This is a genomic window from Bdellovibrionales bacterium, assembly GCA_018266295.1.
Taxonomy (GTDB): Bacteria; Bdellovibrionota; Bdellovibrionia; order Bdellovibrionales; family Bdellovibrionaceae; genus JACMRP01.
In genome coordinates, this window is sequence record JAFEAQ010000011.1 from 1 (window position 1) to 230,686 (window position 230,686).

210 protein-coding genes, 2 tRNA genes and 1 riboswitch (1 of these 213 cut by a window edge) are annotated in these 230,686 nt (G+C 46.8%); of the genes, 96 read left to right on the forward strand and 116 right to left on the reverse strand.

Annotated elements, in window-relative coordinates; all coding sequences use genetic code 11:
* Positions 1 to 449 precede the first annotated feature (449 nt).
* Positions 450 to 716, forward strand: coding sequence for a hypothetical protein (locus tag JSU04_08735; GenBank protein ID MBS1970381.1), 267 nt, complete (start codon positions 450 to 452; stop codon positions 714 to 716).
* Here the strand turns inward: JSU04_08735 and JSU04_08740 are convergent.
* From JSU04_08740 to JSU04_08755, 4 genes are all read right to left on the reverse strand, one after another.
* Positions 706 to 1,452, reverse strand: coding sequence for a tail fiber protein (locus tag JSU04_08740; GenBank protein MBS1970382.1), 747 nt, complete (start codon positions 1,450 to 1,452; stop codon positions 706 to 708). The two genes, JSU04_08735 and JSU04_08740, sit on opposite strands and share 11 nt — an antisense overlap.
* Before the next feature lie 173 nt (positions 1,453 to 1,625).
* On the reverse strand, positions 1,626 to 2,597 hold the full coding sequence (galE, locus tag JSU04_08745) for a UDP-glucose 4-epimerase GalE (GenBank protein MBS1970383.1): 972 nt from the start codon (positions 2,595 to 2,597) through the stop codon (positions 1,626 to 1,628).
* Between the two features lies 1 nt (position 2,598).
* Entirely contained in the window at positions 2,599 to 3,939 is a 1,341-nt protein-coding gene (locus JSU04_08750) for an exopolysaccharide biosynthesis polyprenyl glycosylphosphotransferase (protein ID MBS1970384.1), read from the reverse strand.
* A 41-nt stretch (positions 3,940 to 3,980) separates the two neighbouring features.
* Complete coding sequence (locus tag JSU04_08755) at positions 3,981 to 4,694, reverse strand: glycosyltransferase (protein ID MBS1970385.1); 714 nt, start codon at positions 4,692 to 4,694, stop codon at positions 3,981 to 3,983.
* Positions 4,695 to 4,807: 113 nt separating this feature from the next.
* On the opposite strand from JSU04_08755, the gene JSU04_08760 reads away from it, so the two are divergent.
* Both JSU04_08760 and JSU04_08765 read left to right on the forward strand, forming a co-directional pair.
* Positions 4,808 to 6,082, forward strand: coding sequence for an O-antigen ligase family protein (locus JSU04_08760; GenBank protein ID MBS1970386.1), 1,275 nt, complete (start codon positions 4,808 to 4,810; stop codon positions 6,080 to 6,082).
* 137 nt (positions 6,083 to 6,219) lie between these two features.
* The gene (locus JSU04_08765) at positions 6,220 to 7,110 is read left to right on the forward strand and encodes a hypothetical protein (protein ID MBS1970387.1); all 891 of its coding nucleotides are present in this window, start codon (positions 6,220 to 6,222) and stop codon (positions 7,108 to 7,110) included.
* Positions 7,111 to 7,158: 48 nt separating this feature from the next.
* Here the strand turns inward: JSU04_08765 and JSU04_08770 are convergent, their stop codons facing one another.
* Positions 7,159 to 8,586, reverse strand: coding sequence for a hypothetical protein (locus JSU04_08770; GenBank protein ID MBS1970388.1), 1,428 nt, complete (start codon positions 8,584 to 8,586; stop codon positions 7,159 to 7,161).
* 1 nt (position 8,587) lies between these two features.
* Positions 8,588 to 9,553: a glycosyltransferase family 4 protein gene (locus JSU04_08775; protein ID MBS1970389.1), complete on the reverse strand. Its 966-nt coding sequence runs from the start codon at positions 9,551 to 9,553 to the stop codon at positions 8,588 to 8,590.
* 132 nt (positions 9,554 to 9,685) lie between these two features.
* Here JSU04_08775 and JSU04_08780 point away from each other — a divergent pair, with 132 nt between their 5' ends.
* The 10 genes from JSU04_08780 (at position 9,686) to JSU04_08825 (ending at position 18,226) form a co-directional block, all read left to right on the forward strand.
* A complete protein-coding gene (locus JSU04_08780) occupies positions 9,686 to 10,579 on the forward strand; it encodes a class I SAM-dependent methyltransferase (protein ID MBS1970390.1) in 894 nt (297 codons plus the stop codon).
* 111 nt (positions 10,580 to 10,690) lie between these two features.
* Complete coding sequence (locus tag JSU04_08785; protein MBS1970391.1) at positions 10,691 to 11,509, forward strand: ABC transporter permease; 819 nt, start codon at positions 10,691 to 10,693, stop codon at positions 11,507 to 11,509.
* 3 nt (positions 11,510 to 11,512) lie between these two features.
* Positions 11,513 to 12,274, forward strand: a complete 762-nt coding sequence (locus tag JSU04_08790) for an ABC transporter ATP-binding protein (GenBank protein ID MBS1970392.1) — start codon at positions 11,513 to 11,515, stop codon at positions 12,272 to 12,274.
* 67 nt (positions 12,275 to 12,341) lie between these two features.
* Positions 12,342 to 14,423 carry a hypothetical protein gene (locus JSU04_08795; protein ID MBS1970393.1) on the forward strand — a complete coding sequence of 694 codons (2,082 nt, stop codon included), beginning with the start codon at positions 12,342 to 12,344 and terminating at the stop codon, positions 14,421 to 14,423.
* A 1-nt stretch (position 14,424) separates the two neighbouring features.
* Complete coding sequence (locus JSU04_08800; protein ID MBS1970394.1) at positions 14,425 to 14,751, forward strand: hypothetical protein; 327 nt, start codon at positions 14,425 to 14,427, stop codon at positions 14,749 to 14,751.
* A 2-nt stretch (positions 14,752 to 14,753) separates the two neighbouring features.
* Complete coding sequence (locus tag JSU04_08805; GenBank protein MBS1970395.1) at positions 14,754 to 15,515, forward strand: glycosyltransferase family 2 protein; 762 nt, start codon at positions 14,754 to 14,756, stop codon at positions 15,513 to 15,515.
* Entirely contained in the window at positions 15,512 to 16,231 is a 720-nt protein-coding gene (locus JSU04_08810) for a glycosyltransferase family 2 protein (protein MBS1970396.1), read from the forward strand. Before JSU04_08805 ends, JSU04_08810 begins: the two co-directional genes overlap by 4 nt.
* Positions 16,232 to 16,237: 6 nt before the next feature.
* Complete coding sequence (locus JSU04_08815; GenBank protein MBS1970397.1) at positions 16,238 to 16,876, forward strand: hypothetical protein; 639 nt, start codon at positions 16,238 to 16,240, stop codon at positions 16,874 to 16,876.
* Positions 16,869 to 17,504 (forward strand): HAD family phosphatase, encoded by a 636-nt coding sequence (locus JSU04_08820; protein ID MBS1970398.1) that lies wholly within the window; start codon positions 16,869 to 16,871, stop codon positions 17,502 to 17,504. Before JSU04_08815 ends, JSU04_08820 begins: the two co-directional genes overlap by 8 nt.
* Positions 17,501 to 18,226: a glycosyltransferase family 2 protein gene (locus JSU04_08825; protein ID MBS1970399.1), complete on the forward strand. Its 726-nt coding sequence runs from the start codon at positions 17,501 to 17,503 to the stop codon at positions 18,224 to 18,226. Before JSU04_08820 ends, JSU04_08825 begins: the two co-directional genes overlap by 4 nt.
* 145 nt (positions 18,227 to 18,371) lie before the next feature.
* On the opposite strand, the gene JSU04_08830 is transcribed toward JSU04_08825, so the two are convergent.
* The 9 genes from JSU04_08830 to JSU04_08870 all read right to left on the reverse strand — a co-directional run bounded on the left by JSU04_08830 (position 18,372) and on the right by JSU04_08870 (position 30,359).
* Complete coding sequence (locus JSU04_08830; GenBank protein MBS1970400.1) at positions 18,372 to 19,565, reverse strand: glycosyltransferase; 1,194 nt, start codon at positions 19,563 to 19,565, stop codon at positions 18,372 to 18,374.
* Complete coding sequence (locus tag JSU04_08835) at positions 19,565 to 20,920, reverse strand: hypothetical protein (protein MBS1970401.1); 1,356 nt, start codon at positions 20,918 to 20,920, stop codon at positions 19,565 to 19,567. Before JSU04_08835 ends, JSU04_08830 begins: the two co-directional genes overlap by 1 nt.
* Positions 20,917 to 23,349 (reverse strand): glycosyltransferase, encoded by a 2,433-nt coding sequence (locus JSU04_08840; protein MBS1970402.1) that lies wholly within the window; start codon positions 23,347 to 23,349, stop codon positions 20,917 to 20,919. The genes JSU04_08835 and JSU04_08840 overlap by 4 nt, the downstream gene beginning before the upstream one ends.
* 48 nt (positions 23,350 to 23,397) lie before the next feature.
* Complete coding sequence (locus JSU04_08845; GenBank protein MBS1970403.1) at positions 23,398 to 24,279, reverse strand: SDR family oxidoreductase; 882 nt, start codon at positions 24,277 to 24,279, stop codon at positions 23,398 to 23,400.
* Positions 24,266 to 25,240, reverse strand: coding sequence for a GDP-mannose 4,6-dehydratase (gmd, locus tag JSU04_08850; GenBank protein MBS1970404.1), 975 nt, complete (start codon positions 25,238 to 25,240; stop codon positions 24,266 to 24,268). The genes JSU04_08845 and gmd overlap by 14 nt, the downstream gene beginning before the upstream one ends.
* A 65-nt stretch (positions 25,241 to 25,305) precedes the next feature.
* Entirely contained in the window at positions 25,306 to 26,742 is a 1,437-nt protein-coding gene (locus JSU04_08855; GenBank protein ID MBS1970405.1) for a glycosyltransferase family 4 protein, read from the reverse strand.
* A complete protein-coding gene (locus tag JSU04_08860) occupies positions 26,739 to 27,980 on the reverse strand; it encodes an oligosaccharide flippase family protein (GenBank protein ID MBS1970406.1) in 1,242 nt (413 codons plus the stop codon). Before JSU04_08860 ends, JSU04_08855 begins: the two co-directional genes overlap by 4 nt.
* Positions 27,967 to 28,965: a hypothetical protein gene (locus JSU04_08865; protein ID MBS1970407.1), complete on the reverse strand. Its 999-nt coding sequence runs from the start codon at positions 28,963 to 28,965 to the stop codon at positions 27,967 to 27,969. Before JSU04_08865 ends, JSU04_08860 begins: the two co-directional genes overlap by 14 nt.
* Entirely contained in the window at positions 28,962 to 30,359 is a 1,398-nt protein-coding gene (locus JSU04_08870) for an HAD-IIIA family hydrolase (GenBank protein MBS1970408.1), read from the reverse strand. The genes JSU04_08865 and JSU04_08870 overlap by 4 nt, the downstream gene beginning before the upstream one ends.
* Positions 30,360 to 30,499: 140 nt before the next feature.
* On the opposite strand from JSU04_08870, the gene JSU04_08875 reads away from it, so the two are divergent.
* Together JSU04_08875 and JSU04_08880 are read left to right on the forward strand one after the other, a co-directional pair.
* Complete coding sequence (locus JSU04_08875) at positions 30,500 to 31,024, forward strand: SIS domain-containing protein (protein MBS1970409.1); 525 nt, start codon at positions 30,500 to 30,502, stop codon at positions 31,022 to 31,024.
* On the forward strand, positions 31,024 to 31,797 hold the full coding sequence (locus JSU04_08880) for a glycosyltransferase family 2 protein (GenBank protein ID MBS1970410.1): 774 nt from the start codon (positions 31,024 to 31,026) through the stop codon (positions 31,795 to 31,797). The genes JSU04_08875 and JSU04_08880 overlap by 1 nt, the downstream gene beginning before the upstream one ends.
* Here JSU04_08880 and JSU04_08885 read toward each other — a convergent pair.
* On the reverse strand, positions 31,794 to 33,161 hold the full coding sequence (locus JSU04_08885; protein ID MBS1970411.1) for a mannose-1-phosphate guanylyltransferase/mannose-6-phosphate isomerase: 1,368 nt from the start codon (positions 33,159 to 33,161) through the stop codon (positions 31,794 to 31,796). The two genes, JSU04_08880 and JSU04_08885, sit on opposite strands and share 4 nt — an antisense overlap.
* Before the next feature lie 154 nt (positions 33,162 to 33,315).
* On the opposite strand from JSU04_08885, the gene JSU04_08890 reads away from it, so the two are divergent.
* The 3 genes from JSU04_08890 (at position 33,316) to JSU04_08900 (ending at position 36,598) form a co-directional block, all read left to right on the forward strand.
* Positions 33,316 to 34,734, forward strand: coding sequence for a hypothetical protein (locus tag JSU04_08890; GenBank protein ID MBS1970412.1), 1,419 nt, complete (start codon positions 33,316 to 33,318; stop codon positions 34,732 to 34,734).
* Positions 34,735 to 34,863: 129 nt separating this feature from the next.
* Positions 34,864 to 35,550, forward strand: a complete 687-nt coding sequence (locus JSU04_08895) for a tail fiber protein (GenBank protein ID MBS1970413.1) — start codon at positions 34,864 to 34,866, stop codon at positions 35,548 to 35,550.
* 136 nt (positions 35,551 to 35,686) lie between these two features.
* Positions 35,687 to 36,598 carry a hypothetical protein gene (locus tag JSU04_08900; protein MBS1970414.1) on the forward strand — a complete coding sequence of 304 codons (912 nt, stop codon included), beginning with the start codon at positions 35,687 to 35,689 and terminating at the stop codon, positions 36,596 to 36,598.
* Here JSU04_08900 and JSU04_08905 read toward each other — a convergent pair.
* Positions 36,592 to 36,858 carry a YheU family protein gene (locus JSU04_08905; protein ID MBS1970415.1) on the reverse strand — a complete coding sequence of 89 codons (267 nt, stop codon included), beginning with the start codon at positions 36,856 to 36,858 and terminating at the stop codon, positions 36,592 to 36,594. The two genes, JSU04_08900 and JSU04_08905, sit on opposite strands and share 7 nt — an antisense overlap.
* Before the next feature lie 609 nt (positions 36,859 to 37,467).
* Here JSU04_08905 and JSU04_08910 point away from each other — a divergent pair.
* Positions 37,468 to 37,794 carry a helix-turn-helix transcriptional regulator gene (locus JSU04_08910; protein MBS1970416.1) on the forward strand — a complete coding sequence of 109 codons (327 nt, stop codon included), beginning with the start codon at positions 37,468 to 37,470 and terminating at the stop codon, positions 37,792 to 37,794.
* A gap of 9 nt (positions 37,795 to 37,803) precedes the next feature.
* On the opposite strand, the gene pstB is transcribed toward JSU04_08910, so the two are convergent.
* The 4 genes from pstB to JSU04_08930 are packed head-to-tail and all read right to left on the reverse strand — an operon-like array spanning position 37,804 to position 41,492.
* A complete protein-coding gene (pstB, locus tag JSU04_08915; protein ID MBS1970417.1) occupies positions 37,804 to 38,571 on the reverse strand; it encodes a phosphate ABC transporter ATP-binding protein in 768 nt (255 codons plus the stop codon).
* Between the two features lie 18 nt (positions 38,572 to 38,589).
* Complete coding sequence (gene pstA / locus JSU04_08920; GenBank protein MBS1970418.1) at positions 38,590 to 39,528, reverse strand: phosphate ABC transporter permease PstA; 939 nt, start codon at positions 39,526 to 39,528, stop codon at positions 38,590 to 38,592.
* 2 nt (positions 39,529 to 39,530) lie between these two features.
* On the reverse strand, positions 39,531 to 40,475 hold the full coding sequence (pstC, locus tag JSU04_08925; GenBank protein ID MBS1970419.1) for a phosphate ABC transporter permease subunit PstC: 945 nt from the start codon (positions 40,473 to 40,475) through the stop codon (positions 39,531 to 39,533).
* Positions 40,476 to 40,487: 12 nt separating this feature from the next.
* A complete protein-coding gene (locus tag JSU04_08930; protein MBS1970420.1) occupies positions 40,488 to 41,492 on the reverse strand; it encodes a PstS family phosphate ABC transporter substrate-binding protein in 1,005 nt (334 codons plus the stop codon).
* Between the two features lie 186 nt (positions 41,493 to 41,678).
* Here JSU04_08930 and JSU04_08935 point away from each other — a divergent pair, with 186 nt between their 5' ends.
* The 3 genes from JSU04_08935 (at position 41,679) to JSU04_08945 (ending at position 44,217) form a co-directional block, all read left to right on the forward strand.
* Positions 41,679 to 42,815: a PAS domain-containing protein gene (locus tag JSU04_08935; GenBank protein ID MBS1970421.1), complete on the forward strand. Its 1,137-nt coding sequence runs from the start codon at positions 41,679 to 41,681 to the stop codon at positions 42,813 to 42,815.
* A gap of 90 nt (positions 42,816 to 42,905) precedes the next feature.
* The gene (locus JSU04_08940; protein MBS1970422.1) at positions 42,906 to 43,607 is read left to right on the forward strand and encodes a DUF4360 domain-containing protein; all 702 of its coding nucleotides are present in this window, start codon (positions 42,906 to 42,908) and stop codon (positions 43,605 to 43,607) included.
* Between the two features lie 10 nt (positions 43,608 to 43,617).
* A complete protein-coding gene (locus JSU04_08945; protein ID MBS1970423.1) occupies positions 43,618 to 44,217 on the forward strand; it encodes a histidine phosphatase family protein in 600 nt (199 codons plus the stop codon).
* Here the strand turns inward: JSU04_08945 and JSU04_08950 are convergent.
* The 13 genes from JSU04_08950 to JSU04_09010 form a co-directional block, all read right to left on the reverse strand.
* Positions 44,207 to 44,770, reverse strand: coding sequence for a hypothetical protein (locus JSU04_08950; protein ID MBS1970424.1), 564 nt, complete (start codon positions 44,768 to 44,770; stop codon positions 44,207 to 44,209). The genes JSU04_08945 and JSU04_08950 overlap by 11 nt on opposite strands.
* A gap of 22 nt (positions 44,771 to 44,792) precedes the next feature.
* Complete coding sequence (locus JSU04_08955) at positions 44,793 to 45,536, reverse strand: EI24 domain-containing protein (protein ID MBS1970425.1); 744 nt, start codon at positions 45,534 to 45,536, stop codon at positions 44,793 to 44,795.
* Positions 45,537 to 45,553: 17 nt separating this feature from the next.
* A complete protein-coding gene (locus JSU04_08960; GenBank protein ID MBS1970426.1) occupies positions 45,554 to 46,330 on the reverse strand; it encodes a hypothetical protein in 777 nt (258 codons plus the stop codon).
* Between the two features lie 9 nt (positions 46,331 to 46,339).
* Entirely contained in the window at positions 46,340 to 47,923 is a 1,584-nt protein-coding gene (locus JSU04_08965) for an SH3 domain-containing protein (protein MBS1970427.1), read from the reverse strand.
* A gap of 314 nt (positions 47,924 to 48,237) precedes the next feature.
* A complete protein-coding gene (locus JSU04_08970) occupies positions 48,238 to 49,440 on the reverse strand; it encodes a molybdopterin oxidoreductase (GenBank protein ID MBS1970428.1) in 1,203 nt (400 codons plus the stop codon).
* Between the two features lie 9 nt (positions 49,441 to 49,449).
* Positions 49,450 to 50,001 carry a cytochrome c gene (locus JSU04_08975; protein ID MBS1970429.1) on the reverse strand — a complete coding sequence of 184 codons (552 nt, stop codon included), beginning with the start codon at positions 49,999 to 50,001 and terminating at the stop codon, positions 49,450 to 49,452.
* Positions 50,001 to 50,528 carry a DUF3341 domain-containing protein gene (locus JSU04_08980; protein ID MBS1970430.1) on the reverse strand — a complete coding sequence of 176 codons (528 nt, stop codon included), beginning with the start codon at positions 50,526 to 50,528 and terminating at the stop codon, positions 50,001 to 50,003. Before JSU04_08980 ends, JSU04_08975 begins: the two co-directional genes overlap by 1 nt.
* Positions 50,528 to 51,889, reverse strand: coding sequence for a polysulfide reductase NrfD (gene nrfD, locus JSU04_08985; GenBank protein MBS1970431.1), 1,362 nt, complete (start codon positions 51,887 to 51,889; stop codon positions 50,528 to 50,530). Before nrfD ends, JSU04_08980 begins: the two co-directional genes overlap by 1 nt.
* Positions 51,889 to 55,011: a TAT-variant-translocated molybdopterin oxidoreductase gene (locus JSU04_08990; protein MBS1970432.1), complete on the reverse strand. Its 3,123-nt coding sequence runs from the start codon at positions 55,009 to 55,011 to the stop codon at positions 51,889 to 51,891. Before JSU04_08990 ends, nrfD begins: the two co-directional genes overlap by 1 nt.
* Before the next feature lie 20 nt (positions 55,012 to 55,031).
* Entirely contained in the window at positions 55,032 to 55,550 is a 519-nt protein-coding gene (locus JSU04_08995; protein MBS1970433.1) for a cytochrome c3 family protein, read from the reverse strand.
* 165 nt (positions 55,551 to 55,715) lie between these two features.
* The gene (gene ccsA, locus JSU04_09000) at positions 55,716 to 57,338 is read right to left on the reverse strand and encodes a cytochrome c biogenesis protein CcsA (protein MBS1970434.1); all 1,623 of its coding nucleotides are present in this window, start codon (positions 57,336 to 57,338) and stop codon (positions 55,716 to 55,718) included.
* 5 nt (positions 57,339 to 57,343) lie between these two features.
* The gene (locus JSU04_09005) at positions 57,344 to 58,768 is read right to left on the reverse strand and encodes a cytochrome c biogenesis protein ResB (protein MBS1970435.1); all 1,425 of its coding nucleotides are present in this window, start codon (positions 58,766 to 58,768) and stop codon (positions 57,344 to 57,346) included.
* Positions 58,769 to 58,844: 76 nt separating this feature from the next.
* On the reverse strand, positions 58,845 to 59,657 hold the full coding sequence (locus JSU04_09010; GenBank protein MBS1970436.1) for an N-formylglutamate amidohydrolase: 813 nt from the start codon (positions 59,655 to 59,657) through the stop codon (positions 58,845 to 58,847).
* Positions 59,658 to 59,712: 55 nt separating this feature from the next.
* Here JSU04_09010 and JSU04_09015 point away from each other — a divergent pair, with 55 nt between their 5' ends.
* From JSU04_09015 to JSU04_09055, 9 genes are all read left to right on the forward strand, one after another.
* Positions 59,713 to 60,279 (forward strand): cob(I)yrinic acid a,c-diamide adenosyltransferase, encoded by a 567-nt coding sequence (locus tag JSU04_09015; GenBank protein MBS1970437.1) that lies wholly within the window; start codon positions 59,713 to 59,715, stop codon positions 60,277 to 60,279.
* Between the two features lie 2 nt (positions 60,280 to 60,281).
* A complete protein-coding gene (locus tag JSU04_09020; GenBank protein ID MBS1970438.1) occupies positions 60,282 to 61,409 on the forward strand; it encodes a hypothetical protein in 1,128 nt (375 codons plus the stop codon).
* 548 nt (positions 61,410 to 61,957) lie between these two features.
* The gene (locus JSU04_09025) at positions 61,958 to 62,500 is read left to right on the forward strand and encodes a protease (GenBank protein MBS1970439.1); all 543 of its coding nucleotides are present in this window, start codon (positions 61,958 to 61,960) and stop codon (positions 62,498 to 62,500) included.
* Positions 62,501 to 62,540: 40 nt separating this feature from the next.
* Positions 62,541 to 65,288 (forward strand): hypothetical protein, encoded by a 2,748-nt coding sequence (locus JSU04_09030; GenBank protein ID MBS1970440.1) that lies wholly within the window; start codon positions 62,541 to 62,543, stop codon positions 65,286 to 65,288.
* 9 nt (positions 65,289 to 65,297) lie between these two features.
* Positions 65,298 to 65,903 carry a hypothetical protein gene (locus tag JSU04_09035; protein MBS1970441.1) on the forward strand — a complete coding sequence of 202 codons (606 nt, stop codon included), beginning with the start codon at positions 65,298 to 65,300 and terminating at the stop codon, positions 65,901 to 65,903.
* Between the two features lie 68 nt (positions 65,904 to 65,971).
* Entirely contained in the window at positions 65,972 to 67,048 is a 1,077-nt protein-coding gene (locus tag JSU04_09040; GenBank protein MBS1970442.1) for a protease, read from the forward strand.
* Positions 67,049 to 67,066: 18 nt separating this feature from the next.
* The gene (locus JSU04_09045) at positions 67,067 to 68,668 is read left to right on the forward strand and encodes a hypothetical protein (GenBank protein MBS1970443.1); all 1,602 of its coding nucleotides are present in this window, start codon (positions 67,067 to 67,069) and stop codon (positions 68,666 to 68,668) included.
* Positions 68,665 to 69,534 (forward strand): hypothetical protein, encoded by an 870-nt coding sequence (locus tag JSU04_09050; protein MBS1970444.1) that lies wholly within the window; start codon positions 68,665 to 68,667, stop codon positions 69,532 to 69,534. Before JSU04_09045 ends, JSU04_09050 begins: the two co-directional genes overlap by 4 nt.
* Positions 69,531 to 70,694 carry a hypothetical protein gene (locus JSU04_09055; protein ID MBS1970445.1) on the forward strand — a complete coding sequence of 388 codons (1,164 nt, stop codon included), beginning with the start codon at positions 69,531 to 69,533 and terminating at the stop codon, positions 70,692 to 70,694. Before JSU04_09050 ends, JSU04_09055 begins: the two co-directional genes overlap by 4 nt.
* Here JSU04_09055 and msrA read toward each other — a convergent pair.
* Genes msrA through JSU04_09070 form a run of 3 tightly spaced genes read right to left on the reverse strand, consistent with a single transcriptional unit; the run spans position 70,691 to position 72,555 of the window.
* Positions 70,691 to 71,305, reverse strand: a complete 615-nt coding sequence (gene msrA, locus JSU04_09060) for a peptide-methionine (S)-S-oxide reductase MsrA (protein ID MBS1970446.1) — start codon at positions 71,303 to 71,305, stop codon at positions 70,691 to 70,693. The two genes, JSU04_09055 and msrA, sit on opposite strands and share 4 nt — an antisense overlap.
* Positions 71,306 to 71,327: 22 nt before the next feature.
* Positions 71,328 to 71,972, reverse strand: a complete 645-nt coding sequence (locus JSU04_09065; protein MBS1970447.1) for a DUF1109 domain-containing protein — start codon at positions 71,970 to 71,972, stop codon at positions 71,328 to 71,330.
* Positions 71,959 to 72,555, reverse strand: a complete 597-nt coding sequence (locus JSU04_09070; GenBank protein ID MBS1970448.1) for a sigma-70 family RNA polymerase sigma factor — start codon at positions 72,553 to 72,555, stop codon at positions 71,959 to 71,961. The genes JSU04_09065 and JSU04_09070 overlap by 14 nt, the downstream gene beginning before the upstream one ends.
* Positions 72,556 to 72,720: 165 nt before the next feature.
* Here JSU04_09070 and msrB point away from each other — a divergent pair, with 165 nt between their 5' ends.
* Both msrB and JSU04_09080 read left to right on the forward strand, forming a co-directional pair.
* Complete coding sequence (gene msrB, locus JSU04_09075; protein ID MBS1970449.1) at positions 72,721 to 73,227, forward strand: peptide-methionine (R)-S-oxide reductase MsrB; 507 nt, start codon at positions 72,721 to 72,723, stop codon at positions 73,225 to 73,227.
* Between the two features lie 12 nt (positions 73,228 to 73,239).
* Positions 73,240 to 74,943, forward strand: a complete 1,704-nt coding sequence (locus JSU04_09080) for a cytochrome c biogenesis protein DipZ (GenBank protein ID MBS1970450.1) — start codon at positions 73,240 to 73,242, stop codon at positions 74,941 to 74,943.
* Between the two features lie 3 nt (positions 74,944 to 74,946).
* Here JSU04_09080 and JSU04_09085 read toward each other — a convergent pair whose 3' ends face one another.
* Together JSU04_09085 and JSU04_09090 are read right to left on the reverse strand one after the other, a co-directional pair.
* Positions 74,947 to 75,240, reverse strand: a complete 294-nt coding sequence (locus tag JSU04_09085) for a GlsB/YeaQ/YmgE family stress response membrane protein (GenBank protein MBS1970451.1) — start codon at positions 75,238 to 75,240, stop codon at positions 74,947 to 74,949.
* Between the two features lie 64 nt (positions 75,241 to 75,304).
* Positions 75,305 to 75,811, reverse strand: a complete 507-nt coding sequence (locus JSU04_09090) for a hypothetical protein (GenBank protein MBS1970452.1) — start codon at positions 75,809 to 75,811, stop codon at positions 75,305 to 75,307.
* A 146-nt stretch (positions 75,812 to 75,957) separates the two neighbouring features.
* Here JSU04_09090 and JSU04_09095 point away from each other — a divergent pair, with 146 nt between their 5' ends.
* From JSU04_09095 to JSU04_09170, 16 genes are all read left to right on the forward strand, one after another.
* The gene (locus JSU04_09095; protein MBS1970453.1) at positions 75,958 to 76,890 is read left to right on the forward strand and encodes a general secretion pathway protein GspC; all 933 of its coding nucleotides are present in this window, start codon (positions 75,958 to 75,960) and stop codon (positions 76,888 to 76,890) included.
* A 46-nt stretch (positions 76,891 to 76,936) separates the two neighbouring features.
* Complete coding sequence (gene gspD / locus JSU04_09100) at positions 76,937 to 79,174, forward strand: type II secretion system secretin GspD (GenBank protein ID MBS1970454.1); 2,238 nt, start codon at positions 76,937 to 76,939, stop codon at positions 79,172 to 79,174.
* Between the two features lie 14 nt (positions 79,175 to 79,188).
* A complete protein-coding gene (gspE, locus tag JSU04_09105) occupies positions 79,189 to 80,883 on the forward strand; it encodes a type II secretion system ATPase GspE (GenBank protein MBS1970455.1) in 1,695 nt (564 codons plus the stop codon).
* 2 nt (positions 80,884 to 80,885) lie between these two features.
* Positions 80,886 to 82,103: a type II secretion system inner membrane protein GspF gene (gspF, locus tag JSU04_09110; GenBank protein MBS1970456.1), complete on the forward strand. Its 1,218-nt coding sequence runs from the start codon at positions 80,886 to 80,888 to the stop codon at positions 82,101 to 82,103.
* 35 nt (positions 82,104 to 82,138) lie between these two features.
* Positions 82,139 to 82,564, forward strand: coding sequence for a type II secretion system major pseudopilin GspG (gene gspG / locus JSU04_09115; protein ID MBS1970457.1), 426 nt, complete (start codon positions 82,139 to 82,141; stop codon positions 82,562 to 82,564).
* Between the two features lie 14 nt (positions 82,565 to 82,578).
* Positions 82,579 to 83,172, forward strand: a complete 594-nt coding sequence (locus JSU04_09120) for a prepilin-type N-terminal cleavage/methylation domain-containing protein (GenBank protein ID MBS1970458.1) — start codon at positions 82,579 to 82,581, stop codon at positions 83,170 to 83,172.
* Entirely contained in the window at positions 83,172 to 83,696 is a 525-nt protein-coding gene (locus tag JSU04_09125) for a type II secretion system protein (protein MBS1970459.1), read from the forward strand. The genes JSU04_09120 and JSU04_09125 overlap by 1 nt, the downstream gene beginning before the upstream one ends.
* The gene (locus JSU04_09130) at positions 83,696 to 84,529 is read left to right on the forward strand and encodes a prepilin-type N-terminal cleavage/methylation domain-containing protein (protein MBS1970460.1); all 834 of its coding nucleotides are present in this window, start codon (positions 83,696 to 83,698) and stop codon (positions 84,527 to 84,529) included. Before JSU04_09125 ends, JSU04_09130 begins: the two co-directional genes overlap by 1 nt.
* 31 nt (positions 84,530 to 84,560) lie before the next feature.
* Positions 84,561 to 85,727, forward strand: coding sequence for a general secretion pathway protein GspK (locus JSU04_09135; GenBank protein ID MBS1970461.1), 1,167 nt, complete (start codon positions 84,561 to 84,563; stop codon positions 85,725 to 85,727).
* Positions 85,728 to 85,759: 32 nt separating this feature from the next.
* Entirely contained in the window at positions 85,760 to 87,430 is a 1,671-nt protein-coding gene (gene pilM, locus JSU04_09140; protein ID MBS1970462.1) for a pilus assembly protein PilM, read from the forward strand.
* Positions 87,431 to 87,438: 8 nt separating this feature from the next.
* Positions 87,439 to 88,131 (forward strand): hypothetical protein, encoded by a 693-nt coding sequence (locus JSU04_09145; GenBank protein ID MBS1970463.1) that lies wholly within the window; start codon positions 87,439 to 87,441, stop codon positions 88,129 to 88,131.
* Positions 88,131 to 89,099: a type II secretion system protein GspN gene (gene gspN, locus JSU04_09150; GenBank protein MBS1970464.1), complete on the forward strand. Its 969-nt coding sequence runs from the start codon at positions 88,131 to 88,133 to the stop codon at positions 89,097 to 89,099. Before JSU04_09145 ends, gspN begins: the two co-directional genes overlap by 1 nt.
* Positions 89,100 to 89,280: 181 nt before the next feature.
* Positions 89,281 to 89,724, forward strand: coding sequence for a single-stranded DNA-binding protein (locus tag JSU04_09155; protein ID MBS1970465.1), 444 nt, complete (start codon positions 89,281 to 89,283; stop codon positions 89,722 to 89,724).
* An 89-nt stretch (positions 89,725 to 89,813) separates the two neighbouring features.
* The gene (locus JSU04_09160; protein ID MBS1970466.1) at positions 89,814 to 90,236 is read left to right on the forward strand and encodes a hypothetical protein; all 423 of its coding nucleotides are present in this window, start codon (positions 89,814 to 89,816) and stop codon (positions 90,234 to 90,236) included.
* Positions 90,237 to 90,336: 100 nt separating this feature from the next.
* Positions 90,337 to 91,221 carry a hypothetical protein gene (locus tag JSU04_09165; protein MBS1970467.1) on the forward strand — a complete coding sequence of 295 codons (885 nt, stop codon included), beginning with the start codon at positions 90,337 to 90,339 and terminating at the stop codon, positions 91,219 to 91,221.
* Between the two features lie 184 nt (positions 91,222 to 91,405).
* A complete protein-coding gene (locus JSU04_09170) occupies positions 91,406 to 91,945 on the forward strand; it encodes a transposase (protein ID MBS1970468.1) in 540 nt (179 codons plus the stop codon).
* A 32-nt stretch (positions 91,946 to 91,977) separates the two neighbouring features.
* Here the strand turns inward: JSU04_09170 and JSU04_09175 are convergent, their stop codons facing one another.
* The 4 genes from JSU04_09175 to JSU04_09190 all read right to left on the reverse strand — a co-directional run bounded on the left by JSU04_09175 (position 91,978) and on the right by JSU04_09190 (position 96,031).
* The gene (locus tag JSU04_09175) at positions 91,978 to 94,194 is read right to left on the reverse strand and encodes a bifunctional (p)ppGpp synthetase/guanosine-3',5'-bis(diphosphate) 3'-pyrophosphohydrolase (protein MBS1970469.1); all 2,217 of its coding nucleotides are present in this window, start codon (positions 94,192 to 94,194) and stop codon (positions 91,978 to 91,980) included.
* A 105-nt stretch (positions 94,195 to 94,299) separates the two neighbouring features.
* A complete protein-coding gene (locus JSU04_09180) occupies positions 94,300 to 94,542 on the reverse strand; it encodes a DNA-directed RNA polymerase subunit omega (GenBank protein MBS1970470.1) in 243 nt (80 codons plus the stop codon).
* Positions 94,543 to 94,572: 30 nt separating this feature from the next.
* Positions 94,573 to 95,130, reverse strand: a complete 558-nt coding sequence (gene gmk / locus JSU04_09185) for a guanylate kinase (GenBank protein MBS1970471.1) — start codon at positions 95,128 to 95,130, stop codon at positions 94,573 to 94,575.
* Positions 95,131 to 95,152: 22 nt separating this feature from the next.
* Positions 95,153 to 96,031: a YicC family protein gene (locus tag JSU04_09190; protein MBS1970472.1), complete on the reverse strand. Its 879-nt coding sequence runs from the start codon at positions 96,029 to 96,031 to the stop codon at positions 95,153 to 95,155.
* Between the two features lie 278 nt (positions 96,032 to 96,309).
* Here JSU04_09190 and JSU04_09195 point away from each other — a divergent pair, with 278 nt between their 5' ends.
* From JSU04_09195 to JSU04_09220, 6 genes are all read left to right on the forward strand, one after another.
* Entirely contained in the window at positions 96,310 to 98,823 is a 2,514-nt protein-coding gene (locus JSU04_09195; GenBank protein MBS1970473.1) for a hypothetical protein, read from the forward strand.
* Positions 98,824 to 98,834: 11 nt separating this feature from the next.
* Positions 98,835 to 99,281: a type II secretion system protein gene (locus JSU04_09200; GenBank protein MBS1970474.1), complete on the forward strand. Its 447-nt coding sequence runs from the start codon at positions 98,835 to 98,837 to the stop codon at positions 99,279 to 99,281.
* The gene (locus JSU04_09205) at positions 99,242 to 100,279 is read left to right on the forward strand and encodes a prepilin-type N-terminal cleavage/methylation domain-containing protein (protein ID MBS1970475.1); all 1,038 of its coding nucleotides are present in this window, start codon (positions 99,242 to 99,244) and stop codon (positions 100,277 to 100,279) included. The genes JSU04_09200 and JSU04_09205 overlap by 40 nt, the downstream gene beginning before the upstream one ends.
* On the forward strand, positions 100,276 to 101,547 hold the full coding sequence (locus JSU04_09210) for a hypothetical protein (protein ID MBS1970476.1): 1,272 nt from the start codon (positions 100,276 to 100,278) through the stop codon (positions 101,545 to 101,547). The genes JSU04_09205 and JSU04_09210 overlap by 4 nt, the downstream gene beginning before the upstream one ends.
* Positions 101,548 to 101,565: 18 nt before the next feature.
* Positions 101,566 to 102,285 (forward strand): hypothetical protein, encoded by a 720-nt coding sequence (locus JSU04_09215; GenBank protein ID MBS1970477.1) that lies wholly within the window; start codon positions 101,566 to 101,568, stop codon positions 102,283 to 102,285.
* 92 nt (positions 102,286 to 102,377) lie between these two features.
* Entirely contained in the window at positions 102,378 to 104,615 is a 2,238-nt protein-coding gene (locus tag JSU04_09220; GenBank protein MBS1970478.1) for a hypothetical protein, read from the forward strand.
* Here JSU04_09220 and JSU04_09225 read toward each other — a convergent pair.
* Genes JSU04_09225 through JSU04_09255 form a run of 7 tightly spaced genes read right to left on the reverse strand, consistent with a single transcriptional unit; the run spans position 104,535 to position 110,710 of the window.
* Positions 104,535 to 105,395: a hypothetical protein gene (locus JSU04_09225; GenBank protein MBS1970479.1), complete on the reverse strand. Its 861-nt coding sequence runs from the start codon at positions 105,393 to 105,395 to the stop codon at positions 104,535 to 104,537. The two genes, JSU04_09220 and JSU04_09225, sit on opposite strands and share 81 nt — an antisense overlap.
* Positions 105,376 to 105,789 carry a hypothetical protein gene (locus tag JSU04_09230; protein MBS1970480.1) on the reverse strand — a complete coding sequence of 138 codons (414 nt, stop codon included), beginning with the start codon at positions 105,787 to 105,789 and terminating at the stop codon, positions 105,376 to 105,378. Before JSU04_09230 ends, JSU04_09225 begins: the two co-directional genes overlap by 20 nt.
* The gene (miaA, locus tag JSU04_09235) at positions 105,786 to 106,718 is read right to left on the reverse strand and encodes a tRNA (adenosine(37)-N6)-dimethylallyltransferase MiaA (GenBank protein MBS1970481.1); all 933 of its coding nucleotides are present in this window, start codon (positions 106,716 to 106,718) and stop codon (positions 105,786 to 105,788) included. The genes JSU04_09230 and miaA overlap by 4 nt, the downstream gene beginning before the upstream one ends.
* A complete protein-coding gene (mutL, locus tag JSU04_09240) occupies positions 106,718 to 108,634 on the reverse strand; it encodes a DNA mismatch repair endonuclease MutL (GenBank protein ID MBS1970482.1) in 1,917 nt (638 codons plus the stop codon). Before mutL ends, miaA begins: the two co-directional genes overlap by 1 nt.
* A gap of 23 nt (positions 108,635 to 108,657) precedes the next feature.
* Complete coding sequence (locus tag JSU04_09245) at positions 108,658 to 109,494, reverse strand: SH3 domain-containing protein (GenBank protein ID MBS1970483.1); 837 nt, start codon at positions 109,492 to 109,494, stop codon at positions 108,658 to 108,660.
* Between the two features lie 34 nt (positions 109,495 to 109,528).
* Positions 109,529 to 110,224: a polyprenol monophosphomannose synthase gene (locus JSU04_09250; protein MBS1970484.1), complete on the reverse strand. Its 696-nt coding sequence runs from the start codon at positions 110,222 to 110,224 to the stop codon at positions 109,529 to 109,531.
* Positions 110,225 to 110,269: 45 nt separating this feature from the next.
* A complete protein-coding gene (locus JSU04_09255; GenBank protein MBS1970485.1) occupies positions 110,270 to 110,710 on the reverse strand; it encodes a hypothetical protein in 441 nt (146 codons plus the stop codon).
* Between the two features lie 103 nt (positions 110,711 to 110,813).
* Between JSU04_09255 and JSU04_09260 the strand changes: the two genes are divergently transcribed.
* From JSU04_09260 to JSU04_09285, 6 genes are all read left to right on the forward strand, one after another.
* Entirely contained in the window at positions 110,814 to 111,470 is a 657-nt protein-coding gene (locus tag JSU04_09260) for a hypothetical protein (GenBank protein ID MBS1970486.1), read from the forward strand.
* Between the two features lie 11 nt (positions 111,471 to 111,481).
* Positions 111,482 to 112,078: a hypothetical protein gene (locus tag JSU04_09265; protein ID MBS1970487.1), complete on the forward strand. Its 597-nt coding sequence runs from the start codon at positions 111,482 to 111,484 to the stop codon at positions 112,076 to 112,078.
* A 55-nt stretch (positions 112,079 to 112,133) separates the two neighbouring features.
* Positions 112,134 to 112,712: a YIP1 family protein gene (locus JSU04_09270; GenBank protein MBS1970488.1), complete on the forward strand. Its 579-nt coding sequence runs from the start codon at positions 112,134 to 112,136 to the stop codon at positions 112,710 to 112,712.
* 120 nt (positions 112,713 to 112,832) lie between these two features.
* Positions 112,833 to 113,135 (forward strand): hypothetical protein, encoded by a 303-nt coding sequence (locus JSU04_09275; protein ID MBS1970489.1) that lies wholly within the window; start codon positions 112,833 to 112,835, stop codon positions 113,133 to 113,135.
* Positions 113,136 to 113,150: 15 nt separating this feature from the next.
* Entirely contained in the window at positions 113,151 to 117,296 is a 4,146-nt protein-coding gene (locus JSU04_09280) for a tail fiber domain-containing protein (GenBank protein MBS1970490.1), read from the forward strand.
* 128 nt (positions 117,297 to 117,424) lie between these two features.
* Positions 117,425 to 122,152: a tail fiber domain-containing protein gene (locus JSU04_09285; protein MBS1970491.1), complete on the forward strand. Its 4,728-nt coding sequence runs from the start codon at positions 117,425 to 117,427 to the stop codon at positions 122,150 to 122,152.
* On the opposite strand, the gene JSU04_09290 is transcribed toward JSU04_09285, so the two are convergent.
* From JSU04_09290 to JSU04_09350, 13 genes are all read right to left on the reverse strand, one after another.
* On the reverse strand, positions 122,153 to 123,073 hold the full coding sequence (locus tag JSU04_09290) for a hypothetical protein (protein ID MBS1970492.1): 921 nt from the start codon (positions 123,071 to 123,073) through the stop codon (positions 122,153 to 122,155).
* Positions 123,074 to 123,183: 110 nt separating this feature from the next.
* Positions 123,184 to 123,633, reverse strand: coding sequence for a dUTP diphosphatase (gene dut, locus JSU04_09295; protein ID MBS1970493.1), 450 nt, complete (start codon positions 123,631 to 123,633; stop codon positions 123,184 to 123,186).
* A 10-nt stretch (positions 123,634 to 123,643) separates the two neighbouring features.
* Positions 123,644 to 124,909 (reverse strand): insulinase family protein, encoded by a 1,266-nt coding sequence (locus JSU04_09300; protein MBS1970494.1) that lies wholly within the window; start codon positions 124,907 to 124,909, stop codon positions 123,644 to 123,646.
* A complete protein-coding gene (gene pnp / locus JSU04_09305; protein MBS1970495.1) occupies positions 124,909 to 127,002 on the reverse strand; it encodes a polyribonucleotide nucleotidyltransferase in 2,094 nt (697 codons plus the stop codon). Before pnp ends, JSU04_09300 begins: the two co-directional genes overlap by 1 nt.
* A gap of 170 nt (positions 127,003 to 127,172) precedes the next feature.
* On the reverse strand, positions 127,173 to 127,442 hold the full coding sequence (gene rpsO, locus JSU04_09310) for a 30S ribosomal protein S15 (GenBank protein ID MBS1970496.1): 270 nt from the start codon (positions 127,440 to 127,442) through the stop codon (positions 127,173 to 127,175).
* 121 nt (positions 127,443 to 127,563) lie between these two features.
* The gene (gene truB / locus JSU04_09315; GenBank protein ID MBS1970497.1) at positions 127,564 to 128,475 is read right to left on the reverse strand and encodes a tRNA pseudouridine(55) synthase TruB; all 912 of its coding nucleotides are present in this window, start codon (positions 128,473 to 128,475) and stop codon (positions 127,564 to 127,566) included.
* Complete coding sequence (gene rbfA / locus JSU04_09320) at positions 128,476 to 128,913, reverse strand: 30S ribosome-binding factor RbfA (protein MBS1970498.1); 438 nt, start codon at positions 128,911 to 128,913, stop codon at positions 128,476 to 128,478.
* The gene (gene infB, locus JSU04_09325; protein ID MBS1970499.1) at positions 128,913 to 131,822 is read right to left on the reverse strand and encodes a translation initiation factor IF-2; all 2,910 of its coding nucleotides are present in this window, start codon (positions 131,820 to 131,822) and stop codon (positions 128,913 to 128,915) included. The genes rbfA and infB overlap by 1 nt, the downstream gene beginning before the upstream one ends.
* A gap of 76 nt (positions 131,823 to 131,898) precedes the next feature.
* Positions 131,899 to 133,287 (reverse strand): transcription termination/antitermination protein NusA, encoded by a 1,389-nt coding sequence (gene nusA / locus JSU04_09330; protein MBS1970500.1) that lies wholly within the window; start codon positions 133,285 to 133,287, stop codon positions 131,899 to 131,901.
* A gap of 19 nt (positions 133,288 to 133,306) precedes the next feature.
* The gene (locus tag JSU04_09335) at positions 133,307 to 133,861 is read right to left on the reverse strand and encodes a ribosome maturation factor RimP (protein MBS1970501.1); all 555 of its coding nucleotides are present in this window, start codon (positions 133,859 to 133,861) and stop codon (positions 133,307 to 133,309) included.
* Positions 133,862 to 134,054: 193 nt separating this feature from the next.
* The gene (locus tag JSU04_09340; protein MBS1970502.1) at positions 134,055 to 134,486 is read right to left on the reverse strand and encodes a GNAT family N-acetyltransferase; all 432 of its coding nucleotides are present in this window, start codon (positions 134,484 to 134,486) and stop codon (positions 134,055 to 134,057) included.
* 8 nt (positions 134,487 to 134,494) lie between these two features.
* On the reverse strand, positions 134,495 to 135,166 hold the full coding sequence (locus JSU04_09345; protein MBS1970503.1) for a hypothetical protein: 672 nt from the start codon (positions 135,164 to 135,166) through the stop codon (positions 134,495 to 134,497).
* A gap of 86 nt (positions 135,167 to 135,252) precedes the next feature.
* A complete protein-coding gene (locus JSU04_09350) occupies positions 135,253 to 136,470 on the reverse strand; it encodes an outer membrane beta-barrel protein (protein ID MBS1970504.1) in 1,218 nt (405 codons plus the stop codon).
* A 246-nt stretch (positions 136,471 to 136,716) separates the two neighbouring features.
* Here JSU04_09350 and JSU04_09355 point away from each other — a divergent pair, with 246 nt between their 5' ends.
* Positions 136,717 to 137,379, forward strand: coding sequence for a hypothetical protein (locus JSU04_09355; GenBank protein ID MBS1970505.1), 663 nt, complete (start codon positions 136,717 to 136,719; stop codon positions 137,377 to 137,379).
* A 117-nt stretch (positions 137,380 to 137,496) separates the two neighbouring features.
* Positions 137,497 to 137,583: transfer RNA gene (locus JSU04_09360), tRNA-Leu, on the forward strand.
* A gap of 135 nt (positions 137,584 to 137,718) precedes the next feature.
* On the opposite strand, the gene JSU04_09365 is transcribed toward JSU04_09360, so the two are convergent.
* Complete coding sequence (locus JSU04_09365; protein ID MBS1970506.1) at positions 137,719 to 138,087, reverse strand: hypothetical protein; 369 nt, start codon at positions 138,085 to 138,087, stop codon at positions 137,719 to 137,721.
* Positions 138,088 to 138,273: 186 nt separating this feature from the next.
* Between JSU04_09365 and JSU04_09370 the strand changes: the two genes are divergently transcribed.
* Positions 138,274 to 139,242 carry a hypothetical protein gene (locus JSU04_09370; GenBank protein ID MBS1970507.1) on the forward strand — a complete coding sequence of 323 codons (969 nt, stop codon included), beginning with the start codon at positions 138,274 to 138,276 and terminating at the stop codon, positions 139,240 to 139,242.
* Here the strand turns inward: JSU04_09370 and JSU04_09375 are convergent.
* Both JSU04_09375 and JSU04_09380 read right to left on the reverse strand, forming a co-directional pair.
* A complete protein-coding gene (locus JSU04_09375) occupies positions 139,239 to 139,925 on the reverse strand; it encodes a hypothetical protein (protein ID MBS1970508.1) in 687 nt (228 codons plus the stop codon). The genes JSU04_09370 and JSU04_09375 overlap by 4 nt on opposite strands.
* Before the next feature lie 3 nt (positions 139,926 to 139,928).
* The gene (locus tag JSU04_09380; protein MBS1970509.1) at positions 139,929 to 140,720 is read right to left on the reverse strand and encodes a DUF4423 domain-containing protein; all 792 of its coding nucleotides are present in this window, start codon (positions 140,718 to 140,720) and stop codon (positions 139,929 to 139,931) included.
* A gap of 326 nt (positions 140,721 to 141,046) precedes the next feature.
* Between JSU04_09380 and JSU04_09385 the strand changes: the two genes are divergently transcribed.
* Complete coding sequence (locus JSU04_09385) at positions 141,047 to 142,285, forward strand: hypothetical protein (GenBank protein MBS1970510.1); 1,239 nt, start codon at positions 141,047 to 141,049, stop codon at positions 142,283 to 142,285.
* A gap of 72 nt (positions 142,286 to 142,357) precedes the next feature.
* On the opposite strand, the gene JSU04_09390 is transcribed toward JSU04_09385, so the two are convergent.
* Genes JSU04_09390 through JSU04_09405 form a run of 4 tightly spaced genes read right to left on the reverse strand, consistent with a single transcriptional unit; the run spans position 142,358 to position 148,931 of the window.
* Complete coding sequence (locus JSU04_09390) at positions 142,358 to 143,980, reverse strand: response regulator (protein ID MBS1970511.1); 1,623 nt, start codon at positions 143,978 to 143,980, stop codon at positions 142,358 to 142,360.
* Between the two features lie 22 nt (positions 143,981 to 144,002).
* Positions 144,003 to 144,584, reverse strand: coding sequence for a chemotaxis protein CheB (locus JSU04_09395; protein ID MBS1970512.1), 582 nt, complete (start codon positions 144,582 to 144,584; stop codon positions 144,003 to 144,005).
* Positions 144,581 to 145,357 carry a protein-glutamate O-methyltransferase CheR gene (locus tag JSU04_09400; GenBank protein ID MBS1970513.1) on the reverse strand — a complete coding sequence of 259 codons (777 nt, stop codon included), beginning with the start codon at positions 145,355 to 145,357 and terminating at the stop codon, positions 144,581 to 144,583. The genes JSU04_09395 and JSU04_09400 overlap by 4 nt, the downstream gene beginning before the upstream one ends.
* A 43-nt stretch (positions 145,358 to 145,400) precedes the next feature.
* Positions 145,401 to 148,931 (reverse strand): response regulator, encoded by a 3,531-nt coding sequence (locus JSU04_09405; protein ID MBS1970514.1) that lies wholly within the window; start codon positions 148,929 to 148,931, stop codon positions 145,401 to 145,403.
* Between the two features lie 269 nt (positions 148,932 to 149,200).
* On the opposite strand from JSU04_09405, the gene JSU04_09410 reads away from it, so the two are divergent.
* On the forward strand, positions 149,201 to 150,553 hold the full coding sequence (locus JSU04_09410; GenBank protein MBS1970515.1) for a hypothetical protein: 1,353 nt from the start codon (positions 149,201 to 149,203) through the stop codon (positions 150,551 to 150,553).
* Here JSU04_09410 and JSU04_09415 read toward each other — a convergent pair.
* Together JSU04_09415 and JSU04_09420 are read right to left on the reverse strand one after the other, a co-directional pair.
* On the reverse strand, positions 150,503 to 150,721 hold the full coding sequence (locus JSU04_09415; GenBank protein ID MBS1970516.1) for a DUF2892 domain-containing protein: 219 nt from the start codon (positions 150,719 to 150,721) through the stop codon (positions 150,503 to 150,505). The two genes, JSU04_09410 and JSU04_09415, sit on opposite strands and share 51 nt — an antisense overlap.
* A gap of 112 nt (positions 150,722 to 150,833) precedes the next feature.
* Positions 150,834 to 151,418 (reverse strand): hypothetical protein, encoded by a 585-nt coding sequence (locus JSU04_09420; GenBank protein ID MBS1970517.1) that lies wholly within the window; start codon positions 151,416 to 151,418, stop codon positions 150,834 to 150,836.
* A riboswitch (purine riboswitch) is annotated at positions 151,414 to 151,510 on the reverse strand. Its footprint overlaps the gene before it by 5 nt.
* Positions 151,511 to 151,615: 105 nt before the next feature.
* Between JSU04_09420 and JSU04_09425 the strand changes: the two genes are divergently transcribed.
* Positions 151,616 to 152,113: an adenine phosphoribosyltransferase gene (locus JSU04_09425; GenBank protein ID MBS1970518.1), complete on the forward strand. Its 498-nt coding sequence runs from the start codon at positions 151,616 to 151,618 to the stop codon at positions 152,111 to 152,113.
* A gap of 70 nt (positions 152,114 to 152,183) precedes the next feature.
* Here JSU04_09425 and JSU04_09430 read toward each other — a convergent pair whose 3' ends face one another.
* Positions 152,184 to 152,948, reverse strand: a complete 765-nt coding sequence (locus tag JSU04_09430) for a hypothetical protein (GenBank protein ID MBS1970519.1) — start codon at positions 152,946 to 152,948, stop codon at positions 152,184 to 152,186.
* A gap of 255 nt (positions 152,949 to 153,203) precedes the next feature.
* Between JSU04_09430 and JSU04_09435 the strand changes: the two genes are divergently transcribed.
* Entirely contained in the window at positions 153,204 to 155,174 is a 1,971-nt protein-coding gene (locus JSU04_09435; GenBank protein MBS1970520.1) for a M1 family peptidase, read from the forward strand.
* A 9-nt stretch (positions 155,175 to 155,183) separates the two neighbouring features.
* On the opposite strand, the gene JSU04_09440 is transcribed toward JSU04_09435, so the two are convergent.
* The 3 genes from JSU04_09440 to JSU04_09450 all read right to left on the reverse strand — a co-directional run bounded on the left by JSU04_09440 (position 155,184) and on the right by JSU04_09450 (position 158,251).
* Positions 155,184 to 156,071 carry an AgmX/PglI C-terminal domain-containing protein gene (locus JSU04_09440; GenBank protein MBS1970521.1) on the reverse strand — a complete coding sequence of 296 codons (888 nt, stop codon included), beginning with the start codon at positions 156,069 to 156,071 and terminating at the stop codon, positions 155,184 to 155,186.
* A 126-nt stretch (positions 156,072 to 156,197) separates the two neighbouring features.
* Positions 156,198 to 157,616 (reverse strand): hypothetical protein, encoded by a 1,419-nt coding sequence (locus JSU04_09445; GenBank protein MBS1970522.1) that lies wholly within the window; start codon positions 157,614 to 157,616, stop codon positions 156,198 to 156,200.
* A 92-nt stretch (positions 157,617 to 157,708) separates the two neighbouring features.
* Positions 157,709 to 158,251 (reverse strand): DNA starvation/stationary phase protection protein, encoded by a 543-nt coding sequence (locus JSU04_09450; protein ID MBS1970523.1) that lies wholly within the window; start codon positions 158,249 to 158,251, stop codon positions 157,709 to 157,711.
* A 298-nt stretch (positions 158,252 to 158,549) separates the two neighbouring features.
* On the opposite strand from JSU04_09450, the gene JSU04_09455 reads away from it, so the two are divergent.
* The 3 genes from JSU04_09455 to JSU04_09465 are packed head-to-tail and all read left to right on the forward strand — an operon-like array spanning position 158,550 to position 160,045.
* Complete coding sequence (locus tag JSU04_09455) at positions 158,550 to 158,804, forward strand: helix-turn-helix transcriptional regulator (protein ID MBS1970524.1); 255 nt, start codon at positions 158,550 to 158,552, stop codon at positions 158,802 to 158,804.
* Between the two features lie 30 nt (positions 158,805 to 158,834).
* A complete protein-coding gene (locus tag JSU04_09460) occupies positions 158,835 to 159,140 on the forward strand; it encodes a helix-turn-helix transcriptional regulator (protein ID MBS1970525.1) in 306 nt (101 codons plus the stop codon).
* Positions 159,137 to 160,045, forward strand: coding sequence for a hypothetical protein (locus JSU04_09465; GenBank protein MBS1970526.1), 909 nt, complete (start codon positions 159,137 to 159,139; stop codon positions 160,043 to 160,045). Before JSU04_09460 ends, JSU04_09465 begins: the two co-directional genes overlap by 4 nt.
* Here JSU04_09465 and JSU04_09470 read toward each other — a convergent pair.
* Positions 160,026 to 160,778 carry a hypothetical protein gene (locus JSU04_09470; GenBank protein ID MBS1970527.1) on the reverse strand — a complete coding sequence of 251 codons (753 nt, stop codon included), beginning with the start codon at positions 160,776 to 160,778 and terminating at the stop codon, positions 160,026 to 160,028. The two genes, JSU04_09465 and JSU04_09470, sit on opposite strands and share 20 nt — an antisense overlap.
* Positions 160,779 to 161,063: 285 nt before the next feature.
* Here JSU04_09470 and JSU04_09475 point away from each other — a divergent pair, with 285 nt between their 5' ends.
* Positions 161,064 to 161,903: a hypothetical protein gene (locus JSU04_09475; protein ID MBS1970528.1), complete on the forward strand. Its 840-nt coding sequence runs from the start codon at positions 161,064 to 161,066 to the stop codon at positions 161,901 to 161,903.
* 1 nt (position 161,904) lies between these two features.
* On the opposite strand, the gene JSU04_09480 is transcribed toward JSU04_09475, so the two are convergent.
* Positions 161,905 to 162,813, reverse strand: a complete 909-nt coding sequence (locus tag JSU04_09480) for a ThiF family adenylyltransferase (protein MBS1970529.1) — start codon at positions 162,811 to 162,813, stop codon at positions 161,905 to 161,907.
* A gap of 232 nt (positions 162,814 to 163,045) precedes the next feature.
* On the opposite strand from JSU04_09480, the gene JSU04_09485 reads away from it, so the two are divergent.
* From JSU04_09485 to JSU04_09495, 3 genes are all read left to right on the forward strand, one after another.
* Positions 163,046 to 165,097, forward strand: a complete 2,052-nt coding sequence (locus JSU04_09485; protein MBS1970530.1) for an adenylyltransferase/cytidyltransferase family protein — start codon at positions 163,046 to 163,048, stop codon at positions 165,095 to 165,097.
* Positions 165,098 to 165,125: 28 nt separating this feature from the next.
* Complete coding sequence (locus tag JSU04_09490) at positions 165,126 to 166,865, forward strand: DEAD/DEAH box helicase (GenBank protein ID MBS1970531.1); 1,740 nt, start codon at positions 165,126 to 165,128, stop codon at positions 166,863 to 166,865.
* A 93-nt stretch (positions 166,866 to 166,958) separates the two neighbouring features.
* Positions 166,959 to 167,414, forward strand: a complete 456-nt coding sequence (locus tag JSU04_09495; GenBank protein ID MBS1970532.1) for a hypothetical protein — start codon at positions 166,959 to 166,961, stop codon at positions 167,412 to 167,414.
* Here JSU04_09495 and JSU04_09500 read toward each other — a convergent pair.
* The 3 genes from JSU04_09500 to JSU04_09510 all read right to left on the reverse strand — a co-directional run bounded on the left by JSU04_09500 (position 167,411) and on the right by JSU04_09510 (position 168,737).
* Positions 167,411 to 167,602 carry a hypothetical protein gene (locus JSU04_09500; GenBank protein MBS1970533.1) on the reverse strand — a complete coding sequence of 64 codons (192 nt, stop codon included), beginning with the start codon at positions 167,600 to 167,602 and terminating at the stop codon, positions 167,411 to 167,413. The two genes, JSU04_09495 and JSU04_09500, sit on opposite strands and share 4 nt — an antisense overlap.
* A gap of 143 nt (positions 167,603 to 167,745) precedes the next feature.
* Complete coding sequence (locus JSU04_09505) at positions 167,746 to 168,618, reverse strand: glycerophosphodiester phosphodiesterase family protein (protein ID MBS1970534.1); 873 nt, start codon at positions 168,616 to 168,618, stop codon at positions 167,746 to 167,748.
* A 43-nt stretch (positions 168,619 to 168,661) separates the two neighbouring features.
* Positions 168,662 to 168,737 (reverse strand) — tRNA-Arg (locus JSU04_09510).
* Positions 168,738 to 168,849: 112 nt separating this feature from the next.
* Here JSU04_09510 and JSU04_09515 point away from each other — a divergent pair.
* Positions 168,850 to 169,494: a dihydrofolate reductase gene (locus tag JSU04_09515; protein MBS1970535.1), complete on the forward strand. Its 645-nt coding sequence runs from the start codon at positions 168,850 to 168,852 to the stop codon at positions 169,492 to 169,494.
* Between the two features lie 86 nt (positions 169,495 to 169,580).
* Here the strand turns inward: JSU04_09515 and JSU04_09520 are convergent, their stop codons facing one another.
* The gene (locus JSU04_09520; protein ID MBS1970536.1) at positions 169,581 to 171,149 is read right to left on the reverse strand and encodes a hypothetical protein; all 1,569 of its coding nucleotides are present in this window, start codon (positions 171,147 to 171,149) and stop codon (positions 169,581 to 169,583) included.
* Positions 171,150 to 171,353: 204 nt separating this feature from the next.
* Here JSU04_09520 and JSU04_09525 point away from each other — a divergent pair, with 204 nt between their 5' ends.
* The gene (locus tag JSU04_09525) at positions 171,354 to 173,459 is read left to right on the forward strand and encodes a hypothetical protein (GenBank protein MBS1970537.1); all 2,106 of its coding nucleotides are present in this window, start codon (positions 171,354 to 171,356) and stop codon (positions 173,457 to 173,459) included.
* 13 nt (positions 173,460 to 173,472) lie between these two features.
* Here the strand turns inward: JSU04_09525 and JSU04_09530 are convergent, their stop codons facing one another.
* From JSU04_09530 to JSU04_09560, 7 genes are all read right to left on the reverse strand, one after another.
* A complete protein-coding gene (locus JSU04_09530) occupies positions 173,473 to 174,690 on the reverse strand; it encodes a hypothetical protein (protein ID MBS1970538.1) in 1,218 nt (405 codons plus the stop codon).
* Between the two features lie 23 nt (positions 174,691 to 174,713).
* The gene (locus tag JSU04_09535) at positions 174,714 to 175,616 is read right to left on the reverse strand and encodes a ferritin-like domain-containing protein (protein ID MBS1970539.1); all 903 of its coding nucleotides are present in this window, start codon (positions 175,614 to 175,616) and stop codon (positions 174,714 to 174,716) included.
* A complete protein-coding gene (locus JSU04_09540; protein ID MBS1970540.1) occupies positions 175,594 to 176,259 on the reverse strand; it encodes a hypothetical protein in 666 nt (221 codons plus the stop codon). The genes JSU04_09535 and JSU04_09540 overlap by 23 nt, the downstream gene beginning before the upstream one ends.
* The gene (locus JSU04_09545; protein MBS1970541.1) at positions 176,256 to 176,957 is read right to left on the reverse strand and encodes an iron-containing redox enzyme family protein; all 702 of its coding nucleotides are present in this window, start codon (positions 176,955 to 176,957) and stop codon (positions 176,256 to 176,258) included. Before JSU04_09545 ends, JSU04_09540 begins: the two co-directional genes overlap by 4 nt.
* Positions 176,938 to 177,597, reverse strand: coding sequence for a hypothetical protein (locus JSU04_09550; protein MBS1970542.1), 660 nt, complete (start codon positions 177,595 to 177,597; stop codon positions 176,938 to 176,940). Before JSU04_09550 ends, JSU04_09545 begins: the two co-directional genes overlap by 20 nt.
* A 199-nt stretch (positions 177,598 to 177,796) precedes the next feature.
* Entirely contained in the window at positions 177,797 to 178,654 is an 858-nt protein-coding gene (locus JSU04_09555; GenBank protein MBS1970543.1) for a hypothetical protein, read from the reverse strand.
* Between the two features lie 16 nt (positions 178,655 to 178,670).
* Positions 178,671 to 179,123, reverse strand: coding sequence for a FixH family protein (locus JSU04_09560; protein ID MBS1970544.1), 453 nt, complete (start codon positions 179,121 to 179,123; stop codon positions 178,671 to 178,673).
* A gap of 73 nt (positions 179,124 to 179,196) precedes the next feature.
* Between JSU04_09560 and JSU04_09565 the strand changes: the two genes are divergently transcribed.
* From JSU04_09565 to JSU04_09580, 4 genes are all read left to right on the forward strand, one after another.
* Positions 179,197 to 179,598, forward strand: coding sequence for a FixH family protein (locus JSU04_09565; GenBank protein MBS1970545.1), 402 nt, complete (start codon positions 179,197 to 179,199; stop codon positions 179,596 to 179,598).
* Between the two features lie 136 nt (positions 179,599 to 179,734).
* Complete coding sequence (locus JSU04_09570; protein ID MBS1970546.1) at positions 179,735 to 182,887, forward strand: efflux RND transporter permease subunit; 3,153 nt, start codon at positions 179,735 to 179,737, stop codon at positions 182,885 to 182,887.
* Positions 182,888 to 182,911: 24 nt separating this feature from the next.
* The gene (locus tag JSU04_09575) at positions 182,912 to 183,742 is read left to right on the forward strand and encodes a M48 family metallopeptidase (GenBank protein MBS1970547.1); all 831 of its coding nucleotides are present in this window, start codon (positions 182,912 to 182,914) and stop codon (positions 183,740 to 183,742) included.
* 183 nt (positions 183,743 to 183,925) lie between these two features.
* Positions 183,926 to 184,705, forward strand: coding sequence for an AgmX/PglI C-terminal domain-containing protein (locus JSU04_09580; protein ID MBS1970548.1), 780 nt, complete (start codon positions 183,926 to 183,928; stop codon positions 184,703 to 184,705).
* A 680-nt stretch (positions 184,706 to 185,385) separates the two neighbouring features.
* Here JSU04_09580 and JSU04_09585 read toward each other — a convergent pair.
* The 7 genes from JSU04_09585 to JSU04_09615 all read right to left on the reverse strand — a co-directional run bounded on the left by JSU04_09585 (position 185,386) and on the right by JSU04_09615 (position 194,250).
* Positions 185,386 to 186,795, reverse strand: coding sequence for a sigma-54-dependent Fis family transcriptional regulator (locus tag JSU04_09585; protein ID MBS1970549.1), 1,410 nt, complete (start codon positions 186,793 to 186,795; stop codon positions 185,386 to 185,388).
* A gap of 63 nt (positions 186,796 to 186,858) precedes the next feature.
* Positions 186,859 to 188,430: a PAS domain-containing sensor histidine kinase gene (locus tag JSU04_09590; GenBank protein ID MBS1970550.1), complete on the reverse strand. Its 1,572-nt coding sequence runs from the start codon at positions 188,428 to 188,430 to the stop codon at positions 186,859 to 186,861.
* 6 nt (positions 188,431 to 188,436) lie between these two features.
* Positions 188,437 to 189,666 carry a type II secretion system F family protein gene (locus JSU04_09595; protein MBS1970551.1) on the reverse strand — a complete coding sequence of 410 codons (1,230 nt, stop codon included), beginning with the start codon at positions 189,664 to 189,666 and terminating at the stop codon, positions 188,437 to 188,439.
* A 1-nt stretch (position 189,667) separates the two neighbouring features.
* Positions 189,668 to 190,714: a hypothetical protein gene (locus JSU04_09600; GenBank protein MBS1970552.1), complete on the reverse strand. Its 1,047-nt coding sequence runs from the start codon at positions 190,712 to 190,714 to the stop codon at positions 189,668 to 189,670.
* Positions 190,714 to 192,414: a type IV-A pilus assembly ATPase PilB gene (gene pilB, locus JSU04_09605; GenBank protein MBS1970553.1), complete on the reverse strand. Its 1,701-nt coding sequence runs from the start codon at positions 192,412 to 192,414 to the stop codon at positions 190,714 to 190,716. The genes JSU04_09600 and pilB overlap by 1 nt, the downstream gene beginning before the upstream one ends.
* Before the next feature lie 35 nt (positions 192,415 to 192,449).
* Positions 192,450 to 193,325 carry a hypothetical protein gene (locus JSU04_09610; GenBank protein ID MBS1970554.1) on the reverse strand — a complete coding sequence of 292 codons (876 nt, stop codon included), beginning with the start codon at positions 193,323 to 193,325 and terminating at the stop codon, positions 192,450 to 192,452.
* A complete protein-coding gene (locus JSU04_09615) occupies positions 193,312 to 194,250 on the reverse strand; it encodes a bifunctional riboflavin kinase/FAD synthetase (protein MBS1970555.1) in 939 nt (312 codons plus the stop codon). Before JSU04_09615 ends, JSU04_09610 begins: the two co-directional genes overlap by 14 nt.
* 56 nt (positions 194,251 to 194,306) lie before the next feature.
* Between JSU04_09615 and JSU04_09620 the strand changes: the two genes are divergently transcribed.
* Genes JSU04_09620 through JSU04_09630 form a run of 3 tightly spaced genes read left to right on the forward strand, consistent with a single transcriptional unit; the run spans position 194,307 to position 198,034 of the window.
* Positions 194,307 to 196,175: a CHASE2 domain-containing protein gene (locus JSU04_09620; protein ID MBS1970556.1), complete on the forward strand. Its 1,869-nt coding sequence runs from the start codon at positions 194,307 to 194,309 to the stop codon at positions 196,173 to 196,175.
* Positions 196,172 to 197,584, forward strand: coding sequence for a sigma-54-dependent Fis family transcriptional regulator (locus JSU04_09625; protein MBS1970557.1), 1,413 nt, complete (start codon positions 196,172 to 196,174; stop codon positions 197,582 to 197,584). The genes JSU04_09620 and JSU04_09625 overlap by 4 nt, the downstream gene beginning before the upstream one ends.
* A 3-nt stretch (positions 197,585 to 197,587) precedes the next feature.
* Positions 197,588 to 198,034, forward strand: coding sequence for a hypothetical protein (locus tag JSU04_09630; GenBank protein MBS1970558.1), 447 nt, complete (start codon positions 197,588 to 197,590; stop codon positions 198,032 to 198,034).
* A 29-nt stretch (positions 198,035 to 198,063) separates the two neighbouring features.
* Here JSU04_09630 and JSU04_09635 read toward each other — a convergent pair whose 3' ends face one another.
* The 14 genes from JSU04_09635 to prfB all read right to left on the reverse strand — a co-directional run bounded on the left by JSU04_09635 (position 198,064) and on the right by prfB (position 212,904).
* A complete protein-coding gene (locus JSU04_09635; GenBank protein ID MBS1970559.1) occupies positions 198,064 to 198,519 on the reverse strand; it encodes a hypothetical protein in 456 nt (151 codons plus the stop codon).
* Positions 198,509 to 199,588 carry a glycosyltransferase family 9 protein gene (locus JSU04_09640; protein MBS1970560.1) on the reverse strand — a complete coding sequence of 360 codons (1,080 nt, stop codon included), beginning with the start codon at positions 199,586 to 199,588 and terminating at the stop codon, positions 198,509 to 198,511. The genes JSU04_09635 and JSU04_09640 overlap by 11 nt, the downstream gene beginning before the upstream one ends.
* The gene (locus JSU04_09645) at positions 199,555 to 200,727 is read right to left on the reverse strand and encodes a glycosyltransferase family 9 protein (protein ID MBS1970561.1); all 1,173 of its coding nucleotides are present in this window, start codon (positions 200,725 to 200,727) and stop codon (positions 199,555 to 199,557) included. The genes JSU04_09640 and JSU04_09645 overlap by 34 nt, the downstream gene beginning before the upstream one ends.
* A gap of 48 nt (positions 200,728 to 200,775) precedes the next feature.
* Positions 200,776 to 201,912, reverse strand: a complete 1,137-nt coding sequence (locus JSU04_09650; GenBank protein ID MBS1970562.1) for a DUF3108 domain-containing protein — start codon at positions 201,910 to 201,912, stop codon at positions 200,776 to 200,778.
* Positions 201,873 to 202,757 carry a lysophospholipid acyltransferase family protein gene (locus JSU04_09655; GenBank protein MBS1970563.1) on the reverse strand — a complete coding sequence of 295 codons (885 nt, stop codon included), beginning with the start codon at positions 202,755 to 202,757 and terminating at the stop codon, positions 201,873 to 201,875. Before JSU04_09655 ends, JSU04_09650 begins: the two co-directional genes overlap by 40 nt.
* Entirely contained in the window at positions 202,729 to 203,748 is a 1,020-nt protein-coding gene (lpxK, locus tag JSU04_09660; GenBank protein ID MBS1970564.1) for a tetraacyldisaccharide 4'-kinase, read from the reverse strand. The genes JSU04_09655 and lpxK overlap by 29 nt, the downstream gene beginning before the upstream one ends.
* Positions 203,745 to 204,893: a lipid-A-disaccharide synthase gene (gene lpxB, locus JSU04_09665; GenBank protein ID MBS1970565.1), complete on the reverse strand. Its 1,149-nt coding sequence runs from the start codon at positions 204,891 to 204,893 to the stop codon at positions 203,745 to 203,747. Before lpxB ends, lpxK begins: the two co-directional genes overlap by 4 nt.
* Positions 204,890 to 205,816, reverse strand: coding sequence for a Gfo/Idh/MocA family oxidoreductase (locus JSU04_09670; protein MBS1970566.1), 927 nt, complete (start codon positions 205,814 to 205,816; stop codon positions 204,890 to 204,892). Before JSU04_09670 ends, lpxB begins: the two co-directional genes overlap by 4 nt.
* A 4-nt stretch (positions 205,817 to 205,820) precedes the next feature.
* On the reverse strand, positions 205,821 to 206,639 hold the full coding sequence (gene lpxA, locus JSU04_09675) for an acyl-ACP--UDP-N-acetylglucosamine O-acyltransferase (protein MBS1970567.1): 819 nt from the start codon (positions 206,637 to 206,639) through the stop codon (positions 205,821 to 205,823).
* Positions 206,640 to 206,689: 50 nt separating this feature from the next.
* Positions 206,690 to 207,196 (reverse strand): OmpH family outer membrane protein, encoded by a 507-nt coding sequence (locus tag JSU04_09680; GenBank protein MBS1970568.1) that lies wholly within the window; start codon positions 207,194 to 207,196, stop codon positions 206,690 to 206,692.
* Positions 207,197 to 207,279: 83 nt separating this feature from the next.
* Positions 207,280 to 209,688, reverse strand: coding sequence for an outer membrane protein assembly factor BamA (gene bamA, locus JSU04_09685; GenBank protein ID MBS1970569.1), 2,409 nt, complete (start codon positions 209,686 to 209,688; stop codon positions 207,280 to 207,282).
* Between the two features lie 177 nt (positions 209,689 to 209,865).
* Entirely contained in the window at positions 209,866 to 210,528 is a 663-nt protein-coding gene (locus JSU04_09690; protein ID MBS1970570.1) for an ABC transporter ATP-binding protein, read from the reverse strand.
* 31 nt (positions 210,529 to 210,559) lie between these two features.
* Positions 210,560 to 211,789 carry an ABC transporter permease gene (locus JSU04_09695; GenBank protein ID MBS1970571.1) on the reverse strand — a complete coding sequence of 410 codons (1,230 nt, stop codon included), beginning with the start codon at positions 211,787 to 211,789 and terminating at the stop codon, positions 210,560 to 210,562.
* Complete coding sequence (gene prfB, locus JSU04_09700; GenBank protein ID MBS1970572.1) at positions 211,789 to 212,904, reverse strand: peptide chain release factor 2; 1,116 nt, start codon at positions 212,902 to 212,904, stop codon at positions 211,789 to 211,791. Before prfB ends, JSU04_09695 begins: the two co-directional genes overlap by 1 nt.
* Positions 212,905 to 213,203: 299 nt before the next feature.
* Between prfB and trpS the strand changes: the two genes are divergently transcribed.
* Together trpS and JSU04_09710 are read left to right on the forward strand one after the other, a co-directional pair.
* A complete protein-coding gene (trpS, locus tag JSU04_09705) occupies positions 213,204 to 214,205 on the forward strand; it encodes a tryptophan--tRNA ligase (protein MBS1970573.1) in 1,002 nt (333 codons plus the stop codon).
* Positions 214,198 to 214,638 carry a hypothetical protein gene (locus JSU04_09710; GenBank protein ID MBS1970574.1) on the forward strand — a complete coding sequence of 147 codons (441 nt, stop codon included), beginning with the start codon at positions 214,198 to 214,200 and terminating at the stop codon, positions 214,636 to 214,638. The genes trpS and JSU04_09710 overlap by 8 nt, the downstream gene beginning before the upstream one ends.
* A gap of 177 nt (positions 214,639 to 214,815) precedes the next feature.
* On the opposite strand, the gene JSU04_09715 is transcribed toward JSU04_09710, so the two are convergent.
* From JSU04_09715 to JSU04_09725, 3 genes are read right to left on the reverse strand one after another with little or no spacing between them, the layout of a single operon-like run.
* Complete coding sequence (locus tag JSU04_09715; GenBank protein ID MBS1970575.1) at positions 214,816 to 215,499, reverse strand: DUF4336 domain-containing protein; 684 nt, start codon at positions 215,497 to 215,499, stop codon at positions 214,816 to 214,818.
* 15 nt (positions 215,500 to 215,514) lie between these two features.
* On the reverse strand, positions 215,515 to 215,961 hold the full coding sequence (gene ybeY / locus JSU04_09720) for an rRNA maturation RNase YbeY (GenBank protein MBS1970576.1): 447 nt from the start codon (positions 215,959 to 215,961) through the stop codon (positions 215,515 to 215,517).
* Positions 215,958 to 218,366, reverse strand: a complete 2,409-nt coding sequence (locus JSU04_09725) for an HDIG domain-containing protein (GenBank protein MBS1970577.1) — start codon at positions 218,364 to 218,366, stop codon at positions 215,958 to 215,960. The genes ybeY and JSU04_09725 overlap by 4 nt, the downstream gene beginning before the upstream one ends.
* A gap of 112 nt (positions 218,367 to 218,478) precedes the next feature.
* On the opposite strand from JSU04_09725, the gene mazG reads away from it, so the two are divergent.
* Positions 218,479 to 219,360, forward strand: a complete 882-nt coding sequence (gene mazG, locus JSU04_09730) for a nucleoside triphosphate pyrophosphohydrolase (protein MBS1970578.1) — start codon at positions 218,479 to 218,481, stop codon at positions 219,358 to 219,360.
* A 37-nt stretch (positions 219,361 to 219,397) separates the two neighbouring features.
* On the opposite strand, the gene infA is transcribed toward mazG, so the two are convergent.
* The 3 genes from infA to JSU04_09745 all read right to left on the reverse strand — a co-directional run bounded on the left by infA (position 219,398) and on the right by JSU04_09745 (position 220,674).
* Positions 219,398 to 219,619, reverse strand: coding sequence for a translation initiation factor IF-1 (infA, locus tag JSU04_09735; GenBank protein MBS1970579.1), 222 nt, complete (start codon positions 219,617 to 219,619; stop codon positions 219,398 to 219,400).
* On the reverse strand, positions 219,619 to 219,930 hold the full coding sequence (locus JSU04_09740; GenBank protein ID MBS1970580.1) for an RNA-binding protein: 312 nt from the start codon (positions 219,928 to 219,930) through the stop codon (positions 219,619 to 219,621). Before JSU04_09740 ends, infA begins: the two co-directional genes overlap by 1 nt.
* 210 nt (positions 219,931 to 220,140) lie before the next feature.
* Positions 220,141 to 220,674 (reverse strand): transposase, encoded by a 534-nt coding sequence (locus tag JSU04_09745; GenBank protein MBS1970581.1) that lies wholly within the window; start codon positions 220,672 to 220,674, stop codon positions 220,141 to 220,143.
* Positions 220,675 to 220,772: 98 nt separating this feature from the next.
* On the opposite strand from JSU04_09745, the gene JSU04_09750 reads away from it, so the two are divergent.
* From JSU04_09750 to JSU04_09790, 9 genes are all read left to right on the forward strand, one after another.
* Positions 220,773 to 221,762, forward strand: a complete 990-nt coding sequence (locus JSU04_09750; GenBank protein ID MBS1970582.1) for a nucleotidyltransferase domain-containing protein — start codon at positions 220,773 to 220,775, stop codon at positions 221,760 to 221,762.
* Between the two features lie 484 nt (positions 221,763 to 222,246).
* Positions 222,247 to 223,305, forward strand: coding sequence for a hypothetical protein (locus JSU04_09755; protein MBS1970583.1), 1,059 nt, complete (start codon positions 222,247 to 222,249; stop codon positions 223,303 to 223,305).
* Positions 223,306 to 223,315: 10 nt separating this feature from the next.
* Positions 223,316 to 223,897, forward strand: coding sequence for a DUF4339 domain-containing protein (locus tag JSU04_09760; GenBank protein ID MBS1970584.1), 582 nt, complete (start codon positions 223,316 to 223,318; stop codon positions 223,895 to 223,897).
* 15 nt (positions 223,898 to 223,912) lie between these two features.
* Positions 223,913 to 224,629, forward strand: a complete 717-nt coding sequence (locus JSU04_09765) for a MotA/TolQ/ExbB proton channel family protein (protein MBS1970585.1) — start codon at positions 223,913 to 223,915, stop codon at positions 224,627 to 224,629.
* 87 nt (positions 224,630 to 224,716) lie between these two features.
* Positions 224,717 to 225,268 carry a biopolymer transporter ExbD gene (locus JSU04_09770; protein MBS1970586.1) on the forward strand — a complete coding sequence of 184 codons (552 nt, stop codon included), beginning with the start codon at positions 224,717 to 224,719 and terminating at the stop codon, positions 225,266 to 225,268.
* Positions 225,269 to 225,271: 3 nt separating this feature from the next.
* Positions 225,272 to 225,769 (forward strand): biopolymer transporter ExbD, encoded by a 498-nt coding sequence (locus JSU04_09775; GenBank protein ID MBS1970587.1) that lies wholly within the window; start codon positions 225,272 to 225,274, stop codon positions 225,767 to 225,769.
* 12 nt (positions 225,770 to 225,781) lie between these two features.
* Positions 225,782 to 229,498: a tetratricopeptide repeat protein gene (locus JSU04_09780; protein ID MBS1970588.1), complete on the forward strand. Its 3,717-nt coding sequence runs from the start codon at positions 225,782 to 225,784 to the stop codon at positions 229,496 to 229,498.
* An 88-nt stretch (positions 229,499 to 229,586) separates the two neighbouring features.
* A complete protein-coding gene (locus JSU04_09785) occupies positions 229,587 to 229,829 on the forward strand; it encodes a hypothetical protein (protein ID MBS1970589.1) in 243 nt (80 codons plus the stop codon).
* 49 nt (positions 229,830 to 229,878) lie between these two features.
* On the forward strand, positions 229,879 to 230,686 hold the 5' portion of the coding sequence (locus JSU04_09790) for an AgmX/PglI C-terminal domain-containing protein (GenBank protein MBS1970590.1). The gene runs 644 nt beyond the window's last position; only the first 808 of its 1,452 coding nucleotides appear in the window; its start codon is at positions 229,879 to 229,881; the stop codon falls past the right edge of the window.

A 230,686-nucleotide genomic window follows, 5' to 3' on the forward strand; every position in this document is an offset into this window, starting at 1 on the left:
GAATATTTACCGGATCTTTACAGGTCTTTGACAGGGCCTAGGACTAACTATCGAACAGTTTATTGCGGTCGATGTGGTAAGGTCGTGCCAGAACACTTCAGAAGCCCGACCTTGCCTTGAGGAGAACCCGAGATGGTATTGGGTTTGCTTTGAGTGAGAGGATGTTAAAGCCCCGTCGATTTCAGAGCGATCAACGATTTTTCCATCTAAATTCCGGACTGAGCCCCCGGACATGGCGGACAACAAAGCCCCACGAGCGCTGGAAAATCTTCTGCCAAGCTCTGAACAACATCCAATTCCGCAGCGACCTCGCCGCCCACGCCTTCGTGCTAATGGACACGCACTTTCATATTTTATTCTCCACCCGTTCGATGAAGGAGCGCGCACTAGCAGAGGAATTCCACCAGCATCTGAGTGCGCTCTGCAATTGCACATGGGACGCACTGGAAGTGCCGCTATACTGCGAGTCCATCCTGAGCGCCGAGTACTACAAGCGAGCCTACAAGTACATCTACCGAAACCCCGTCGAAGCGGGAATGTGTTCGCGCGCGGAAGACTACGAATTCAGCAGCCTACGCGGCCTCCTAGGCCGGGTGAATCTGCAAGTGCCAGTGATCGATAATATGGGTTTGATCTTTGGCCCGAAGAAAATACTGACGTGGTTGAATGAGAAAGAAGAGGAGCCTCAGCTCCCCTTCATTGATACTAGTACTTAATGATAAAGTTGACGTAGGCGTTTCTAGGGCGAGTTTCACTGCCACCATCAGCCGCGGTGTAAACTGAGCCACCAACACCACCATTACCAGGCTTATTCAAAAATTGTGCAACATTGTTAAATCCGCCAGTTCCTGTATAACCATTTGAACCCTCTGTAATATAGTGAGAGTGCGACTTGTATGCCTCTGCCTGAATAGATCCAACGGAAGCGCCAATGTTTCCACCACTATTCATTGCCGAACGAGAACTATAGTTTGGATCTTTTGTTGCGTCTGACGTTGCACCTCGCAAGAACTGCCCTCTTAAATCTGGAACGTTGAATGTGCCGGTTGGGTAAGTCCCTGAACCCCCATATGCATACTTTAACGTTGATGGATCCCAGAGAGCTTGAGCCAACTCAGGATAATCAACAGCATTGTAGGAAGCGCCATTGCACAGCAAATATCCTGCTGGTGCCGTCGTACCGCCAAACGCAGAAATCACACCCGCAGGAGTTGAAGCTTCACTGCTCAGTAACTCAATCCAAGCACCATTAATTCTTGCCCACAAGCCCGGTGTTTTTGGACCACTATCTGGCTTTTGATAGACGATATCGCCATCGTGAGCATCAGCTACCTGATCCACATCTTTCACAGTTGGCGCACCAAAGTTTAAGCTCTTAACGCCATACTGATTTGCCAGCACGATTCCACTACAAATCAAAAGACCTGCAGACATCATTATAATTTTCTTCATAAATCCTCCTTGAAATAGATTTGTCAGGAGAACATATAAACGTGTTTATAAACTAACAATGTTTATTTTAGAGCGTTCGAAAAACTAGACGTTTTTTCGCAAACGCAGCATGCCCATATTTTCAACAACATAGGCATACTGAAATTTATAAAAGTATTTAGAAAGTTAAGAGCTTAAAGACTTTTTTCCCACTCGAAGGTGGTTTTACAGATGAGATCGATGTTGTCGCACTTAGGTTTCCAAGCAAACGCTTTTTGCGCCTTGGTAGAATCAGCAACAAAGCCGACAGGATCCCCTTCGCGACGAGCGCCCTCTTTAACGGCAAACTGCTTTCCAGAAACTTTTTGCATCGCTCTGATTACATCACGAACAGAAAAGCCGTGGCCGTAACCGACGTTATAAATATGAGAAGCACTTTCTTGATTCAAAGATTCCAACGCTAGCACATGTACATCTGCTAAATCATCGACATGAATATAGTCACGAATGCCTGTGCCGTCTGGGGTTGGATAATCAGTACCAAAAATTTCAACATGATCTTTTTTGCCAGCGGCGACTTCGCCCGCAACTTTAATCAGGCTTGTGGCCCCCGCAGTTCGCTGTCCGTTATTTCCTTTCAACGAAGCCCCTGCCACATTGAAGTAACGAAGAATCACATAGCGAAGATCGTGAGCATTCGCTCCGTCTTGAATCACTCGTTCTGACATCAACTTGCTGGCGCCATACGGGTTCAGCGGTGCCGTCGGCACATCCTCAGTTACAAGAAACTCTTTGGGATTTCCATAAACTGCTGCTGTTGAAGAGAAAATAAACTTATTAACACCGGCAGCCTTACAAGCCTCAAGCACACGAATCGTTCCGAGCACATTGTTCTCATAGTACTCTAGAGGCTTTTCCACAGACTCCGGTGCTACCAACTTTGCAGCGAAATGAATAACGCCTTCAATTTGGTGATCACGCAAAGCTTTAGCGACGAGTGCCATATCTCTGACATCGCCAACAACGAGAGGAACACTCTCAGGTACTGCAACTCGAAACCCTGTCGACAAGTTATCAAAGACAACCGGATAATGTCCTGCTTCGATCAGTTTTTGAACTGTATGGGAGCCAATGTAACCAGCTCCACCAGTGACAAGCACTTTCATACTATCTTCCCCGTCCTAAAACCACGACGCTGATGGTTTTTAAAACAATGATGAAATCCAAAAAGAGAGAATAATTTTTAATATAGAAAAGATCGTACTGAAGTTTTTCTTTCGAGTCTTCAACGCTGGCCCCATAAGGATAGAGCACTTGAGCCCATCCTGTGATTCCAGGGCGAACAAGATGGCGAAGATTGTAGAATGGAATTTGTTTCTCGAGCTCTTTATTAAATTCAGGTCGCTCCGGACGAGGACCGATGAAGCTCATATCACCGCGGAAAACATTCCAAAGCTGAGGGAGTTCATCCAAACGTGTCAGGCGGATAAACTTACCGACGCGAGTAATGCGAGAGTCATTTGTGCTGGCCCATTTCGCGCCATCCTTCTCAGCATCAGTGCGCATTGAGCGGAATTTATAAATCACGAAATCTTCGCCATCAACACCCGTACGAACCTGGCTATAGACTGCAGGACCTTTGGATTCGAGCTTCACCGCAATGGCGGTTAGAAGCATGAATGGCCAAGTTACTAATAACAAAAGCGAGGACAGGAAAACATCAGCCAGACGCTTAATACGAAGCCCTACGGGGTTGTGAACAAGGCCGAAGCCCTCAGAAAGTACAAACCAATCATGCTCAAGATAGTAGATCGGAACTTTTCTCCAAGTGTTCTCATAAAAGAGCGAAAGATCTTGCACAAACTGTCCTGAGAAGCGTGCTTGCATTAAAGTCGGTCCAAGCTCCTGATTTAACTCCTGAGAAGTCGTTGCAATCACAAGGGAGTGCCAAACTTTTTCGAGTTGTATCTGCAACTCCTTCCACTGAGATTGGGCAAGAATAGTAATTTTGCCTGCAAAAGAGTTCTTTTTCAGATCCTGCAGAAGCTGTTGGTGAATTTTATCATTCACAACGAAAAGCCAATCCGCATTTGCCCGAATCTGTTGGTAAGACTTCATCAGAGCCAAACGGTAAACGGCCGAAACTATATAGAAACCTGAAAGACTACCTAATAGGACACCACGCCCAAAGAGGCCCGTACGATCTTTACTCAGCAAATAGTTGATCAAGATAACTGATATAAAACTGATGACTACTGCGATCGCTTGGCGAAATAAAATGGTCCAGGGCTTGAGATCACGGTCCAAATCATAGCAGCCAAAGATATAAAGACCCGAAAGCGTCAGAAAAGTAACAAACCAAAGCCCACGCGTTTCGAGAACGGCAGAGTCGATGGCTCCAATACGCAAATAATAAACCAATGCACTGATAGCCAAAAAGACAAAGGCATCCCAAAGCATGATGAGGGATTTAGATTTTGGAGTCAGCGAGGGCCTAATCTTTAGCATAGACCGAATTTAATGGGATGCGGCGAACAATGCAAGCTCTGTTAGCCCAAATACTTCTTACGGATCTTCAAAATATCACGGAAAACACGCAGAATTTCTTTATAAACCTTCACCTTAGAGCCTGGTACGTCTTCCCATTTACGGAGAGGGTATTCCACCAGAAGTTTGCCTTTAAGACGCAGCATAATCTCGACGTCAAAAATCCAGTTACTGAGGAAGCTTTCACCGAATGCAGTTTCAACATGCTCCATACGGAAGAGCTTTGCCCCACATTGGGAGTCATAAGACTCCACCTTAAGGAGAATCCCTATAACCGTCGCAAACCCACGCCCCAGATAGTGACGTTTTGTTGAACGTATAATTTTACTACCAAGGCGATACACGCGGCTTCCCCAGATAGAATCGACTTTTTCTGAGTACATTTTCGAATAGAGCACCATATTAGGAACTTCCCAAAGAGGCGTCGCCAAGTCAGCGTCCCAGAACCCTACCCAATCGGCTTTTGACAAAGTCGGATGTTTTGCAACATGCAGCATGCCTTCACGAACTGCGGCCGCTTTACCACCGTTCTTAGGACAACGGTGGACGTGAAGGTTTGACTTCCCCTGGATGAATTTTTGAATCATCTGAACGGTATTGTCTTTAGACCCGTCGTCGACAAAAACAATCTGCATTTCCCCCTGAGCACCTTCTTCAAAGGCTTCAAGATCCAAGCGTTTCTCTTCGTTATAACATGGCACAACAAGAACAATCATAAGGCTCTCTATCGATGTTATTAAGGCGATGACTTGTTGATCTTAGCAGTTGAACTTCGCAATTGCCTAGACCAAAATCAGCTTCACAAGACTTCACGGCTTAGGATTTAAAAATGTCTACGAATTCAGCAAAAATATCTCACGTCACCGGCATTCTTTTGCTTCTGTTTGCGATTTCAACCCTGGTTTCCCAAAGCTTGATGGATTTGTTTTCCACGCTTTTATGCCTTTATCTAGCTTTTCAGTGGCTTATGGCTAAAAAGCAAAACCGTGACTTTCAGGCTGTTCAAAAAATGGGTTTCGATTGGCTCTGGCTTGCGTGGTTTGTGGTATGTGCAATTGGCTTTGCGCTCAATCGACCTCCTCCTCCTGAAACTCCTGAAAATTTTTGGATGGCTCGGCTTGTTGAGTTTAAGTGGATCTTCATCTTGTACTTTATGGTGGGCGGACTTCATCTCGCGAAATTTAAAGAAGATTCTATGAAGTGGTTCAATGGGGCCGTTCTCCTCTGCTCTGCCTACGCGATTGTAGATTATTTTCTTCAGGTACAAAATGCGACGCCGACGGATGATGTTCGTTTAGGAGGGCTATTTCAGTTCTCGATGACATATGCCCACTCTTACGGAATTTTCTTTTGTGCTCTTTTGGGACTATTCTTTGAAATTAGCAAAACTTTGCCACCCAAAAAGAGATTGTTTTATCTATGCACACTCATCGTGCTTGGCTTATCGGTACTCCTGACTTACACGCGTGGAGTTTGGATTGCTGCTTTTGTGTCCGTGATTGCAATTAGCTTTTTATGGCGTGTTAGAAACGGGTTCATCGCTATCATCGCTTGCAGCCTAGGCGCTGCGGTTTTGTATTTTGCGGTTCCTTCAGTCAAAAACCGCGTGGACTTTACAGCAAAAATTGCCGATGCCAGCACGGCAAAGCAAACTTATGACTCTGAACGCGTGGTTCTTTGGAAAACCAATCTGATGATTTTCAAAGATCACCCTTGGTTTGGTACCGGCTATGGTCAAAATAAATTTCATCTTCACGAGTACTATGAAAAGCAAGGGCTTCCAAAAGATCAATTCATCGGGCATGCCCACAATCAATATCTACACTTGCTAGCGGGAACTGGGGTTCTCGGACTGCTATGCTACTTAGGACTCTTAGGAACTATGGCAGTGATGACCCTAGTCGCTTTTTTAAAAATCCCAAAAGAGAATTTATTTTATAAAGGTTTAGCTCTTGGCGCTCTCGGCGGGCAGATCTGTTTTGCAGTTGGGAGCCTGACTGAATCAAACTTTGAACACTCCAAAGTTCGCTTCGCGATTATGTTCATGTGGGCGATCGGCCTTTGGCTCTGGCAAGAAACCAAACAGAAAAAAGCACTTCCCTAAATTTGCACAAAACCTCAGCATGATGCCCCTCCGCCAAAAGGTCCGGACACATCGCGCGCGCCTTTAAAATAATTGTTAGTTTATAAATAAATTAATATTTTACCAATTCAACAAAACATCTAAGGAAGGATGACTGTATGAAAAATGTTTTTGGTAAAACGACTCTTATGATTGCTATGGGTCTAATAGCACTCTCTGCGAACGCAGGCCCTTATCGACCGATGATTGGTTCGGGCTTTTCTGCTCCGAATATTAATGGCGAGGGTAATGTTTCAAATGCTCAGCCCGGAGACATTATCTATGATACAGGCGATGGGGCATTCAAAGGCTATGATGGATCTGCTTGGCAACCTTTTAGTGCAAGTACTGCGACATTTACTCCGCCTAAAGTTACGGTCCTCACCTCAACCTCAAGCTCTACCTTCAATACAACAGGACAACCGCTCTATCTAAAAATTCGCATGGTAGGTGGAGGCGGCGGAGGCGCTGGCGTTGGCACAGGAACAACCGGTGGAGACGGTGGAAATGGGCAAGCAACTTCGTTCGGCCCAATAGCAACACCATCTTTGTTCACAGCTAACGGCGGACATGGAGGCACTCATAATGGCGGCCCAGGAGGCTCTGGTGGCAGCGTCTCTGTCCCTGGAGGGATCAATGGATTCGGCAGAATTGGCGGCTATGGAAGTGCTGCGATTCAATCAAATATTTCTAATGTGTCAGCTGCTGGTGGCGGCGGAGCAGCCTCTCCACTCGGAGGCGCCGGAGGTGGTGCTGCAGCCTCTAGCCAAGGCGTCAGCGCTCAGGCCAACACAGGATCAGGAGGCGGAGGTGCTGGAGCTCTGAATGCGACAAATGGAGCTGCCGGAGGTGGAGCAGGTGGATACATTGAAGCCACTATTTCTACCCCAGCTTCATCTTATACTTATGCTGTAGGTGCCGGCGGCTCTGTTGGTAGCTCCGGCACAAGTGGATTCACAGGAGGAGCCGGAGCAGACGGCGTCATCATTGTTGAGGAATACTATCAGTAGTAGATAGGTTTTAAATATAAAGACGCCTTACAGGCGTCTTTATATTTTTCATCTAATTCTTACCCAACGCACTCTGTAAAAACCTGCTACCGATTGGTTAATCCAATCGGTAGGATCTTTCTCAAGCTCTGAAAAAAACAAAGTCTCCGGTCTTTGCCGAAGTGGCTCAAATACTATCTCAGAATTAGGATTCGCACTCTCTAGAACATCGATTCTCTCTTGTTGTTGCAAAGCATAGTCCCTAGCTCTAAATAAAAGATCTGCCCAAGCAACCCCATGATTGCTGACCACAAAAAAGCTTAATAACAAAAGCACTACTTGAGTATTTCTTCCTAACCAATTTGGCAAACGTTGATAAAAAGATAAGAACTGACCGTTCTTTGCCCAAATCCACTGGCAATACATGCAAAGAGTGAACAGAACGTATATAAAGCAAAGAATATTCATCGCCCTTCTTGGCGGCGCCCCTCCAATAGCCCAATGAGCAGGGGCCAAAAATAAAAAAACCAAACTTAAGAAGAAAAATAAAGTCAGCCAACGAGTTTGCTTAGTGTAAAAACCTGTAGGCACTTTCCCCTTCACCTTTTCGATCTCCGGAATCAGCAACCAAAGGAAAAGTAACAACGGTATTTTCAGATACCTGATGAAAATCTCAAAAAAAAGCCCCAACGGTCTAAAAAGAGTAAAGAGAACGTCATGATTTCCTTGAAATTGAGACGAACGAACAGCATTCCCTGGAGCTTTATAGACAAAATAAAAACTGAGAAGACCCACAAAAAAAGGAAACAACAAAGCGGCATCAATACGTTTCATTTTTTTTGCAAAAAATATTTCGATAGCAAAAATAAAATAAAGCCAAACCAACACCAGAGTTTCGTTAAATCCCGCCAATAAGAAGGAAATAACTGAAAGCATAAACGCAAGAATCCATTTTTTTTCTTCTAAGTGAACTTGAGCGAGGCCATTAACAATCGAAATTTTTCTCACTCTCAGATAAAGACCTATTCCCAGAAGGAATACAATAAATGCATAAGTGTAGTTCACAACTCCGGCATACCAATGAAATGCTTCAGAAATACTCGGCATCTCCGACAAAAAAACTGTCGTAACTAAAATCGAAAATCCCAAACTTGTTTTTCTATCTAAAAGATTTATCGTCAAAGAGTTTAAAAACCATATGCAGACACCGAACAAAAAAGAAAATGTGGTTATGCCAATGAGCTTGTAGCCTACATAGGACTTAAAAGTTATCGGGCTTACGCTTAGGACCGCTGTTGAAACAAACCTGCCAGACCATTGGGTGTACCAATCAACTTGCGCTTGCCAAAAGCCTTTTTGGAGCATTGGGACCGCATAAGTAAAATCATCTGCACTAGGAAAGTTAAAAAATCCCAGAAATAGATAAGGAGTGAGGACACACAAACATAAGGTAACAACTTTTTTCCAATACATACTCGTGCCTGTTAGATTAGACATTTCAGGACTTAAATATTTCTAGCGCCTGGGCATTGAACTTTTCAATAGTAAACTGCCGAGCAAATTCATATCCCTGAATTCCTAGATCTCTATTTCCATACAGCAAATCAACAGTTTTCTTAAGATCCGCAGGATTTGAACAAATTCCCTGCCCTCCTCCGGCAAGGAGTTCCCCCATGCCGCCGGATCCAGAACCAATGACTGGAGTTTTTAACAGCATCGCTTCATGTGCCACGCGGTTCCAGCCTTCCTTAAATTGCGAGTATGTAACAACAAGACCCGCAGCCTTCATCAGGCACAAATAATCACGATGTTTCAGTTTTAAATTCAGAACTGGAAGGTCGATGTCACTATTTCCTGAGGTGATTAAGAAATAGTCTGTATCTTTAAGCGCTTCGTAAACCAAGTCAGCACCTTTTTTCTTCTGTGCATTTCCAATATAGACCACTTTTTTACCATGCAGCTGATAGCGCTCTTTAAAGGCATCAACTTCATTGTCAGAAATTTCAAACTGTGACAGATCAAAACTACAATAAAGCAGCTCAATATTTTTAAAACCGAGTCCGGAATAAAATTCCTGCCAATATTTAGCAATTACAATTATCTTGTGAATATTATTTCGGCTCGAGATCATCGATTGAAGGCCCCAAGAATGATGCAACTTCACCAACGGATGCGAATAAGCTGTATCAAAATGGTAGGCTATAACAACTTGCTTCGGTTCTGGTCCAATAAAGAATGTATGATTCATTGGCCGCAAAACATAATCAAATTCCATCCCTAGACGTTGGATTTTCTTAAGATTATAGATATATTTTGGCAGGCCTGCGATTTTTCCTAAACTAGGGTCTACGGGATTAAAAGTAGATACCGTATGCTGTTGCTGCAGAGCTGCCTCAAGCTCATCCTCATAAAGGTCCCCGCCGTATTTTTTTGTTGTTCCGATAACTCTTAAAATTGAGGACATTTTATACCCGCGCTTAGTAAATTAAAAAACTAAATGTATGCATAGAGTTGCGCTGGCGCAACATTCTTTCTTGATTGACGACACCAGCTTAAGCTCCCATCATAAAACTACTTTTTGCTTACAAGAGGATTTATGGTTAACTCTGAAATCGATCATCAAATTAAGTATCTATCTCAGCGATTTAGTGCCGGCGTCGCGAGAGAAAATGAAGCAAACGCCTCATTTGCAAAAGACCATTCTTTCTTTGTAGAAAACTGCAAGTCACCGATGGAATATTATGAAGATGGGGTCTCCAACGCATATATTGAATACCCTGAGTTCTTAAAACAATATCCAGGTAAAAAACTTAAAATATTAGATATTGGAGTTGGACGCGGCGAGTCTTCGGTGTATCTAGCATCGCTTGGACATCAAGTTTTCTCGATTGAACCAAGTAAAGACTTTTGCAGGCTCATAGCTCAAATAAAAAATAAATTCTCACTCAATATCACCCCAGTCTGCAGTGTTGCTGAAGAAATGGGTCAGCTCAATGAATCCAATTTTGACTTAGTGATTTTCAACTCTAGCCTCCATCATTGCGACAATCCTGACATTGCTTTGCATCAAGCATATTTGATGCTTAAACCAAATGGAAAAGTCTTCTTAAGCTCAGAAATTCAGCTAAAGCCTTGGGTCAATAAAAGCGCGTGGTATCGACGCCTGGAAACTCATCCCGAGGAAATGGGACACTACGGCGGAAATGAGCACGCCTATTTCAATTGGGAGTATTCTCGAATGCTCAAAGGAGCAGGTTTTCAAAAGGTGGACACATTTCCATCTGTTCAGTTTTTAAGGCCACTTGTGAGAATTGCACTCGAGCTTAAATCAGACCGCTATAATCCTTTAAAGGGAACCGCTGGTTTTAAGTATTTTCTTAGGATCATGTATTATTTTGCAGCAAGTGTCGTTGCAAACAACCATTGGCTTTTTCAACCACTCGCAAAATTGTCTCTTCTGCCCGGCCAGTATGTGGGAGAAAAGCTTTAATTTGTTAAAAATGCGGCAGCCCTTATTATTTTATTGATACTCCGTACCAGGTAACACTATTATCAGCTCGAAGTTGCCTCCGAGAAAAATCAAACTGAGAGTTCCAACCCAATGGTCAAATCGGGTTTAAATACATCAATATATAATCAAATTAAGACTGAGATTAGTGAAGCCTACCGTTTCCGTTACGTTACATTAGCTTTTGTATCAACCAATTTGAAGCTGCGCTATCGCAGGTCCTCTCTTGGATTCATTTGGACCGTCTTAGCACCTATGCTCCACTACATTCTTATTGGGTGTGTTTTTACGTTGTTAATGTCTCAAAGAAGACCCGACTATTTCGTATATTATTTTTCAGGGGCACTTTTTTTTGCGATTATTGCCGGAGTTTTGAACAAAGCACCAACGATCTTTATTGCCAATGAACACTTCATTAAAAAGATCTATGTTCCTAAGTTAACATTTGTAATGAATGTCGTGAGTATAGAAGTCGTTAACTTCTTCCTGTCGGGCACGTCACTTATTGTTCTTGGTCTTATAATTGGTAAGTTTACTCCATCTTTTTATGTTTTTCTCTCTTTCGTACCGGTGATCCTTGCAGCTATGGCGCTTTTGGGACTTACGTGCATTATTAGTGTCGCAAGCGTATATTTCCGTGATTTCATTCATATCATCCCTGTTGTTGTGCAGGCCGCTTTCTTTGCAACACCTATTGTTTATGACGAAACAATGATTCCTCAGTCTTACCATTGGCTCATCTACTACAACCCAGTCTATTACTTCTTAAAAATGTTTCGAATGCCTCTTTTAGAACAGGCGGCGGCACCAATAAATTACTATATTTTCGGCTTCAGCTTTTCAGCTGTGTGTCTTATCGTTGGCCTTTTAACCGTTAAAAAATTCGATAATCGAATCGTATTTAAGCTCTAGATTATGCAAAATCACACTCCGGTTTCCATAAAACTAAATGATGTTTCTCTCGTATATGATCTTCATCACGATCGAACTAACAATCTCAAAGAATACATAGTCAATTTGCTTTCTCGACGCTCTTACGTCGATAAGCGCAAAGATGTATTGCATGCCTTAAATCATATCAATTTGGAGATTAATGAGGGCGACAGACTCGGAATTATTGGACTTAACGGAGCTGGGAAAAGCACTCTTCTTAAAGTCATTTCTGGAATTTTAAAGCCAACCTCAGGTGAGATCATTGTTCATGGCCATGTTCAGCCACTGATTGAGATAGGTGCCGGATTCGACCCAGAATTCACAGGACGAGAGAATATCTATTTAAACGGCTATATGCTCGGATTTACAAAGAAGCAAATCCAAGCAAAAGAACAAGAAATTATTGATTTTACTGAGCTGGGCCACTTTATTGACACCCCCATAAAATACTATTCCTCCGGAATGTCGGTACGTCTTGCCTTTACAATCGCAACAATGATCGAGCCGGAAGTTCTTGTTTTCGACGAAATGCTCAGTGCTGGAGATGCCGTATTTATTCAAAAGGCACAAAAAAGGCTGAACGCAATCTTAGATAAAGCCAAAATTATTGTCTTAGTTTCTCATGATTTAAACATGATCAAAAATCTCTGCAATAAAGCCATTGTCGTGAATAAAGGCGAAATACAGTTTTTAGGCCCTACTCAAGAAGCTATTGATCTATACTTAAAAAATACGATCCAATAATCATCACGCGAGATATTTAATAGGCATTGCGTTCAGCAAATTCTTTGACTAGATTTGTTGAATTCCTATGAGTTTTCAAAAAATTACGAATTTTTGCATTAGAAATTCGACCTCTCTTCTATACGCTTTATTCATAGTCTTCATCATTTTTAATGAAGTAAATTTATATAAATTTTTGCTCCAGCTGCCGAGGCCTCAGATCTCAGTCCTCAGCTTTGCACAACGATGTGTATGCTATGGCTCCTTTGCTTTGTTTTTATATTTAAGTCGTCGCAATAAGGGCCCACTCCTCAGAGTTTTTAGCCTAGCACTGGGCCTAACTAGTCTTTTTTATGCCGAACGGCTCATTCAGCCTTACCTATTCCAAGACGATTATTATCATTACTTAGCAATTATCCGAGGTCATTTTTTCGATGGTCTTTTCATTCCATTTGTTGACCACGTTTCTCCCATTTGGCGTTTAGTTCAGTTTCTGAACCTCAAGGCTTTTGGCACTTATTTTGGTATAGCCACTTTACCATTTATCGGTGCCACTATTATGGCACTTTCTGCGACGGCTCTTTACTTTTCGCTTTCAAAATTAAAAACAGGTTATGCATTGCTCTTCACTCTGTTGCTGATCTCATATCCTGGCTATCGCAGTATTCTATTTTGGATCAGTACAAATGCCATCGCTCTTAGTTCTATTTTTGGCATTTTCACGCTTTATTTCAGTCAAAGATTTTTAGAAGACAAAGAACCTCAACGGAAACACCTAGCATACATATTCTTCCTCTCGTGCCTGAGTTTTTTCTCTTGGACCACTGGCCTCGTCTACCCCATATTTGTAGCCTCAATCGCAGTATTTAATTTTATTTTTAAGACATTTTTCGACAAAGATTTTAATTTTAAAAGAAATTTAAATGTTTTCGTCGCGTCGACCGCAAGCCTGGGTATTTTCACCATCACTCGCATTATCTCATATAAGGTATATACGCCAAAATTCACTACGAATTTGCTCTGGATTAAAAACGGACTTGAACACGGCTATGAGCAAAACTTTTTCCGCCCATTCGTTTGGCCTTTCCTTTCTGTTATCGACAGTCTTCTGCTTAGAGGAGGCTTTAACATCGAGCAAGATTTCAACCGTTTTTGGTTTCTTCTTGGATCGGGAGTCGCTCTTTGTGCTCTCGTTTACCTTGTAGGTTTTGCCTTCAAGAACAAGTATCTCATTTATGCATACAATTTTGCCTTTTTGAGCTTCGCCGTCGTTTTTGTAAAAAGAGGAATGGGTTCCATCTCTCATACGGGAATGCATGGATATACATCGTATGCGATTCAAAACGACTGGTACCGAATTTCGGCTTGGGCCGGAGTGTTGTTTTTTTTAGCTCTGGCACTATCAAGAGTCACGAGTGAAAAACTCAAAAAAACCTTTAAAAAAACCCTTGTTGGTATATTGGTCGTCTTTATGTACTATTCACTCCATTTCTCAACGCGTGTGAATCATCTCGCCGACATTAATCTGGCAAACTCCTCTCAATGGGCCGCTGCAAAATGCGTTAGCGAGCTCCCCTGGCCACCTGCCTATTTTTATTACGCATCTGCTAATATTTTTGCCCCTATGAGAGGGGCAAACCCAGGTAATTATTGGTTAGGATACGAGCCTTCTTGGTTTGATATTGCAGCAGCTGGAAACAATGCAGACATTAAATTTGATATCAACAAGAGCAAACAGCTCATAAATGACATCAATCACAACTGTTCTGAAGATTATTTAAATGATTTATCTAAAAAATATGCATTTTCGACCAGCAAATATAGCTCAGAAATGGCTGATGAAGCGGTACAACTCCAAATAGAAAAACAGCAGAATCTAGTAAACGCACAGCTTCCAAATTCACCTAACTCCTGCCCTTGGAGCCGCTATCAATTATTGGAGATTAAACTATCCCCTATTAGACATAATACAAATTCTCAGATATCAATATCGCTTGAGAAAGAGATTAATTTTAGCTTTGAGCTAGCTGCTGAAGAGAAGCTCCTTACATTGGATTTAAGGGTGCTACCGCCCGACAACCAGTGTAATAAAAACTTAGCTTTAAAAGTCCAGCCCGATGACTATGAAATATTGAGTATAAAAGCTATCAGGTATTTAGATAAGGATTAAAATGAATACATACGATATCAGTAAGATGACAAAAGGATGGTTCATTGGCGATTTCCAGCCCAATGTTTTTCACTCTAAAGATTTTGAAGTCGCAGTAAAATACTACAAAGCTGGCGATAAAGAAGGAAAGCATCTTCATAAAATTTCGACAGAATATACGATGATAGCAAGCGGTAGAGTGAAAATGAATAGTATCACTTACGCGGCCGGCGCCATTATCGAAATTCAACCAAATGAAGCAACTGACTTTGAGGCTCTAGAAGACACTATTACTGTTGTTGTAAAAGTCCCAAGCTCTCAAAATGACAAATACCTGGTGGAGAACTAATCATGATCAATATCGTAATTCCAATGGCTGGCCGTGGTAGTCGTTTCGCACAAAAAGGCTATACTCTTCCAAAACCTCTTATCGGCGTTCACGACATCCCTATGATTCGCTTGGTAATTCAAAACCTGACCCCAAGCGAAGATCACAGATTTATCTTCCTAGCCCTTAAAGAGCACATTGATCAATATGGCCTGAATGAAAAACTCAAAGATTGGGCTGGAAAGCAATCTATTATTGTTCCAGTAACGGCAGTTACTGAAGGCGCCGCTTGCACCGTCCTCCTAGCAAAAGAATATATTAATAACCAAGACCAACTCATGATTGCTAATAGCGACCAATGGATCGATTTTGACATTAATGACTATTTGAAAAAAATGTCGAGCGAGAAACTCGATGGTTTGATCATGACTATGTTCGCGGATGACCCTAAATGGTCATTTGTAAAAATGAGTGGACCTCTTGTCACTGAAGTTGCAGAGAAAAAAGTAATTTCAAATGAAGCAACTGTTGGTATCTATAACTTTAAACATGGTTCAGATTTCGTACAGTATGCTGAGCAGATGATCGATAAAAACCTTCGCGTGAACAATGAATTCTATGTTGCCCCTGTCTACAACGAGCTCGTTGAAAAAGGCCAAAAAATCTCTATCTACAATATCGGGTCTGAGTTTGACGGTATGTACGGGCTTGGTATTCCAGACGATCTGAATAAATTCTTAGCTTCAAATATCTCTCAAAAGGCGATTGAAAGAATATCTCGATGACTGAATCCCTGAGTCTCGTTATTCCCCTTTGGAATGAAGAAAAAAACATTCCGTCTCTCATCGAGAGCATTCAAAACAGCGGGCTCTCACTCAGTGAGAACTTCGAGCTCATATTGGTGAATAATGGTTCTCAAGATCAAACTGGTTATCTAATAGATCAAGCTGCCAAAACAAGACCTTGGATTCATAACGTACATCTCGATAGAAATCTAAATTATGGTGGTGGCATCCAAGTCGGTATCGAAAAGAGTAAAAACAATTTTGTTGGTTTTATTCCTGGAGACTTACAAGTCGCACCTAGTGACGTTGTCGTTCTCTGGGAAACTTGCCTAAATATGATAAAAAATGGGCAAAAAGAATTTTTAGTAAAAGGCTTTCGAGCTAAACGCTATGATGGCATTAGTATTCAGTTTGTTAGCTTCGTCTACACTTTTCTAGCAAATCTCATTCTAAAAATTCACACTAAAGACTTGAATGCGCTTCCAAAAATTTTCAACAAAAGTCTTTACTTTAAAATCCATGGCACAAAGATCAATACTTTCGTTTTTGATGCCCAAATGATGTTAACTGCAAAACAGCAAAACACAGCTGTCTATGAACTTCCAGTAATGTTTCACGCTCGCCGAGAAGGTGTTTCAAGCTGGTCTGGGAAAAGAATGAAAGTTTATTTTCAATCATTTAGATTATTACTGAAACTTAGAAGAGAGAATTACTAAAATCACATGGTCGACATACTTGCTCACAGAGGCTACTGGATAGATCCTTCAGAAAAGAACACACTTGTCGCTTTTAAAAGAGCACTTGATAATGATTTTGGGATTGAAACGGACTTTAGAGATCGAGAAGGACGTTTATTTGTCGCCCATGATGTGAACGACAAAAACATCATGCTGGCGGAAGATTTTTTTTCTCTACCTAAAATATCTATGGTTCCACTGGCTTTAAACATCAAGGCCGACGGCCTGCAAACTTTACTTAAAGAATCCCTATCTCGTTATAATATTACCAACTACTTTCTTTTTGATGCCAGCATTCCTGACCTGCTTGTCGCCGTAGCAAAAGAATTAAATAGCTACTCTAGGCTAAGCGAATACGAAGGATTTTCCGCCGTAGATGAAAAAACTAGTGGCTTTTGGCTCGACCAATTCCATGGCCTTTGGTTTACCGAAGCGTATATACGCACTATTTTGAGCTCGAATAAGAAAATATGTATAGTGTCTTCAGAGCTTCATAAGCGAGACCACATACCTCTTTGGAACACACTAAAGAAAATATACAGAGACATTCCTAAAAATCTGGCTCAAAATATGCAAGTTTGCACAGACTACCCTTTGGAATTTAGAGGATTTTTAAATGAGTAAAGTTAAAGCGGTTCTTTTCGATATGGATGGTGTACTTATCGACGCTAAAGATTGGCACTATGAAGCCCTTAATCGCGCGCTAGCAATTTTTGGCATGGAAATCTCTCGATATGATCATTTGGTCACCTATGATGGTCTTCCTACAAAAAAGAAGTTAGAAATGCTCAGTAAAGAACGTGGTTTACCTAGAGATCTACATAGCTTCTTGAACGATCTTAAACAGCAATATACTTTTGAGCTTATTCATCAGAAGTGTAAACCAGTTTTCAAACATCAGTACGCGCTCTCTAAGCTAAAGCAGGAAGGCTATAAAATAGCAGTTTGTTCGAACTCCATTCGTAAAACTATTGAATTGATGATGGAGAAAGCAGACCTCACTCCATATCTTGATTTAATTGTTTCCAATCAGGATGTTAAAAATGGCAAACCAAACCCTGAAATCTATCTCAAGGCTATGACTCATTTCGACCTCAAGCCAGAACAGTGTTTAATTCTTGAGGATAACCAACATGGAATTGAAGCAGCGATCGCAAGCGGTGGTCATTTATTGAAAATTGAAACTGTAAACGACGTAAATATCGCCAATATCCACAACCGTCTCAAAAATCTCGCAGAGGGTAAGCAATGATTAGAATTTTAATTCCAATGGCTGGGAAATCTAAATTTTTTAGCGAAGAGGGTTCTCAATTCCCTAAACCGCTGATTGAGGTCAAAGGCCAGCCGATTATTCAACACACAGTTGAATGCCTTTCAAAGGTCAGAGAAGCGCACCAATTTATCTTTGTGGTTAATAAAGATGACGTCGAAAAATACCATATTCATAACACTTTAAAGCTGTTAACCAGCGAACAATCAGTAATTGTATCACAAAATGGCAATACAAAAGGCGCCGCATGTACTTGCCTTCTCGCTGTAGAGCATATCAACGGTGAAGAGGAACTTATCATCTCTAATTCAGATCAGAAAATAGATGCTGATTTGAATACTCTAATTTCTAATTTTAGAAAACTGAACGCTGATGCAGGCGTTGTTTATTTTGAGTCTGTACATCCACAATGGTCTTATGTAAAACTTGAAGGCGACCACGCAGTAACAGAGGCAGCTGAAAAAAATCCTATCTCTAAAAACGCCATTGCCGGATTCTACTACTTCAAAAAAGGTAAATATTTTGTAGACTCAGCTAAAGCTAGTATTTCAAAAGATGCGCAGGTCAATGGACTCTATTTTATCGCTCCAACTTTAAATGAGATGATTTTAAAGGCACAGAAGGTTGTAGCGCTAAAAATTCCAAATAGCGAATACCACTCTTTTTATTCTTGGGATAAAATTAAGGAATTTGAAAAAAAGTAGCTCATAATAACCCAAGCTATCTCTTTAAAAATCTGATCGAAACAAATATTTCTTTGTTGTATTGGTATCTTATTAGGACCACTGGTTAACATTAGTTTTTAAAGAAGAATTTACCTATTACCTGCTATAAATAATGATAATAGTTTCAAGAAAGAAGCTGAGATACCGACGAGTATTCTGAAAATATTTTTTTTGCTCTTTCTTCAAAAAAATTCGAATCTTTGTACTTGGATAAGTTTATTAAACATCTCTCCAGAGCTTTTGTTAACTCAACAATGCTATCTGCGTCCCCAGAAATTTCTGGAAAAAAATTAATTTCCCCACATGCACCTCCGCTTGATGTCACACAAGGTTTGCCAAAAGATTGAGCTTCTAGAATCGGCAAGCCCAAACCCTCATAAATGCTCGGAAAAAAAAGTACATCAGCACTTTTATACTGCTCCTCAAGAACCCTGTCAGTACTATTGACATGCCATCTAAAATCAATCCCCGCTGCTGAAAACCGTTTCAAATTATAAAAAATTTCCGAGAGCTCCATCCTTGGCCCGCCTACAAATGACACACTAAAAGAAAAAGATTTTTTGAGATTTAAAAGCGCTTCTACGCCCTTCAAAAAATTTTTTCTAGCATCAAAGAAATTTACACAAAGTATTTCATAAGGCCCTTCTTGATTGTCTTTTAAATTCCCTGTCGGACGCGAAACTAAACTAAAAGAGAAAGGGATAACAGCGTAGTCTCGGCTAGATGATTTAGAGTACTTTCTCATCATCTGGAAGTCGGCCATCGTATGCCTTGAAATATGGCTAATAGCCACACAATTATTAAGATAGTACTCAAAGCCAACTTTATGAAGAAACGCAAATTTAATAAGAGGATCACTTGCTCCGACGAATTTAAGTTTTCCTAAAGAGATTAAGTTTGGAATGATATCGTATACGATACCGATAGAATTTTGAACAATAGGAAATCTCTCCGAAACAGCCCACGGAGCTGTTAAAATTACTCTATAGTATGTTTCTAAATCATCAATCACGTATTTTTTATCGTAGAAGTCCTTTGTTTCTTGATGCACCCAAGAAGTATAAACGTGCTTTTCATGCAATTTATCGGCAGTAATAATGACATCTTCGCGCTCCTCACAAAAAGATTCTGCATAAATCTCTTCGAAGGTTTTACCTCTAAAAGAAATCTTAATAATTTTATTGTCATCTGCTATCGCCCAATCAGCTTGAAATCCAAGCTTAATAATTTCCTGAAAATAAAATTTGATAACTCTGCGCACACCAATGTGAGAATTTAAAAAATCTTTTGAAACTACAAAAAGTATTTTATTAGACATCACTTTCTCTTTGCCAAAAATAAGTAGTGTACCTTTTTAAGGTACCAAACAATAAGAGGTGCTCGCTGGCTAAAAAATTGTTTCATAAGAGGATATACATATTTTTTATTAAGTAGGTATAAGAACTTAATTACCTTAAACAAAATCTTTTTAGCCAAGTAATTTATTCTCATAAGAATAGTTACTCTTCTAATAGAATATTCCTTACCCGTTACATCAGTAAATCCAATATATTTAAGATTTTCTGAATATGGATATCTTGTAGTATGAGGGTCAAACTTTAATACAGGTAAAGGTGTTGAATTGCCATGGTCAGATAGAATTGTCGCTTTTGAGGATATATTTAATCTTAGCGGAATTCCGTCATGGTATAATCTCTTTGAAAGCTCAAAATCACCATCTTTAGAACTAAAAATTAGGTGATTCCATTCATTTTTTATCAGAATCTCTCTTTTAGCAATAAAAATTCCGTTTAAACAAAATGCATCCTCTACATAGTTATCATATGCCAACAGGCTCTTAGAATTTGTTAGCCATGTAAGTCCGACTGTTAACCAATCTAAATAACGGCTGCCTGACATCGTTTCTGTTTTAATGCTAACAAAAGAAAAACCATAACCGAAGTTCGAAAACCCCGTAAAAAAATCACTATCAATACTGATCGGATCATCAGCAAATAAAATATTTTGAAATTTCATATTTTGAACAAGAAAATTTTTAACAAGCGAAAAATTAATATCACTTTCATCTGAGTAAGATGGCATTTTCAAAAAACGCACTCCAGTTTTGTCTGAAATGCTCTCTATCTCGTCGCCATATACTAAAAACTCAAACTCAGGCCTATTTTTAGCCTCAACAACACTTTCATAAAACTCAACAATTTTAACTGAGTTGTTATGATTTATAACCCCAAACGACCAGGCATCTGAGATTTGAAATAAGTTCCTTTTTAGGTTAATGGAAATCTGCGTATAACCGTCTTCAAAAACATTTTCATCTAACAACTGAACATTTTGCCCAAAACGAGTAAAAATAAAATTTTTAAGCCTCGCGGAAGTTAGGAAATGTGTCGCTAAGAACTTTAAATGTAACGTGCCTCCACTTGGTGATATTAAATTAAAACACTCATCGAGTATGAGTGGCCAAAATCTTGAAGCGGCAATATTTTTCTCAAAGTAGTATACATTTGAAAACTTACCCTGGTAGCTTGCAGGCGATCGAAATGAGGAGTCAAGGTAGTTAAATTGAAAAAATGGCATTTTGGGAATTGGAGGATATTGCCCAATCCAAACCTCATCATATAAACCACCTTGAGTGCTTTCGACATTATTTATATTCACTTCATCTCGAGTCATACTATTAGCTCAGACGGACGGGACCTGCGTTTTGCGGACTCATAGGCTTGTTGAATTTTACTGATAGCATCACTTGTATCTGGCTCAGCCCAGAACTGCAGCCGCTCTTCGCCACTACTAACCCAAATAAAGTCAGTTGCTTTCACTGGAACCAAATTGAATTTCACTGGGAAAATAAGAGACGACCATCTTTCTTTACGCTTAATATCGTTAGACCCCGACCAATCAGTCATCACAACTAAATTTCCAACCTCTGCAGTTTCGGCACAATTCAAGCCATAGCCTTCAGACCTATGAAGAGATATATAGCAGTCACAAGACCTCTTTAATCCTATCTGCTCTTCATAACTAGTCTGTTTCTGTTCTAAAACAATAATGTTATTTTTAAACTTCGACTTAATCTCTGCTTTAAAGGTCTCGTAAGCTGTATTCATAGTCGATTCCTGGATTTTAGGAAGATGAATATAGAGAACTAATGCGGCATCATCTTTGTTAATCGCTTCTCCAAAACATCTAATCACCGCATCTTGATTTTTTCTCGCTCCGCCAGAAGAAAATGAATAGGAGGCAAGGAATAAAACTTTATCCTTAGGCAACCGAAAATAAGATCGGTCATATTTACGTCCATAAGAAGCATCAATCTGCACGTTTAAATCAAATGTACTTACGTTTAAGTTTGCATCAACACTTTTGATTGCATCTCTCACAAAATCTGAGCCAGCCCAAATTTCATCTGGATATCGCAAATTAACGAATAATCGCTTCGGAATTTTTGGCAACTCCCAAAAGGTGTAGTTAATATTATAGCGTCTCTGAAGAATTTTTCTTAAACGAGAAAAGTTTGCCTGATTAAATGGAAATCCATCGGAAAGGATATTGATTCCGTATAAAGGCTCTTTGGAAACATACTTCTCGAGGTCAGGGAAATCTTGTTTCATATTTGAATGATCATGGGGAAATATATTGCATATTGCAACCGGCACACCTTCACGAATGAGTTGCCTAGCCATATAGCAAGTGGCATTGAACACTCCGCCTTCAACGAAATTGGTAATAATGTTCACACCACTGCTAATTTGTGGTCTTTGCTTTTTTACTTTTAGTTTCCATCTAGCCTCCCAATATTTCGAGTTAATGGAGGCAATCACCCTATTTGAAAAAAACTTTTTTTTTACCTGACTTTTAAGAAAGGCGTTAGTTTTCTTAATACCCTTCTTAAAAATTTCTTTCCAAGGCACTCTTCCTATGTTGCGTACCGCATACGACTTAACCAAAACTTTAATAACTTTCAACAAAACTCTAGAGGGGAAATCACTTGGTGGTACTTCAAGTATTTTCCATATGCTATTCGCGCCAGCAATATTCTTTTCAAGATCACTTAGGTTAGAAACAACAAATGCATTCGTCAGATGATCCGGAACATCGGTTCTTGAAGATGAATGCATATTGAATCTAGGGACAATTTTCGCATCCAACATGACTCTTGTTAGTTCCACGTCCTCAGCTTGGTTATGAAAAATAGCATCATTGAATGGAATTTCTTTAAATAAAGTTGTCTTACCAACAAGAAGGCCGCCATTTAGATAATGAGAATGCCAAGACTTCTTATAGTCAGTGCATTCTGAAATCTGTCCCCAGATCAGCTCTCCCTTATCGTCGATAGAGCAATATGCAGGATAATTCTTGCCACTAGCATGATATTGCCTAATCGTTAAGAAATCGAAATCGTAGCCGTACTTTTCAAACCCAGTAAAAAAATCTGAATTCAAAATATAACGATCATGTAAAAGCATGATATTTTCATGCTTTGCCATATTCACAATATCATTTTTTTTGCGACAAATATCAGCGTACAACGGACTATAAGCTTTGCTATTGTAGACCACCTGATATTTGTCTAAAATACTTGAGTAAGGCCCGCAAATAATAATCTCGTGTTCGGGTCCACCAAAATCGCGAACAGATTTACAGAAATCTTCGACAAGCTCGGGTTTTTTACCCTGAGTCAGCATTCCAAAAGTCCATATTTTCTTTGGAGGCTGATACTGTGTTCTCTCAATTTTATAGGTATTAATAATAACGGGTGCGGAAATCTTTTCGTATATGAGTTCGGACTTCACTCCATACTTTCGGTATAAAAAGCTCTTTACCGCTGGAATCGAAATAAACTCATTTTGAACATAAGAAAATGTCAAAGTTCCTTGGCTTGGCAAAAGACGGATCATTTCATCAAGACGAATTTTCCAGCCAAGATCATTAAGAGGCTTTTCCAAACTCCAAACAAAATCAAAACTTCCTTGCATCTCAGCCGGTGGCCGGAAATCAAGGGTTGATGAAAGATCAAAATTCACTGATTTAATTTCAGAGCTTTCACCATCCCAAAAGTGGCGGCCGCTTGATGAGGATAATTGCTTTAAAAATTCTTCCACTTGAGTCCTCTTCTCTAAAAGTTACTCACTCTCGCTATCCAAAATAGCTTATTCTAGATAACTTTTAACAAAATCGGCAACGGACTTTGAGTAAGAAGGCTGCCACGAAAACACATTTTGAAACTTCGTAGAGTCACCGACTATAGACGACTCTATAGTCAAATACGAATCAGACAAAGCAACTGGAACACCTAACTGCTTTCCCAATTCATATACAATATCTTTCAATACTTTTCCATGCCCGGTACAAATATTATAGATCCCGCAACCTTGAGGCTGACTCCAGTCAAAACGAACGATCGCTTCCATGGCACCTAAAAAGTCTTTAAGTGACAAAAAATCCCGGACAACGTTTACACGATCCAACTTAGGAATAAAGGGCTCTTTGCTGACAGTGTGTGCAGCAAACTGACTATACAGTGTTGGCATAAAAAATGGTCCGACTTGAGACTTGTGACTCGTGTTGAACAGCCGTACTATAACATAGGGAATATTATAAAAAGTGCACAAGTCTCTTACTAACAGCTCTGCCGCATATTTTGTTCTTGAGTAGACAGACTTCGGATTGACTGATGCTTCTTCTTTCATTGGTACTACGGAATTCTCATAAACATGTGCAGTACTGAAAAACACAAATACCGTTTTACTCTTTGAAAGCGTCTTTGAAAGTTTCGTTAACAACGCCTCTGTTAACATAAGATTATTTCTATACGCGACGTCGGGACTCTTCTCACATGCCGCAGGCATTGATACGCCTGCGAAGTGGAAAAAAGCCTTCTCATCACCACTTATTAGATTTGATGGCAGCTCAAAAAGATCGCCATCAAAGGTCTTAATAGCAAAGCTGCCCTGGAAGTGACTCATAACATGACTTCCCAAGAAGCCTTTATGTCCACTAACAAACAGGCTCAGCCTCTTATCTATTGTCACGACTTTCCCTAACAAGCTTAAGATCGGCGTCAACCATCATGTGAACAAGCTCTTTAAATGTCGTTTTTGGTTCCCAACCGAGATCTTTTTTAGCTTTTTCAGAAGTTCCGATTAGTAAATCTACCTCAGCAGGTCGCATAAATTTTTCATCGATCTTGACGTACTTTTTCCAATCCAAATCTGCGCGAGCAAACGCCACCTCAACAAACTCTTGGACTGTATGAGTCTGATTCGTTGCAATCACGTAGTCTCTTGGTTGATCTTGCTGGAGCATCAACCACATTGCTTCAACATAATCCCCAGCAAAGCCCCAATCACGTTTAGCGTCCAAATTCCCCAATCTTAATTCATTTGCAAGGCCATTTTTGATCATAGCTACGTGATAAGAAATTTTTCGAGTTACAAACTCGAGACCACGACGAGGACTTTCATGATTAAACAAAATTCCGCTCGTAGCATGCATATTAAAAGATTCACGATAATTAATTGTGATCCAATGCCCGTAAAGTTTAGCTACTCCATATGGAGAGCGTGGGTAGAAAGGCGTTGCCTCAGTCTGTGGTACAGCCTGAACTTTTCCGAACATTTCCGAACTTGAAGCTTGATAGAAGCGTGCCTTCGGTGCTGCTTGGCGTACTGCCTCTAGCATTCTTGTCACACCGACGGCCGTAAAGTCTGCGGTGAGTGTTGGTTGCTTCCAAGATGTCTGCACAAAGCTTTGAGCAGCAAGATTGTAAACTTCATCAGGCTTTGACTCCTCAACAGCTGAAGTCAATGAGTTCCCATCCAGGAGATCACCAGAAAGCAATTCGACTTGCGACAAAATGTGATCAATACGACTTGTGACGTTTGTACTTGATCTTCGGGTGAGGCCATAAACCTTGTAACCCTTCGACAAAAGAAGTTCTGCTAAATACGATCCATCTTGTCCCGTAATACCCGTAATCAGTGCGCGTTTCATTGTTTCTCCTGAAAGAATGCGAATTAAAAATTTCGCATTTCACTCTAAACAATGTCAATATTTACTTAGGTTAAAACACTCTTATAAACACTCCTAGAATAGTCTTTCCAAGATGCTGCATTTTCGCCGATTTGCTGATTCAGCTGAAACTTCTGAGTAGTGCAATCCAAGAAATCTTGCATGGCCTGAGAAATCGACTCTACACTACCCGGCTCCACCAAATAGTATGTCTTTACAAAGTTACTACAGACGTCTCGCATTGCGCTATTATTCGAAGTAATAACCGGTAGAGAAAACTCATTAGCTTCAATAATAGGCAAGCCAAACCCCTCTACCAGTGATGGATATACCGCGCACCAGCTTCTCAGTAGGATATCCTCTAGCTCCTTATCGCCAACATTGTGCATAAAACGGATTGGAACACCCTTCTTCTGCAGTCCGCTGATTTTTTTCCAAAACTCTTCTTCGACCCAACCAACCTTGCCAATACACAAAATTTCGAACTGGTAACCGTCATTTTTCAGCTTTTCAGCTGCTAGCGCCAAACGTAAATGATTCTTTCTAGGTTCAATAGTACTGACATAGACAAAAGTCGGAACTTTAAACTTGTCTCTACTTTCAATATCAGTATGACGAACGAAAGGGAGATACAGGGATTCTACCTTAGGAATAGCAACTGCATTTTCACGTTTCCAGCCGTCCAAGTAGAACTTTACCTGATCTGCACTATACTCGCTGATTGCAATAACTTTATCAGAAATTCGAACGATTCGCATGTAGTTGAGAAACTCACGAGAGACTTCAACAAGCTCAGGATGATAAATGGGAATAAGATCGTACAGAATAACACTCAACTGAACGTTGAAAAAACGCTTCATTGCTAAGTATTGGTCTGCCCTACCCTTTTCATATATTAACTCAGGCAAAAGTATTTTCATTCCATCTATTGGCTTTAACGGAACTAGATCAAAACATCTTTTTTTACGCATGCGAATCTTGCGCACAATTCCTGGCTTAGCGCCCTCGAGCCCTTCTTTTAGTTCAGAAAAGAGCCCCACTTCACTTAAAGAATTTAAAGATGAACTTAAAGAACGGCTTACAAAACGAAGAACCTTGTACAATAGATCGTTTGCAAATGTGCGGATTCCAGGAGCTCTTTGCATTGGGCCAGAAGTGGGATTCATACGCTCTAAGAACTGCCGCTTCTCGATATCCGTTAGAACAACAAAACCATTGATATCAAAGTCATAACGAATGAGTTCAAAGGTCACTTTGTCTTCAACAAAACTCTGTACAATTTTTCTCGCAACCTTTTGAATTCCTGTAACTATGGGGCACGAGTCCGTATCCGTCACATCAATATAGATGGTCGAGCTAGAGGCAATATGAGGCCCCCGAATCCTAGCGCGCGTTTTTCCAGGTATCTTCTTGAGCTCATAGCTTGAAAGTGAAGGCAGACGAAACTGATTGTCGATAAACTCTAAAATTTCACTTTGGTTCATACTGTCCTAAAATAACTAATGATTCTATAGATTAAAGAAGATCCTGAAACTACTAACGGAACTAGAATAGAAATCCAGAGTCCCGCCTCAATTGTAATTGCCGCTGCAAAATAGAATGTTGCACAAACGTATAGCAAAAGTATTGCCACATATTTTATCAATGCAAAAATATATTCCTGCTTCAAAAAGTCATAATTTTGGTCGACCCAAAAAAACGTATTTGAAATGACCATTAGAGAACCGATTCCAAGCAATGAAAGTCCGTGCAAATATTTTTCACCAAAAAACCTTACAAGAAGGCTAACGGGGCTTAAGTAAATAATCAATGCCAAGCCAAACGAAATCATCAAGGTTACGCCTACAATCTTGGCAAATCGGATATTAAACAATTTTAAACTTTGTGTTAAAGTATTTGCGAGAACACTATAATTGGCCCCCAGTATAATAACACCTAGCATGGTAGCGGGCTCTACAAGCTTGACTACAAGCTGAAAGTTTCCGAAGTCCTCTTTAGATAGGTATTCGGCGATGACCAACGAAATAACTCGTGACTGAAACACACTTATGAAGGCCAAAAGAGAAAGAAAAAATCCCCCTTTTAAGATTTTCAAAAACTCACTAGGCTCAATCCTCTTACTCGTCTTTATGCCTATTTTTCTTCCAATCGCCCACTGTTGATATGTTGAGCATATCCCCTGCACTGGAGATGTGAAACACAGCAGAAAAATATTGGCTTTCAAAGCTGCTGCTAAAATACGTGCAATATTGAGGGAGATACTCTGAACAATCGCTATTTTTTGCGCAACATGGTTTAAAAGCCTTTGATCGCAAATGACTGCCACGTAGTCATTAAAGCGGAATAGAAAGCGGATGCTTGCAATAGCTAGCAACAGCCAGAATGCTCTTTCCGGAGAGAAGACGAAGCCGAACAAGCAAACTAAAAATAAAATCATAAAAATGACAATATTTTGCCAAAACCACAAGGAAGTTACGGTTGTCTCCTTGTCTGGATTTGACGCGAGATAATTTCTCAGATGAGTGGGGTTTACGAATGCAAAGGCTTCAAAGATTGTAAGGTAACTCATCACTAGCTGATATGTACCAAAAATATCTGGAGAGAAACTTCGCGCCAGATAGGAGGTCGCCGCAAATGCTAGAGCGTATCTCAAAAACGTATTGAGATTCGCCCAAAAAATATTCCGTAAAATAAGAGCTTTATGCGATTTAAACTCGCTCATCTACATTCGTTTCATCAAAGTAAATGACTTTTGAGCCTTCTTGCTCGACTTTAAAATTCAATTTCTCTAAACCTAGCGCGGCCTGCAAATTTACCGCTTTTTCCGGAGGGCAAATAAATAGTAGAAACCCTCCACCACCAGCACCAAGAAGTTTACCTCCCCACGCCCCTGCCTTCATACCACGTTCGTAAGCCTCATCAATTTCCGGATTTGAAATCTTACTTGCCATCTGCTTTTTGTAAAGCCAGTTCTGATGCAATAGCTCTCCAAGCTCTTGCCACTGACCTGCATACAGTAAATCACGAGCTTTGAATACAGATGCAACCATCTGCTGCATCATTTTGAACTTCTCATCACTTTGCATATTGCTCTTCTGCTCATTCAGAACAGATGACGTTGAACGTGTCTGGCCCGTATAAAACAAATGCATGTGCGACTGGAATTGCTGAAAAACTTTCTGACTTAAGTTAACTTGCTCAACCTCAACAAAGCCGTTGGTATTGAATTTAAAAATATTAATACCACCGAAAGCAGCAGCATACTGATCTTGCTTGCCAATAGGCTCTTTCAACTTTTCAATCTCGATACTGCACGCCTCTTCAGCCAATCGTTGCTTAGGAACGAATTTATTATGACGAGCATAGAGGTTCTGCAACAATCCGACTGTAAAACAAGAGCTAGACCCCATTCCCGTTCCAGCCGGAATATCAGCAATAGAGCTTAACTCTACCCCACCCTTCATTTTAAACTGCAGAAAAACTTCGCGAATAATCGGATGATTAATATCACGCGGGTCATTCACTGTCTCAGTGCGTGAGTACTTCGCGCGAATTTTATCTTTTTCAAAAAAGTTATGAACCGAAAGATACATGTACTTATCGATCGTAAAGCTAAGAACAGCCCCTGGCGATTGAGAGTAAAAGGCCTCAAGATCTGAGCCGCCACCAAAAAGACTGATACGGAAAGGCGTTTTTGTCATAATCATAGTTGCAGATCCTTTCGAGGGAGAATGCCCTCCGCCAAAATATACTCTACAGCTTCCAAAAGGCCTGAGCAGATTTTTTCTGGTTCAACAGCTTTAGCCTCTTTGTAGGGATATCCCTCGCCGCCAGTTACGCCAACAGTTCTCAGCTGGAATGTCTTCCCACACTCAACATCCCGCCAAGTGTCGCCGACCATCCAAGAATGAGGTCGATCAATATTAAACTCTGAACTCGCCGCCTTCAGCATACCCGTTTTAGGTTTTCTGCAATCGCAGTCGACTTTCAACTCTGGACGCTCGCCGGGAAATCCTTTTTCTGGATGATGTGGGCAATAGTAAATGCGCTCGACCCAGGCTCCAGACTCCCCAAGCAATGTCTCCATCTTTGCATGAATGAAGTGCAAGTCTTTTTCAGACAGATAGCCTTTGGCAATCATAGGTTGATTTGTCACGACAACAACGAGATAGCCTGCACGATTCAATTTACGAATCGCATCAGCCGCACCTTCACGCAGTTTCACATCTTCGCTTTTGTGGATATCTGGAACGTATTGAAGAATCACTCCATCTCTATCCAAAAATACTGTAGGGCGTGGGTATGAGACTCTCAGGCGCTGAACTTTGCCGCTCTCCCAATCGTCACGAACCTTCTTAAGACGATCTGGCGTACCCATATCTTTCAGATACTCAGGGGAATTGAAGGCCATCACGTTTTTCTTAAGAACCATTTCCGGAAAGATATCTCTTGCTAAATCACCACGGAAGCCCTCTGGGATCATTTCAAAAACTTCCGGAGGCAATATGTAGACAGCCGCATTCACAAGATTACGAGCTATCAAACCTGGAGCATGGGGCTTTGTGATAAATTTTAAAATTCGGTTGGCCTCATCAACATCTACCAAATCAGAATCATAGGGATGATCATTCGGATGAACAACCAACGTCGCAAATGCTTTACTGTTGGCATGAAAGGCCGCAGCTTTATCAAGACTCAAAGAAGCTACGAGATCGCCATAGACCACCCAAAAAGGTTTATGGATTTTTCCCTGGAGCTGTTTCAACGCACCGGCAGTTCCCAAAGGCTCCGTCTCTTCGATGATCTCTACAGACAATCCCCATCGACTCCCATCGCCAAAATAATCGCGAATATGTTGAGCCATGTAGCCGGTCAGTAAAATGACTTTCTTAATTCCGAACTCTTTCAGCCACTCTACTTGGCGCTCTAGGAGTGGCTTTCCTGCAATATCAATCATTGGTTTAGGCAGGTTTTTTGCCATTTCGCCAAGACGAGTTCCCTTGCCTCCGGCCAAAATGACCGCGATTTCAGGAATAGCACTGTGATTTTCAGAAGATACTGGCGAAAAATTCATCCTATTGTATTTAAATTGAATCTGCATACATAGCAAGATTGCTTTTGAGGAAAACTCTCTGCTATTGTCAGTCCATGCAAGCTGATCCACGCACTAAAAATATCTGGTTTAATTCGACTTCCTTAAACACTTATTTTTCCGACTATAAAAAGGCTTTAGCCCAAGCTATGGAGACTATTCCCCAGGCCGAAATGGAAAAAGCCCATAAAGTGATGGTGGATGTCGCAAAACGTGGCGGCACTTTCTTTGTTGCAGGCAATGGCGGCTCCTCTGCCATCGCAGACCATCTTTGCTGCGACTGGACAAAAGGGACCTACGGAGAAAATCTCCTCCCTTTAAGAACGACTTCTTTAGGTGCTAACGCTGCTCTTATGACGGCTATCGGCAATGACTTTGGCTATGACGAAGTCTTTTCTCGCCACCTCAAAATGATGGCAAAGCCAACAGATGCCCTTTTCGTTATTTCTTCGTCCGGCAACAGCCCTAACATCGTCAATGCCATTAAAATGGCCCAAGAATTGGGCATTCCGAGTATTGCGCTGACAGGTTTTGCCGGCGGAAAAGCAAAAGACCTAGCAACTGTGAAAATTCACGTTGAGTACTCGAACTACGCGATTGTTGAGGACTGCCATCAGGCGGCGATGCAAGCGCTGGCGCAATACTTCTTTGCAGCTCAATCACCTCAGAAATAATGACGGCAGCTCACTTAACTCCAAATCTCGTTTCCATCGTCACTCCTGCTTATAACTCTGCAGCAACGATGGAAGCTACAATTCAATCCGTCTTAAGCCAAACGCACCAATCTTGGGAATTACTTGTCGTTATCGATCAGGGCACAAAAGATGCAACTCCTGATATTGTTTTAAACTACTCCGCAACAGATCCACGTATTCGCCTTTTAAAAGTACCTCAAGGCAAAGGTTTGGCACTCTCTCGCAACTACGCTCTTTCCCAAGCTAGAGGGCAATATGTGGCCTTTTTAGATAGTGACGACGTTTGGTTACCAGAAAAGCTCGAAAAGCAACTTGAGCATCTGAAGAAGAATAATGGAGCCTTTGCGACCCATCGCTATCGCCGAATGTCCTTTGATGAAAAAACCGTGGGACATTTATTAAACGTCCCCGCGAAAATCACCTACAAAGATCTTTTAGTAAACAATGTAATCGGCTGTCTCACTGTCCTTGTTGATCAATCCCAAACAGGTCCTCTGCAATTTGAGGAGACTAAGCACGAAGACTTTTTACTTTGGTTGAGTCTCTTAAAAAGAGGCTTTGACTGTTATGGACTTCAAGAGGATCTAGCTCGCTATCGTATTGTTCCGAGCTCTCGATCCGCGAACAAGTTCGAAATGGCTGCGGTTCGCTGGAAGATTCTTAGAAAACATGAGAGGCTTAATGTTTTTTCAAGCCTCTATTATCTGAGTGGCTATGTCGCCACATCGCTGAACAAGTATAAGCAGTTTTAAGTCCTTGCATAGTCGTCTTGATAGCGAACGATATCATCTTCCCCGAAGTAAGAACCACTTTGAACTTCGATGAACTCCAGAGGCGTCTCACTCGTATTGCGAATACGGTGCTTCGCTCCTACCGGAATGAAAACATGCTTTCCGTAGCTCACTGGAATGACCTCGTCATTTAGAACAACTTCGCCCCTACCCTTCACAACAACCCAATGCTCTGAACGGTTGTTGTGAGATTGATAACTCAACTGGGCTTTTGGATCCACAGTGATCACCTTAGATTTGTAATACTCGGTATCATTCAAAATTCTGTACTGTCCCCACGGACGAATCTCAAAATTATGATCTTTCACTTTTTGACTACCTGCTTTTGAAAGCTGATCGACTACATTCTTTACTTTTTCAGTCTCACCTTTTTTCGCAACAACAAGGGCATCTTCGGTATCAATGACCACTAAGTCATCAACGCCAATAAAGGCATACGTTTTATCTTTCATTCCAGCTAGGGCATTGTTAGTCGCTTCTACTTGAATTTTTTCACCTTCAAAGTCCCCGTTCAAATTAACTAAGGCATCCCAACTTCCAATATCACTCCAAGAAAAACTGCATGGAACGCAAGTGTGGGATTCCAACTTTTCCATAATGCCGTAATCGATACTTTGACTTGGACATTTAGAATAGATCTCTTTCAAGTTACTATGATCAACTTCAAGATCTTCTATCGCTTGCCACAACTCAGGCATGTGCTTTTTAAACTCGGCAATCAAAGTAGAAACTTTGAAAATGAACATGCCGGCGTTCCAAACGAAGTTGCCCTTTTCCAAAAATTCAATAGCCTTTTCAAGAGCTGGTTTTTCACGGAAACCAATTGCACAAAGCCCCTCAATGCCGCCAACGCCTTTTCCTTGGAGTTCAATATAACCGTATCCAGTTGACGGAAGGGTTGGCTTGATGCCTAGGGTAACGATTTGACCACTCTTTGCGATCTCTTCAGCCGCACGAACATGTTGATGAAATAGAGACGCATCTGGAATGTAGTGATCGGCAGGAAAGACACCCACGACCTCTTCAGACTGTCCACTCATCTCAAAGTTTTTACAGAGCAATGCAATCGCCGGTGCAGTATTCATCGCAAAAGGTTCATAGATTACGCGCTCAGCACTTTGTCCAATTTCTTTAAGGCTTTTCTCAGTTAGTACTTTTAACGCTTCTGTCGTAATAACCCAAGGGTTTCCTAGAGGCTGAAGTCGTTTGTAGGTTTTCACAAAAAGCGACTCATCTAAAATTTTTGAAAATTGTTTTGGACATGCCTTTCGAGAAACAGGCCACAAACGAGTGCCACTACCACCTGAAATAATCACTGGAATCATCTATCCCCCTGGGAGATTAAAAAATGCTATAGATCAGGGGCTAAAGCCAATAGATTTACAGCAAACGCACTATGTCAGGTTGGAGACTGATATGTTTACCTTGTCAGCTTTTTAAAGCAACAATAGAAACCCTTTGAATGAAAGGTTTGCATTTATGGCTCTTAAATTCGGCACTAGTGGAGTTCGCGGATTAGTTACAGAACTGACTGATTCAGAAGTTTATCTATTTACATTGTCATTTTTAAAGCACGCTGAATCTCTAGGTCAAACCTCCGCTGTTGCGTTAGCTCACGACCTTCGAGAAAGCAGCCCACAAATTCAAAAAGCCGCCATCCGTGCTATTCACGATTTCGGCCGTAAAGCCATCCTCTGTGGTAAAATTCCCACACCGGCACTAGCATACTACACTAAGAAAAAGAGCTGTTTGGCAGTGATGATTACAGGAAGTCACATTCCCGCTGATCGTAACGGGATTAAATTCTACCTGGAAACCGGTGAGACCCTCAAAGCAGATGATCAAGCTATCTACGAAATTTATGAGAGTCTTAAGAAAGCCTTTCCTGGGTTGCCTCCGATAAAGAACGTCACGCCAGAAAACGCAGAAAAAGAGGCACGCGGACTATACATTCAGCGCTACTTGGATTTCTTCCCTCCAAATATACTTTCCGGAAAAAGACTGTTGTTTTATCAGCACTCTTCAGTCGCTCGAGATCTTTATCCTGAAATTTTAGAGCAACTTGGCGCTGAAGTGATTCGTGTCGGGTTCTCAGAGACTTTCATACCAGTAGATACCGAAGCCGTTGATGCCGTGGATAAGTTCGGAGGCTGGATAAAAGAACACAAGGCAGATGCATTGATTAGTACTGATGGCGATGCCGACAGACCTCTCTTTGTTGATGCTGGGGGCTCCGTCATCCCAGGAGATAAGATCGGTACTCTTGCCAGTATGTATCTCGGCTGTGAAGCAATCGCTCTTCCTATTAGCTGCAATTCAGGCATTGCAGAAATGAAAAACTTTAAGAAAGTCAGTTTAACAAAAATTGGTTCACCTTTTGTTGTTCAGGCTCTTAACGAACTTGAAAAAGAATTCGACTCCGTTGGAGGCTTTGAAGCTAATGGCGGATACCTTTTACAGTCTGATGTGACTCTGGAGGGCAGAAAACTAGAATCTCTGCCAACAAGAGATGCGGTACTTCCAGTTATTTCTTTACTGGCACTCGCTAAAAAACATTCGTTAAAGACAAATGAGATTACAAGTCTGCTACCGAAAATTTATACTTCTAGTGGTCTAATTAAAAATTTTCCTACCGAAAAGAGCTTAGGAATTCTAGAAACCGCGAAAATGGATACAGTAAAGTTTTTCTCTAACTTGCTGAAAGATCAAAATCTTACCTTACTTGACGTGAATACTCTTGACGGGCTTCGCTGTAGGTTTAAAGGGGATGTAGTTATCCACCTTCGTCCCTCTGGAAATGCCCCTGAGTTCCGTTGCTATATCGAAGCACCAACGCAAGCTAGAGCTGACGAGCTTTGCGCGAAGACTACCGAAGCCCTCAAGGAAACATCGGCTTAATTCTTCAGCAAACCTGTAAATTTTCTTTCGCGCTGTCGCCAAAAGGTCTAGCTCTTGTTTTAAACATTGTAAGTTTATAAACAGAAAAATATGTTCTTCAGACAACAAAACACTATCAAGGAGGATAGAATGAAGAAATATATTTTTAGTGCAATTTTCGTGATGGTCACTTCAGCACTTTACGTAAACGCTCAGAGCAACATTATGTCTCTGAACTTTATTGCCCCGCAAATTGATGATCGCAGCTATGTATCAAACCCACAACCTGGCGAAATCGTATTTGACTCTGGCGCCAATGCTTTTTATGGACATGACTCAACTGCCTGGACTCAATTAGGTACAACAGCTGGGAGCTCAATGCCTTCTGGAGCTATCGTTCCATTCGCTGGCTCTACAGCTCCAACAGGCTTCCTCCTTGCAGATGGGTCAGCAGTTAGCCGTACCACCTACTCCGCTCTTTTCGCTATTATTGGCACAACATATGGTGCGGGAGACGGATCTACTACATTCAACCTGCCAGACTTAAGAGGTATCTTCGTTCGTGGTGCTGGAACACAAACAGTCGGTTCTATTTCATACACTGGTACTTTGGCATCTAAGCAAAACGACCAACTTCAGGGACATACACATGGATATGGTTCAAATACTAATACAGGAAGTGGGCCTTACTTAAACTTCGGGACAAATGCTTCATCTGATACAACTATGCGAAGCAATACATTGGGCCTTAACTCCGACGGCTCTAATGGGACTCCAAGAGCTGGAGCAGAAACTCGTCCAGCCAACATTTCTCTCACTTACATTATTAAAATCTAGATCCTTTATTAACACGCGAGGGCGCCTAACCTCTCGCGTGTCTCAATCTGAGACTCCCACCTCGCACCCAGCTCATTTCCCCTCTGAAAACACGATTTTTCAACCTAGAGTATTTATTCTAATCTAAAATAAGAGTATGTATATCGATGCTTACTCCGTCATTGTCCAGAAGGATTTCGATGGGGGAGATTCCCTCCAGCGTGAGGGTATGTATGCCTTCGGTAAAAAGCTTCGATATAATTCCACCGACAATAAAATCTATCTCGCGCCGCCTGCTTCTCGGCGGATTGCTTCGACCGATGTGATGGATAATTTTGAAGTTCAGCCAGGGATTTATGTTCGGCATCCCGATCACTTGAAATGGTATTCAAATCCCGACACGACCTCTCGCGATCAGCTCCTGCCTGTGATCGCCTACTGTGCCGCTTACGAAGATTATCCCCGCCTCTGGCGGCTCTTTAAAGCCACCGCCCAGCGTGGGTTCTTTGCGCAAAACACTCTTCGCATCGGCGAAGGTGAAACCGATACGAAACTGCCCGATCCTATGCACCTCAATATCGCCCAGTTCATTCGTGCCGGCGGCTGGTGGACCGCGCCCCTTTATCCGCTGCTCTTCGTGTTTGATTCTTATGAACTTGTTGGCACCGTCCTCGCAGCCCTGCCACTGCATTTTAAAGATGACCATTGGGTTCCGCGAAAGAAAAATCAGAACGACGTCGATGATAACAACATCGTTATTCAACACCTCATGGCTGCCGTCTATAAACCGACGCCCATCTCAGAGCTGAATCGCTATCTTTACTCTATCTTAAGGCCTGTGAATTATGGCAACACCCTGCTCGGAGAAAAGAATCCCGTCATGGGGGCCCTTCGCTGGTATCATCGCAGTGAATACGGTGGCGAAGGCAATCCTGAGATTGCCGAGCTTTACCGACCCCTTGTTGAAAAATATTTTACTTATCAAACTCCGCGCGAATTTATTGCGGAGCTCGTAGAGAAATTTGAATCCCGGGATGTTTTCGTCGCTATCAATCGCGACTATTACTGATGACGGCGCTGCAACTTTGCCCACTCGTGAGCCGTCACAATGCCGACAGTCTCCGTATTCGGATCAAACACAATCTTTACGTCGCCCTTTGCGAGTTGCTTTTCGACCTGTGTGACTTTCGTTTCGAAACCCACTTCTTCGCGGCCGTAATCTGTGCCTTCGCGCAGAATGAAGCTCTCGATGATCGCGCGGATGGTATCCTCGTTTAAGGCATCCAAAGGAACTTCGACTGGGGGTTGTGATTCTTTTTCGATATCCATAGAGTCACAGTATCAGACACCTTCGCCCTTTTCACCAAAGAAGCTACTACGCTCCTCTTCATGACGTCCCTGAAGCCCCGCACCACAAATATGGGAACTATATCGGATATAGCTCATATTCCGGATAGACATTTCGAAATCCGGTCAATTCCTCATTCAAAGAGCCTTGAATAGCCCCTTCTCAGGCACGCTCGTTGCTATTCAAGGCCGCTATGAAGTCTTTTATATCTCAAATACAAATCCTATTGACGTATAAATTAAAATACGGTATATTTTTATATACGTTAGGTTTTTATGCCTAGCTGGAAAGTTAGAATAACTACCAAAGTCAGAGACTGAGCTACATCAGCTTCTAATCAACGGATCTATCACAAAAAGTGATATTAAGGCTCTCCTGCGCTGGGTGGATGAGATGGAAGAATTTGGCCCAGATCATATTGCTAGCTCTAGAGAATGGCATGACCATGCATTAGAACGAACCTGGCGAGGTTATAGATCTTCTGCCTTTAGTAAATCTGGAAGAGTGATTTACCGAGTTTTCGAAACCACGGTTATTGTCGAAGTTCATCGAGTCACAGCAGATCACAACTACAGAAAGTAGAGGTGCCCATGAAAGATATGAGAAAAGTACTCCATGATATTTTAGATGAAGATCTTTCTCCGGGCGAAGCCCTTAGAGCACTCAGGATTAAAAATGGGATTTCTCAAGACGATCTTCAAGAAATTACCGGCATCGCAAGAACCAATATAAGCGCCCTAGAGAATGGACGACTTGATCTGACTGCGCATTACGCCGTCATTTTCGCCGTCGCACTAAAGACCCATCCCGCCGATCTCCTCTTCCCCAACGGCAAATATGAAAAAAACTCCGAAGTTCGGCAAATCGAGAAAAAAGCCGAAGCCTTTCTAAAAAAACGCGTTGCCAATGGGAAATGAAGTGAACAACTAGCCGAAACGTCCTGTGATGTAGTTCTCCGTACGCGTGTCGTTCGGAGTCGTAAAGATCTGATCCGTATCGCCGAACTCGATCACTTCGCCCAAGTACATGTACGCCGTATAGTCCGCCGTCCGCGCTGCTTGATGCAAGTTATGGGTCACCATCACGATCGTGATTTCACGCTTTAATTCTGTAATCAATTCTTCGATATGTGCTGTTGAAATCGGATCCAAGGCGCTTGTTGGTTCATCGAGAAGCAAAATCTCTGGCTCCGTCGCCAAAGCACGTGCGATACACAGGCGCTGCTGCTGACCGCCCGACATATCCGTTGCATGCGAATTCAAACGGTCCTTCACTTCGTTCCACAGACCCGCCTGCTGCAAAGATTTTACTACGCGCTCTTCGATGAAGCTCTTCTTACGCACGCCACGGACTTTTAAACCGTACGCCACGTTTTCAAAGATCGTCTTCGGAAATGGATTTGGCTTTTGGAAAACCATGCCGATACGCATGCGCACTTCCATCGGATCAATCTCTTTACCCAAGATATTGCGTGCACCCGGATGAAGAACGATCTCGCCCTGGTAGTTCGCCGTCGCATACAAATCATGCATACGGTTAAAACAACGCAAAAGCGTGGTTTTGCCACAGCCTGAAGGACCGATCAATGCCGTCATACGGTTTTCATAAATCGGCAAAGACACGCTCTTTAAAACCTGCTTAGGGCCATAGAAGAAATTTAAGTTTTTAACTTCCGCGCGCAAGGACGCCGGCATCTGTTTCGTATTCATAAATTACCACTTCATCTTCTTGCGGAAACGGTAGCGGATATAAATCGCAATCCCGTTAAGCAGCAAAGTCATCAAGAGCAGGACAATCCCCGTCGCCGCCGCGTTCACGTGGAACTCCTCTTGCGGACGCGAGAGCCAGTTAAACATCTGAATCGGCAAAGCCGTGAAAGGATCCTTCAACCACTGGAAACTCACAAAAGGAAAGTCCGGCTTCACTGGCGACGTCGGCAAGAAAGCCACAAACGTCAATGCCCCAATTGTGATAATCGGCGCGGTCTCGCCGATCGCGCGCGACAGAGAGATAATCACGCCCGTCATAATACCGCCTGAAGAGTACGGCAGGATGTGATACCGAATCGTCTGCCACTTACTCGCACCCACAGCGTAACTCGCCTCGCGGATCGAGTTCGGAATCGCCCGGATTGCTTCACGCGTGGTCACGATCACAATCGGCAAAACCAACAGCCCTAAGGTGAGGCCCGCCGTCAAAATACTGTGACCAAGGCCAAGCTTGTAAACGAAAATCCCCAGCGCCATCAGACCAAAAGTGATCGATGGAATTCCCGCTAGATTTAAAATATTCAACTCAATCAACTGAGTGACCCAGTTTTTCGGAGCGTACTCTTCCAAATACGTACCCGCCGCAACTCCGACAGGAATCGCGCAGAATGCGGTGGTCAGCATAATGCAAAGACTCCCCACCCAGGCCGACAAAATACCGGCACGCTCGGCAAAGCGCGAAGGGAAGTTCGTAAAGAACTCGTAAGAAAGTCTCGGCCCACCCGTCATCGCAAGATCAACGACAAGAGCCAGCAAAGTAATCAAAGCAAAAAGCAAAGACATTAGGCCCGCAAACGCAAAAAGACGGTCGCGGAATTTACGTCCTCGGATATTTCCTAAAAGCTCTTCCTGGTCGCGCTGAGGCGCAGTCAATGATTGCATCCCTAGCCTCCCGTCTCGGAGTACTTCTTACGAAGCCACATACCTAAAATATTAAAACTTAAAGTCACAATCAGCAAAGTTAAACCCGCCACATAGATAGAGCGATAACCAAGAGAGCCATAAGGCAAATCACCCATGCTAACCTGCACGATAAACGCCGTGATCGTGGCTGAAGGTTCCAGAGGATTCAGTGTCAAATTCGGCTGAAGACCCGCCGCGATTGCCACGACCATGGTTTCACCCAAGGCGCGCGAAATTCCCAGAATGTAAGCCGAGGTCACGCCGGAGAAAGCCGAAGGAATCACCACACGAAACACCGTCTGAAAGCGTGAAGCTCCCATGGCAAAAGAGGCCTCACGAAGATGATTTGCAACACTTCTCATCGCGTCTTCGCTGAGGGAGCTCACGTAAGGAACAATCATGATCCCCATCACAAGTCCCGCACTCAGAACATTAAAGCCGCCCATTTCTGGGAAAACCTTCTGAAGCAATGGCGTGACAAAAGTCAAAGCGAAGAAGCCATAAACAACCGTCGGAACCGCGGCCAGCATCTCAAGAATTGGTTTTAAAATTTCACGGGCGCGAGGTGCCGAGTACTCGCTCAAGTAAGCCGCCGTGATCGTTCCAAGTGGGATCGCTACCAAAAGTGCAATGAAGGTTGTCAGGAAGGTGCCACAGAGAAGCGGCCAGATCCCATAGTGAGCATTATCAAAAAGCGGAGTCCACTCGGTATCACCGAAGAACTGCTTCAACGAAACCGTTTGGAAAAATGGCAAAGCCTCCGACACCAAAATAAAGACGATCCCCACAGTGACAAGGACACTAGAGGCTGCAGCAGCGAATAAAATCGCCTCAATCGATCGTTCTTTTAAACGACGAAGCCGCCGAACCGGATGGTTGGCGGCAGTGAATTCTGAAAGCTTTCGCGAATTACTACTTTTTGGCATCGTTGACTGTAATTACTGTACAGCTTCCTTTTTCATAAGTTCTTCGATTTTCAAACCGATCTCTGAGTGACCGCCGAAAACTGTTCCCAATTTTTTCTTTTCTACGTGGCCCAAGGCCATTTCGTATACTTTAGCTGGGAGCGGAACATATTTCACCTGAGAAACGATGCTTGGAGCGTTCTTTAAGTAAAATTTTACGAAATCTTGAACTTCGGTCTTCTTCAAAGAAGCTTCGCTCACATAGATAAAGATAGGACGAGACAGTGGGAAGTAAGCACCGGTTTCCACAGTTTCTTTCGAAGGTGTTACGGCCTTGTTCTTCATAGGAGATTTGTCACCGCCCACAACTGGAACAAGCTTCAATTTACCTTTTGATTCTTCATAATAAGCAAGACCTGTGTAAGCCAAACCGTTTTTGTCAGCCGCAACACCGGCTGCTGCCGTATTGTGGTTTGCACTTGAAGCGTAGTCACCGCGGCTTGCTTTAGATTTACCAACAACAGCTTCAGTGAAGTAATCGAAAGTTCCGTTGTCAGAACCTGGGCCGAAGAGTTTCAAAGGCTGATCTGGCCAAGCTGGATTAACTTGTTTCCAAGTCGTGATCTTTCCTTGAGCTTCGGGCTCCCACATTTTTTTGAGTTCTTCTACTGTGATTTCTTTCAACCAAGTATTTTTAGGATTTACAGTGATTGCGATCGCATCGAAAGCCACTGGAAGCTCGATGTATTTGATCCCCGCTTTTTTGCAAGTTTCCATTTCAGCAGATTGAATGGGGCGCGAAGCATCTTGAATGTCTGTTTCGCCGCGGCAGAATTTTTTGAAGCCGCCACCAGTGCCTGAAACACCCACAGTGACACGAACTTTGCCTTTTTGTGCCGCTTGGAACTCTTCTGCCATCCCTTCAGTAATTGGGAATACAGTACTTGATCCATCAATGTTGATCACAGACTGAGCTTTGGCGTGAACACCAGCAAACAAAAGAATTGCGCTAAATATTGCACCACTGAACAATTTCATAGACACCTCGTAAATTTGCAGCCACAGTATCACCGTGATTTCCCTTCGTCTTGTTAGGGTTTTATTAGGATTATTTCGGGCTGCGTTATCACTTTTTACGCCTTATCTCGAATAAAGCGTCACCCCAAGCAGCCTCTAAAGTAAAATCCCCTCCTCGATGAAGTTTTACATTAAGATGTGATACCAATGACGGAAAATAATGCCTTAAACCATTTGAATCTATGCTTAAAAACTGCACGCATGGGCGTTTGGGAATCCACACTTTCTAAAACTCCTCTTGTGGGAGCTGACGTCAAGTGGGACGACGAAGTTCGTGCCATGCATGGTGTCCCTGCGGATTATAAGGGCGATGTGATGGAGTGGTACTTCAAACACCTCCACCCCGAAGATCAGTCCGATATCAGCGCAAAAGTGGCGCACATCTTTGATAAAGCAACCGTCGGAAGAACTGTCTCATTCACTTATCGCTTTATCTGGCCAAACGGAGACCTTCATTACATTGAAATGCATGCAGGAGTCGACGGCCTTCTTCCTGATGGCAGACTTAAAATTTACGGCCTTGCTCGCGATATCACGCAAGATGTTCTCAGACAAAAACTGATCGAAGATCAAAAAAACCGCCTCTTGAGCGCCTCTCGGATGGCGGTCCTCGGCGAGATCTCAAGCGGTATCGCCCACGAAATCAATAATCCTCTCACGGTGATTCAAGCGCGCTCCTTCCAGCTGCAACAGATGTGCGAAAACGGCAACCTCGATGCTGCAAAGATTAAATCAGCGGCGGAGAGCATCAGTAAAACCGGCGACAAGATTGCAAAGATCATCAAATCTCTACGCGCGTTTGCGCACGGCCAAGAAAGCGATCCCGTAGATAAAATCAATGTGCACGAGCTCATTCAAGAGACCCTCGATTTTTGCAAAGTTCGTTTCTACAATCATGGCATTGACGTGCGCCTCGGAGCCATTCCGGAGCACCTCGAGTTTGAATGCCGCCTGACTCAAATTGAAGAAGCTCTTTTAAGTATTTTCAATAATGCCCACGACGCCATCATGGGTCTTTCTGACAAATGGATTTTGATCGAAGCTTTTGATAAAGATCAGGACATCGAAATTCACGTCACCGACTCCGGTCATGGCATTTCTGACGACATCGCTGACAAGATGATGCTGCCGTTTTTCTCGACAAAAGAAATCGGCAAAGGCATGGGCTTGGGACTTTGTATCGCAGCTGAAATCGTGAACAAGCATCACGGCAAACTGACCTACGACCGCTCAAGCCAGAACACTCGATTCGTTATCAGCATCCCTAAAGCACAACCTCGTTGATGTCATTTTGACTCCAAAAAAGAAGGCCCTTCATTTGCAATAACCCCCTCTGTGCGTGACTAAAAAAGTCACCTTGAAGGAGTTTTTGCAATGAAACCGGCTTGGAAAGAATTACTCATCGCTGTGAACGGAGCTTTTCTGTTTCTGTTGATTCTGCTCGCGACAGAAATGGCGTTAGGTCAATCTGCAGAGGTGCCAGAACGCGCCCGTATTCTTTCAGTCCAAACCGACGGAACTGGCTGCGAGGCGACTCAGACTGCCGTGAGCCTTTCTCCGGACTTGATGGATCTTTCCGTTTTGTTTTCCAATTTTAATCTTGAACTCGGCGCCGGCACTCCGGACCCCAATAATATTTTGGTGAACAAAAACTGCCAGATCCGGGTTGAGATTGAAACGCCTGCAGGCTGGGCTCTGTCGGTAAAGTCGGTGGATTACCGCGGCTATGCACACCTCCCCGTGGGCGCCATCGCAAGGCACCGCTTTTCTTATCGCACGGACGGCATGCAAACTGTGATGCTGAGAGAAGCTCCGCTACAAGGTCCTCTCGATCAGGATTATTTTTTTCGTTTAGAACAATCCGCCCAGGAAAGACCGTTTACTCCGTGCGGTCCTCCGAACATTCGTCTTCGTTTAGGCTCGCACATGGTTTTGCGTTACCCACTCAAGGAGCAACGTCGTAACGGGGCTGACCGCGAAACTGCGATCTTGAGTCTTGATAGCGCTGACGTGAGCCTTAAGCAGGATTTCCAATTAGAATGGAAACGCTGTGGACGTAAAGCCGGTTTAAAGTAATACTTAAGGAATGAAACGAAGCCTTTATCTTATTCGCCATGGCCAAACAGATTGGAATGTTCAACGTAAAATGCAGGGGCACACAAACATCCCCTTAAACGAACTCGGCCGCAACCAAGCGCGCTCGATTCAGAGTTTTTTCCTCAATAATCCCGTTGAAAAAGTATTTAGCAGTGATTTAGATCGTGCTTTTCAAACGGCGGAGATTGCCACAAGCTCCAAAAGTATTATCAAGCTAGAGGGCCTGCGTGAGGTGAATCTTGGCTCGATCGAAGGCAGCACTGAACCTGAGATCGTTGCAAAGCATGGCGCAGAAGCTTGGCAGAGGTGGATTTCCTTAGACCCCAAGGCGAACTACGCATTTCCAGGTGGCGAAACTCACCAACAATCGCTTCAAAGAATCATCGATAATTTAAAATATTTGTTTTTGAATCATGAATTTAAAAAGGCCGCGGTTTGCACCCACGGCCTTCTGATTCGTCGCTTGGCTCATCATTTGCGACCGGACTATACAGAGCTTTTACCAATTCCAAATTGCGGGATCTACGAAGTCGAATGGAAGGAAGAGCGTCTTCACTTCCATGGCTTGATTCACGATCCTAGCGTATAACGCTGACGCCGCCAGGATTAGCGATAAGACCATTCTTGGTTTGGCGAACCGGCACTCTAAAGACTTTGCCCGTTTTCATTTTGTAAAATGTCTGAGTAACTTCATCAGAAAGACTATTGAAGACCACTTGTGATTTTTGTGATTTTCGCGTTTTTGCTGCTGTTTTTTCTGCGAGGGCTTCCCCGGCCCAACCACACTCACCAACCTTCAAGTTTTCACCGCGATCCCCGGCAGGCTTGCTTGCCGAACGGAATTCGTAACGGATATTGTTTTGATCAATCAAACCTTGGCCGTTCGTGCCCGCGCTCCAGTCATAGTGAAAACGCTTCTTGCTCGCTTTACAGATAAGATAATTATCAACAGACGCTTTCTTCGGAAGCGTGCGCGTGATTTCAATCGGTGCTTCTGGCTTTGCAGTTTCTACTGCGGCCACGGTGGATACTGGCGCAATAGCTGGTGGGGTGTTTGTTGTTACAGACGAAGTGCTTGCGCATCCGACGAGAGACAATAAGACAGCGGCTGATAACTGAAGTTTCAATCCTTGAAAAATCACGTTGGCTCCTAACGCTAATAGATCAAGGTCTATTTTCGCGTAGGTCTTTCAGAGCGTTCAAGCAAAAATAGCTATAAGCTAGACTGGCAAATGTCGGCACCACGACGAAGGCCAAGGGCAAGTAGTTCATAAATCCTAAGATGATGCCCAAGACGTAAAGATAGCCACGATTTTCACGTTCTAGACGCTTGCGTTCATCCGCACTCGCATAATCCTGTAGCACATCGTAAACAAAAATATTCTTATTTAAATACGCGCTTAAGATCACAGGGATAGCAATAGCAAAACCCGGCAGCAACCACAGCGGCAATGAGACCATCAAAAGTGCGAAATAGATGAATCCCACTTTCAGTGAATTCATGACGCTGACAAAGTTACTCCCACCGCGGAGTTTTTGAAGATTCGGGAAATCTTTCTTCTCAATGATTCGTAAAATAAATGGAAGTAAAACCATCGACACAAGCAAAATCGCGAGCAAATACGAAAATGGCAGAATCACCAGCATTGCGACAAGCATCATCACGATGTAAGAGACGGACGACAGAGTTCCCTCACTGAGAATCTGCCATTTCTGAGAAACGTATTCTGAAACCCATGAATGTTGAAAAGCACCGCTTGCGGTGGCAATCCACCAAGTGCCGGCTGTGAAAAAAACGATTGCGGCAATAACGAGCGCGAGTAAAAAAGGCACGAATACTAAAATCAAAATCCTTATATCAAGACAAGCTTCGAAGGATTGTTTCAGCGCTCTAAAAACTTTATTCATTGAAATTTTGTACTCTTTTAGCCGCCGGTTTGCAAGCGACGGTACTCGTCAAGAGCTGTGCGCAAACTCTGAGCCGTCGTTGAGTTTGACGGCATGCTACGAGCCAAGCCCTCATACCCCGGATAGCTCTGCGAGTTGATAAATGACAAGATCTTTTTCGCCGCCGCTTCAGATGAAAACACACTCCCCTGACCGAGAAGATCGCGCAAATAAGTATGAACCGTCGCTTCTTCCGAAGTTCCCACATAACGTTTCATCTCATTCATGGCTTGATCGACCAAAAGAGGATCCGTAGTGTCACCCATGGCTTGAACGATGGCCTGCAAATTCTCTGAAGATGGCGGAAGAGCCGAGAACATATTCAGCGCCTGCTCTTGAACATACTCGTCATCGCTATTGATAAACTCAAGGGCCAAGATTTGCATCTCGCCTGAGTTCTTCGGATCAACACCGTATTTTGTACGATAGTCATTCAAAAGACTTTTTAGCGTCTGCCCCACGGAGATTTCATAGGATTTTGGATCCGTGTGAGGATAGTCGCACTTTTCAGTCGTATAGCACTCTTTCGTTTCGCGAATTGCTTGAAGCAAAGCCTCGCGGTCGCTGACCGATTTCGGCTTTGGTGTCTCGGGAGTTTTTGGCTGAGACGATGGCTGACGCTGCATCTTTTGCACCGGCTCGAGATCCTCCGGCAAGCTCACAGTCCCCGCAGGACGTGTACGCATCTGCCACGCCATCAGCAGGACTACAGCAATTGCACCGATCGTCAGGCTTTTAGAGCTGTCTTTTTTCATACCCATCTCCTAGCGTTGCACTTCTGTCCACTCGGAGGTCGTATCCGTCGGCAATAAGAGTCCCGTATAAATGTACCCTGTTTGACCTTGATAAGTGACGCGGTAATAGACTTTGTTGTTGCTGTCTTCGATGAAGACTTCCTGTACTTGCAGCTGAGTGCCCTTAGGAATTAAGCGAATCAAGGTGCCACCAGGAGTCGTTCTGTGATTTACGCCGGCTGAATTCACAACCTTCACGTACTCGCCGGCCTTCGCAAGCGTGCTTGGCAAATTGCTATTTGTCGCAACCACCGCCCACGTAAGGTAGTCGGTTTTATTGCCACCGAAAACATAACCCTCTTTGCCTTGATAATTCACTTTGTAGTAACGCTCATTATCAGGCGCACTCCGAAGCTCGAAATCAAGAACGGTCACGACTTGATCTTTAGGGACCATACTAACGATACCGCCGCCCGGGCTTGCGCGCAGATTGGTATTTTTTTGAATCTCAATATTGGTACCGACGGGATAAAGAGTGCTTTCATAGCTCTTACAAAGGGCATGACGATCCTGATTCGCCGGCGAGTAACTTGCCAGAACCGTGTCCTTCACCGCTGTTGCTTCATCAACACTGTAGGGACTGATTTGTTTGAGGCAAATCGCATCGCGCGCCTCCGTCACACAAGAGGCCTTTGAATTACTAATGACACAGTAAGGACCTGCAGAACTTTTATAAAGCACGCCGGACTTCAAGGCCGGAGCTTCCGTGCCTGATCCAGGCGCTGGGCAGTTTTCTTTTTTCTCAATCAAGCAAGCCACATCAATCGAGGCTTTCTTGTTCGGATTTGTCCCGTATTTTTCCCAAAGACGTTTACTGTAGTGAGTATAGAAGTTTTTATCGTTCTGCGCCCACTTGTCATTAGGATCCGTCCAGCGGCAGATCTTGCCAGAGCCTCCATTGTAGGCCGCCCACGAAGCACGAATGCGTGCTTCGTAGTTCGTGGCAGACTTCACGCAGGTTTGCGACGGAGCTTTCTCCCAGTTTTTATAGAAGATATCCATCGCGTAAGTCAGATTGGTGATGAGGTTCCAAGCCGTGCCGTTTGTAACCGCCGGAAAGTGCGCACGGTCATCAATTTGCATCATCCCATGACCATGACCGTAATCGCCTCTCATCATCTTCAGACGAGCATCTGTGGCTTTACGATAGTGACTCCAGTAACTCTCATGACTGGCCGTCGCTTGAATACCGAGCACCCACCAAGAAACCTCGGTGGAGGATACTGTCGGTTTACGTTTCTTAAGGTAATAAGCAGCCGCCTCTTTAATGACGGCATTCATCTCATCAACATAACGAGAACGCTCCGTCGAGGCCGCCGTGTCGCTATAGATGAGCTGTCCGTAGTTGCCGGTGACATACTTATCATCACCAAAGGCATTGGCGTTACAGGCTTGTGGAGCTCGACCATAGTTATATTCACCACCCACACGATCATTACATTTGTAGTAATCCGCCGTCGCCGCACTGGCCGCAAACGGAGTTCCCGAAACAACCGCAAAACCCAAGCCCAGAGCCAAAACCGTCTTAAAAAGAGAATAGTTTTTTGTTTCCATGAGTGCCTATCGGCACCCCAAACATCGACTTAACTACCCCCACCCCAAGTCTAGACCAGGTGCCAGGTCCTGTTTCTGGTCGCTGCGCATTAAGTAGAACATAACTACAAGCACACGATGAACTCTCATCTGATTAAAAAAGACCGAAGCTCAGATTGCGCAACGCAACTGGAAACAGGACCTGGCACTTTTTGTGGGGCGTGCCCTAGAGGTTTCTTACCGGAGGCAGACTCCTCCGATTCCGAATCCTCGTTCAAGGCATAAAAAAACCCGGGTACGAAGCCCGGGTTTTCAAAGTCACTCAAAACGAGGAACTAGTAAGTAACGTGGTGAGTGATCGCCTCTTGCATACGAGGATCTTTCAGAGCCACGATGCTGTTCTTCGTGAAGAAGCGGAAAAGAACAAACAAGAAGAGACCTGCAAAACCCAAGAACATACCGATTTCCCAGAGACCGAAAGTCACTTGGCCATCGTAGAAGTTCGGGTAAACCATCCAGTAGATATCAAGGTATTGCATCACAAGGATCAAACCAGAAACTACCAACAAGTGATTCTCGTTACGTTTTGCAGCTTTTGGAAGAAGAGCCAAGAACGGAACGATGAATCGGAAGATCAACAACGCCATAGAAAGACCCATCCAGCCATTCTGAGCGCGCATGATGTAGTATTCAGTTTCTTCAGGGATGTTAGCGTACCAAATCAACATGAATTGAGAGAACGCAATATAAGCCCAGAATACTGTGAAACCCTTCATGAACTTAGCCAAGTCATGGTAGTGGTCTTCAGTCACATAGCCTTTAACCAAACCAGAACGCTTCATGAAGATCGCAATTGGAATGATGATCGCAAAGAATGACTGGAACAAACCTGCAAAGCAGTAGATCCCGAAGATCGTGCTGTACCAAGTTGGCAAGAGCGACATCAACATATCAACGCTGAACAAAGAGAACGTGATCGCGAAGAATAAGGTGAAGCCGATAGAGTAACCAACGTTTTTATGAGTCAAAGACTCATCGCCAGACTTATCTTGCTTAAGTGAATTTCCAACCAAGACTTGGCGGAAAGCAACCATCCCCAAACCGAAAACCAACAAACGGATCACCAAGAATGTGGTGTTCAAGTAAGTTGTTTTAGTTTGCAAAAGAGCGCTCTCAGCCACTCTCTCGTGGTCAGCCCATGGGTAGAGGTATTTCAAACCCAAGAGAAGGATCAAGCTTGTTACAACCATCACTGGGATATAAGCAGTCATACCCTCAGCGTAACGGCGAACAGACACACTCCAGCCGGCTTTAGCCAAGTTTTGGATTGCCGACCAGAAAAGGCCGCCCAAGCCAACACAGGCAAAGAAGAAGAATGCAACTAAGTAAGAAGTCCACATTCTGTCTTGGTTTTTCAAAAGACCGAAGATGAATGTAATCAGACCGATTGCGATGAAAACGTAGCTGGTCATTTGCAGAGCTTTTGGAGCCTGGAATTTACCAACGTGAAGATCGTGGTGGTGATTTGATGCTGCCATATCTAAAACCTACTTAGATTCTTTTTGTAAGAAACGAATATAGTTAACAACTTGCCAACGGTAAGCTTGCGGAATGTGAGAAGCATAAGGACCCATCACACCCTGCCCTTCTGTGATCACATGGTAAATGTGACCATCTGGCCAGCCTTTGATTTTATCAGTCATGATTGAAGGTGGTTTCAAAGCCATGTTTTTAACAACATTGGAATCTGGATTTCCAGCTCCGGCTTGGCCGTGACAAACTGCACAGTTCGTTTCGAAGTATTTTTGACCTACTTTCAAAACGTCTGGAGACATATTGCCTGCCAATGGATTTGCCTGCTTAGAGCCGCCTTCGATATCACCCTTGTATTTGTACGGAGTGAAACCTACAGGAACTGTGTGCTCTGCAGGAACTCTCATACCAGAGTGATTTGGTGAAGACTCGTCGTACTCCTGAGCTTTGATCGCCGGAGACTCCATCATGTCTTGGATGATTTCAACGTTGGTTTTGTCACCCTTAGCTCCGCATGCTGAAAGTGCCAGAGCTGCTGCTGCCAAAGTAATCTTAGTCATTTTCATTAGTACTCCGCCACTTTTTTCACGTCAGAAGCACCCAACTCACGGAAGAAGCGTTCAATCTTAGCTTCGTCGTAGCCAGTGTCGTTTTGTGGGATGAAGATTGCGAATTTATGTGAAGTCAGATCAGGATCGATCGTTGGCGGATCGATTTTTGGCATTTTCGTCGCGTAGAACAAAGCTGCTACGGAGCTCAATGCCGCAAACAAGATCGTCAACTCGAACATGATCGGAATGAACGCAGGCAATGAGAACGCCGGTTTACCACCAACATTGATTGGCCAGTTCACAGCCGAAGTCCACCAAGTCAAAAGCAAACCGCTCGTCAAACCAACAACCCCCATCACCATAGTAACGTAAGGGATCCAAGATCTTTTGATACCGCAAGCTTCTTCCATACCGTGAACAGGATAAGGAGTAATAGCATCGAACTTTGTGTAGCCGCTTTCGCGAGTTTTAGCAGCAGCCTTAATCACTGCGTGCTCGTCAGTCCAGATACCGGCAATTCCGCCAATTCCAACTTTTGCCATTAGTGGCCTCCTTTATTGTCTTGTCCCACTGGCAATACAGGCTTCACTTCGGCGATAGAGATTGCCGGGAAGAAACGCAAGTAGAGCAAGAACAGAGTTAAGAACATACCGAAAGAGCCGAAGAGGATCGCACCGTCAAAGAACGACCATGCGTAGTTACCCCAGTTCGCCGGCAAGAAGTCACGATGCAAAGACGTGATCGTGATCACGAAACGCTCGAACCACATACCGATGTTAACGAAGATCGAAACAACGAACATGATTGGAATAGAACGACGTGCTTTCTTGAACCAGAACACTTGAGGGATCAAAACGTTACAAGTGATCATTGTCCAGTAAGACCAAGCGTACGGACCGAAAGCACGGCTCACGAAGAACACGTAACGCTCGTAAGGATTGCCTGAGTACCATGCGATAAAGAACTCAGAACCGTAAGCGTAACCAACCATCAAGCCTGTCGCCATGATGATCTTATTCATTACTTCCATGTGATCCAAAGTAATGTAGTTCTTGAACTCAGGAACACCGATACGAACCAAAGTCATCAACGTCACAACCATCGCGAAACCGGAGAAGATCGCACCGGCAACGAAGTATGGAGGGAAGATCGTCGTATGCCAGCCCGGAAGACCAGAAACGGCGAAGTCGAAAGAGACGATGGTATGTACTGAAAGAACCAGCGGAGTCGAAAGACCCGCGAGCAACAAGTACACCATTTCATAGTGTGACCAGTTCTTCGCAGTGCCTCTCCAGCCGAGAGACAAAGCACCGTAAACTGTCCGGCGGATTTTGTTCTTCGCACGGTCTTTAATAGTCGCAAAGTCAGGCACCAAGCCCACATACCAGAACACCATGGAAACCGTCGCGTAAGTCGAAACGGCGAAAACGTCCCACAAAAGTGGCGAACGGAAGTTCACCCAAAGTGGTCCACGTTGATTTGGATAAGGGAACAACCAGTAATCCAACCAAGGACGACCCGTATGAAGCAATGGGAAGAGACCCGCAGTCATAACGGCGAAAACCGTCATCGCTTCTGCAGTCCGCGCAACCGATGTTCTCCACTTTTGACGGAAAAGGAACAAGATCGCAGAGATCAACGTACCGGCGTGACCGATACCGATCCAGAATACGAAGGTCACGATCATCGTACCCCAAGCATTCGGATGATTCACCCCGAGAAGACCGATACCCTTACCGATCACAGTTCCCAAGATAATGACGTAGAAAACCAAAATACTGAGAGCCGTTGTGAAAAGACCGAGCCAACCTTTAGAAGGATAAGCTTCGATCGGAGCACAGATGTCCTCTGTGATGTCCTTAACCGTTTTGTTACCAAGGACGAGCTTATTACGCGTCAACATTAGTGGCCGCCTTTCTCAGCAACGACTGTCTCTTTATCATTGTTGCGGATCTTAGAAAGATAACGAACTGAAGGAGCCGCATGCCACTCTTCGAGAAGAGCGTATGAACGCGGTTCATCTTTGAACATCTTAGCTACTTGGCTTTCAGGATCATTCAAATCGCCGAAAGTGATCGCTTGCGAAGGACATGCCGTTTGGCAGGCAGTTTTAACATCGCCATCCTTCAACTTGCGGCCTTCCAATTTCGCTTTGTTCTTACCTTCTTTGATTCTGTGAACGCAGAAAGTACATTTTTCCATAACCCCGCGAGTACGAACACCAACGTCTGGATTCAATGCCATGTGAGTCGGTTTTTCGATATTCTTCGCGTAATTGAACCAGTTAAAGCGACGAACTTTGTATGGACAGTTGTTCGAGCAGTAACGAGTACCAACGCAACGGTTGTAAACCATTTCATTCAAACCTTCGTCACTGTGAACAGTCGCAAGAACCGGGCACACAGTTTCGCAAGGAGCATTGTCACAGTGTTGGCACATAACCGGTTGGAATACCGCCAAAGCGTCTTCTGGCTTACCAACGAAGTAACGGTCGACACGCAACCAGTGCATTTCACGGCCTTGCAATACGTATGTCTTACCAACAACTGGAATGTTATTCTCAGATTGGCAAGCCGTCATACAAGCAGAGCAGCCTGTGCATGTGTTCAAGTCAACAGCCATACCCCATTTGTGACCATTGTATTGATGGCCAGACCAAATGTTCCATGTCTTGTGTCTGTGAACGCCGGCGTGTTCATCTTTCATGTAATCTTTGAGCGTTGCTTCCGCAACGATCATACGACCTTCCATGGAGTTGTTACCAGCTACGCATGCAAGGTTGTATTTCTTAGAAGTCTTCGTCAGAGTCGCTGGTTGGCCAGCGAAGATCGCGCCATTTTTTAGAGTCACGAACTCAAACATGTTCTTACCGATGCCGTTGGCTACTTTACCTGCTTTGGTGCGGCCGTAACCAACTGCTACTGCAAAAACGTCGTCATGCAAGCCCGGCTGAATGTGAACTGGAAGCTCGACTTTTTTATCGCCGACTTTCAATTCAACAACCGTAGATTCCTTCAACGACAGTTTTTCTGCCGTCGCAATAGAAACGCTCACGTAGTTGTCCCAAACGATTTTAGTGACTGGATCTGGCAACTCTTGCAACCAAGGAACGTTTGCCAAAGTACCATCACCCATTTGAACTGTTGGATACAACACCAACTCGTAGCCAGAAGCATTTGTTGCTGGCTTGATAGAGCTAAAGGCATCTGCCTTGAATGAACGTGCTGAAGAAGATTTTACTTCGCCAACAGAACCTGTTTGCAGAACTTCATTCCAGAAGTCTTCGAAGCCTTTGCCTTTAGCAAATTTCGGCTGGATTTCTTCTTTCCAGTAGTTTCTCAAGTAGTCATAGAAAGTTTCGTAAGCAGTCAAACGCTTAGGACCCACGTTTGCCAAGTAAGCCCAAGTCATCAAAGTGAGTTGGAACGAACGAGTGTCATACATAGGACGGATGGCAGGTTGTTGAATCGCAAAAACGCCTTCAGCAAACTCTGCATCACCCCAAGTTTCCAAAGCATGGTTGTCCGGAGCGATGTAAGTCGCGTGCTCGCCCGTCTCGTCGATACGGTCGCCTGTGTAGACAACCATTTCAACTTTGCGAAGAGCTTCAACAAAGCCAGACTCTTGTGGAAGAGCATAAGCTGGATTTACACGGTGGATGATCAAAGTTTTCACTTTGCCCGCGTTCATATCCGCGATGAGTTTTTCCATATCAGCGTAAGAGGCTTTCATGCCTGGAACGCCGTTTTTCCCGTCAACAGTTTTGCCTTCGTTATCCAGCAAGCTGTTCAAGAAGTTCACAGCAATTTGCAACTCGCGCGAACGAGAAGTCAAAGTCTGCAAACCACCCGCGACGACGAGAGACTCGCCTTTGTTTTCCCAAAGATCAGCCGCCACCTTGTTGAAGAGAGCTGGTTCGATACCCAATTTCTGAGCTGTGTTTGCGTAAGAAACGAGGCTTTCTTTGAATTTTTCATTGTTAGCGTAAGAAGAAACGCCTTTGTTCACAACAAGCGCGTTGATCAAACCCATCACAACATCGAGTTGCTGAGAAGGTTTAATTTTGAAGCGGATATCCGCATTTGCACCCGTGAGAGAGTAGCTAGAGTCAAAAGAAACCAATTTCGACATTTTCTTAGGATCTCTGCGACCTGCTGAAAACTGAGCCTGGAACTGAGTTGGATTCAACCAAGTACCCAAGAAATCTGCATCAATAGAGACGATCATTTTAGCTTTGTCGAAACGGTAGTGAGGAACAACAGCTTCACCGTAAGAAGCTTTTTGACCTTCACGCAGCTCTTCACTTGCAAACGGCTCCCAAGAAACGTGGTCCGCTTTGAAAGCTTGTGCAAAGTCAGAAACAACTGCGCGAGTTGACGGAGAAGCAATGTTACCAGTCAAAACAACAGCGCCGCCCTTTTTCAACTGAGCAACGACTTTGTCATCTAAACCGTCCCATTTAACGCCCACTGTGTCCTTGTTGGTCTTCTTCTCATTGAAGATATTGTATTTAGGACCTTGGAGTCTCTCTGGATCGTAAAGATTCAAAAGAGCCGCCTGAGAACGAACGCTCAAGCCACCATGAGTAAGTGGGAACTGAGGGTTTGATTCAATCTTTACCGGACGGCCTTCGCGTGTCTTAACCAAAACACCGAAGCCACCACTGCCGTCGAAGTATGTCGACGTGTAGAAGTTAGATACACCCAAAGTCACTTCTTCAGGTTGTTTGTTGTAAGGAACGATTTTTTGCACTGGACGGCGGATGCAACCTGCAGCTGACATCGCGAGAGACGCGCCCATCAACTTCAAGAATTCACGGCGTGCCCAACCGCCTTCGCCCGTGTCGCTTTCGCGCAATGGAGAAGACTGGAACTCCGTCTCAGCTTTTTTCAAAAACTCAGGATCATTGTTGTAATGCTCGAGAGTCAGCCAGTAAGTATTGTCTCTTTCGATTTGCGGGCGCGCAGCTTTCTTTGCTGCCAATTCCGCTTCGCTATGCTCGTGATCGTGATTCATTTCAGACATGGTACCTTCCACAAACTCAATTAGTGGTGACAAGTTGTACAGTTCAAAGGAGCTTTATTCTCTGGTTGACGGTGGCAGTTAATACACCAGCCCATCGAGAGATCCTGAACCTGAGTGATTTTTGCCATCTTCTCAACTTCGCCATGGCAAGTTTGGCAGTTCACACCTTTCGCAATATGCGCAGAGTGATTGAAGTGCACGAAGTCAGGAAGCGCGTGAACGCGAACCCACTCGATAGAACCGCCCTTATCGTAAGCCTCACGCAATTTTTGAATGTGTGGGCTGTCCGTCTTCACTTGAAGATGGCAGTTCATGCATGTAGAGAGCGCCGGAATGTTTGAGTGGCGAGATCTCTCAACTTGGTTATGACAGTATTGACACTGAATTTGATTTTTTGTGACGTGGATTTCGTGGCTGAAAGGAAGCGGCTGTTCTGGCGCGTATCCTTGGTTGTAGCCCCAACCCGGCTGAAATTTACATCCTGCAAGGCTCAACGCAAGTAGCCCCACTGCTGCAAAAGTTTTAAATACCCGATGCATAATCTTCCTTTGCCTGATGATTACAGAGATGTGCCCATGCGGAGAACGCGCGCGCACATCATAACAATTTTTCGATGGTTCCTATTTAAAAGCGGAATGCATGACTTGTCCACTCTCTTTTTGCAAACTTGATGAGAATTCAGAAGCTTAGCAGAAAAGCTCTGACTATTTCTTCCGCACAAGTGATGCATAAATCACGAGCAAAAAGTGAGCGACAACAAACGCGGCGACATACTCAACACCGCCGGCGCCGAAGCCGTAAGAATGAAGCCCCGCGCCGAGCACGAAATTGACTCCGTACCAAGCCATGATGACAAGACTGAAAGTCACAACACCTGCGGCGATCATGCCGAAGTTGCGGAACCAGCCACCCAAGCGGCCGTGAAGCACTGCGAGATAGCCAAGCAAAGCAATCAACGCCCATGTTTCCTTTGGATCCCAACCCCAGAAGCGACCCCAGCTGTAGTCCGCCCAAATACCTCCCAGGATAATTCCGGGAGCCAAGAACGCGACACCGATTTGCATTGCTCTGTAGACGGAATTTGCGATGGCTTTGATCTTCTCGTGGTTCTTCTCTTCACCTTTAATATAGTAAATAAGACCGATATCCCCGAGAACAAACGCCAAGAAAAACGCGGCGTAACTGATTGTGATTGTCATTACGTGCACAGTCAGCCAGTAGTTACTACGAAGAACGGCCTCAAGCGGCTGAAGTGTTGGATCCAAAACCGCCGGCGCGGAATCGGCGATGATCAATGCAACCATCGCCCCCAAAGTTCCGGCGAAGAAAATGAATCGGTACTTGTAAATGATTTCCAATATCGCCGCGAAGACCACAGCCCCCCAGGACATCCACACCACGGTTTCGTACATGTTGGTGACCGGAGCACGATCCATCAGATACATGCGCACGATGAAGCCAAAGGTGTGCAAAACAAAACCCAGGCTCGCAAAGGTCCAACCCAGTTTCATGAGGCCTGGCTTATTCATTGTCCACACCATCAAAACCATGACAGATGCCAACATATATAAGATGTAGGCCCAACGGAACGGATGGAAGTGGTTGTAGAAAACTTCGAGGTTTACTTTAGAATCGTGGCTATAAGCTTCAGGATTATTGCTTTTTGCCACTTCTCTAAATTTGAGAACGCTTTCATCCAAGGCCTTCGCCGTTTGCTCTAACTGATCCGCCGGAGCATTCTGCGCAACGGCTCCAATACGATCGATGAAAGATTTTGTAAGATTGGCAAAGGCCTCTTGCTGGTTTCCTTGAAACTCCGCAACAGAAAGCCAGGTCTCACCCTCTTTTGGCGGGATGAGGCGCAGCATGTTGCCGCCGGCAATTTCACGGAAAACAATCAGCTGGTTTTCCAAACGCTGCAAAGCCTGGAAGTATGGAGTGAGTTTTTCTTTGGATTCGCGCTTGGCTTGAAGCTCTTGCTGAACCATTGGGAAGCGCTCATTGGCAAAAAGCTCTTCACCCGAGAAGTATCTTTGATCTGCCGGCAAGCCGAGAGCCTTCAAGACTTCGTGATTGCGAACTTCAAAGATTTTTTTCCCCTGCCACGCGGTTGGGCTCAGCATCCAAGTGAAGATGATTTCAGAAGCGCCACGGCCTTCGAAGGTCGATTTACCATACACGATCTCAAGCATTTCTTTAGAGAAAGAATCGTAAGGCTTGATACGACCGGCATCCTGAACCGGCAAGTAAGAAAGAGCATCACCCGAGGCTGCGAAAGCGCCTTTGTAAACGAGGAGTGAAATCAAAAGAATCAGAATGACTTGCAAACGTCTCATGACGGCTTTTCCTTTTTCGCTTTCTTCTTATAATAGAAGAGCAACAAGATCCCCAGGGACATAATGAAAGACCCGAGATACTTAATCCAACGGCCCGGATCCTGATTGACAGAAAATACGGAAGCCACCGGCTGACCCGTGTTCGGATCTTCTTCAAAACTTGCCTGGTAAATTGTAAATCCATTGTACTTCAGCGGCTCATTCATCGAGATCTGATGAGCATCGATGTTTGGTACGCCCACAACGCTTTTGTATTCCATGGCTTTCCGCGTGCCCTGGTAGCGATCGATTTCGAATTTCTTTAACTGAATTGGAAAACCCAAATCCAAACGACGATTGCCGTAGCTCACGATATAAACCGCGTCGCTCGTGAAAAGCTTCACAGAGTCGTTCAAAAGCATCCAATGATCTTGGCCGTTAAAGTTAAACTTCACCGCCGAGGTCGTCAGTGGCGTCGGAGTTTCGCGATCCTGAAGATCCCACTCGTCTGTGGCTTGCGGCAAATACCTGAGCACGCGCACCTCAATCGGCATCTTCCAGCCCGGAGCAAAGGAATCCCCTTCGTTCACATGGCCTTTTTTAAGTGGAGCAACGGAATCTTTTTGAAAAACAACGTAGTTCACTCCACCCTTTTCGTCCGGCGTGAAAAAGATCTCATTGGCACCATTGCCCGTTGCTGGAGCTGGGCCTAAGTGCAAAGCCGCTGGGCCGAAGTTATGAGTTGCCACATCATTCGGGCGACGCTGTACAAGCCACTCGATGGCGTTGACTTTAATATTTGGATTTTGCACTTGGAAACGAAGACCTGCGCCGTAGCGGCCATTTTTATCTTTAGGCTCAACCACTTTACGCGAAGGAAGAACATAGGGCTTGTAGTCGGTAAACTTGATGTCGGCGTTAAACGCCGCAATCGTCAGTGGCTTTTTGTCGGTCGGTGGATTTTTAAAAAAATCCACGTTTTGCTCAGCAAGCTTCGTGTAGCGATCACCATCGAAAGAACTATAAACCAAGATGTCTGTTTCAGGCACGATCACGTACTGGTTTTTATCGCCGATGCCAACACGGATGCTGCCATCCAAGCCGAACTTCTGCGTGAGAATGGCCCCGAACATCAAAATCAAAATCCCGATGTGAGCAAAAACAAACGGCGCATGGCGCGGCTTCCAAGGCCAGCGATCCACCATCACGGCAATCAAGTTCACCGCGAGGACTCCCATCACCGTGTACATCCAGAACGTATCGTAAACGAGTTTTTTGGCGGCGTTGGCATCGTACTTCGCTTCGACAAATGTTCCAACCGCGATCACCGTGGCGATCGCTGCGATAACAATCACCGCAAGCTTAAGAGAAGCTAAAAATTTAATCGTAGATTTTAAATAACGACGAACTTGGTTCGTGCGATCATCGGCAGATTGAGACATGATGACAAATATTTAGCCCAGCTTATCCGGAAGGGCTAATCATATCGACCACAACGCTGCAAGTCAGCAGTGGCGACTACTGAAGGCTCGGCAGATTTTGACTTATATATGTCAGGGCCACGTCGATTTTCGCGCGAATCTTTTCTGCCTCCGCCGGTTTCAACTTCTTGGTTGTTTCATCCATGTAGAGCGCGCGGTTCATTTCAACTTGGATTGCATGATGGTTTTTTGACGGCTGGCCATAGACTTCACTGACCCGACCGCCAAAATATGGCCAGTTGTAACCGACTTTAAATCCGGCAATCACATAGGCTGCGATCACAAGATCACGGAACTTCGGATCACAGCTTTTGCCGTGACAGTCACTCACCACGATTTCTGCACGCTGCTCGCCGGGATCGCGATGCTCTTTGGTTCCCACCGACGGCATACTATGAGCATCAATATGAAAAACTTTAGTGCGACCCGCAGCCTCGTAGTTTTCATAGAGTTTACGCACACTAGCATGAAATGGCTCGTAAATGAGTTCTACTAATTCTTGATGAGTTTTTGCCGGGATCGGCTGCTTCATAAGCTGATGATTGTAAGTGGTGATCGCCCACAAAAAGCCGCGGCGATTCATGCCGGCCGGATTGGCATTACCAATCACACTGCCCGCATCAATGTCTTCAGGGATACGATTGAGGTCGCCGGCGTAGCGATGCCATTCGGTTTTTGCGTAAGGAAGATGCAATTTTTTAAGTGTCGGTTCGTAGAGGTAATCAACATAACGGTCCACGTCGCACATGAGGATTTCTTCAGGCAAACCGTTCAGCCAATTTGCTTGCGGGGGAACTTTTTCTCCGGAGTGCGGGATCGTCACTAAAAGTGAAGCCTGTGGAAGTTGCATTGTAAACTCCTTAGTGTCATGCTGAAGCTTATTCAAATCATAGATTGAGTGAGCGATGAAAGCAAAAATTTATACAAAAACCGGCGACAAAGGCACCACCCGTCTCGTGGATGGCTCCTGCGTTGAGAAATTCAACCCACGCGTCGAAGCCTATGGTACTGTTGACGAATTAAACTCTTATCTGGGTGTTGTTCGTGTCGGGCTGCAGAAACTCAACGACCTTCAATCTTTGGATCCGATCTTTGAAAAAATCCAGAATCAGCTTTTTAACCTCGGCAGCCTCTTGGCTTGCGCTGATGATGAAGTGTTTAAAAAACTGCCTTCGATTCAAGATCACCATGTGCGCATGCTTGAAGAGAAAATTGATGAACTCACTGCCGAGTTGCCCGAACTTCGCAATTTCGTTTTGCCGGCGGGTCACGAAACTGCGGCGCACTTACATGTGGCGCGCACTTTGTGCCGTCGCTCTGAGCGCCGCTCTGCTGAAGTGATGGTGAAAGATGAGCGCTATGCAACGAGCTTGCAGTACTTGAATCGCCTGAGCGATTTCTTGTTTGTCGCGGCTCGCTGGGTGAACTTAAAAACTCGTTTTGAAGATGTGCTTTGGAAAAAAACTGAATGAGTATGAAACTCGAGGTTGCAAAACCCTCCGACAATCAAGCGATCTTAGAGTTCTTTAAGGGCTTCCCGATCAAAGGTGTTCTCGATATGAAAGTCGACCGCCGCGGGGATTTCTTTGGACCCTACGCTGTGGAGTCGGATCGCTTTCGCACGTACTTATTGCGTGACGATCAAGAAGCGATTCAAGGGATGGCCTCATTCATTATTAAAGATGTGATGATTCAAGGCGAACTAAAAACCGTCGCCTTCGGCCGCGATCTTCGCATTAGCAACAATCGCCGAGCCATTTTAGAGTGGTCTGATCACTTCGTGCCGACTCTGCAAGATATTACCAACACCTACGGTGCGCAGCACTTTTTTAGTGCTTTGAATCTGACGGAAACGACGGCGCTGAATGCATTTGTACGTCCCCGCAATTTGAAACGTCTTCTGCCGCGCTACTTTAACTATCGCCGTTTAAATCTCGTGAGCTTGCACGGACGCTTTCCGTGGGCGAAGAACCCACTCCCGCATTTGCAGATCCGGAGCGGCTCTTCGGTCAATGCCGATGCTTTGATTTATTATCTGTCTGAGAAAAACAATTCTCGTAACTTAGCGACTTATTGGGATTCTTATAGCTTTTTCAAGCAGCTCCAGCGCTGGAGAGGTCTCAAGATTGAGGATTTCTTGATTGCGTTTGACCGCCATAACAACATCGTCGGCTGTTGCGCTCCGTGGAAGGCCGATGGAATTCAAGAGCTAGTTCCCCTGGATTACTCGCTGAAAGCCCATAATTTCCGCCAATTTTTGAAGTTCGGGAAGATTTTAGGATGGACCCGTCCTCTAACGAAGCCCTCGTACCGTCTACAGCTCGAAGAGCATTTGCAATTTCAGTATTTAACTCATCTTTTTGCTGAAAATGCGGATGTTTTCGAGTCGCTCCTGTGGACAGCCTACGACCGCGCTCGCTCTACAGACTTTTTAGTTTACTCTTATGGCCGTGAAGAAGTGATTTATCGCCGTCCGAGAACCTGGATTTCGGCCAAGATTCCCCATGGATTGTTTTGCATGGTGCCGCCGGATCAGAACGCTCCTGAGTTTTTGTCACCTTCGAACGACCTCCCTGTCAGTTTCGAAGCGTTTTTCGTGTAATGCCCATGCAATGTTGAGAACATAGGCGTTTTGCTTCCAAGAAAAATTGCCATAGAGTCATTCTCCGCTTTTAAATTGAAATTCTTTCGTTTATAAAGGCCGCACCTTGCGTTCAACAGTTTAAACATTGGGGAGATTTCAGTTTTACTCTAATACTCATCTAGATCTCGTCTCCCACCAAAAAACCGCAGCACGTGACTACTTTGGTTATCATCCGAAGAGCGCTTGGTATTGTGGTTTTAATTTTTAGACGGTTTTGGCTGGCTAAGGACTCACGACTTGTTTCACATCTTGAGGGTCTAAAAGGCTAGCGCCCTTTCCGCAGAGGGGTTGTTTAAACCGTCTTGGTGGGGAGCCATCTGTCACTTCATGTTACGACAGAAAATTCAGGTGGCTCCTTGCCTCTTATCTACGTTTTAAACAATTGCCGATTGCAGCGAAAACTCAAATTCATATCAACGTTCTAAATTCTTCTTTGTGTTTCACAAGTTTTCCCTTATATCTCCGCCCACCTTGCGTTCTAACAATTTAATTTTGGGAGTCATCCTATGAAAGTTCAAAAGACCTTTTTGGCGGTCTTATTGGCGTGTCTTTGCTTTAACTTCACAGCTACGGCTGGCGAATTCGACGGCGGAAGCCCTGAGTTCGACGAGAAACCAAATCCTAAATACTCTGAGGCAGAAATTCAGAGAAAAATCGAAAACGAAATGGCAATTGCCTGCTCTGGCAACCTCTGCAAAATCGTCGGCACTGATTCTCAAGGCGAATCTTGGACTGTGTCTTTCAACGTGGGCTACGGCGACCAAGTCAACAACGGTGGCGGCAACTCAATCTACATCGGTAGCGACAAAGGTTACAACAACGGCGGCAATATGTACGCTGGCGTGAACGTGACTTACAGAACCTACAAATGTCACTCAAACCTCTTGGTCACGCCGGCAGTTTACCGCTTCGTGAACACGTACATGTACAACATGGTGAACAGCGATGGCTCTACAAAGAGAAACTTCTCTCCTGCAGACCAAACTGTGATCTTGTTCTACACGACGATGTTGAACAAAGTTGAAGCTTGCAAAGATTCATCTAAGTAATCACTAGGAACTAATTTCTAGAATGTAATCTGAGGTTCCTATGAATAGGGCGAGTGTCTTCACGCGCGGTCTTGTGGTCGCGTGCACGGTGGTGTTGTGTGCGTCTGCCATGGCGGCAGGTACGGCTCAATATTCTTCCATTGACTTAAATAACCTCCGCGTCACCAATCGCGCCCAATGTGCGATTGATTCCGAGACGCCGGCGGATTCGGCATTTCTAATTCTTGACGGCTTTAACTCCGGCAAGATGACTTACATGCTGGCAAGCTCGCTCGGCATGGACCCAGTGGCAATGTCCGCCGACGGAATGAAAGAGTTCCGTCTGGCCGTCAGCCACCTGACTCTGAAAATCATGCAGAAGCTTGAAAACGGCAACCTCCCGCTTCTGCCGATGAATCTTAAAACCAATCCGCTGAAGAATTATCAAAACGTTGTTCGTCTCTGCGATAAGAAACCCTACTGCGCAGATTTAAACGGCTACCTCAGCGGCATTTGGTCTCTCAGTGAAAATGAAAAAATCATCAGCAAAAGTCCTGAATGGAAGAAGCTTGATACTTTCTCATCAGCGAACTTCCTTCCGGCAAAAACTCTTGGCCGAATTGGCTGCTACTATTTAAAACGATTCTCTCCCCTGCAAGGTCACTTACAAAATACCGGCCTTGATCAGGCCGTCCTTCAAGAGATGGCCGTCGCCGTGATGGAACAAGAAAAGTACATCACAACTTGCTACGATCAAGATCCGGAGCTCGATTCGCGAAATGCAGCGATGCAAATCGATTTGAAAGTGCTGAATCAAGATCAATGGAAAGCTTTCGGTTATGATTACTGGAATAGCGTAAAGATATATCTCTCGTGGGCGTGGCGTAATAGCGGTATTCCCTCCGAGATGAGTCAGCGCTTTGGCATTGTCTTTAAATCCATCGCTCTTGAAGAATCGATGATGTTCATTCCTAACGGCTGCAAGAGCATTACGAAGCCTGCTTGTGACAATGAACATATTTCGCTAAACAGCCTTCGTGAAATCGCAAAGGCCGGCGACAAGCCGACGGAACACAGTAACGATTCTCCGCAAAAACCAGAACAGGGACTCATTGAACACGGTGCCCGAGCTGTGAATGATGACTTTTTGGGAACTCAAGCCTACGATTCTGCCAGCGAATGGGTCGCGAACTTCCGCAAACACTTCGTCCAAAATCGTGGATTGATGAAAACCCGATTGGCGACCGCTGTTCAGTTTATGAATATCTTGATGGAAAGCCTGACGGCTGAAGAAGTCGTTGAGTACGTCAAACCTTTGGCTCTGAACCCAAACCCAAGCTCGATCCAGCGCGATGAGCTTTACTACCTCTGCACTGAAATTCGTCTGGCAGGCGATAAGCGCATCGATTTCATGAAAACAGATATCGATAATTTATCGCGGCTGAATTCGATGGAGAAGGCTTTCGAGTCTTCCCGTCATAGCATGACGGAGTTTGTGACTTACTTTGACAAGCTCGCCGTCGGTATCTTGCCTTTGTGCGATCAGCTCGAAAAAACCAATATCTGGAATGCCGCAAATTACACCGTAAATAAAGCTGGCTTCTATGATTGGTCTAAAGAGATTTTAAATATCAAAGCCGTTGACGACGAGGGCAAACCTTTAACATATACACCTGCGGTCTATGGCAGTCCTCTGCTGACTTGGTCTTCGGGCGACCCTGTATGCGTGAGTGGCATTGATTGCTCGCGCATTGCTGTGAAATCGCTGGTCGATTTATACTCCGTCGCCGTTTATGCCGACGCCTTTTTGCCGATTTCTTCGAACGCAGCTTCTCCGGATGTATTTAATCCTTATTCGGAACTCAAAGCCTGCAAGATCTATGACCCTTGGTTTGCGACCAAGCGCGCGAATAAACGCCTTGCTTCGGACCTCGCGAGTACGTTTGCATTCGGCTGGAACTTTCTACCAATCTACATGGATAATGACTTTACTCCCGACACAGTGACTTCATTTAAGAAACTTGTCGATGGCGGTAAACTGCAATTCGATCCGCAAATCGATAAAGGCAAAATGCAAATGGCAGTGGTCGCCGACTTAGGGCCCCTCGTTGGCGCCCCCTGCGCGATTTCCATTGCACCGAATAGCGCGAAGAAATTCGACTTCTATGCGTTTAAAGGCATTTCCGTCAATTACTGCAATGCTAAAAACGATGGCGAGGTTCACGCCACCGGCCCGAACGACGTCACTCCGCAAACACCGAAGACCTATTCCTATTGCGGTGGGTGCTCGATGAACTTTGTGGGGATTGCGACAGCCGCATCTTCTTCAGCGGCGTTTGGCCTTAATCCGATCAAGTTCGGTATTTACCTCTTTAGATCCATTCACAGATTCATCACTGCAAAAAAAGATCAGGTAAATATTCCGCGCTCTTACGATGTGAACCTGAATTACGTTGCGGACGCTTACCAACGCTATGGCGAAATTCCTAAAAGCTGCGTCGACATGCTCGGCCAGGGTCTGCGCTGCTTTGATGACATGTGCGGAGCAAAGGCAGCTGACTATTTTGAAAAACGCACCGGTGGTAAAGTGACGAAAATCCATGTCATTGGCAGTAACGGCAGCCCTGCCCATGGTGGGGACCCATTTGACGACAATTCGGTTTCAAAGACCGCGTGGATTACTTCAAACTTGTGCTCTGGACAAATCACAATGCCGTTTCAATGCCGTAGTAATGGTTCTGGTTTTTATGCAACCGACAGAACACCCATTCGCGGTGCCACTGAAAAATGTCGCGGAAAGAAATTCTAAGGAAGTCTTATGTTACAAAAAGTTTTTAACATTCTTGTTTGCATGACACTTTCTGCAAACGCATGGGCTTTGTCGGTGTCGAGCCGATACAATACGAACCCCCAAGGCGCTTACTACAAAGAAGTCACCATTCAATGTGCCGCTGGTGAAGAACAGCTCTGCCAAACAATGTGCAAGAGCGATACAGTCTGTCAGCGAGTGGAGCCATATTGCCTAAACTGTGCGGGGACAACTTCGATGTTGCTTCGTCAGCTCTTCACTCAGCTTGGACAAAACTACAAGGCCACAGATATTGAAATCCCGGCCGTGGATTTCGCAAACTATCTTGCCAGCGAGCGCTACGTTTTGCTCGGCGCGAATAGTGCCTACAACTACTATACTCCGGCGAATTCGGGAGATCTGATTAAGAGCTTGCTCGCTCTCTGCCCTGCCGGCGACGAGGAAGCTTTGCTCGCAGTCGCGCTGGATGAAGAATATGAACCTTCGAAATTGAGCTTTGTTATCTGTAAGGCCACTGATGGTACTTCGAAAGCTTATCAGGTTGAATTGAATCGCCCTGAGGTCGGAGATAAACCGCTTCGCTTAAAGGTGAAGTGGAAACTTCGACTGCCCTAGATTTAAAGAACTAAACGGTGCTTGCGCCCGCTTTTATTAACTGCCTCAAAAAGGCAAAAGGAGAATCCATGAAAAATTTGATGACTGCTGTAGCAGCTCTAGTACTACTAGCTGCAGCTCCATCTGCAAACGCGATTTCATTGCGTTTCAAGTTCAAAACGTTCAGCTCTGGACCAAACATCTACGCATGTAATGCGGGGATCGCGGCTCCAGCTTTGTCAAAACAAGTGTGCTACAAAGAAGGCACTAAAGAGACTTGTAATGCCTCTCAAGCTTGTACTGACACAGCTCAAAACTGTAACACTCGTTGCGTTTGTACTTCTACAAACGGCGGTGATTGGTTGATGAACTACGGTAAAGCAACTTATGGTACTTGGAAAGACAACGGAACTCCTGTTAGCTATAACAGCACTCCGACTTCTTTCTCTGCTCACTCACAAGTTGACGGTTGGGCACAACTTTTCCCAAGTGACGTAGATTCTTGGGGCAAACAAATCAAAGAATTGTCTTTCAACTTGGGTTCTGAGCTCTACGGCGCAGCCTACTTCGTTGATATCTGCTACCGTGGTCCTCAAATTGAGTACAAAGAAGACGGCGTAGCTTCTAACTTCTCTTTGACGGCTCAAACGACTGCAACTGACTTCTTCACAAACATCCCAGTTGGTGACGATCGTTCAGGCGCTAACGGCAACGACTTCCAAATCCCTGGAACAGTTGACGGCATGAAATACACTGACTTGGCTGATTTGAAAGTGATCTCTTACGTTGGTTGTGATTTCCAAGGTAAAGGCAACTTCCAATGGGCTCGCAACAATGCGGGTCGTTACAACACGACTGACAACGAAGCAGACTTCAACTTGGCAGCGTCTGGTGAATTGAACGGTTTGAAACTTCCAGTTTCTAACAAAGAAGGATCTTCTTCCTTCTGGTCTTCTGATTTGAAAAAAATCAACGCAGACGGCGGCGCTTTGATCTCTAACCTTTACATCACTAACAACTCTTTGCTCGCTCCACGCTTCTGCAAAGTTCGTTACGTATTCGTAGAGAACGACGCTAACAAATCAACTCCGAACTTGCGCAAATGGCAACGTCACGGCGCTGAAATGTGTACTTGGACTGACATCGTAGAAGGCGTTCAAAACTAGTTTTGAGGAGAATGACAAATGGGTCACGTAGCTATTGAAAAAAATCTTAGAATTGTTTCTTTGGAACTTCTGTTTGTCGTTCTCGCCTTGGTTTTAATGATGGGAGACAATGTGTTTGCCGCTTGCAAAATGTCCCGATCTGCTAAAGCCAACTACTTTGTTTCTACAGAGACCGGAACTCGTGGCACATTTGGCCAGGGTTCCGAATCTCCAGATTTACCTACGGTCATCGAAAGATGCCAAGAAGACTCAGGACAGTTTTTAATGTTCTCCCTCGGCGTGCGCCGTCCTGATATGTACTCTGATAGCGCCGACATCTCTTTCACGGGTCAAATTTCTGACTCTCAATGCAGTATTAGCCATTCGCCGTTTAAAACGGCTCCGACATTCCAAGAAAAACAAGATATGATGGCCGCACAGTATCGCGCGCTTCGTACTTGTATGTATGTTGAGTTCTATGACCTCGACAACCGTCCCCTTGATTACGACCCTAACCAAGCCCGCTGCAAAATGACCAAGACCGATCACGGCACCGTTTTGGCAGAGGGTGATTTCTGTTTCGTCCGTATTCGTCCTAATAATCGCTTCGCCTTGCATCCGATCGTGAAGCAAGAGTGTACGGACCCCGCGTTCTTAAAAGCCAACAATATTCAGCCTCAGGACGTTGAAGCCGTCTTGAATGCCTATACGGCGGGTGACGACTCTGGGAATAGCACGGACTTGAATCCGCTGGGTTCAAACCAGCTTCGTCTCTATTTGCAACCGAGCAGCCAGCTTCTGAAGCTGACTGAAGACTTCGGCAACGAAATGCCACGCTTTCCTTCGGATTACACGACCGATCTGCATATGGGCTCAATGAAAATCCGCGGCGATACCGGGAACTACGTTGTTGAAATGAATTTACTTGCTGATAATCGCAATCCGCAAACTTGCCGTGGTGGCGTTTGCACGAGCCCCGGAGATTTTGAAACTCCCGTTGTCGGAGAAGTGGAGCTCAATCGCATCAGTGGTGGCCGTCAGGAATTTGTCGATTCTTGGTGGCATGCGGGCTTTATCCCTGCCCGCTGGCAAGGCGCTGTGAAAAGCATGACTCATAACTTGAACGATGTTGATTTAAAAGTCGGCGATCGCTACAGCATGACAGTCACATTTGTCGATCCTTACGATGACTTTACTTTGTTCCTCAAAGGTATGGAGCAATTCGTGATCGACCTTCGTCAAATGGAAGGCACTGCCGGGATTGATGCTTTGAACTCGCTGCCGGCTCTGCCAGGTTTACTTGGCTTGCCAGAGCTTGATAGCCTTCCGGGTTTAAGTTCGCCGGATATGACGGTCGAGCTTGACCGTGTTTTACGTACGATCCAAAAGCTCGGCCAAGATCGCCAGTGGCCGGCTTACTATGACCGCGTCTGCGATAGCCGTTTGGCGACATGCATGAAGGCTGGTTCTAAAAAGTACTTCTTGAAACTCACGACGGAGTTCACAGTGGGCCCTCGTCAAAGTGCGTTTGAATTGAACCTCAAAGACGTCGTTGTAAAGCGCGAGTCCCCGACTTTTGAAACTTACACGAAGAAAATTTCAGAGTTTTCAAAAGTCGTCTGCGGAGAGAGTAATCCATGAAGATCTTCTTTCTCGCTTTGATGAGTGGCTTGCTCACGGTCAGTGCTGCTGCCAGCGTTGTGGTTAAACCCAACGTCGCTGAGGGACTTTTTGCGTGTAACGCCGGAGTTTTGCATCCCCGCCTGAATGGCCAAGTTTGTTTGAGCAATACGGATGCGCGCACTTGTGATCCTACAAAAGATGCAAACTGCGTTTGCTTTCAAGACTCTGCTGGCAAAGACATCGTCAATGCTCAGTACGAAGATATGAGTGTTCCTGATACTCACCCGGCTCACTTTCGTGCGACCAATGTTGAAAGCCGTGCGAGTTCTTCAGACTATCAAAGTCTTTTCGCCGATGCCGATGTTTGGCTTCGCAAGATTACGACGCTGAAATTTGATCTTGCTAGCGAACTGACAGGCTCACGTTACTATGTGGATTTCTGTTACCTCGGCCCTGTTGAAAACCTCCAGCTTGTGAATAAGAAAATGAAAGATCTTTCCGAAGGCATTTACACTCTGAATGCCACAGTTTCTTCTACAAGCCTCGAGGGGGACACTCTTTACCGTGACAGCGCGCGCTTGCGAGCCAAGGTCGAGTTTGTGTGTGATCTGCGCGAGAGTGGCAAACAAAATAAGCCGCGCAAATCTGATGAGCTTGCGCCCGATAAGAATACTCTAGAAGCGAATTCTTCGTACTACATGGACGAACAAAGCTTGAATTCCAACGGCCTTTCGATTCAACAAAATCTGAATGGCAATGTCATTCAAGTGCCACGCTTCTGCCGCTTGCGCGCAAGCTTTGCTGAAGGTGCTATCACTCTTCGCAGCCACGAATCTGCCAACACGGAAATGACCGTCTTCATCGATATTCAGCAAGCACTATGAAAATCTTTACTCTCATCTTTCTTTTAAGTCTGCAAACTCAAGCCGCTGTATGGACCGCCGAAAATTCGTGGGATGCAAGTGCCGAGAAAGCCTACTCGGAATTTGTAAAAAACGGTTACGTTACGGATATTTTCACAAACCCACAGAGTGAGTTTGCCGGAATTCGCACCGACTGTGCCGATGCAATGTACGCCGCTCGAATTATCTTTGCGGCGAAAAACAAACTGCCTTTTAAAGTCAAAGATCCGACAACCACAGGCAGTTTTATCACCAATGCCATGGGCCGCTGGGACTCCCTTTCCGAGTCCGAACGGTTGCGCGAGTTTATCAAGTATGTCGGCGATCTTTCTAACACCGGGACTCTGGATGACGACACCTATCCGGTGACTGTCACGAAGGAGTCCTTCACTCCGGGAATTATCTACCTGGATCCAGGTCATCATGCCGAGATGGTGAAAAGCATTGCCGAGAATGGCTTTATCGAGTTTATCGCATCAACATCGCCGAAGATGGTGCGCGATCTATTTAGTCACTCGAATCCGACCCATGCACCGCTGACCAATTTGGGCGGATTCAGAAAGTGGCGCAATCCAGATCAGTATGGAGTTCCATCTGCGAGCCTGCCTGCTTATGGCATGGATCAGTTTCGGCTTGCGGATTGGAAGGCCGGTGTATTTAAAACACGAAAGCTCATTTTTCAGTGGCACGAAGCGATTCGCAAGATCCTACGCGACCGCCCGCCGACATTCGATGAACGCACTGATGTGATTGTTGAAAGCCTCTGTCATCTTTTTACGGCACGTGTTTCTACCGTGAAATATAGCTGGCAGCTAATTCATGATCGCGGTGGCAAGTGCCTGCGCGGCGGCGAGCTCGACAATCATTCAACCACGATGCGTGATTGGCGGATTAAAGAAAACTTCGGGCAGCTCTATGATCTTTATGCCTGGAACTTTAAAGAAAACAGTCTTGGCCAAGGAAATCTTTTTGATGCCGAAGCCAAGCTTGAAGGCTGCCGCATTAATTATTGGCCTGAGCACAGCGCAACGTTGTGGGAACTCTTGCAGCGCATGCGTTCAGGCCTTGTCGAATCCAATGCGAATTACTCTCCGGCCGTCCGCTGGGGAGAACGCGCCGCCAGCGGTTACGATTGTCGCTAGAAACTAAACTGCCTGAGGAAGTGATTGTCGTACCCGCCTGGATTCTTAACCAGGTATTTCTGATGGTACTCTTCAGCCGGATAAAACGTTTTAGCCGCTTCCAATTTAGTCGTTAGTGGCGCTTTCCATTTCTTTGAGTCATCGACGAGTTTCATGACTTTTTCGGCCGTCTTCTTTTGATCCTCAGTAGTATAGAAGATTTCAGAACGGTACTGAGTACCGACGTCATTTCCCTGACGGTTCAACGTCGTTGGGTCATGCATACGGAAGAAAAGCTTCAACAGATCTTCATAGCTGATTTTAGCAGGATCGTATTCAATCTTGACCGATTCCGCGTGACCCGTTCGGCCGCTGCCGACTTGAGGATATGTGGGATTGGCTTGATCGCCGCCGGTGTAACCCACTTGCGTACTGACTACCCCCGGAGTCTTGCGAAAGAACTCTTCCACTCCCCAGAAACAACCTGCCGCCAAGACGGCGGTTTGAGTCTGAGATTTTGCAGGCTCCGCCGGTTTTGCTGTTTTTCCCCCAGGCGCCGCCGCCATCACCGTCAGTGCTGTCATCACAGCCGAGAATAAACCGATTTTCGCCAAGATCTTTAAGTAAGACATAGGGTCCTCCTTTAAAAAAGAACTACCAATGCAAAATTTTTCGTCCCACAAACGAGCCCACGATCGCCATCACGATCAACGGCAACAAAAAATGCCAAACCAAAATATGCATCCCATTCAGGCTCGAACAATGAAGAGTGATGGCAACACCACCAGCACCAACGGCAGCAAGCCCCAGCACCAAACCGCTCATCAGTGGATGAGTGCTAGCGCCTTGACGGGCTTTCCATGTTAAAAAGGCCCCTGTCACAGTACCAACGGACATTGCGACCATCGCACACCCTGAGCCTAAGACCGAAAGGCCTTCGGACATCAGCTCTTCACTGAGACCCAAAATCCGCACCACTTGAATCAGTGCTAACAGAGATAAAACTGCAAAAACTGCCTTCAGATATTTTTTTAAACCTTCTTTACCAGGCGACGAAGACCAAGACACGAGCCCCAGCGACGCAAAAAACAAGAGGGAGAAAGCTCCTAACTGCGCCCAGGTATCGAAGTGCTGCAGACTCTGCATCAGATCCACTCGCGGACGAAGGCTTAAAATAACAAGCACGATCAGAACAAGACTGCCAACTCCCCATTTCAATGCAAACGTGAGGGGTTTTTCAGGACTCCGCACGGGCTGTAAATTTTTTGTCAGTTGTGAAATCAGATCATCGGTTTTCACGCGCATCCTCCTTCACTTTTTCCTGCAGAGTTTTCATGGCTCGATGAATTGTGACCTTCACATCACTCACCGTATATCCGGTTTTATCGGCGGCTTCTTCAACAGAAAGCCCCTCTAGCTTCACGAGCTTTAGGACATTTCTTTGCTTATCAGATAAAATCTCTAGGAGTTTTTCAAGATCAACCTCGGCAGTAAGATCCAAGCTCGCCATACTTTCAATGTGTTCAAGCTCTTCCTCTATATCGAGAGCAGAACTAAAGGCTTTGTTCTTGCGGATATAATCAATGATTTTATATCTCGCGATCGCATACATCCATGGAAGGAAGAACTGCTCGGGATCGTACGTGTGTCTTTTCACATGAATCGCCAGCAATACTTCTTGCAAAACATCTTCTTGGCTACTGCCCGTGCCAAATCCGAATCTTGCAAAAGCGTTATCGATATATTTTGCCAGCATGCTACGAATCCTTAACAGCAACTGCCGGTAATCACCGGCGTCGCCTTTTTGCGAACTTCTCATCAACCGAGAAAGCTCTGCTTCATCTTGAGACTGTTTCAGGCTTTCCGCGCCTTCGACTTTCATTCGTAGGACCTCACTAAAAGGTTACAAAAAAATTATTTAACCTCATAAACGTCCTTTTTCCCGCTACTTACGCATTGCATGTATTAAAATATTTAGGATGCTGTAACCTTTTTCCGGACCCGAACGAATAAGCCGGTGTGATAGGAACCCACAAAGAGGTGTCAGATGAAACTTAGTGTTTGGCTTTTAAACCTAATCGCCCTTCCCGCATTGGCTATCAATTTGAGCGGCTATAAAAAACCGTCCGAAGCGGAGCTCAAAAAAAAGCTCACTCCGTTGCAATTTGAAGTCACCCAAAAAGACGGCACAGAGCCCTCATTTAAAAATGAATATTGGGATAATCATAAAGAAGGACTTTATGTTGATGTTGTTTCCGGAGAACCGCTTTTTAGTTCTCTCGATAAATATGAATCAGGTACCGGCTGGCCGAGTTTTACAAAACCGCTCGATCCGAAATTTGTGACCACGAAAACCGATCGTACCTTTGGCATGACCCGCACCGAAGTTCGGAGCGCCGTCGCCAATTCCCATTTAGGACACTTATTCAATGATGGTCCTCAACCACTGGGCACGCGCTATTGCATGAATTCAGCGTCGCTTAAATTTATTCCCGTCGCGGACTTAGAAAAAGCCGGTTACGGCGAATATCTGAAACTTTTTAAAAAGAAATAACGGGAGACCACCATGACGTTACTTATACTGTCTTATATCGGTGGTTTTTTAACCATCCTGAGTCCTTGCATCCTGCCGGTTCTGCCCTTCGTCTTTGCGAAGGCGGATCAGCCTTTTTATCGATCTTCGTTGCCACTTCTTGCCGGCATGGCGGTGACATTCACGACAGCATCACTGCTCGCAGTGCTTGGCGGCGCCTGGGTGGCTGAAGCCAACAACTGGGGCCGCTGGATTGCGATGGTTCTGCTGGCGGTTTTTGGCCTGTCTTTGATCTTTCCGATCTATCTTGAAACTTTAATGGCGCCACTGACTAAACTCGGTGTGAAGTTGACTGGCCATCAGCGCGGCCCGACGAGCCCCGGCCAGTCTTTCGTGATCGGCATCGCCACAGGTTTTTTGTGGGCACCGTGCGCGGGGCCGATTTTGGGTCTGATTTTAACCGGCGCCGCGGTTCAAGGAAAACCGTCTGAAGCGGCGAGCTTTCTTTTTGCCTATGCCTTGGGGGCGGGATCGTCGCTGGCGCTGGCACTTCTTGCCGGCGGAAAAGTTTTTACGAAGATGAAGGGGTATCTGAAGGCCGAAGGCTATGTTAAGAAAATCCTGGGTGTTTTAGTACTCTTAGGTGTTGTCGCCATAGCCTTTAATCTCGATCGCACGGTTCTTACGCAAGTTGCCCGTGTACAAACAGAGACTCTTGAACAGCATCTCTTGAACATGACCGATGCAGGCCCCGCCAATATCGGCTTTAAAGATGAGGGCGAAATGCCCAGCATCGATGGTGCCGTTGCGTGGTTAAACTCCCCGCCGCTAACGAATGCCGAACTCAAAGGCAAAGTGGTGCTCATCGATTTTTGGACTTACTCCTGTATTAACTGTCTGCGCACGCTGCCTTATATGAAGGCGTGGAATGAGAAATACAAAGACAAAGGATTGGTCATTATTGGCGTTCACACTCCGGAATTTGCCTTCGAGAAAGACTTGAAGAATGTCACGCAAGCGGCGAAAGATCTGGGAGTAACTTATCCTATTGCCGTTGATAACAACTACACCATCTGGAAGGCCTTCAAAAACCAGTACTGGCCGGCGCACTACTTTGTCGACCGCTCAGGCCGTATCCGCCACCATAAATTTGGCGAAGGAAAATACGAAGAGTCTGAAAAGATCATTCAAGAACTTTTGGGTGAAGAAGTGATTGGCAAAGACACGAGCTTGGTCAGCGTGAATGCCACCGGTGCGCAAGTTTCTGGGCAACTGAAACAAGCTTACTCCGGCGAAACATACCTTGGTTACAGCCGTGCCGAAAACATGAAAGTAACACCTCAAGTTGTTCCCAAAACCGCGCAGGATTACAAAGTCACTGATAAATTGAAGCTCAACGAATGGGGCGTTACCGGCAACTGGCAAATCAATCCCCAAGATGCGACTTTGATGAAAGCTCCGGGTAAAATTTCTTTCCGTTTCCGCGCGCGTGATCTGCATTTGGTTTTAGGTTCCGCCACCGACGGAAAGGAAGTCCGATTTAAAGTGACGATCGATGGTCAACCACCGGGCCCAGCTCATGGCATGGACATCGGCGATGATGGCCGCGGAGTCGTCAAAGACCACCGCTTGTACCAACTCATCCGCCAGCCAAGCGCACCGAATTATCAGGAAAAGTTGTTTGAAATCGAGTTCGAAGACCCAGGAGTCCAAGCCTTCGCATTTACATTTGGATAAAACTTAAGATCTTGTAACCACGCGATTCACGAGCACCAAAACTGTGGCGCCCGCAATGCCGATGCCGATTCCTTGCCAGCTAAACGCGTAGTACGCAGGCCAGCTGAACAAAATCGGCGTCAGGTAATTGCCTAAAAAAGAACCGGCAAGGCCGAGGAGGATCGTGCGGATCCAACCCATGGCTTCACTGCCAGGAATAATGAGCTTTGCGGCAACTCCGACACCAAGTCCGAGCGCAGCCCAAAGAAGCACTTTATGTGTAAGAGGGTGATTCAAAACTGCGTAAACGTAATCCATAAAATCATTTTAGACAGAAAATCCGCACTTCGGAAGTCAATTCTGAAAAGCGACCTGGTACCTTTTAGGCGGAGAGCTTCGCGCCTTGCATGATGGTTGGCCAGAACCAATCTAGCATTGGATCTTCGGAGATCACTTCGTGCAAGAAAATTTGCGGCGGAGCTTTGAATTTGAGTTTGCTGATTTCGTACTCGAGATCATCAAAACCCGGGCCAAAAACGTACATATGAAACTCTGGAGCCTGATGAAGCAGCTCTTTAAGAGAACGACGCCAAACCGCGGAATCACTGAACTTTCGTCTTTCCACAATCGTATCGTACTTCACTTGCGAAAGTTTCCAACGCTTAAACAAAGCTTCTTGCAAAAGTTGCGCAAGTTTCAGTTGGAAATCCCGTGGCATCTTCATGAAAAGTTCCTGCGAACCCATGATAGAAATTAAATCCATTTCAGGCGCGATATCTTGAGCCTGACGCAAATCCGACAACACTTCCGGCACGCGCAAAAGCTGCGTGCGAATTTCGATGTCGACTATGGAGTCACCAAGGGTGAAATAGACCACGTTCATACCCATAAAGGTACCACGTAAGACCCACTGGAACCGAGTCCTGACAGGCCAAGGTCTAGGTCCAATTTTCTTCCTGCCCACGGGCCAGCCTTTTTGTTAGTCTATGGATGGACTTGAAGGATTCAAATCCCTGATTTGGCAAAGGAAAATCTGTGGCGGTAGATAACAAGAAGTTGAAGAAAAAGCGCCCCGCTTTTGAAAAGTGGCTTTCGTACCTGCTTTTTGTGTTCATTGGTTTTGTCGTCGCCGATTTGTTGATCTTAAGTTACCGCGATTTGATGCTGCCAAACCAGACTCCCCCACCACGCCCGAAAAAAGTCTTGAACGACAACATGCTCGGCCGTGGCGCCTACAACACAATGATCTCGCGAAATATTTTTTCTTCGGACGGCGTCATTCCTGATGCTTTGATCGCCAAAGGCCAAGACCCAAACAAGATCGAAGAAGCCGCTCCGGTGCCTTCGCAATTGCCACTAACTCTTGTTGGGACCCTGGTTCACTCCAATCCAGACAAATCAATTGCAGCCATTGAAATCAAAGGCAAAAACCAGACTCTGTCTTACACGCCAAAGAGAAATATCGAAAACATGGCGACCTTGCTGAAGGTGGAACGTCAAAAAATCATCTTCCGCAATTTGAACAGCAATGTTCTTGAGTACATCGAGATGAAGCCGTTCGGTAACCAGAAAGTCGCTTTCGGAGCGACCGCCCCTACAGCTCCAGCTACGGGTGGCGGCGGCGATGTTAAAAACATGGGTGACAACAAGTTCACGATCAAGCGTGCCGACTTGCAAAAATATTTGAACGATCTTTCCAGCATTTTGATGCAGGCTCGCGCTGTTCCTTCCCGCGATAAAGTAACTGGCGAAGTGAACGGCTACCGCATCGTGGATTTCCAACCAAACAGCATTTTCTCACAATTGGGAATTCAGCGCATGGACCTCATTAAGGGTGTTAACGGCGAAACTGTCGACACTCCTCAAAAGGCCATGGAGCTCTTTAATATGTTTAAAAACTCGAATGAAATTAAAATGACTGTTGAGCGCGGTGGTCGCACTGAAACTCTTCAGTACAATATTCAGTAGTTTTTTTTCGTTTTGTGATTAGGATCCGCAAAGGAAGGTGGATGACATGAAGGTAAAAAGAAGACAGAAGACAGCGCTTGGAATTGCTTCTCTGCTCACGACTCAAATTGCACTTGCGCAGAGCTTTCCTCCGCCGCCTCCAATGCCATCCATGAATAACTTTCCACCACCTCCACCGGCAGCAGCAGCGGCTGCAGGCGGCGGCGAAACGACGATTGGCCCATCTGGTTCTGATAAGCCAGGCGCTCTGAGCAAAAATCAACAGAGCAAGTTTGCAAAAGCCGGTCTTGAAGACATCACAAACGAAAATTTCCCGGAAACGATCGAATCCTTCGACTTCCCGAACGTTGAAATCACGGATGTCATCAAAGCGATCTCGGAGCTTACTGGTAAGAACTTTATCATCGATCCGGGCGTGCGTGGTAAAATCACCATCGTTGCACCTTCTAAAATCACAGTGGCGGAAGCTTACAAAGCTTTCTTGTCAGCATTGGCTATTAATGGTTTCACGGTTGTTCCCAGCGGTAGCTTCTTAAAGATTAAATCTGCGAGAAACGCGCAACGTGACAGCATCGAGACCTACTCTGGCGCTTATTATCCGAATTCAGATCAAATGATCACCCGTATTATCCACTTGAAACACATTCAAGCGGAACAAGTGAATCGCGACCTTCGTATTTTATCGTCTAAAGACGGTGAAATGTCGGTTTATACCGCAACGAACTCTTTGATTCTTTCAGATTACGGTTCCAACATCGATCGCGTGATGAAAATCATCAGCCAGCTCGACGTTCCGGGTTTTGAAGACCAAATCGAAGTGATTCCGGTAAAGTACGCAAAAGCGAAAGACCTTGCGGATCTCGTTGATAAAATCGTGAATAAAGGCCAAAAAAGCACAGGTTCCGCACCTGGCTCTTTCTCTGCCGGCGTACCGCGCTTTACCCGTTCAACGGGTGGCACGAGCGCACAACAAGGCACTAGTTTCTTCATGGCAATTCCTGAAGACCGCACGAACTCCCTCATTGCGATGGGAAATAAAGCCGGTATTATTCGCTTGAAAAAACTCATTGCGCAATTGGACTTCCGCCCGCCTTCTGGTGGCTCTGGCGGTGTTTACGTTTACTACGTGAAAAACGGCGTTGCTAAAAATATCGCGCAAACACTTCAAGGTGTTGCAAAAGATGCTGCACCAAAACCGACAGGCGGAGGCTTACTGAGCCCTCTGGGTGGCAATCCTGTTTCTCAGCAAACTGAAATCTTCGGCAGCGATGTTAAAATCCAAGCCGATGAAGCCACAAATTCACTGGTTATTACTGCCAGCAAACAAGACTACGAAACTGTTTTGCACATCTTAAAACAGCTCGATATTGCTCGCGATCAAGTGTTTGTTGAGACCGTGATCATGGAGATGGCGAATAGTGACGCAACCAACTGGGGTATCGGTTATTACAAATACCAAAACGGTGCCGGTAAAGTCGGCTTCTCGAGCAATATCAGTTTGACGGATATGTTATCGCCAACAGGCGGCACTGGAGCGACTCTGGGCTTCGGTAGCGGCGATACAGTGACAGTGACAAACCCAATCGATAAGAGCTCGATCACAATTCCAAGCTTGATCGGGTTTATCAACTTCATCAAGTCGAATACAAAGGCAAACATCCTTTCAACTCCACAAGTTTTAGCTTTGGATAACCAAACAGCTGAGATTGAAGTGGGCGATAAAGTTCCTGTCAGCATCACTTCAACGACAAATGCCGCTGGTCAGATCACAAACTCTGCAAACTTCGAAGAAGCGACGATTAAACTCACTATCAAACCGTTTATCAGCCCCGCTTCTGATACGATCCGCATGGAAGTGGATCAGAAGATCAAGCAGTTGACACAGGTTGCAGCTTTGCCTAAGAATCTTTCTGACAATTCACAGCCTTTGGCGACTCGTAATATCAAAACAACTCTGGTCATCAAAAACGAAGATACTGCCGTATTGGGTGGTTTGATTCGTGACCGCGACTCTGAAACGGTTTCTAAGGTGCCTCTCTTGGGCGACTTGCCAATCATTGGCTGGCTGTTCAAGAGCCGCCAATCGACGAAAGAGAAAGTGAATCTTTTGGTGTTCTTAACTCCAAAAATCATTCGCAACCCTGCTGACCAAAAATCAGTTGTCGATCGTAAACTGGCTGAGCGCTTGAAGTATATTAAATCTCAAGGCGGCAAAGATCCTTATGGCGAAGCTGTAGACCGTCTTGGTAAAAAGACGTCTCAAGTGATTGACGATAACGAGTAATGGAGTAGACCTCGATGCCTTCAATGGATATTTCAAGTATTCTGCAAAAGAGTACTTCTCTCACGAGCGATCAGATCAAGTCGATTCTTAAGAATCCTTCGGTCTTGCGCCCCGTGAGCGTCGGAGAAGCTCTGTCGCACAAAGAATATTCTACAGCCGATGAACTTCTCGGAGATCTCTGCAAAGAGATGGGTCTTGATTTCATTAAAGACATTCCAGTAAATGATATCTCTGCGGACCTCGTTCGCGACATCCCCATCAACTACGCAAAAACCAACTCGGTCCTCCCCTACAAGGATGAGGCCGAAGCGGTCACGGCTCTGACCAGCAATCCGTTGAACCTGAAAGCCATGGACGACCTTCGTGTCCTTTTTGGCAAAAAGATTAAGCCGCTGGTCACAACAAACTCGAAAATCCAAGACGCTATTAACCGCGTCTATGAAAAGTCCACTGCGAATCTTTCAGGCCTTGATGAGATTGAGGCTGAAGATTACGACCTCGAAGAATCCACGATCGATCTTCTCGAGGCCGGCGAAGACGACGCGCCGGTGATTAAACTGGTAAATAGCCTCCTCTTCCGTGCGGTGAAAGAAAAAGCATCCGATATCCACGTAGAGCCTTATGAAAAAGACATCGTCGTGCGCTTCCGCATTGACGGTATTCTCTTTGATATTTTTAAGCCGCCTAAAAAATTACAAAACGCGATCACGTCCCGTATCAAAGTTATGGCGAATCTCAATATCGCCGAGAAACGTTTGCCTCAGGACGGTCGTATCCCACTGAAGGTCGGCGGAAAAGATATCGATATTCGTCTTTCAACCGTGCCGACTGCTTTTGGCGAACGAGCGGTGATGCGTCTGCAAGATAGATCGACGGTCGTTCTTGAGCTCGAGCAGCTGGGTTTCTCACCGGACACGCTCAAGAAACTTGATGGCGACTTGCTGTTAAGAACTTACGGCATTTTGCTTGTCACAGGCCCTACAGGTTCTGGTAAGTCGACGACTCTTTACGGCTGCCTCAGCAAACTCAATCAGCCGGATGTAAATATTCTGACGGTTGAAGATCCGGTGGAGCAACGTATTCACGGCATCGGTCAGGTGCAAGTGAATGCCAAGATCGGTTTGACCTTTGCCTCGGGTCTGCGCTCTTTCCTTCGTCAAGACCCTGACATCATCATGGTGGGTGAGATTCGTGACTTGGAAACTGCCGAACTGGCGATCACGTCTTCAATGACGGGTCACTTGGTTTTATCCACACTGCATACCAATGATGCCGCCGGTGCTTTCCCCCGTTTATTTGACATCGGCGTGGAGCCGTTCTTGATCGCCACTTCGATCTTGGGTGTTGTCGCCCAACGTCTCGTGCGCGTTCTCTGCCCGCATTGCAAAGTGCCTTACGAGCCCTCAGATTTTGAGCTCAATGCTCTCGGAATTACACGCAAACAAGCTCAAGAAGGAAATGTTTGTAAACCGGTTGGCTGTAACCACTGCAATCAGAAAGGTTACGTTGGCCGAAGCGTCATTCAGGAGCTGCTGGTCGTCAATGACGATATCCGCTCTTTAATTTTGCAGCGTAAAGATGGTAATACTATAAAACGCCAAGCTGTGAATGGCGGAATGAAAACATTCCGTGACCATGGCATTAGCAAAGTTCTTTCCGGCATTACGTCGATTGAAGAACTGAACGCGAACACTCAATTGGATATTTAATTATGCCTATTTTCGAGTACAAGGGCCTTGCCAGAGATGGAAGAAACGTTAAGGGAACTCTCGACGCCGAGAATCTTCGCGCGGCCCGCACTCGACTAAAAAAAGACGGCATCTTCGTTACTGAAATCCGCGATAAGAAAAAAGGCACTGCTACTAAAAAACGAGGCGGCGGTGGCCGCGGCAAAGCGACAGTTCAAGAGCTTTCTCTGATGACCCGGCAGTTGGCCGTTCTTGTGAAAGCGAATATTCCGCTGGTAGATTGCCTCACGGCGGTCTCTGAGCAAGTGGAAAACCCCGTTCTTGCGGAAGCCATTGCAGACTGTAAAAACATGGTGAACGAAGGTAGCCCGTTCTACAAAGCACTCGCCAAATATCCAAACTTGTTTGATAAGATTTATATCTCAATGGTGGAAGCCGGTGAAATGTCAGGCAGCTTGGACGTGATCCTTGTGCGTCTGGCGGAGTTTACAGAAGCGGCTGCGGAATTGCGCTCAAAAGTGAGCAGCGCGATGACCTACCCGATCATCATGCTTGTGGTGACATTTGGTTTGCTGTCATTGATGTTTATTTTCGTAATTCCAAAAATGGTGACGGTATTTGAATCCGCGCCGAATTTGACATTGCCTTGGTACACAGTTGCTTTGGTAAACATCAGTACTTTCATGGTGAACTATTGGTACCTTGTTTTCGGCTCCCTCTTCATGGTTTACATGATTTTCAACAGCTGGAAAAAATCTCCTAGCGGCGCTGAGCAATGGGATGGTATCTCTTTGAATCTTCCGATCGCTGGACCGGTTGTAAGAATGGTCGCGGTTTCACGCTTTACTCGAACTCTGTCGACGTTGCTCACAGGGGGCGTGCCTATGTTGCAAGCTCTCGACATCGTCCGCAACGTTGTGGATAATCACGTCCTTGCCTTAGCCATTGATGATGCCCGTAGCAATATTAGCGAGGGGGAATCTATTGCGGGACCCCTCAAAAAATCGGGACAATTCCCGCCGATCGTGATTCACATGGTCAATATTGGTGAGAAAACTGGTGAGCTTGAAACCATGCTAAGTCAGGTCTCTGACGCCTATGATTTCCAGGTTAAAAACAAGGTCGACGCTTTAACGGGTCTTATGGGTCCTGTCGTCATTGTGATTATGGGTCTGGTTATTGCCACGATTGTATTCTCCGTGATGTTACCTATGTTTGACATGACTAGTGCCTTTGGCTAAAGTCATCTTCTGAACTCACGCGGAGGCTAAACACAATGATTTCGAACTCTTCAAACAAGTCTTTCTTGCGCAACCAAAAAGGTATGACTCTGATCGAGATCATGATCGTGATTGCGATTCTTGGTGGTTTGATGGCTCTCTTGGCGCCAAAATTCTTGGGCCAAAAAGACAAAGCCAACGTCGGCCAAGCAAAAATCCAAATGGGTCAGATCGCAAATGCACTGAGCATGTACTACAACGACTGCGGTAAGTTCCCAGCGTCCTTGGACAACTTGGTAAAACAAGATGCTAACTGCGCCAACTGGGGCCCAGAGCCTTACTTGAAAAAAGACCAAATCGATCCATGGGGCAATCCTTACGTTTATGAATTAAATGGCAGCGAATACTCTCTGAAATGTCTCGGTAAAGACGGCCGCGAAGGCGGCTCTGGCTTTAACGCCGACATCCTTTACGAACAATAGTTCTTTGGAGTTTCATGAATAAAAGGGGCTTCACCCTCATTGAAGTCATGATCGTGATCGCTATCATTGCCGGTCTGATCGCTGTTGGAGCCCCCCGCCTTCTCAAAAAAGATACCAATATCAAAACCGTGGCACGTCAGCTCACGGTTCTCGTCAAAGAAGTCCGAAATCAAGCCAAGCTTTTTAATTCCACCTACCGCATTGTCATCCGTATGGAGCAAGGACAAGAATCTTGGTGGGTTGAAAAAGCCAACGGCCCGGCTCTGATCGATCCAGAAAAATTAAAAGAAGACTACGAAGGCAAAGGTAAAAAAGACGACAAGGACAAAGACGCTCCTCCGCCGCTTTTCCAAATAGACAAAAGATTGTCGAAGAAGGAAAAAACCCTTCCATCAAATCTGCATTTCAAGCAGGTTGAAACCATCAATATGTCTCAACCCGTCACAAGCGGGCTTGCGTATATTCATTTCTTTCCAGAAGGCCTTCTCGAGGCTTCTGCCATTCAAATCACCGACAACAAAAACACCTGGACGCTTGTCTTTAACCCGCTAACAGGTCAAGCTGATATTGTTGAAAAAGAAACCAGCTTAAAGGATATAAGTCGGTGATCAAAAACAGAAAAGGCTTCACGTTGCTAGAGACACTACTCGCCGTAGTGATTCTCTCTATGGGTATTTTGCTCCTGACCCAGTCATGGAGTGGAAGCTTTTTGCGTATTCGAAAAACTCAGCTGAATCAAGACGTCGCAGCCCTGCTTGAGCGCAAGATGAATGAAATTGATCTTGAGTTCCGTGGAAAACCACTTGATACCATTCCTGAAGAGAAAGAAGACGACTTTGGTGCCGAGTACCCTCAGTACAAATGGAAGATGATCTCTCGCGAATTCCAGATGCCGAACATGTCTTCAATTCTGATGCAGCAAGAAGGCGGCGCCAACGACATGCTCATGATGATGATTCAACAACTGACAGAGCATCTCTCAAAAACCATCAAGGAAGTGAAGGTCAGCGTAATCTATACCGGCGGCAAGAAACCGCTGGAGTATTCCATCGTCACCTATTTTGTCGATTACAATAAGCCGCTGGCTATTGGCGGATCTACCGGCGCCGCACCTGGCGGGGCAGGTCCGTAATGACGGCTTCTCGCCTTTCTTCGCAAAAAGGTTTTACCCTCATCGAGATGATGATCACAGTGGCGATTCTAGGAACGCTCACTGTGCTTGCGACTCAAAGTATTCAGCAAGCCATCCGTCAGAAAGTAAAAATCCAGGAACAAATCGACGATGTGTCACGCATGCGTGATGCCCTTCGCTTGATGGAAGCTGATATTAATCAAGCTTATCACTATCGTGACGTTGAAAAAGAAATCACAGATCTGGTGAATAAACCTGCGCAGGCCGCAAACCTGCCGCCGGGCATGCCGACACCGATTCCGATTCAAACGCCGACACCTCCGCCGAATCCGGATGAGGCCACTCGCATCGATCCGGTCACTCAGTTCATGGGAACTGAGAGTTCCGTGGATTTCGTAACGATGAACAATGCGCGCATGATGCGCAATATGAAACAAGCCGATTTCATGGAAGTGGGCTACTCGCTAAAGTCCTGCAAAAGCCTGACGGGCGATAAAGGCTCTTCCCAATGCTTGTGGCGCAGAACCACAAGCTGGGTCGATGACGATGTCACCAAAGGTGGCGATGAAGTCGTGCTTCTTGAAAACATCACCGAGTTCAAATTGCGTTACATCGGTAAAGGCAAAGACGACTGGGTCAATAGCTGGCGCACGGACAATGGCGGCGACTCTGTCACGAAAGGGAACTTCCCCGCAGCTGTCGAGATCTCGATGACAATTGAGCACGGTACCGGCGACAAAAAGAAAAAATATTCAATGCAGATTATCGCAAGAATCCATTTCCCTAATAACGATGAGAGCAAAAATGCAAACAGCGCGACCAGTGGGCCTTAGGCTCTTAAAAAATAATCGCGGAATGGCATTGATCATGGCCATTACTTGCGTGCTTTTGATTTCTTATATCGCCATGGAAGTCTCTTACGATTCATTGGTGGAGTATAACGTGAACGTCAACTCCCTCAACCGTCTAAAAGCTTACTATGCGGCTCGGGCCGGTGTGGATTTGAGTCTTCTTCGTATTAAAACTTTCCAACAAGCCTCTGCTCAATTTGGTAAGCAGCTTGGCGGTCAGTCTGAAATGCTTGATCAAATCTGGAAGTTCCCGTTCGCTTGGCCGGTGCCAATGCCCGATGGTCTGAATGGTACCGATAAGGATCAGATTAAGTCGGCCCTTAAAGAATCCATCATGGATGCGGCTTACGTTGTAACCATCGAAGACGAAGGCTCCAAACTGGATTTGAGTGACCTTGCCTCGCCTTCGAAAGTTTTAGCAGAGTCCACGCGCCGCCGTTTGCTGGATATTTTCCAAAATAAACTTAAAAACGATCAAGAGTTCCAGCGTAAATATGGCAACTACCGTTTCGAAGAACTCGTGAATGCGATCACCGACTGGCAGTCGAGAAGCCGTACAGGCGTGAGCGGCAGCGATAAGCGGGCCGGCTACAGCGGCTACCCTGAAAACTATCCCCCGAACCGCGGTTTTCGCACTCTGCAAGAGCTCCGCCTTGTAAGCGGTATGAACGAAGACATTTACGAGTTGCTGGAGCCGGCTATCACCATTTACGGAATGAAAGCCATCAATCCAAATCAAGCCAGCAAAGAGGTTTTGAAGTCGCTGGACCCCGAAATCAACGATGAGATCGCTGATGCGATCATCAAGCGCCGCGACAACCCTAACGAGGGCGGCCCGTTTAAAAACAAAGAGGACTTCTGGGGTTTCGTTACCGGCCGTGGTGCCCGCCTTGGCGAAAAAACCGAAGAGACACCGCTCATTTTTGACAAGGTCGTGAACTTTAGAATCAAGAGCACGGGCGAGTATGCTGGAGTGTCCCGTGAAATCACCGTCGTCGTGATGGATTTACAGACGATCGCAAGCACATTGAAGGGCTACGTCGATAAAGAAAAACAGCAACAGAATCCCCAACAGCAGCAACAGCAAAATCCTGCGGCAAAACCGCAAAACCCAGCCCAAAGTCAGACCCCTGCACTTCCCAAAGGAGCTCCAAGGATTGTATACTGGGGCGAGCGCTAAGCACTCGTAAGATTTAAAAAAAAAGGCGAAAAATGAGATCTGTTGGTATCGACATTGGCAGTAGTAGCATAAAAATTGTTGAGGTGCTGACAACCAGTAAAGGTTTTCAGGTCACTCAATGCTTCGAACGCCCGCTCGGCCTCAACCCCGCCCACGACCAAGAAATTGAAATCATCGAGTTTCTTCGCGAGATTTCGGCGAAGTACGATCCGGCGCAAACCCGCTACTGCTTAGCTCTTCGTCAGGATCAAGTGAGTATCCGTAATAAAATTTTCCCATTTAGCGATAGAATGAAAATTTCTAAGAGCTTGGCTTTCGAGCTCGAAGAAGAAATTCCTTTCTCGGGCGACAACTCTGTTTTCGACGCAAAAATCGTTCGCACCCTCGGCGTTACTGCCGAAGTTCTGGCGTGTGCAGCTCCGAAGCACCATATTCGCACTCTGCTTCAGCGCTGTGCCGATGCGAACATCGAGCCGGCTTTGATCTCGACTGAAGGGACGGCGTTTGCGAATATCTACGAAAAATGGAATGAAGCTCCGCCGGCTCATCCTGCCACAGACACGACTCTTCTGGGTGAACAGGAAAAGGTCGAGCGTCCGATGCATTTGACTCTGAATATGGGTCACACGCGCACTCTGGTGTGTGCGTTTGAAGGCAATTCTCTGATCGGCGTACGCACGATTCTTTGGGGCGCAAAAAATATTTCTGATGCTGTTGCAAAGAAATATGAAATCCCTTACTTGGACGCTCTGAAAGAAGTGCAGAATAAAGCCTTCATCCTGACGAATAAACAAGGCGCGACGTTTGACCAAATTACATTCTCTGAAACGATTGCAAAATCGGTTCGTGAACTTGTGCGCGACTTGCAACTTTCTATTTTGGAATTTAAGAGCGAGTTCAACGCCGTGATCACTCAGATCGGCCTTACAGGCGGCTCGTCGGCAATTAAAAACTTGGGCCCGTTCCTGACTCAGCAGCTTGAATTGCCGGTGAACAAGGTTTATCCCCTCGATATGATTCCAAACGTGCTCTTTGAAAAGGGCCCGAAGACGGACACCACTTTCGGTTTGGCTCTCGGTATTGCGATTGAAGGCCTTAAAAAGCCACGCAACCCTGCCATCAATTTCCTCCGTGGTGAGTTCGCAAAGCAAAACAACTTTGCCCGCAACATGTGGGAAAAGTGGGGCCCGACTCTTAAAACAGCGGCGGCGGCAATGGTTGTGTTCTTCATTTACTCGATGATGCGCGAAAGTTTTTCTATGAGCCTTGCCGACCGCGCCGAAGAAGCATTAAAAACCCAAGCCAAGAATGTAGCCAAACTCAGTGGTAAAAAAGCCACCGAAGCCAATATCAAGAAATACATTCGCGATAATAAAAAGCGCGCGGCTGATTTAAAGACTCTTGCCAATGTGGCGACGATGAACTCAGCCCTTGAGATCGTTAAAAAGATCAACGACGCCACTCCGGCAAAGAACTCCGTCACTTTGGACGTTAAAGGCGTTCACGTCCGTGACAGCGAAGTATCGCTTGAAGGTTACGTGAAGAGCCCGAATGAACTCACAGTTCTGCAGCAGGCTCTGACCAACTTGTCTGTGGACGGCAAAGTGAATAAAGGCAGCGTCCAGTTGCCCGCAGCCGCCGGAAAAACAGCGTTCTCGTTTAATTTTAAAGTCGATCGCGGCATTACTAAAACCATTCAATAGGTGAGCTGATGAACTTTGATGACATTAAGGACAATCTAAAATCTCAGCTTGGTCAGACGTGGTCGCGCATCGAAGACAGCTCGGCATACAACCAGCTGCGCGATCGCTTCGAGAATCTGACGCCGACAAATCAGAAGCTCGTGCTCTTGGGGGCTGGTGCTCTCACTGCTTTATTGATTTTTTCTATTCCGTTTTCTTACTACTCTACCTCCAGTGAATACGTAACGACTTACGAAGACAAGCGCAGTTTGATTCGTGAGCTTTTGAAAGTGACCCGTGAATCGAATGAAGTTCCGGACCTGCCGATCGCGCCGAACGCCGACATGCTAAAGAACACGATCGAAGGACAGCTGAATATGGCAAAACTTCTTCCTGAGCAAATGAAAGGGATTGAAGTGATGGCCGCGGATACGGGCCTGATTCCAAAAGGCTTGCTTGAAAGTGGGCTGCGCGTGAGTCTTGCAAAGCTCAATCTTCGCCAGATCATTGATATCGGCTACAACATTCAGGCGATCAGCCCGAGCGTTAAAATGAATGCGATTAACATCACGGCGAATCCCGAGGACCCACGTTATTTTGATGTGGAAATGAAGCTTGTTTCTTTGGCGGTGCCTCAAGCTCACGTTGACATGCCGGATGCTGGTGATGAAGAAGCTGGCGGCAAAGCAAAGAAGCCGGCGTTTAAGAGAGGAAATCGCTAATGGTCGGCGCGATTCGTAAGCTCTTCGGCATCATCTTTGGCTCAAAACTCAAGATCCTCGTCATGATCCTCTCGACGCTGGTATTCTTGCTGGTTCTTTTCCCGATTAATGACCTCGGCGATTTTGTTTCTTCTCAAGTAGCGCGTCTGACCGGCAACAAAGTGTTCTTGCAGTTTGAAGAACTGAAGATGTCACTCTTCCCTGCTCCCGGCATGAAGGTCGAACAAGTGTTTGTTGAAGCTCAAGGAGTTCCAGGAATTTCCGCTCAGGAAATCCGTTTTGCTCCGGCTGTGATGGGCCTGATCTCGCAAAAACCTTACGGCACTGTCGATGCAAAGGGTTTGTTTAAAGGCGACGTACAGATCTCTGTGAAATCGGGTTCTCGCTCTGAAAATGGCGTTGAAAGACAGCGTGTTGAAATCAGCGCCAAGAAACTGAGCCTGCAGGACTTGCGCGAAGTGGCTCGCTTACCTGTGATGATAAAGGGCAAGCTGGATCTTGAATCCACCGCGCTTGTGGACCTTTCTTTCACGGAGCAGCCGGACGTTGATGTAAATCTCAATATCTCGCAATTTGAGCTCCCGCCGTCGAATGTGAACACTCCGATGGGCCCACTCACAATGCCCGATTTAAAGCTTACCAGCGTTGAAATTAAGGGCCGTCTGGCCGGCGGCAAACTCATCATTGAGCATGGCCAAATCGGAAAAGAGAGCGATGAAATGCGCGGCACCATCACCGGCAACCTCGATCTGTCTTTGGCAAACCAAGGCGGCGTGATTAATCCGGTGATCGGCGGTTACACATTCAATGTCGACCTTCGCATGAAGAATAACTTCCTGAACCGCGCTTCGACATTCCTCATTTTAGTTGATCAGTACAAGACTGCGACTGCTGAAGGTGCGCAGTACAAATTCAAAGTTTCCGCGGCAAATACCATGATGCCGCCATCGATCGGCGCCGCGCGTTAATCCGCTGGACGGCGCTCCCTGTCCGATTTATATTACCTCATCTTTTCAGCCACCAAACCCGTTGACCGCGGGGTTGGTCCTTGATTTGCTCATTGTGCAGGCAAACCCGGGAGCTTTTTTAAGTCTTTATTGACAAGACTCTCACTAACTACAAAAACCTTATAGTCTCATGGGAGGGATTATGTCTGGTGTAAATAAAGTTATTATCGTAGGCCGTTTGGGCGCTGACCCTGAAGTAAAAGCCGTTGGCCAAGGTACGACTGTGACCCGTTTGAATATCGCTACAAGTGAAAACTGGATGGGCAAAGATGGCCAAAAACAAGAGCGCACTGAGTGGCACCGTGTTGTCGTTTGGGGCAAGCTCGCAGAAATCTGCGGTAAGCACTTGAGCAAAGGTCGTCAAGTCTACGTCGAAGGCCGTTTGCAAACTCGCCAATGGGAAGACCAACAAGGTCAAAAGAAATACACGACTGAGATCGTAGCAAACACTGTGCAATTCCTCGGTTCTGCTGGTGGCGAACGTTCTACTGAGAACAGACAATCTTCTGGTGGCGGCGATGATTTCGGCTACCAAGATTTCGGACCGGAACCAAGCTTCAACAGCTCTGACGACATTCCATTCTAAGACTTTCGAACATTTTTCGTTTAAAAAAGACCCGTTTGAATAAAACGGGTCTTTTCTTTTTTTAGCACCTCTGCATAGAATTTATATCTATGCTTCGCAGTTTTTATTTTCTTCTTTGTATGATGCTTCTGAGTTCCTGCTCGCTTTATAGCTCCGCAGGCCGTAAGCAATTTGAAGAAAAGGCTCCGAACTCCATCCAAACGACACTGTCACAAAAACCTTTAGAATCTATTCAAGCCTACTCTCTACAGAGTTGCCGTGAAATGAGTGCTGCCGAAGCATGGTTGCGCGAAGAGTTCCCAAACACCAGTCATGAACTGATCGAAATGCATCCTGACTACGAAGTTTGGGGAAAGAATATGGAAGACGGCCAAGTCGAAATCACCGTCATTACCCAGGACAACACGGCAACGGAATCATGTGTATACAAGTTCGAATCGAAAAAGATCTGGCAAATCTACAAAAAGAGCTTTTTAGAAGAGCTCACGCGTAGTCTCGTAAGCATCGATTAATCATTTCTATCCTAGCCCATAGTCCGCCTCCCGATGGACACTGTGCATTTTCTGCATGAAAATATTAAGGAATATGGTCCACCAACCAGGAGTCCTTAGCGTGAAGAAATTCTCGGTTTTTTTCGCCGTTTCATTTTTATTCGCCAGCTATTCCGCACTAGCTGCAAAAATTTCTCAGGTGAAAAATAATAAAGTCATGATCGAGCTTGATGGCGAAAGCGCTTCAGCGGGAACAGAATTTTTCGCCTTAAATCCGCAGAACAAACGTGTCGCGCTCATCAAGGTCACGCAAGTTAAAGGCGGACGCGCCATCGGTGAGATCACGAAAGGGACTGTCAAACCTGGTTATCTTTTGCAGAATAAAGGTGGCTCTCCGGCTGCCGCCGCGGCGAACTCAGGCGGCGATACGGGCACTGACGATTATTACGATCGCAAACTCAATAACAAAGTTCACAATGGAAACTCTTGGGGTATTATCGGTGGCTACTTGATGAACACGATGGCCGTGAAAACTTCAAGTATGCAAATCAATATGTCGGGTTCTGGTTTCGGCGCCCTTGGCTACTATGATTATGCTTTGTCCCCTTCTCTTGTTTTCCGCGGCATGACAGGGCTTGAAACATACAATGTGGCGGGATCGAACTCTGCAGCTTCTCCGAGCAACTGTACAACGAACTGTGATGTGAAAATTCAGTATTTGTCTTTCTACGGTTATGGCCGCTGGAACTTCATGCAAGGCCAATACAAATCATGGCTTGGCGCCGGCGCAGGTTACTTGTATCCGATGTCTAAGCCGGGCGGCTCTGTATTCCAGAACAATCAGATGGGCGCGAATCAAATCTTCGTTTTCTCAGCGGGCATGGATTATCGCTTGAGCGCTAAGAACTACATGCCAATCTCTCTGGAGTACGGCCTATACCCTGCAACAGCCACCGTCACAGCAAGCATCATCTACCTCCGCCTCGGCTACGCCTGGAACCTCTAAAAGGTACCAGGTCGCTTTTCGGAATTGACTTTGCCCCTTCTCATTTCTTGGCATGGAACTTGTTAGTAATGTGCTCATGCCAAGAAAGACCCACTTAATTTCGACAGAATATCCGTATCACGTAAATTGCCGGACTCACGGCGGACAATTCATCCCTATCGATATGCCTATCGCCTGGGAAATCATGAGTAACTACCTCTTTTTTGTAAAGCACGCCTATAAATTAAAAATTCACTCCTTCGTACTCATGAATAATCACTTCCATCTTATCGTGACCACTCCTCACGGCAATTTGAGTGAGGCAATGAATTACTTTATGCGCGAAACGAGCAAAGAGTTTAATCGTGTACTAAAAAGAGAAGATCAGTTTTATGGGAGCCGTTACTATCGGACTCTCGTCAAACGGGTGCACTATTGGAGCAACGTCTACAAATATGTATATAGAAACCCAGTTCAAGCTGGATTAAGTCAGTCATGCGAAGAATATAGATTCAGTACTCTACATGGACTTCTTGGCAAAAGTAGAATGACTATTCCCATAGAAGAAGACCACTTTCTATTTTCGGAATTTGAGATTAACTCAGCGACGCTAAAATGGCTCAATGAGACTCCGCTAGCTAGTGACATTGAAGCACTTGCCAAAGCCCTTAAAAGAAAAGAGTTTTTCTTGCCGAAAAATCCACTCAACAAACAGCCTCACCGGCTAGAAGAAAGCCTTCTTTAGAAAGTCAATTCCGAAAAGCGACCTGGTACCTTTTAGTGGAAGACGCGGGTGACGCCGAGGATGCCTTTGATTTTTTGGAGTTCGTAGATGGCGTTGTTGAGCTGGCTGGCGTCTTTGACGCTGACTTCGAAGTTGCAGACTGCTTTTTTATCTTTGGTGGTGCGGATCTGCGCGCTTTCGATGTTGATGCCTTGAACTGCAAAAACCTCGGACATGGATTTTAGCAAGCCCGGCACGTCATGACTGATCACGCGAACACGCACCATGCGCTCCTGGCCATCACTTGCCTGAGTGCTTGTCCATGCGACATCGACTTTACGGAATTGATCGAGCTCAAATGCCTTCGGGCAATCGGCGCGATGGACTGTGACGCCACGACCGCGGGAAATAAAGCCACTAATTGGATCGCCGGGAATCGGATGGCAGCATTTTGCAAAATGCACAAGCACGTCATCCATCCCGTCGACGCTAACAAGAGAGTTACTCTTACGCGTCTTCTGAGCGGCGGCCTTCACCACCTTCTCCATGAAGGTCGTCTCTTCGGTCTTAGCAGCCTCTTTCGCAATCGTCGTCGGTGACACACGGTTCACCAGATGGCGGGGCTCCAAACGGCCGTAGCCGACTTTCACGTAGAGCTCTTCCAAATCCTTCAGACCATTTTCTTTTAAGAACGTCTCGTACTCAGGACCCTTCAAATGCTTCACAGCCGCCATACCGAACTTGCGGAATTCTTTTTCGACAAGATCCTTACCCAAAGCCAAAGAACGACGACGTTGCTCTTCCTTAACGTACTGGCGGATTTTTTGCTTTGCTTTATTCGTAACCGCAAACTTAAGCCAGTCTTTCGAAGGCTCTTGCGTTTTTGAAGTCACGATCTCAACCGTATCCCCGTTTTGAAGCTGATATCTGAGCGGCACCATTTTGCCGTTGATACGAGCGCCGGTGCACTTATTACCAAGCTCTGTATGAACCGCATAGGCAAAATCTAAAGGAGTTGCGCCCTCGGGGAATTCACGCACATCCCCCTTCGGAGTGAAAACATAAATTTCAGAATCAAAAAGATCAGTCTTTACACTATCAAGGAATTCGTCGGCGTTTTTAACTTGTTGATGAGAATTAACAAGATCCTTCAGCCAATTCACTTGCTGGAATTCGCTATCCTCTGCGGCCTTGCCGCGTTCTTTATACTTCCAGTGAGCCGCGATACCGCGCTCGGCAACGAGATGCATTTCACGCGTGCGGATTTGAATTTCGATGCGTTCCCCGCCGGGACCGATCACCGTCGTATGCAACGACTGGTAGTTATTGGTCTTCGGCATGGCGATGAAGTCTTTAAAGCGTCCAGGGATCGGCTTCCACAGCGAGTGGACAAGCCCCAGAACGCCATAGCACTCTGCCACAGATTCAACAATCACACGGAATGCCAGCACATCATAGAGCTGCTCGTAATCGATATTACGACTTTGCATTTTCTTGTAGATGGACCATAAGTGCTTCGAGCGGCCGAACACTTCAAACTTGAAACCGGCTTTATCAAGCTCTTTACTGATCACACTTTTCACATCATCGATGTAACGATTTTGCTCAGCCTCGGTCTTACGAACCTTTTGTACCAGCTCGTAGTACATGTCGGGGCGATAGTAACGGAAGCACAAGTCTTCAAGCTCAATTTTCAAAGAGCTGATACCCATACGGCCCGCCAGGGGACAGTAAATCTCGAGGGTCTCCATGGCAATGCGCTCTTGCTTTTCAAACGGCATGAAGTTCATCGTGCGCATATTGTGCAAACGATCGCAAAGCTTCACCAGAAGCACGCGCACATCACGTCCCATGGCCACGATCATCTTGCGAATATTCTCGCCTTGCTTCTCGTAGCTGTTTTTAAACTTCATCTGCGAGATCTTCGTGACACCATCCACGAGCTGCGCCACAGACTCGCCAAACTCGCGGCGAATGTCTTCGAGAGTCGCATGCGTGTCTTCAACCGTGTCGTGCAAAAGCCCCGTCACAATCGAATCTAAATCTAAATGCAGGTCTGCGAGAATTCCGCCAACAGCCAGCGGATGAGAAATGTAGGGTTCTCCCGAACGACGAATTTGCCCTTCGTGAGCTTTTTCAGAAAAGTAATAGGCTTTCTCAATGATTTTCAAATCAGCCTGTGGAAAATAGGATCTGATTTTATTTAAAAGTTCTTCTAGGGTTTTTGTGGGTCTTTGGGAAAGACCGCCTTCCACGTGGCTCTCTGACATACCTAACAATCATATCTCAGAGGGCCTTAGGACACCAGGAAGATTCCTCCTGGCGATTACGAAATTGACTCGTATTTTCGGATATTTAAGACTTTAGACCAAGTCTTATTTGTTGAGATCTCTTTCAATCTCCGCCAACAAGCCTGCTGGATCAGAGTGATTGTCGTCGTAACCAACGTTGCCCGCAGCGACCTCACGAAGAGCACTCACGATGTATTTGTTATTACGAGCCGCGACTGTGCACTCAGAACCTTTGAGCAATTGCTTAGCTCTTTTTGAAACCATCAAAACCAAAGCAAAACGATTAGGAACCTTGTTCAAGCAGTCTTCTACCGTAACGCGTGCCATTCATGCCTCCCGAAAGGGGCTAAGTTATCTCTAAGACAGTAATTCTTCAATGATTTTTTTAAATTGAGCGTAAGAGTGCTCAAATTGGTCGTTCACAATCTGATAATCGAAGCGAGACGCCTGTTTGATTTCCTTTTCAGCGTTCGCCATACGGATTTCAATGTCCGCGGGGATCTTTCCGTCGCGCTTTTCAATTCTACGACGCAGCTCGTCGATACTCGGTGGGAGAATGAAAACCGAAACCGCATCCGGGTATTTCGCTTTAAAGGTATCAGCCCCCTGAACGTCGACGTCCATGATGATGCATTTGCCCTTAATCCAGGCATTTTCCAGCTGATAGTATGGAGTTCCGTAAAGATTCGTGTGCACATTGGCCCACTCAACGAAGAAGTTTTCTTTGATTTTGGCTTCGAACTCTTCACGAGTCACAAAGTTATAAGGGTGGCCTTGGCTCTCGCCTTTACGCATCCCGCGGGTGGTGTACGTGACAGTATCTTCGAGACGAGAATCTTCCCGACATGCTTTCTCTACAAAGCTGCTTTTGCCGGCCCCGCTCGGAGCTGCGACAATGATCATTCTCGTTTTCATAACCTGTCCACGTCCCGTCTCGCTACTCTACGTTCTGAACCTGTTCTCTAAGTCTTTCAATGAGTGTTTTCGCTTCTACCACAGCCTGAGTGATCTTGGCTACCTGAGACTTTGAGCCGATGGTGTTCACCTCACGAAGCAATTCCTGGGTGTAGAAATCGAGCTTTTTGCCCTCTGCCTGAGCACTTTTCAACAGATCTTTATAGTTTTTAAGATGCTCTGTCAGGCGGACCAGCTCCTCGTTGATATCGGCCTTTTCAAGCTGGATCACGATTTCCTGAGTCAGGCGCTGAGGATCCATCTCTTGACCCTTCAAACGGCTGCCGATTTTTTGTTCAAAGCGTTCTTGCAACTGACGGTTGGCGTCTTCGCGGAGCCCCGCCACAATAGCCACCTGCTTTTCAAGGTCGTGAACGAGTTTTTCGAGCTCCTTCTGCAAAAACTTACCTTCGCGCTCCCGCTCTTTCACACAATCGCCGCAAGCTTTAGTGAAAACCGATTTTAGCAACTTTTCTTCATGAGTTGTGACTTCGGATTTGTCTTCAAGCTGGATAACATCCGGCATGCGCGCCAGAATTTCCAGATGCAGGTTCGCCGGGAGCTTGGTGGCTTTTGAAATTTTCTGAAAAGCGCTGAGATATTTTTTCGCGAGCTCTTCGTTCACACGCACTTCTGCAGCTTCCTGTGCGCCTTTATTGCGGCGGTTGACAAAGATGTCCACCGTTCCGCGCAGAATTTTTTCGCTCAGAATTTTTTTAAGATCCGCTTCAAAAGGCACGAATTCACGCGGCAAATGGAATCTCGTATCGAGGAAGCGACCATTCACGGTGCGAATGCTCACTTCAATGTTGAGGTCCTTTTGCTGCGCCTTCGAGGTGCCGTAACCAGTCATGCTTTTCATATTCACTCCAGTATGAAAACCGCCGCCACTGCCGTCAAGAAAACTCGAGCCTCAAAATGAGTCTGTGGCTGCTGTTCACCTAGAAACCATGGCCGTAAAAAACGACTCATGATGATGCAAAAAGGGGCTTATGGACAATGAGTCCAGCTCATAATTGCACACTTTTTTCCCTGGGAGCAATTCTTTTTTCCCTAGGAAATTAAACAACTTAAATTGATAGATGAAATAACAACGTTAGCCGATACTAAAAGGAGAACGTTAAATTACAAGGCAGTATCATGAGCGAACACCGCCTCAAATTGAGGTCTTCCATAGTCTTGCGCACGCAAACAGGTTCAACCCTGCTCACAGCATTGGGTATGAGTGTTTTCGTGTGCCTGATGATCATGATGTCTGCGATCTGGATTCAGAGCCGCGTGAACCAAGTCATGTCGTCTTCCGACAAAATGGATCACCGGATCGTGCTGGATGGCCTTTTCGCCTACACAGTCAATGGCATCAAACAGTCCTGGTGTTTTTCAGACACCTGGGTTCAGGATAACGCCTGCAATCTCTTCCATGCGCGCAACACGGTTCGCTTACTCCTCAGCGATGAAACTCTGAACTACCTGGGCTCATCAAAAACTCCGCACCCCGATCCAGTGATCAACACGCGCTTAATGGTGATGACTCAGACCGTGCCACTGGCGGCGATCACTCCAAGCCACCCGCTCTTTAGCATCACGCAGCCTCTGAACGGCAACTACGAGAATGTCACCTTCAACATCAAGCGCGAAAGCTCGGCGATTTCAACAACCAAGGGGAATGAAATTCCGCTTCGGATCAGTATCAAGCTTGTCGCGAAAGCCAGCAGCAGCTTCAAAGATCTTGAGTTGCAATCAAAAGTCATCGTCTATCCGCGCGAACTCAGCTATTTCGGCCTGATTGTGCCCAAGGCACTCTACCTTGGTATGCCGGCCCCGACAGCCGGTGACGTTAGCTTCGCAAGCGCTTCATCGTCTGTGATTCAAGGCCTTCGTTTTGAAAGCCCGGTCTTCGTCAATGGCGATTTGCACTTACCACCAAAAACTGCAAATGCCGATGCAGCGATGGATAACGTGACCTTCCTCGATAAAATCGTGATCGGTGGCGGTTTGATCTATCAAGGTGCCGGACAAACTCTGTTTAATCCCGGCGATGCTGGTGGTGAGAAAAATATGTACAACCATGAGCTCACGTCGTTTACAGGGCTGCTGGCTGGCTATGAGCTTGACCCTGAAAAAGACAAGGGCCTCGAGTATCTCTTTAATGTGAACAGCAATATCACGCTCACGGATTTTGATCTTTGCCGCAAGCGCATTATGGCGTCATTTGACCTTTCCACAACCAAAGATACGCAGTTATTTAGTCGCTTCAACGGATCTCCGGCGGCAAACAGTTTTGATCTTTCCCTGAACATCGGGATCATTGATAACTTGATTGAGCAATTCCAGGACACCGGCGGGACTGCGTTTGAAATCGCAACCAACGTTCCGAACGTGACGACGGCGGGAAAAATCGTCAGTTGGCAGGGCGGCGCCGTTTTTAAGGCAAAACTCATCTATGAGGGTCTCAATGTTCCTTCAGCCGGAACCCGTGATGTCTATTTCAATACCTTCTATCTCCCGCGAAATGGCGAAGTGGCCCTTTACCCACTCGGAGCCGGAGGACCAGAAGTTCATGTTCGTACTTCGCCACATATGGTGAGCGGCAAGAAGCAGTACAATCAAGTCGACATGAATGTGACCTTCACTGATGCCGGTAACTTGGATATTGGCGCTTATACGTCCGGCAATGTTTTAACTCAAGGAAGTGTGAAACTGGTTTTAGAAGGCATGGACTACGCCTATAACTACGCGACCAACCTGCGTGACAACTCTTCTTCACATCCAGTGATGGGCGTTTACAAATCCAACGGTTTTACCTTCTATAAATCTTCAGCTGCTTCTTTCGACGTTTACCGCCAGACAGCCGGCGGCTGGTATACAAATCCAATGTTACAAGTCGATACCGTGAATTATCCGGTGTACGATGCCTCGCAAGCGCCGAATGGCGAAACAGACTTTAGCGCCTTCGATGCTCAGTGTATGGCGGTGCCTGGCAATACGGATGCTTACTACACGTCGTTCCCGTCAGCGGATTGGTCGATCTCGTTCGCGAGCCAAGCTCGCCATGCCTGGAGCTTTACCGCTGACTTCCCGGATGGCTATCTCGCGGGTATCCTGCATATCGATGCAGGAACGGCAGCCTACAATCCAGGTGCTGGCCAATATCCGACTTTCAAAATTCAATCTCTCGTTCAAGAATGTATGATCGAGGCTGACGCCAATTTCGTGACGGGTTTTTATACCTGCGAAAAGTTGACGATCAAGCCACGCTCGACGCCGTTAAGAATTATCGGCACCATCATCGCCGGCAATATTGATATTCACCCGAGTGCGTATCAGGCCGGCATCCGCTGGAGCACGATCTATCATCCTCAAGCCGTTTACGAACTTCGTCAGGCGCGGGTTTTGGGCCGTGATAAAAAAGGCGCCGTCCTTGATTGCGCAAGCCCGAGCTTACCGCCGCTTTGGATGCCGAATATCGGCGCGATTTCAGTGATGACTCACTATGCTTGTAATCCGGTGAGCCTCCGCCAAGCCGATCCGTTTAAGTGGACCGGGGTAGATCCTGATTGCGGTCTTGAAACTCCGCAATCCACGAAAGTGACTTGTAAGAAACAAACAACCCGCTTCTTGCTCAAAGAAGTCAGCAGAACGAAGGGGTTGTGATGAGACGGAATATGAAAAATCAAAAGGGTTTTACCCTGATTGAAATTCTGATTTCTCTTGTGATCGGCTCGATTACAGCGGCCGTGATTGCAAGCTATATTTCTTATTTGGCACGGCTGAATGCCCAAATGAAACTCCGCCGCGTTTCTGGTGAAGCGATTCACTCGCTTGCGGAAAGCATTCGTTTCAATCTTTCTTTGTTCCAGGCAAGTTTCGACAATAGCATTACAAAAGAAAAAGAGATGCTCGATCCAGCGAAGCTGCCGCTTGGGATCCAAAATCATAACTTGGTTCAGCGTTCTGAATGCGCCAAAGTGGCGTGCCAAGCTTATGTTGGCTACATCATTATTCCGAGTGAGATTGTGAGAAACTTATATCAAGTCAAATTTTTGGCCGTGAGTACGGATGAGGAGGGCAAGTGGCGTCAAACCTTCACTTACTTCATCACCGTAAAATAGCGCGCAATCAGCGCGGCTTTAGCATGATCGAGGTCCTCCTTGTGGTGGGACTGATGACCTTTGTTGTTTTAGGCAATACGATGTTCATCAATGATTTCATTCACCGTATGAATCAGTATGAGAAGGAATCTTCGGACGAATCGCAAATGGCAGTCTTAAACATCATGGCCGTCAATATCATGAAGAAATCGGCTTTAAGCTATAACCGCATTCGCATGGCCGATGATAACAACGCAAGCTTTTATGACTATTATCCGGATTTGCCGCTCAGTACATTTGGCACAACCGGCAGCCGCAGTTTTACCATGACGGCAAAAGACACGACGAAGTATTTCTATCTTCTAACTTCGGATGAAGCTGATTTCGATTCTTTAACCTATGAACCGATGCACGCCTACGAAGAAGTAACGACACCGTCCGATATTACTCAGGATGGAACGATTCGCTATCGCGGACTTAACACCATTCCGGATATCGATAACGGTAGCGGTAGCGTAGCGACAGATAAGCTTATGTCCAAGGTGTTTGGTGATCGCTGGGCTAACGGAAAATTATTCGTGTTGACCTGCCCGACGTATCTGCGCCCGGTTTCAGCGGCAAATACGATTAATTTGATGACTTTACCGCGGATGCCGTCCTTTATCGGCAAAGTTGTCGGCGATGATTTACAGCCCCTCTTCAACTCGGAAGCCGCCGTGACGATTACAAATTCTCATCCCGTGACGAATGCGGTTTATAACTCCGTCGATCAGTATCTGCGCACTCTGCCAACAATCGGTGGCGCGGCTCCTTTTGTGAAAATCGAGCCAGCGGTGCTTTATCGCTTCGAAATGCGGGCGAATTCAAAATATCCCGCGGGCTACGCGGATCTTGTCATGAAAAAATGGAGCCCGGGCGGTTACGGCTCTGAAATCATGGTGACCGATAAAATTCAGTCTGTTGAATTCAAAAGATCATCCATTGCTCTTCCTGTTGTCAGCCTGGAGGTTCAAAAATGAGAACGTCAGCTCGCATCCTCATGACAGCTTTAGGCAGCCTCTCGTTCGGGGTGACTTCGGCCTTTGCTCAAACCGCCTCGACCACAGCGGTGCCTAAAACGGCCGCCGATATTAATATTTTGCCGGCCTCAGGGCCGAACTTGAGCGACGTTGTTGTCGACTCACAGATGAGCTACACTCGCAGCAGCAGCAATACCACCAATTTGGATATTCATATCTATTGCTACGGTACAAATTTGCGTGCGATTCCAAATCCCCTAAGCCCGGCTTCAACAGTGACCGGCTACATTAACTATCAAGCTTTTGACGGCACCTACAAAACTTACGCCATCACCTTTCCTGGCATTGCGACAATGACAACAGACTCGCGCGATGAGGATCTTTCAACGGCTGCTGTTTCTCGTGTTTATGACTCCGCCGGAAATTTCCAATACGCCGTCAACGCGCATCTTAAAGACCGCATGATCCGCGCGGCTTTAAAAAGCACACAGAAAACGAAGATCGACCTCACGCCATCAAACGCCGAGTATGGCCGCGTTGTTGACGTCAGTGCAAAAAGCTTCTTAGTTCAAAGCATTCGCTTCGAACAAAAAATGCCACCGGGTACGACCCAACAAAAATTCATGGGCTGGGACGGTCCGCTCACCGCTGCGGTGACATGGTATGCGGCGGATAACGGCCGGCAAATCAAAGTCTATGCGGGATTTCCTGGTGAAAATCGCTTCTGCGGAGGCTTCTTCTCGCCGCTGGTTTTGAAATTTAAATCTCCGGAAAAACCGCCGGCAATTACGAAGAGCTCCCACTTCCCGGTGATGGAGCGGGATTTAAAACTGCCAGGCGGTGCTCCGAAAATTTCTTGGCCGGATTTCTCAGAAGAAACTTACTTCTTAGCAATGGATACACTCAATGACGGCAAGATTGAGTCTGGTCGAGATCTGTTTGGCGATATCAATGGTTACGAAAATGGTTTTGCAAATTTGGCTTTCTATGATGACAATAAAGACGGCGTGATTGATGCAAAAGATAAGATCTTCAGTAAGCTCCTGTTGTGGAGTGACCGCAATCACGATGGTATCAGTCAGAAATCTGAAATTAAAAAGCTGTCTGATTTAGGTGTTATTTCTATTTCTCTCACCTACCAAAAAGAAACCCGCTATGTGGGGAACTCCGGAAAAATCCTTGGTCCGGGGGAATTTACTTACAAGGATAAAAAAGGGAAAATCCAAAAAGGTTCGCTCTGGGATGTGTTTGTTACGGCGATACCATAAGAGTTTTGAGGGGGCGATATGAAAAAACTAAACGCAAAGACACTTCTGCTGGGCGCAGGAATGCTTGCAATTATCGGCGTGAGCGCGTCTTCCGTTGGCCAAAGCAATCGCTGGGAAAAGCGAATGACCAAAGACACCGTTCAAGGTGAAAAGAGCAGCGTGAACCTGCGCTCTGGGAAAAAGACACTTGAAAACGGCACTCAATCCGCGGCAACTCCGGCTCCTGCGGGTGTCGCTGATTACGGCGACGGCACTCTGCACTGCCGCGACACGCTTTTAAAGCTCAACACCCACTTTGAAAATCCTGCAGCCGCTGGCGTGTCAGAACTTGCGATCCCTGAAATGGGTCATGGTGCAAGTCGCGCTTATAACTGCGTGGATATTAAACCTGCATTGATCAGCAACGCGGGTCAGTTCGTAAATGCCGGAACGATGACGGTGAGATGTACAAATGGTCAGCTCGCAGTCGTTGCTTCAAACTGCACGGCACCGACTCCGCCGCCTTCGACCCCAACACCGACTCCCGCGGCAACGGCTACTCCAGGTACAGGACCAACTCCAACTGCGGGTAACAATACGCCGGCGTGCAATAGCTACTGTAGCGATAAGATTGCTTCGTGTACTCGCATGGGTGGTAAGAACATGGAAGTGACCTACCAGTACCGTACTTGTCAAAATGGCCAAGTCTACTTTACAAAGACCGACAAATGCGGCAGCAAACCGACCGCCTGCTACTAGCAAGTCTCAACAGGCCTCCCCACACGGAGGCCTTTTTTTTACCCTCTTCCCGGTTTGACTTCACACACATCAATGAGTCAATCTGAGAGGGCATGTTTTATTTAGCCCTGCTCTCGGGACTCATTAATCTTTCCTCCCAAACGGTCTACCAGAAGATCGTATCAATGACCGTTGGTGACCTTTATACGACGTTTATGGCCGTGCTGCTGACCTTCATTGTCGGTGCCGCGATCGGTGGATATTTTGGTTTCTATTTGAGACGATTTTTGCCTTGGATCGAGTTGTTCTCGGGCCTTTACGCGTTGATGTTGTTTATCCCCCTCTCGGGGCCGTTTTATAAATATGACATCTCGTTGCCCCTTGTGATTGCCGCCCTTATTCCGCCGGCATTTTCTTTGGGAACCCATGTGCCACTCTATAGCATCTATCTTCGTCAACAACGCTTTGGCTTTATCTATAGTCTTTATCACTGGGGCGCAATTCTGGGACTCGTCGCTTTTGAGTGGTACTTCGTGCACGCTGGCTCTGTGAAATACGCGCTGGGCTTCTTAGGTCTTTGCCAGACGATTCTTGGAATTACACTCATTATTCTTGCACGACAAAATCGCTTTGACCTGCCAAAGGCTCGCGCCGTCACAAATCCTCTACCAGTTTGGTTCAGCAAGCTGCGCGGGTCTGTGATCAGTGTGCTTGCAGCTTCGACTCTTAGTTTTTTTCATCTTTTTTGGGCGCTCAAAACACAAGTGGCTCTGACGGAAGGCTTCCGCATGCAGGCAACGATGACAAGTGCCGCGGTTCTTTTCTGGATGAGTACAGCGGGCGCGGCCTCGAAGATTTTGCCGCGCATGGAGCGCGCTTGGTTTTTCTTTCTTATTGCCGCCGGCGTTGCGCTGACCCAACTGACGTTTCCATGGATTCCGATGGCGATCACGGATCTAAATACCGGTTCGCCGGCATTTTATTTTCTGATTTCTCTATTGCTTGCGATTTATCTGACACTGCCGGTGTTTTTCTCAAGCCTCGTATTTATTCAAGAAACTGAAGCCGCCCACCAGATATTGGATATCGATCAGGCCAGTGGCGGGCTCAATCTGTTTGCAAGCTTAGGAAATATTCTCGGATTTGTTTTTGGCGCCCTCCTTGCCGGTATACTCTGGAAGACCGGGTATTTCGCCGTCTCGTTGTTAGCGGCTTTGACGTTCTATTTAGCTTTCATTTTTCAATGCAAAACGCGTAAGCCTGGAAAAATTTTGACGGCATTGCTGGCTATCAGCGCCGTGAGCGTTTTTGCTTTTTCTCACCATCAGCAGAATTATCTTTTTTTAAACCGGCTGCACAAACCCACACGCGAGATTCAAACCATGACGGATGTATGGATCCGCTCAAGCGCTCTTTCAAGCATGGCGCTTGTAACTCGCCAGTTAACAATTCCTGTGAGCGATTTACCAAAGGCGCTGCAAATTTCTACAAAGCCTGCCCGGTTCTACATTGTCGACGGCCACCTTTCCCATGATATTTTTGGCGGCTCTGAGTACATGAGTGGGATTTCCGGTGCAAAATTCTTTTCTCGTCCGCTGAAAAATTCTCTCGTGATTGGCATTGGCAGTGGCCAGGCCGCTTGGGGCCTGATGGCAATTAGTGAGCACACGGACATGGTCGAAATTTCGCCGGCCGTATTAGAAAATCTTTCAGCACTCAAAGAGTTCAATGAAGATCTTTTAGCAAATCCCCACAAGAGCATTTACTTAAAAGATGGATTTTCTTTTGTGCGCGATTGTCAGCCCGAAAGTTACGACCTGATTTTGAACACGGCGACCTACCCGTCGAACTTCAACGCCGCAAAACTTTATAGTACTGAGTTTGTCGGACTTGCGAAGAAATGCCTGAGCCCCGAAGGCGTTTTCCAGACATATTTTGATTTTAATTCCGTCATCAATATGCAGCAGCTCAACGAGTTCCTGGCTCCTCTCCGAGCGCACTTTAAATACGTCGATATTATGATAGAGCCCTATCCACAGGTTTATGCCTATAATCAGGCTCGCCAGATTGAAAAAATTCACGATGCGGATTTCCCGCGCATGGAGGACCTCGCCGTCATTCAAAGACTTCGAAGCGAGAAAAGGCTTTTTCACGGCGACTGCCAAGATTTTTTAAGAAATCCCCCACCACCACCAATTCCTGCCGAAGTCAGCAGCTTGGATCGTGCGACTCTTGAAGCCAATAGCTTTCTAAACTCTGTCGGTGCGGCCTCAGGGAACTTTGAGTTTCTGAATGTGGATGAGTTCTTTCAGCCGCCCCCAGGCCAAGTGGGCGCGTTTACCTGCGAATAGTAAGAAGTCTTCTTGAAAGACCAGAGCACAAGGAATTTGCGATAAAAAGCTCTTGTGATTACCAAGAGCCAGCTGAATTCCCAAATGCATTGCGGCCCAAAGCCAAAAGAAAACCTTTCCTGTGCGCTTATTGACGAGGGCAAGCGGCGACAAAAGCTCGACCGTCAAAACGCCAACGGCGACGAAACGCAAAACCACGACTGGCAGATTTAAAAGAAACTCGCCGACCGGAGTCGTTTTATTCTGGAATATAATCATCGCAAGATTCTCAGACCACGCCCAATCAAAACCCGAGAAGCGCAGCTTCTGCATTCCCGCAATAAAATAACTGCCGGCGATAAAGCACTTTAAGAACTGCACTGCCCAGCGGGTTTTGTCCTGCGCCGGCACCAATAAAAGCAAACACAGACAGAAATAAATCAGGGTTGTCCCATGACCGACCAAACCGAAATTATAATTGTAAGCTAAAACATAGGCACCGGTCAGCAGTGCCGCTAAAAGACTGCCGCTGCCAAAAATGCCTAATGCTGCCAAAAGTAAACTCGCGCGAAAGACCCATGTCATCCACTCTAGGCTATCAATATTCTCGAGTGGACCAAGATACTTAAAAATTCCTACCGGCTGATACAGTCCACCGAATTCGGCATAGCCCGAAGTGCTCGGCGAATTATGAAACAGTAAAAGATAAAAACATAAAACTCCGCGATAGACCTTTAAGACCATTCCTGAATCCGGTGCAAAAAAGGCGCTATTAAGTTTATCAAAGAGCTTTTGTTTCATAGAGAAGCTCTTTCTTGTCAGGATTGTTTCGTGTCGGTCCCGTAAACTCATGCCAGCTCAGCTGATACAAACGGAGAAATTTGCAGTCCCCCTCAAGGTCTTTCGCCAGCGGATCAAGGATGAGTGGCGCTTGCTCGGGGATATTTCCATCAATGCGGGCCACATAGTCTGCTTCTTGCTGAAAACGATCGAGTTCCGCCAAGTAAAACTCTTTCGCAGGCTCTGCCGGCACACAGGTGATTCTCAACATTTGAATATCTTTGCTCGAGTACGAACCCGCGTACATTGCAAACGGCGTGACAGGAAACATCTCTTTTAGCGTGATCGCTGAAGAAATCTGCAAAACCACGAAGAGCCACATTATCGCAATGGCATAAAGCTTTAAGTACTTCACCGCGACTCCGTAAAACTTTTCACCAGCGCTAAAGCCTCGCTGTAGCCACTCTTACCATCAAACCAGTGAATCTCAGTATCACGCTGAAACCACGTGCGCTGACGTTTTGCCAGGCCCATGGTATTTTGCGTGATATTTTCAAAAAGCCATTCTTTGGATTTATTTTCACGCAGGTATTCAAGTACTTCTTTGTAGCCAACACTCTGTAATGCATCCCAATCGCCTAGTCCACGCGCTAGGAGGCCTTGAACTTCTTCAATCAGCCCGGCTTCGAGCATTTTTTGCGTGCGCAGCTTCACCCGCTCACGCAAAATTTCGCGGTCCCAGCGAAGGCCGATTTTTAAAAGCGGATACGGAAATGGCGCTTGAGACTCAGCAAATTCTTTTTGAATTTGCGTCACACTCTTCCCTTCGGCGCGAATAAGCTCCATCGCTCGCCCGAGACGATAGTGATCGCGGGTATGGATTTTCTGAGCCGCTTCAGGATCGATGCGCTGAAACTCTTCATAAAGCTTCGCAGCGCCTTCCTCGGTTTTGAGAATCTCAGCAATCTCTTGCTGAATCGCCGGCGGCGTCTGACGAACAGGGTACATGCCTTTTTCAATGGCTTGAAAATAAAAACCAGTTCCGCCGACAACAAAGACCGGCTGGTCCGCCGGAAGTTTCTCCACACACGGAAAAAAGTCCCTACTGTAATTTCCCGCGGTCATCGTGGCGCCTTCAGGAATATAGTCATAAAGATAATGCGGCACTCTCGCCATCTCTTCGCGAGAAGGCTTCGCCGCACCAATATCAAGGGATTTATAGAGCTGAATGCTATCACAATTAACGATCGAGCCAGAAAGATCTTGGGCCATATCCAAAGCCCACTGGCTTTTGCCAGAGGCTGTGGTGCCAACGACAAATATAACTGGCTTCTGAGATTTCATTAAACAATACGTCCGAAATCTTTTTCAAGTTTCGCGTAAGGGTACTCCACCGACACAGGACGGCCGTGGGGGCAGAAACTTGAAAGCGGGAAATCATCCATTTCCGCAAGTAAGTTCTTCATTTGCTCAGTGCTGAGTGCTTGCCCGGCACGGACGACGGAATGGCACGCCATGGTTGCGCAAATATCGCCAACCACTTTTTCCATGCGGAAGCTGCCGCCAAGATCGAGGGCTTCAGTCGCCATCTTATCAAGGACAGAGCTCAAAACCGATTCCTTGATCAATGTCGGCGCAGCTTTTACGCCCACAGTGGTGGGCCCCAGAACCTCAACATACACGCCGAGCTTTTCAAGATCCGTGAAAAGATTTTGCAAAGCTTCCACTTTATCCGGTGTGAGATCCACGGCGAGTGGAAAAAGAAATTCTTGTACTTCCATTTTACCGCCACGCCATGCACTCATCAGACGCTCAAATACGACGCGCTCATGGGCCGCATGCTGATCAACAAACACGAGCTTATCGCGGTGTTGGCAAATGATGTAAGTCAGATTTGCCTGGCCGAGAACTTCCAACGAGGACCAATAGCCGCCCGAAGATGATGTCGAAGCCTGGCGTGCAGGCGCCGGAGCGGACTCTGCTGCCGAGTAGGACGTCGCACTTGTTGGAGCTGCCGATGATGATGCTGGCCTTACAAAAGGATTCACGGCATCCGTGCTTGGCTTGGTTAAATTTTCAACAGCTTCGCGACGAAGATCAGCTTGTTGTGCCGCCATTTGCAGAGGGAAATCTTTTTTCTGAAATTGAGTCACTTCGAAATCTTGCCCCGTGAATGCAGACTGCACTTGCGGCTGAACCAAAGCAGCGGGCTCAAATCTCAAACTGACTTCGCTAGCTCCCAATCCGACGGGCTTTGCACCTGCCTTCGGAACCGGCACCCACGGCGCTTGCTCCAAAGTATCTCGCAATGAAGCTTGCACGGCACGGAATGCCAGCGATGGGTTATGAAACTTCACTTGTGATTTTGTCGGATGAATATTCACATCAATGTATTCAGGATCCACGTCAACCCACACCACAGCGATAGGATACTCTCCGTGCATGAGAAGATTGCGATAAGCTTCCATGACAGCGGCTTGCATGCTACGGTCTTGCACCCAGCGATTTTGAGCAAAGAGCCAGATATTTTTTCCGGTCTTAGCCACTTGATGAGGGTCTGCGAATACTGCATAGGCCGAGACGTTCTCGCGATCCGCACGGCCTTCGTACATTGTTTTGATTTCGAGAATTTGCTCAACGCGGTCTTTACGTGACTTGCATGCCGGCCAGAAAAAGACCAACTCGTTTTTTTCGTAAACGCGGAACTCAACATCGTGATGCGCAAGGGCCAAAGCTTTCAAAGTGGTCTTGATTTGCGTGCCTTCAGCCGCATCGGATTTTAAAAACTTCAAACGCGCAGGTACATTGCCAAAGAGTTCTTGAATCGTGATCGTGGTGCCCTCAGAGCCACCGACAGGATCCACAGTCGTTTTTTTGCCGAACTCACTGAGAAGCTGAAACGCTTTTTCAGCACCCGGAGGACGCGATGTCAGATTCAATCTGCTGACGGCGGAAATACTCGCAAGAGCCTCACCGCGGAAACCGAACGTGCGCAACTTCCAGAGATCATCACTCTTAGAGATTTTACTGGTTGCGAAGCGCTCGAGAGCTTTTGGCAGTTGCTCTGGCGGGATCCCCTTGCCGTTGTCTTTGACCTTCACATAGCGGCCGCCTTCTGAAAACTCGACGGTGACGGAGGTTGCCCCCGCATCGATACTGTTTTCGACGAGTTCTTTGACAAGATGAGACGGTCTTTCAACCACTTCACCAGCGGCAATTTGGTCAACGACTTCTGGAGGTAAAACTTGAATTGAGGACATTGAAATTAGGTACCCCGAGGGTCCTAAAAAGGAAAACCAAAAGTGAGGCTGCCGCCCCAATACTTGGTCTTTTCCCAGTAGTACTTCACATTAAAACGCAGCGCATAAGTTTCAGCGATACGGAAGGCCAAGCCGCCGTCAAAAACAGCCCCCAAAGTCATATCATCAAGGCTGTAAGAAACCTGTTTGCCGTTTTGCAGCAGAGAGGCCTGATAATGGGAGTATTTAAACATCGGCCCGAAACCGAATGTCAGCATGTGCCACTTGCTTTGCGGATAAGCCGTTTCAAATACGAAGTCGGTAATAAAAATCCAACCCGAAGCCGGATAGCCCGTGGCTTTCTCGTAGTACCCCGGAGCAGAGAAATGAAACAGGAATTCGGCATCTGTTCGCAAATCTCCGGTGAACATGGTGTTCGGTCCCTCAACCTTGAAACCATAGAAAGGCATGTTCTCAGTGTGCAGTGAGCCCATCGTGTTTTCGTTGTAAGTCAGGTAAGACAAAACAGGTCCACGGTAACGACTGCCATAGAATGAACGCGGACGTTTCTTCTCGAGGAAATTATCTTTGCTGTCTTTTTTCTCAGGAGATTTCTTGCCGGCGTCTTGCGGTTTTCCAGCCGTGGCCGCCGCTTTCCCGGTGCGCACATCCGTGTCGGCAATCCAGCCCGTCACACCCGGCTTTAAGCGGATTTTAAAAAACGGGCCCTTTGTTTTCAAAGAAATATCGTAGACCGAACCGGCCTTCAACTGAGTCAAAACCGGAGCATCAAAGTCCGCGTCTTTGTAAACCAAAGCCCCTTCATTAATTACTTTTGCTTTTTGCGACTGAGCAAAAGCTACGAAGCTCACAAAGAACAAAACTAAAAAAAGAAAGGAGTTCAGAAATTTCATACTACTTAAAACGCATCAGCCAAACGCGGTAAAAAGCTTCAACAACGATTTTAAGCGACATCTTGCTATGACCCACACGACGGTCTTCAAACACGATCGGAGATTCCGCGCCTTTAAAGCCCTTCTTCATCGCTTTGTATTTAAGTTCGATTTGGAAACTATAACCGTTCGAAGTTACAGTGCTGAGATCAATCCCTTTGAGAACTTCTTTTTTCCAAGCGTTGAATCCACCGGTCCAATCGTTCAAAGGAAAGCCCAAAATAATACGAGAGTAAATACCGCCACCACGGGAAATGATCTTACGCAAAATCCCCCAGTTTACAGTGCGGCCACCATCGATGTAGCGAGAGCCCACGGCAAAATCATTGTCTTTCAGCTTTGCCAAAAGAGGGCCGAGATCCTCCGGGCGATGCGAAAAATCCGCATCCATCTCGGTCAATACATCAAAGCCATTATCCATCCCCCAATTGAAGCCGGCAATATAGGCGCGGCCCAAACCCTGCTTGCCAGGACGAGTGAGCAAATGAAGTTTTGGATTTGATTTCTGCATTTCCTGAACGATGGCACCCGTTCCATCCGGAGAACTGTCATCCACCACGAGAATATCAACGCCCAAGTTTTGAGCAAACACCGCATTGATGATGTTTTGGATGTTTTCTTTTTCATTGTACGTAGGAATGATGATGAGTGCTTTCATAGTGAAGCCAGAGTAATCCGCTGGACCCCATTACTCAATCATTTTTTACGCTTGGCGAGAGACTAAACGCCCCTTCTTATCCTTATGCTGAAGGGCTTCAGCCTTCTCTGGCGTAATCGTCGGCAAGTTGAGTGGTTTCGCGAGCAGATATTTTGGATCTTCACGGCGCTTTTGCAGATGCAGTGAAACTTTCTGTGCCGCCTTCTCGGGCTCTTTGACATACAAAACAGGGTCAAAGCCGCATTGTTTGCAAGCGACCGAAAGTCTCCAGCGGATTTGAATAAAGGTTTCTGTCATTGCAAGAAACACGGCCATAATAACTAACACGCGTGGATCAAAAGCTCCCCAGAAGGCATACATCACAACCAAAGCGCTCACCACTGCATAGAGGATATTCAAGAAACCGATATTACGTTTCTTGTAGATTCTTCGCGGCGTTCGGCAGAAAGCGCAAAAGCAATTATGTTTGGATTTTAAAATGCCCAAGAGTGCTCCTGTCTTTGATTGTCTAACAACCGCTCACTCTGTGAAAGTCCAGAGACAGGGGCTTTTTTTGCAAATCACTCTTTTTCTTTGTTAGACTGAGTGTATGACACATAAAAATCTCTTTAAGATTCTCGCGGTGGCTTTCCTTGTACAAACTTCCAGTACTATGGTCTGGGCAATGGGCAATCTCTCTGAGGGCTACCAAGAGGTCACCTACGACGAGCTCGTGAATGAACTCAACACCAAAAAAACATCGGTTGAGAAAAAACAAAAAGCTCCTCTGAACGAGATTCACCTCGGTGTCGGCTATGTTCACAGCTACACACAGTTGAACGTCAATCGCAGCAACACAGGCCGTTCACAGAATGGCTTGCAATTGTCTGCCAGCATGAATTTGGATTCTCCGAATCTTTACGCTGAAGGTGTTTTCCGTAACTTTTCCGGCAGCACCATTGCTCAGGAAGATCTTCAGATCCTGCAAATGGACGGACGCTTAGGTTACATCAACACATTGACTGCTCCTTGGAAGATGAATCTATTTGGCGGTTTCTCAGGCCGCATGATTCAAGCAAGCAACACAGCCAAAGATTACTCCATCAACGAATTCACTCCGTCTTTCACCGCAGGTATTGGTGCTTTGGCGGACATTCACAAAAACATCCGACTTGGCATGGAAGTGGGCGGCCGCACGTCGATCTTGGGTAAAAATACCGACAAGAACTCTGTCGATTTTGCTTTGAGCCTGAATACTTCTTTGTAAAACTAAGGGGGATGGAATTCATCCTCCCACTGATCTTGATCCCATTTCTTACTTTAAGCTTTGCGATACTGACAAATTTGTATCGTGAGCACCGCAAGTCATCGTTTGATTTAAAACCCAATTGCCTTCTGACTCGAAAACCTATCGTCTTCCTCACCGGCCCCCGTAGCATTTTCTATTTCCGCAAATACTGGAATGCATACCCGGAAATTCTTGCAGAACACGGCTACGAAGTTTTCACCCTGCCTCTTCCCTGGCGAGGCGAAGAGCGGCTTTCGCGCACAAAAACATATCTCACAAAGCAAGCCTCTCAACACCGCCAATATCATTTCATCTGTGATCGCTACACGGCTCAAGAGCTTAGAGAACTGTTCGATACATCTCCGGCAGTTGCAAGCCTCACGATTCTTGAAGATCACCATGAAGCTCCGATTACAAAGGATCCAAGCAAGAGTCTTTTGTTAGATTTTGGTTATAGAATGCATTCTGCGTTTTATCGTTCACAACAACTCCCTGTTGCCGCAGACCTTGGTCTTCACTATCCAACCTCTTCACTTTGGCTTCTTCAAGAAATGCAAAAAAAGGGAGAACAGGACTTCCTCTCGTAAACAGTTTCGTCTTGCCACAGGTCGTTAATAGTGCTGCAATCATTGTATGAGAGACGTGAGCGAGCCGACAGGGCAAAGTATCAAAGCGACTGCGAAGTATATTTTGCAATTTCTAAAACATCCTATCCAGGAAATTGCTCATCTTCCTAACTGGTCATGGAAAACTCTGATTTGGGTGCAAATCCTCTGCGCCATGGTTTCTGGTTTTGTCGCGGGCCTGACGAAGCCGGGTTTCTTTAGCATACTTGCCGGCGTCATCGTCACGCCCTTTGTGGCCACCATGATGGTCTCTGTTTTAACGGCTTTCTTGTATTACTACTTCCAAGTTTTTGAAAAACGCACCGTTCCTGCTTTGAGAATTTTCACGCTCTCGGTTTTCTCAAGTATTCCGTTTTTTATTTTGCAAATCGGCTCAAGCTTGCTGCCACCAATCACCCTTATTGGCTTTGCATTTTCAACAATGTTGATCGCAGTCGGCCTCACTGAAAATTTCCAAATGGAAAAACGACGTGCCGTTCGTCTGGCTATTGGACTGTTTGCTGTTGTCTTCCTTGTTTGGGCGGCCAACAAAGTGTCTATGGCTCGTCTTGATCGTGCGGCCAACCAACAATCTCCGTCTTCTTCCACAGAGTAAGAATTTTTAAAGTAAGCAAACATTTCTCTGTAGAAAATTAACAGAGATGTCCTCACAATTGCATCCCAAGTTGATATTTGCTCTTAAGCTTTTATAGGTCCTACCCGATCTTCACTTCATATGAAGATCAATCGAGGAAACTATACACAATTCTTCCCCCTCCTCGCCCTGCTTGGCGCACCTCTGCTTTTAAGTGGCTGCTCCATGGAGGCGGCTCTGATTAGTCTTCAAAACAAAAACCTCATTATCAGTCGCGGACAGTTGACAGGCTTTGTCTCTAGCTCGGTTCAAAATGAGAAAACCGTGTCAGGCTATAAAGTTCAAAGTTCTTCTGGCGACTACAGCGACAAAATCGAAGAAACCACCAGCGGTGGTTATAAAGTCTATATCTCAGTTCAGGGGAATATTATCTCTGGACCTTAATTAACTTGAAGGATTATGAAGATGAAACGCCTGTGGGACGTATGCAGCATTCTCTCTCTTCTTCTCCTAGCTAGTCATGCTTGGGCAGGCACGGGCTTGACTTATCACGGCCGTATTCTCAAACCGGATGGCAGCGCTCTTGAAGGACCGGCGGTACAGTTCACTTTGCAGATTCGAAGCCCCGGCAATGAAAGCTGCCTTCTCTATCAAGAGACGCAGACGATTAATATGAGCGATAGCGGCGGAGCCTTCTCTCTGGAGATTGGCGCAGATCCAACATACCGTGTGGCGGCTTCGGTAGACGGCGGCTATTCTCTTGCAAAAGTTTTTGCCAATAACAGCACTCTCACATTGCCAAACTGTGCTTACGGTTCAACCTATACACCGAATACTGCCGACTCTCGCCTGCTCTATATTAGTTTCAATGACGGTAGTGGGGCGCAGAATCTCACAGCTCAGAAAATCAACTACGTGCCCTATGCCATCGAATCGATGCAAGTCAATGGCTACAAAGCCAATCAGCTTTTACGCGTCGACACCGGCAGCGCTCCAGTTTTAACCTCAGGAAATTTGACGGTCCTAAATGATCTCTTTAACGGTGTTCTGACCAATTCCACAGCAAGCTTGAAGCTACCAACAACCGTCGGTACTTCCGGCCAAGTGATGCAAACGGATGGCTCCGGAAATCTTTCGTGGGTGACGCCCGCGTCAGGTTTGGGATACACCCCATTGAATAAGGCAGGAGATACCCTGTCGGGAGCCTTAGAACTTGCCTCGAATAATTTGATCAATACCGGCAATATCTCGATGGCTTCAAATAAATACTTCACTCTTTCTGCGAACACCACCAACGGCACTGTCGCCGGTCAAATGTGGTACGATACCGGCGTCATTAAATACTTTGACGGCACAAGCGTTCGCGCGCTTGGTGTTTCTGGCGCAGCACCGACTCTGGCTGCTTCTGATATCACTGGTGCTTTGGGTTATACACCGGTTTCATCAGCAAATGGCTATGTCAATGGTGGCAATACCTTTGGCGCCAATGCGACCGTGGGACTGAATGACGCTTTCAAATTAGGTTTTAAAACCAATAACACCACACAAATGACTCTTGATTCAAACGGCAATTTGGGTGTCGGTACTGCCTCTCCATGGAGAAAGCTCCATGTTCAATACACCGCAAGCGCCTCTGATGACGGTATCATTGTCGACAATCTTGGTAATGCTGGCGCCAATCTTTCTTTAAAAAGTTCGGGAGCCGGCGGACACGAATACATGATGATCTCTACAGGCTCTGCGAATTCGACAGGCGCGGGATCTTTCGGAATCTTTGATCAAAATGCAGTTTCCTACAGAATGGTGATTGGCCCTACCGGAAACGTGGGTATCGGCATGTTGGCGCCGGCATATACTTTAGATTTAGGTTCAAGAACCGATGCCCTTCGTTTGCCTTCCGGTTTAGATGCAACCCGTCCTACAAACGCGGCGGGCTTGATTCGTTACAACACAACTTCAAATGTTGTTGAATATAATAATGGCTCTGCTTGGATAACCGTTGGTTCTAGCGGAGGAAGCTTGCCAGCCATTGCCGCTGGTCAAGTGTGGGTTGGTAATGCATCAGGCGCTGCTCAAGCATTTAGCTTGTCTGGTGATGTTGCTTCAGTATCTAACACAGGTTCTGTCGTAGTTAATAAAACAACAACCGGTCAAGCCAATTACATCTTAGCTCTTGATGGCTCTGGGGTTGCTAACGTTAAGGGCCTTGACATGCAAACAGGCACTGGCAAAGTGACTTTGCAAACTGCGGGGGCTTTCACAAACTACGTGCTCACGCTCCCAAATGCGGCTCCAGCGAATAATCAAATCTTAAAATCAGATGCTTCAGGAAATCTTTCTTGGGTGACGTATTTAGCTCAAGTTTCTGATTCAGCTCCCCTCACTAACGGTAAAATGTGGATCGGGAATGCATCAGGTATCGCTTCTGAAGTGACCTTGTCGGGCGATGCGACGATTTCTAATGCAGGCTTATTGACTCTTAAAAATACCGGCACCGTCGGCACCTATTTCAAAGTAGTGACAGACGCTCAAGGTCGCGTGACTTCTGGAGGCGCCCTTGCTTCTGGAGATGTGATAACAGCTCTTGGCTATACGCCAGCAACTCCAGGATCTGGATACATCAATGGCGGGAATACTTTTGGGGCCGATGCCACAATGGGACTCAATGACAATCACAATTTAGGCTTTAGAACGAACAATAAAACCCAAATGACCCTCACAGGAACGGGCTACTTAGGAGTTGGTACAGCCACTCCGCGCGGTAATTTAGATGTCACTTCTCCCGATGTGGCTGAAATGTTTTTAACAAGTAGCAGTGGCGCGAACTACACAGGAAGCGGCCTTGTTTTACAAAGTCTTTCCGCAGCTGGTGGCTCTCGTGCCATGGGTATTTTTATGCATGATGAAGCGGATCAAGATGAGTGGTTTGCGGGAAGACCGTTTAACTGGATCGGAGATAATGACGCTTATATTATTAGCCGTAAAACAAGCACGGCTAATCATGATCGCTCTACGTCAGAAGGGGTTCTGTCTCTTTTAACAATTAAAGGAAATGGCAATGTCGGTATTGGTAATAACACTCCTTCAGTGTCTTTGGATTTAAGTGCGAAAACAGATGCCGTTTCGTTACCAAAGGGAACCACAGCTCAGCAGCCGTCTAATGCCGCGGGACTGATTCGCTATAATACATCTAATAACGTTGTTGAATATAACAACGGCTCCGGCTGGTTGACACTCGCTTCCAACAGCGCGGGCACTCCTTTTGTGAACGGCGGCAACTCTTTCGGCGGAGCTGCGACTCTTGGTACGAATGACAACAACAACCTGAACTTTGAAGCCAATAATACAACGATCATGACTATTAAACCGGCCGGCACCATCGGCATTAACACCAACAATCAATCAGCAACACTGGCGATTGCAAAGTCCACTGCGCCGACAACAATCACTGCAGCTAATTCTTACTTGCATTTAGGGGCCGATGAGCAAAACAGCAACTCTTACCGTCTCATCAGCTTTGGTTACAAAACTCTCGAGGTCTATCCTGCAGCCTATATGGGCTTTCAAGAAACCAGCACTTCAAACTCTTCTCGAGGTGATTTGGTATTTGGTGCCCGCAGCTCGACCAGCGACGTCGCACCCGTCGAGATCATGCGCCTCACCAGTGCCGGAAATCTTTCATTGCCAAAAGCTGCAACCAGAATCGTCAGTGACTTTTCAAATGCCACGGTTGCAAACCGTACTTTCTTCCAAACCTCAACGACAGACCAAAACACCGTTGTCGGCGCACTTCCTAATAACTCAGGCTCTAGCAACGCAAACCCGGGCTCTGGGTTTCAAGTTTTTAATAATGCGAGTCCGACGAATGCTGCCGTTGGCATGCTTGCTGCGGATCAAGGCTTGGTTTACATCGCCAGCAATGTTACTGGTACAGGGACAGCTCTGCCATTGGCGTTTGTACTAAACACGTCAGAAAAAATGCGTATACAAACAGATGGCAGTGTCGGTATTGGTACATCCGCGCCGAATGCAAAACTACAGGTAACCCGTGACTTCGGCACTGCGAACGGTGGCGGCGCTACGGTCGCTTCTTTTCAAGGGAACAACGCCGGCGACCAAAACTACTATCTGCTTGCTGCTTATCATGGGCCGTCTTGGAGATTTCTTGTTGATGGAACTGGAAATGCCAATTTTGCGGGAACTGTTTCTCAGTCGTCAGATCTTCGCTTAAAACAAGACATAACAACCATCGACGGAGCCCTCGAAAAACTGTCACCAATTCGTGGAGTCAATTACTACTGGGCAGACCCAACACGCTCTACAAAAAAACAACTGGGCGTGATCGCTCAAGAAGTTGAAAAAAGCTTTCCGGAAGCTATTTCTGAAGATAAAGAGGGTTACAAAACTGTGAATTACACTGGCTTGATTGGCCCTATTATCCAAGGATTGAAGGAGCTCCACAATAAATGGTTTGTTGATAGTTCCAAAATTCACGAAGAATTGCTCGAACAAAAACGTGCGATTTCGTCTCTAGAAGAGCAAAATAAACTTCTCAAGTCCGCTCTCTGCGAAAAAGATCCGTCTTACAGTTTTTGTCAGCGATAATTGACAAGAAAAAACAAATACCACACGAGCAAGGAATTCGAAAAAATACTCGCTTTCATATCCTGATGTGATATCCGCCCTTTAGCAATCCGCGAGTGTCCCCGATGAGTTCATTGAGGATACAAACTATGAGATACCATCTGTACGTTTTCGGAATTCTATCTCTACTCTTAGTAGCTCAGACAGCCATGGCTTCTGGCACGGGCCTCACTTACCATGGGCGCATCTTAAAGCCCGATGGAACTCCACTGGAGTCTTCAGCCGTCCAATTCACATTGGAGATCCGAAGCCCTGGCAGCGAAGCCTGTTTGCTCTATCAAGAGACACAAACTATTAACATGAGCGACAGCGCTGGCACATTCTCACTCGAGCTTGGTGCAAACCCAACATTCCGCGCCTCTGCGGCTGTTGACGGCGGCTTGTCACTTTCAAAAATTTTCGGCAACAAAGGTACGCTCACTGTTCCTAATTGTAACTTCGGAACTAGCTATACACCGAACGTCGCCGATGGCCGGATTCTTTATATTACTTTTAACGACGGCAGCGGCGCGCAGAGTTTGAGCCCGCAGAAAATCACCTTCGTCCCGTTTGCAATCGAAGCGATGCAGCTCAATGGCTATACAGCAAGCCAGTTCTTGCGTGTGGACTCCGGCACAGCACCCGCACTGACAGCAGCAAACCTCACGACGTTGAATGATCTCTTTAACGGAACACTGAATATCAACACGACCGGCACTGTGACTTCTTCAGGTGCTGTCTCAGGCTCTGAAATGCGTACGTCCGCTATTAAAGTTTACAACGGCAGCAACTATGTTCAGCTGACGGCACCAACCTTGACGGGCAATGTTCTTTTTAAACTTCCCGCGGCTGATGGCGGTGCGGGCCAAGTTCTGCAAACAGATGGCTCCGGCAACCTATCTTGGGTGACGCCTTCTGTTGGCGGTGGAGGCACCATTACGGCTGTCAATGTGACGGCCCCTCTCACAAACACGGGAACAGCGACGGTTCCAAATATCGGTATTCCAATGGCGGGAGGGACTCAATCCGGTTATCTTAGTACAGCTGATTGGAACACATTCAATAATAAACTCGGTGGCTCTGATATCACATCAAGCCTGATCACGACGACTTTGGGTTATGTGCCGTTGAATAAAGCCGGCGACACAATGAGCGGAGATCTCAGCACTCAAAACATCACGATGGCCGCCAACAAATATTTGACGCTCTCTTCGAACTCAACTCCAGGAACTTCAGCCGGACAGGTTTGGTTCGATAGTGGATCTATCAAATACTTCGACGGGTCCGGCGTAAAGTCCATCAGTACAGCCACCAATACTCTTTCAACGGCATTGGCATCAGGCCAAATCTGGGTGGGTAACGCTTCCGGCGGCGCTCAAGCGACGTCTCTTGCCGGTGACATTAATTCTGTTTCTAATACAGGCTCTGTTGTCGTGAATAAAACGACGAGCGGTCAGAGCAATACCATTCTTAGCCTTGATGGTTCAGGCGTCGGTACAATGAAAGGGCTTGCTCTCAGTAACACGGGCACTGTCACTCTTTCGGCGCAAACGGCTTCAGCCACTTATGGTTTAAGACTACCAGCTGCTGCGCCAACAGACACTCAGACATTGCAAGCAGATGCCTCAGGCAATTTATCATGGGTTAGCAGCAATGCTCTCAACAACAGCTATTTGAACGGCGGAAACTCCTTCGGGGCTGATTCGTTGATAGGGCTTAATGACAACTACAATTTGAACATCGCCACCAACGGCACACCTCGAATAACCGTTTTATCAAATGGTAACGTCGGTATCGGCACGACCAGTCCAGGCAAAACGTTGGAAGTGAACGGAACTACGATGTTCCGAGATAAAGTGAGCCTCGGATTTATGAAAGACCTGGAATTCAATGGCGGAAATATTACTGGCGCTAATAAAATTGCGATGAACACCGTGCCGGGCTATCAAATCGATGTTAATTCAAACTTCTCATCAAGTTATTCTGCATCGAGTGTTGCCGCTAAATCACCTGACAGCAGCGGCGGGGTTCGCTCATTTAATACTGCCCCAGGCGATGGCAATGCGGCTTTTTATCAAATAGCAGCGACAAATACGGCGTCAACATTGCAAAACGCCTATATTGGTGCGGTCTCGCAAACAGCCGGATATGCTCCGGTCCTCGTGATCGGTCAGCAAACGGGAGCTAACTCCTACAATGAGCGCATGCGTATCGACGCCAACGGCAACGTCGGCATCGGCACCACCAATCCTTCGGTGTCTCTGGATCTCGGTTCAAAGAAAGATGCCATTCGCTTGCCTGCAGGTACTACTGCGGAACAACCAGTGTCTCCTGCTGATGGCATGCTTCGTTACAATACCACCAATAGTGCTCTGGAGTACTCAAGCGGTGGCAGCTGGACGAGCGTTGGCTCTGGCAGCGGATCTTTTAGCAATATCACCGGGCCGGGAGCGATTAACATCACTGCCGGCGGCACAAATCAGAATGTCACACTCACCGCTTCAGGCACAGGTGTCGTTACTTCTCCAAGCGTTGTAACCGTGACAAATACGACAGCCTCAACGACTTACAATAACGGAGCGCTCGTCGTCTCTGGTGGCGTCGGCGTCAGCGGCGCGATCAACACGAATTCCAATATCACCGCTGCGGGCACGATCACATCAACAGCCTCGAACATTTACAAAGCCAATGGCGACGCTGTGATGATGATTCAATCAGAAAATACATCGACCACCACAGCTCGCTATCCCCGTTTGGATCTTTATAATTTTATGGGAAGTCCCGCGACGGGTAATGGCGGTAACCCCGGCATTAACTTGATTAACTATCGCGGCACAAGCTCAACAACAGCGGCAATGAAGGGCGGCGAATCTATTGGTTCCGTCGTCTTTGGTGGATCTTATAACACCGGCGGAGGCTACTATGAAACAGCTTCCATCTGGGCTCAGACAACCGAGAACTTCTCGTCGACCGCCGCAGGAACGAGCTTGCAGTTCTACGTGACTCCGAACGGCACCAAAGTTCAAAAGCAAAAAATGACTCTCGACCAAAGCGGCTTCTTAGGGCTCAATACGGCAAGTCCCACAGATCCGCTCCATATCGTTGAGGCGGATTCTAGCTTGGGTGTTCGCATCGAAAACCAATCTTCAACTGCATCACGCACACCGGGCATCTCGATTAAAAATTATTCCGGTACATTCTCCGGCGGCCCGACCCTGCTCTTTGAAACTGCTCGCGGCAGCAGCTCCAGCACTTCAACTATCAAGAGCGGAGACAACCTCGGTCAGATTTTATTTCAAGGTCTCAAAAACGGATCTAATTATGTGATGGGCGCGCAAATCTATGGCCAAGCTTCCGAAGACTGGGCTTCGGGTACGGCCGGCACGAGTATGATCTTTAGCACCATTGCAAGTGGCGCAACTTCCGCTTCAGAAAGAATGCGCATCGACGGCGCCACAGGACGCGTTGGCATCGGTGCGAGCAGTCCGAATAACACTTTGCAAGTTGGCAGCACGGGTTCTTCGACAACGAAGCAAGGTATTTACGTCGGCACTTATCTCAGCACGGCGGGCTCCGCTCAATACAATGGTAACTGGACTAGCAGCGGTTATTGGGGCTTAGGCCCTGCCACAAATGCTTCCGATAGCACCATCCTCCTCGGCAACACCGTCGATCAACAAGGCACTTGGAATGGCACTCAGACTCTGAACCTCTCTGTCGGCGGGAAAATCGGTGTCGGCACGATCGCTCCGATAGCACCACTTGACGTACGTGGTAACCGTTCTTTTGAAGCTTCCATGGCCACAGCAAACACGGCCAACGATGGCTATTCAGGATTGAATATTTACGATGATACCGGCGCCAACAAGGCTCTGATTGCCTATGGAAACTCAGGCGCCGGCGTGGCTTCTTCTTCCCTTATTGTCTCTACCCGAGATACAACCTCACCGATTGTCTTTGGTATCAACGCCAATGAAGTGGCGCGCATTTCATCAAGTGGCAACTTCGGAATCGGCACCAACAGTCCGGGCTATAAATTAGACGTCAATGGTATTGCCGGTGCCACGACCATCAGGGTTGGTAATGGAACCTACTCTGTCCCAAGCATTAGTTTTACCAACTACCCAGGAGTTGGCATCTGGTCCAACGGCAATTTAAGTTTTTCAAACAACGGCCTACAAATGACTTTGAATACCAACTCGCTCGCTTTCAATGCAGGCGGTGCGGGACCGCAAATCTATCAAACTGGAGGCAACGCTGCGAAACCTTCGTACGCCTTCAACGTCGACAGTGATACTGGAATGTTCAATCCGAACGCCAGCGGCGGCAGCAAACAACTCGGCTTTTCAACCGCGGGTGTCGAGCGACTTCGCATTGATGCTTCGGGGAATGTTGGTATCGGTACGACAACGCCAGGATATTTGCTCGACGTGAATGGCTCAACAGCCAATGTTAGCGGCGCCTGGGTTGTACGCTCGGACCAACGCTTGAAACGTGATATTGCAACTCTTGAAAATCCTCTCGACACCGTTCTTAAACTTCGTGGCGTCTCTTTCCACTGGAAAGACGACAAAATGGATCAGCAGTACGGTATTCAACGCGGCTTCATCGCTCAGGAGATGGAACAAGTCGTGCCAGAGTGGGTTCACGAAGGTAATGACGGTTACAAACGCATCGAGAAAACCGGGATCGAGGCTTACTTCGTTGAAGCCATCAAAGAGCTTTACAACAAATGGTTCACCGATCACGAACGCATTGCTGAGCTTGAAAAACAAAACAGAGAGCTTAAAGAAGCTCTCTGCGAGATGAATCCAAATAGTAAGATTTGTAAAAACTAATTACTGGCGGCCGGTTGCCGCCTTGGAGGCTCCCCCACCTCCGGCGCTGCTGCCGCCGGAAGACGATGAAGAAGAAGCTGCAGGATCCTGGAAGTCGCCATTAGCCGACGCACAAACTTGCAAAGCCGTGCTCAAAACCTCAAGTCCATTCATAGAGCTTGCATAACCTTCAGCCATTTTATCGAGCTCCGAAGATGTCGTCGCTGCACCTACGTTCGTTGGATCCCAAGTTCCGCTTTTCGTAGTCTTATCGATAAAGCCCTTCAAGCGAGCCGTATCAGACTTGATCACATCGTTATGAATTCTTTCAATCTGCGGAGATTGGTTGCCAAACGCCATCGCCATGTTTTTAAAGCTATCGATCGTAGCGCTGCAATAGCGAGTGGCTGTCGCCACGTCTTGCATGTTCTTCACAGTCGTCTGAGGCTTTGCCGCCTCTTTACCGTAAGATTCCATCAGACGCTTGCAAGATTGTTTCGTCGCTGTCACGCACTTCATATTGTTATCTGTGACAGTGGCGGCTCCACTCAGCACCTTACCTTTGAGTGAAGAGCCAAAACAGAATGTCGACGAACGAAGTCTATCCGCTGAGAAAGTCGATGATCTCGCATAGACCTTTGAAACGTCATTCCCCATCGGAGTAACGGTTGCTTCCGTCACCGTCAACACTTGCGAGTCATTGATATTCTCAGTCCCCCAAGCCATTGCATAATCGCCGCCATTTTTGGATTTCTGAGTCACCGTTTTTGCCTTGTTGTCAAAATTAACAGCGCTTTTCGCGCTGTTCGCAACTTTATTGCCATCAAAACTGTATTCGCCCCAATAATACTTCTTAAGAAGTTCGGGACTGACTTCAGCGCGCGCAGAAAATGAAACAAGGCTTACGAAAGAAACGAAAACGGGAACAAAGGTCTTTTTCATGGATGGACTCCTTACTCTGTTATTTTAGCCTCCCATTGCGGGGGATCACAGAGCGGAGTATGGAATCTAGACCTAGGGACGACAGAAAGCCGTCCCGAAGGTAAACAAAATTATGCGCGGCCGGTAGAACCGAAGCCACCAACACCACGATCTGTGAAGGACAACTCGTCCGCCACTTCGAAGTGCGCTTGGATCACAGGCGCAACAACCAACTGAGCAATGCGCTCTTGATCTTGGATCAAAACACTGTCTTGGCCCAAGTTGATCACGATGATTTTCACTTCACCACGATAGTCCGCATCGATCGTTCCCGGCGTGTTCAAAACTGTCACACCTTGCTTCGCCGCAAAGCCGCTGCGAGGACGTGCCTGAATTTCAAAACCAAGTGGACACTCAAAGCTCAAACCCGTAGGGATCATCGCACGCTCACCTGGCTTCAAAGTCATCGGCGCCGTCAACTGCGCACGCACATCGACACCACTCGCACCAGCGGACTGGTACTGAGGAATTTCGCCTTTAAAATTTTCTAATTTTTTAATTTTTACTGTTAATGTTTTCATATATTTCCTTTTAAAATTCGAAGTCTTTCCACCACTTGTTGAGCTCGTCGACTCCGGAGCCCATCAGGACGCCCGAAATCTTGTCGATATCAAACTTCTCGCGAATGAATTCATTCACAGAAGTGCGAGTGACTTTCTGGATCTGCTGAACCACCGAGTCTACAGAACGGTATTCACCAAAAACCATCTCATTCACCGCGATAGAGGTCATACGACTTTCAATATCATCAGACCCCAGCAAAATGCTACCAATGACTTGGGTCTTAAAGAGTTCCACGTCTGCTGCTGAAATCCCCGACTTTTTGAGCTTTCTCAGCTCACGAGAAATGATTTCAGCCACTTTTCGAACGCTCTTTAAATCAGTTCCCGCATAAATCAGCAAAGAGCCTGAATCCACATAGGTGTTCAGCATGCTGTGAATTGAATAAACCAGGCCTTTTTTCTCACGAACACTTTGGTAAAGTTTCGAAGTCATACCGCCACCTAAAAGAGTGTTTACGATATAAGATTCAAAACGTTGATTGTCTTTAAAACTCGTCGTTGGCAATCCCATCAACATATGGGTTTGCTCAGATGATTTTTCAGAAACCACACGACCCGTCTTCCAACGAGGTTTTTCACGATTGGCTTTAAATTTCGCCTTTGGCTTTTTTGCGAGCTTCTTCTCAACAGCCTCAAAGAAGACCTGATGATCCAAGTTCCCTGCTGCCGTCACAATGATATTGCGGCCGGTGTAACGGGACTTATAATAATCCGTCACCTTCTTTTGCGACATGTTCGCCACTGACTTTACCGTTCCAAGAATCGGTGTCGACAGCGGATTTCCGGCATAAGCTTTTTCAAAAAGAAGATCGTAGATCAACTCTTCCGGAGTATCGTCGGTCATAGCGATCTCTTGCAGGATCACCCCTTTTTCAAGCTTATAATCCTTTGCCGAGATTTGCATATTGCTGACCAAATCACAAAGCACATCAAGAGCTTTCTCCCAATGGTCTTTGAGCACAAGCGCATGATAGCAAGTATACTCACGCGTGGTGTACGCATTGAGATCCCCACCGAGTGCTTCTAATGATTTCGCGATTTGATAGGCTGAGCGAGTTTTCGTGCCTTTAAAGACAAGATGCTCAAGAAGATGCGAGATGCCGCCTTCGTCAGCAGCCTCATCCCGAGTGCCCGTCAGAACCCAAATCCCGATGGACACCGCACGAGAATCCAAGTGCTGTTCACTCAGCACTCGGATTCCGTTGTCTAATTCACTTTTATGAAAAGGGATCATTAATTCAACAAAGCCTTACGAGAAAGCTTGATACGACCTGCGCGATCGACCTCAAGAACTTTCACGTCCACCATGTCGCCCTCTTTGAGCACGTCTGTCACGCTACGAATTCTTTCGTTCGCGATTTCAGAGATGTGCAAAAGACCTTGCGTGTTCGGAAGGATTTCAACGAAAGCTCCGAATTCAGCAATCTTAACAACACGGCCTTTATAAGCCTTACCGACTTCTGCCTCTGCAATAATCTCATTGATCATCTTGATAGCAGCTTTTGTTGCTTCTGGATCCGCAGACGCGATGTTGATTGTACCGTCGTCTTGGATTTCGATCTTAACACCGGTTGCTTCAGTGATTCCACGAATCACTTTACCACCCGTACCGATCACTTCGCGGATCTTGTCTGGCTTAATTTTGATGGTCTCGATACGTGGAGCAAACTCAGAGATCTGACCACGAGCCAATTTCATCACTTTTTCCATTTCGCCCAAGATGTGAACGCGACCGTCTTTAGCTTGCGCCAAAGCTTGTTCCATCACTGCGAAAGAAACTGAATCGATTTTGATATCCATTTGAAGAGCCGTGATACCTGTTGCAGTACCCGCCACTTTGAAGTCCATATCGCCCAAGTGATCTTCATCACCCAAGATGTCTGTCAATACAGCAACGCGATCGCCTTCTTTGATCAAGCCCATGGCGATACCCGCAACGTTGCCTTTGATATGAACGCCGGCATCTAACAACGCCATAGTCCCCGCACAAACAGAACCCATAGAGCTAGAGCCGTTTGACTCCAAAACTTCAGAAACGACGCGGATTGTGTATGGGAACTTCTCGTGATCCGGAAGAACGGCTTTCAACGCGCGCTCAGCCAAGTTACCGTGACCGATTTCGCGACGGCCTTGACCACCAAAGCGGCCTGTTTCTCCCACAGAGTATGGTGGGAAGTTGTAATGAAGCATAAAACGACGCTTTTCAGTGCCGAGCAATGCATCGATCATTTGTTCATCATCTGCTGTCCCCAAAGTGACAGTCGCCAAACACTGAGTCTCACCACGAGTGAAAAGACCCGAACCGTGAGCACGTGGCAACAATCCCACTTCGTTTGCGATCGGACGAACTGTTTTCACATCACGGCCGTCGATACGAACTGCTTTGTCCAAAATCATGCTACGAGCTGATTTGTATTTCAAATCTTCGACGATGGAAGCCAACTCTTTCGTGCGAGTTGCAAGCAAGTCTTTATCAGTGATTGTTGCAAGCAAAGCTTCTTTCGCTTCCGCGTGAGCTTTATCGCCAGCAGCGTAACGATCTTGTTTTTCTTTGATCGTCAAAGCTTTCGCGATTGGATCTTTCAACATCTCTTCCGCTTTCATACGGAATTCAGGATCGATTTGCGGAGCCGTGAATTCACGTTTAGCAGGAGAACCCACTTTTTCACGCAACTCATCTTGCGCGTTCAAAAGAGGCATCATGGATTGGTGACCGAATTTCAATGCAGCCAAAGCGTCTGCTTCAGAGATGAATTTCGTTTCACCTTCTACCATCAACAGACCATTGCGAGTTCCCGCAACGATGATGTTCATGTCCGATTTTTCCATTTGTTGTGGCGTTGGGTTGGCGATGAATTCACCGTCAACACGGCCCACTTGGATCGCCGCTGTTGGGCCACCGAATGGAATGTTGGATACGTGCAAAGCTGCAGAAGCACCTAAGCTCGCCAAAATTTCGATCGGGAATGCGCCGTCAGCAGAAAGTACAGTGCCAACGACTTGAGTTTCGAATCTGTAACCTTCTGGGAAGAGAGGACGGATTGGACGGTCGATCAAACGTGCTGTCAAAACAGCATCATTCGTTGGCTTCCCTTCACGTTTGAAGTAGCCACCAGGAATTTTTCCTGTCGCATAGAACTTCTCGATGTATTCCACAGTCAACGGGAAGAAGTCGAGAGTTGATTGTTTCTTGCTGGAAACAGCTGTGACGAGGACCATGTTGTTACCGCATGTAACAAGAGCAGCTCCATCAGCTTGTTTCGCCAAACGGCCTGTTTCGATGGTAATCTGTTTTCCGCCCACCGAAGTAGTAACAGTCGTTTTCATTGATTCTCCTTTTTATTCTCCCGCTTTTTTCTTTTTGGCGGGAAGGGCCTTATGGCCATTGTTCTTTTTTCTAAGCGTATTTTGGCTGGTATTCCGAGGGAATTCAAGCGACAAGCGCCATCGCCAAAAAAGAAAAAGGCCCGGGTTTCCCGAGCCTTTTTTCGATCCGATTACTTACGGATATCGAGTTGTTTCAACACCGTTTCGTACTTTTTAACATCAGTACGACGGAGGTAATCCAACAATTTTCTTCTTTGATTTACCGCAGTCACCAAACCGCGACGGCCGTGGTGATCTTTTTTGTGGATTTCAAAGTGTGAAGTCAATTCGTTGATTTTTGCAGTCAAAAGAGCGATTTGGATTTCAGAAGAACCTGTGTCCAAGTCACCACGTTTGAATTTCTTAACGATTTGCGCTTTTGTTTCTTTTGCGACTGCCATTAAAGTCTCCTTTGTTAATAACAAGGCCTTAGGGCCTTGTTCACCAGCGTAAGAGCGTCATGGCTGTCGCTCGGCCAGTGTGTTTTTGAAGGCTAGGTTCTCCCATGAACTGAGAATGGGGTCAATACTTAATCACCCTTTTTATCACAAATCCCCGGTCTTTTTCGATACCTACAAGGGCCAAGAGCTTTCCTGAGGTCAGCGATAAAACCTGAATAATATCGTCCTTTTGAGGGTCAAACATCGTAATCAAGAAGGAGCGAAGCTCGTGGCTGATCTGACCATTGCTTAGGAGGGTCTGATCATAGCCCTTAATTCGCACCCGCTTGGCCGCAGGCAAAGCCCGCTCCATCGGCACCATGGCTGCCACTTCCCGGCCGGCTTTCAATTCAGCCTCAAGATCCTCCAAAGTGATGGATTGTTCTAAAGCATAAGGATCCGACCAAAACCGGGTCAGAGCACTCATTGTCGCTCCACAACCCAATTTCTGCCCCAAAAGATCAATCCAAGAGCGAACATAAGTCCCCTTTGAACAATGAAAGCGGAACTCCGCCTCGGTCCCATCAAAACCCAGAAACTCCAGGTTCCAGAACTTCATATCTTTGTGAGGAACTTCCACCGCCTGCTCGTTACGAGCATAGTCATAAAGCTTCTGCCCCTGAATCTTGATAGCTGAGTAAATCGGCACTTTCAAACTCATCTCACCGACAAGACTCAAGCCGATATCGCGGACTTGCTCCAGGGAAACATTCACCGGAGCTGTTTTCAGAGTCTGCCCCGTGATGTCTAAAGTATCGGTTTCGACACCGAGGCGCGCTTTAAGCTGATAGGCCTTATCGCCTTCGAGAATATACTGACTGAGTTTTGTGGCCTCACCAACGAGGGCCACCATCAGGCCTTCCGCCAGAGGATCCAAAGTTCCTGCATGCCCCACGGATTTCGTACCCAAGATCCGGCGCAGACGTGAAACCACGTCATGACTTGTCACCCCTGAGGGTTTTCTGACCAGTACTAAACCGTGAAATGTGCTCACTTAGCCTTCTTCGCTAGAATCGTCTTCGTCTGAAGAATCTGCGGCCTCAGGTCGTGCAACGCCCTGTTTAGATTTGGATTTGCGCTCGTTATCGAGATCTTGAAGGATTTTTTCAACCTTCAGAATCTCCTCGGTCTCATGATCAGGATAGAACGTGAGCTTCGGACAATAGCGCATCTTGAGTTCTTTACCGAGATAATTTTGAATTTCAAAAGCACGGTCTTGGAGCAAGTCCACTGCTTCGTCAAGAAGCTTCGGATCGCCAAGGATGCTGATATAAACTTTTGCTGTACGCAAATCGCCCGGCATTCTCACGCGGGCGACTGTCACGATTCCCGGGAGTGGTAATTTAAACCCGGAAATCAAAAACTGGGCGACGCTCTGCTGAACCTCGCGCTCGACTCGAGCTACTCTGCGTCCGTCACCCGTGTTCTTCATTATACGTTGGCCTCGTAAGTTAACTCGCGAGCAACTTCTTCTTTAACGAAGGCTTCGATATTGTCACCGACTTTAACGTCGTTGAAGTTCTCGATGCCGATACCGCACTCAAAGCCTGTCGCAACTTCTTTGGCGTCGTCTTTGAAGCGTTTAAGTGAAGAAATTTTTCCTTCGTAAACGATCTTACCGTCACGGATAAGGCGAGCCATATTTGATCTTTGGATTTTGCCGTCAACGACGAAGCAACCCGCGATCGTGCCCACTTTAGGAACAGTAAATGTATTACGAACTTCTGCGCGACCCATAACTTTCTCAACGATATCTGGAGTAAGGAGACCAGACATTGCTTTCTTAAGATCGTCCACCAATTCGTAAACGATTGAGTAAGTACGAATATCAACGCCCATACGTTTCGCCGCTGCTTGAGCGCCGCCGTCAGGACGGACGTTGAAGCCGATGATGATCCCTTTAGCCGTATTCGCCAAAAGAACATCGGACTCACTCACACCACCCACTGCAGAGTGGATGACGCGAGTCTTAACTTCAGCCGTTGAAAGCTTGCTGATCATGCCGCTGATCGCCTCAAGAGATCCGTGAACATCGGCTTTCAATACGATTGCCAACTCTTTCACATCACCCTTCGTCACTTTAGCGAAGATATCTTCAAGAGACATTTTCGAAGCAGGAGTGACTTCGGCTTTCTTAGCTTGTTCCTTACGGAGAGTCGAAACTTCTGTTGCTGTGTCTTCGTCCGCTACGATATCGAAACGGTCACCGGCAGCGGGCGTTCCTTCAAGACCGAGAACCTCAACCGGCTCACCAGGTCCTGCTTCTTGAACGCGCTCACCACGGTCGTTCGTCAAAGAACGTACGCGGCCTTTTTGGAAGCCGGCAACGATGTATTGGCCGACTTTCACAGTTCCGTCTTTCACGAGGATGGTTGCAACGTTTCCTTTGCCTTTTTCCATCTTCGCTTCGATGACAAGACCCGTACCAGAACGCTCAGGGTTTGCTTTCAAGTCTTGCAACTCAGCAACCAAGTGGATGTTTTCAAGCAATTCTTTGATACCTGTCTTTTTCAAAGCAGAAACTTCAACAAAGATCGTGCTACCGCCCCACTCTTCAGGAACGATTTCAAGCTCAGTCAATTGTTGCTTAATACGCTCAGGGTTTGCACCTGGCTTATCGATCTTGTTCACCGCAACGATGATAGGAACGCCGGCAGCTTTGGCGTGATTAATCGCCTCTGCTGTTTGTGGCATCATACCGTCGTCCGCCGCGACTACGATCACCGCGATATCCGTTGCATTGGCACCGCGAGCACGCATCGCCGTGAAGGCTTCGTGGCCCGGAGTATCCAAGAACGTGATTTTCGCGCCGTCTTCGAGAGTCACATTGTAAGCACCGATGTGCTGAGTGATCCCGCCGGCCTCGCCTGCCGCTACGTTCGCTTTACGAATTGCATCGAGCAAGCTTGTCTTACCATGGTCAACGTGACCCATGATTGTTACTACCGGAGGACGAGTGACGGTCGTAGCATCCAAATTACCGAATGCCATTTCCTTCGCAACTTCGTCCGCCGTTTTAAATACGTTTTGTGCTTCCCAACCGAACTCCGGAACGATCAACGCGATCGTATCGAAATCCAAAGCGGTGTTCATGTTCGCCATCACACCGTTGGTCATGAGAACTTTGATTAACTGCGGAGCTTTTACGCCCATTTCCATCGCCATGTCGCTCAACTTCATGGTGTTGTTCACCTTGAGGATGCGCTTCAAAGCTTTTGGCGTCGTGATCTGAGTCTTCATCCCCGCGCGATCCAGCATTCCCTTTTTCTTTTTAGGCTGGAATACCATCTCACGTTTACGGAACTCAACGGCGTTGAAATTCGCCATTTGTTCTTCTTGTTCGCGCTCTTTCGCTGAAGGACCCGCTGCCGCAGGACCCACGCTTGGAGCTGCCGGGGTAAATCGTGTTTTCTTTTTGTCATCAAAACGACCGTGACGGTTGTCTTGATCCTCTGTTGGGATCTCCGGAGCTGCTTGAGCAATAAAGCCCGCACGGATGTTACGGTTTTGCCCAGGACGAGGAGCCCCGCCGAAACCACCGCCGCCACCAGGTCCGCGGTTGAAACCACCTTGACGGTCACCGCCAGGTCCACCCTGACGATCTCCCTGGGATCTCTGCGGAGCTTGTTGAGCTACGCGCGAAAGATCCATACGGCCGATGATGTTTTTACGACCAATACTCGGAGCAGCTGTTGCGGCACTCGCCACACCACTGCTACCCACAGTTACTTCTTTTTTACGCGCCACACCCGCTGCCGGAGCTGCCGCTGGAGCTGCTGCGACCGGAGCTGGAGTTTCTTCCGCCGGAGCTGCCGCTACCACTGGCTCAGGAGCTGGTTCAGATTTTTTTACGACAACAGGTGCAGGTGCTGCTGGAACTTCAGGAGCCGGAGCTTCTGGTGCTGCTTCAACTGCCGTCTCTTCAGCTTCTTCCGCCGGAGCCGCTGCTTTTTTGCGAACGACTTTCGTAGCTGCCTTCGGAGCTTCTTCCGCCGCTGCCGCTTCTTCTTTTGCTTTGAGTTCTGCTTCTTCAGCTTCCTTCGTGGCCTTACGACGGACAACTGTCGATTTCGCAGGAGCTGCAGCCGCTGGTGCAGCTTCCGCTGCAGGCGCTACCGCTTTCTTCGCAGGAGCTTTGCGAGTCGTCGCTTTTTTAGGTTTTGCCTCTTCCGTGGATTTTCCACCACCGGCGAGTTTGACTTTAATTTGCTCAAGAACTTCTGGTTCAAGTTCCGACATATGGCTCTTCACAGGAAGCTGCCACTCGCGGATCTTGTCCATCAAGGCCAAGGGCGTAAGCCCGATTTCTTTGGCAAATTCAAAAACTTTTGGATTACTCACGTATTCTCCTGTTAATTCTTCTCAAAACTAATCCAGCTCTGCCCGTCCCGGGCGACGCCTCTTCGGCATCCGCCGACTATTCTTCGTCAGCTTGAAGCTTAGACAACTCTTCTTTCAGACGAGCGTCCGCTTGCTCTTTTGCAGATCCAGAAGCCTTGGTTTCTTTCGCGGCTGTTGGAGCTGTCGGGATTGGCGTTCCTTCTTTTTCGTACTTCGCAATCAAAGCTTTCGCTTCGTTGATCAATTTTTCTGCACGTTCTGGATCGTCGTAACCAGGAATAGTCATGATTTCTTCGACAGATGCATTCGCTACAGATTGGAATGAACCGAAACCAGATTGGAAGATGTTTTGTGCCATTGTTTGATTCATGCCTGGCAACAACATCAAATTGAAAATGGATTCTGCTGTACGGTTCGATGCTGCAGATTCAGAGATGATATCCAATTTCCAAGTGGTTAATTTTGCAGCCAAACGGACGTTTTGTCCACGCTTACCGATTGCCAAACTCAATTGACTATCTGGGACAACAACTTCCATCTCTTTGTTTGCTTCATCAACAAACACGCGTGAGATTTCAGCTGGCGCCAAAGCATTACACGCAAAACGTGTCACGTCTTCGTCCCAAGGAACGATGTCGATTTTCTCGCCACGAAGCTCTTGAACGATGTTTTGTACACGAGAACCCTTCATACCAACGCATGCGCCGACAGGGTCTACAGAGTTGTCTTTAGAACGAACCGCGATCTTCGCACGTTGCCCTGGCTCACGAGCTGCACTCATGATCTCAACCACACCGTCATAGATTTCCGGAACTTCCATTTCAAAAAGTTTCATCAAATAGCGCTCATCCGCACGAGACATGATGATTTGCGGACCACGTGTTGTTTGACGAACTTCAGACAAGTAACCTTGAATGCGGTCGCCTGGCTTGTAAGATTCGCCTGGGATTTGCTCACGTGGCGGGATGTAAGCTTCTGTACGGCCCAAATCGACAACGATGGCGCCTTTTTCCACGCGACGAGCGATCCCAGAAGCGATCTCACCTTTACGTTCTTCAAATTCGTTGAAGATGATAGAGCGTTCCGCATCACGCACTTTTTGCATGATGATTTGTTTTGCAGTTTGAGCCGCAATACGGCCGAGCTCGCCAGCATCCATTTTGATACCGATAGAGTCGCCTTCTTGCGCTTGGGGATCGAGTTTCAAAGCTTCATCCATTGGGATTTCAACTTCTTCGTCGATATATTTTTCACGAGGAACAACTTCTTTAAATTGGAACAATTCCACTTCGCCAGTGTCTTCGTTGTAAGTGGCTTCGATCTCGCGGTACGTGCCGTATTTCTTACGGGCAGCAACAAGCATACCTTGTGTGATCGCTTCGACCACGACTTGCTTGTCGATACCTTTGTCTTTACCGACTTGTTCAATCACGCGACTGAGATCTGTAAACATGTTGTCAGCCATTTAACTCACCTCTTCTAGGTTATTTTTTTTGTCCCTTAGTTAACACAAAAAGCACTTTGGATTTTTCCACAGCGGAGAATGGAATATTTATTTCCTCGTCTTTGACTTGGAATTTCAGAGTCTCGCCGTCAAATGCCTTTAATACTTCTTCAATCTGTTTTGCGTTTTTCATACCCTTTTGCGTGACGCCAAAACTCTCGAGAGCTTTGTCCACTTTCACCCAGATTTTTTTGCCAACGGCTTTTTCAAAATGCCATGGCTTACTCAGGATACGGTCCGCGCCCGGACTAGAAACTTCGAGGTTGTAAGCCTCACCAGGAATAAGGTCTTCTTGAGCGTCCAAAATATCATTCAGAGCTCGAGAGACATTGGCGCAATCGTCGATGCTGACGCCTTGGCCTTCTTCCGATGCAGCTGCTGCTGCAGGAGTTTCTTTATCGATGTACAAACGGAGTGTACGACCTTTACCGATACCAACGAATTCGATGTGATACAAAATGCAACCTTCACGCGAGGTCACTTCCTGCGCTACTTCTTCTACTTTTGCCATCCATGATGGATTTGAATCGGTCATTAAGTTTTGATTTCCTAAGTTGCTGTCTAAATTATTCTGACCAGAGTTGGTGAAACTAAGTCAGATTTAAATCAGTCCAGTTCCGGCCCTCTGGGCCTGCACTTCCACAGGCACTGCCTGAAAAACGCAAAACGGGCCCTTCAAGGCCCGTTCGAGTGTGAAACTAGCAAAAAAGTCTAAGCGATGCAAGGGTTTATCTCAAAGTATACAACCAGGCAGTGCCATTGTTTGGATAGTAATTTGGCCGTACTCCCGTCTTCTTGAAGCCCAGGGATTCATAAAGCTGCCAAGCCCGCGTATTTTCTTCGTGAACCTCCAGCCACAGCTCTCTTTCTGGGGGCCTGATAACCACCACATGACCCATGAGGCTGCGCGTCAAACCCTGTTTCCAGAACTCTGGGTGGCTGGCCACCACCGAAATTTCCCAGACCACCGGGGTCACCCGGTATAAAACGAAGCTCACCAGCCGGGCCCCTTGAAACATCCCCCAGCCGTCGGTGGAGCGGAATTCGGCTCGCAAAGTCTCCGTCGGCCACTGAAAGCCTACGAGATGCGGCTGGGCCCGGTAAAGATCGGCCACCAGTTGCAGCACGCTGTCCTCATCCCCGGCCACGAGCTCCCGCATTTTAAAACTCACTTCGGCCCGACCTTGTTGTTGATATTTTCCGCGAGAATATTGCGGACTTTGTATTTACGTTTTGTCAGCTCAAACCAAGTGCGCGTTCTTTCCTCGAGCTGCTGCTGAGCCAAAACATTTTTGATGGTGTCTTTGAAGGTTGCAAACGGCACATCGCCAAACTTCAGACGGTTCTTTTCATAGTAAGCAAGCGCCTCAGAGTCACTGACAATGCCGACCATCGTGCTCGTCTTAAATTGGATGAAAGATTTCGCCGTCAGCTTTTGCAAAACAAATCTCTTAAGCTCTGCCGGAGTGACTTCGAGACTCTGCCAGTAGCTTTTGCCTTCGACTGTTTTTTCAACTTTGCGAAGCGCCTGTTGCAATTGATCGTCGGTCACTTTTGCAACGAAGAAAGTTTCAGCCTCTTTGTAAACGACGACTTCAAGTAAAACTGCCGTCACTTCGTTCATCATCGCCGGATCGCCCAAGCGCACTTCCCACGCTCCGCCTGTCACTTTGTCTTTGGAAGGAAATAAAATGCGATCAAGAACGGCGGAGATCTGGACCTCACGACTTGTGACAACGCGATCCCCCACCTGCCCCACGGATTGCGAGACAATAGTCGGGGCCGCCAGTGCCGGCGACAGAGAAAGTAATGAGGCGAAAAGAAAGGCCGTGATTTGCATGAATCTAGGATGACACTAGATTCAAAAAAAAGAAAGCCCTTATGATTTCTCATAAGGGCCTTCAACCACTAGGAATATTGTTTTAATTAGAAATTAACCTTAGCCGCAAGAGCCAATGTGTAATAGCTCAATTTTTCGAGCGGAGTGCCGTACTGATTTTGCGAAGCTGCGATGATGGACTGGTTGTCCACGCGGCTCGACAAATTAAACATATAACGGTACTCGAAACCAAGAGCAAATTTCTTGCTGAGTTCCAAGTCTACACCTGCTGTCACACCCAAATCGATGGCGTGTGAATCAGAAGATGTGCCGTAGGTGTTGTACGGAGAGTAATTTGGCAAACTGTTCCAATCGTATTTACGATAGCTGTAAGCAATCAAACCACCCAATACTGGACGAACCATCCCGTCCAACATTTGGTACTTCGCAGAGACTGCTGCTTGATACTGGTTTGTATCAACCAACGTCGGGAAGTAGCTCACGCAGTTACAGTCGAGTTTTTCAACTGTGTAGTTTGAGTACAAGAAAGAACCCTCAACGATGAGAGAGTCATACTTCGTACCAAACGCCGCACCGAATGAATAGTTACCGCGAACGTTTTTAACATCTGGATAGTCACCGATACCAACGATACCGCTGAAGTAACGAACTTCCGTCGGAGCTGGCGCAACTTCTTCCAACTTCAAAGAGTTTTTAGAAGCCGCAAGTTCTTCACGAACAACATCACGGATGTTTTCTTTAGGCTCTACAGGAGTCACAACCGGAGCCGCTTGAACAACGACTGGAGTTTGCGCCTGTGCTTGACCTTGAGAAACCGTTACGTTGGAATTCTCAGCTTTAATCTGAGTGGAAGCACCTTGCATTTGTTCAAATTTATTTCCAAAGAGAACGTCGGCACGACGTCTTTCGTCTTCAAGACGAGACGCTTCGAGCTTTTCTACGATCTTCTGCTCTGTTTGAACCTCAGCATCTTGACGAGACTTTCTCATCATCTCTGCTTTTGATTCTACAAGCGGAGTCGATTCAATCACAGCTACTGGTTGTTTTTGCACCTGCGCTGATTGAGCTGTTGCAGTCGATGTTGGCGTCGCCTGATTTAAGATATAAATCGGCTGACTGCCTTGAGCTGCTGTTCCACCCACTGCTGCCGTTGTCGGAGCTGGATTAGCAACGACTGCTGCTTGCTTATTTGCATACATTTGGTCGAGTTCTTGATCGACCTCGGCATCGAAGTTCCCCGCCTGAGCTAAACTCAAATTCGGAACGATACTTAGAGCCGCAAGGATATAGAAATACTTCTTCATAGAGTTCTCCTCGTGGTTTAGCTTTTTGATTCCAAGCAAGACAAAGCAACCCCTGTGCCAAAAATGACGCTTTTCGTCTATGGCGTCTAAGTCTTTGATATCTAAGCTCCTTCCTGAGTGTGGAGTTAGGGGCATTTTGGCCCTGAAATCTCATTTTGTGACAAGATTAGTGACAGGGCCTGAAGTTATTTCAAATGGCCCGGCTCTTGCTCGTTCAGTAGGTATACCCTTCAAAGGAGTCTCAAAATGAAACGAGCAACACTCTCCCTCATAATGATTATGAGCCTTATTGGCCAGACGGCCCTTGCTCAAGGCACTTCAACGACGAAGGCAAAGAAAGCGGCTCCAGCAACCTATAATTACGATCCAGATACCATCCCTGATATGCGTCCTTCTCCTTATATGATGGACGGCTTTAATATTGGCTTTGAGTACGCAGCGGCCAATAGCGCGACGGCGGACATTAAAAACAAGGTCACCGGTAATGTGGAAAAGGGCTTTAAAAAGGACATGTCCGAAGTCCCGAACCAATTGGGCATCAAGGCCGGCTACAAACAGATCGCCCGCGGCGGTTTGGGCTTTGATTTGAACTTAAGTATTTTGAAAGCGGATAAACGCATCGAGAACACGTCAGACCTGACGACTTTGATGCCGTCAGCGAACTTGATTATTGCAGCTCCTCAGTATGTGTACGCAGCTTTGGGCTTGAACACTGCCCTGGTTGGCGGCGATGACAACGGCAAGCACGACCCCCGCATTGGCTACCAAATCGGTGGTGGCTTGGTTGTAAAAAAGAACTTCAACCTCGAAGTCTTCTACACTTGGATGAACGAGCGTGTGGAGTACACGACGGCTTTGACAGAAGAGCATAACACTTCGACCAACGCCCGCCTCATTTACGCCTTCTAATTGGCGATCCTTTTAAGCAATCTCAAATAACTCGCCGCTTCATAGGTTCAAGAACTGGAAAAACAGCTTGAACGAAGCGGCCTATTTCCATTACAACAAGTGTCTCTTTTCCAAGATGCCTCTGTGGTGGAATTGGTAGACGCGCTGGACTCAAAATCCAGTGCCCGCAAGGGCGTGGGAGTTCGATTCTCCCCGGAGGCACCAAAACTTTGCATTCTGCAAAGTTTAGATAATTGAAAATGGAAAATGGAGAATAAAAAACCGACGCTTTGAGGTCGGTTTTTTTATGTCCAAAATTCTTCCTCACTTCATTTTTTAGAACATGATGAGCAACTGCATTTAGTGGCAATAGCGTGCTTCATGCAGAACGATGCCGCGGCAGTAATCGTTATCACAATAGCCAGCATCACCGCTGACAATGGCGCGGCAATTATTGGTTTCACAAAGCGCTGAGTTCTTAAGAACGATGGCTCGGCAATCAATCGTCTCACAATAAGCATAATTACCGCTGGCAATTCCACGACAGTCATTGGAATCACACTCGCCCGCATTGCCACCGACGATGCCGCGACAATCTCCGGACTGGCAATAGGCTTTGTTTCCGGCTCCCCAAGCTCGGCATAGATCCTGAGTCAAAGTCAAAGCCATGGCTTGACCGCTTGTGAAGAGGACAAAGCTTACTGCGAACAAAAAATTTAAACGACGCATATTCATCTCCGATTCTGATTTGTAATTCTCGCAGAATCCTATCGAGAAGCTGAGAGAATCTCTATATGAATTCTTCTTATAGACAGAACCAACGATCCGAAAAAAACATAAATTTCGGTGCAGTTTCATGAGACACAGACCTTTAAACCAAAGACATTCTTCGTTCGTTTGCTAGCCTGAATTTACATGAAAAATTACGGCAGCATTTTTAAAATAATATTCCTCGGCGCTTCCTTTTTCACTCCGCAAACCTCACACTCGCAGCTAATTCCCTTTGCCTTTTGGAAAAGCTCCGCCCCACCGGCACCGACATGCCCTGGAACTTTCGTACTGACCTCTGGGGCTTCTACTTGGATTGTGCCGGCGAATTGGAACAACACTAATAACTCCGTTCAAGTCATCGGGGGCGGAGGTGGAGGGAGCGGTGCCACCGGCACTTCCTATGGTGGCGGCGGTGGCGGTGGCGCCTATTCCGGGATCGTCAATATGACTCTCACGGCAGGGGCCAGTGTGAATTATCAGGTCGGCAACGGCGGCGGCACCGGAACCGCCGGAGACGACACCTGGTTTGTCAGTACGACCACTCTCCTTGCAAAAGGCGGCGGCAGCAGCTCTTCGACTGCCGGAGGAGTGGGTGGTGCGGCCGCTTCAGGATACCCCTTGACCGGTGGAACTCGTTACTCTGGCGGCACCGGTGGAACAGGCTACTCCGGTGCCGGTAGCGGCGGAGGTGGCGGCGCCGCCGGTCCGCTTGGCAACGGTGGAAACGGTGGAAATGCCATCAACGGCTATGGCGGAGGCGGCGGTGGTAATGGGGGAGGTTCCGCTGGTGCAGCGGGTGTCAACTTCACAAGGGGCGGCAACGGTGGAAATAACAATGCCGGCACCGGAGGAGCTGCCGGAAGTGCAGGCTCTACAATATCCGGAACCAACGGTGGCGGCGGCGGTGGGAATGGCTCAGGAAATGCCGGGAACGGCGGCAATGGAACAGACCTCAACGGAACCATTGGTAGCGGAGGCGGAGGCGGCGGAGCCGCCTTTGGAAATAGCGGCAACGGAGCTCTCTATGGCGGCGGCGGCGCCGGAGGAAATACATTTTTCGGCCGCGTCCCAGGAGCCGGCGGCAACGGCGTCATCGTTATCATCTGTAACTAGTCAGAGGAAACAAGCTGCGCCTTTTCTTGTACATATTCCGGATAGCTGAGTTGAGTCACTCTTCCCGACAGCACAAGAGCATTAAAGTAGCGAACACGCTCCGAATATTGAATGCCGGGGCTTTGGGTCAGCGCCCAATGATAAAACACTTCGTGCAGAATCATGGCTGCCTGGTTCTGCACATCTAAAAGCCGAAGCAGATTCGTCGCCACATAATAACGCTTGTCATTCTTATTGCGCGGGACGTGCTGAATCGCTAACTGCTTCAAGCTACAGTTTTGCGGGATAAAACCAAGACCGGTATCTGCGATCGGAAATAGATCCGCATTCACAAGTCCCGTATCCGCCCAGAAATCGCGAATATAAGACTGAATCGTCGCCTCGAAGGCCGCGTCGATTTTTTTCAGGCGGCTTGCGATGTTAGAGGCCATCTTCTGAGCCGCAATCTTACAGTTTTCCGAATAGGTTCCATCGGCGTTAAGCTGGCAGGCGCCGGCACGAGGAAACTGCACCGGCAAGCTGTAGCGAACCTCGGATTCATAAACGTCATAGAAAGTCGCCTGCGCCAATTCGTTTTTCATCGTGCATAAAATAATATTTCCGCCATTGCCAAAGTCGGTCGTACTACCGAAGCTAAAGCTTTGAAATAACATCAATAGAAAAAACAAACAGGTCGTTTTCATTTATCACTCCTTGGGTGATTCCACTGCGGTACAAGGGAAAATCTGAACACAGAGGCTATAGACCTCAGTCGCCTCCCCTTCGCCGAATAACTGCGCGGCTCTTTGTTTGAACTCGTTGGTTAGAACCTTGAGTTTGTAGAGGTTGTCCGGGTTCGCCGTCATCATAATCGAAGTGACATTTCTTAATTCCAGCGGAACATTGTCAAGACTCCAGAGAGCCCGCTCAATCATTTGGCGGTTATAGCTGCGTAACGCCGCCGACGGAATGGTGCTTGTCGATGTGAGATGCTGATGAACGGTCTTGTAAAAACCATCTTTTTCTTCGATCAATCGTGCGCGCACTAATTTCTGCAGAGAATCTTGGACCGTCTCTTCGGAAAGCGCGAGGCGATTTGCAATCCATCCAGTGTTCGGCTGCACATCCGTTGTATTTAAAATATTCAGAACTGCAAAGTGCTGCCATTCCGGTAAAAGAGTAAATTCCTTATCATTCAATTGATAACCGGTCTTGATCCGACTCTTTTTTCTAAGGCTGACATGGCTCTCCGCGAGCAAATTCAGCTGATTTTTTTGGTTCTTATTGAGCTTAAGCTCTTCCGCGATTCTTTTTCTGAGAATACGGCCCGGCAGGGAGATTCCCCGCAACAACTCTGAGGCCCGGCCCGAAGAAATACCCACATCCCGCGCAAAGGCTCGAATCGAGTAACGGGGATTTTTGCCCCTTCTCTTTTCAAAGAACTGTGACAAATAAGCACCGACATCGTGATATTTAAACTTTTCTGAATTCTCGCTCATGGGAAGGCTTACTACAGCATATCTCCCCTCTGAGATCGAAAGAAAACTGCCACCACCGAGTGTTTTCGACGCATATATGAAACGGGAACACTTTCTACAAACGCCGGTCCTGAAAACGCTCCGTGTTTCTGAGAGTTTCGGAGCATTTGTCCTTCAAGGATTTCTGTCACAGGTCTTCGCATGTGTGCAAAGTTTTGTAGTCAGTTGCGTTGAGCAAACTTGAAAAACGCATCCGGGGATTTAGTTAATCGTCTTTTACGACGATATCGAAGAGGCGCTGTTTTTGCACACAGCTCTATGTAAGACACACATGTCTGGGGGAATCTATGCAAATAAAACCGAAGTGGTTCACAATGAGCCTTTTAGGGACATTTTCTGGACTCATAATGATTGTCAGTTTTCAAAACTGTTCGCGTGCGAAGTTCACCATTGATCCTGCGGCTAAAAGCGAAGCCTTAACTGCTTCGGATATTCTTGGAGAAACCCATGGCGATGATGGCCAAATCTCTGGCAATCTTCCTGGAAACGATACGAGCACTCCCGGCGGCACCCGCCCTGGTAATGACTCGAGCACTCCCGGGAGTACTCTGCCTGGCAATGATACTGGCATGCCGAAGATGCCTTCTATGGGCATGGGCAACCCGAAATCGATCACCTTCTCGCGCATGTGCACTTTTGGAGATGGCAGCCATTCCTCAAAAATGCTGTGGGATAATACTTCAGAAGTAAAGCTTCTCATTACCGCCTCTGATAACAAGACGGTTCTTTGCGAAGTTGATAATATCCGTCAGCAAATTATCAACGGCAAATCGGTCGACATCTCAAGCTGTACCGGGCTATCGATGGGGAACCCTCTCTTTGTCGTACCAATGGATGTGAGCAGCAATTATCCGGCTAATAATATCGCCTTTGACCTGAGTACCTATCAAGGGAGCCTCTCAGGGATGATGCCCATCAATATTAACTATGCAAAGAACACGGACCCGGTTAATTCAAAGAAGTGCGAAGCTGATGACCCGCTTCTTGTGCAGTTAAACACGCGAACGCCAAAACCGATTCTGCTGACAGCCCCTGAGGACGGTGTGATGTTTGACCTCCTAGGGCAGATGATTCAGCCGGCCCACACAAAAGTTCTGACTTCCTGGTTTGCCGTCTCAGATGCTGACACTTATTTTGTCGTGCTGCCAGATTCGCAGGGACAAGTTCTTGGCATTGACCAAATGTTTGGGAATAGCACGAAGGGTCCAGACCGAAAATTTGCAACCCACGGATTTGCGGCACTGGCAAAATACGACGAGAATCGCGATGGCCTCATCACACCGGAAGACAGTGTTTATGAGCAGCTTCGCCTATGGAAAGACGTAAATCGCGATGGTATTGCCCAAGCCGACGAACTTTTCACGTTCGAAGAAAAAGGTGTCTTGGTGCTGGATTTGCACTTCGATCCTCGCTATCAGGAAAAGGACCGCTATGGAAACGTGGTTAAATATAAGTCTGTGGTAAAGATGAAAGACAATAGTTACGGCTTAGTTTACGATTTGTGGCTTAAGTTTATTGTGAAATAGTTTCTCTGAAAGGGGCTCGCGATTCCTATGCTCCCCAGGAATCAGGCCCCTTTCTTCTCATACCGACAAGATTCAAACCTCTTTGCTCTCCTGTTTTTTAGAGTGGGTCGAATAGAAGACGACCTTATCGACGAGCTCATGAAGATTAATCGGCTTCATGAGGTACTCATCAAATCCGGCCTTGGCGTACTTTTCTCGCTCGGTACTCATCGCATTGGCGGTCAGCGCAATAATCGGTTTCGAGTAGTGCTTCCCCCGCAACTGAGTTGTTGCTTCCAAGCCGTCCATCAGTGGCATTTGAATATCCATCAAGACGACATCGTAGCTACCACCAAGAGCTTTCTCGATCCCCTCCTGCCCGTTACCGGCAATTTCCACTTTGGCGCCAGAATCGTTGAGAATGTTTTTAATAAGCAACTGATTGTCAGCGGAGTCTTCCACCAACAAGATACTCTTTTCAGCAAGTGAGTTTTCGCGATACATCGGTTTGACACTCGCATCGACCTGAGTCTGATAAAGTGAATGGCTTTCATCACGGACCTCATCTGTCAGTCGGGTTGCAATCGTGATACGGAAAGTACTTCCTTTACCTGGCTCACTGGCAGTGATGCAAATATCTCCACCCATGAGTTGCGAGAGACGCTTTGAGAGCACAAGACCAAGACCGGTACCGCCAAAACGACGGGTCATCGTCACGTCGGCCTGAATGAAATTCTGGAACAAACGCTCTGTCTGCTCACGTGTCATTCCAATCCCTGTGTCTTGCACGTTAAAAGCAATCATCTCCGGGTGTTGATTGGTTTCAGGCACAATCTCCGTCGTTACTGTGACGGTGCCTTTTTCAGTAAACTTCAGCGCATTACCGATGATGTTTGTCAAAACCTGGCGAAGACGGGTCGGATCAGATACGATTTTCTCGGGAATATGGCCGCTCGTCTTCAGCTCCAAAGTGTTTTTTCGGTTATTAGCTTTTTCACGAAGGGTTTCAAAAACTTCTCTCGTGATTTGCATGGGATCAAATTCAAGCGCCTCCGGCTCCATATGTCCCGCTTCGACTTTTGAAAGATCTAAAATATCATCGATCAACTTCAAAAGCACATTGCCGTTACGTTCAATAATGCCGAGATACTCGTTAGCCTCTTCATCAAGGTTTGGATTTTCCATCTTCAATAGATCCGCAAAACCAATGATCGCCCCAAGCGGCGTGCGAATTTCATGGCTCATATTTGCAAGAAAGGCGGATTTAAGCTGATTGGCTTTTTCGGCGGCTTCTTTTGCCACTTTGAGTTCTTGCACCTGTTGTTTGAGCAGCTTGCGCTGTTCTTCGAGTTCGATAAAAATTTGAACCTTGCTTTTAAGCACCACTGGATCCACCGGCTTATACAGGAAATCCACAGCACCACTTTCATAGCCTTTAAATGTGAAGCTCGGACTTTCTTTTGCTGCAGTAATAAAAATAATCGGAACGTGTTTGGTTCTTTCCGTGCCTCGAATCAACTCTGCAAGTTCAAAACCGTTCATCTCAGGCATTTGCACATCAATCAAGGCAAGGGCGAACTCATGGTCCACCATCAGATTCAATGCATCCATACCGGATTCACATTTAAAAATTTGAATCTTCATATCCTCAAGCAAAGAGCTTAGGGCAAATAAATTTTCACGACGATCATCAACAATTAAAAGTTTCGTACTCAAGATAAAACTCCCAATAAAAAACTTAGCCTAAACTAGTCATTAAATCTTCAATCTCTTGCAGGGAAAACACAAAAGAAGTTTCCGTCGCCTGCAATGCCGCCTCAGGCATTGATTTAAACTCCGCGCTCCGAGGATTCTGCACAACGATCATTCCTCCCACTTGCTGAATACTCTTAAGCCCGTCAGCCCCATCGTTGTTAGCTCCTGTGAGCACAAAACCTGCACATTTTTCTTTATAAACTTCTGCGGCGCTCTCCATAAAAACATCGATAGAGGGACGCGCGAAGTGCACCGGTGAATCAACACTCAACGCAAAAGTTCGCGATTTCTCGACAAGCAAATGATAACCCGCTGGCGCAAAATAAATGACTCCGCCGGCAACAGGCTCTTTATCTTCAGCCTCTTTCACTGGGAGAGAACAGACCTCTTTAAAGAAATCCGCAATCGAAGTATGTGCCGTCGGGGCAATATGCTGAATCACCACAATAGCTGGCCCAAAGGGCGCCTTCAACCGCGCTAAAACCCTTTTAAGCGCGTCGATTCCACCGGCAGAGCTACCGATCACGATCATTTCATACTTTCGGTTCTTCCATGTATCCATCATTTGCGTTGATAAATCCTGTCGTATTTCGAAAATTCACTAAAGCGATGATCCCAGCGTGAAAACCTAAGAGTTTCTTTCGAGCCGACTACTAAAAATCCACCAAAGCAGAGACTTTCGTGAAAAAGCCCGAGAGCACGATCCTGCAGGTCTTTATTAAAATAAATCATCACGTTTCTGCAGGAGACCACCTGCATCTCACCAAACACACTGTCCGTCGCCAAGCTATGATCGGCAAAAACCACATTTCTACGTAATGCTTTATCAATCATAGCTGAGTCGTAGCCAACTGAGAAATAATCCGACAATGTCGTTTTGCCGCCGCTCTTTTGATAGTTCGTACTATAGAGCTTCATTCGATCCGTCGGAAAAAAACCCTGTTCAGCCTTTTTAAGGCTCACGGGATTAATGTCCGTAGCATAGAAGGTGGTCTTTTCTAAAAGACCTTCTTCATGCAGCAAAATAGCATACGAGTAGAGCTCTTCCCCGGTACTGCAGCCAGCGATCCAAAAGCGCAGGGAAGGATACGTTCTTAAAACCGGTACCGCCCTCTCACGAAAAGTTTGAAACACCTGAGGATCGCGAAACATTTCACTCGTGGGGACCGTTAAATACTGCAAAAGGCCCAAAAAGAAATCGACGTCTTCATTGGCGCGTTCTTTAATTTCAACCATTGTCGGCATTCCGAACTTCACCATGGCCGTGCTCAGCCTACGGCGCAAAGAACTCCTTGCATAGGAGCGAAAATCATAATTGTAACGTTCAAAGATCATCATGATAAAATCATCGATGTCTGTGTCATTGATTTCCGTTTGCAATTTAGACAGCTCCTTTTCCGTCGGTGTTAGACATCCAAATGCGCATCAGAGAAATAAGCTTATCCATATCCACTGGCTTCGCTAGATAGTCGTTGGCTCCTGCATTCAAACAAAGGTCGCGATCATCCTTCATGGCCTTTGCGGTCAGAGCGATGATGGGTAGTTTTTTAAAGCGTTCCTGCTTGCGGATTTCTTTCATGGCATCATAGCCATTCATCACTGGCATCATAATATCCATGAGGACCATATCGACTCGCGGCTTTTCATTCAGCTTGTCCAGAGCTTCTTTACCATCCCGTGCGATAATGATATGCGCACCTTTTTGTTCAAGGGCCGCGGTCAATGCAAAGACATTGCGAATATCATCATCGACAATCATTATGTTGCGCTTATCGAAAGTCTTCTCGCGGCTTCTGAGTGCATCGAGCATTTTTTGACGATCCGGCTGAAGCTTGGACTCTACATTATGCAAGAACAAGGTCACTTCATTCAGCAAGCGGTCCGGAGAACCGGCACCTTTAATAATTAACGACTGAGAATGGCGGCGAAGACGTTCTTCTTCATCACGGCTGAGGTCTCGCCCTGTATAGACGATGACCGGCGGGTGAGATGAGTTTTCATCAATCGAGAGTTTATCTAGAAACTCAAAACCAGACATATCCGGCAAAGTAAGGTCCATAATCAGCGAATCGAAAGATTCATTTTTCAGGCGATCTAGACCTTCTCTCGCAAGTCCCACCGTCACAACTTCGATTTGCTTATCTTCCACCAGGCGAGCAATTGCCTCACGCTGAACCTGATCGTCTTCAACGATCAGAACGCGTTTAATTCCCTGCTGAAGCTTATCTTCAATTTTCTTAAATGCGGACTTAAGCTCTTCACGCTTCACCGGTTTCAGCATGTATCCCAGGGCGCCCATATGCAAAGCTTGCTGAGAAAAATCGTATCCTGAAATGACGTGGACTGGAATATGGCGCGTCGCTGGATTTCGCTTCAGGCTGTCGAGAACATACAGTCCGCTATGATCCGGCAAATGCATATCCAAAAGCACTGCCTGCAAAGAATAGGCGGAGGCGAGGTCAATCGCGTCGTCGGCAGTCCCCGTGACGATCGCTTTAAACTCACTTTCATGGGCAAGTTCGTATAAAATTTTTGCGAACTTCTCGTCGTCTTCAACGATAAGAACAACGCGGTCCTTATCCTTGATTTCCTTGCGGTCGTCGGCAAACATATTTGGCTCGAGAACCTTCTTTTTCTCGGCGTTGTTTTTCTGCGGTACAATGCTCGGCCCCTGCTTCGAACGTGCGACGGTCTCGAGCGGCGGAATGGATGGCGATATTTCCGCCGTTGCTTGAATTGCGTGAACGTAGCTCACTGGCAAATTCAAACCAAACTGACTGCCTTTGCCAGCTTCACTGGTCACAGAGATTTCACCGCCCAAGAGATGCGCCAAATCACGTGAGATCGCAAGACCTAATCCCGTGCCACTGTACTTGCGGCTGTCCGTCCCGTCGGCTTGCCGGAAGGCTTCGAAAATCACCTCTTGCTGTTCCTTGGCAATGCCGATGCCAGTATCAGCGACAGTAAATAAAACCCGATCCACACCGATACGGCGAACGCTCAGAGCCACCTGCCCTTGATGAGTAAACTTGATTGCATTCGATAAAAGGTTCTTCAGAATCTGTTCAAGACGCAAACGGTCCGTGAAAATGTTTTCTGGAGAATCCTCGGACTGATTCATAACCAGATCCAGTTTTCTCTCCATCGCCAGAGGATTAAAGGTATTACGAAGAGAATTCACAATATCGCTGATTTTAAACTTCTCAGGGTGAATATCGAGTTTACCCGATTCTACTTTCGAGAGATCTAAAATATCGTTAATCAGATTCAAGAGATCATTTCCAGAACTCACAATCTGTTGAGCAAATTCAATTTGCTTTGGTGTCAGGTTTTTTTCTTTGTTATCAGCCAAAAGCTTAGCAAGGATCATGGAGCTATTCAGCGGGGTGCGAAGCTCGTGGGACATATTCGCCAGGAACTCGGATTTGTACTGACTCACCCGGGAAAGCTCGCCGGCCTTCTCTTCGAGTCCTTCGCGAACTTGCAGAAGCTCTTCGTTTTGGTGACTGAGAACTTCACGTTGTTTTTCAAGCTCTTCAGTTTGCTCTTCGAGCTGGGTGTTGGTTTGCTCAAGCTCCGCATGCTGAGCTTCAAGACGGGTTTGCGTTTCTCTTAGCAGTTTCGTTTGCTCTTCAAGCTCCTCGTTGCTGACGCGCAGTTCTTCTTGCTGTGCCTGAAGTTCTTCAGCTTGATTTTGTAAATCTGAATACAAGCGCGCCAACTTCTCGCGATAGATCGCTGAAGTTATAGCTGTGCTGACATTGGCGGAGACATCCGCCAACAGCTCTTCACCGCGCCGTGGGAGTGGCGCATAGAAACCAAGCTCCATAACCACGTTCACATCACCATCAGATTTAAAAGGAACCACCACCACATGGTGCGGACGTTTGTCTCCGAGACCGGTTTTAATTTTAACATAGTCCGCGGGAACTTCCTGAAGCTTCAGTAGCTTGTTGGAAGAGGCCGCTTGACCCAGCAAGCTTTCGCCCATTTTAAAGCGGATCTGCTTTGCTTTCCCAATATCCGCAATAGCGTAGTTTGCCTGATTTTCAAAAACGCCATCCTCATTGGCGACATACAAGAGCCCCACCTGGGCGCCTAAATACTCACAAAGATATTTCAAAACCGCCGCACCGAGATCCGCGACATTCATATCCCCCAGCATCCGCTGACTGACTTCCGAACGGCCAATATCAAGCCATTGCTGCTCTTCAAGCCGGAAGTTCTGATCCATCTGAACCTTGAGCGATCCCTCGTAGGTGTCAGACAAATTCATCAACTGGCGCCGACCGAAGAACGCGATGATCACACCAAAAATCAAACTCAACGCGACGATAATACCTAAAGTCACTTTTGTCGTTGTATTGCTGTTGTCGTTTCTTTTCTGACGAAGGAGATCTTCGGTATTAATGAACTCCGTGATTGTGGAACGGATTCCATCCATGATCTCTTTGCCAGCGCCCTCAGAAACAGAGTTGGTTGCTTGCGCCTTGCCTCCCCCGGCTGCCCGGCGAGTCTGCAAAATACCTTCGGCAAAGTTTTGCCAGCGCAAACGAGCGTCTTCGATGGACGCTATTTTGGCAGCTTGGCCGGGATTATCCTTCACGAAGTCCTTGAGGGAAGAAAGCTCTTCCGGCAATTTTTGCTGAGCCCGCTTGTAAGGCTCGAGAAAGCTGTCTTGGCCGGAGATCACAAAACCACGCACTCCGGTTTCAGAGTCGATCAACAACTTTTCTACGTGGTACGCCTTGCCAATAGCCTGAGTCGAATGATCGGCCAATTGATTCGTTTCCAATAGAACAAAAATAACCCAAACAAAGAGAACCCCGCTGAGAACGGAAAGAAAGAGCGGCAAAGACACGTTTCTTGCCAGCATTTTACGAAAAACTTGTTGGTCCACAGTCTTCTGCATTCAGCCTCTACCTTTTCGAAATTTCTTAGTTTTTTCTAAAACCAATCGCTGGCGCGGTCAAACCTTCGGCTTAAGATTCTCTTGAGGCGCATTCTGCTTTCAAGCACTTAGAACAGATTTGAATTTTTCTTCACATCAACTTCATAAGGAATTTAATGTGTTTCCAAGCATGACCCCTCTTGTAAGAAGTTCTGCTGCGTTAGAATTGTCGTTTTACTCTGCCAATTGGTATGATAGTTCTGTCACATCCTTAGGATTTAGGAGACGCCATGAACTTGTTTTCATTAAGAAACGGATTTTGGATGGCGCTGGCGCTGACAGTCTTAGTGGGAAGCGTTTTTGATTTCATCGCGCTTCGCCAGTCGGACATAACCGAGAGCACCGGCCAAATGGTCGTTTTGAGCTATCAAGTTATTAATGAAGCCAGCCACATCGATCAAGATTTTGAAAGACTGCAAAGATCACTGAAATCTCCCCCCGTTGAATCCGCTCCTTTGATAGAATCCCTAAAAAAGCGTCTTGCAAAACTCCAGACACTGACGGCCGAAAACCCGGCTCAACAGGCCGAGGTCGCCCGCTTAAACACTCTTCTGCCTCTCAACGAGGACAATGAAGTTCAAGCGCTGTCGCCAGAGCAGCAGTCTTTGATTTTACATAGCCTCAATAAAATTGATGAGACAGAAGAAAACCTTCTGAAGGATCGCCTCGAAAGTGATCGAGTACAGAACAATAACGCCCGCATTCAGGTGCTGATTGCGTCGATCGTCGATATTCTTTTGCTCGCAATCATAGGGATTGTCTGGGTGCTCTATGCGCGCCATCGCCGCCGCACCGAAAAAACTCTGACTGAAGCTATTCAGTCGATCAGTAAAGCGAACTTCGAGTTAGAACAAGCAAGTCTTTCTAAAACCCATCTTTTAAAGGCCACGGCTCATGACCTACGAAACCCGCTGGGTTCAATTCAAGGCTTAGCCGATCTCATCTCTGAAGAGACCTCGCACCCGACTGTCACCGAATTGACAGGTATTATCCGTCAGGTGTCGGCGCAAACTCTGGGGCTTGTGAACCAGTTGATGGATCCTAAGGCGCTCACAACGGGCAAGCCCTCTCAGCAGGTTGCGGATTTTGATATGGTGAAGTGCATTGAGGACGTCTGCCTTGCCCAACAGCCGCTGGCCCTGCGCAAGAATCAGCGTATTGTTTTTACCCCTGAAGCAAAGTCACTCATCATGGCAGGTGACAGCAGTAAAATTTGGGATCTTTTCGTCAACCTTATCGGCAATGCCGTTAAATTTTCTCCGATCGGCAGCGAGATCACTCTCAGGGCTTTTAAAGAAAATCAGTTTGTCGTTGTTGAAGTTGAGGATCAGGGCCCTGGGATATCTCCAGAAGATCGCGCCAAAGCATTCCAGAAGTACCAACGCTTGACCGCTCAGCCGACCGCCGGTGAAGCCTCGAGTGGGCTCGGACTCTTTTTGGTAAAAGAAATCGTCGATGCTCATGATGGTATCATCGAAATTCAGGACGCCCGCAATGGCAGCGGCGCCCGCTTTATCGTGAAACTGCCGGCGTCACTTCCGCGTCGTATCAGCCTTGACCCGGGCCCATCGATTGGTATTTAACCCCAGCAAATAGTAAATCGGACAGAAACCGATAATACCTGTCAGAAGTGGAATCACTCCGATCAAGTACCAGCCGTTAACTTGATTGTTTTGAAACGCGAGAATGCAAAGAACAGTACCGACGACGATTCGGATCCAGCGGTCGATGGGATGCAAGTTGATATGCATGTGGGAACGAATAAAGCGCGGTTCCATAAATCCCCCCTGAATGAGACTTATTTTATATGGAAACCGCGCTCGGTCAGTGTCTTATTTTAAGGAAATACGCCGTAACTAAATACTAGTGATCGTGGCTTGGAGCCGCGCACTGGCCTTGGTATTGGCACTTGATCAACATATCACGAAGCTGCATGAGCTCGCTCAGACTGTTTTCCATATCCATTTCAAAACCGGCTGCTTTTGCACCTTTTGGCGCGATCGCAACGTATTTTTGAACATTGGAAAATTGCGACTTATCATAGTCGGCTTGATAGTCATGAAGAGCGATATCTTTAGAAAGAGATTTCTGGAAGCGAAGACGTTGATCACGCGCTTTTGCAATAGCGCTCTTTAAATCTTTCCAGCATTTTACCTCACCAACGAGAACCGCTTTTTTAGTCGTTTTTTCGAAAATAACGACATCTAATTCACCGATGGTGCGAGTGGCATCACCGTATTCAATGCCATTGATGATTTCATATTGAGAAGCAGGATAAGCTTTTTGCAATTCAAGGCGAGAAACCTGTTCGCAAACTGTCCCTACGACTTCGTAGTTAAGACCAGAATCGCGCAATTGCTCAAAGAGATCTTGGATAGGTGCCGCATTGGCAGTGAGAGAAAGAAGAACGAGAACAACAGATAGAACTTGGGCACGGACAATAGCCATGTCTTTAACTCCTTGTAGTCAAACATTTGCGGTGTTTGGTAGAAACGCCGGGCCTATTCCCGGTATATACAAAGTACTGATCGCGTCTTAGCAGGCCGAACTCGCGAAGCACAAGTTAAAAAAACCATTATTTGGGATTTTTTGAAAAAATTGACATCCTTTTAACGAGGTTTTACCTTTTGCGGACAGAGGTTTGCATGAATTTAAAAGCATTAATCCGTGATGTTCCCGATTTTCCGAGCAAAGGCGTTTTGTTTCGCGATATCTCCCCGCTTTTGAAAAATCCGGAAGCACTTGATTTCGTCGCCCATAAAATGGTTGAAGGCGTGGACCTCTCAAAGATTGAGTATTTTGCAGGCATTGAATCCCGCGGTTTTATTTTAGCTATGCTGCTTGCGACGACTCATAAAAAAGGTTTCTTGCCGATCCGTAAAGCGGGCAAGCTCCCACCACCTGTTTTAAAAACCAGCTATGATCTCGAGTACGGCAAGGCGACGATCGAACTCCCACCAGGCACGGGCCACGTGATGATCGTGGACGATGTGCTCGCAACCGGTGGCACTCTGCAAGCTGCCATCGATCTCAGCACGCAAGCAGGCTATAAGGTTGAAGAGGTGGCTGTCTTAATTAATCTGACGTTCTTGAACCAGATGAAGTTCAACAGCGCCGCCGTTAGATCGGTGCTTCAATATTAGTTAGTATCTTAAAGACAAAAAAAAGGGACTCTGATGAGTCCCTTTTTTTGTTCCTTTGATAAGATGACTATTAGCGATAGTTACATTGGCAGCCAGCTTGAGCCACTTTGCCTGTTTTACCAGACTTTTTGAGCTTAGCGACTTTCTTGATCTCCGCTTTGCACATAGCGATTTCACGCTTGTTAGACTTCTTTGTGTTCTTCGCTACTTTTTTGCAATCCACTTTTGATTTCTTGTGAGATGCAATTGCTTTCTTAGATTTTTTAGCGCTGTGCTTAGCAATTTCTTTTTTAGACTTCTTGCTATGCTTAGCGATTTTCTTTTTGTCATGTTTGCTGCTTTTTGCAACTTTTTTAGACTTCTTCACTGGCATTGGCTTTTCTTCTTCTTGATAAGAAGGAGTGCTCGTATGCTGGTCCCAAGAAGCGACTTGTTTTTGTGGCAATTCAGTTGGAGGAGTCGTTACTTGCTCCACTTCTGGTGCCACTGGCTGTGAGCTAGCATAGAAACTATCAGTTCCAGAAGATGTTGATTCTGGAGCCGCTGCATCCAGTTCTGAAGTTGAACGTTGTTCATTCATTGCATCAGCTTGAGCTGTTTGGTGCTCAGCTTGTTGAGCCTCCATCGCTGGCTGGCTTGAATCACCGCCCATATCTGGAGAGCTATAAGCTTGGTCTGTTGAAGAACCAGCCGGTGCTGTCTGTGCATCCAATGATGGTGATGCATTATCAATAGAAGCTTGATCTTGTTGTTGTTGGCCTTCGCCTCCACCAGTGAGTGTGGCGCAAGAAACTAGGAAAGCACAGATCGACGCAAGGATAATTGTCATTCTCATAGAAACCCCTCTTATCTATAAGGAACAATCTTACGTGCCGCGGGTGTGTTGATTGATTGTTATTGTTTGAACTGAACTCAGTATAGCAATCTTTTTCATTAAATCTTCTGGAAAATGCCAAATTCTCATCTTAATTCGCATACTTACAACTCATAAGTTTGACAGTCGTCGGATTGTTCAACACGCTTGCAAAAGCTTTGTACAGGCTCGGTCCCTTTTGACAAACCAATCCGAGACGAACTAATGTCGTTGCCTATGAAAACAGCAACTTCCTGTCTCAGTTTCGTCAGCGTCTTCTTTTCGTACGCCATCGCCTTTGCGAGCCCGCACCAGTCCTTGGAAATCACTCTGACTCCAGCGCTGAAAACTCTCTCTGTGACAGACACCGTGCAAGTCGTAGCTGGGAAGAGTTATCGCTTTTTGTTGAATAAGAATCTCTCTATCTCGGCGACCTCTGCTGGAGATCGCTTGCAGAGGACCCGTGCTGCCGGGGCTCAAGAACTTGCCAATGAGTATGAGCTCACAGCTGGTGCTGATGATAGCTATGCCACTCTGACCTACTCAGGGGTGATTTTTGATCCTGTGGTGAATAACGATTCCACGGGCCTGATCTCGGCTGACGGAGTGGCGCTCTTTGGTTCTACCTACTGGGTGCCGGAATTTGATGAGAAGACCACTTACGATATTCAGAACATCACAATGCCCCCGGGCTGGATGCTGGCGTCGCCAAAGTCTCAAAATAAGATTCCTCAGCAAGAGATCTATTTGGTGGCCGCAGCCTTCACCGAGTACTCGCTCGATACAGGCGCTGCGGTCCCACTAAAGGTTTATCTGCGCTCGCCGGAGCCTCAGCTGGCCCAGACTTTTTTGAGCCTCCTGCCGGGTTACCTTGATCACTACCAGCAGACATTGGGGGCTTACCCTTATGAGTCTTTTGCCGTGATCGAGAACTTCTGGGAAACCGGTTTTGGCATGCCGGCCTTTACCCTGTTAGGTCCAGGTGTGATCCGCCTGCCTTACATTTTGAACTCGTCCCTGCCCCATGAACTTTTGCACAACTGGTGGGGGAACAGCGTTTTTGTTGATTACGACCGCGGCAACTGGTGCGAGGGTTTAACCACCTATATGGCCGATCATTGGCAGCAGGAACTTTTGAAATCCGACCGCGAATACCGCCGCCAAAGCCTGATGAACTTTCAGGATTACACCCATAGTGGCGGAGCGGACTTCCCGCTCAGAGACTTTAAGCAGCGCTTTAACTTTAGCTCTCAAGCCATCGGTTACGGTAAAGGGATGATGCTCTTTCATATGCTGAGAGTTCACCTTGGTGATGCCGTCTTTAATCAGGCGGTGCAGGATCTTTACCGCACTCAGATCGGCAAAAGCATCAGCTATGAGGAGATTGAAACCGTCTTTGAGAACACCAGCGGCAAAGACCTCAAGGTTTTCTTTAAGCAGTGGCTTGATCAAACTGGAGCTCCGAGACTGGGACTAAAGCGTCCACAGCTCGCCTCTATCGCCGGACGGAAATTTCAAGTGAACTTTGAACTGACTCAAGCAAGTCCTCAGAATTACGAACTCACCGTGCCAGTGCGCTTTACGATGACCGATGGCGAAGTCCGCACCGAGAAGGTCACCATGACCTCGGGGCTTGAAGCCCTGCAGTTCCAGTTTGAAAAACGTCCGAAGACTCTTGAGGTGGACCCGGAGGTCGACGTCTTCCGAGATTTGGATATCAACGAACGCCCACTTGGGTTTTCAAATGTCTTTGGTGCCGGCAAACTTTGGCTGACCGGTGATACGGCCCTCGTTTCGGCTTATCAACAAAGCTGGCAGCAATCCATCGAAGCCGTCATTACACCCAGTGATGACAAAATCCTCCTAGACCTTCCGTCAGAAGGCGCCGTGGTGATGCTTGGTGAAAATCCAAAGTATGAGCAACTGATGCTTCAGGCTTTGGCGGGTCAGGATTTCAAAATATCGCCCGACGAGCTCTCGGTGCTGGGGGCCAGCTATCCACGCAAGGATTTTAAAACGGCCCTCGTGGCCCGTTCGCAAAGCCATCCAGGCTTAGTCTTAGCTTGGGTTCGTGGCGCTCAGGCAGAAACCTTAGCCCCAAGACTTCTGCATTACGGGAAGTACAGCGCTTTGGCGTTTTCAGATAAAGCCGTGCCGCTCAAAGCGACTTGGCCTTTGTTGAAAACACCGCTCCGTGTGGATTTCTAGGGTTTTTATTTAATCTCTTTCAGGCACGAACTGGAAAGTGTAAGTCATGCGGTCTTTGCTTCCTTGAAGCTTTGCTTGACGTGGAAAACGCCAATTTGAAAGACGCTCCACCATACACTTTTCGACCTGCTTGTTATTCAGCTGAGAAGTTTGAACCTCAGCACCCGAAACGCGGCCTTGCGGATCCATGCTCCAGCCCATCACCACTTTTCCTTTCATGTCGGATTTGTGGCGAAGACCATCATGATAGCAAGATTTCAATTCATCGTAGTTACTCGAGATCGTCTGCAGGATCATGGCCTTACGGTCTTTAGCTGAAACGCCCGAGGGAATCACCTCATTGCTTTCAGGAACCGATGAAATAGAACGCTCAATCTCTGAGCCAGAGTCCATACCTTCAGGCATTGGGATTTCATCCACAGAGGCCGGTGCGCGATTGCTAGAGCCTCGCTGATGTTTCGGCTGAACCTTCACACGAGCTTGTGCTTTTGGCGCAGCCTGCTTGCCTTTTGAGGCAGAAGCCGGAGGTGCGTAGCTGAGGTTTTCAACGTCGAAGTTGTCAGGTTTTTCCTGGCCTGCACGCCAAGCGTCTGCTTGATCCACAGCTTCATCGTCAGAAGATTTCTTTGAACGATAAGAAGTAAAAGCACTTTCGTAAGCACCCTTTGGCGCTTCTTCTTCAACCGCAGGCGCTGAAGGGGCCTGATAAGAAGTTGAAGAATCATAAGAACGCGACGAACTCGAGCCGCCAAGATCTTTTTGGAAAGAATCAACAAAGCCTCCCGACGAAGGCCCTTGATGCTGCTCTTCTGGCAAAGCCATGTCAAAGGTGTCGGCTCCCCAAGAAGTTGTCGTCAATAATAAAGAGAAAATAAAAAGAGTTGTTGTCGTTCGCATATTTCCCCCGTTAAAAATGCAGAACATCGACGTGCGAATACGTGAACGCGCGCGAGCTTTAAAGTTACCATGTTGTCCGAGACCGCCCAACACAAAAACTTTGAGCGCCTCATTCTGAGACGGATTCTAGTAATCAATCAAAGTGGATTTCTGATCGCGATAGCGTTCGCGGATTTTTTCCCAGTTTGATTTTCCACCTTCTGAAGTCACTTCTTTTTTTATCCCCGCTTGGGCTGCGATGGCCGCTGCCTTCGTCGGGTCCTTCACTCCGCCCGGAAGATACTGCCGGAGAGACCCCTCGCCGCCATAGCCGCCCCAAGAACCGCCGCCACCGCCACCACTTTCACCAGAGTAAACGTTGGTATTGTAACCCGAGTTTTTTTGTTGAGCGAGGCTCTTGCCCTCGGTCCCGCTTCCTGCAGCACTTGAACCCCCGAGACCGCTGCCGGAACCTCCACCCGAAACTCCGCCACTAGAGCCTGAGCTACTCGAAGTATCTGCAGCACCGAGCTCCGTTGAGTCTGCGACGGAACCAAGATCGGCACTCGAGTTTCCAGGAGCTGTGTATGTCCCTGTCGAGGCTGAGCGGAGAGAATCCGCAGCCATCGCCGACGCGGTTGTGTCTAAGCCCTCACTGCATCCCGCGGCCCGGGGAGTGGCTTTACAAATACAGACCGTGTTGGTGGCATTGGCCTCCAACGTACAATCGACATCGGTGGAGGCCGTCGTCGTGCTGGTGGTCTCAGAAGAACAGCTATTTGACTGACTCATGGTTTTAATCACACCGATACTACCCACCAACGCAGACGCAAGCTGAGTTGCATAGCTGCCACAGGTCGCATTTTTCTGCGCGACGGACGAGTCCTGCTTCGGATTTGTTTCTTTCGTTACAGCGGCGGTGAATGTTTTTAGTGGAGTCTCAATCGCATTCACGCAGGCCGTGGCTGATGCCGCGCTGCTGGCGTACTTTGTTTTGCAGGCCGCCTCCGCTGTTTTTGCTAAAGTCGAAAAGTCGGTTTGGGCTTTTTTAATTTTCGTAGCGGCTCCGCTGCAGGAGTAGTTGCACACACCTTTGGCAGCGGCGCACGTCGCTTGGTAAGCCAGAAGAGCTTCGTTCGCAATGTTCATTGCTTTTGCCAGAGTACTGCACGAATCGCTGATGCTGGCGCTGAGCCCCGAGATAAGGGTTTGAATGATCGGCAGAGCTTTGGCGATACCAGGATTGGTTTTTTCAAGACAGTAGGTCGTCGCTGTCACCTCTTTAGAACGGCAGCTTTCTTGATCGTCCAAATAAGTGGCTAACGAACTCGCCAGCGTTGTCGCTTTAGTGCCCGAGGCAGGATCTGCGGTTTGAATAGCTTGCGCCAGTGCTTTTGAGTTATTGACGATGCTTTGACCTTCGGCGGTCAAGGCCACCGAACTTGTGGATTGCCCAGAAACACCGTCAGCTTGTTTATCAGGAGCCGCCGGAGGATTATCATCTGCTGCCAAGGCAGTGCTTGTGGGTCCGAAGAAAACAAAACAGAGCGCAAGAAGTGGTTTCATGCACTCAGAATAAAAACAAACCCTGGAAAATGAATGGAGTCCCCTCCTTACGCTCGATAATGAGAATAAGGAAGGGTCTTCACAATTGTCGACTAACTATGCATCTGGCGTGTGGCTTCGTAGAGGAACCAAGAACGTTTCTCAGTTTCATCAATCCACACTTCAATCAGACTTGTGCTGGCAATATCACGATGCTCTGAGCAAACCTCGTGGGCCTCGCGCAAAGAAGCTGTGAGACTGCGATTGTCTTGGCAAAGTTCAGCCAACATATCTTGAGGAGTTACGAAGTCAGAATCATTGTCCGGAATGCGCTGCAAACGCGCAATATGGCCGATGGATCGCAAAGTCGTTCCGCCGAGCTTGCGAACGCGCTCCGCCAATGGATCGGTCATCGCAAAGATCTGATCTCCCTGCTCATCAAGCAAAAGATGGAGATCACGGAAATGAGTTCCGCTCATATGCCAGTGGAAATTTTTAGTTTTAAGATAAAGCGCATAGACATCTGCCAAAGCGAGATTCAAAGCTGCTGAAATATCTTTTGTTGCTTGTTCGCCCAAGTCCGTTGGTGTGCGCAAAGGCGCGACACGAGAGCTGCGGGCATTGTATTGTTCTTGTTGTCTTTCACGTCTTTCCATAAAAAACCTCCACGCAGAGTATATGCGAACCGGCGCTCTACATCCCGTCTCTTTTTCCTCACGGAAATTTCACGTTGTTATCACTTGTAGTTAAAGAGTGTTCCACGAATGTCGATCCTTTAAACAGAAGAACAAATTGCGGCTGACGAACGTTTCGACAAATTGAAAAATTCTGCTAAAAAAAAAGATTTGCGAACCATTTGACACAGATTCCCATTGAAAAAAATCATAAACTGCCTTAAGTCTATATTTAAATTTCAAGTGATTTATAGCTTGAACTTTAAAGGTGGAATGTAAAATGGACTTAGCAAAATTCTTAAAAGAAAAAAGAAAAGCCGCCGGCATCTCTCAAGGAGCCGTAGCTAAGAAGCTGGGCTATACAAGCCCTCAATTTATCAGCAACTGGGAACGTGGTCTTTCCCGGCCTCCGGTCGCAACGCTTAAGAAAATCGCGCAAATCTATGACATCTCTGCAGCTGATATGTTCGAAGTGATCCTGAAGACAACTATTGGCGAAGTCACGGCTGAACTCACAGAAAAGTTTTATAAGTAGTAGTGAACTAGCTTACGGAGGAGTTAGAGAATGAAATTTGAAACCTTCTTTCCCAATCAAAATCGTCATGTGAGATTCTTGTTAGGTCTCTATATTAGCCGCAAACGCCGCGAATCCGGCGCGAGCTTGACAGAACTTGCCAACAAAGCAGATCTCACTCCCCAAAGTATAAAGCGGATCGAGGCCGGACGTATGAATGTGACTCCCCGGATCTTTGGCAACCTTCAAGTGGCCCTCGGTTTTGAAGCTGAGGACCTCAACGAAATTCGCAGAATCGCTGGTGTTGCTTATATTAACGATCTTTCCAAGGTCTTAGTGCCGAACTTTCCAGTATGAAAAAATCCATCAAAAAAACAACGAATCAGAATGAATCCCTCAGACTTCGCGAATTAATTCGTGAGCTCGGCCTCCCCCTCCGTCGCTTGCAAGATGTTATTGCAATGAAGCCTGAAGATTGCCTGACGTGGTGGTCCGACGAATCTTCTTCGATCAAATTCGGTTCGGAGCCTTTCACCCGTCTTATGCAGATGGTGGGTATTGATGAAAATAAGCTTTTCATGGGGAACTACGATCAAGCTCTCGCTCGCCGCCGCCTGCTGGGTGACTTCAAATCGTTGCCAGATCGTTACCAGGAAAATCAAAATAGTTACTTGCGTACTTCGGCGCACATCATTCGTTACATCGTTCTGACCCGCGGCCAGGCCTTTGCGGACCAAGTACTGTATTCGATGAGCGTGTCGCCTCTGATTTATGACGACGTCAGTGTCAAAATCAATCTCACTTATTTTGCAGACCTGCTTGAAACGTTGGCGCAAAAAGGCTTCACCCAAGAAGAACTGGATACGTTAGCAAGTGTGATCTTCTTGAGCCTGCAAGGCACGGCTCTCGGCGAAACTTTCAGCGTGTCTGAGAATCACTTTGATGTGTATAAGACACTTGCGAAGAACTTCGACTATTTTGATACAAACTTTGATTACAAAAGCCAATTCGTCGGCAAGAAATATATCTTAAAGACAACCCTGCCACTCGATGAACACTCTTTTCTAAAGGGCGACAAAGAAAAAGTTATCCGCCTAATGCGATACCGCCGTATTCTTTCGGCATGGTTCCCTTATCTGGCGGGCATGACTCCGCTCTTTCCAAAAGCGGAGCTTGTGCGTTTCTCTGGGAATATCGTAGAAATGAAATACGAATTTGATCTGTCTATTAAACCGAACCCCACTAAGCTGCTCGTCGTTTGACATCCAAGTTATAAATCTGTTCACAGAATGCGGAGAAGGGAATCATCTCTTCTCCTTCCTTTGCAGGAAAGACTTCGAAAGTTTCGCTGACGAGCTCTTTGTACTCCTGGTAAATCGAACTGAAGAAATCCATATTGAAGTTTTCCACAAGCAACATCATGTGTGGCGATTTTACCGCAGGATGTTCGAATAAAAGTCCCTTAGCGACTTTTCCAAGTGGCTCCACCCAGCGGGACGCGCCATAAGTTTCGTTTGTACAACCGACAATATTATCGTACCCGGCCCGCATCACATTTGTACAAACCATAAAGTAACCCAGCGCCGAAAGATTCAAACCGGAATTTTTCTTCGAATAATCAGGATCCACAAACCAAGCGTTGCAATCGACAAGCTCTTTGTGGCGGTCATGAAATGAGTTAAAGGTATTCTGAATACTCTGATCGAGCTTCGGAATAATACTCATCAACGGAGTATCGATGCGATGTTGAGTAGCTCTCGATAAGTAAGTCGTGCGGATTGCAAACACCAACTTAGGATCCAAGAAATTGGATGTATCATATATGAGGAAATGGGTTCCAATCATGTCATGCTTATCTGTCACAACATAATTTGGTTCTGATCTCAGAAAGTTTTTCTGCTTTATGAATACAACGTCAGAAAGGATCTTCTTAGCTGCGGGACTCTCGAGTTGTGCTTTTGCGTTGTCTAAGATAACAAGACGAAACTTGCTCACGGACACCTCTTTTGCGAATTACGTTCTATTACATTAAGTTTCGTCTCACAGGATTAAACAATCAAGTCTAGTTCATAAATAGCTTTTGTTTATTAATGAGATAAGTCTGCCTCATCTCAGGACTTTCTCAAAGCGAAGCGCGAGTTGACGACGCGCTATTTGTGCTCCGGCGCGATCGTCGCATCTAAATGATCATGTCTTTGTAGCAGCTTGGGCTGTGGCTCAAAAAACTTTGAAATGAAACAGCTCCTAACGATATAGTGGATAGAACTATCCAACGGAGAAATGCACATCATGCTCAAAAGCAAGACCACAGAACAAGTAGTGAATGCTTGGAAGTACGAGCGCTTTGGCTTTAAGTCCGATATTCTCGGGCAGGATCTCCATTGTGGTTTTCTCCGTAGAGAAGACAGCTCGTCACCGATTACAAAAACAATCTATATGCTCCACGGAGGCAACGCGGACGACACGCAGGCGGCACAGGCGGGCCTCCTTCCCCTCCTCACAGAGACACTTGCTCAGCGTTCTGTTCAAATTGTCTTTCCAAATATTGGAACAAGCTTTCTGCATCACCATCCCACGAATAAGAAAAAATCGTTCTCAGAATATTTTTTGAACGAGCTTGTTCCAGCAGCAGAAAAAGGGACATCGACCAATGAACGCCTCATCTGTGGCTGGTCGATGGGAGGCCAGGCGGCTTTGAACATGTTCGCGCGCCACTCGGAGCACTTTGCCGGCGTGGGTGCACACTTCCCAACCTTGATTCAATTCGATTATTTGAATCCAACCGATGGAGCAGCCTACGCCGCTCGCATGAAGGTGTCCGCGCCCATGATGGAAATCCTTATCGGCGAGTTCAAGAAGGAATTTACGGACCTCAAAGACTTCTATCGCCATTGCCCTCTGACTTTGGCGCGCGAGAAAGCATCCGCATGGAACGGTAAGAAAATCTATTTCGACGTCGGCAGTGAAGACGAGTTCGGACTCTCCGAAGGTGCTTTAGTTTTGCATGATATTCTAAAGGCGAAAAAGATCGAGCACTACTTCAAAAACATACCCCAAGGCAAACACGATGGGGCATTTATCTATACTCAAATTGCAAATCTATTAAATTACTTACTGTAGGCTATGGCGTTGCCGCGAGGAGCTTACGAATCTTACGACGGCTTGAGAAGCCCGCCACAAATTCCCGCCAGCGCTCGCCACGAGTTTTTGCAAGCTTCACTAGATCAATATTCCAGCCTGTCACCAGTGTCCCCTGTTCTACGAATTGAATCACCACCGGAACGATGATTGCGGAAAGCAAATCAGAGGCGCAGCCCAGCTGCGAAGCTGAAATATTATTTTTGGTAAGAAGGTCTTCAACCAGCTTCAAAGAATGATTCGGCACAGCTGAAAGGGGAACGATCGACAGCAAAACCTTTAACGGATGCTGTGCGCTGCGGGCTCTTTCGTAAGTTCCGTTTAAAACCTCAAGCCCCATATTGCGGTAGTCATACGAGCGGCCCCATTGACGGAAGCCGATATCAAGTGCCGTCAATACCGGTTTACGCGCGGTATGAGCATGCTCATGCAACGTGAGCTTCATGGCAATACCCGAAGCCGACGTCACATCGATGGCGTCGATAATGAGGTCCGCCCATTCCACCGAGCTATCGATGTTTTCCAACGACACGCCTTCGCGATAAAATTTCACGTTGATATTTGGATTGATATTTTTAAGACATTCCGCGTGGAATTGCGCTTTGTTGTCGCCGATGTTTTCTTTGAAAGCATGCTGACGGTTTAAATTTGTCAGCTCATACTCACCATTATCTGCAAGAATGAAATTCTCGACCCCGATACGTGCAAGCGGCTCAATGCAAGCACCACCGGTTGAACCGCAACCCGCAACGAACACTTTCACCTGACGTAATTTCGTTTGCGTCTCAGGACTTATAAAGTGATGGTTTCTTGATGTCAGAGTTTTGTAATATTCTTCAGGATCCATTGGCCACAAACTTTGATCAGAAAAGATTTTTTTTACTGAACTCACGTCCGCCTCCATAGCACAACTATATACTACCGTATGTTTATAAAAGGCAACATCCATAATTTTACCTCCTCGCCAAAGGCTGGACCTCCGCCTTAACGCAATACCGACCGTGAAGGGTCTCGATAGCGTCAGCATTAAATGTCATTCCTGCCATGACTGCCTCAATTTGAAACACTCTCCACCATTTTAAATTCGGGACAGCAGGCCTGTTGCTTGCAAGCCTTTAAGAATAATGACATCAGCTAAAACCGCGTCCTTACTAATGCAATTAACCGCAGCCGTCCTGTTCCTGACTGGCCCGGCAAGCTACGCCGCTTCAGCGCCCCTGTGTAGTGATGTTTTCGTAAGTTCCCCGGCACTTCAGCTGAACAAGGACTACCTCCACTCTCGGCAGTGGGGCCTGAATCTGAAGGACGGCCTGAAGGGCTACGGAAGCTGGAAGACAGCCCTTTCAGCTTCGATGCCTAACGAAACTCGCTTGAAGGCCGTTCTGAGATTTCCATTAAAAAACTTGATCATTGCCCCCGGCCACAAGGTCTTGCGCGTTTCCGAACACAGGCCAGACCCAGCCTTGCCGGGATCCAAAAAAGTGCTTTTAAATGCGATCACGAATGAAACGAACGCCCTCTTGTTTTTAGATATTTGGGATGGCCATCACCGCATCCTATCCGCATTTCAAAATGGCAAGAAAGATCTCGCGGATCTTCAACGCGATGGTTTTGAGATTCAAGTTCTCATCAACGGGAAACCCGCCGACAGCGGCGACACCTGGAGGCATATTCTTCCAGCGGCGGCATCAAATCCCAGCTGGCTAGCAAAGATACTTTCCCAAGGCGCCAAGGACGTTGAGGTTTCAGGAGATCAATCGAACTACGCCATGGGCTCAAGAACAACTCTGGAGCAGCTTGCGAAAAACGAAGCCGAGGCCCGAAAACGAAAAATCGGAATTTATTTCGGCACTTTCGATCCGGTTCATGAAGGCCATGTATCTGTCGCAAAAAGCGCGCTGACCGAGTTCGGTCTTGAAAAAGTCATTCTCGTCACAAATGCTCTTCCCGATCATAAGAAGCCGACGCCCCTGGGCTATCGCCAGGCCATGGTTATTGAGCGCATAAAAAATGAAGCAGGAATCGAAACCGCCCTCTTTGACTCGCATTTCTATCTTTCAAAATTTGATAAAAGCGTTTTAATTGAAAAGATTCGCCAGGATCTTGGATCAAATAATATTTACCTCATTGATGGCGGTGACTCTTTTATTAAGCTCCTGAGTCTCAACCAGATTGAGCCGACCCCGGTCACGAACTATATCGTCAACGCCCGCGGCGAAGACATTCAAGTCCCGGAACATCTCAAAAAGAAAGTTCACGTTGCTACGACAAAAACAGACAGTATGAGTTCTTCGGATGTGCGCGCTGAAATCGCCCAAGGTCAAACGCCGGACAGTACAAAAATGAAGCCCACACTGATAAAGATGATTCGCGAATGGGGACTTTACTCCTCTGGTGAGCAGCCTGCGACTTATAGCAGTGAGCAGCTTTATTCTTATTTAAAAGAAGCAAAGCCCTTAGCCGATTTGCAATTTAAAGGTGGCGAAGGTTCTGAAAAATACGGACTGACATATCACCATAACGATGTTTGGCAAATCCTGCTCAGTCGCGTGAAAGACATCGGTTACCAAGTGACTTTCTTCAAACCGGAAGGACCGATGGATCGCAGCTACGGAAACCGGATCGAGGCCGAAGAAGCGGCCTTCTTACTGAACCGCGCGCTGAACATGGATATCGTACCGCCAACAAAGACCGTCGCTGGCTTTAGAGCCGGTGGTAAAGTCTTTGAAAAAGCCGCTCTTAGCTATGCCATTCCCAATGCCGAGCGTCTCCTGACACCCAAACATTTAGATAATTCTCTGGAACAGCAGCTCTTTTTTTCAGATGCGCGGATTTTAAATATTCTTATGCACAACACGGATGCCAACGATAGAAACTTCCTCATCGGCCGCCACTGGAAAACCGGAAAGTCTGCACCAGTGTTGATAGATTTCTCGCAATCCTTGAAAACCCACGCGACAATGTCTTTAAGTGCTTACCCCGTCGGCCACACCGGCGAAATCAAGGTTTTCCGCCGCAGCACCCTGGAAGCGCTTAAAAACCTGACGCCAGAAAAGATGAAATTGCTCTTAAGCCCTCTCTTAACCGATCAAGAGCTTCATGAAATGAATGAGCGCCGCGAAGGAGTTCTAAAATATATTGAGAACGCCGTCAAAACTCCCTCGACGCTTTACTAGCTCCCTCTAAACACGCTAAAATACGAGAATGTCCACGCCCCAGAAATACACTCTTCGCCCCTACCAAGCTGAAGCCGTGCAAGCGACTCTCCGCCATTTCCGCAATGAAAAATCTCCGGCAGTGATTGTCTTACCGACCGGAGCCGGGAAAAGCTTGGTCATTGCAGAGCTTGCGCGGATTGCAAAAGGCCGCGTGCTGGTCTTAGCGCACGTCAAAGAGCTGGTGGAACAAAATCACGCTAAATACATTTCTTTTGGTTTAGAAGCCGGCATTTTCTCTGCAGGTCTTAACCGCAAAGAGGTCAGCCAGAAAGTCATCTTCGGCAGCATTCAATCCATCGCACGAGCGCCGGAGGACTTCTTCGAGAATTTTTCTCTGCTGATTATTGATGAATGCCATCGTGTTTCTGCCGAAGGCGAGACTCAGTACTTTCAAGTGATTTCGAAACTGCAGAAGCTCAACCCCGAGTTATGCATTTTAGGGCTGACAGCGACTCCTTACCGTCTGGGACTGGGCTGGATTTATAATTACAATGTGCCTAAAAAAATCCAGCAGACGACGGAAGAACGGTTCTTTAAAAAATGCCTTTATGAGCTTTCGATCCGTTACATGATCAAGAATCAATTCCTAACCCCACCGGTGAAGATTGATTCACCGGTGGCCTGTTATGACTTTTCGAGTTTAAAGCTCAATGGCACCCACTATGTTCAAGCTCAGATCGAAGCTTTGCTGAAAGATCAAAAACGCATAACACCGTTGATTATTAAAAACATCATCGAGATGGCGAAAGACCGTGAAGGTGTCATGATTTTCACAAGCTCCGTCAATCATGCCATTGAAATCATGCAGAGTCTGCCGGCTTACGTTTCTGCGCTGGTGGTGGGCGATACCGACGATAAAGAGCGCGATGAGATTATCGAAGCTTTCAAGCAGAAGAAGCTTAAATACCTTGTCAATGTCTCGGTTCTGACAACCGGCTTTGATGCTCCTCATGTGGACGTGATTGCGATCTTGCGCCCCACGGAGTCCGTCAGCCTTTATCAGCAAATTATCGGCCGCGGTCTTCGCTTAAGCCCTGGCAAATCGGATTGCTTGATTTTAGATTACACCGGTCAGGGACATGACCTCTTTGCACCGGAAATCGATGATGACAAACCCTCCAGCGAGGCCGTGCGGGTTGAGGTGCCATGCCCGTCCTGCGGCGCTATTAATAATTTCTGGGGCCTCGTTGATAACGAAGGGCAAATCACCGAGCACTTTGGCCGAAAATGCCAAGGAGCCTTCGAAGATCCTCACTCGCGCGAAGTCGAGCCCTGTGGCTTTCGTTTCCGCTTCAAGCTCTGCGATCAATGCGGAGAAGAAAACGATATCGCCGCTCGCGCCTGCAACTCCTGCAAGCACATCCTTGTCGATAACGATAAGAAGCTCAAAGAGGCCATGAGCCTCAAAGATGCCCATGTTATGCGAGTGGACTCAATGACCTTTAAAAAGGATCAGGACAAGCGCGGCACGCCACGCCTGGAAGTCCGTTATTACGATGCCGACGCCCAGTCGCTGCGCGAATATTTTTACTTAAATACCGCCGAAGAACGTCGGGCTTTTTATTTTAATTTTATTCGCATGCACAACCGGCTGCCCGAGAAACGTCTGCCGATTCAAAACATTGATGATGTACTCAAAATTCAGCAGCACTTTCGCCTGCCGATGTTCGTGATCGCGCGAAAACAGAAGCACTACTGGAACATCCGCGAAAAGATCTTCGAATAGTCTGGGAACAACCCGTCCTTAGACTGTAATTTATCATTCGCAAATTTCAAAAATTGATTTGAGGCCGCAACGGGCGCCTACTGAAAGAAGCTTATGAGAATCTTCTTTGGCGTTCTTATTTTTCTTTTCTCTTACTCTGCTTTAGCGAGCGAGCCTCATCTCAGAAATTTTGTGACTGACTACTGTACAATGTTCCCGGAAGGCACTCCGCAAAAGCCCGATCTATGGAAACACTGCTGCTTTGAACATGATTTACGTTATTGGTTTGGTGGAGACTCGGCGGATTTGGATTTTGCCGATGAATCTTTGAGACAGTGCGTGAAAGATGTGGCCGGGAACTTCTGGGCGAATCTCATGTATAAGGGCGTGCGTGAGGGCCACAGCTCGCCGGTGAAGAATCAATATCACTGGAGCTGGGGCTGGGATCCTGAACGCATGGACTCCCCTTTGAGCGAGGCCGAAAAGACCCTTATTCGTAAGGATCTTGGCAATCTCGGTTTAGATCCTGCCTACGTTCACGATTTTATCGGTAAATACCATCTCAATTAACGTTTAAGCCTGCCCAGGTGCTTCGTCACGATTTGTTCAGTTTCAAACGCGACATCTTTAGGGGCTGTCACCGTGAGCTCTAAAAACTCCACTTTGGTGACGACGGAGTCTCCGTACCACTTCACGATGTTGTGAAAGGCCATTTCGCGGTCCTCGCGGGTCTCGAACTCGTAGTTGCATACTTCCATAAACTCCTCCTCTAGACAGACCCATATCACCCCTCTTTGGGTTAATATAGTAAAAATAAAATTAACTTCTGTTTAGAGTTTTCATTCTACTATGGGACTAAGAGTTTCTCACCATCTGAGGCTGAGTTGACGAAAACGTATTACTAACGTTTAAGAAATTTTAAATAATCACCCAGGCGGCTTGTGACAACACCATCAAGACCGACGTTTTGCGCGGCCTGCAGCTCCGTCGGCGTTCCCAGCGTCCAGCCATAGAGCAGCTGATGCGGGTACTGATTACGTAATGCTTGGAGAGTTTCGCAATCTGCTTCGGCGAAGTTAAATGCAATCCCTTCATTGTCGAGGTAGCGCGACGGATTCTTCAAAGCCTCCGAAGCCTTGCCGATAATTTTGAGAAAAGTCATCTGACCGAGAGCTTTGTATTTAGGATCTGCTTTGGGATCAAGCCCCTTTGCCATTTTCCACAGCACGTTCTGCGCATCGATATCATTCACATAGATCACGATTCGTTTTGGATCCGCAGTCAATAACTGATCGGCGAGCGCTTTCATATCGCCCGCCTTGATCACTGGTTTTACATCGAGTACGAGCCCCGCTTTCGCATTTTTAGCCATATCTAAAAGTTCTGCGAAGGAGTTGATTTTCTCATACCCCACGGAAGTTCCCTTGTAATGGCAGTTCTTGCGAAGAAAATCCCATGTCGCCTCTTCGATTTTAACTTCTTTAGCTCCGCACGTGGTGACTCGGCCGGTTTGCTCATCGTGATGAATCATGAAAACGCCGTCTTTGGTTTTACGGATGTCGGTTTCAACGTAATCCGCGTTACTGCGGAGGCCGCTTTGCAAAGCCTCGGAGCTGTTTTCGACAAAGCCCTGTTCGTCTCCGCGGTGGGCGACCAGAATCATCTTCTTGGCCGGGGCCGAGATTTTACACTGAGTGACTGGAGTTAACGGCTTTTGCGCAAAAGAGAATGAGAAAAGAAAGCTTGTTAAAATAAAGAGTGGGTATTTAAGCACCTAAAACCTCCAATGTCTTAGATAAAGAATCCCGGGCGATAACTGGTGACCTCACCCCGAGTTGAACGGGGATCTGTCGTTTAGGAAACGAAAGCTCTATCCACTTGAGCTATGAGGTCACACTGTCCCATTTTTAAAATTGCCCAAGGTTCTTGTCAATACCGACTGCGACGGTTACCCTCAAATCACCTTCAGGAGTCCCTGTTTTAACGACATTCGATGGGAGAATGCATGAGCCGTCTGCGTGTAGAGAGTTTTTCATTGTCTTTGGATGGGTATGGAGCGGGTTTACATCAAGACCTCAATAATCCGCTGGGCCTCAATGGTAAAATGGTCCATGAATGGTTTTTCCCAACACTCACGTTTAAAAAAATGATCGGTCAGCCAGGTGGTACGACCGGTGTTGATAACCAATTTGCCTCACGTGGCTTTGACGGCATTGGCGCAAACATCATGGGCCGCAATATGTTCGGTCCCGTGCGCGGACCATGGCAGGACGAAGAGTGGAAAGGCTGGTGGGGACCCAATCCTCCTTACCACTCACCAGTTTTTGTTCTCACCCACCATGCGCGCAGATCGATTGAAATGGAAGGCGGCACTGTCTTCCACTTTGTCACGGATGGAATTGAGTCGGCGCTGAAGCAAGCGCAAAAGGCAGCGGGCGGAAAAGATATTCGATTGAACGGTGGCGTGTCGACGATCCGGCAATACCTCTCTAAGGGCCTCGTCGATTTCATGCACCTCGCAGTTTCTCCGAAGGTACTTGGCTCGGGAGAAAACCTTTTTGCCGGGCTTGACCTTGTGAAGCTGGGCTACTCGGTCAAAGAAAGTGTTCATGGAGAAAATGCGACTCACGTCATCTTTGAAAAGTCCTAATCTTCCGCTTGCGTAATAGAGTTTAAAAACAAAAAAGCCACTGACTTTGAATCAGTGGCTTTTTTACTATGCTCTTTGTCTCTTAATTACAAAAGAACTGCTGACATTGGGATGCCGAGAACCCAGCCGCCCCAGCTTTGTGAAAGAACGCGCGCTGTGAATGGGATGTCAGCGCTTGTTTTCACATCAGGGAAAATCTTTTGGTATTCTTGGATTGGCCAACCGACAGGACGGCCCGCAAGATAGTTGTGATATGGGCGATTCTTACCGTTGATCTGTGCTGTTTGAGTGTACGGAGACTCATCGAACTTGTTCGGCATCAAATCGACTAGGCTATTTGGTGGATTGCTGAAGAAGTTATACAAAGAGATCTGACGGCCTTCGCTGCTCACAACCGCACTGCGAAGAGGCTCTTTGCCTTTGCCCGTCACTGTGTAGCTCAAGTTCGCCGCAGCAATTGTCAAGAGACGATCCGCACCCATCACCGCGCGTGGATCCATTGCAACACCGTAAGCATTCGACTCGCTATTCATTGAACCGCTATCATTCGCACGGGCACGCAATTCTTTCCAAGCAATGATACCGTTTGCTACAGACTTTGTCAGGCTCGTATACGCCGCCATCATCCAAGCATTACCACCCGGACGCAAGTTGAAGAGACCTTCGCTTTGATTGATACCGCGGATGATACTGAAACGTTTTTTCGAAGTTGTGCGATCCGGATTGAATCCCATCACAGAAGCAAGACCCGCATTTTTCGCTAAAGCATCGACGGCTTTAAAGAAGCCATTCAAGTTGTATGCGTTCAAGCTTTCGAGGTTTGACAAAGTCGCATAGGCGTTTGCCAAAGCCACACGGCGCTCAGGTTCACCGATGCGAACATAGCGATCTTGCTGATTTGTGAAATCAGCTGTTCCGTAAAATACTTTGTTATCAAAGTAGATTGGCTTTGCCGCAAAGTTCAACTTTTCAAGACGCTTCGCCATTGTCGCGATGACTTGGATGAGTTCTTTTTCAAGATAGTTATGAAGAGCGTTTTCATTCGGGATATCAGCACCCATGTCGTTCGCTGGAACGACCATGTATTGAATGCCGGCTTCCCATTGCTTGGTTGGTAAGTAAACCATCACACCCGCCGCCATCGCACGAAGAGCTGTCACGCTTTCCAAATGACTGAAGGGACTTGGCTCGATCAAAGGCATTGCACGATTAAAAATCGCACGCATCGCGATGAACGGCGCCATCTGAGCCGCTGCGTACTGAGCATCTGGGCTCAAGTTATTGTAATAAGCATCGTCATTCAAACGCTTCAATAAATCATGGAGCTGAGCAGGTGTCGTGATGCCGGCAAACTTCTCACCGGTTTCCTTACCGTCAGCGAATTTCGGACCGCCGATAATTTCGTTACGAAGATTGCGGAAGCTGTCGCTCAATGCAGACTCTAAACCCACATCGACGTTGGCAGTACCGCGGGCGCCACGGGTTTGCGCTTCTTTCACGGCTTTGTCGAATTCTTCAGAGGTCATCGGCGCGCCTGAATCCGGCGGAGTACCCGCTTGAGTCACCGTCGGTTTTTTGTGAGGGGCTGGAGCTGCTTGAGCCGCGCTCATCAACGAGCTTGAAATCAAAGCGGCTATCATGAAGGCAATCTTCATACTTTCTCTCTTTCCTTGAGTTATATTTCGTTTTCAACCCCACGCAATTTAAAGTAAACTTCATCCATGCGTTTTTTTAAATTTGCACATCAGAACACTTCAGCTAAATCATCAGGACCTGCTGCGCGCTCGTTGAGAATTATTCAAATGGGCTTACTTAAATTACAGCGATCCTCGTATAGAATGTCAAGGGTCTGGCTGGTCATGATTTGCGTGCTCACCGCTCTGGGAGCGATCTCTGCCACCAACTTGAAAGTTCTTCTCTCCATCGATGATCTAGTTGATCCTGACTTCAAGACCTACAATGATCTCCGCCAATTGAACTCTGCGTTTGCCGATAAAAACGATCTCTTTCTTGTGGTATCAGCAAAGGACCGCGAATTAAATCGTTCCGACTTGTGCACCGTTCAGAAGTGGATCGTGAACGAGGTGGACGGCCGCGAACCTTATCGCAAAATGTTCAGCGCCTTCGGTGTCCAACGAACGCTCGAAACCGAAAAGAGCTGGAAGATCGAAAGCGTGCTCAATCCAGAATGCGAAAAACAAAATCCTGTATCGGATATCGCTTCTGAGTTGAAACAACTCCAGACCTCTCCCTGGGGCGCGTCGATCACCTCTAAAGACGCACAGGACATCGCCATTAGTTTTTACCTGAACGATAGTCTAACGCCGTCCCGCTACGGACACTTCGACGTCGCCGCCGTCGGTCAGGTGATGCAAAGTTTTAAAAACGAAGTCACCGACCACATTCCTGATTTACAGGCTCATTTCGCCGGCGTCGCCCTTCATCAGTACTACCTGAAAGAAGGCCTCGATCAGACGACGATCATTAACGCCACCCTTCCCGCGATCGTCCTTGTGCTATTTTGGCTCTTCTTTGGTGACATCCGTCCAGGAATTTTATTCAGTGCCACCATTATCATCGCCAGTGTCATCGTCTATGGCTTGATGGCGGCGCTCAATTGCCCATTGGACATATTGACGAACATCCTGACGTTGATGCTCGTTTTAAGCTCCCTCGAGGACTTTCTTTTTATTCTTCATCACAACTGGTCCCATGAACGCAGCTCTTGGCGGCGCCCGTTCCGCCGACTGCTCATGCCGGGTTTCTTTACCTCGTTTACGACGGCCCTTGGGTTTATCTCTTTGTATGCAGCGGACCTTGCGATTATTCGCCGCTTTGGCGTCTTTGCCGCCATCGCTTCTATTTTAGAATGGGGTTTGGTTTTTGTTTTCTTACCGGCATTACTGAATCGCTTTCCGTACTTCCGCGCATGGTTAGAGCCACACCCTTCAGCACGGCCTGCTTTACGGAAATGGCTTGAGGCCGCAACCCGATACAGAGTTTCCAAACCTATCTGCATCGCTCTTCTTGCTATGTATGCTGTTTCAGCGGTCGGCATTTCGCGCCTGCATGTCAGTGATGCACCGGCAAATATTTTTCCAAAAAATCATATCATCAGCCGCGATCTTGATTTCGTTCAAAAAAGTCGCGGCTGGGAGTCCCAAGTCAGTCTCGTCTTTGATGATTTTTCTATGGAAAATGAAAACCGCGCAGCCCTCGCAAAGCTTCGCGAGGACCCTAATGTCGCAGCCATCGAAAGCCCCTACGACGTTGAGGACTACCTAACCAAACCCCTGAACGAAGAACATGCCTCTTTGGTGCGCCAGTTATGGCGAACCACTCCGGCAGCACGGCGGCTCGTCACCGAAGGTGAAACGGCGCGCGCTTTGGTTTACCTTAAAAAGACCGACACGGCTTCCATTGCTGAACTACGAAACACGACGACAAAGCTCTGCGGCGAGCATTGTCATATTGCCGGCACACTGGTTTCTTATGCCGAGTTCGGCGACAGAGTCCTTTCCACTCTGTTGGAAAGCCTTGCCGTGAGTTTATTCTTGGTCTCTTGCGCGATTGTCTATTTGCTCAAGGCTCGAGGCCATGATCACATCTTTGCTACCTTGGTATCCGCGATGTGGGGACCTTGGATGATGATCTCGGTCTTCTGGCTTTTCCAGTTCCCGGTGACGTATGTGACTTGCACGCTGGCTTCGATTGTCGTGGGCTTGTCAGGAGATAATACGATTCAGTATCTGTTCGCAAGCCCTGCTCGCTCAGGTCTCACGACGGGGGTGCTCAGGCAAGGGGCTGCTTCTGTTCAAGTCAGCACCATGATGATTGTTCTGTCGCTGATCTTTCTCACTTCTTACTTCGCCTCGGTGAAGAGCTTGACCCCGCTTTTCATGCTGGGTTTTCTCTTCACCCTCATCGGCGATTTATGGCTCTTTAAGTTTCTCACCGAGGATTAAGATCGCCTTTTGATTAATGATTGAACTCGTCACGTACTTGCTGAAGAGCCGCATAGTCGACGCTTAGTAACTTACCTGCCTTATCACCGTTCACACGGCCAATGAGATACAAAGGCGAATCCGGCTGTTCTGAAACATCCACGTGCTGAGTGTGCGCAACCTTATCACCTTTATAAGCAAGCTTAATCTCAACCGGCGCGTGCTTTGGATTATCCATCGAGTAAGCAGCAAACGCCTTATGGCACTTAGGACCGTCCGTTGCGCAGTCTTTACCCTCTTTGATGTGGAAGAATACCAAGTTCAAACCGGCATGATATGCAGGATGTTTTTGGTAAATATAGGTCTCACCTAAAGGACGTCCCGCACCTGCAAAGACAACGCGTTTATTAACTTTGACGTCGTCGTTGCTGATTGCGAGGTCATAGTAACCGATACGAGCCACTTCGATATTTCCCATTTTGCCTTGCTCGTGGAAAAAGATCTTCTCGCCTCGCGCATCCCATGTTGGATGCTTGTCAGGATAGTTGCCAAGATAGAAGGTCTTCTTAGTTGCAAAGTTATAAAGATAAATCCCTTGAGTCGTTGTCGTCGGAGCTTCTGTACCCGGCTGAACATAGAACGTCATCCATTTTTGATTCGGAGAAACCCGTGGATGCTGTAAGAAAGTCTTATCAGGCAGGCCGAATGCTGAAGCGTCGAGCTGACCGCGCTTTTTGCCATTGCTATAGAAACTGATCACAGAGCGATAGCCGATCGGATCCCAGTCTTTGGATTTCACGTAGTTTGCAACCGTCTTAGTCAACGCACCGACTTTGTAATCAAGTTCGCAAGCGACGATCTCATCGCCATTTGCTAAGAACGCACCTTTAATGAAAATATCCAACGGTCCGCGGCTGATCTTTGTGCCAAGGTCCTCAGGATTTGTGAGATCTTTCACCAATAAATCCACCGGAGCGCCCCCCAAATCACCAACGACAATAATCTTACGGCCATCTGGCGAAACCACCGGCGATTCAACATCTTTCGTTTTAAGATTGATCAACGTCGTATGGCCGTCTTCGATTTTCATTTCAGAGTACTTCACGCCGGAAGCAGAGTCCTCTTGAGCTGCTGGCTCCCGCTCTTGAACGGTGGTGTCGTTCTTTGCAACTTGGTTGTGAACACAGGCTGTGATACTCAACGCGATGATGGATGCGCCTAGCAATGTGAAGGCGTTTTTCTTAATGGACATAGTAATTCCCCTTTTAATTTAAACTATAACGACGAAATCCGAAACGCGCCCTCTTTGTCGAGACGATCCAGGATGCTTTGATAGTTCACTTTTTGAAACATTTCACGCAAGCGCTGCATGCGAACTTCGAGTGTGGATTGAAACCCAAGCTCTCCGAAAAGAGTCTGCGTTTCTGTACTCGAAAGCGGCTTCCCAGCAACACCAAAAGCCTCTGAAATCCAGTGGGCCCCTTCCATCGCACGAATAAACTTGCGAGAGAGCTCGAAAATTTGATCGCTGGTTTCTTGGGTCAGACGCTGCTCTTTCGACAGCACAAGCCCCGCGCCGTGGTGCTTTGCCTCGTCACGAAGAATGGTTTGAAAGTCATTCTTAAGATCTTCATCGATGCAATTTTCACGCAATGATGAATAGTGAGCAATCCCAAAACCTTCGAGCAATACTTGAATCACAAAGACGAGACAATCGCGCGTCCCCCACTGAATTGTTTCAGCTAAAATCGGCAGCATCGGGTGAAAGTGCGTTTTCAGTGTCGGCTGAAACCACATGGCATTCATAAAGAAGCGCAAATGGGTCGCCTCTTCCGAAGCCATCAAAGCATAGAATGTTTTTTCTTCAAGAGCCGGAGAGCTCAAGATCATCTTTGCCGCGTAATGATGGCCGGATTTTTCAATAAAATACGAAAGGGACAGATTCAGCTCCGTCAGCCTTAAAAGAATGTCTTCTTGAGCCGTTGGTTTTAGCGCCCGAAAAGCTGAAGACTTCTGCAAACCAAAACGTTCAGCGGCCCAGCAAAGATGTGGCTTTGCTGTTCTATTCGGTGTTGCGCCGCGTGCGCTGAGCATCGGATCCAGAATCTGAATCAGCGGATGCCCTGCCTGCAAGTGCGGCGCCTCTAGTACTTTATCAAGGTCGAACCACTCGTTCATATTTAAAAGTCTCTCCGTCTTCAACCCGCATATTCGGATAAAGTTCCGCCCCAGGCTCTAGGTGAACGCGAGAGCCAATAACAACCCCGGGACTAATATGTGCGTGATAAGAAATCATCGTGTCAGAGCCAATTTGAATTCGCTTCACAAAAAGAAAATAGCGGTCTTTGCTTTTCTTAATAACATGCGCGCTCATGTAAGAACGATTGCCGATAAATGAGCGGTCGCCAATTTCCAAGTGACCGCGATCGACAATCTGACACTCCGGCGTCCAATTGACGGCACGGCCAATTTTAGATCCCCAAAGACGCAACCAAGCACTGTAAGCTCCTGGAAGAATTCTCAGAGCCCGTTCAAAAAATGGAAAGTGTGAATACACGGATTGCAATTGATAGTACAAAAACCAAAGATTGCCATGCTTGGCACGCTTGCCGATGTGATAAGTCCCCTCAGAGTTCTGACCAAAGACAACTCTCAGCAGAACCCAAATCAAAGGCGACAGCAGATAGGAAAAGAAAAAACACAGCGCTAACGCTTCAGAATCCAAAGTGCGCACAAACCAAATGGCTGTCCCGGCAATCAGGGCGGACTGCATCACCGGATAAAAAGCAAAAATAGGTTCTAAGAACTTAGGCGGCGTCATTTAATGAATGGCACCCTGGCAGTCTCGCCGGCTTTCACTTTCATGAAATCTTCGAAAACCTGATCCATCATACGAGCCGTCAAAATGAGGGAGTTCACCATGCACTCTTCAATGGCCGACCAGTCTTCTTTGGTTTTTGCGAAGCGCTCAATCGTCTCTTCAACTTGTTTGGCGTGCACTTCGTCGATGCTTGAGTGTTCTCGGAAGAACGTCATTGCTTTATTCGGAACACCGAGGCCACCGGAAATCATTTCAAGCAGAGGCTGAATATAACCATACGATTGCTCTGCCCAGAAACTATAACCCAGGCGTGCCAGCGGATGGCCGTTACGCGAAACATGATAGAGGTACGCGATCAGAGTTTCGGTCGCGGTCAGTGGCTTTGGTAGGTGGTCTTCATCGGGAACGTCATATCCAAGATTTTTCAAATCATGAAGTGCCATGAGCTCGTGGCCCATTTCATCTTCCGCATGCTTTAAGCAAAACTTAGCGTAGCGCACATCCATTCTCTCAGGACGCGTGGCCACGAGAGCTTGATTGCGGGCATTGTGATATGTGTAGTGATAAGTTTCCAGCAGGTACAAACCATACAGGCGCTTATCGGCAAATCCCGGCTCCATCACTTGCGCAAGATAAGGGCTTGAACCCAGCTTCATAAATTCTTGCGTCAATCGTTCTTTAAGCTGTTTCAGACTCACGGAGAACCTCCAGGGTTTTATCATTTAAAAGTTCGGCAAGACGGTGAACGTAGAAATCGAGGAGATCTTCCTTCGAGGCATATAACAACTGATAGTTTCCTTGCCGCGCCTCAAGCCAGATGGGTGAAGCATCACTCTGAAGACCAAGGCGTTTCATATAAGTAACACGATTTTCGCGGCAGATGCCGACGATGCCATCTGCAAGCTGATTTGCAAACAAGTATTGCGCGGCTTTCACCACGAGTAAGCTTGCGTACAAGGCCATGCGCCCCATTTTGCGGTTTGTGCAAAGGCGGCTGAACTCGTAGCAGTGAGCGTGAGCGTCGGCATGAATGCGGAATTGATCCGACAAAGCGGAAAGCTCAAACGGGGGCGGCGTCGCCCGAACGCAAGCAATGATCTCGCCTTCGTACTCGAGAGCAAAATGCAAAGAGCGTTCATCCAGTTGCAGACTGTGCTCAATTTCTATTTGCGCCGTCTCCGTCAAATAAGGAGCGTCTCGCTTATGCCACTCACGGCGAAACTCAATCATGCGTGAATAGTCTTCTGACTTTGTCGTCATCGGCCCAAGCACTCGAAGTTTGGGAAATGTTTTCAGCCACTTGTCGACGGCTTCATAGGGAAAATTTTGTGCATTCATCTACTAGAAATTATAGAATCTAAATGTTTCTTGTATAGGGTGACTAGACCTTGCACGCTTAAGTCTTAAGCAAATCTAGACCACGGCGAATGAGGCGAAAGAAGTTTACTTTCGCTCCCAAACACGAAGTGCCATTTACCGAATGGCTTGTTCAAAGGCGGTGACGAATTGCACCGAGGTTCCGATACCTTAGACTCTTCTAACGAGCCCAGCGTTTCTGCAGCAGAATCATGGCGCTCTTTGATAGGATCGCTGTCTCGGGATTACCAAATAAAGTCTGATCCGAGTAACTCACGATCCCCGTCCAATTTTCAGGGAAGAGATAAGACGCTAAAACTGTTCCGGTGGCGTACCGTTGTGGACTGCCATTGGACTCAGTAGCCCCCGTGACACGGACGGCGTCCTCTTGATTCCAAGCAAGCGCGCCACCGAAACGCCATGAAGCCGAGTTCCACCCGGCTCCTAAAGAAAGACTGCCGCCATAGCCGGGAGTGAATGTCATGTCATTCGTAGTTTTCGACAATGAACGATGCACTTCGAACGTAGAGTTCAAATCCCAAGCGCGATAGCTCTTTGTTAAAACAGTTCCTGCACCAAACGCCCAGTAACCACGGCCGCGCGCACTGAGACCCGCATCTTCCGTCAGAGATTCTTCGAGCGACTTTCCGGTCGGCACCGTGAGCGTCAGAAAGCCCACACCCTTCGGCCGATAAGGATTGTAATCCCAATCTGGCAAGTATTCGTACGCTCCTTGAACCGCAATGTCGCCAAGGCCCGACGATGTTCCACCTTGCACCCCATCCCGCGTGCGCGTTTGCACTGGCAGAGAGAAGCCGGCTTGAAAACGGTCGTCGATAATATGGGCGCCGTCGATTTTTAAGATTTGCGAAACATCGGAGGTCTCGCGCTTTCGCCAAACGCCGTTGGCCGTGACGTCGGCCGCTACCTGAGACTGTGAGAATGAAGTGGAAAGCTGACCGGCGTCGTCGCCGGTAATGATGGCGGGAATTGAAAACGCCCCGCCACAACACGCCGATGCCAAAACCTTGGCAGGCATTAGCGCTAACAAAAAACTAGTAACGGTATGGCAAAGCAGTTTGTTCAAGGACTGTGGCTCCATTTTTGAGCTTAATTTGAATTTCCCAATCCCCAGGCATCACAAAGTAAACATCTGAAACAAGGTATTGCCCAGGATTCGTCTTTTCTACTTTCACGGGCGCTGAACCATGGCCCATGCTTGGCATCCACAATACAACCTCAAGATCGTTTTGCAAGTCAATGAACTGACTACGATCGGCAGGATTATAAAACTCCAAATAGAAAGAGCCCTTTGCCTCTTTGCTTGGCTTTTTATCCCAGATCAAATCAATGCAAACATTGGATTGCGCGAGATAGGCCCTGCAAGTGCCGTTTTCTTCGACAGCGGGATTGCGCTGAGGATCTTCATAGTTTGGTTTTGCACAAGACGCGAGCAGGATCATCGAACTTGCAACTAGCAAATAAATTAGACTTCGAAGTGCTTTCATGGGATGAATTCTTAACAAAATAGGTTAGTTTTTACTAATAAAATCAACCCCAACGAAAAAATTGGAGCTACCCATGTTGAAGTCTTTACTTGTTTCCGCAGCCCTGATGCTCAGCCTTCCAGCTCTTGCTGACGACCACGGCCACACTCACACTCCGAACGTGTGCTCTGCTAAAAACCCTGATGTTTGCGCTCACTTAGGCCTCTACGGCGCCTTGAAATCCTCTGTCGCCAACCAGTTCATCGTGGATATCATGACACCAAATGCAGCTCCTTTTCAAAACCTGAAAGTGGTTCTTTGGATGCCTGATATGGGCCATGGCTCTTCGCCTGTGACAATGCAGGACATCGGCAACAATCATTACCTTGTGACAGATGCTTGGTTCATCATGCCAGGTCAATGGACTGTGAAATTGAACTTTGATTTTGGTGGCGAGAACTTGGATATCGAGATTCCGTTGGAGATCGCGGAGTAGGTGCTGGCTGTCGCTAGCGTTCCTGCATCCTGACAACGATGGAAAGGTTCTGTCACAGAGCCTTTCCATCTTCTTTAGATCTTTTCTTCTTCGGTTCTTCGCTGAGTGTGTACATCAACAAGTCTAAACTTGTTGAATGCGTCTGTCGGATCTTTCTATTAAAAATTCTGTGTTCGCTTGGATGCTGTTTCTTGCATTCATCGTGTTTGGTTTGATCTCGTTTGAGCGAATGGGGATCAGCCAATTGCCAGATGTCGACTTTCCAGTTGTAAACGTTGCCCTGACTCTTCAAGGAGCAGCTCCTGAGATTATGGAGACCACTGTTGTCGATCCGGTGGAGGACTCTCTTTCAAGCGTTGAAGGCGTGACGCGAATCACTTCGGTTAGCAAAACCGGGATCGCCAATATCACGATTGAGTTTGAACTGGATCGCAACATCGATGCTGCCCTTCAGGAAGTCCAAACCAAAGTGGCGCAAGCGCAAAGACTTTTACCTGACAATGTCGATCCCCCCGTCATTACAAAAACCAATCCCGATGACCAACCCATTATCTGGCTCGCACTGACCTACGAAAAAAATGACCCCTATTTCATGATGAGTTACGCGAAGGACTATCTGAAGGATCGTTTTACTTTGGTGCCCGGTGTGGGCGACATCGTCCTCGGAGGATACACGGATCCCGCGCTGCGCGTTTGGGTGAAACCCAGTGCGCTGACTCGTTATCATATTTCAGTGAACGACGTTCTGTCGACGATTACCAATCAGCATGCCGAGGTTCCCGGCGGGTTCGTGCAGACTCCGCAAAAAGCTTTCAATGTGCGCACCTTGGGCGAAGCCAAAACTGTGCCGGAGTTTAATCAGCTTGTGATCTCGAGCCGCACTGGGCTTATCACGCAGGATCCAACCAATATTATTCGTATCGGCCAAGTCGCACGGGTGGAGGAAAATCTCGCCGAGGTCTATCGCATTTCGCGCTTCGATGGCGTGCAGGCGCTGGGGCTTGGAATTAAAAAGCAATTGGGCTCAAATGCTGTTGCCGTCGCAAGTGCTGTGAAAGAGCAGATGAAGGCCATTCAAGGTCAACTCCCGCCGGGAATGAAAATCCACGTGAACTTCGATTCCAGCCGCTTTATTGAACAAGCTGTGCATGAGCTTGTGAAGCATTTGTTACTGGCGGTGCTGCTCACCTCTTTTGTGTGCTGGGTTTTCCTTGGCAGTTGGACCGCAACGATGAATGTTCTGTTAGCGATTCCGACTTCGATCATGGGGGCCTTTGTCGGTTTGTACTTTGCAGGGTTCACACTCAACACTTTCACGCTGTTGGGACTGACTTTGGCGATCGGTATCGTCGTCGATGATGCCATCATGGTGCTAGAGAATATTTTCCGCTACAACGAAAAAGGCATGGGGCGGATTGAGTCCGCAATCATCGGTGCGCGCGAAATCACCTTTGCGGCCATCGCCGCGACCGCCGCCATTATTGCAATCTTCCTACCCGTGGCATTCATGAAGGGCGTGATTGGTAAATTTTTTCTCCAGTATGGTATTACCATTTCACTTGCAGTCGTACTCTCACTGCTTGAATCCCTGACAATTACACCGATGCGTTGTTCAACGTTCGTCCATCAGGGCGAAAGGTCGACGGCTCTTGGCCGCGGCTTTGAAAAAATGATGGAGCATGGAAAAGTTTGGTACGGAAAGAGCCTGAACTTTGCCTTGAATCATCGCTGGTCAATCATGATGGCGTCACTCGTTTTTGTTGTCGCTTCTTTTTACTCGATTCGTTTTTTAAACAAAGAAATGACTCCCGCTCAGGATCAGAGCTTGTTTATTATGCGCTTGATGACTCCTACGGGCTCGTCGCTGGAGTTTACCAATACCCGCGCGGCCCAAGTTGAACGATGGCTCCAAGGCCGCAAAGAAATCGCTCACGTCTATGTTGCCGTTGGCGGAACCGGCTCTTCCGGCGGCAGTGATACCAACACCGGCTTTATGTTTGTAACGATGAAAGACAAAGGAGAACGCGGCATGGACCCCGCCAGCGGCAAAGAGCTCTCGCAGCAAGACTTTATGGGAATCGCACGCAAAGAACTCGCAAAAATTCCCGACTTAAAAGTTTTTATGCTCGATCTGTCGTCCCGTGGATTTTCCACAGGCCGCGGGTATCCGATTGAATTTGTGCTTCAAGGCCCCGACTGGGACAAACTTGCTGAGCTCAATGAGTGGATGAAAAAGTCCATGGCGGACTCAAAGCTCATGGTGGATATCGACTCTGATTATCTCGAAGGGATGCCTGAAATTCAGATCGTCCCTAACCGCGTGATGGCAGCTCTGCATGGAGTTAACATCGAAGCCATCGGAAATACTGTCAATGCCCTGATCGGTGGCGTGAAAAACGGTCAATACACCAAAAACGGTCATCGCTATGATATCTATGTTCAGCTCGAAAAAGAAAAAAATCCGCGTGACGAAATCAACCGCCTGCTCATTGGAAACGATCGCAATAATCTAATTCCAATTTCTCGCGTGACCAGCATTCAGCAAAAACCTAGCCTGCAACAGATCTCGCGGGCGAATCGGCAGCGGGCTATTACCATCTATGCTAACTTGGCCCCAGGTGCTTCTCAACAAGCGGCCTTAGATTTCATTCGGCAGAAGTCCCGCGAACTGCCGCCGACTTATTTCATCGAGCAAACCGGGGCCGCAAAGACCTTTCAAGAATCTTTTCAGAGCTTGATTCTTGCCTTCGGCCTTGGCCTTTTCGTGGCCTATATGGTTTTGGCAAGTCAGTTCAACTCATTCTTGGATCCGGTTACTATTTTAATGGCACTGCCATTTAGTTTTAGCGGAGCGTTCTTTGCGCTCTTATTAACCGGCCAATCTATTAACATGTATTCGATGATCGGCTTGTTACTTCTTATGGGGATTGTGAAAAAGAACTCGATCTTGTTGATTGATTTTACCAACGCTGTTCGAGACCGCGATAAGAAAAACGCTCGTGATGCTCTCTTGGAGGCCTGCCCGATTCGTTTGCGACCTATCATCATGACGTCTTTTGCCACAATCGCCGCTGCCGTCCCGTCAGCAGTCAGCACCGGAGCCGGCTCCGAAACTTTCCGACCTATGGCCGTCACATTGATCGGCGGGGTGTTTGTTTCGACATTGTTAACTCTTTATATTGTGCCAATTACGTACTCTCTCTTTGATCGTTTCCGTAAAACCGGCCATCGCAAGGAAGAAGTGAAAGAAGCGTTTGATCATGTGGGTCAAACAGCCCTTGAAAGATAAAATAACTAGAGTTAAAAATGAGATATGAAAACACACGTAGTTATTATTTTACTAGCGGCTCTTTTTACTTTGTCTTGTGCCAGCACAACAGAAGAAGGCGCAACGGGTGTCACCCGCAAGCAGTATTTAGCCGGTGTCTCTTCAGAGCAAATTCTTGCTGAATCCGAGAAGGGTTATGAACAGACCAAAGCAGAGGCTCAGAAAAAGGGCACTCTTGATAAAAATCCTTCGCAAGTGGCTCGCGTCACGGCGATTGCAAAAAAGCTCATTCCGTTCACGCCGATTTTTCGCAAAGACGCTCTAAGCTGGAAATGGGAAGTCCACGTGATTACAAGCCCTGAGCTCAATGCGTACTGCATGCCTGGCGGAAAAATGATTTTCTACTCCGGTATCATTGAAAAACTGCAGCTCACAGATGGCGAAATCGCAGCGATCATGGGACATGAAATGTCTCACGCCTTGCGTGAACACGGCCGCGAGCGCATGGCGGAGGCTATTGCCGGCCAAGTCGGCAGCCAGGCTGTGGTGATGGGGCTTGTTTTGGGTGGAGTGATTGACCAAAAATACGCAGGCGTGGCTTCTGTCGGAGCTGCCGCCATCACTCAGGTGGTTATCTCACTTCCGCATAGCCGGACTCAGGAGTCTGAAGCTGATACAATGGGTGTCGAATTGATGGCTCGCGCCGGATATGATCCACGAGAAGCCTTGAACCTCTGGAAAAAGATGGGGGCTCAAGGTGGGTCAAAGCCACCTGAGATTTTGAGTACGCATCCTGCGGACAGCACCCGTCTCGAGCATATCGCCTCCCTGCTGCCTAAAGTTATGCCACTCTATGAAGCAGCTAAGGGAAAATAGCTAAAAATTCGACAATGGCCCTCGCGGCCCCACTGTCAAACTAGTGGGCTTTTTCGAGGGCATGCAAAAATCATCGACAAGTTTTTTTTCACTTCCCCTCTGGAATCTTGAATTTCCCCCATGGTAAACTGAGTTTATCAAGTGGGACGTCGTAGCTGAAATTAACGTGTAATGGGGGATACTATGAAACGGATTTTTGCAGTTCTACTTGCTAGCTTATTTGTAACAAGCATCGCAAAGGCACAAAGCCTCGGAGCTCTGAAAGAGCTCTACAAAAAAGACTCTCCGCTTGCTTACCAAGAAATGCCTGAAAAACAAGTCGTCGAGCCCGGCACAACGGATTTGACTCCAGCTGAAGAACAGCTCGCTGAAATGAAAGCCAAAGAGCTCGAAGAAAAGAAGGCCCAGGAAGAGCGTATTTATTTAGACACCGACTATCAGTTCTTCCAGGCTCTGAATATCACTCTTGACGAAGATGAGCTCGACCAAGCCTACAAAGCGAAGCTCGCTGCTGAGAACTTGGAAAAGCTTAAAAACACGGATGCGACGGTTAAGTCCGAGCTGAAAACCGCACCTGGTCTGCTGACTCGCAAAGAGGGCGCCGTGATGGATGAAAAACGTGTTTTGATCTTAAAGAAAATTGCCGTCAACGGTCAGTATGTGCGGGCCTGCATCCTGCAGCATAAAAAGCCTGAGGTTGAGTTCAAAGGCACTTCAATGACATTGGCGTGGGAGGTTGACCCTACCGGCAAGGTGGTCAATTCTCAGATGAAAGCAACGGACGTCGAAAACAAAGAAATCCAAGCCTGCGTTTTAAAAGCATTGGCTGACTGGAACTTCGGAGACGCGATGAAGGCCCAAACGAAGAACTCGCACATCGAGTACACATACCGCTTCGTCAACGCCACCAAAGAAGCAGCCAACAAACCAGCAACCGCAACGACAGCAAGCACCGCGAACTAACCCACAAAACCTCGAGCCCGCGAGTGAGGCCCCGGGGCCCTCATTTAAGGGCTCCCACCTTCACGTCAGTACTGACTCAGGAACGCACCTCACTTGGCTAGCTCCGCCGGCCTTCCTCCGTCCATGAGACCCCAAGGGCAGCGCAGCTCATCGAGGCCTACAGCCTCGCCTTACGACTCTCATTGAACCTTTTCCGGATCAGATCGAATAAATAGCAATCAACGTCTTTGAAGTACGACACTTCGGTAAGCGTGCAAGTCTTAGCATGAGGTAACGGCCCCCTCTGAATAAGGTCAACCTATAAGTTTACCTTATTCAGAGGGAGGCACTGAAAACATATAAACTTACTTATTCCGTCACTTCCGTAGGGGCTTTGGTTTATTATTCGTGTGTTTTGATTTCTTCTCGGAAATCTCTTCCCCAGGATAAAATCCTTGTAAAGGGGCGAAGGTCAAAAAGGCCTTTTAAAGATTTATCTTTGAGCTTTGAAAGAAGGCTTACAAGCAAAGAAGTAACAGTTCTGATAAATGCTAAATAAGCTTTTCGAGTTGGAAGTTTAATGAGCATATGAATATGTGACCAATAGCGCATGCCTATGCTCGGATCGGTTTGGCCTCAGGAATAAAAAAAACGGCGGGAGTTTCCTCTCGCCGTTTTCATTTTTTAATATAATCAGAATCCTAGTCTTCGTCTGACAACTCGTCGTCGCCAACGATGCCGAGGTTGTATTTCTCGATGCGGTAGCGCATTGAGCGGAAAGAGATATGGAGCAGCTTCGCTGCACGCTTCTTTACGCCGCCGGCCGCGTGGATCGCCTTTACCAGCAATTCCTTCTCGATTTGGCCCATGACTTTATCGAGATCTACACCGTCGTCGCCGATTTCGATTTCATTTGATGACGCCATCTTACGACCCGAGCTCGTGTTCACCATCGGTGGCAAGCTTTCAGGTAGGATCATCGCCCCACCTTCCAAAGCCACTGTGCGCTCAATCAAATTCTCGAGCTCACGCACGTTCCCTGGATAATCGTATTTTTTCAAAATATCCATCGCTTCTGTCGAGATACCGCCGATGTTCTTATTCAAACGCTCGTTGTATTTCTTTAAGAAGTGACCTGCCAAAAGCGGGATATCGTCGCGGCGCTCACGCAAGCTTGGAGTTTTGATATTGATAACATTTAAGCGATAGAACAAATCTTGACGGAAAGTGCCCTTCTGAACCATTTCCTCGAGATTTCTATTGGTTGCAGCGATGATACGAACTTCTACTTTCATATCTTCCGTGGCACCCACACGACGGATCACACGCTCTTGAATCGCGCGGAGGAGCTTTACCTGAATCGTGAGCGGCAATTCACCGACCTCATCCAGGAACAAAGTTCCAGAATCCGCCACCTCAAAGAGACCCGCTTTATCAGTCACCGCCCCGGTGAAGGAACCTTTTTTATGACCGAACATCTCAGATTCCATCAAGTTCTCAGGAATCGCACCGCAGTTGATTGTCACAAACGGCTTGTCTTTCAGTGGACCGTTGTAGTGAATCGCTTTCGCCACAACCTCTTTACCCGTACCAGATTCCCCAGTCACAAGAACGTTGGTTGGCGTTTGCGACACGCGCTTTACCATATCGAAAATGGAATGCATGGCCTGAGAGTTACCGACCATGTTCTGAAAGCTGTATTCTTTAACGAGTTCCTTTTTAAGAGATCTATTCTCAACTTCGAGATTGCGTGAGCGAAGAGCATTTTGAATGTTCAAACGAACTTCGTCGATCTTGAAAGGCTTCGTAATATAGTCATACGCGCCCATCTTCATCGCTTCAACCGCAGTCTCTGTCGTACCGAAAGCAGTGATCATCATGAACACGATTTCTGGAGCCGTTTCTTTCACGTGCTTCAAAAGCTCGATCCCTGTGACATGCGGCATTTGCAAGTCCGAGATAATCATATCAAAGCTTTTCTTCGCGAGAAGATCTTTCGCTTTCTGGCCATCCTCAGCAAGAGTTACTTCATAACCCTCTTTTTTGAGCATGATCTCAAGAAACTCGCGGATTGATTCTTCATCGTCTACTACCAAGATACGGGATTTCATGAATACTCCTAATAAAACTATTCTCACGTGTGATCGCAAGAATTTCAAAATCTTTTATTCGATCTAAACACTTACTGCAGGAAAAAGCAGAGTGAAAGTCGTCCCCACTCCCTGCTCGCTCTCGACGAAGATCTGTGCTCCGTGCCCCTCAAGAATCTTGTGAGTCACAGCCAGACCAAGGCCCGTGCCTTTGCTCTTCGTCGTATGGAAAGGCTCAAACATGCGGCGACGAGTGGACTCACTCATACCGCAGCCGGAGTCTTTCAAAACCACTTTCCAGAATTTACCTTCGTACTTCACAGTGACTTCAAAACGCGCCACCGGCACGCTGTCCATCGCTTGGTACGCATTGATGATGATATTTAAGAAAGCCTGTTTAAGTTTATCCCGGCGGCCAAGGATCACGGCCTTCTCAGGAATCTCAATCTTCGTTACGACATCCTGGCGAATCGCCTTGTTTGTCTGCATATTATCCATGACTTCTTTCGTGAGGCTGACGAGATCCACCGGGTCTGTCGGCGGCTCTTCTGGGCGAGAGTAATCAAGGAATTCCGTAATAAGATTATTTAAACGGTCAATCTCACGAAGGATGATCTTCATGAGCTTTTTATCGTCATCGTTTGACGTCGTCTGCGACAAGAGTTCGACACTGCCGCTGATCCCCGCCAGCGGATTACGGATCTCATGCGCGATGCCCGCGGCCAAGCCACCAATCGCCGCCATTTTTTCATTCTGGCGAACCGAGTATTCGAGTTGCTTTACCCGCGTCAAATCCTCGATCTGAGCGATATAAAGATCGCCTTCAATCACCGGACTGAACACCGATGATACACTCACCTGAAGGATCTTGGTTTCTTCAGAGTTTTTCCAATAGATATCTTTCTTGTCAGTCACAGACGTCGGAAACTCCGGCAGAAATTCAAAGATATTCGTATCTTTCAAAGTACGGCCCGCGAATATCTTTTGCGCAGACAAATTGTCCTGCAAAACCACACCCTGACGGTTAAATGTCAGCAAGCCCGACGGCATATGACCGACGATAGCTTTATTGAGTTCTTGGATCTCGCGCAAAGTAAGACCCGTCTTCGTGAGCTCAACCCCCATGAACTGCAACTGCTCACTCAAATAGCCCGAAAGACCCGCCACCGAGAAGAAGGCGATGTTATTAAGTGCTAGCAAGAACACGTAGTTCATGGCTTTCATTTCAGGGCCAAAAAGACTCGCGAGCGTAAAGAAGATACTGCTAAAGAGTGCCATTGCCAAAGCACCGCGAGATTGAAACACCAAACCGGCAAGCAGAATATTCACCAAGTGCAAAAACAGAAAGAGCGACTGATTCAGACCGCTAAATGTGATCAGCAAAGATAGAAACAACGAATCGAGAATAAAGCCGGTAAAATACAACCAGCGACGCTCCGCCAGTTTGTCGAGGTAATGCACATAGAAAACATGGAGCCCAAGAGCCAAACAGATAATCGCATAAAATGGTGCAACCAAAGACCAATTGATAAAGCTTTTCTGCAAAAGGAATGAAACCTGGCTGACCGCGAGAATCAACAGATAAAGACTGATCCGCGAAAACGCGACGATCAGCCTTTGATTGTAGTTTCTTTGCGAGCCAACGGCAGCAATCATGAATTCCTATCCTGCTCCAACGATGTCGCCCATATTGAAGATTGGGAGATACATCGCAATAACGAGAACTGCGATAATGCCCCCGAGGAACACCATCATCAGCGGTTCAATCAATGAGGTCATAGCCTTCACAGATGTCTCAACTTCATCTTCATAGAAGTCCGCGATCTTACCGAGCATCACGTCCATGGTACCGGACTGCTCACCGATCGCGATCATTTGCACAACCATCTCAGGAATGACCTTCTCTTTTGCCAACGGCGCCGAGAAGCTGCGACCTTGAACAACAGAGTCTTTACTTTTAATCAAGATTCCTTCGATCACACCGTTACCCGAGGTCCGCGCGGCGATCTCAATCGCATCGATCAAACCAACACCCGAAGACAAGAGCGTTGAAAGTGTGCGGCTCAAACGCGCAATCGCGGATTTCAAAGCCACTTCGCCGACCACCGGAACTTTCAAAACAAAAGCGTCAAAGTTCTGTTTTCCCTCTGGAGTGTCGAGGTAGTACATGATCGCATACGGAATTGCGATCGCAGAGCCAATATACATGTACCACTTCTGCACGAGTGAATTACTTAAGTTTACTACCATCTGAGTCAGCGCCGGCGGCGCCTTCCCTGCAGAGCTATAGAACTCATTAAACTTTGGAATAATGAAAACCAAGATACCGGAGATCACGATACCGGCAACAACGAGGATCACGGCAGGATAAACCATCGCCCCCTTCACTTGGCCTTTAATTTTCTCGGACTTCTCCATGTAAATCGCCAAACGATTCAAAATGGAATCCAGAATACCGGCCTCTTCGCCGGCTTGGATCATATTCACATACAGCTTATCAAATACACCTTGAGTCCCCGCCATGGCATCCGCAAGACGTTTCCCGTTTTCAATCGAAGACTTTACTTTACTCGAGGCATCCCGCAAAAGGCCCGGACGCAAACCTTCTGAAAGAATTTTCAATGCATCCACAACCGGAATACCGGCATTAATCAATGTCGAAAACTGACGAGTAAAAATCTGCAGATCTTTGGTTTTTACTTTCGGCGCAAATAAACCGCCACCGCTCTTTTTCACACCAGGGCGAGCTCCGCCGCCATTGCGAGCAATGCGGAGTGGAATCAACTGCTGAGCGCGAAGGCGCACACGCGCCTCGTTCTCGTTGGCGGCTTCTAGCTCACCGTTGAGAGTCTGCCCGGCCATATTTTTGGCGGTATAAGAATAACGAGCCATTCTAGATGCCTACCTTTTTTAAAAGTTGGTCGAGACCATCCGGATCGTGAGTTACCAAAAAAGCCTGCTTCATGTCGATACGACGGCGTATTAATAATTGTAAAATGGATTGATTAAGACTGAGAACACCGCTGTTTTCCTGATGAGTGTGCAGAAGGTTTTCAACCGGCGAGAGCTTTCCTTGGCTCAGTGCGGATTTCACTTCAGGAGTATTCAGCATCATCTCGTAGCCGAGAATCGTTTCTTCAGCCAAAGAGGTCATAGGATGCTGAGATATTGCGAGTTTCAAATGATCGGCAAAACGCCAGAGAGAGTGAGGATTCGGAGTCTGAGACAGGAGCTCAAGACATTTATGATAAGCACCCATGAGCGTGCTGGAAGCAATGGTCATCACAACCATTTTACCTTCATCACAAAGATCCATCGCTTGCGCGAGAATTTTTGCCGTCACTGTTTCATGAAGTACAACCACATCCGCACCTGAGAAAAAACCCGTCTCAGCAGCGTCGCTGACGGACGTGCTTTGATAAACGAATGTGGCCTTCTCTTCAGGAATGCCGGGGAAGGCCTGCTTCGAGAAGATCGCACCATGGAATGCATGATCTTTATTCAAACGGAACAAAGTCTGCGCCAAAGTATTGGTTTTAAACGGATGCACCGGGCCCGCGAGTAAAATCAAACCTTGGCGGCGGCTGATAGTTTCCAAAAAAACCGCCGGCAGACTGAGTTCAGTTTCAAAAACATTAATAGGTTCAAAACAAAAGTGCGCTTTAAAACAGTCATGGCTCTGAAAAATACTGTAGGAAGTGCGCACACCATCTGACATCTGAGCACAGCCCTCAAGCGCGCCTTCACGCTCTAAGCGTGCCATCTGCTCTGTTTTCAACAGCGCTTTAAGGACCTGATTCCACTCACTCAGCAAGACCGGAGAATCTCCGAGACTGACCCAGCTTTGCTGCACGCGGCACTTGGCCTCGCTGCCCAAAACCAACAGGAGCTCTTGCGATTTGCGTTTTCTTGCTTCCGCAAAGTAGTTCATAGCGGCCATTAGACGTCCTTCACAGATGAATTTAAGACTTCTTCAATCGTGGTCACACCACGTTTAAGTTTTAGCAAAGCACTACGGCGAAGTGTGCGCATCCCCTGTTCACGCGCCAAGAAACGCAATTGACCGGCAGAAGCACCTTTCAAGATGGCTTCTTTTAATTTTTCGGTCATCGGCATAAGCTCGTAAATCGCCGCACGGCCTTTGATTCCAGAGCCATTGCAAGTCGCACAACCGCGGCCTTTAAACAACTGATACTCTGGAACTTCATCTGGATGAATACCAAGGTTCACCAACGTCTGTGGCGGGACCTCGATCGGAGCTTTACAGTTCTCACAAATCTTACCGACAAGGCGCTGAGCTACGATCAAGTTCACCGTGGCGGTAATAATGTACGGGGCCACACCCATCTCTGTCAGACGAACAATCGTCGCCGGCGCATCATTGGTATGCAGCGTACTCACAACTAAGTGACCTGTTGAAGCCGCTTTAAAACCGATCTCTGCGGTCTCAAGGTCACGCATCTCACCCACCATGACGATGTCCGGATCCTGACGAAGGAAGGACTTCAGCGCATTGGCAAAAGTCAGATCGATATCCGGATTCATCTGCACCTGATTAATTCCCTCCAAGTTAAACTCGACAGGATCCTCGGCAGTACTGATGTTTACATCCGGTTTATTTAATTCATACAACGCAGAATAAATAGTCGTCGTCTTACCGGATCCCGTTGGACCGGTGATCAAAACCATCCCTTGCGGAAGATTGATCATATGCTTAAAGAGCTTCAGATCGTCTTCTTCGAAACCGAGCTTCGTCATATCAAGCTGCAAGTTTGATTTATCCAAAAGACGTAAAACGACTTTTTCACCAAAGAGAGTCGGCAGAACGCTTACGCGGAAATCCATCTCTTTACCTTTATTGGTGCGGATTTTCAAACGACCATCCTGAGGACGGCGTTTCTCTGCAATATCAAGCTTCGACATAATTTTTACACGCGAAGCAATAGCCGCCGCGGAACCAGAAGGAGGTGCCGTTGCTTCAATCAAACCACCATCGATACGGAAGCGCACACGATAGCGTTTTTCATAAGGTTCAAAGTGAATATCAGATACACGACGTTTGATCGCATCGGCTAAGATCGCATTCACGAATTTGATAATCGGCGCATCAGTGTCACCGCCGCCGCTTTCGTCGATGATTTCCACATTCGCGGCACCAATGCCGGCGTCTTCTTCCTGACTCATCTGATTCAGCGCCTTGGAGCTGATCAAACCGCCATAGTTTTTATCGATAGCTGCCGCGATGGCCACTTCAGTACCAACGACTGCTTGAATGCGGTGACGAGAGATGAAACGTAAATCTTCTTTAACAACAATATTCGACGGATCGGCGAAGGCCACAACCAACGTGTTGCCGGCTTTCTGGATCGGGATCAAAGTATGTTTATCACAAATCTCACGCGGAACCAGACTCACAACACTTGCGTCGATTTCAAAAGTATTCACCTCAACACCCGGCACTTGATAATACTTTTCCAGCGCGCGAAGTATTTGATTATCTTTTAGAAAACCGAGACTGATAATGATCTGACTCAGGCGGGCTCCGCCTGATTTCTTTTGTTCTTCGTGAGCCTGATTCAACTGATCCGGTCTTAAAAGGCCCTGCTTTACTAGAATCTCACCAATCTTAAGTGACGACATGGAAACATTCTAGCGTGGGGTGACATTTTTTGTAACTAGACGGAAGATGAGTTTTTTAACCCCTGCAAATTGTCACTGAAGCTCTCGAGATAATCTTCATGCGTGATATATTCGCTCGGAAACTGTTTCATCAGAATTTCCGCATCAATCCTAGCCTGGACCTCAAGCCCAGAGAGGATTTTAAGATCGGCTCGCTCGGCCTCTTCCAACAAACGGTTATGGGATGTGCATTCCGAGATGTCGACGACGACTCCGCCGGTTTTCATAAAATTAAAATAAGAAAGATCGCCGAGCACAGTACTATCGTCCTGAAGCACTAGCGTATTTAACATCAAAGACCCCGGCTCTTCCTGCACCGTCAGAGTGTGTGCCGGGACCGCATCGATCTTCACACCAAACAAATAACGGCGTAAAAGCTCCACCTCTTGCTGAAGCTTATCTGAATCTTCGTCTACTAAACTGATATGCGAAAATCCCAAGTGAGCCATCACCGCCGCTGCAACACGACCCATATGATTTGCCCCGATGACATAGGAATTCAAACTGATATCCAGGTCACGAAAGCGCGAGATTATAAAACCGCGCAAAGTTTCATAAGTATACAATCGCGGCCACCACTGCCCATTTTCAAGCACCAAAGAATCCGCGGTCTCAAGCCAGCGCACTGCCGTCGGCAAATGCGGAAAATGTTCCAGCACCACCGGAGATTCCTCCGGCGCCACTCGAAGCATGAGCGCGCCTTCTTGTACGTACGGAAGCCAGGTTTTCAGATCCGTCAAAGAGCGATCTTTCAACGCCACACACTCCGCATGCCAATGGCGGTTCTTGAAATACAAATTCATGTGCCGGCCCGACAGTGACAACTGATCACCGATCTCCAGGATCTTCCCCGTGGGCTTAGCGTCGGCCATTGAAGAAATCCTTTGCCTCTTGGATGTCGCTACGGATTTGACCTAAGAGTTCTTGAATGCCCGAGAATTTCCTTTCATCGCGCAAGAACTGCAGCAGATCCACTTGAATCTCTTGGCCGTAAATATCTTCGTCAAAATCAAACAAGTGAGTTTCCGTCTTAATCGGCGGATCTTTTTCGCCGTGAAAGGTCGGATTAAAACCGATATTGGTAATCGATTGATAAGTTTTATTTCGGTAATGAGTCTGCGTAATATAAACGCCGCGACGAGGAACAAAATCCACCGTCGGAGTCACATTCGCCGTCGGTACACCGATCGTGCGACCACGGGCATCACCATGATGAACGATCCCCCGCACATAGTAATTGCGCCCCAGAAATGCATGCACCTTTTGCAAGTCGCCGAGTTTAAGCTCATCACGAATTTTTGATGAAGACACAATCAGTCCGTCTTCTTCGTGCGCGCTGACGACAACGAGCTTAATCCCTTTTTCCTGGCAAATCTTTTCAAGGAACGCGATATCACCCTGGCGATTGGCACCGAAAGAAAAATCATAGCCCACAACCAGGGTTTTTACTTTGAGCTTATCGATTAGATAAAATTGCACAAAATCCGAGGCCGAAAGTTTGGCAAAATTGCGAGTGAATTCCTGCTCAACCATATGGGTGATCCCCAGATGATCAAGCTGGTCGCGCTGATCGCGCTGGTCAAAAAGGCGCTGAATTTTGCGCTCAGGATAAAGAATCGTCACCGGATGCGGGTAAAAAGTAAAGACCGTGATCGGAAGGCCTAAAGCCTTCCCCTCTTGGACCGCACGACGTAATAGCTTCTGATGGCCAAGATGAACCCCATCAAAGTTCCCAATGCTCACTACAGAGGCGCTCCAGTCTTGCGGAAGCTCCTCAACACCCTGAAAAATCTGCATAGGAGGATAATACCTCATAAGCTCCTTTAATTCTTGAATTTTTAGCAGAATTTGCTATGTTGCATCGCGTGAAACCAAGCCCCTATTTCAGTCGCATTCAAACCCTTTCGAAGCTCGTTCTGCGTCGCCGAGGTTTTTGGCTCCGCACCCTGCTTTGCTGGGTGATCGGCATCATGGCTCTGTCGAGCGATGAGGGGAACTCCTATGACCAACGCTTCAATTTGCGGGGTGATCAACCGGCGTCTTCGCAAATCGTTCTGATCACCATCAAACAATCTGATTTTGCCTCAATCTACGAGAAGCGCACGAACTCCATTCAAAACGTCGCGGAACTCACCGACATCACCGACAGCTTCTTCTGGAATAAAGAGATCTGGACCGGCTTGCTTAAAAAAATTCTAGAACAAGACCCACAATCCGTCGGTGTAACGCTGTATTTCGGTATCAACGTCGGCGGCGTCAGCCTCAATCGCGCCGAAGAAAAAATCTTTAAAGACCCTCGTATCGTCTGGTCAACAAGCACGAATAATTTTGAGCGCCTGTATGAGCCGCTCTTTACCAACGACAAACACGACAACATCGCGACCAATGATCTTCGCCGTGATGAAGACGGCGTTATTCGCCACATCTTCGCTCAGAGTGATGTGATTCCGCACTTGGTGGAAAAGATCACTCACAAAAAATTCCCGTCAACTCGCACCGGAGTCACTATCAACTACCGCGGGTCGTCCCGTGTGTTTACTCAGTACTCGCTCGCGGAAGTTCTCAACGAAGAAATCCCCGAGAATGCCTTCAAAAATAAAATCATCCTGATCGGTGCCGAAACCAACTCGGGACCTCAGTATCTGACTCCGGTGGGTTCACTTTCACGGACAGAGACGCTGGCACATATTACCGATGACCTTCTTGGCAACAAGTGGATCATCCAATGGCATTTCGGGCTTTATGCGCTTTTGATGGCAGCGCTGACTCTCATCGCGGTTTTCTTGATCACGCAGTACCCGCAATCGGTGGCACTCGTATTCATGCTGTGGCTCGGCCTTTCGATTGCCGCCTTGTCGGCGTGGGTGTTTGATACATTCTATATTTGGCTTCCGGCCTACTCGCCGTCGATCTTGTTGCTGGCAACTTGGGTGATCTTTATCGGCTACCAAGCCAACCGCATCGAGCGACTGAACTTCCGCCTGCAGCAAGAGCAAAAATACCTGCAAGAGCTTGAGCAACTAAAAAACAACTTCGTGAGTCTCATCAGCCATGACTTGAAAACGCCGATTGCAAAAATCCAAGCCATCGTCGATCGCTTGCTGACTCAGCATGAAAGCCCTGAACTGCAAGAGGACTTACGCTCTCTGCGGGCCAGTGGCGATGAGCTCAACCGCTACGTGCAATCGGTTTTGAAAGTCCTCCGTGTTGAATCACGCGACTTCAAAGTTCACAAAGAAGTGGCTGACATCAATGAAGTCATCGAAGAGGCCATCCACCAGCTTCGTCCGCTCGCGGCTGAAAAGAACATCCGCATTCAAACCGAGCTTGAGCCGATGTTCTCGGCCGAGTTCGATACGACACTGATTAAAGAAGTGGTTGTGAACCTGATCGACAATGCGATCAAGTACACTCCGCGCAACGGCCAGATCGAGATCTTCTCGAATGAAACCGATGATTCCATTTTTGTGAAAGTAAAAGACAATGGCGAAGGGATCCGACCTGAGGATCTCGACAATGTGTGGGGTAAATTTACTCGCGGTAAAGATCAAGATATGAAATCAAAAGGTTCCGGTCTTGGACTCTATCTCGTGAAGTACTTTATTGAACTGCACGGCGGTAAAGTGACCCTAGAGTCGAAAGTCGGCTCAGGCAGCACGGTGTCATTTACCCTGCCTTTAAGTGATGATACAAGCGATAGCTCGCAAGAGGTGATTACATGACAAATATCCTAAACACCCTGATCGTAGATGACGAAGCAGAACTGCGCCGTTCAGTGATCTCGATTCTTAAAACAGCGATTCCTGATGTGGAATTCGTAATTGATGAGGCCAGCACCGGTCGCGAAGCTTTGGATAAAGTCCGTGGTCACAATTTCGACCTCGTTCTGATGGACGTAAAAATGCCTGAGATGAACGGCCTTGAAGCCCTGGCTGCGATCAAAGAGCATGATCCACGCACTTTCGTTGTATTGATGACTGCTCATAGCAACTTGCAAGATGCCGTGACGGCAATCAAAGACGGCGCTTACGACTACGTTGAAAAACCAGTGAATCCGCAACGTCTGACTGAAATCGTGCGCACCTGCCTTGAGGCCCGCGATCTCGTTTCAAGCCTGGCACTTTCGAATCCGATCTTTGATGACGATATCGAGAGCGAATTCGTCGGAAGTTCTCAAAAAATGAAAGAGGTTTTTAACCTCATCTATCGCCTTTGCAAAGTCGACACAACCGTCCTGATTCGTGGCGAGAATGGAACCGGCAAAGAGCTCGTCGCTCGCGCCATTCACTTTAACTCCCCTCGTAAGAGCGGCCCGTTCACGGCGATTAACTGCGGTGCGATTCCTGAAAACTTGATGGAGAGCGAACTCTTCGGTCACGAAAAAGGTGCTTTCACAGGTGCCGTAGAACGTAAGATCGGTAAATTCCAAATCGCTAACAACGGCACGCTGTTCTTAGATGAGATCGGTGAACTTCGCCCGGACATGCAGGTAAAATTACTCCGCGTTCTTCAAGAGAAGAAATTCACTCCGGTGGGTTCAAACCGTGAAGTTAAAACCAACACGCGTATCATCGCTGCAACAAATCGTAACTTGGAAAAAATGATGGAAGACGGTTCTTTCCGCGAAGACTTGTTCTATCGCTTAAACGTGATGCCGATCTTCTTGCCACCTCTTCGTGATCGCACGGATGACATCCCGGCGCTGGTTCCGCATTTTATTAAAAAATTCGCCAAACAGCATTCAAGCCAAATCACTTCGATCAGCCCTGAGGCCTTAGAGATCCTAAAATCTTATCGCTGGCCGGGCAATATCCGTGAACTTGAAAACGTAATTGAACGCGCGTTCATTGTTGAGAACTCAAACCAAATCACAGCGGCAAGTTTGCCTGAAAATGTTCGCGAAAGCGGCAAGGACCACGCCATGAAAACGGCCCCGCTGGGCTACTCTGGCCCTCTGGATTTTGACGCTTTCAAAGACCAGATGGAAAAAGACTTTATCATCAGCGCCTTGAAAGCAAACAATGGCCGCATCAATCAAACGGTGGCACAGGCGAATATTCCTAAGAATACGCTTCTTAGAAAAATCCGTAAGTACGGCATCAACGTCAAAGAATACACGGTCGAGGACTAATCCGTGCTAAAGACCGTTGTTGCATCCCTATTGATTTCCTCTTCGGCCTGGGCACTTGATTTCAAAGTCCTTGGCCCTTGCTCTGAAACACCGATAGCACAAACGTCAGTGCCCGCCACTGAGACGACCCTTGGCGACTTCACAGTCAGCACTTTAACGTCATTGAAATTGCCGTTTACCGGTGACCGCAGTGGGATTTCTTCAATTGATAATTCTCCACGCGGCGATGAAGCCCTTGAAGTTTTATCAGACACTCAGATGCGTGCCTATGGCTGGTGTGTGGAAATTGACGGGACTCAGCCCGACGTGGTGCCCGATGAAGTAAAAGTCACTCCGGCGACGAAATCAGTGACTTGGTTTTATGCCTACTCAGTCTATGATGCTGGCGTTTGGAAGGACTATTGCAGCCCTTCCTGGAAACTTCGTACACTCAACATCTGTAGAAATTAACTTCCCGCAACAAGAAACAGGGCCTGGCACTATTTCGTGCCGCAGTTTTCAAACTGGGCTGTCAGGCCCATGCCGCTCGTCATACCGGCGAACTTGCGCTCACCATCGCAGCCCTTGGTTGAAACTTCGATGGTGTAAGAGCCATCGGAAGCCACTGGGATTGCCGTGCGCTCGCCTTTAAAGGTCGTCTCTGTTGTCGACTTTGACATTTCATTTGTGAGCTTCACCGTGGTTAAACCACACTGAAAGGCCTTCCCCATTTTATCGATACGGCATTTTACTACCAAGTGACCAGGGATCGAGTCTTTTTTAGACTTGAGTGCAGCCGCCGTGGTGTTCGAACTCGGTTTTTCAGTTGTCGCCGGATTTGATGTCACAGTGGCAACGTAGGGCTTTGCATCTTCCGGTGTGAGTGGTTTTGTCTCCGTCACACATGCGGCCAATGTCAAAGCTGAGAAAGCGGAAATAATATAATTAAGCTTCATGAAGAACTCCTTGAAGTTTCTCAAGCACTTCGTCTTTTGAAATCTGTTTCATACAAATATGGGTGCCGATGGGACATTTCTTATGTCCATGCTTACCGCAGGGGCGGCACGCAAGGCCATGGGTTTCAACCACAAAAACTCGATCCTGCCACGGGCGAAAACCGAATTCGAGAATGGTCGGCCCAAAGATCACAACCGAGGCTGTTTCGCTGGTTGCCGCCAAATGCATCGAGGCACTGTCATTGCCAATCACTGCCGCCAGCTGCGACAACAACAGAGCGGATTCATAGATCGAAGTCTTCGCGCAAAGATCGCGCGCCCCGGGAATTTGCTGAGCCACACGAGCACAGAGTTCTTCTTCCCCAGGACCGCCCATCACCAGCACCGGCACGCCTTGAGCTGAAAGCTTTTGCCCCGCCTGCACGTAGCCTTCTTCTTTCCAACGCTTGGTCGCCCAAACACTTCCCGGAAACATCGCTACAGCTTTATTTGCGACCGCCTTTTCTAAATGAACTTTAGAAAGAGCGGCATCAATATCCGCACTGTGCGTATCGTAAAAACCACGCAGGCTCATCGAAGCCCATGCGGGCGTCTTGGCAAGCTGTCCATTTGCGGCCACGGTGTAGGGTTTACCTTCCACCGCGAAGTGATCAATTTTAGATTTTAAATCAGCATCGTAGTTCTGCAAAATACTGAGCTGACGAATAGCATCCGGCAGATCGTAATTTTTTTTCACACGCAAACCATAGAACAAACCGTTCCAGGGCTTTGCAAAGGCGATCTTTTCTTTAGCTCTAAGTTTCTGCACAAAAAACGCAGTTCGCAGAGACTCGTGCGGAGAAATGATTTTCTCAATTTGCATATGCTGGAGTGTCTTTAAAACTCCGCGATAGGATTCGCTGTCGCCTTTTTTAATCTCGAGAACTTCGTCAACCATTCCGGTCTTCGCAAAGAACTCACCGACTCCACGGCGGCAGACCAGAACAAGTTTCTGTTCCGGCCACAGCGCTTTGATTTTTTTCATCAAGGGAATACTTAGGAGCAGATCTCCGAGAAAGGCGGTTTGGATGAGAACATTGGCAGATCGTTGACCTGCACCTGATAATGACACTGTACAAATCCTCTTTTAAGGGCTCCGATAATATCGCTTAAAGACACCTGATCGTAGCACAGAGTCTGTTTATCGCAAAGTCTCTTCCAGCACGGAGCGCAAGGCGCCGATGACAGGATTTTTTCGCCTCTTTCATATAAATCAATTTCTTGCGCACAAGTTGGGCCAAACCAAGCCACCACATGTTTTTTAAGTGCAATGGCCATGTGCATGCCAAGGCTATCCCCTGTGAGCACCACATCGCAGGCCGCAACACTGACAAGGCCATCTCGAAGACCCGCTGTTGTCGAGCTTGAAATCACCGGCAAACCCGCCGCTATTTGAGCATTGCGTTCTGTGTCTTCGGGGCCGCCCAACAAAACAATACTGACATTCAACTCTTTTTGAATTGTTTGAATAATCTCGCGCTGAAATTCAACCGTGAGCTTCTTATATGGAATCACTGTGCTACAGCCGGTGTTAATCCCCAGCACGAGTTCTTTATCTTCGCGCCACTCATTGTGACGGCGGCGCGCTTCAGCTTCTTCCGCCAGAGTCATCGCAAGGCTGTATTCATCGCGTTCAAAAGGCCCAAGCTCCAAAGCTTCCACCATTAGCTGGGTTTCAGGCTTTTGATTCACAAAGAATTTACGATGATTATCAAGCCCTAGTTGCCAAAGTTCTTCTGCCGCCGCAGTTGCCGGTAAAATCGCGCCACTTCGAGGATGAGCCCTAAAGCCAAAAACTTGATCCACCGTCGTGTGCTTTAAGACACCCGCGGCTTTGAGTGACTTATCAATCACAAACGCCACATCAAACTCGAGAGCCGACAGACTCAGAATATCGTCGTTCTTCGTTGTGAGCACACGGTCGATCGAAGGGTGATGCTTTAAAAGCTGATCACTGGGGGCATCTGTCACCCAGGTGATGTGACTTCCCGGAAATTTACGTTTGATGGATTTCAGCAAACTCGTTGCACGAACAACCGCACCGATGGCACCCAAATGGACCACTAATAGATGCGAAGTTGGAATGGATTTTTGCGGGCAAGATTCATTGCAAAAAGAGTTCTTGCCACAAGGCTTGTAACCGGAGAAATGTCGACAGGAGCTTACCATAAATCCATTGTAGACGGATTTAGGCCGGCTTGGGACTCGACCTAGAGCTTAATTATGTCCAGGAACGATCGAAGTGACCTCTGAAACGAGGCTGCCGATCTTGATTTTGGCCTCGATACGCAGCGGGTACTTGTACTCATCATCCGAGAGCCAAATATAGATGTCCCCGACCGGCTTGAACTTGCCTTTGAGGATGATCTCAGGCTTGATCACAAGAGCTTCTTTTTCGCCGATCTCAGTGTCAATTTTTTCACGGCGCAGGCACTTGCCTTTAAAGATTAAATTCTGTTCATCATCGGCGACACGGAAGGCGATTTCTTTCCCCGGTTCCCATTGAAAGTTGCGCATGTAGAAGATCGCACTGAAAACGTTTTGTGAGTAAGGAAGAATATCCCAATCTTGCTTCTTTTCTTCTTCGCCGTTTTTTTCGGTCACTTTCTTTTCCCAGAAAGTCGCGCGGCTGGTTTTGTCATCAAAGAGCATACGTGCTTCACGGAGCTGGCCGGATTCTTTGACGTGCAAAGCATAGGTGCGTGGCACAAGGGTTTCATAATCCACGTAAGTCTCAACTCGGTCATTCACGCTATAAATACGGGAATAAACTGGGTACGTCGTAATCTCCGTCACAAAGTTATAAGCTTTGCGACCGTTCACATTCACCATCGGCTCTACTTTAAGTTTCAACGAACCCGCCGTGAAGGTCAGATAGCTCACATCATGAGTGATCACTTCGCCGACACGGAAAGGCTCCTTGATCGGACGGCGGCCTTGAAAACCGTTGTCGTCCTCGATGTCTGGCTGTCTACGAGTGGGGGCTGCGGGCTCTTCCATTTTTTTGCCTTTTTTGGATTTTGCCGGAGCTTTCTTGACCGGCTTTGCCACGACCTTCGGAGCTTCTTCTTTCTTTTCCGGAGCTATCGTGCGCTCAAGCTCTGACGGTGTCGCCTTAGGCACGACCACCGGAGTTTCTTCGTGCTTTGGGGGCTTTGCAGTCCCCGTAGCTGCGGCAGATGGCGCGACTTCTTCCACTTTCACCGCTTTGTCGAACTCGGCATTCACCTCAAGTTCTTTGGCTTTTTCATACTTCAGCGGTGCCGACGAGCAAGAAACGAGCAAAAAACATGCTACGAAATATCCAAAATGCTTCACTCGAAATCCTTCCAACGGCGGTGCACCCACATCCACTGCTCGGGGTGCTTTTTCACGATTTCCTCAATCTTATCATTAAATCGTTGGGTCATGGCAAGAGTGCTTGCATCTTTGTCGTCTGTCACCAGATCTTCGACAGGAATTTCAGGCTCAAAGACCACGTGCATCTTCTGATCTTCACCCTCGTAGGTATAAATCGGGACCACCGGCGCCTTTGTGCGCATCGCGAACAACGAAAGACCATAGGCCGTTCCCGTTTTCTTACCAAAGAACTTTGTCGCAATCCCATAGGGCTTCCCCATAAACTGATCGAGAACAAAAACGACGATTTCTTTGCGCTTCAATGCTTTCAAAATATCAAAACTGGTTTTATCACCGTGAGCATCGATGTAATGCACGCCCTGGGCTCCACGGAAAGAAAACCAAAGGTCATTAAAGAACTGATTTTTAAAAACTTTGGTGATGATCGTGACCGGCTGCCCCTTCATAACGATCGCAGAAGAACCCAAGTCACCATTTCCTAAATGAAGGCTCAGGCCTAAAATACCCTTCCCTTTTTCGAGAGCTTTTTGCAGATTCTCTTCGCCCTCGAAAACCACGTGGTTTTGCAACCACTGCTGATTCAAATGCGGCACCGTAAAGAACTCAAAAAAGCCACGGCCCATATTGTAGACGCTCTCGCGCCCTACTTGGTGCTTCTTCTCTGTCGTCCAATCCGGGAAAGCAATATCGAGATTGCCAAAAATAACGTCACGACGAACACGGAAAAAATCCACCCATAGAAAACCAATGCTCCCACCGATCCAACGAACAAAAGAGCGCGGCAGCAAAAACAACAAATAGCTTAAAAATTTAATGAAGGACTTTATCAAGGATCTCATAAAATCCGTCCTCCTGGGATTGAATCTTTACCTCTAAAGGAGTGTACCACAGCGGCACTTCCTTCGGCCAAAGCGATTTCAATTTCACAAAATCCTTCTCAGTTGTTATCAAATCCGGCGAACCCAACTCGCGCCAGCGCTGAACCATCCCATCGACGTCTTCAGACTTATATGGATAATGATCGCGGTACTTAAGGTGTTCGACAAATTGCAAAGAGAATTTCTCGAGGCTCTTTTCAAACGATGCCGGTTGAGCAATCCCTGAAACCAGCATGACTTTTCGCCCTGGCAAATCTTTTAACTGCCTCTCTTCAGAGCCATGAACCGCCTTCAGGCGCATAAGTTCATAGGTCATCGGCACGATCAGTTTTCCGAAAGGTCGGAGCTTTTCAAGCAACGCTTCAACTTGGGCCTCTGGCACAAGGTTTACTTTCGTCACCACAAAAGCAGTGGCGCGGGACAAGGACTCCCAAGGTTCGCGGGCGCGCCCTTCCGGAACGCAGGAGTAATTTTCAAGTTTTTCTGTCGCATCTAAAATCACAATATCGACATCACGATGAAGTTTGCGGTGCTGAAACCCATCATCCACTACGACCAGTGAAGGACTTAACTTCTCCATCGCGAACAGAGCCGTTTCATACTTCAAAGGGCCGACAAAAAAGTGCACATGCGGGTTTCTTTCAGCCAGCAACACGGGCTCGTCACCAAAGTAGGCAGCGGCCTGTTCGTGTTTCAAATCCACTTCGGCAGCTTCATTGACGAGCGCCTTATAGTTGCGGCTGATCACCGCCGTTTTAATCTTACGGCGTTGGTAGTATTTTAAACAGAAATCCGTCAGCGGAGTTTTTCCGGTGCCACCCATGGTCAGATTGCCAAGACTTAAAACCGGCACAGGCAACTCCAGCGACTGGAAGTAGTCTTTGTCGTAGAGATAGTTTTTAAAACCGACAATTTTTTTATATAAATTGCTTAACGGTTTTAGGCCGCTCATGACTGAAAGAACTCCTCAAGTGAAGCAGCCACACGCTGTGTAGCCCCTTTGTCACCAAGATATTGGCGAAGCTCCCCCAGTTCGTTACGAACTTTCTGCGTGTAAGCAGGATCCTGGAAATATCGATCCATCAACTCAAACAAAGTATCCGGATTTGCACCACTCTGCCAGCGCTCAGGACACACTTCACGGCCCAAAATCAAATTCACAAGACCAAAGAACTTCACACCGCGAATGAAGAGCTTTGCAAAAACCCCGGTCATGAATTTCATTTTGTACATGATCACCATCGGTCTTTGCAGCAAGCCCACCATCAAGGTCGCAGTTCCTGAAGCCACCAGCATGTAATCCACGAGGTGAATCATGCGGGCTGGTTCGTCCTTCATCACAATGTATGGCAAACGGAAGTTTTCAAGATAAGGCTCGAGCTTTTCTTTATCAAAAGTCGGCGCAACTAGAATCAAAACTTTGACGTTTTGGTATTTCTTAGACAAACGACGTGCGACTTCTAGCTGAATATCAAAATGCTGTTTGAGTTCCAGATTGCGGCTGCCAGGCATCAGGCCCACGACGACCTCATCGTCACGTATGCCGCATTGGTTACGATGCGTTTTTCTATATTGCGGATCATAGAGACGGTCATCGAGTTCATCCAAAATCGGATGGCCAACAAATTCACAAGGCACATCGTGCTCTTTGTAAAATGCCACTTCAAATGGGAAGAGAACGAAAACTTTCTTGCAGTATTTTTTAATGGTTTGAACCCGGCCCTTACGCCAAGCCCACACTTGCGGAGAAATGTAGTAAACCACCGGAATCCCCAACGCATGCATTTTTTTAGCCAGCATCAGATTGAATTCCGGGTAATCCATGACGATAACGACTTTAGGTCTGCGAGCTGCTGCCGCAGCGACAAGGTCATCGAAAACTTTCTTAAGACGGCTATAGGCGCTAATAATTTCCGCCGCACCGACAACGGCCATTTCTTCGGCCTTACCGATGCGTTCAAAACCGAGAGCTTCCATCTCGCGGCTACCGACGCCAAAAGCTTTGACTTCTTTTCCTTGTTTTTGCCAATACTCAAGCAGTCGCTGAGCATAGGTCACGCTCGACGCTTCTGCGGCGACGATCATGACCTCATTCATAATTTGGCCTCAATAGCGGCTTTGATCTCTTCGATGGCTTTCAGCGACTTCAAACCATCAAGACCTGTGACTGCCGTTGGCTTGTTGTTCATCACAGCATCAATGAAAGCGTCCGTTTCCTTCTGAAGAGCGTCTTCTTTCGTCACAGTCCACTGAGTGATTTTCACGGGAGTGTCACCACTGCCCGCTTCGCATTTTTCCATTTCCATGCTGCCGGTGTTGGCAAAAAGAATGCTGTTTTTCTGTGTTACGCGGATCCAGCGCTGCATGTTTGCAGAAACACGACTCACGTTGATATCAACGAGAATGCCGTTTTTCATTTTCACCGCTACTTGAGCCGTATCGAGTTCTTTAGAAATCAATTTTGAACCTGAAGCGATGTAAGATTCAATTTCGCTTCCCGTAAGCCAGAATAAAAGATCCATGTCGTGGATCATCAAATCATGCAAAACACTCACGTCCGCGCCGCGCGCCTTGTAGGTCGCTAAACGCGTGAGTTCGATGGTTTTTGTATCTTGCAGATGCTTTTTAAGTTCAATGATTGCCGGGTTGAATCTTTCGATGTGACCGACAGCGAGTTTAAGGTTTTTCTGTTGAGCTAAACTCACGAGCTCTTCTGCCTGAGGAATGGTCGCCGTGATTGGTTTTTCAACGTTCACGTGGATGCCATTTTGCAAGAAGAGCTTTGCAAGCTCATAGTGGGATTGCGTGCTTGCGGCAATCGTCACCAAGTCCACTTGACCAACAAGGTCTTGGGCCTTGTGAATCGCCGCCACGCCGAGTTCGGCTGCGACTTTATCGGCTTGGGCTGGAGAGAAATCACAAACGCCCACGAGCTGAACGTTTGAGTTTTTAGTATACTTTTGGGCGTGGAATGTACCGAGGTACCCAACACCTACGACGGCAGCACGAAGCTGACTCATCTTACTATTCATCGGCAACCTCTTTCGAACCTTGGCCGCGAGAAATGGCGATGCCTTTTTTCGAGCTCTTAATGAAGTGGATGAAATGCTCGAGGTTTTCGCTCATTTTACACTCGGTACGAATGCGCTCGATGTTCTCATCAATCGTTCCCGTGCCCATCACCATAATGCGAACCGCTTTATGGATATTGTTCACTTCTTCGCGGCTGGATCCACGACGGATCAAACCGATTTTATTTGTTGCACGCACCACGGCCCAATGGCCCTCGGCCCGGACAAACGGAGGAATGTCTTTGTTAATCACTGAACCGCCGCCGATGAAAGCGCCACGGCCGACACGGGTAAACTGACTGAGACCGCACATGGCACTAATCACAACGTTGTCTTCAATCTCGCAGTGGCCAGCAAGGCCCGTATTATTAGCCATGATCACATTATTACCGAGTTTGCAGTCGTGTCCGACGTGAGCATAAGCCATGATGTAGCAATTGTTGCCAATGATGGTTTTCTTCTCACCCTTAGATGTCGGCAGATTGACGGTCGAGAACTCACGGAAGGTGTTGTTGTTACCCACCACCAGCGTTGTTTGCTCACCTTTGTATGAAATATCCTGCGGAGGTCCGCCGATCACGGCGCCCGGAGAAAAGTGATTGTTCTCACCAATGAGAATCTCTCCGTGTTTGTAACCCAAGGTTACATGGCCTTCCACGAAAGTTCCTTTTCCGATTTTCCCTTTACCCTGGATCAGGCAGTAGGGACCAATTTCAACATCTGGACCAATTTCAATATCGGGTGAAACCACGCTCGTAGGATGGATCTTCACAATTCACTCCTTAAAAGTTAACCGGCGCCTTGTGAGCGCCGGCATTCAAACTATTTTTCTTTTTCGTAAGCTTTGATCACTTCATCAGTCAAATCTGAGTCCGCTGTTGCGAACAACACCATTTGGCTGTTCTCGAGGATCATGGAGTAGCCTTTTTCTTTAGCCACTTTTTCGATTGTTTTCTTCATTTTTTCCAAGATAGGAGCTGTCAAATCACGCTCTTTCTTTTGGATTTCAAGCTGGCTCTTACCGACAACATCGCGGTACTTCATCATTTCTTCTTGGAATTCAGCTTGTTTCTTGCTCAAAACTTCTTCAGACAAAACTGATTTTTTTCTTTCAAGGTCTTCACCCATTTTTTTCAAATCAGCTTCTTTTTTCTCAAGTTCTTTTTTCTTTTTGTTGAACTCGCCTTCAAGCTCAGACTTCGCTTTTTTACCAGCTGCTGTGCTTTGAATAGCTTTTTGCATATCTACAAAACCGATTTTCGCTTCCGCTGCATGCACGAGGCTCGCTGCCATCACTAAACTTGCGATCAATGCGACCTGTTTCTTCATCATTCCTCCAAAATCCTTGTTGTTAAAAAACTTTTCCTTAAGCTTATAAAATTTTAAACCAGCTTCTCAGCCCCTGAACCATTCTAGAATGGCGTTCCGATCGAGAAGTCGAAAATCATCGTGTCTTTATGATATACAGGGTCGCGGTTCAATGGGAAGCCCCATTCGAAGCGCAGAGGTCCGATTGGCGAGAACCAACGAATCCCGAAACCGACGTCGGCAAAGAAACGATCGCTTGAGAGCGTGTCCTCAGCTTGACCGATATCGTAGAACACCACACCCATAATCTTGGCTTCGTTGATGAGTGGGAATTGCAACTCTGTTTGATACATCAATTGTTGTTGACCGCCGTAGAAAACCATCGCTTGTTCAGCGGCTTGCTCCGGCGTCAAACCCTTCGCAATATTATCGCTATAAGCTTTGTTTGAATAAACCTGTTTACCCACGGTGTACGGACGATAACCGCGCAAAGAGTAAGGACCACCCAAAAGATACAACTGATTGAATGGCGGCTTCTTCGAAGAGTCCAAGCTCTCGATCTTTCCATATGTCAGAGAGTTTCTCCAAACCACGTCCCAGAAAATATTCTGGAAGTAACGGAAGATGCCCGTGCCTTTTTGGTATCTCAAATCGCCACCAAGACCCGCGTACTCATAAGAGAAGCTCGTCAAGATCCCTTTGCTCGTCATGAAACGGTCATTACGAGTATCGTATTGCAACGTCGTCGTCAGAGAGCTTGTGTAACCGTTTGCTGTCTCGAGTGGGAAGACATCAGGATCCGTTTGCGATACACCGTTGATTTCCACTTCACGAAGCTTGGTTTTATCTAGTTTGTAACGAAGAATTCCACGCCACCACTCACCCAGCGGATGCCCCATGCTGACCGCGCCACCCGTTCTGAATTCGTCGTATGTGGTACGACCCGTGTCAGAACTTTGATAAAGCTCGCCACCCAGAGACCACAAACTGTCGCGGAAATAAGGCTCAGTAAATGTAAAGTTGTAGTAACTGCCGGTGTTGGAAATATTCAACGACGCCCCGAGGTTTTGACCTTTCCCGAGGAAGTTCGTCTGATTCACGGACCCCTGCAAAGTAAAGCCCGTCACCGTTCCGTAACCCGCACCCAACTGGATCTGACCGGTGTTACGCTCTTTCACCATAATATCCATATTGAGGATATCCGGCTTATCCGGAGAGGTTGAAGTCTTGAAGTTCACTTCCTCAAAGAAGCCCAAACGCTGTACGTTCTCAAGCGACTGACGGCGACGAGTTTCGTTGTAAAGTTCGCCCTCGCGGATTTTCAACTCACGACGAACCACTTTATCGCGGGTTTTCGTGTTACCGATCACGTTGATTTGGCCGAGATAAACTTTATTGCCCTTATCAAACTCAAAGAGCAAATCGACTTTGAGTTCTTTGTCGTTGATACGCGTGCGTGGGATCACGTTGGCGAACGCATAACCCAAGTCACCGTACTTTGCCTGAAGGTCACTCAGATCTTTGTACAAAACATCGTAAGCAAAGATTTTGCCCGGCGTGAGCTTAATCGTTTCAAAGAGCTCGTCTTTGGCAAAAAGAACGTCGCCACCAAAGTCGATTTCACCGACGGTGTACTGCTCGCCCTCTTCCACGCGCATGGTGATGTAGATGCTCTTCTTATCCGGAGTTACATACACTTGCGGACGGTCGATCTTTGCCTGGATATAACCTTGATTGTAGTATACGTAACGAAGGGCTTGCGTATCACGATCGAAAGCCTCTTGCTTGTAGGCGCCCGAGCCGCTGATGAAAGAGAAATAGCCGCCCTCTTTCGTGATCATGTTTCCTTTGAGCGTGCTTTCAGAAAGCTTCTTCGCGCCCAGGATCGTGATCTTTTTTACTTTTACTTTTTCGTTTTCTTTGATTTTGAAAACCACGCGGACGGTTTCGTCCTTTTTCACGTCTTCAACAACAGGATCGATTTTCGCGAGGAAGAAACCTTTGTCTTCGTAGAGCTTCTGGATTTTCTCCGTCGCCTCTTTGATCTTGCTCATGTTGAGAATTTCGTAAGCCTTAATCCCGGCACTTTCGGCAAGGTCATCGCTCTTGACTTCGGAATTGCCTTCGTAAACGATTTCAACGATCGAAGGCTTCTCGGTCACACGATAAGTCAGGTTGACATCGCTGCCAGTAATTTGACGGTCGACTTCGACATTGACGAAGTAGCCGCTCTTGAACAGGGCCTTCACGTCGTCGCGAAGTTTTTCATCGGAATAAGCTTCACCAGGCTTACTGACGATACGATTCAAGATCGCATCTTTCTCGAGCTTTCTCATGCCCGCAACGTCGATGTTTTTGATCATCAACTCGCGAGTTAATGGCGCCGGTGTTTTTGCAGTGCCATTGGTTTTTTTCGTAGTTTTTGTCGCCGCCGTCTTTGCCGGGGCTTTTTTAGTCGCAGCAGGTTTTGCCTGCGCCCACGCAAGTTGCGAGCTCAATAGAATCAACGGCAGAACGCGGAGTGTTTGTTGAAGCTGAAATCGAAGCTGACTTCTGTGCTGAGATTGTGATCGCAAAGTTCTCTTCCTTCATCTTGAGCTTTCAAAATTCTTTAGAAATTTTGAATACTTACGAAAATAAAGGGAAAGCGTAGCCCAAGACCTAGGTCTTGTCAAACATAACAAAACGCCTCAGATCCACTGACCATCTTTCATGCGAAGAATTTTGGGGAATTTTTGTGCAAAAGTCAGATCATGAGTCACCACAACAAGGGCCAGTCCCATGCGCTCTTTGAGTTCAAAAAACAGATCCTGAATTCGCTGACTGTTCTGCATGTCCAAGTTTCCCGTCGGCTCATCGGCGAACAGAACTTTCGGACGACGAACCAGCGCGCGCGCGATGGCAACCCGCTGCAATTCCCCGCCAGAGAGCTGCGACGGATAGTGCTCAATTCTTGAGCCAAGCCCCATTTGGTAAAGCAATTCAGTAGCTTTGTCTTTAGCGTCACGAATGGACTCACCGGCAATACGGCATGGGATCATGACGTTCTCAAGGGCTGTGAACTCAGCAAGCAAATGGTGGAACTGAAATACAAAACCCATCTTTTCGTTGCGGAAAAGCGCCAGCTCCTCGTCCCCCATTTCAAGCAGATTGTGATCATGGAAATAAAGTTGCCCGCTTTGTGGGCGATCGAGCGTTCCTAAAATTTGCAAGAACGTGCTCTTCCCCGCCCCGGACGAGCCGAGGATACAAATCGCCTCTCCATCTTGAATGTCTAAAGACATACCTCGGAGGATTTGCAACTCTCCACCGTCCCCTTGCGGGTAAGACTTCACAATGGAATCCGCGCGAATCAATGCTGGTGCGGTTGTCGGAGAGCCAGGGTTAACCATATTTTAATCCTTCCACCGGGTTGAGCTTCGAACCTCTCAATGCCGGGGCCAATGTTGCCACAAAACAAATAACCATCGTCGCAACGGCGATGAAAAGCCAATCAATGAAGCGCACTTCGACCTGAATCGAATCAATGCGATAAACAGAGCCGGAAAGCAGTCCGAGTGAGTTTTGAATCACAGTAAAACCAAGACATAAGATCAAACCAAACAAAGTCCCAAGTCCAAGCCCCACACCGCCCATGAGAAGCCCCTGCACGCTGAACATTTTCAAAATACTTTTCTGCGGAAGCCCCAACGCTTTTAGGATCGCAATGTCAGCATAGCGCTGAACCACATTCACAAACAGTGTGCTTGAAACGTTAAAGGCGGCGACCACAACAATGATCAACACCACAAAGAAAATCACCACACGTTCAATTTTAACGGCTTCAAAAAGATTCTCATTCAGATCACGCCAGTCACTGACCCAGTAATTCGGCCCCAGCGTTTGGCTGATATTAAAGGCCGCCGTGCGCGCATAGTTGATGTCTTGGAATTTCAAAAGCAAACCGCTGTAACGATCACCAATCTGTACCAGTTGCTGAGCCGCCGCCAGGGGCGAAATAATCATGCGCTCATTCCACTCGGTTTTTCCCATATCCAAAATGCCGCGCACTTGAAACTCGGCGATCCGGCGCTGAAAACGGCCGGGATCAATCGGATCCGGAATCGGCATCACCACACGGAAAATATCACCAACTTTCAAACCCACTCGCTGAGCAATGCGCTTACCAATAAGTACGGGAGTCTTCCCAGTACTGTCCGTTTTTAAATCCAGCTGTCCATCCACCAGACGCGAAGAAAAATTCAGCACACTCGGCGCACGCTCTTCGTCGATCCCTTGAATCATCACACCCTGGATTACTCCTTGATGGGCAAGCACCGCCTCCGTTCTTAAAAAGCGTACCGAGGAAACGAGTGTCGGTTCTTGTTTACGAATTTTAGCTTCAAGTTCTTGCCATGGTTCTTGAAAGGTCGCGCGCTTTACTAGCTGCACGTGACCCGTGACATCCGCCATTGCTGAACGCAAAGTGGATTCAAAGCCGCTCATCACCGCCATCGAAGCAACCAGCGCGCCGACACCCAGGACAAGTCCTACCAACGAAAGCACTGCTGATCCCCCGAACAAAGTTCGCTTTGAAAACAGCAAACGGTAGGCAATCCAGACAAGTTGTTTCACTAAGGCACCGCCGGCGCCGGAGTGGCATTTGCGAAGTTAGATTTTAGATAAGACATGATGAACTCATCGAGCTCGCCATCCATGATATCGTCGACTTGGTTTGTTTCAAAATCCGTGCGGTGATCTTTGACGAGCTGATAAGGATGCATCACGTACGAACGAATTTGCGAGCCCCATTCGTTGGCTTTCTTTGTCGCGTTCATCGCGTCCTTTTCAGCGTTGCGTTTTTCGAGCTCTTTTTCATAGAGAGCCGCTTTCAACATTTTCAAAGCCTTTTCACGGTTCTGAATCTGACTGCGCTGAGTTTGACAGCTGACGATAATTCCCGTCGGCAAATGGTACATACGAACCGCTGAATCGGTTTTATTAACGTGCTGACCACCGGCACCGCTTGATCTGAAAGTTTCTACCTTCAAATCCTCAGGACGGATTTCGATGTTAATATCATCATCCACTTCCGGCCACACGAAGACCGAGGCAAACGACGTGTGTCTGCGGGCATTCGAATCAAACGGCGAAATACGCACCAAGCGATGCACGCCGGATTCCGCTTTCAAGTAACCGTAAGCGTAAGGGCCTTCGATCAGCATTGTACAGGATTTAATTCCGGCACCTTCGCCCTCGGTCATATCAAGAATTTCTACACGATAGCCGTGATGATCCGCATAGCGCGTGTACATCCGCATGAGCATCTCGGCCCAGTCACAGGACTCAGTCCCACCGGCACCGGAGTTGATCGACAAGTAAGCGCTGTTGGAATCCGTTTCGCCATTTAATAAGCGACTGAGTTCTAATTCCTGCCCGATTTTTTCGATCGCGAGGATTTCGGTTTTGACTTCTTGAAAAGAGGCTTCGTCTTGACCTTCAACGGCCATTTCAAGCAAGACTTTGGCATCATCAAGGCGGCCACTATAGGACTTCCACTCACCGACGGCTTTTTCTAAGATTGTTTTTTCTTTATTGATCTTCTGCATTTCTGCAGGCTTTTCCCAGATAGCAGGATTTTCTGCGGCCATAGCGAGCTCCGCCAAACGCTTCTGCTTTTTCTCTAGGTCAAAGATACCCCCGAAGCTCGTCGCCGAACTTCTCAAGGTCCGTGAGTTTTCTTTTAATATCCGATAGTTCCGTAACAATTGACATGGACGTTCCTTACAAGACCCCCAGTGTATAGGGAGCAGCCCCGGAGTCAATATTTTGGCCCCGTTACGCGGGTTTGAGCGCTAAGATGACGGTTTGCGAAATCATGCGACTCGCGCTATACTCAGATCTATGGAACTCACTTCGACTCTTCACACTCCATTTTTATCTGTAAATTGGCGCCTGCGCGCCTAACATCTCTGGCTGCTTCTCGCAGCAATTTACTTTGTATTTCACTTTGAATTTCGCATAACTTTAATTCCATAAAGGAAATTTTATGAAACCCGTTATTTTAACCGGCGACCGCCCAACAGGCCCGTTGCATATTGGCCACTACGTGGGTTCCCTCGCCAATCGCGTAAAACTTCAGCACGATTACCAGCAATACTTACTCATCGCCGACACCCAGGCACTGACCGACAATTTCGATAATCCGCAAAAAGTCCGCGACAATATCTTAGAAGTCGCTTTGGATTATTTAGCTGTGGGCTTGGACCCGGATAAGAACACCATCTTTATTCAGTCGCAGATCCCAGAGCTGTTTGAGCTCAGCATGCACTTCATGAACCTCGTCACCGTGTCGCGCTTAATGCGCAATCCGACAGTGAAAGAGGAAATCAAGCAAAAGAACATGGAAGAAAGCCTGCCTGCGGGATTCTTCGTTTACCCGGTCAGCCAGGCCGCCGATATTTTGGCGTTCAAGGCGGACCTTGTTCCCGTGGGCGAAGATCAAAATCCGATGATTGAGCAAACCAACGAGATCGCCCGCCGATTTAATCACCTCTATAAAACTTCGTGCCTCAAAGAGGTCAAAAGCATGGTCGGTACCACCGGCCGCTTGATGGGTGTCGACGGCAAAGCCAAGATGAGTAAATCTGCAGGCAATGCGATTTTACTTTCTGACACCGCCGACATGATCAAATCCAAGGTGCAGAAGATGTACACCGATTCGAATCACTTGAAAGTCTCGGATCCCGGTCAAGTGGAAGGCAACGTGGTCTTTAGCTTCCTTGATGTCTTTGACACGAATAAAATAGAACTTGAAGAGTTGAAATCCCACTACCGCCGTGGCGGTCTCGGCGACGGCGTGCTCAAGCAACGCCTCACGGGGATCCTCGAAGAATTCATTGGACCAATCCGCCGCCGTCGCGAAGAATATGCAAAGGACCCAAAACACGTGATAGAAATTTGCATGAAAGGAAGCCACAAAGCTCGCGAACGCGCTTCGCAAACATTGAAAGAAGTGCGTGAAGTGATGGCGCTAATTCCCTATGAATAGAATGATTTTGATTTTGATTTTCACACTATTGCTGTCAGCCAAAACATTCGCCACTGATTGCGGCATTAAACCCAAGGGCATGGACTTCGGGCCGAACTGCGAACTTGTGCGCGCGCCCGCTCCACCGCCGAAGAAGTCATCCCCACGCATTCCCGACGAAAACATGCCTCTTCCCCAGGCGCCAACAAAGAAACGTCTGTGGGAACCAATCTTGTTTGGAGCCTACTCCGGAAAACCTGGCTACTACGCCATGATCGGAGCGGCAAAAGACCTCAAAGTTGATACGCTTTTGATGAATGAAGATGTGATGGAGAAAGCCCAGAAAGCCACCGAAAAACTCAGCCTCGGCGGCGTTACTGCCTGCGAAGCCATCGGCACGCAGCAGTCCATAGGCTATACCCTGTTTGATTTACGCAATTGCGGCGGGAAATAAAGATCGCTAGCTCATCAGGGCTTCCGCCCCGAATCCGATTTATTTACTTAAAACATGTTCTCGGGGACGAATCGTCTATGATACGACCGGGTCGTCTTATAGACGGATTGGCTTTAGGTACCTAGAAAATAATAACGACCATAACTGAAGGCTTGAAGACTCTTTCTAAACCAAACTTCATCTCATGCGCTCCGTCGCAGCTACTAGCTGGGGCGTTGCTCCGCCCTGAATGATGTCTCCGTGGGCGACGATCAGATTGTCAGGCTTCCAGTCAAGAATCTGACGGACGGCTGATTTCAGAGATTCCTTATTATTGAAATACATTTTCCCGATGCGGGTCATTGCCAGACGATTGTAGCCACCGTTAATTTTTGCGATTAATTTCATCAGCCAATTATCGAAGTGATGGAAGTTAAACATCATATCCGTCACAATCAGCGTCTTTGTTTTCGGGTGAAAAAACAGAAATTCTTCAAACATCGGTGCGCGAGCTTTGAGCGAATGCATTTCAACGTAATGATCCCACGGCATAACTTCTTGGGTATCAAGAACACCGCTGAATTGAATGTCATTGCGTTTTGCGTGAAGATCCGCAGGGCCCCAGATTTCAGCCTCAGGAAAGTTCGCAGCAAATTTATTCACATAAAGGTGATGCATTCCATTCGGCGCCACAATGTACTTTACCATGCCAATATCACTGATAGCCTCAACAAGCTTCGGAGTCGGTTCTATCGGAGAAATCACCATCAGATTGTTTGCATCGAGTGCTATGATGGTTGAACGAATCGCCATTTTCATTCCGGCCGGAGCTTTTAAAAAGTCCTCCGCCACCCACAATCCATCAGCCACGGCTTTTAGCATTTACAGATCCCCTTGCTAGATATTCTTAGCAAGAAGCTTAACAAAGACTGCATCCTGGATGCTAAACATTTTTTCAGCATCTTGGGAAGATGTCTCATGATCGTAACCTAGAAGGTGTAAAATCCCGTGAAGCAACATATACCCGAGTTCTTCTCGGTTTTTAAGACCGTGCTCTTTGGCTTGTTTCACCAAAACCTGAGGGCACATCACAAGCTCCCCTAAGGAATCCGGCGCCATACTCTCGAAGCTGAGCACGTCCGTCGCGTAGTCTTTGCCACGGAATTGCTTGTTCATTGCTTTGGCTTCTTTAGGATCCAGGAAAACCACTGTGAGTTCTTTTTTCGCAGTGGCTTTATTGAAGATTTTTTTCTTAAGAAATTCTTTTTCGATTTGATCACACCAAGTTTGAATAAACTTGCGCGGAACTTTCAGAGCACTTTGGTTGACGACAAGAACCTTCACGTCTTTTCACCCAATCCACCGCCAGCTGCGCGCGGATAATCGATACGCTGGTGATAGATCCCCAGCAAAATGCGTGTAAAAGCGTTTTCAACTTTCGAAATATCTTTCAACGTCAGATTACACTCGTCCAGTTGCCCGTCCTGGAATTTTCTTTGCATCACGTTACGCACAATGTTTTGTAAACGTGTTGGCGTGGGTTCATCCAACGACCTCGCAGCAGCTTCAATACTGTCTGCGAGCATACAAAGGGCCGCTTCACGGAACTGAGGCTTCGGACCTGGATAACGGAAATCCTCTTCAGAGATCTCGCAGTCGTCCGGTTTTTTCAGATCGAGAGCTTTATTATAGAAGAATGAAATCAGCGTCGTGCCATGATGTTGAATGATGCCGTCAATGATCGGCTTTCCGAGCTTGAACTTCACGCCGAGCTCAACCCCGTCTTTTACGTGCGCCACGAGCAAAGTCTTACTCATGAACGGCGATATGTGATCGTGCGGGTTATGGCCGGGCTTCTGATTTTCAATAAAGTAATTCGCATGCTCGGTCTTACCGATATCGTGGTAATAGCACATGACTTTACCCAAAAGCGGATTCGCGTCGATCTCTTCAGCGGCGGCCTCCACCATCGAGCCCACCATCATCGAGTGATGATAAGTCCCTGGAGCTTTCACGATCATTTCTTTGAGAAGCGGATGATTCAAGTTGCTGAGCTCAAGCAGCTTCACGTCCGTGGTGTAATTGAACACGGATTCAAGCAGCGGAATAATCATCATCGTCACAAGAGCACTAAAGATCCCGCCAACAAACGCCGCAGGAATCGTGACATAAACTTCATTCAATGCCCCTTCTTGCTCGATCTTGCTAACCGTCATCAAGAAGGCGACAAGCAAGGCATTCACGAGACCGGTACGAATCCCCGCCCAGTAAATATCATTGCGCGTTTTACACATGAACACGCCACGGGCTCCGGCGATACCGCCGACCATTGTGACGAGCATGAAGTTGAAACTGAAATCCGTCATGATGCCGGCACAGAATGCGGTGAAGGCCGTAAACAGCCACACGATCTCACCTGAAGTGACCAGCAGACCCATCATCATCGGAGCCGCCGCCATCGGAGCCGCGTACAAGAATACTTTTGGCGTTAAAATATGACCGAACTTCGCCGCAAATGCCGCATCTGTCACAAAGAGGTAAATCTTCGTGATGAGAATCACCGACAGAATAATCAGCATCATCACCATCGAGTCTTTCGGAAAGACGCGGACCTTGTTCAGCGTAAAACGACGCATGTAAGAGGCAAAAACAATAATCAATAATGTCAGAAAGAGCGCCAACGAGAATGTCATTAAGTTGCCGCGGCGGTCGGCCTGAATCGCCTGGATCTGACGGATCATCGCCATCTGGAACGGCTGTACAACACTCCCCTGCGGTACGATCACCTGGTTTTTCTTGATGGTGATGTTCACAGGAATAATCGCTTCCCGAGCGATCTGCTTGCGCGAGGCGGCCTCTTGCTTATTGAGGGTTAAATTCGGCACGACCAGCGAGCGCGAGAAATACAAGATATTTGCACGATCGCTCTCGGTCATTTTCTCAGCGCCGCGCGAGAAGTCTCCTTCGAAGTGATCCGGGTTCTGCAGATCTAGGATCTCTGTCTTTGGCAGATTGAACTCACGGCCTAAATTGCTTTTATGAATCACACGCGCAACAACGGTGTTCTGATTGCTCGGAATGAATCGATCCGGAGCCTCTGCGATTTTCTTTTCGTACCAGTTTTCAAGATTGCGAACAACCGCACTTTCAATGCGTGGATTGAAACGGTTTTCCACCAGCCACTCGTACATGAAATCAGAAACACCGATACCGAGCTCTTTTTCAAACTGTGATTTGTGCTGAAAGAAGTCTCGCATGGCTTCTTCGCGGCCCTTGAGGCTCTTCGGCCATTGCACTTCCCGCAGGAAGGATCTTTGCGTCCGGAAAGATCTATAGACGCCACTGGAAACACGCTCAAAAACTGAGGTGTCGAAGTCATAAACCACCGGGACTGTGAGTTCCGCACGCAGACGTTTTTCTTCGGTAGTAACCTCGTCGGTCATTTCGAAGCTGAACGGCGACACCACATCGTATTTTGCGACATCGCCGACGCGGAAGTCATAAGGCAGCTCGAGCTGGAAAAAAATCAGATAGGACAAGACCAAACAAAAAGCGAAAATCGTTGCGATACGTTTAATGTAAAAACGACGTTCCAGTTCTTGGTAAACAGAGGAAAGCATTCGGCCAAAAAAAGTCTTCTCGATTCCCAAGTGGTCAGCCCACTCGCGGAACTTCAAGCTATGGTCTTCGTAGTTGACACGTTTATGAGGCGCGTCTGTTTTTTTAGGTCCGAACTTGTGCAACGGCATCAGCTTTTTGGCCCCCGAATCATCATACTGCTTTTCGGATTTTTTGTCGAAATCCGCAGGCTTATGTGCTACTTCTTGGGGTAATCTCTTTCTTTGTCGAGGTGGTTTTAATATGCCAAAAGGTCCAGGAAATCTCAAAGATAATCGTGAGTCCATTCAAGCTTTGGTCGATATCGTGGCAGACCTTCGTGGCCCCAACGGGTGCCCCTGGGACAAGGAACAAAATCATCGCACTTTAGCGCGTTATGCCATCGAAGAAACCCACGAGATGGTCGAGGCCCTAGAGGAAAGGGAAGTTTCCCGAGAGAAATCGGGCCCCAACTCTGATTCGTTTATTTCTTCAAGCGCCAAGTTCAAAGACGAGCTCGGCGATGTGCTTTTCCAAGTGGTTTTGCATGCACAATTGGCTGCAGAAGAGGGTTCTTTCAACTTCAATGATGTGGTCGCAAATATCTCTGAAAAACTCGTGCGCCGTCACCCGCATGTTTTTAGCGGTGTGAATGTCAGCGGTATCGATGAAGTTTGGAAAAATTGGGAAGCGATCAAGAAGGCCGAAAAAGCCGCCCGCGGAGAAAAGGCGGCGTTGATCAATGTTCCGTCCGCACTCCCCGCTCTTCAGCGCGCGATGACGATTGGTGAGAAAACGCGCAAGCTGAAATTCGACTGGGATGGCCCGCAGGATGTGTGGCTCAAGGTCGAAGAAGAAATCGCCGAGCTGCAAGAAGCGATGGACAACGACGTGATGAGCGAGATTGAACACGAACTCGGCGATGTGCTGTTCTCGGTGGCGCAACTGGCACGTCACTACGAGCTCGATCCGGAGCAAGTCTTACGAACAGCAAACGCGCGTTTCTTGGGCCGCTTTGAAAAGATGATTCAGGGTTATCGCGCGAGCGAGGCGCCGACGGCGGAAGTCGATGATGTGCTGAAAAAGTTTGGCGCTTTGTCGAATGAAGACAAAGAAAAGTTCTGGCAGCTTGCGAAGAAGTCCTAGAATAAAAAAAGAGCGGTTTTTCAACCGCTCTTTTTATTTAGAACTTATGTCTGTGAGTGATGAGACCGTGTGTTGGATCGTACGGAGAAACTCCGACGGTCACTCGATCTCCTACGACGACTTTGATATTGAAGCGTTTCATCTTGCCGCAGAGGCGGGCTTTGATAGGAACGCCATTTTCTAGGTCGATGAAGTAGACACCACCGGCAGAGAGGTCAGTTACTTTCCCCTCGACCGATACGAGATCATCCTTAGCCACTAGTAACGACCACCGCGGCCGCCACCGCCGAAGCCACCACGTCCGCCGCCACCTGGGCGCTTCTCTTGTGGTTTTGCTTCAGAAACGTTCATCGCGCGACCACCAAGGTCTGAACCGTGCAATTTTGTGATTGCAGCTTGCGCTTGTTCATCAGCAGCCATTTCTACGAAACCGAAACCTTTGCTACGGCCTGTTTCACGGTCAGTGATAACGTTCGCAGATTCAACAGTGCCGAATTCTGCAAAAACGTCAGCCAATTGATCTGAATCGATTGAAAATGAAAGGTTACCTACGTAAAGTTTTTTTCCCATATATGCCTCCTTAAAAAGCTGTGGGGCCATTCTCGAAGGACAAAAGGACATCTAATGAACGATCTGAACGGACTAATTGAGTAACCAGTAAACCACAGAATGGCTCTGAAGGGTACTTCGAAATGTGTCAGTGTGTATTACGGTTAATTTGGAGCCTTAGAAGCAATGAGAGCGACTTGGCACCCGAAACAAACGCATCTCACCATGGTTTCAAGCCGGGGCCCGGCGTCGGCGCGGCTGATAAGGAACAGCCCCAATAGCCTCAAGATGGTTCTGAACGACATAATCTTTGACGACAGAATAAGCTTTTCGCCACTGAACAACACGGCTCCAAGGGCGATAATCCCAGAATTTCTGTTTGAGCTCCTTGGCCTTGCGAGCCCCCGTCACTTTGAGCGCAATAATGCCTGAAATCGCGCGCATAAACGGCGCAAAGGTGTGTCTATTGCCGACTTTGATAAGGAGATGCAGATGATTCCCGACGTTAGCAAACTCATAGATCTTAATCCCATACTTCTGAGCCTGCGTGCGAACAGTTTTCTCCACCATTCTCAGATTTTTAGCGGAGCGAAGCGACCACTCCCCACGCGCAAGACTCGATCGAAGCACCACATGCATCGCATGCTTGGTACTGATGGGCCGCTTCGTCTTCGCATTGCTATTTTTAAGCAATGACCCACCAAACTGATGCATTTGCTTGATACTTTGATCCTGAAATTTCATCTGCGGACCGCGCGATTTCATATTTTGTTTCTACCAAAGTAGCGATGGTATTTCCACTTACAAAAAGTGACATTTTATTGAGTGACTATTGAGATAAAACTCGGTACTTGATATGAGAAATGAAATTACTAAACTCAACAAAATCATTAGTCGCTGACACTGCCATTTTAGAGGCTATCAAGACGATTCAAGAAAGATTTCCTAAAAAGATTTTGGGCGTTTATGTGACTGGAAGCTACGCAAATGGTTATGCTGTTTCAACTTCTGACCTCGATTTATATTTTGTTTTCGATGAAAACCTCTCAAAAGAAAATGAGAAACTTGGCGAAGAAATTAACCGGCAACTAGAAAATATCACACCCGCATTAGATATCGCATTCCGAGGTCTCCCAAGTCTTTTGGAGATGGGAGAGGTTGGAATGCGCGAAAACTACCTCCATGTTTTTGGAGAACCAGTTCATCTGCAAATCCCATCGCCGTCTATGGAAGACTATATCTATCGCAGAATGCACTCTGGTTATTTAAGAATGCAACTAACTCGTAAAACAAAGCCATACACTTGGCCTATGGATTTTCCAGACGATAGCGGTTCCCTTAAGGGCTACGATTGGCGCGAGAAAATTAGTCACAACGGCAAGCAATTTAATTCCATTAAAGAAATCGTGGTTCTCACAGGTTGGATGGCAACCGGACTCATTGCCTGGAAGGGAAATACCTACGTTCCAACTAAAAACCACGTGGTAAATCTCTTTAAATCATTTTTTGACGGGCCGATTGCTACTGATTTTGAGACTACTACGGAGTTTTGCCGAACAAAACTTGCGTACATGGCTCCAGACAATAAAGAAGATCGACAAAAGCTTGAAGCCCTACTTCCACAAGTTTTGAAATTTGAAAATTTCTTTCTCGAAAACTATCAGCATTTTCTTATAGAAAATCTTGAAAATACTAATCCTATTCGCGTTCGAACTAGTATCATTCGCCTTGGAGAAATCCTCTATCCAAACGATCTCTCTTTAAAAGCACTCAATAACTTTGCTACTAATAACAGTTCGAATAAAGATGTTATTGAAAAATCTATTTCTCAACTCGTAGTAGAAAGAAACTAACACCCGACCAACGTAAGCCTTGAGCAAAACTCGCGCGCATGCGATCTCTGCGCCAATGTTCGAAGCTCGACCAAAATGAACAACTTCTAACTTTCTCAATCCGCTCCGCTAAAAAGTGGACACTAATAACTCATTGCTACGACATGAGAAAAGTCCACAACGAGACCCCGGTGTCAGAAGTTTTGGCGCTTTATTAAACATTCTTTCCACACCCGCGTGGATCGACTTTGGAAGATCTGAAATACCGTCAAACAGTTCGCCACCAGAAAAATTTTTTGAAAATTATATTTTTCGAGATTCACCAGCAAACTCCATCACTTAACAAATCCCAGAGTGAGATTTCTGGACCAAACTCCAAGTGCTTTCAAGCACTTCCTGGCCTTTTCGATTTTGTCCTCAGAGCCTATTAAACTGTCCGAAGATCTAGACGATAGGTCTTTTGAACTGGAGGTTCACTATGAATTCTCGCTTAACTAAACTCTCAATCGCCGCTGCAGCTTTGGCTTTCACTGCTTGTAGCAAATCTGCAGACTCTTTCTCTTTGTTGGCGGATTCATCCAGCTACAAGCAAAACGCAGTCTACACTCCACGCAAGGTAGATATCTTGTGGGTGATCGATAACTCCGGTTCAATGGAAACTTCGCAAACAAACTTGGCGAACAACTTCCCAGCGTTTATCAATAAGTTCGTAGCAACAGGCTCAGACTTCCGTATGGCTGTAACTACGACTGATGCATATTTGGCTCCTTACCATAAAGCCAACCAACCAACAGTGTTCGACTACAAAGACTATTCTTTGATCCGTGATGGTGCCGGCTCAACTCACTCAGGTGTGTTTGTGATCGACCCTAGCACTCCAAACATTTCTGATGTTTTCTTGAAAAATATTAAGCAAGGTATCAACGGCTCTGGTGACGAGCGTGCGTTCTCTAGCTTCGAAGCGACTTTGTCAGATGCTCGCAACTCTGCATTCCGTCGTCCAGATGCTTTCTTGGCGGTGATCGTTGTTTCTGACGAAGATGACTTTTCTCACAACGATAATACAAACGGTATGAATACATACAACTTCATGGAGAACTACAACGATCCTACAATGTATTCAATCCAACACTATATGGATTTCCTCACAAACTTCACAGCCGCAGCTGGCGCAAGCAAAAACTTCTCTGTGAACTCTATCAGCATCGTCGACAGCACTTGCTTGAACAAGTTGCAAAACGGTGCGCAGAAGATCGGTCAGCGCTATATGGCTTTGGCTAGCGCAAGTGGCGGTAAAGCAACAAGCCTTTGCAATGACTTCTCTGACAGTTTGAAAGTTTTGGCTGATGCGATCGTCGATCTTTCAAGTGAATTTAAGCTCACACGTGAACCAATCGAATCAACAATCGTAGTCACAGTGAACGGCGTAACCGTTCCTAATGATGCGACGAACGGTTGGACTTACAATGCTTCTGCGATCTCTATTTCCTTCCATGGAAGTGCAGTTCCAGCAGCAGGTGCAGATGTTCGCATTAACTTTGATCCAAAAGGTGTAAAAAACTAAGGGGAATTAAATGAGCACACAGCAGGCAGCAAATTTTAGTCATCATGAATGGTACATCCTTCGCGGTGAAATGAAGTACGGTCCTTACGAGTACAGTGCGCTCATTCACATGATTCAAACAGGCGAGCTCTACGATTATAACTACGTATGGGCTCCGCACATGGAAAGCTGGATGTTACTGGGCGACATCAACGAGTTTTCTAAAGACAGACTAGCCCGTCTCATCCAGACACAGGACCATTTGTCAGGTGCTTTCATCAAGCGTGGTTCTCCACGTATTGATGTTGATATCGACATCTACGCTCACAATAATGCCAATTTCTTCGACGGAAAATGTACATCTATCAGCGATAACGGTGCGTTGTTGCTTTTAAACGATCCCTTGCTGCTACCAGGCCAGGAAATCGTGATTCATTTCCGCGGAAATGGCTCTAATAACCCTACAGGTTTTAATGTAAAAGCCGAAGTTATTAGAAAGAACTTCACTAAGCAAAGAATTAACGTCAAATCCGGTTTGCATTACGCTGTTCGTTTCCTCCAAGTGCAAAAGTCCGGACAAGACCAGATTAAGAATATGTTATTAAAAAAGTAATCGGAGGAAACGTATATGCAGGGCTTTTTAAACTTTATCAATGATGCAGGTGTCGTAGGTTGGATTATCCTTCTTACGGGTGTGGGTTCTATGGTGCTCGTATTCGAGCGCGCTAAAACTCTTTATTTCTCTTACGGCATGAACGTTGATGACTTCATGGCGAAAACACAAAATCTCGTTTTGGCTAAAAAACTCGACGAAGCTCTTTTGATGTGCGCGCAAATGGAATCAAAACCAATGGCTCGCGCTTTCAAAACAATCCTCGAGAAAGCGGACCGCGACGATGAAACGATCTTCCAAGCTCATGACATCGCGATGTCTGAGAACGTTCCTTTGTACACTAAACGCCTTCACTACCTTTCAATGTTAGCCAACGTTGCTACATTGCTCGGTCTTTTGGGTACTATCCACGGTTTGATCTTGTCGTTCCAAGCGGTTGCACAAGCTGACCCAGCGATGAAACAACAATTGTTGGCACATGGTATCTCTGTATCTATGTATACAACAGCTTTGGGTCTCGCAGTTGCGATCCCAGCAATGGTGTTCTTCTCATTCTTGACTTCTCGTCAAAATCAATTGATCGAGCAAATCTCTGAGAAGTGCTCTAAGTTGACAGAGTTGCTGACTAGCTCGCACATTCCTACTTTGAACCGTCAAACTGTATTCCCAGACCAAGTTGCAGCGCCAAAAGCCGGCACAACTCCGCCATCTTCTGGTGTGAAAGCTTCTTAGTTAAAGCTTTGGTAAATCTCGACAGGCAGGACTCCTTGGGCTGGAGTCCTTAGCCTGAGTCGACAGTTCTAGAAGTGGAGAATATTTATGAGACGCGGTAAGAAAATTAGAATTAATCATGAATACGAATTCGAATTGGACTTAGCGCCATTGCTTGCCGTGATGGTAAAACTTGTTCCGGTTCTTCTCGTATCTTCTGCTTTCGTTCAAATGATGACAATTGAAACTCAATTGCCACAGGTCGTTCAACAAGCGATTGAAAAGAATGAAAAAGATGAAAAAGCCACTCATATCTCGATCGAAGTGAAAGAGAAAGAGGGCGTAAAAATCGTCGTTAAACACAATGACGGCAAAGAGAGCAGCGAAGTGGTACCTAAGAAATCTGACGGTACTTATGATTTCGCTTTGCTTCACACAAGACTTGTGGCTGTAAAGCAACAGAACCCAGAAGTTTTTAAAGTGGACCTCTCTCCGGATGGCAACGTTCCTTATAACGACATCGTTCGTGTAATGGATGAAGCTCGCCGTAGCCGTGACAACAATATTCGCTTCCCTATCACGGACAAGCAAACCAACAAGGAAACTCAGACAGACTATATGTTTCCTGAGGTTACTTTCGCGAATACAATGGAGGGCTAAGCCATGGCAAGACGTAAATACGAACTGCCAAAACAAAAGAACTCGTTTGGTCTGAACATCACGTCTATGACGGATATGTTCACGATCCTCCTCGTGTTCCTCCTGCAATCTTATTCGACTTCAGATGTGGAGCTAATCCCAGAAGCCGGCTTAAGACTGCCGTCCTCGAATACAATGACCAACCCGGTTGAATCCATTAAACTGACGGTTTCTAAAGAGTTGGTAAAACTTGATAAAACAAAAATCGCTGACATGAAAGATGCTAACTTCGAGTCAAAAGACATCGACCCGAATGACAGCAACTTCGTTAAGCCGATTTTTGATGAACTCGATAAAATCGCTAAAGATGAAAAATTGAAAGATAACCCAGCCGTTAAAGAAGGACGTATTTTGTTGCAAGCGGATGCTGCTCTTCCTTACTCAGTATTGAGAAAGGTTATGTATACCGCTTCGATGGCCGGTTTTCCGCAGATGAAATTAGTGACTGTTGTCGGAAACTAGTCGGAGATTTTTATGAGCTCACGTATGTTCTGGATCCTTCTTGCTTCATTGGTAGTTGCTCAACCATCATTCGCGAAAAAGGACGAAGGCAAAGGCCTTCTTCCTGAAGTTCGCATTGGTGAAGGTGGCAGCGAAACTGAAAATGACAAAAAAGCTTTGACTTCAGAGATTCTCATCACTCGTTCAGAAAACAAAGCGATCGAATCCCTGCAAAAGCTTATTAAAAGCAAAAAGCCAGGCAGCCCTGAGAATGCGGACCTATTGTACCGCCTTGCTGAGCTCTATATGCGCAGATCTAAATCGGGCCGCTTCTTCGACATGAACGCGAACAACCCTGTTCTGCAAAAAAGTTCATTCCCAATTCCAAATGAACACGGCTCAGACGCCGTGAAACGTGCTATTGCTATTTATACTCGCTTGGAAAAAGAGCATCCGAACTTCCGCGATATGGATGCTGTTCTCTTCAACAATGCGTTTGCACACCAGCAAATTGGTAAGGGTACAGAGGCTTCTGTGCTCTTTAACCGTTTGGTGGATAAGTTCCCTAAATCTCCTCTGATCGCCGATGGTACGTTGGCACTCGGGGAACTTTTGTATGATCAAGGTAAATTCCAGCCAGCGTTGGAACAATTCCTTAAAATTGAAAAAATGCCTAAATCCCGCGTTTACTCTTACGGTTTGTATAAAGCTGCTTGGGCTTACTACAACCTCAAAGATTCAGACAACGGTATTAAACGTCTTTTGATGGTGGTAAAAACAAATCCGCCACTTCAAGAAGGTGAAGTTCCAACAAACCGTCACAACCTCCGCAAAGAAGCTTTACGTGATTTGACGATCTTCGTTGGTGACTCCTACCCTGCTGACAAACTCTATGCTTTCTTCGAAAAAATCACTCAGAATAACGAGCTCGGTCCTGCAATGATCGATCTTGCAAAACTCTATGAATCTCATAGCCGTCAAAAGGAAATGGGAATCTTCTTGGGTGAGTTTATCGATAAAAATCCTTCAAATCCTTACTTGGTGAAAGCGAACCTTTACCTTGTAGATGCCTATGAAGACCTCAAACAACGTGATAAAGTGATCTCTCACCTTCAAGCAGCTAGCGAGCTTTGCAAATCGAACTCTGCTTGGAGATCTACTCAAAAGCCAGAAGACGCGGCTGAGTATTGCGATAAGGACTTCCGCCATAATTCTCTCGACATCGCTAAAAAGTGGTGGGAAATCTGGATGAAGAACAAGCAAAACGTTGCGTTCTCAGATCTCACACAAAAGTCTTTCCGTTTGATCCTCGATAACGAAGATCAATCTAAACCAGATGTGAAAACTCACTTTGCCCTTGCGGAGCTTCTCTTCCAATTGGGCAAATACGATGAAGCAAGCCAAGAATACAAATTCGTTGGTGACCGCGCTCAAGAGCCAACTCTTCAGCACGACGCTAACTATGGCGCTTTGTATGCGATCGAAAAGTCTATGGAGAAATCCAAAGAAAAAGATCCAGCTAAGGAAGCTCTTCGTAAAGAACTCGCTACCAACTACTTAACGAAACATCCAAACGGTAAATACGCTTTGAATGTTCGCTTTAAGATGGGCCATATCGCTTACGAGGAAAACAACTTCCCAGAAGCAGAAAAATGGTTGAGCCAAATTGCTGGTTCGAACAAAGACCCAGAATTGAAGAAAAAAGCCGAAGACTTGATGCTTGATATGCTCAACATGAAGAAAGACTATGCTGGTTTGCAAAAGCTTTCTAAAAAAATCATCGCTTCAGGTGCTAACGATGACCGCAAAAAATCTATGAATAAAATCATGGAAGAGTCTAGCTTTGCAGAGATTCAAGAAGTCGCTAAAGGTGCAGACCCAATTATGGCTGCCCGTAAGTTGATTGACTTCTCTAAAGAGCATGAGACCTCTCCAATGGCTAAAGATGCTTTGTGGCAGGCTCTCAGCTTGCTCTATGCTAACGGCCGTCAATTTGAGGCTGCAGAATTGAGCCTTCAGTACGCTAAGAAATATCCTACAGACAAAAAGACTGTGGATGGCTTAAAGGATGCTGCTCGTTCTTATGCTGAAATCGGTCAGCTGACAAAAGCCGCTGAGACTTTGAAAATGATTGCTGAGATGGACAAGAAAACTGCTAAAACCAATATTGAATTGGCTGCAGACTTCCTCCGTCTTGAAGGCCGCATCAAAGAATCACGCGACATCTATGTTACGTTGATGAAAGATGCAGATAAAAAGAACCAAGCTCGTTTGATCTTAAAAATCATGGCGACTTACGGTGGTAAAACAAACAATCCAGAATACCAAAATCTTCAAGAGAAGATCTTGGCTATCAATATGGAGCCCTATGCAACGCAAATCCTTATGGAGCGTGCAGAGAAACTCTATAGTACTGGTAAGAAAACGGCTGCTTTCGACGCTGCTAAAAAGATCATGGGCCGCGGTATTACTGCGGAAGAAAAAGCCCCTGCTCGTTTGATCCAAGCTCAGGTTTTGGAATCTGAATTGGTTCAACAAAGCGTGAAAGCTAAAATGGATAAGTTTGCAATGGTTCTCGGTCTTAAAACTGAGAAGCTCGATAAAGCACAACAAGCTTACTTGAACGTCCTTTCTATGTCTAAAGACGAAAAGGTTGTTCGTAAAGCTTTGGCGGGCCTTGATCGTTGTTATGCAAACTACATTGATAGCTTGCAAAATATCCCTATGCCTGGCGGTTTGACTCCTGCTGAAAAAGACACTTTGAAAGGTGAACTCGCTAAGATCGTAACGCCTATTCAAGGCAAAAAAGCCGAGAACGAAACACGCTTGAAAACATTGGTTGTTGTTCGCGCAACAACTGACAGTAAAGACCGCGACTACTCAGAGATGAATCCAGAAGGAACGATTGCGCCTTCGGCTTCCTACCCTCCAGCAAGTCAGTTTGAAGCGTACTTGACTGCGAAGACTGATTTGAGTCCGTCACGCGTACAGAAAAACCAGACTAAAGTTTGCTCTCGCTCTTTCACTACGAAAGATGCGAAGATCCAATCTATCTTGGATATGGCGAATAACTGCTATGTCTCAAAACAGTACGATATGACCGAGAAGTTGGCTTTAGAACTAGCTAAATTCAAAGATACGCGTGCATTAGGTCTGTATTACTTGAGCTTGGCTTCAGATGTTCGTGAACAGCGCGAAAAAGCAATGTGGCTCATTGATGAACTCATGAAGACTCAAAGTGAGAACGCACTGGTACTGTATCAGAAGGGCCGTCTCATGTATGAGCTCGAAGATATCAATGCGGCGATTCCGTTTTTTGCCAAAGTTGTAGACATGAATATAGGTTCGGCAGAAATTTCAACTTTCGCTGCCGTAAAAGCATACACTGAAAAAGATTACATCACTTCTACGGAGAATTTCTCGCGGCTGACTCAGGACCAGGTGTATACTTACAACATGGGACCTTTGTTCAGTGAAGCGTGGGCACAGCGCGGAGAAGCGGAGAAAGGTATTCAGTTAATCACCGAATTATCCGTTAAGAAAAAGGACAATGTAGACATAATGTTACAACAGGCCCACTTGATTGAGGTCTATAAGTCATCTGATATCGGTACGGCTAAGCAAGTGTACGAAAGAGTTGCTAAAGTCACATCGAAACCAGATTTAAAAGAATGGGTTGGTAAGAAATTAACAATCCTGAAGGGACAGATTCCGAACCAAGGTAAGGTAACGTCCCTGGAGAAAGAATAAGTTTTTAGTTCGAAAATTATAATAGTACGTTGATCTAATAATTGAGTCGCTCTGCTAGTAATTCCGAAGACTTGTTATGGAGGAACAGTTGAAAACATTAATCGTAGGATTAATTGTTGTCTTAGGAATGGTTACTACGGCAGAGGCGAAACAAAAGGTTACTCGTAAAGTCCAAGAGGTTAATTTCGGTGAAATGAACCTCAAAGGGACGATTCGTAATCCTGATGGCGCCTACCTTGTACAGAAGAAAGGGATTAAATTCCTTCCGCTGTACGATATCCAAAAAGATATGGATAGCCGCATCCGCGAATCGAGCCTTTACCTGAGATAGTTTAGTCAACCACACATTGACTAGAGATTTAAGACTTTACGGGGTACGTATGAACAACACTTTAATCGTTAAACAACGTCTTAAGAACGGAACTACCAAGACATGGAAGCTTCGTTCGTCACAGTCAGTCTACACGTTTGGTGGATCAAGACTCGCTGACGTCATCTCCATCTCCCCTACTTCACAGGGCATGCAAGGTACTTTCGAGTGCCGTGATGGTAAATGGTGGTATATCGACATGAACATGGATGCAGTCGCATCTATGAACTCGTGTGAAGTCGCTATTGATGGAGAAAAGACTCTCGAGATCGCTGACTCTACTCTTCACTTAACCCCCGTGTTGAGAGAAGCCGATCTCTATCAACGCCTTGAAAGAGCTTCGCATGAAAATGACGGCACTAAAAAACCTTATCAGCTTTTCCTCGTGAAATTGCATGACAAGGTTATTGAGACCCGCGTAGTTCCTATGGGTCAAAGCTTTATTCCTGAAATGGCTGTCACTAAAAAGGTTATCCCTGCGAAGGATTCAAGCTCTTGGGTTCAATACACTTTGGATCAATACATCGTTCGTCAAAAAACCGTTTTCTTGACTGCAGAAGAAGCAATGAATCGCATTACTGCAAGTCAAATGGTTGATGGCGACAGCAAAAAGGGTCTCTTGATCGTCGGCCTTGCGGCTTTGATGATCGGCGGCCTCACTTTGATGTCTCCTAAGAAGGAAGAAGTTGCTCAGGTAGTGATTCCTCCTCCTGCGCAAAAAGTGATTGTTAAAACAGATAAAAAGAAAAAAGTTGCTCAGGCAAAACCTGCACAACCTCAGCAAGCCCCTTCTGCTCCGAAAGAGCAAAAGGTTGCTA

Coding starts and splice junctions, on each gene's coding strand:
- JSU04_08870 (MBS1970408.1), bottom strand. CDS start 30,359: ATGCAGATTCAATTTAAATACAATAGGATGAATTTTTCGCCAGTATCT.
- JSU04_08800 (MBS1970394.1), top strand. CDS start 14,425: ATGAATACATACGATATCAGTAAGATGACAAAAGGATGGTTCATTGGC.
- JSU04_09335 (MBS1970501.1), bottom strand. CDS start 133,861: ATGACCGATTCAAATCCATCATGGATGGCAAAAGTAGAAGAAGTAGCG.
- JSU04_09015 (MBS1970437.1), top strand. CDS start 59,713: ATGAAAGCAAAAATTTATACAAAAACCGGCGACAAAGGCACCACCCGT.
- JSU04_08955 (MBS1970425.1), bottom strand. CDS start 45,536: ATGAATAAAGTTTTTAGAGCGCTGAAACAATCCTTCGAAGCTTGTCTT.
- JSU04_08860 (MBS1970406.1), bottom strand. CDS start 27,980: ATGAGCGAGTTTAAATCGCATAAAGCTCTTATTTTACGGAATATTTTT.
- JSU04_09195 (MBS1970473.1), top strand. CDS start 96,310: ATGAGCGAACACCGCCTCAAATTGAGGTCTTCCATAGTCTTGCGCACG.
- JSU04_08810 (MBS1970396.1), top strand. CDS start 15,512: ATGACTGAATCCCTGAGTCTCGTTATTCCCCTTTGGAATGAAGAAAAA.
- JSU04_09435 (MBS1970520.1), top strand. CDS start 153,204: ATGAAAACAGCAACTTCCTGTCTCAGTTTCGTCAGCGTCTTCTTTTCG.
- JSU04_09770 (MBS1970586.1), top strand. CDS start 224,717: ATGAGACGCGGTAAGAAAATTAGAATTAATCATGAATACGAATTCGAA.
- JSU04_09020 (MBS1970438.1), top strand. CDS start 60,282: ATGAAACTCGAGGTTGCAAAACCCTCCGACAATCAAGCGATCTTAGAG.
- JSU04_09425 (MBS1970518.1), top strand. CDS start 151,616: ATGAATTTAAAAGCATTAATCCGTGATGTTCCCGATTTTCCGAGCAAA.
- JSU04_09440 (MBS1970521.1), bottom strand. CDS start 156,071: ATGCGAACGACAACAACTCTTTTTATTTTCTCTTTATTATTGACGACA.
- JSU04_08770 (MBS1970388.1), bottom strand. CDS start 8,586: ATGTCTAATCTAACAGGCACGAGTATGTATTGGAAAAAAGTTGTTACC.
- JSU04_09620 (MBS1970556.1), top strand. CDS start 194,307: ATGTTGCATCGCGTGAAACCAAGCCCCTATTTCAGTCGCATTCAAACC.
- pstA (MBS1970418.1), bottom strand. CDS start 39,528: ATGCAATCATTGACTGCGCCTCAGCGCGACCAGGAAGAGCTTTTAGGA.
- JSU04_09500 (MBS1970533.1), bottom strand. CDS start 167,602: ATGGAAGTATGCAACTACGAGTTCGAGACCCGCGAGGACCGCGAAATG.
- JSU04_08975 (MBS1970429.1), bottom strand. CDS start 50,001: ATGAAAATGACTAAGATTACTTTGGCAGCAGCAGCTCTGGCACTTTCA.
- JSU04_08805 (MBS1970395.1), top strand. CDS start 14,754: ATGATCAATATCGTAATTCCAATGGCTGGCCGTGGTAGTCGTTTCGCA.
- nusA (MBS1970500.1), bottom strand. CDS start 133,287: ATGGCTGACAACATGTTTACAGATCTCAGTCGCGTGATTGAACAAGTC.
- JSU04_09090 (MBS1970452.1), bottom strand. CDS start 75,811: ATGGGTATGAACGTGGTCTATTTCACCCTTGGTGACTCCATAGTCGAC.
- JSU04_09475 (MBS1970528.1), top strand. CDS start 161,064: ATGCACATCATGCTCAAAAGCAAGACCACAGAACAAGTAGTGAATGCT.
- JSU04_09555 (MBS1970543.1), bottom strand. CDS start 178,654: ATGCCTGCCAAGGTTTTGGCATCGGCGTGTTGTGGCGGGGCGTTTTCA.
- JSU04_08765 (MBS1970387.1), top strand. CDS start 6,220: ATGAAAAATGTTTTTGGTAAAACGACTCTTATGATTGCTATGGGTCTA.
- JSU04_09635 (MBS1970559.1), bottom strand. CDS start 198,519: ATGAAGCTTAATTATATTATTTCCGCTTTCTCAGCTTTGACATTGGCC.
- JSU04_09340 (MBS1970502.1), bottom strand. CDS start 134,486: ATGCGGGAGCTCGTGGCCGGGGATGAGGACAGCGTGCTGCAACTGGTG.
- galE (MBS1970383.1), bottom strand. CDS start 2,597: ATGAAAGTGCTTGTCACTGGTGGAGCTGGTTACATTGGCTCCCATACA.
- gmk (MBS1970471.1), bottom strand. CDS start 95,130: ATGAAAACGAGAATGATCATTGTCGCAGCTCCGAGCGGGGCCGGCAAA.
- JSU04_09725 (MBS1970577.1), bottom strand. CDS start 218,366: ATGCCGTTGCACAAGTTCGGACCTAAAAAAACAGACGCGCCTCATAAA.
- JSU04_08740 (MBS1970382.1), bottom strand. CDS start 1,452: ATGAAGAAAATTATAATGATGTCTGCAGGTCTTTTGATTTGTAGTGGA.
- msrA (MBS1970446.1), bottom strand. CDS start 71,305: ATGTCTTACTTAAAGATCTTGGCGAAAATCGGTTTATTCTCGGCTGTG.
- dut (MBS1970493.1), bottom strand. CDS start 123,633: ATGAAAACATTAACAGTAAAAATTAAAAAATTAGAAAATTTTAAAGGC.
- JSU04_08815 (MBS1970397.1), top strand. CDS start 16,238: ATGGTCGACATACTTGCTCACAGAGGCTACTGGATAGATCCTTCAGAA.
- JSU04_08775 (MBS1970389.1), bottom strand. CDS start 9,553: ATGTCCTCAATTTTAAGAGTTATCGGAACAACAAAAAAATACGGCGGG.
- JSU04_09130 (MBS1970460.1), top strand. CDS start 83,696: ATGACGGCTTCTCGCCTTTCTTCGCAAAAAGGTTTTACCCTCATCGAG.
- nrfD (MBS1970431.1), bottom strand. CDS start 51,889: ATGTTGACGCGTAATAAGCTCGTCCTTGGTAACAAAACGGTTAAGGAC.
- JSU04_09005 (MBS1970435.1), bottom strand. CDS start 58,768: ATGTCTCAATCTGCCGATGATCGCACGAACCAAGTTCGTCGTTATTTA.
- JSU04_09265 (MBS1970487.1), top strand. CDS start 111,482: ATGGAATTCATCCTCCCACTGATCTTGATCCCATTTCTTACTTTAAGC.
- JSU04_09485 (MBS1970530.1), top strand. CDS start 163,046: ATGACATCAGCTAAAACCGCGTCCTTACTAATGCAATTAACCGCAGCC.
- JSU04_09600 (MBS1970552.1), bottom strand. CDS start 190,714: ATGGCCGCTATGAACTACTTTGCGGAAGCAAGAAAACGCAAATCGCAA.
- lpxB (MBS1970565.1), bottom strand. CDS start 204,893: ATGAATGAGGTCATGATCGTCGCCGCAGAAGCGTCGAGCGTGACCTAT.
- JSU04_08885 (MBS1970411.1), bottom strand. CDS start 33,161: ATGATTCCAGTGATTATTTCAGGTGGTAGTGGCACTCGTTTGTGGCCT.
- trpS (MBS1970573.1), top strand. CDS start 213,204: ATGAAACCCGTTATTTTAACCGGCGACCGCCCAACAGGCCCGTTGCAT.
- JSU04_09410 (MBS1970515.1), top strand. CDS start 149,201: ATGAACTTGTTTTCATTAAGAAACGGATTTTGGATGGCGCTGGCGCTG.
- JSU04_08910 (MBS1970416.1), top strand. CDS start 37,468: ATGAAAGATATGAGAAAAGTACTCCATGATATTTTAGATGAAGATCTT.
- JSU04_09455 (MBS1970524.1), top strand. CDS start 158,550: ATGGACTTAGCAAAATTCTTAAAAGAAAAAAGAAAAGCCGCCGGCATC.
- JSU04_09460 (MBS1970525.1), top strand. CDS start 158,835: ATGAAATTTGAAACCTTCTTTCCCAATCAAAATCGTCATGTGAGATTC.
- JSU04_09625 (MBS1970557.1), top strand. CDS start 196,172: ATGACAAATATCCTAAACACCCTGATCGTAGATGACGAAGCAGAACTG.
- JSU04_09430 (MBS1970519.1), bottom strand. CDS start 152,948: ATGAGAATGACAATTATCCTTGCGTCGATCTGTGCTTTCCTAGTTTCT.
- JSU04_09345 (MBS1970503.1), bottom strand. CDS start 135,166: ATGCAAATCACGGCCTTTCTTTTCGCCTCATTACTTTCTCTGTCGCCG.
- JSU04_09175 (MBS1970469.1), bottom strand. CDS start 94,194: ATGTCAGAGAGCCACGTGGAAGGCGGTCTTTCCCAAAGACCCACAAAA.
- JSU04_09085 (MBS1970451.1), bottom strand. CDS start 75,240: ATGGATTACGTTTACGCAGTTTTGAATCACCCTCTTACACATAAAGTG.
- JSU04_09070 (MBS1970448.1), bottom strand. CDS start 72,555: ATGAAAGTCGAAGGCGCGGAAAGCCTGAAACAGTCTCAAGATGAAGCA.
- JSU04_09775 (MBS1970587.1), top strand. CDS start 225,272: ATGGCAAGACGTAAATACGAACTGCCAAAACAAAAGAACTCGTTTGGT.
- JSU04_09710 (MBS1970574.1), top strand. CDS start 214,198: ATGAATAGAATGATTTTGATTTTGATTTTCACACTATTGCTGTCAGCC.
- pilB (MBS1970553.1), bottom strand. CDS start 192,414: ATGTCGTCACTTAAGATTGGTGAGATTCTAGTAAAGCAGGGCCTTTTA.
- JSU04_08900 (MBS1970414.1), top strand. CDS start 35,687: ATGTATATCGATGCTTACTCCGTCATTGTCCAGAAGGATTTCGATGGG.
- JSU04_09670 (MBS1970566.1), bottom strand. CDS start 205,816: ATGAGTCAGCTTCGTGCTGCCGTCGTAGGTGTTGGGTACCTCGGTACA.
- gspN (MBS1970464.1), top strand. CDS start 88,131: ATGGTCGGCGCGATTCGTAAGCTCTTCGGCATCATCTTTGGCTCAAAA.
- JSU04_09540 (MBS1970540.1), bottom strand. CDS start 176,259: ATGACGCCGCCTAAGTTCTTAGAACCTATTTTTGCTTTTTATCCGGTG.
- JSU04_09380 (MBS1970509.1), bottom strand. CDS start 140,720: ATGAGCGAGAATTCAGAAAAGTTTAAATATCACGATGTCGGTGCTTAT.
- gspG (MBS1970457.1), top strand. CDS start 82,139: ATGATTTCGAACTCTTCAAACAAGTCTTTCTTGCGCAACCAAAAAGGT.
- gspD (MBS1970454.1), top strand. CDS start 76,937: ATGAAGGTAAAAAGAAGACAGAAGACAGCGCTTGGAATTGCTTCTCTG.
- JSU04_08760 (MBS1970386.1), top strand. CDS start 4,808: ATGTCTACGAATTCAGCAAAAATATCTCACGTCACCGGCATTCTTTTG.
- JSU04_08960 (MBS1970426.1), bottom strand. CDS start 46,330: ATGAAAAAAGACAGCTCTAAAAGCCTGACGATCGGTGCAATTGCTGTA.
- JSU04_09275 (MBS1970489.1), top strand. CDS start 112,833: ATGAAGATCAATCGAGGAAACTATACACAATTCTTCCCCCTCCTCGCC.
- JSU04_09570 (MBS1970546.1), top strand. CDS start 179,735: ATGCGTCTGTCGGATCTTTCTATTAAAAATTCTGTGTTCGCTTGGATG.
- JSU04_08750 (MBS1970384.1), bottom strand. CDS start 3,939: ATGCTAAAGATTAGGCCCTCGCTGACTCCAAAATCTAAATCCCTCATC.
- JSU04_09155 (MBS1970465.1), top strand. CDS start 89,281: ATGTCTGGTGTAAATAAAGTTATTATCGTAGGCCGTTTGGGCGCTGAC.
- JSU04_09405 (MBS1970514.1), bottom strand. CDS start 148,931: ATGCAGAAGACTGTGGACCAACAAGTTTTTCGTAAAATGCTGGCAAGA.
- JSU04_09655 (MBS1970563.1), bottom strand. CDS start 202,757: ATGAGATCCTTGATAAAGTCCTTCATTAAATTTTTAAGCTATTTGTTG.
- mutL (MBS1970482.1), bottom strand. CDS start 108,634: ATGTCCTCAATTCAAGTTTTACCTCCAGAAGTCGTTGACCAAATTGCC.
- pstC (MBS1970419.1), bottom strand. CDS start 40,475: ATGCCAAAAAGTAGTAATTCGCGAAAGCTTTCAGAATTCACTGCCGCC.
- JSU04_09415 (MBS1970516.1), bottom strand. CDS start 150,721: ATGCATATCAACTTGCATCCCATCGACCGCTGGATCCGAATCGTCGTC.
- JSU04_09220 (MBS1970478.1), top strand. CDS start 102,378: ATGTTTTATTTAGCCCTGCTCTCGGGACTCATTAATCTTTCCTCCCAA.
- JSU04_08795 (MBS1970393.1), top strand. CDS start 12,342: ATGAGTTTTCAAAAAATTACGAATTTTTGCATTAGAAATTCGACCTCT.
- JSU04_09760 (MBS1970584.1), top strand. CDS start 223,316: ATGAGCACACAGCAGGCAGCAAATTTTAGTCATCATGAATGGTACATC.
- JSU04_09495 (MBS1970532.1), top strand. CDS start 166,959: ATGAGAATCTTCTTTGGCGTTCTTATTTTTCTTTTCTCTTACTCTGCT.
- JSU04_09260 (MBS1970486.1), top strand. CDS start 110,814: ATGACACATAAAAATCTCTTTAAGATTCTCGCGGTGGCTTTCCTTGTA.
- mazG (MBS1970578.1), top strand. CDS start 218,479: ATGCCAAAAGGTCCAGGAAATCTCAAAGATAATCGTGAGTCCATTCAA.
- JSU04_08875 (MBS1970409.1), top strand. CDS start 30,500: ATGGAGACTATTCCCCAGGCCGAAATGGAAAAAGCCCATAAAGTGATG.
- pstB (MBS1970417.1), bottom strand. CDS start 38,571: ATGCCGGCGTCCTTGCGCGCGGAAGTTAAAAACTTAAATTTCTTCTAT.
- JSU04_08835 (MBS1970401.1), bottom strand. CDS start 20,920: ATGACTCGAGATGAAGTGAATATAAATAATGTCGAAAGCACTCAAGGT.
- JSU04_09250 (MBS1970484.1), bottom strand. CDS start 110,224: ATGAAAGCACTCATCATCATTCCTACGTACAATGAAAAAGAAAACATC.
- msrB (MBS1970449.1), top strand. CDS start 72,721: ATGAAACTTAGTGTTTGGCTTTTAAACCTAATCGCCCTTCCCGCATTG.
- JSU04_09400 (MBS1970513.1), bottom strand. CDS start 145,357: ATGATGATCTTTGAACGTTACAATTATGATTTTCGCTCCTATGCAAGG.
- rbfA (MBS1970498.1), bottom strand. CDS start 128,913: ATGAAGAACACGGGTGACGGACGCAGAGTAGCTCGAGTCGAGCGCGAG.
- JSU04_08780 (MBS1970390.1), top strand. CDS start 9,686: ATGGTTAACTCTGAAATCGATCATCAAATTAAGTATCTATCTCAGCGA.
- rpsO (MBS1970496.1), bottom strand. CDS start 127,442: ATGGCAGTCGCAAAAGAAACAAAAGCGCAAATCGTTAAGAAATTCAAA.
- JSU04_08820 (MBS1970398.1), top strand. CDS start 16,869: ATGAGTAAAGTTAAAGCGGTTCTTTTCGATATGGATGGTGTACTTATC.
- JSU04_09715 (MBS1970575.1), bottom strand. CDS start 215,499: ATGCTAAAAGCCGTGGCTGATGGATTGTGGGTGGCGGAGGACTTTTTA.
- JSU04_09765 (MBS1970585.1), top strand. CDS start 223,913: ATGCAGGGCTTTTTAAACTTTATCAATGATGCAGGTGTCGTAGGTTGG.
- JSU04_09030 (MBS1970440.1), top strand. CDS start 62,541: ATGAATAGGGCGAGTGTCTTCACGCGCGGTCTTGTGGTCGCGTGCACG.
- pilM (MBS1970462.1), top strand. CDS start 85,760: ATGAGATCTGTTGGTATCGACATTGGCAGTAGTAGCATAAAAATTGTT.
- JSU04_08905 (MBS1970415.1), bottom strand. CDS start 36,858: ATGGATATCGAAAAAGAATCACAACCCCCAGTCGAAGTTCCTTTGGAT.
- JSU04_09610 (MBS1970554.1), bottom strand. CDS start 193,325: ATGGCCGACGCTAAGCCCACGGGGAAGATCCTGGAGATCGGTGATCAG.
- JSU04_09210 (MBS1970476.1), top strand. CDS start 100,276: ATGAGAACGTCAGCTCGCATCCTCATGACAGCTTTAGGCAGCCTCTCG.
- JSU04_09515 (MBS1970535.1), top strand. CDS start 168,850: ATGAGCCGTCTGCGTGTAGAGAGTTTTTCATTGTCTTTGGATGGGTAT.
- JSU04_08990 (MBS1970432.1), bottom strand. CDS start 55,011: ATGTCTGAAATGAATCACGATCACGAGCATAGCGAAGCGGAATTGGCA.
- JSU04_09160 (MBS1970466.1), top strand. CDS start 89,814: ATGCTTCGCAGTTTTTATTTTCTTCTTTGTATGATGCTTCTGAGTTCC.
- JSU04_09215 (MBS1970477.1), top strand. CDS start 101,566: ATGAAAAAACTAAACGCAAAGACACTTCTGCTGGGCGCAGGAATGCTT.
- JSU04_09010 (MBS1970436.1), bottom strand. CDS start 59,657: ATGCAACTTCCACAGGCTTCACTTTTAGTGACGATCCCGCACTCCGGA.
- JSU04_09420 (MBS1970517.1), bottom strand. CDS start 151,418: ATGGCTATTGTCCGTGCCCAAGTTCTATCTGTTGTTCTCGTTCTTCTT.
- JSU04_09580 (MBS1970548.1), top strand. CDS start 183,926: ATGAAACGGATTTTTGCAGTTCTACTTGCTAGCTTATTTGTAACAAGC.
- JSU04_09525 (MBS1970537.1), top strand. CDS start 171,354: ATGATTTGCGTGCTCACCGCTCTGGGAGCGATCTCTGCCACCAACTTG.
- JSU04_08825 (MBS1970399.1), top strand. CDS start 17,501: ATGATTAGAATTTTAATTCCAATGGCTGGGAAATCTAAATTTTTTAGC.
- miaA (MBS1970481.1), bottom strand. CDS start 106,718: ATGAAATCTCAGAAGCCAGTTATATTTGTCGTTGGCACCACAGCCTCT.
- JSU04_09225 (MBS1970479.1), bottom strand. CDS start 105,395: ATGAAACAAAAGCTCTTTGATAAACTTAATAGCGCCTTTTTTGCACCG.
- JSU04_09395 (MBS1970512.1), bottom strand. CDS start 144,584: ATGATGGATACATGGAAGAACCGAAAGTATGAAATGATCGTGATCGGT.
- JSU04_09450 (MBS1970523.1), bottom strand. CDS start 158,251: ATGGAAAGACGTGAAAGACAACAAGAACAATACAATGCCCGCAGCTCT.
- JSU04_09745 (MBS1970581.1), bottom strand. CDS start 220,674: ATGAAATCGCGCGGTCCGCAGATGAAATTTCAGGATCAAAGTATCAAG.
- JSU04_09465 (MBS1970526.1), top strand. CDS start 159,137: ATGAAAAAATCCATCAAAAAAACAACGAATCAGAATGAATCCCTCAGA.
- JSU04_09445 (MBS1970522.1), bottom strand. CDS start 157,616: ATGAAACCACTTCTTGCGCTCTGTTTTGTTTTCTTCGGACCCACAAGC.
- JSU04_08890 (MBS1970412.1), top strand. CDS start 33,316: ATGGCTCTTAAATTCGGCACTAGTGGAGTTCGCGGATTAGTTACAGAA.
- JSU04_09740 (MBS1970580.1), bottom strand. CDS start 219,930: ATGGGAAAAAAACTTTACGTAGGTAACCTTTCATTTTCAATCGATTCA.
- JSU04_09350 (MBS1970504.1), bottom strand. CDS start 136,470: ATGAAGAAGTATTTCTATATCCTTGCGGCTCTAAGTATCGTTCCGAAT.
- pnp (MBS1970495.1), bottom strand. CDS start 127,002: ATGAAAACGACTGTTACTACTTCGGTGGGCGGAAAACAGATTACCATC.
- JSU04_09750 (MBS1970582.1), top strand. CDS start 220,773: ATGAAATTACTAAACTCAACAAAATCATTAGTCGCTGACACTGCCATT.
- gspF (MBS1970456.1), top strand. CDS start 80,886: ATGCCTATTTTCGAGTACAAGGGCCTTGCCAGAGATGGAAGAAACGTT.
- JSU04_09535 (MBS1970539.1), bottom strand. CDS start 175,616: ATGAACGAGTGGTTCGACCTTGATAAAGTACTAGAGGCGCCGCACTTG.
- JSU04_09055 (MBS1970445.1), top strand. CDS start 69,531: ATGAAAATCTTTACTCTCATCTTTCTTTTAAGTCTGCAAACTCAAGCC.
- JSU04_08755 (MBS1970385.1), bottom strand. CDS start 4,694: ATGATTGTTCTTGTTGTGCCATGTTATAACGAAGAGAAACGCTTGGAT.
- JSU04_09355 (MBS1970505.1), top strand. CDS start 136,717: ATGAAACGAGCAACACTCTCCCTCATAATGATTATGAGCCTTATTGGC.
- gmd (MBS1970404.1), bottom strand. CDS start 25,240: ATGAAACGCGCACTGATTACGGGTATTACGGGACAAGATGGATCGTAT.
- JSU04_09585 (MBS1970549.1), bottom strand. CDS start 186,795: ATGAAATCCCGTATCTTGGTAGTAGACGATGAAGAATCAATCCGCGAG.
- JSU04_09170 (MBS1970468.1), top strand. CDS start 91,406: ATGAGTAACTACCTCTTTTTTGTAAAGCACGCCTATAAATTAAAAATT.
- JSU04_09375 (MBS1970508.1), bottom strand. CDS start 139,925: ATGAAAACGACCTGTTTGTTTTTTCTATTGATGTTATTTCAAAGCTTT.
- JSU04_09190 (MBS1970472.1), bottom strand. CDS start 96,031: ATGAAAAGCATGACTGGTTACGGCACCTCGAAGGCGCAGCAAAAGGAC.
- JSU04_08880 (MBS1970410.1), top strand. CDS start 31,024: ATGACGGCAGCTCACTTAACTCCAAATCTCGTTTCCATCGTCACTCCT.
- JSU04_09200 (MBS1970474.1), top strand. CDS start 98,835: ATGAAAAATCAAAAGGGTTTTACCCTGATTGAAATTCTGATTTCTCTT.
- JSU04_09300 (MBS1970494.1), bottom strand. CDS start 124,909: ATGATCCCTTTTCATAAAAGTGAATTAGACAACGGAATCCGAGTGCTG.
- JSU04_08895 (MBS1970413.1), top strand. CDS start 34,864: ATGAAGAAATATATTTTTAGTGCAATTTTCGTGATGGTCACTTCAGCA.
- JSU04_08995 (MBS1970433.1), bottom strand. CDS start 55,550: ATGCATCGGGTATTTAAAACTTTTGCAGCAGTGGGGCTACTTGCGTTG.
- JSU04_09575 (MBS1970547.1), top strand. CDS start 182,912: ATGAAAACACACGTAGTTATTATTTTACTAGCGGCTCTTTTTACTTTG.
- JSU04_09490 (MBS1970531.1), top strand. CDS start 165,126: ATGTCCACGCCCCAGAAATACACTCTTCGCCCCTACCAAGCTGAAGCC.
- JSU04_09290 (MBS1970492.1), bottom strand. CDS start 123,073: ATGAAAAAGACCTTTGTTCCCGTTTTCGTTTCTTTCGTAAGCCTTGTT.
- JSU04_09520 (MBS1970536.1), bottom strand. CDS start 171,149: ATGAAGATTGCCTTCATGATAGCCGCTTTGATTTCAAGCTCGTTGATG.
- JSU04_09385 (MBS1970510.1), top strand. CDS start 141,047: ATGCAAATAAAACCGAAGTGGTTCACAATGAGCCTTTTAGGGACATTT.
- JSU04_08940 (MBS1970422.1), top strand. CDS start 42,906: ATGAAACCGGCTTGGAAAGAATTACTCATCGCTGTGAACGGAGCTTTT.
- JSU04_08865 (MBS1970407.1), bottom strand. CDS start 28,965: ATGATTATGACAAAAACGCCTTTCCGTATCAGTCTTTTTGGTGGCGGC.
- JSU04_09595 (MBS1970551.1), bottom strand. CDS start 189,666: ATGGCTCGTTATTCTTATACCGCCAAAAATATGGCCGGGCAGACTCTC.
- lpxK (MBS1970564.1), bottom strand. CDS start 203,748: ATGAGCGGCCTAAAACCGTTAAGCAATTTATATAAAAAAATTGTCGGT.
- JSU04_08965 (MBS1970427.1), bottom strand. CDS start 47,923: ATGGAAACAAAAAACTATTCTCTTTTTAAGACGGTTTTGGCTCTGGGC.
- JSU04_09365 (MBS1970506.1), bottom strand. CDS start 138,087: ATGCGTCGTTTAAATTTTTTGTTCGCAGTAAGCTTTGTCCTCTTCACA.
- JSU04_08790 (MBS1970392.1), top strand. CDS start 11,513: ATGCAAAATCACACTCCGGTTTCCATAAAACTAAATGATGTTTCTCTC.
- JSU04_09035 (MBS1970441.1), top strand. CDS start 65,298: ATGTTACAAAAAGTTTTTAACATTCTTGTTTGCATGACACTTTCTGCA.
- JSU04_09145 (MBS1970463.1), top strand. CDS start 87,439: ATGAACTTTGATGACATTAAGGACAATCTAAAATCTCAGCTTGGTCAG.
- gspE (MBS1970455.1), top strand. CDS start 79,189: ATGCCTTCAATGGATATTTCAAGTATTCTGCAAAAGAGTACTTCTCTC.
- JSU04_08935 (MBS1970421.1), top strand. CDS start 41,679: ATGACGGAAAATAATGCCTTAAACCATTTGAATCTATGCTTAAAAACT.
- JSU04_09285 (MBS1970491.1), top strand. CDS start 117,425: ATGAGATACCATCTGTACGTTTTCGGAATTCTATCTCTACTCTTAGTA.
- JSU04_08945 (MBS1970423.1), top strand. CDS start 43,618: ATGAAACGAAGCCTTTATCTTATTCGCCATGGCCAAACAGATTGGAAT.
- JSU04_08930 (MBS1970420.1), bottom strand. CDS start 41,492: ATGAAATTGTTCAGTGGTGCAATATTTAGCGCAATTCTTTTGTTTGCT.
- JSU04_08855 (MBS1970405.1), bottom strand. CDS start 26,742: ATGAACCAAAGTGAAATTTTAGAGTTTATCGACAATCAGTTTCGTCTG.
- JSU04_09045 (MBS1970443.1), top strand. CDS start 67,067: ATGGGTCACGTAGCTATTGAAAAAAATCTTAGAATTGTTTCTTTGGAA.
- JSU04_09370 (MBS1970507.1), top strand. CDS start 138,274: ATGAAAAATTACGGCAGCATTTTTAAAATAATATTCCTCGGCGCTTCC.
- JSU04_09590 (MBS1970550.1), bottom strand. CDS start 188,430: ATGATTGCTGCCGTTGGCTCGCAAAGAAACTACAATCAAAGGCTGATC.
- JSU04_09280 (MBS1970490.1), top strand. CDS start 113,151: ATGAAGATGAAACGCCTGTGGGACGTATGCAGCATTCTCTCTCTTCTT.
- JSU04_09025 (MBS1970439.1), top strand. CDS start 61,958: ATGAAAGTTCAAAAGACCTTTTTGGCGGTCTTATTGGCGTGTCTTTGC.
- JSU04_09080 (MBS1970450.1), top strand. CDS start 73,240: ATGACGTTACTTATACTGTCTTATATCGGTGGTTTTTTAACCATCCTG.
- JSU04_09550 (MBS1970542.1), bottom strand. CDS start 177,597: ATGAATGCACAAAATTTTCCCTATGAAGCCGTCGACAAGTGGCTGAAA.
- JSU04_09645 (MBS1970561.1), bottom strand. CDS start 200,727: ATGGTAAGCTCCTGTCGACATTTCTCCGGTTACAAGCCTTGTGGCAAG.
- JSU04_09560 (MBS1970544.1), bottom strand. CDS start 179,123: ATGAAAGCACTTCGAAGTCTAATTTATTTGCTAGTTGCAAGTTCGATG.
- JSU04_09615 (MBS1970555.1), bottom strand. CDS start 194,250: ATGCAGATTTTTCAGGGTGTTGAGGAGCTTCCGCAAGACTGGAGCGCC.
- JSU04_09050 (MBS1970444.1), top strand. CDS start 68,665: ATGAAGATCTTCTTTCTCGCTTTGATGAGTGGCTTGCTCACGGTCAGT.
- JSU04_08980 (MBS1970430.1), bottom strand. CDS start 50,528: ATGGCAAAAGTTGGAATTGGCGGAATTGCCGGTATCTGGACTGACGAG.
- JSU04_09180 (MBS1970470.1), bottom strand. CDS start 94,542: ATGGCACGCGTTACGGTAGAAGACTGCTTGAACAAGGTTCCTAATCGT.
- JSU04_09565 (MBS1970545.1), top strand. CDS start 179,197: ATGTTGAAGTCTTTACTTGTTTCCGCAGCCCTGATGCTCAGCCTTCCA.
- JSU04_08830 (MBS1970400.1), bottom strand. CDS start 19,565: ATGTCTAATAAAATACTTTTTGTAGTTTCAAAAGATTTTTTAAATTCT.
- JSU04_09680 (MBS1970568.1), bottom strand. CDS start 207,196: ATGAAGAAACAGGTCGCATTGATCGCAAGTTTAGTGATGGCAGCGAGC.
- JSU04_09040 (MBS1970442.1), top strand. CDS start 65,972: ATGAAAAATTTGATGACTGCTGTAGCAGCTCTAGTACTACTAGCTGCA.
- JSU04_09120 (MBS1970458.1), top strand. CDS start 82,579: ATGAATAAAAGGGGCTTCACCCTCATTGAAGTCATGATCGTGATCGCT.
- JSU04_09530 (MBS1970538.1), bottom strand. CDS start 174,690: ATGTCCATTAAGAAAAACGCCTTCACATTGCTAGGCGCATCCATCATC.
- JSU04_08970 (MBS1970428.1), bottom strand. CDS start 49,440: ATGGCAGCATCAAATCACCACCACGATCTTCACGTTGGTAAATTCCAG.
- JSU04_08785 (MBS1970391.1), top strand. CDS start 10,691: ATGGTCAAATCGGGTTTAAATACATCAATATATAATCAAATTAAGACT.
- JSU04_09780 (MBS1970588.1), top strand. CDS start 225,782: ATGAGCTCACGTATGTTCTGGATCCTTCTTGCTTCATTGGTAGTTGCT.